General features: G+C 45.0%; 202 protein-coding genes, 2 tRNA genes and 1 riboswitch (2 of these 205 cut by a window edge). Of the genes, 133 read left to right on the top strand and 71 right to left on the bottom strand.

Annotation, left to right across the window (positions count from 1 at the left end; all coding sequences use genetic code 11):
• Nucleotides 1–46, top strand: a riboswitch (TPP riboswitch) (it extends 61 nt beyond the left edge of the window).
• A 53-nt stretch (nucleotides 47–99) separates the two neighbouring features.
• The 17 genes from thiS to AC5ZC7_RS30035 all read left to right on the top strand — a co-directional run bounded on the left by thiS (nucleotide 100) and on the right by AC5ZC7_RS30035 (nucleotide 20,878).
• Nucleotides 100–303 carry a sulfur carrier protein ThiS gene (gene thiS / locus AC5ZC7_RS30115; protein WP_291919657.1) on the top strand — a complete coding sequence of 68 codons (204 nt, stop codon included), beginning with the start codon at nucleotides 100–102 and terminating at the stop codon, nucleotides 301–303.
• Between the two features lie 84 nt (nucleotides 304–387).
• On the top strand, nucleotides 388–2,244 hold the full coding sequence (thiC, locus tag AC5ZC7_RS30110; protein ID WP_496161110.1) for a phosphomethylpyrimidine synthase ThiC: 1,857 nt from the start codon (nucleotides 388–390) through the stop codon (nucleotides 2,242–2,244).
• 22 nt (nucleotides 2,245–2,266) lie between these two features.
• The gene (locus tag AC5ZC7_RS30105; protein ID WP_496161109.1) at nucleotides 2,267–2,848 is read left to right on the top strand and encodes a thiamine phosphate synthase; all 582 of its coding nucleotides are present in this window, start codon (nucleotides 2,267–2,269) and stop codon (nucleotides 2,846–2,848) included.
• Nucleotides 2,824–3,576 carry a bifunctional hydroxymethylpyrimidine kinase/phosphomethylpyrimidine kinase gene (locus AC5ZC7_RS30100; protein WP_496161108.1) on the top strand — a complete coding sequence of 251 codons (753 nt, stop codon included), beginning with the start codon at nucleotides 2,824–2,826 and terminating at the stop codon, nucleotides 3,574–3,576. Before AC5ZC7_RS30105 ends, AC5ZC7_RS30100 begins: the two co-directional genes overlap by 25 nt.
• Nucleotides 3,573–4,205 (top strand): thiamine phosphate synthase, encoded by a 633-nt coding sequence (locus tag AC5ZC7_RS30095; RefSeq protein WP_496161107.1) that lies wholly within the window; start codon nucleotides 3,573–3,575, stop codon nucleotides 4,203–4,205. Before AC5ZC7_RS30100 ends, AC5ZC7_RS30095 begins: the two co-directional genes overlap by 4 nt.
• Complete coding sequence (locus AC5ZC7_RS30090; RefSeq protein WP_496161106.1) at nucleotides 4,193–4,966, top strand: thiazole synthase; 774 nt, start codon at nucleotides 4,193–4,195, stop codon at nucleotides 4,964–4,966. The genes AC5ZC7_RS30095 and AC5ZC7_RS30090 overlap by 13 nt, the downstream gene beginning before the upstream one ends.
• Before the next feature lie 31 nt (nucleotides 4,967–4,997).
• Entirely contained in the window at nucleotides 4,998–6,110 is a 1,113-nt protein-coding gene (thiH, locus tag AC5ZC7_RS30085; RefSeq protein WP_496161105.1) for a 2-iminoacetate synthase ThiH, read from the top strand.
• Nucleotides 6,111–6,778: 668 nt separating this feature from the next.
• The gene (locus AC5ZC7_RS30080) at nucleotides 6,779–6,931 is read left to right on the top strand and encodes a lmo0937 family membrane protein (protein WP_496161104.1); all 153 of its coding nucleotides are present in this window, start codon (nucleotides 6,779–6,781) and stop codon (nucleotides 6,929–6,931) included.
• 236 nt (nucleotides 6,932–7,167) lie between these two features.
• Entirely contained in the window at nucleotides 7,168–8,550 is a 1,383-nt protein-coding gene (locus AC5ZC7_RS30075) for a S41 family peptidase (RefSeq protein ID WP_496161103.1), read from the top strand.
• A gap of 235 nt (nucleotides 8,551–8,785) precedes the next feature.
• Nucleotides 8,786–9,505 (top strand): ferritin-like domain-containing protein, encoded by a 720-nt coding sequence (locus AC5ZC7_RS30070; protein WP_496161102.1) that lies wholly within the window; start codon nucleotides 8,786–8,788, stop codon nucleotides 9,503–9,505.
• 26 nt (nucleotides 9,506–9,531) lie between these two features.
• Entirely contained in the window at nucleotides 9,532–10,365 is an 834-nt protein-coding gene (locus tag AC5ZC7_RS30065) for a ferritin-like domain-containing protein (RefSeq protein ID WP_496161101.1), read from the top strand.
• Between the two features lie 134 nt (nucleotides 10,366–10,499).
• Entirely contained in the window at nucleotides 10,500–10,946 is a 447-nt protein-coding gene (locus AC5ZC7_RS30060) for a copper resistance protein NlpE N-terminal domain-containing protein (RefSeq protein ID WP_496161100.1), read from the top strand.
• Between the two features lie 126 nt (nucleotides 10,947–11,072).
• A complete protein-coding gene (susR, locus tag AC5ZC7_RS30055; RefSeq protein ID WP_496161099.1) occupies nucleotides 11,073–12,674 on the top strand; it encodes a SusR family glycan utilization regulator in 1,602 nt (533 codons plus the stop codon).
• Nucleotides 12,675–13,040: 366 nt separating this feature from the next.
• Complete coding sequence (locus AC5ZC7_RS30050) at nucleotides 13,041–15,995, top strand: SusC/RagA family TonB-linked outer membrane protein (RefSeq protein WP_496161098.1); 2,955 nt, start codon at nucleotides 13,041–13,043, stop codon at nucleotides 15,993–15,995.
• Between the two features lie 22 nt (nucleotides 15,996–16,017).
• On the top strand, nucleotides 16,018–17,556 hold the full coding sequence (locus tag AC5ZC7_RS30045) for a RagB/SusD family nutrient uptake outer membrane protein (RefSeq protein WP_496161097.1): 1,539 nt from the start codon (nucleotides 16,018–16,020) through the stop codon (nucleotides 17,554–17,556).
• A gap of 140 nt (nucleotides 17,557–17,696) precedes the next feature.
• Nucleotides 17,697–20,156 (top strand): TIM-barrel domain-containing protein, encoded by a 2,460-nt coding sequence (locus AC5ZC7_RS30040; protein ID WP_496161096.1) that lies wholly within the window; start codon nucleotides 17,697–17,699, stop codon nucleotides 20,154–20,156.
• Between the two features lie 53 nt (nucleotides 20,157–20,209).
• Nucleotides 20,210–20,878 carry a hypothetical protein gene (locus AC5ZC7_RS30035; protein WP_496161095.1) on the top strand — a complete coding sequence of 223 codons (669 nt, stop codon included), beginning with the start codon at nucleotides 20,210–20,212 and terminating at the stop codon, nucleotides 20,876–20,878.
• Between the two features lie 163 nt (nucleotides 20,879–21,041).
• Here AC5ZC7_RS30035 and AC5ZC7_RS30030 read toward each other — a convergent pair whose 3' ends face one another.
• Nucleotides 21,042–21,947 (bottom strand): hypothetical protein, encoded by a 906-nt coding sequence (locus AC5ZC7_RS30030; RefSeq protein WP_496161094.1) that lies wholly within the window; start codon nucleotides 21,945–21,947, stop codon nucleotides 21,042–21,044.
• Between the two features lie 253 nt (nucleotides 21,948–22,200).
• Between AC5ZC7_RS30030 and AC5ZC7_RS30025 the strand changes: the two genes are divergently transcribed.
• The gene (locus tag AC5ZC7_RS30025) at nucleotides 22,201–23,412 is read left to right on the top strand and encodes an acyltransferase family protein (protein ID WP_496161093.1); all 1,212 of its coding nucleotides are present in this window, start codon (nucleotides 22,201–22,203) and stop codon (nucleotides 23,410–23,412) included.
• On the opposite strand, the gene AC5ZC7_RS30020 is transcribed toward AC5ZC7_RS30025, so the two are convergent.
• The gene (locus AC5ZC7_RS30020; protein WP_511911293.1) at nucleotides 23,377–23,895 is read right to left on the bottom strand and encodes a hypothetical protein; all 519 of its coding nucleotides are present in this window, start codon (nucleotides 23,893–23,895) and stop codon (nucleotides 23,377–23,379) included. The genes AC5ZC7_RS30025 and AC5ZC7_RS30020 overlap by 36 nt on opposite strands.
• 520 nt (nucleotides 23,896–24,415) lie before the next feature.
• Here AC5ZC7_RS30020 and AC5ZC7_RS30015 point away from each other — a divergent pair.
• Entirely contained in the window at nucleotides 24,416–24,730 is a 315-nt protein-coding gene (locus AC5ZC7_RS30015) for a hypothetical protein (RefSeq protein WP_496161091.1), read from the top strand.
• Between the two features lie 190 nt (nucleotides 24,731–24,920).
• Here AC5ZC7_RS30015 and AC5ZC7_RS30010 read toward each other — a convergent pair.
• Nucleotides 24,921–24,994 (bottom strand) — tRNA-Ile (locus AC5ZC7_RS30010).
• Nucleotides 24,995–25,114: 120 nt separating this feature from the next.
• On the opposite strand from AC5ZC7_RS30010, the gene AC5ZC7_RS30005 reads away from it, so the two are divergent.
• Nucleotides 25,115–25,744, top strand: a complete 630-nt coding sequence (locus AC5ZC7_RS30005; RefSeq protein WP_496161090.1) for an HAD-IA family hydrolase — start codon at nucleotides 25,115–25,117, stop codon at nucleotides 25,742–25,744.
• Nucleotides 25,745–25,789: 45 nt separating this feature from the next.
• Here the strand turns inward: AC5ZC7_RS30005 and AC5ZC7_RS30000 are convergent, their stop codons facing one another.
• From AC5ZC7_RS30000 to AC5ZC7_RS29990, 3 genes are all read right to left on the bottom strand, one after another.
• On the bottom strand, nucleotides 25,790–26,041 hold the full coding sequence (locus AC5ZC7_RS30000; protein ID WP_496161089.1) for a hypothetical protein: 252 nt from the start codon (nucleotides 26,039–26,041) through the stop codon (nucleotides 25,790–25,792).
• 83 nt (nucleotides 26,042–26,124) lie between these two features.
• Nucleotides 26,125–26,475 carry an NINE protein gene (locus tag AC5ZC7_RS29995; RefSeq protein WP_496161088.1) on the bottom strand — a complete coding sequence of 117 codons (351 nt, stop codon included), beginning with the start codon at nucleotides 26,473–26,475 and terminating at the stop codon, nucleotides 26,125–26,127.
• Between the two features lie 10 nt (nucleotides 26,476–26,485).
• A complete protein-coding gene (locus AC5ZC7_RS29990; RefSeq protein ID WP_496161087.1) occupies nucleotides 26,486–26,782 on the bottom strand; it encodes a DUF2752 domain-containing protein in 297 nt (98 codons plus the stop codon).
• 166 nt (nucleotides 26,783–26,948) lie between these two features.
• Between AC5ZC7_RS29990 and rimP the strand changes: the two genes are divergently transcribed.
• The 6 genes from rimP to AC5ZC7_RS29960 all read left to right on the top strand — a co-directional run bounded on the left by rimP (nucleotide 26,949) and on the right by AC5ZC7_RS29960 (nucleotide 36,898).
• The gene (gene rimP / locus AC5ZC7_RS29985) at nucleotides 26,949–27,413 is read left to right on the top strand and encodes a ribosome maturation factor RimP (protein ID WP_496161086.1); all 465 of its coding nucleotides are present in this window, start codon (nucleotides 26,949–26,951) and stop codon (nucleotides 27,411–27,413) included.
• A gap of 16 nt (nucleotides 27,414–27,429) precedes the next feature.
• Nucleotides 27,430–28,677: a transcription termination factor NusA gene (nusA, locus tag AC5ZC7_RS29980; protein ID WP_079471571.1), complete on the top strand. Its 1,248-nt coding sequence runs from the start codon at nucleotides 27,430–27,432 to the stop codon at nucleotides 28,675–28,677.
• Entirely contained in the window at nucleotides 28,664–32,473 is a 3,810-nt protein-coding gene (infB, locus tag AC5ZC7_RS29975; protein WP_496161085.1) for a translation initiation factor IF-2, read from the top strand. The genes nusA and infB overlap by 14 nt, the downstream gene beginning before the upstream one ends.
• Nucleotides 32,474–32,702: 229 nt before the next feature.
• The gene (locus AC5ZC7_RS29970; RefSeq protein WP_496161084.1) at nucleotides 32,703–34,085 is read left to right on the top strand and encodes a peptidylprolyl isomerase; all 1,383 of its coding nucleotides are present in this window, start codon (nucleotides 32,703–32,705) and stop codon (nucleotides 34,083–34,085) included.
• Nucleotides 34,086–34,421: 336 nt separating this feature from the next.
• Nucleotides 34,422–36,149: an amidophosphoribosyltransferase gene (locus AC5ZC7_RS29965; RefSeq protein WP_496161083.1), complete on the top strand. Its 1,728-nt coding sequence runs from the start codon at nucleotides 34,422–34,424 to the stop codon at nucleotides 36,147–36,149.
• 254 nt (nucleotides 36,150–36,403) lie between these two features.
• Nucleotides 36,404–36,898, top strand: a complete 495-nt coding sequence (locus AC5ZC7_RS29960; RefSeq protein WP_291919614.1) for a SixA phosphatase family protein — start codon at nucleotides 36,404–36,406, stop codon at nucleotides 36,896–36,898.
• Here the strand turns inward: AC5ZC7_RS29960 and proC are convergent.
• Nucleotides 36,895–37,692 (bottom strand): pyrroline-5-carboxylate reductase, encoded by a 798-nt coding sequence (gene proC / locus AC5ZC7_RS29955; protein ID WP_496161082.1) that lies wholly within the window; start codon nucleotides 37,690–37,692, stop codon nucleotides 36,895–36,897. The two genes, AC5ZC7_RS29960 and proC, sit on opposite strands and share 4 nt — an antisense overlap.
• 92 nt (nucleotides 37,693–37,784) lie before the next feature.
• Between proC and AC5ZC7_RS29950 the strand changes: the two genes are divergently transcribed.
• Nucleotides 37,785–41,075: an AAA domain-containing protein gene (locus tag AC5ZC7_RS29950; protein WP_496161081.1), complete on the top strand. Its 3,291-nt coding sequence runs from the start codon at nucleotides 37,785–37,787 to the stop codon at nucleotides 41,073–41,075.
• 75 nt (nucleotides 41,076–41,150) lie between these two features.
• Here AC5ZC7_RS29950 and AC5ZC7_RS29945 read toward each other — a convergent pair whose 3' ends face one another.
• Together AC5ZC7_RS29945 and dusB are read right to left on the bottom strand one after the other, a co-directional pair.
• Entirely contained in the window at nucleotides 41,151–41,720 is a 570-nt protein-coding gene (locus AC5ZC7_RS29945) for an NUMOD4 domain-containing protein (protein ID WP_079471790.1), read from the bottom strand.
• A gap of 43 nt (nucleotides 41,721–41,763) precedes the next feature.
• Complete coding sequence (gene dusB, locus AC5ZC7_RS29940; RefSeq protein WP_496161080.1) at nucleotides 41,764–42,831, bottom strand: tRNA dihydrouridine synthase DusB; 1,068 nt, start codon at nucleotides 42,829–42,831, stop codon at nucleotides 41,764–41,766.
• 186 nt (nucleotides 42,832–43,017) lie between these two features.
• Between dusB and AC5ZC7_RS29935 the strand changes: the two genes are divergently transcribed.
• The 5 genes from AC5ZC7_RS29935 (at nucleotide 43,018) to AC5ZC7_RS29915 (ending at nucleotide 46,213) form a co-directional block, all read left to right on the top strand.
• On the top strand, nucleotides 43,018–43,965 hold the full coding sequence (locus AC5ZC7_RS29935) for a CPBP family glutamic-type intramembrane protease (RefSeq protein WP_496161079.1): 948 nt from the start codon (nucleotides 43,018–43,020) through the stop codon (nucleotides 43,963–43,965).
• A 27-nt stretch (nucleotides 43,966–43,992) separates the two neighbouring features.
• Nucleotides 43,993–44,238, top strand: coding sequence for a putative signal transducing protein (locus AC5ZC7_RS29930; protein WP_496161078.1), 246 nt, complete (start codon nucleotides 43,993–43,995; stop codon nucleotides 44,236–44,238).
• Between the two features lie 103 nt (nucleotides 44,239–44,341).
• Nucleotides 44,342–45,226 (top strand): phosphatidate cytidylyltransferase, encoded by an 885-nt coding sequence (locus tag AC5ZC7_RS29925; RefSeq protein ID WP_496161077.1) that lies wholly within the window; start codon nucleotides 44,342–44,344, stop codon nucleotides 45,224–45,226.
• Nucleotides 45,227–45,312: 86 nt separating this feature from the next.
• Entirely contained in the window at nucleotides 45,313–45,966 is a 654-nt protein-coding gene (locus AC5ZC7_RS29920) for a phosphatidylserine decarboxylase family protein (protein ID WP_496161076.1), read from the top strand.
• Nucleotides 45,967–45,994: 28 nt separating this feature from the next.
• Nucleotides 45,995–46,213, top strand: coding sequence for a hypothetical protein (locus AC5ZC7_RS29915; RefSeq protein WP_496161075.1), 219 nt, complete (start codon nucleotides 45,995–45,997; stop codon nucleotides 46,211–46,213).
• A gap of 127 nt (nucleotides 46,214–46,340) precedes the next feature.
• Here AC5ZC7_RS29915 and AC5ZC7_RS29910 read toward each other — a convergent pair whose 3' ends face one another.
• The gene (locus AC5ZC7_RS29910; protein ID WP_496161074.1) at nucleotides 46,341–47,036 is read right to left on the bottom strand and encodes a YjjG family noncanonical pyrimidine nucleotidase; all 696 of its coding nucleotides are present in this window, start codon (nucleotides 47,034–47,036) and stop codon (nucleotides 46,341–46,343) included.
• A gap of 97 nt (nucleotides 47,037–47,133) precedes the next feature.
• On the opposite strand from AC5ZC7_RS29910, the gene AC5ZC7_RS29905 reads away from it, so the two are divergent.
• The 3 genes from AC5ZC7_RS29905 (at nucleotide 47,134) to AC5ZC7_RS29895 (ending at nucleotide 50,739) form a co-directional block, all read left to right on the top strand.
• Nucleotides 47,134–47,835: an SDR family NAD(P)-dependent oxidoreductase gene (locus AC5ZC7_RS29905; protein ID WP_496161073.1), complete on the top strand. Its 702-nt coding sequence runs from the start codon at nucleotides 47,134–47,136 to the stop codon at nucleotides 47,833–47,835.
• Between the two features lie 157 nt (nucleotides 47,836–47,992).
• Nucleotides 47,993–49,936 carry a BatD family protein gene (locus tag AC5ZC7_RS29900; RefSeq protein ID WP_496161072.1) on the top strand — a complete coding sequence of 648 codons (1,944 nt, stop codon included), beginning with the start codon at nucleotides 47,993–47,995 and terminating at the stop codon, nucleotides 49,934–49,936.
• A gap of 20 nt (nucleotides 49,937–49,956) precedes the next feature.
• Nucleotides 49,957–50,739 (top strand): tetratricopeptide repeat protein, encoded by a 783-nt coding sequence (locus AC5ZC7_RS29895; RefSeq protein WP_496161071.1) that lies wholly within the window; start codon nucleotides 49,957–49,959, stop codon nucleotides 50,737–50,739.
• Here the strand turns inward: AC5ZC7_RS29895 and AC5ZC7_RS29890 are convergent.
• The 7 genes from AC5ZC7_RS29890 to AC5ZC7_RS29860 form a co-directional block, all read right to left on the bottom strand.
• Entirely contained in the window at nucleotides 50,734–51,480 is a 747-nt protein-coding gene (locus tag AC5ZC7_RS29890; RefSeq protein ID WP_496161070.1) for a response regulator, read from the bottom strand. The two genes, AC5ZC7_RS29895 and AC5ZC7_RS29890, sit on opposite strands and share 6 nt — an antisense overlap.
• Before the next feature lie 123 nt (nucleotides 51,481–51,603).
• Complete coding sequence (locus AC5ZC7_RS29885; protein WP_496161069.1) at nucleotides 51,604–52,413, bottom strand: histidine kinase; 810 nt, start codon at nucleotides 52,411–52,413, stop codon at nucleotides 51,604–51,606.
• A 250-nt stretch (nucleotides 52,414–52,663) separates the two neighbouring features.
• Nucleotides 52,664–53,374 carry a response regulator transcription factor gene (locus AC5ZC7_RS29880; protein ID WP_291915691.1) on the bottom strand — a complete coding sequence of 237 codons (711 nt, stop codon included), beginning with the start codon at nucleotides 53,372–53,374 and terminating at the stop codon, nucleotides 52,664–52,666.
• A 63-nt stretch (nucleotides 53,375–53,437) separates the two neighbouring features.
• Complete coding sequence (locus AC5ZC7_RS29875; RefSeq protein WP_511911292.1) at nucleotides 53,438–54,433, bottom strand: sensor histidine kinase; 996 nt, start codon at nucleotides 54,431–54,433, stop codon at nucleotides 53,438–53,440.
• Nucleotides 54,434–54,456: 23 nt separating this feature from the next.
• The gene (locus tag AC5ZC7_RS29870; RefSeq protein WP_496161067.1) at nucleotides 54,457–54,942 is read right to left on the bottom strand and encodes a gliding motility lipoprotein GldH; all 486 of its coding nucleotides are present in this window, start codon (nucleotides 54,940–54,942) and stop codon (nucleotides 54,457–54,459) included.
• A gap of 15 nt (nucleotides 54,943–54,957) precedes the next feature.
• On the bottom strand, nucleotides 54,958–55,833 hold the full coding sequence (locus tag AC5ZC7_RS29865) for a YicC/YloC family endoribonuclease (protein WP_496161066.1): 876 nt from the start codon (nucleotides 55,831–55,833) through the stop codon (nucleotides 54,958–54,960).
• 282 nt (nucleotides 55,834–56,115) lie between these two features.
• Nucleotides 56,116–56,664: a pseudouridine synthase gene (locus AC5ZC7_RS29860; protein WP_511911291.1), complete on the bottom strand. Its 549-nt coding sequence runs from the start codon at nucleotides 56,662–56,664 to the stop codon at nucleotides 56,116–56,118.
• Nucleotides 56,665–56,756: 92 nt separating this feature from the next.
• Between AC5ZC7_RS29860 and AC5ZC7_RS29855 the strand changes: the two genes are divergently transcribed.
• From AC5ZC7_RS29855 to AC5ZC7_RS29790, 14 genes are all read left to right on the top strand, one after another.
• Nucleotides 56,757–57,467 carry a cyclic nucleotide-binding domain-containing protein gene (locus tag AC5ZC7_RS29855; protein ID WP_496161064.1) on the top strand — a complete coding sequence of 237 codons (711 nt, stop codon included), beginning with the start codon at nucleotides 56,757–56,759 and terminating at the stop codon, nucleotides 57,465–57,467.
• Between the two features lie 134 nt (nucleotides 57,468–57,601).
• Entirely contained in the window at nucleotides 57,602–58,153 is a 552-nt protein-coding gene (locus AC5ZC7_RS29850) for a hypothetical protein (RefSeq protein WP_496161063.1), read from the top strand.
• A complete protein-coding gene (locus tag AC5ZC7_RS29845) occupies nucleotides 58,153–60,591 on the top strand; it encodes a heavy metal translocating P-type ATPase metal-binding domain-containing protein (RefSeq protein WP_496161062.1) in 2,439 nt (812 codons plus the stop codon). Before AC5ZC7_RS29850 ends, AC5ZC7_RS29845 begins: the two co-directional genes overlap by 1 nt.
• Nucleotides 60,592–60,783: 192 nt before the next feature.
• Entirely contained in the window at nucleotides 60,784–61,074 is a 291-nt protein-coding gene (locus tag AC5ZC7_RS29840) for a cupin domain-containing protein (protein WP_496161061.1), read from the top strand.
• Nucleotides 61,075–61,081: 7 nt separating this feature from the next.
• A complete protein-coding gene (ccoS, locus tag AC5ZC7_RS29835) occupies nucleotides 61,082–61,240 on the top strand; it encodes a cbb3-type cytochrome oxidase assembly protein CcoS (protein ID WP_496161060.1) in 159 nt (52 codons plus the stop codon).
• A gap of 30 nt (nucleotides 61,241–61,270) precedes the next feature.
• Nucleotides 61,271–63,415 carry a cytochrome-c oxidase, cbb3-type subunit I gene (ccoN, locus tag AC5ZC7_RS29830; protein WP_496161059.1) on the top strand — a complete coding sequence of 715 codons (2,145 nt, stop codon included), beginning with the start codon at nucleotides 61,271–61,273 and terminating at the stop codon, nucleotides 63,413–63,415.
• Nucleotides 63,416–63,425: 10 nt separating this feature from the next.
• Nucleotides 63,426–63,605 (top strand): CcoQ/FixQ family Cbb3-type cytochrome c oxidase assembly chaperone, encoded by a 180-nt coding sequence (locus tag AC5ZC7_RS29825; RefSeq protein WP_496161058.1) that lies wholly within the window; start codon nucleotides 63,426–63,428, stop codon nucleotides 63,603–63,605.
• A 10-nt stretch (nucleotides 63,606–63,615) separates the two neighbouring features.
• Complete coding sequence (locus AC5ZC7_RS29820) at nucleotides 63,616–64,686, top strand: cbb3-type cytochrome c oxidase N-terminal domain-containing protein (protein ID WP_496161057.1); 1,071 nt, start codon at nucleotides 63,616–63,618, stop codon at nucleotides 64,684–64,686.
• Nucleotides 64,687–64,715: 29 nt separating this feature from the next.
• A complete protein-coding gene (gene ccoG / locus AC5ZC7_RS29815) occupies nucleotides 64,716–66,101 on the top strand; it encodes a cytochrome c oxidase accessory protein CcoG (protein ID WP_496161056.1) in 1,386 nt (461 codons plus the stop codon).
• 37 nt (nucleotides 66,102–66,138) lie between these two features.
• A complete protein-coding gene (locus tag AC5ZC7_RS29810) occupies nucleotides 66,139–66,576 on the top strand; it encodes a FixH family protein (RefSeq protein ID WP_496161055.1) in 438 nt (145 codons plus the stop codon).
• A gap of 15 nt (nucleotides 66,577–66,591) precedes the next feature.
• Entirely contained in the window at nucleotides 66,592–67,299 is a 708-nt protein-coding gene (locus AC5ZC7_RS29805) for an urease accessory protein UreH domain-containing protein (protein WP_496161054.1), read from the top strand.
• Between the two features lie 6 nt (nucleotides 67,300–67,305).
• Nucleotides 67,306–68,664, top strand: coding sequence for an oxygen-independent coproporphyrinogen III oxidase (hemN, locus tag AC5ZC7_RS29800; RefSeq protein WP_496161053.1), 1,359 nt, complete (start codon nucleotides 67,306–67,308; stop codon nucleotides 68,662–68,664).
• A 574-nt stretch (nucleotides 68,665–69,238) separates the two neighbouring features.
• Nucleotides 69,239–70,186 carry a UDP-3-O-(3-hydroxymyristoyl)glucosamine N-acyltransferase gene (locus tag AC5ZC7_RS29795; RefSeq protein WP_496161052.1) on the top strand — a complete coding sequence of 316 codons (948 nt, stop codon included), beginning with the start codon at nucleotides 69,239–69,241 and terminating at the stop codon, nucleotides 70,184–70,186.
• Between the two features lie 84 nt (nucleotides 70,187–70,270).
• On the top strand, nucleotides 70,271–70,957 hold the full coding sequence (locus AC5ZC7_RS29790; RefSeq protein WP_496161051.1) for a hypothetical protein: 687 nt from the start codon (nucleotides 70,271–70,273) through the stop codon (nucleotides 70,955–70,957).
• A gap of 17 nt (nucleotides 70,958–70,974) precedes the next feature.
• Here AC5ZC7_RS29790 and AC5ZC7_RS29785 read toward each other — a convergent pair whose 3' ends face one another.
• The 3 genes from AC5ZC7_RS29785 to pheS all read right to left on the bottom strand — a co-directional run bounded on the left by AC5ZC7_RS29785 (nucleotide 70,975) and on the right by pheS (nucleotide 73,980).
• Complete coding sequence (locus tag AC5ZC7_RS29785; protein ID WP_496161050.1) at nucleotides 70,975–71,958, bottom strand: NAD-dependent epimerase/dehydratase family protein; 984 nt, start codon at nucleotides 71,956–71,958, stop codon at nucleotides 70,975–70,977.
• A gap of 45 nt (nucleotides 71,959–72,003) precedes the next feature.
• Nucleotides 72,004–72,852 carry a 3-hydroxyacyl-CoA dehydrogenase NAD-binding domain-containing protein gene (locus AC5ZC7_RS29780; RefSeq protein WP_496161049.1) on the bottom strand — a complete coding sequence of 283 codons (849 nt, stop codon included), beginning with the start codon at nucleotides 72,850–72,852 and terminating at the stop codon, nucleotides 72,004–72,006.
• Nucleotides 72,853–72,951: 99 nt separating this feature from the next.
• Entirely contained in the window at nucleotides 72,952–73,980 is a 1,029-nt protein-coding gene (gene pheS / locus AC5ZC7_RS29775) for a phenylalanine--tRNA ligase subunit alpha (RefSeq protein WP_496161048.1), read from the bottom strand.
• A gap of 99 nt (nucleotides 73,981–74,079) precedes the next feature.
• Between pheS and AC5ZC7_RS29770 the strand changes: the two genes are divergently transcribed.
• Entirely contained in the window at nucleotides 74,080–74,922 is an 843-nt protein-coding gene (locus AC5ZC7_RS29770; RefSeq protein WP_496161047.1) for a histidine kinase, read from the top strand.
• On the opposite strand, the gene AC5ZC7_RS29765 is transcribed toward AC5ZC7_RS29770, so the two are convergent.
• Nucleotides 74,919–75,605, bottom strand: a complete 687-nt coding sequence (locus tag AC5ZC7_RS29765; RefSeq protein ID WP_496161046.1) for a response regulator — start codon at nucleotides 75,603–75,605, stop codon at nucleotides 74,919–74,921. The genes AC5ZC7_RS29770 and AC5ZC7_RS29765 overlap by 4 nt on opposite strands.
• 21 nt (nucleotides 75,606–75,626) lie before the next feature.
• Nucleotides 75,627–77,069 carry an ATP-binding protein gene (locus AC5ZC7_RS29760; protein WP_496161045.1) on the bottom strand — a complete coding sequence of 481 codons (1,443 nt, stop codon included), beginning with the start codon at nucleotides 77,067–77,069 and terminating at the stop codon, nucleotides 75,627–75,629.
• 196 nt (nucleotides 77,070–77,265) lie between these two features.
• Here AC5ZC7_RS29760 and AC5ZC7_RS29755 point away from each other — a divergent pair, with 196 nt between their 5' ends.
• Nucleotides 77,266–78,042 carry a GLPGLI family protein gene (locus AC5ZC7_RS29755; RefSeq protein WP_496161044.1) on the top strand — a complete coding sequence of 259 codons (777 nt, stop codon included), beginning with the start codon at nucleotides 77,266–77,268 and terminating at the stop codon, nucleotides 78,040–78,042.
• Between the two features lie 41 nt (nucleotides 78,043–78,083).
• The gene (locus tag AC5ZC7_RS29750) at nucleotides 78,084–80,963 is read left to right on the top strand and encodes an outer membrane beta-barrel protein (protein ID WP_496161043.1); all 2,880 of its coding nucleotides are present in this window, start codon (nucleotides 78,084–78,086) and stop codon (nucleotides 80,961–80,963) included.
• Nucleotides 80,964–81,098: 135 nt separating this feature from the next.
• On the opposite strand, the gene AC5ZC7_RS29745 is transcribed toward AC5ZC7_RS29750, so the two are convergent.
• Nucleotides 81,099–81,383 carry a hypothetical protein gene (locus AC5ZC7_RS29745; protein ID WP_496161042.1) on the bottom strand — a complete coding sequence of 95 codons (285 nt, stop codon included), beginning with the start codon at nucleotides 81,381–81,383 and terminating at the stop codon, nucleotides 81,099–81,101.
• Between the two features lie 213 nt (nucleotides 81,384–81,596).
• On the opposite strand from AC5ZC7_RS29745, the gene AC5ZC7_RS29740 reads away from it, so the two are divergent.
• Together AC5ZC7_RS29740 and AC5ZC7_RS29735 are read left to right on the top strand one after the other, a co-directional pair.
• The gene (locus AC5ZC7_RS29740; protein ID WP_496161041.1) at nucleotides 81,597–82,490 is read left to right on the top strand and encodes a TIM barrel protein; all 894 of its coding nucleotides are present in this window, start codon (nucleotides 81,597–81,599) and stop codon (nucleotides 82,488–82,490) included.
• 56 nt (nucleotides 82,491–82,546) lie between these two features.
• Nucleotides 82,547–84,001 carry an amino acid permease gene (locus tag AC5ZC7_RS29735; RefSeq protein ID WP_496161040.1) on the top strand — a complete coding sequence of 485 codons (1,455 nt, stop codon included), beginning with the start codon at nucleotides 82,547–82,549 and terminating at the stop codon, nucleotides 83,999–84,001.
• Here the strand turns inward: AC5ZC7_RS29735 and AC5ZC7_RS29730 are convergent.
• From AC5ZC7_RS29730 to mqnC, 3 genes are all read right to left on the bottom strand, one after another.
• Nucleotides 83,998–84,540, bottom strand: a complete 543-nt coding sequence (locus AC5ZC7_RS29730) for a GNAT family N-acetyltransferase (RefSeq protein ID WP_496161039.1) — start codon at nucleotides 84,538–84,540, stop codon at nucleotides 83,998–84,000. The genes AC5ZC7_RS29735 and AC5ZC7_RS29730 overlap by 4 nt on opposite strands.
• A 139-nt stretch (nucleotides 84,541–84,679) precedes the next feature.
• Nucleotides 84,680–85,303 (bottom strand): hypothetical protein, encoded by a 624-nt coding sequence (locus AC5ZC7_RS29725; protein ID WP_496161038.1) that lies wholly within the window; start codon nucleotides 85,301–85,303, stop codon nucleotides 84,680–84,682.
• Nucleotides 85,304–85,484: 181 nt separating this feature from the next.
• Nucleotides 85,485–86,609 (bottom strand): cyclic dehypoxanthinyl futalosine synthase, encoded by a 1,125-nt coding sequence (mqnC, locus tag AC5ZC7_RS29720; RefSeq protein ID WP_496161037.1) that lies wholly within the window; start codon nucleotides 86,607–86,609, stop codon nucleotides 85,485–85,487.
• Between the two features lie 135 nt (nucleotides 86,610–86,744).
• Here mqnC and AC5ZC7_RS29715 point away from each other — a divergent pair, with 135 nt between their 5' ends.
• The 9 genes from AC5ZC7_RS29715 to AC5ZC7_RS29675 all read left to right on the top strand — a co-directional run bounded on the left by AC5ZC7_RS29715 (nucleotide 86,745) and on the right by AC5ZC7_RS29675 (nucleotide 94,064).
• A complete protein-coding gene (locus tag AC5ZC7_RS29715) occupies nucleotides 86,745–87,977 on the top strand; it encodes an aspartyl protease family protein (RefSeq protein ID WP_496161036.1) in 1,233 nt (410 codons plus the stop codon).
• 13 nt (nucleotides 87,978–87,990) lie between these two features.
• The gene (locus tag AC5ZC7_RS29710) at nucleotides 87,991–88,911 is read left to right on the top strand and encodes an aspartyl protease family protein (RefSeq protein WP_496161035.1); all 921 of its coding nucleotides are present in this window, start codon (nucleotides 87,991–87,993) and stop codon (nucleotides 88,909–88,911) included.
• A 147-nt stretch (nucleotides 88,912–89,058) separates the two neighbouring features.
• On the top strand, nucleotides 89,059–90,297 hold the full coding sequence (locus AC5ZC7_RS29705; RefSeq protein ID WP_496161034.1) for an insulinase family protein: 1,239 nt from the start codon (nucleotides 89,059–89,061) through the stop codon (nucleotides 90,295–90,297).
• Nucleotides 90,298–90,340: 43 nt separating this feature from the next.
• Nucleotides 90,341–91,621 carry an insulinase family protein gene (locus AC5ZC7_RS29700; RefSeq protein WP_496161033.1) on the top strand — a complete coding sequence of 427 codons (1,281 nt, stop codon included), beginning with the start codon at nucleotides 90,341–90,343 and terminating at the stop codon, nucleotides 91,619–91,621.
• A gap of 71 nt (nucleotides 91,622–91,692) precedes the next feature.
• Nucleotides 91,693–92,043 (top strand): type II toxin-antitoxin system RelE/ParE family toxin, encoded by a 351-nt coding sequence (locus AC5ZC7_RS29695; protein WP_496161210.1) that lies wholly within the window; start codon nucleotides 91,693–91,695, stop codon nucleotides 92,041–92,043.
• A 13-nt stretch (nucleotides 92,044–92,056) separates the two neighbouring features.
• Entirely contained in the window at nucleotides 92,057–92,383 is a 327-nt protein-coding gene (locus AC5ZC7_RS29690; RefSeq protein ID WP_496161032.1) for a helix-turn-helix domain-containing protein, read from the top strand.
• A gap of 12 nt (nucleotides 92,384–92,395) precedes the next feature.
• Nucleotides 92,396–93,199 (top strand): methyltransferase domain-containing protein, encoded by an 804-nt coding sequence (locus AC5ZC7_RS29685; RefSeq protein WP_496161031.1) that lies wholly within the window; start codon nucleotides 92,396–92,398, stop codon nucleotides 93,197–93,199.
• Between the two features lie 4 nt (nucleotides 93,200–93,203).
• Nucleotides 93,204–93,605 (top strand): lysozyme inhibitor LprI family protein, encoded by a 402-nt coding sequence (locus AC5ZC7_RS29680; protein WP_496161030.1) that lies wholly within the window; start codon nucleotides 93,204–93,206, stop codon nucleotides 93,603–93,605.
• Between the two features lie 57 nt (nucleotides 93,606–93,662).
• The gene (locus tag AC5ZC7_RS29675) at nucleotides 93,663–94,064 is read left to right on the top strand and encodes a lysozyme inhibitor LprI family protein (RefSeq protein ID WP_496161029.1); all 402 of its coding nucleotides are present in this window, start codon (nucleotides 93,663–93,665) and stop codon (nucleotides 94,062–94,064) included.
• 125 nt (nucleotides 94,065–94,189) lie between these two features.
• On the opposite strand, the gene AC5ZC7_RS29670 is transcribed toward AC5ZC7_RS29675, so the two are convergent.
• Nucleotides 94,190–95,329 carry an arginase family protein gene (locus AC5ZC7_RS29670; protein WP_496161028.1) on the bottom strand — a complete coding sequence of 380 codons (1,140 nt, stop codon included), beginning with the start codon at nucleotides 95,327–95,329 and terminating at the stop codon, nucleotides 94,190–94,192.
• Between the two features lie 821 nt (nucleotides 95,330–96,150).
• On the opposite strand from AC5ZC7_RS29670, the gene AC5ZC7_RS29665 reads away from it, so the two are divergent.
• Complete coding sequence (locus AC5ZC7_RS29665; RefSeq protein ID WP_496161027.1) at nucleotides 96,151–97,152, top strand: glycosyltransferase; 1,002 nt, start codon at nucleotides 96,151–96,153, stop codon at nucleotides 97,150–97,152.
• Nucleotides 97,153–97,310: 158 nt separating this feature from the next.
• Here the strand turns inward: AC5ZC7_RS29665 and AC5ZC7_RS29660 are convergent, their stop codons facing one another.
• Nucleotides 97,311–97,640: an ArsC/Spx/MgsR family protein gene (locus tag AC5ZC7_RS29660; RefSeq protein ID WP_496161026.1), complete on the bottom strand. Its 330-nt coding sequence runs from the start codon at nucleotides 97,638–97,640 to the stop codon at nucleotides 97,311–97,313.
• 97 nt (nucleotides 97,641–97,737) lie between these two features.
• On the opposite strand from AC5ZC7_RS29660, the gene polA reads away from it, so the two are divergent.
• The 3 genes from polA to AC5ZC7_RS29645 all read left to right on the top strand — a co-directional run bounded on the left by polA (nucleotide 97,738) and on the right by AC5ZC7_RS29645 (nucleotide 102,487).
• Nucleotides 97,738–100,554, top strand: coding sequence for a DNA polymerase I (gene polA, locus AC5ZC7_RS29655; RefSeq protein ID WP_496161025.1), 2,817 nt, complete (start codon nucleotides 97,738–97,740; stop codon nucleotides 100,552–100,554).
• A 149-nt stretch (nucleotides 100,555–100,703) separates the two neighbouring features.
• Entirely contained in the window at nucleotides 100,704–101,228 is a 525-nt protein-coding gene (locus tag AC5ZC7_RS29650; protein WP_496161024.1) for a GNAT family N-acetyltransferase, read from the top strand.
• Nucleotides 101,229–101,341: 113 nt separating this feature from the next.
• Entirely contained in the window at nucleotides 101,342–102,487 is a 1,146-nt protein-coding gene (locus AC5ZC7_RS29645; protein WP_496161023.1) for a C1 family peptidase, read from the top strand.
• A 210-nt stretch (nucleotides 102,488–102,697) separates the two neighbouring features.
• Here the strand turns inward: AC5ZC7_RS29645 and AC5ZC7_RS29640 are convergent, their stop codons facing one another.
• Both AC5ZC7_RS29640 and AC5ZC7_RS29635 read right to left on the bottom strand, forming a co-directional pair.
• Complete coding sequence (locus tag AC5ZC7_RS29640; protein ID WP_496161022.1) at nucleotides 102,698–102,994, bottom strand: hypothetical protein; 297 nt, start codon at nucleotides 102,992–102,994, stop codon at nucleotides 102,698–102,700.
• A gap of 12 nt (nucleotides 102,995–103,006) precedes the next feature.
• Nucleotides 103,007–103,624 carry an L-threonylcarbamoyladenylate synthase gene (locus AC5ZC7_RS29635; RefSeq protein ID WP_496161021.1) on the bottom strand — a complete coding sequence of 206 codons (618 nt, stop codon included), beginning with the start codon at nucleotides 103,622–103,624 and terminating at the stop codon, nucleotides 103,007–103,009.
• 75 nt (nucleotides 103,625–103,699) lie between these two features.
• Between AC5ZC7_RS29635 and mtgA the strand changes: the two genes are divergently transcribed.
• On the top strand, nucleotides 103,700–104,416 hold the full coding sequence (gene mtgA / locus AC5ZC7_RS29630) for a monofunctional biosynthetic peptidoglycan transglycosylase (protein WP_496161020.1): 717 nt from the start codon (nucleotides 103,700–103,702) through the stop codon (nucleotides 104,414–104,416).
• Between the two features lie 7 nt (nucleotides 104,417–104,423).
• Here mtgA and AC5ZC7_RS29625 read toward each other — a convergent pair whose 3' ends face one another.
• The 4 genes from AC5ZC7_RS29625 to AC5ZC7_RS29610 form a co-directional block, all read right to left on the bottom strand.
• Nucleotides 104,424–104,942 (bottom strand): AAA family ATPase, encoded by a 519-nt coding sequence (locus tag AC5ZC7_RS29625; RefSeq protein WP_496161019.1) that lies wholly within the window; start codon nucleotides 104,940–104,942, stop codon nucleotides 104,424–104,426.
• Nucleotides 104,939–105,658 (bottom strand): nicotinamide riboside transporter PnuC, encoded by a 720-nt coding sequence (gene pnuC, locus AC5ZC7_RS29620; RefSeq protein ID WP_496161018.1) that lies wholly within the window; start codon nucleotides 105,656–105,658, stop codon nucleotides 104,939–104,941. The genes AC5ZC7_RS29625 and pnuC overlap by 4 nt, the downstream gene beginning before the upstream one ends.
• A complete protein-coding gene (locus AC5ZC7_RS29615; protein WP_496161017.1) occupies nucleotides 105,642–107,336 on the bottom strand; it encodes a PNGase F N-terminal domain-containing protein in 1,695 nt (564 codons plus the stop codon). The genes pnuC and AC5ZC7_RS29615 overlap by 17 nt, the downstream gene beginning before the upstream one ends.
• A 129-nt stretch (nucleotides 107,337–107,465) precedes the next feature.
• Complete coding sequence (locus AC5ZC7_RS29610; protein WP_089890542.1) at nucleotides 107,466–108,062, bottom strand: NifU family protein; 597 nt, start codon at nucleotides 108,060–108,062, stop codon at nucleotides 107,466–107,468.
• Nucleotides 108,063–108,217: 155 nt separating this feature from the next.
• Here AC5ZC7_RS29610 and AC5ZC7_RS29605 point away from each other — a divergent pair, with 155 nt between their 5' ends.
• The 4 genes from AC5ZC7_RS29605 to AC5ZC7_RS29590 all read left to right on the top strand — a co-directional run bounded on the left by AC5ZC7_RS29605 (nucleotide 108,218) and on the right by AC5ZC7_RS29590 (nucleotide 112,793).
• Complete coding sequence (locus tag AC5ZC7_RS29605) at nucleotides 108,218–108,733, top strand: ferritin-like domain-containing protein (RefSeq protein WP_496161016.1); 516 nt, start codon at nucleotides 108,218–108,220, stop codon at nucleotides 108,731–108,733.
• Between the two features lie 17 nt (nucleotides 108,734–108,750).
• Nucleotides 108,751–109,236 (top strand): methylglyoxal synthase, encoded by a 486-nt coding sequence (locus tag AC5ZC7_RS29600; RefSeq protein ID WP_496161015.1) that lies wholly within the window; start codon nucleotides 108,751–108,753, stop codon nucleotides 109,234–109,236.
• A gap of 74 nt (nucleotides 109,237–109,310) precedes the next feature.
• Nucleotides 109,311–111,167: a DUF8459 domain-containing protein gene (locus tag AC5ZC7_RS29595; RefSeq protein ID WP_496161014.1), complete on the top strand. Its 1,857-nt coding sequence runs from the start codon at nucleotides 109,311–109,313 to the stop codon at nucleotides 111,165–111,167.
• An 87-nt stretch (nucleotides 111,168–111,254) separates the two neighbouring features.
• Complete coding sequence (locus AC5ZC7_RS29590; protein WP_496161013.1) at nucleotides 111,255–112,793, top strand: family 10 glycosylhydrolase; 1,539 nt, start codon at nucleotides 111,255–111,257, stop codon at nucleotides 112,791–112,793.
• Between the two features lie 52 nt (nucleotides 112,794–112,845).
• On the opposite strand, the gene AC5ZC7_RS29585 is transcribed toward AC5ZC7_RS29590, so the two are convergent.
• Complete coding sequence (locus AC5ZC7_RS29585; protein WP_496161012.1) at nucleotides 112,846–113,136, bottom strand: hypothetical protein; 291 nt, start codon at nucleotides 113,134–113,136, stop codon at nucleotides 112,846–112,848.
• Between the two features lie 370 nt (nucleotides 113,137–113,506).
• Between AC5ZC7_RS29585 and gltB the strand changes: the two genes are divergently transcribed.
• From gltB to tamL, 7 genes are all read left to right on the top strand, one after another.
• The gene (gene gltB, locus AC5ZC7_RS29580) at nucleotides 113,507–118,036 is read left to right on the top strand and encodes a glutamate synthase large subunit (RefSeq protein WP_496161011.1); all 4,530 of its coding nucleotides are present in this window, start codon (nucleotides 113,507–113,509) and stop codon (nucleotides 118,034–118,036) included.
• Between the two features lie 63 nt (nucleotides 118,037–118,099).
• Entirely contained in the window at nucleotides 118,100–119,575 is a 1,476-nt protein-coding gene (locus tag AC5ZC7_RS29575) for a glutamate synthase small subunit (RefSeq protein ID WP_496161010.1), read from the top strand.
• Nucleotides 119,576–119,701: 126 nt separating this feature from the next.
• Nucleotides 119,702–120,334: a hypothetical protein gene (locus tag AC5ZC7_RS29570; protein WP_496161009.1), complete on the top strand. Its 633-nt coding sequence runs from the start codon at nucleotides 119,702–119,704 to the stop codon at nucleotides 120,332–120,334.
• Nucleotides 120,335–120,437: 103 nt separating this feature from the next.
• Nucleotides 120,438–121,064, top strand: coding sequence for a DUF6563 family protein (locus tag AC5ZC7_RS29565; protein ID WP_496161008.1), 627 nt, complete (start codon nucleotides 120,438–120,440; stop codon nucleotides 121,062–121,064).
• 133 nt (nucleotides 121,065–121,197) lie between these two features.
• Nucleotides 121,198–122,040 carry a DNA damage-inducible protein D gene (dinD, locus tag AC5ZC7_RS29560; RefSeq protein ID WP_496161007.1) on the top strand — a complete coding sequence of 281 codons (843 nt, stop codon included), beginning with the start codon at nucleotides 121,198–121,200 and terminating at the stop codon, nucleotides 122,038–122,040.
• Nucleotides 122,041–122,306: 266 nt separating this feature from the next.
• Nucleotides 122,307–127,376, top strand: coding sequence for a translocation/assembly module TamB domain-containing protein (locus tag AC5ZC7_RS29555; RefSeq protein ID WP_496161006.1), 5,070 nt, complete (start codon nucleotides 122,307–122,309; stop codon nucleotides 127,374–127,376).
• A complete protein-coding gene (tamL, locus tag AC5ZC7_RS29550; protein WP_496161005.1) occupies nucleotides 127,360–129,846 on the top strand; it encodes a translocation and assembly module lipoprotein TamL in 2,487 nt (828 codons plus the stop codon). The genes AC5ZC7_RS29555 and tamL overlap by 17 nt, the downstream gene beginning before the upstream one ends.
• Before the next feature lie 47 nt (nucleotides 129,847–129,893).
• On the opposite strand, the gene AC5ZC7_RS29545 is transcribed toward tamL, so the two are convergent.
• Entirely contained in the window at nucleotides 129,894–131,630 is a 1,737-nt protein-coding gene (locus tag AC5ZC7_RS29545) for a thiamine pyrophosphate-dependent enzyme (protein WP_496161004.1), read from the bottom strand.
• Nucleotides 131,631–131,760: 130 nt separating this feature from the next.
• Between AC5ZC7_RS29545 and AC5ZC7_RS29540 the strand changes: the two genes are divergently transcribed.
• The 4 genes from AC5ZC7_RS29540 (at nucleotide 131,761) to corA (ending at nucleotide 135,597) form a co-directional block, all read left to right on the top strand.
• Nucleotides 131,761–132,282 carry a DUF2867 domain-containing protein gene (locus tag AC5ZC7_RS29540; protein WP_496161003.1) on the top strand — a complete coding sequence of 174 codons (522 nt, stop codon included), beginning with the start codon at nucleotides 131,761–131,763 and terminating at the stop codon, nucleotides 132,280–132,282.
• A 48-nt stretch (nucleotides 132,283–132,330) separates the two neighbouring features.
• Nucleotides 132,331–132,723, top strand: a complete 393-nt coding sequence (locus tag AC5ZC7_RS29535) for a septal ring lytic transglycosylase RlpA family protein (RefSeq protein WP_496161002.1) — start codon at nucleotides 132,331–132,333, stop codon at nucleotides 132,721–132,723.
• A gap of 203 nt (nucleotides 132,724–132,926) precedes the next feature.
• Nucleotides 132,927–134,186: a DUF3472 domain-containing protein gene (locus AC5ZC7_RS29530; RefSeq protein ID WP_496161001.1), complete on the top strand. Its 1,260-nt coding sequence runs from the start codon at nucleotides 132,927–132,929 to the stop codon at nucleotides 134,184–134,186.
• 304 nt (nucleotides 134,187–134,490) lie between these two features.
• Nucleotides 134,491–135,597 carry a magnesium/cobalt transporter CorA gene (gene corA / locus AC5ZC7_RS29525; RefSeq protein ID WP_496161000.1) on the top strand — a complete coding sequence of 369 codons (1,107 nt, stop codon included), beginning with the start codon at nucleotides 134,491–134,493 and terminating at the stop codon, nucleotides 135,595–135,597.
• Here the strand turns inward: corA and AC5ZC7_RS29520 are convergent.
• On the bottom strand, nucleotides 135,594–136,100 hold the full coding sequence (locus AC5ZC7_RS29520; RefSeq protein WP_496160999.1) for a DUF2480 family protein: 507 nt from the start codon (nucleotides 136,098–136,100) through the stop codon (nucleotides 135,594–135,596). The genes corA and AC5ZC7_RS29520 overlap by 4 nt on opposite strands.
• Before the next feature lie 144 nt (nucleotides 136,101–136,244).
• Nucleotides 136,245–138,332, bottom strand: coding sequence for a peptidylprolyl isomerase (locus AC5ZC7_RS29515; protein ID WP_496160998.1), 2,088 nt, complete (start codon nucleotides 138,330–138,332; stop codon nucleotides 136,245–136,247).
• 817 nt (nucleotides 138,333–139,149) lie between these two features.
• Here AC5ZC7_RS29515 and nadA point away from each other — a divergent pair.
• On the top strand, nucleotides 139,150–140,106 hold the full coding sequence (gene nadA / locus AC5ZC7_RS29510) for a quinolinate synthase NadA (protein ID WP_496160997.1): 957 nt from the start codon (nucleotides 139,150–139,152) through the stop codon (nucleotides 140,104–140,106).
• Nucleotides 140,107–141,938: 1,832 nt separating this feature from the next.
• Here nadA and AC5ZC7_RS29505 read toward each other — a convergent pair.
• Entirely contained in the window at nucleotides 141,939–142,175 is a 237-nt protein-coding gene (locus AC5ZC7_RS29505) for a FeoA family protein (RefSeq protein ID WP_291915891.1), read from the bottom strand.
• Between the two features lie 162 nt (nucleotides 142,176–142,337).
• On the opposite strand from AC5ZC7_RS29505, the gene ybeY reads away from it, so the two are divergent.
• The 5 genes from ybeY to AC5ZC7_RS29480 all read left to right on the top strand — a co-directional run bounded on the left by ybeY (nucleotide 142,338) and on the right by AC5ZC7_RS29480 (nucleotide 148,244).
• Nucleotides 142,338–142,763: an rRNA maturation RNase YbeY gene (gene ybeY / locus AC5ZC7_RS29500; protein ID WP_496160996.1), complete on the top strand. Its 426-nt coding sequence runs from the start codon at nucleotides 142,338–142,340 to the stop codon at nucleotides 142,761–142,763.
• An 872-nt stretch (nucleotides 142,764–143,635) separates the two neighbouring features.
• Nucleotides 143,636–145,504 carry a tRNA uridine-5-carboxymethylaminomethyl(34) synthesis enzyme MnmG gene (mnmG, locus tag AC5ZC7_RS29495; RefSeq protein ID WP_496160995.1) on the top strand — a complete coding sequence of 623 codons (1,869 nt, stop codon included), beginning with the start codon at nucleotides 143,636–143,638 and terminating at the stop codon, nucleotides 145,502–145,504.
• Nucleotides 145,505–146,019: 515 nt separating this feature from the next.
• Nucleotides 146,020–146,457 carry an RNA polymerase sigma factor gene (locus tag AC5ZC7_RS29490; protein WP_511911290.1) on the top strand — a complete coding sequence of 146 codons (438 nt, stop codon included), beginning with the start codon at nucleotides 146,020–146,022 and terminating at the stop codon, nucleotides 146,455–146,457.
• A complete protein-coding gene (locus tag AC5ZC7_RS29485) occupies nucleotides 146,450–147,709 on the top strand; it encodes an outer membrane beta-barrel protein (RefSeq protein ID WP_496160994.1) in 1,260 nt (419 codons plus the stop codon). Before AC5ZC7_RS29490 ends, AC5ZC7_RS29485 begins: the two co-directional genes overlap by 8 nt.
• A 115-nt stretch (nucleotides 147,710–147,824) precedes the next feature.
• Nucleotides 147,825–148,244, top strand: a complete 420-nt coding sequence (locus AC5ZC7_RS29480) for a hypothetical protein (RefSeq protein ID WP_496160993.1) — start codon at nucleotides 147,825–147,827, stop codon at nucleotides 148,242–148,244.
• A gap of 5 nt (nucleotides 148,245–148,249) precedes the next feature.
• Here the strand turns inward: AC5ZC7_RS29480 and cls are convergent, their stop codons facing one another.
• Together cls and AC5ZC7_RS29470 are read right to left on the bottom strand one after the other, a co-directional pair.
• A complete protein-coding gene (gene cls / locus AC5ZC7_RS29475) occupies nucleotides 148,250–149,728 on the bottom strand; it encodes a cardiolipin synthase (RefSeq protein WP_496160992.1) in 1,479 nt (492 codons plus the stop codon).
• 184 nt (nucleotides 149,729–149,912) lie between these two features.
• Nucleotides 149,913–152,054, bottom strand: a complete 2,142-nt coding sequence (locus tag AC5ZC7_RS29470; RefSeq protein WP_496160991.1) for an alpha-galactosidase — start codon at nucleotides 152,052–152,054, stop codon at nucleotides 149,913–149,915.
• Nucleotides 152,055–152,278: 224 nt separating this feature from the next.
• On the opposite strand from AC5ZC7_RS29470, the gene AC5ZC7_RS29465 reads away from it, so the two are divergent.
• From AC5ZC7_RS29465 to AC5ZC7_RS29455, 3 genes are all read left to right on the top strand, one after another.
• Entirely contained in the window at nucleotides 152,279–154,684 is a 2,406-nt protein-coding gene (locus AC5ZC7_RS29465) for an ABC transporter permease (protein WP_496160990.1), read from the top strand.
• Between the two features lie 36 nt (nucleotides 154,685–154,720).
• The gene (locus tag AC5ZC7_RS29460; protein ID WP_496160989.1) at nucleotides 154,721–155,521 is read left to right on the top strand and encodes a lipid II flippase family protein; all 801 of its coding nucleotides are present in this window, start codon (nucleotides 154,721–154,723) and stop codon (nucleotides 155,519–155,521) included.
• Nucleotides 155,522–155,670: 149 nt separating this feature from the next.
• On the top strand, nucleotides 155,671–156,111 hold the full coding sequence (locus AC5ZC7_RS29455; RefSeq protein WP_496160988.1) for a hypothetical protein: 441 nt from the start codon (nucleotides 155,671–155,673) through the stop codon (nucleotides 156,109–156,111).
• Nucleotides 156,112–156,154: 43 nt separating this feature from the next.
• On the opposite strand, the gene AC5ZC7_RS29450 is transcribed toward AC5ZC7_RS29455, so the two are convergent.
• Nucleotides 156,155–156,529, bottom strand: coding sequence for a winged helix-turn-helix transcriptional regulator (locus tag AC5ZC7_RS29450; protein ID WP_496160987.1), 375 nt, complete (start codon nucleotides 156,527–156,529; stop codon nucleotides 156,155–156,157).
• Between the two features lie 76 nt (nucleotides 156,530–156,605).
• Between AC5ZC7_RS29450 and AC5ZC7_RS29445 the strand changes: the two genes are divergently transcribed.
• On the top strand, nucleotides 156,606–157,436 hold the full coding sequence (locus tag AC5ZC7_RS29445; protein ID WP_496160986.1) for an alpha/beta hydrolase-fold protein: 831 nt from the start codon (nucleotides 156,606–156,608) through the stop codon (nucleotides 157,434–157,436).
• 85 nt (nucleotides 157,437–157,521) lie between these two features.
• Here the strand turns inward: AC5ZC7_RS29445 and AC5ZC7_RS29440 are convergent, their stop codons facing one another.
• The 3 genes from AC5ZC7_RS29440 to AC5ZC7_RS29430 form a co-directional block, all read right to left on the bottom strand.
• Nucleotides 157,522–158,412 carry an alpha/beta fold hydrolase gene (locus AC5ZC7_RS29440; protein WP_496160985.1) on the bottom strand — a complete coding sequence of 297 codons (891 nt, stop codon included), beginning with the start codon at nucleotides 158,410–158,412 and terminating at the stop codon, nucleotides 157,522–157,524.
• A 139-nt stretch (nucleotides 158,413–158,551) separates the two neighbouring features.
• Entirely contained in the window at nucleotides 158,552–159,085 is a 534-nt protein-coding gene (locus AC5ZC7_RS29435; protein WP_496160984.1) for a cyclic nucleotide-binding domain-containing protein, read from the bottom strand.
• A 127-nt stretch (nucleotides 159,086–159,212) separates the two neighbouring features.
• A complete protein-coding gene (locus AC5ZC7_RS29430; protein WP_496160983.1) occupies nucleotides 159,213–159,578 on the bottom strand; it encodes a nuclear transport factor 2 family protein in 366 nt (121 codons plus the stop codon).
• 429 nt (nucleotides 159,579–160,007) lie between these two features.
• On the opposite strand from AC5ZC7_RS29430, the gene AC5ZC7_RS29425 reads away from it, so the two are divergent.
• The 4 genes from AC5ZC7_RS29425 to AC5ZC7_RS29410 all read left to right on the top strand — a co-directional run bounded on the left by AC5ZC7_RS29425 (nucleotide 160,008) and on the right by AC5ZC7_RS29410 (nucleotide 163,200).
• Nucleotides 160,008–160,820, top strand: a complete 813-nt coding sequence (locus AC5ZC7_RS29425) for a helix-turn-helix domain-containing protein (RefSeq protein ID WP_496160982.1) — start codon at nucleotides 160,008–160,010, stop codon at nucleotides 160,818–160,820.
• Between the two features lie 255 nt (nucleotides 160,821–161,075).
• Nucleotides 161,076–161,777, top strand: coding sequence for a hypothetical protein (locus tag AC5ZC7_RS29420; RefSeq protein WP_496160981.1), 702 nt, complete (start codon nucleotides 161,076–161,078; stop codon nucleotides 161,775–161,777).
• Nucleotides 161,774–162,748: a c-type cytochrome gene (locus tag AC5ZC7_RS29415; RefSeq protein WP_496160980.1), complete on the top strand. Its 975-nt coding sequence runs from the start codon at nucleotides 161,774–161,776 to the stop codon at nucleotides 162,746–162,748. Before AC5ZC7_RS29420 ends, AC5ZC7_RS29415 begins: the two co-directional genes overlap by 4 nt.
• A gap of 41 nt (nucleotides 162,749–162,789) precedes the next feature.
• Nucleotides 162,790–163,200, top strand: coding sequence for a DsrE family protein (locus AC5ZC7_RS29410; RefSeq protein ID WP_496160979.1), 411 nt, complete (start codon nucleotides 162,790–162,792; stop codon nucleotides 163,198–163,200).
• Nucleotides 163,201–163,319: 119 nt separating this feature from the next.
• On the opposite strand, the gene AC5ZC7_RS29405 is transcribed toward AC5ZC7_RS29410, so the two are convergent.
• The 3 genes from AC5ZC7_RS29405 to recQ form a co-directional block, all read right to left on the bottom strand.
• Nucleotides 163,320–163,392: transfer RNA gene (locus AC5ZC7_RS29405), tRNA-Phe, on the bottom strand.
• 82 nt (nucleotides 163,393–163,474) lie between these two features.
• Nucleotides 163,475–164,242 carry a DUF3050 domain-containing protein gene (locus AC5ZC7_RS29400; RefSeq protein ID WP_496160978.1) on the bottom strand — a complete coding sequence of 256 codons (768 nt, stop codon included), beginning with the start codon at nucleotides 164,240–164,242 and terminating at the stop codon, nucleotides 163,475–163,477.
• 32 nt (nucleotides 164,243–164,274) lie between these two features.
• Nucleotides 164,275–166,476: a DNA helicase RecQ gene (recQ, locus tag AC5ZC7_RS29395; RefSeq protein ID WP_496160977.1), complete on the bottom strand. Its 2,202-nt coding sequence runs from the start codon at nucleotides 166,474–166,476 to the stop codon at nucleotides 164,275–164,277.
• Nucleotides 166,477–166,632: 156 nt separating this feature from the next.
• On the opposite strand from recQ, the gene AC5ZC7_RS29390 reads away from it, so the two are divergent.
• The 3 genes from AC5ZC7_RS29390 to AC5ZC7_RS29380 all read left to right on the top strand — a co-directional run bounded on the left by AC5ZC7_RS29390 (nucleotide 166,633) and on the right by AC5ZC7_RS29380 (nucleotide 169,937).
• Complete coding sequence (locus AC5ZC7_RS29390) at nucleotides 166,633–167,607, top strand: KpsF/GutQ family sugar-phosphate isomerase (RefSeq protein ID WP_496160976.1); 975 nt, start codon at nucleotides 166,633–166,635, stop codon at nucleotides 167,605–167,607.
• Nucleotides 167,608–167,609: 2 nt separating this feature from the next.
• Nucleotides 167,610–168,701, top strand: coding sequence for a sugar phosphate nucleotidyltransferase (locus AC5ZC7_RS29385; RefSeq protein ID WP_496160975.1), 1,092 nt, complete (start codon nucleotides 167,610–167,612; stop codon nucleotides 168,699–168,701).
• Between the two features lie 99 nt (nucleotides 168,702–168,800).
• Nucleotides 168,801–169,937 carry a methionine aminotransferase gene (locus tag AC5ZC7_RS29380; protein WP_496160974.1) on the top strand — a complete coding sequence of 379 codons (1,137 nt, stop codon included), beginning with the start codon at nucleotides 168,801–168,803 and terminating at the stop codon, nucleotides 169,935–169,937.
• 127 nt (nucleotides 169,938–170,064) lie between these two features.
• On the opposite strand, the gene AC5ZC7_RS29375 is transcribed toward AC5ZC7_RS29380, so the two are convergent.
• From AC5ZC7_RS29375 to AC5ZC7_RS29365, 3 genes are all read right to left on the bottom strand, one after another.
• Nucleotides 170,065–170,742, bottom strand: coding sequence for a carbonic anhydrase family protein (locus tag AC5ZC7_RS29375; RefSeq protein ID WP_496160973.1), 678 nt, complete (start codon nucleotides 170,740–170,742; stop codon nucleotides 170,065–170,067).
• Nucleotides 170,743–170,833: 91 nt separating this feature from the next.
• Nucleotides 170,834–172,483: a SulP family inorganic anion transporter gene (locus AC5ZC7_RS29370; RefSeq protein WP_496160972.1), complete on the bottom strand. Its 1,650-nt coding sequence runs from the start codon at nucleotides 172,481–172,483 to the stop codon at nucleotides 170,834–170,836.
• Nucleotides 172,484–172,686: 203 nt separating this feature from the next.
• The gene (locus AC5ZC7_RS29365; RefSeq protein WP_496160971.1) at nucleotides 172,687–172,980 is read right to left on the bottom strand and encodes a hypothetical protein; all 294 of its coding nucleotides are present in this window, start codon (nucleotides 172,978–172,980) and stop codon (nucleotides 172,687–172,689) included.
• A 378-nt stretch (nucleotides 172,981–173,358) separates the two neighbouring features.
• Here AC5ZC7_RS29365 and AC5ZC7_RS29360 point away from each other — a divergent pair, with 378 nt between their 5' ends.
• The 4 genes from AC5ZC7_RS29360 to AC5ZC7_RS29345 all read left to right on the top strand — a co-directional run bounded on the left by AC5ZC7_RS29360 (nucleotide 173,359) and on the right by AC5ZC7_RS29345 (nucleotide 178,787).
• Nucleotides 173,359–173,697, top strand: a complete 339-nt coding sequence (locus AC5ZC7_RS29360) for a helix-turn-helix transcriptional regulator (RefSeq protein WP_496160970.1) — start codon at nucleotides 173,359–173,361, stop codon at nucleotides 173,695–173,697.
• A 34-nt stretch (nucleotides 173,698–173,731) separates the two neighbouring features.
• Nucleotides 173,732–175,498: a PspC domain-containing protein gene (locus AC5ZC7_RS29355; protein WP_496160969.1), complete on the top strand. Its 1,767-nt coding sequence runs from the start codon at nucleotides 173,732–173,734 to the stop codon at nucleotides 175,496–175,498.
• Nucleotides 175,499–175,674: 176 nt separating this feature from the next.
• Complete coding sequence (gene feoB, locus AC5ZC7_RS29350; RefSeq protein ID WP_496160968.1) at nucleotides 175,675–177,807, top strand: ferrous iron transport protein B; 2,133 nt, start codon at nucleotides 175,675–175,677, stop codon at nucleotides 177,805–177,807.
• A gap of 44 nt (nucleotides 177,808–177,851) precedes the next feature.
• Nucleotides 177,852–178,787: a M28 family peptidase gene (locus AC5ZC7_RS29345; RefSeq protein ID WP_496160967.1), complete on the top strand. Its 936-nt coding sequence runs from the start codon at nucleotides 177,852–177,854 to the stop codon at nucleotides 178,785–178,787.
• 77 nt (nucleotides 178,788–178,864) lie between these two features.
• Here AC5ZC7_RS29345 and AC5ZC7_RS29340 read toward each other — a convergent pair whose 3' ends face one another.
• Together AC5ZC7_RS29340 and AC5ZC7_RS29335 are read right to left on the bottom strand one after the other, a co-directional pair.
• Nucleotides 178,865–180,328, bottom strand: coding sequence for a S41 family peptidase (locus AC5ZC7_RS29340; RefSeq protein WP_496160966.1), 1,464 nt, complete (start codon nucleotides 180,326–180,328; stop codon nucleotides 178,865–178,867).
• A gap of 54 nt (nucleotides 180,329–180,382) precedes the next feature.
• Entirely contained in the window at nucleotides 180,383–181,045 is a 663-nt protein-coding gene (locus AC5ZC7_RS29335) for a hypothetical protein (protein ID WP_496160965.1), read from the bottom strand.
• Between the two features lie 163 nt (nucleotides 181,046–181,208).
• Here AC5ZC7_RS29335 and paaA point away from each other — a divergent pair, with 163 nt between their 5' ends.
• The 5 genes from paaA to nadD all read left to right on the top strand — a co-directional run bounded on the left by paaA (nucleotide 181,209) and on the right by nadD (nucleotide 184,520).
• Nucleotides 181,209–182,207, top strand: a complete 999-nt coding sequence (paaA, locus tag AC5ZC7_RS29330; protein WP_496160964.1) for a 1,2-phenylacetyl-CoA epoxidase subunit PaaA — start codon at nucleotides 181,209–181,211, stop codon at nucleotides 182,205–182,207.
• Between the two features lie 36 nt (nucleotides 182,208–182,243).
• Nucleotides 182,244–182,612, top strand: coding sequence for a 1,2-phenylacetyl-CoA epoxidase subunit PaaB (locus AC5ZC7_RS29325; RefSeq protein WP_133807807.1), 369 nt, complete (start codon nucleotides 182,244–182,246; stop codon nucleotides 182,610–182,612).
• On the top strand, nucleotides 182,609–183,373 hold the full coding sequence (paaC, locus tag AC5ZC7_RS29320) for a 1,2-phenylacetyl-CoA epoxidase subunit PaaC (RefSeq protein ID WP_496160963.1): 765 nt from the start codon (nucleotides 182,609–182,611) through the stop codon (nucleotides 183,371–183,373). The genes AC5ZC7_RS29325 and paaC overlap by 4 nt, the downstream gene beginning before the upstream one ends.
• A 3-nt stretch (nucleotides 183,374–183,376) precedes the next feature.
• Nucleotides 183,377–183,868, top strand: a complete 492-nt coding sequence (gene paaD / locus AC5ZC7_RS29315; protein ID WP_496160962.1) for a 1,2-phenylacetyl-CoA epoxidase subunit PaaD — start codon at nucleotides 183,377–183,379, stop codon at nucleotides 183,866–183,868.
• 82 nt (nucleotides 183,869–183,950) lie between these two features.
• Nucleotides 183,951–184,520 (top strand): nicotinate (nicotinamide) nucleotide adenylyltransferase, encoded by a 570-nt coding sequence (nadD, locus tag AC5ZC7_RS29310; RefSeq protein ID WP_496160961.1) that lies wholly within the window; start codon nucleotides 183,951–183,953, stop codon nucleotides 184,518–184,520.
• A 5-nt stretch (nucleotides 184,521–184,525) separates the two neighbouring features.
• Here the strand turns inward: nadD and AC5ZC7_RS29305 are convergent, their stop codons facing one another.
• The gene (locus AC5ZC7_RS29305; RefSeq protein WP_496160960.1) at nucleotides 184,526–185,572 is read right to left on the bottom strand and encodes an AI-2E family transporter; all 1,047 of its coding nucleotides are present in this window, start codon (nucleotides 185,570–185,572) and stop codon (nucleotides 184,526–184,528) included.
• A gap of 217 nt (nucleotides 185,573–185,789) precedes the next feature.
• On the opposite strand from AC5ZC7_RS29305, the gene AC5ZC7_RS29300 reads away from it, so the two are divergent.
• Genes AC5ZC7_RS29300 through AC5ZC7_RS29290 form a run of 3 tightly spaced genes read left to right on the top strand, consistent with a single transcriptional unit; the run spans nucleotide 185,790 to nucleotide 186,845 of the window.
• The gene (locus AC5ZC7_RS29300) at nucleotides 185,790–185,984 is read left to right on the top strand and encodes a YtxH domain-containing protein (protein WP_079471452.1); all 195 of its coding nucleotides are present in this window, start codon (nucleotides 185,790–185,792) and stop codon (nucleotides 185,982–185,984) included.
• A gap of 25 nt (nucleotides 185,985–186,009) precedes the next feature.
• Nucleotides 186,010–186,477: a hypothetical protein gene (locus AC5ZC7_RS29295; RefSeq protein ID WP_496160959.1), complete on the top strand. Its 468-nt coding sequence runs from the start codon at nucleotides 186,010–186,012 to the stop codon at nucleotides 186,475–186,477.
• A 20-nt stretch (nucleotides 186,478–186,497) separates the two neighbouring features.
• Nucleotides 186,498–186,845 (top strand): hypothetical protein, encoded by a 348-nt coding sequence (locus AC5ZC7_RS29290; protein ID WP_496160958.1) that lies wholly within the window; start codon nucleotides 186,498–186,500, stop codon nucleotides 186,843–186,845.
• 3 nt (nucleotides 186,846–186,848) lie between these two features.
• Here the strand turns inward: AC5ZC7_RS29290 and AC5ZC7_RS29285 are convergent, their stop codons facing one another.
• From AC5ZC7_RS29285 to AC5ZC7_RS29275, 3 genes are all read right to left on the bottom strand, one after another.
• Nucleotides 186,849–188,495 carry a TonB family protein gene (locus AC5ZC7_RS29285; RefSeq protein ID WP_496160957.1) on the bottom strand — a complete coding sequence of 549 codons (1,647 nt, stop codon included), beginning with the start codon at nucleotides 188,493–188,495 and terminating at the stop codon, nucleotides 186,849–186,851.
• A gap of 5 nt (nucleotides 188,496–188,500) precedes the next feature.
• Nucleotides 188,501–188,863, bottom strand: a complete 363-nt coding sequence (locus tag AC5ZC7_RS29280; RefSeq protein WP_477077732.1) for a BlaI/MecI/CopY family transcriptional regulator — start codon at nucleotides 188,861–188,863, stop codon at nucleotides 188,501–188,503.
• A 112-nt stretch (nucleotides 188,864–188,975) separates the two neighbouring features.
• On the bottom strand, nucleotides 188,976–190,001 hold the full coding sequence (locus AC5ZC7_RS29275) for an SPASM domain-containing protein (RefSeq protein ID WP_496160956.1): 1,026 nt from the start codon (nucleotides 189,999–190,001) through the stop codon (nucleotides 188,976–188,978).
• A 130-nt stretch (nucleotides 190,002–190,131) separates the two neighbouring features.
• Between AC5ZC7_RS29275 and AC5ZC7_RS29270 the strand changes: the two genes are divergently transcribed.
• Nucleotides 190,132–190,872 (top strand): GH25 family lysozyme, encoded by a 741-nt coding sequence (locus AC5ZC7_RS29270; protein WP_496160955.1) that lies wholly within the window; start codon nucleotides 190,132–190,134, stop codon nucleotides 190,870–190,872.
• A gap of 18 nt (nucleotides 190,873–190,890) precedes the next feature.
• Nucleotides 190,891–191,178: a hypothetical protein gene (locus tag AC5ZC7_RS29265; protein ID WP_496160954.1), complete on the top strand. Its 288-nt coding sequence runs from the start codon at nucleotides 190,891–190,893 to the stop codon at nucleotides 191,176–191,178.
• Here AC5ZC7_RS29265 and AC5ZC7_RS29260 read toward each other — a convergent pair whose 3' ends face one another.
• Together AC5ZC7_RS29260 and AC5ZC7_RS29255 are read right to left on the bottom strand one after the other, a co-directional pair.
• Nucleotides 191,179–191,724 (bottom strand): CAP domain-containing protein, encoded by a 546-nt coding sequence (locus tag AC5ZC7_RS29260; protein ID WP_496160953.1) that lies wholly within the window; start codon nucleotides 191,722–191,724, stop codon nucleotides 191,179–191,181.
• A 460-nt stretch (nucleotides 191,725–192,184) separates the two neighbouring features.
• Nucleotides 192,185–192,622 (bottom strand): DUF4440 domain-containing protein, encoded by a 438-nt coding sequence (locus AC5ZC7_RS29255; protein WP_496160952.1) that lies wholly within the window; start codon nucleotides 192,620–192,622, stop codon nucleotides 192,185–192,187.
• A 118-nt stretch (nucleotides 192,623–192,740) separates the two neighbouring features.
• On the opposite strand from AC5ZC7_RS29255, the gene AC5ZC7_RS29250 reads away from it, so the two are divergent.
• From AC5ZC7_RS29250 to AC5ZC7_RS29235, 4 genes are all read left to right on the top strand, one after another.
• Nucleotides 192,741–193,931 (top strand): aminotransferase class I/II-fold pyridoxal phosphate-dependent enzyme, encoded by a 1,191-nt coding sequence (locus tag AC5ZC7_RS29250; RefSeq protein WP_496160951.1) that lies wholly within the window; start codon nucleotides 192,741–192,743, stop codon nucleotides 193,929–193,931.
• Between the two features lie 94 nt (nucleotides 193,932–194,025).
• Complete coding sequence (gene kdsB, locus AC5ZC7_RS29245) at nucleotides 194,026–194,751, top strand: 3-deoxy-manno-octulosonate cytidylyltransferase (RefSeq protein ID WP_496160950.1); 726 nt, start codon at nucleotides 194,026–194,028, stop codon at nucleotides 194,749–194,751.
• Nucleotides 194,752–194,771: 20 nt separating this feature from the next.
• Nucleotides 194,772–195,848, top strand: coding sequence for an iron-containing alcohol dehydrogenase (locus tag AC5ZC7_RS29240; protein ID WP_496160949.1), 1,077 nt, complete (start codon nucleotides 194,772–194,774; stop codon nucleotides 195,846–195,848).
• A gap of 243 nt (nucleotides 195,849–196,091) precedes the next feature.
• Nucleotides 196,092–197,582 (top strand): DNA recombination protein RmuC, encoded by a 1,491-nt coding sequence (locus AC5ZC7_RS29235; protein WP_496160948.1) that lies wholly within the window; start codon nucleotides 196,092–196,094, stop codon nucleotides 197,580–197,582.
• 198 nt (nucleotides 197,583–197,780) lie between these two features.
• Here AC5ZC7_RS29235 and AC5ZC7_RS29230 read toward each other — a convergent pair whose 3' ends face one another.
• Nucleotides 197,781–198,881, bottom strand: coding sequence for an MFS transporter (locus AC5ZC7_RS29230; RefSeq protein ID WP_511911289.1), 1,101 nt, complete (start codon nucleotides 198,879–198,881; stop codon nucleotides 197,781–197,783).
• Between the two features lie 259 nt (nucleotides 198,882–199,140).
• Here AC5ZC7_RS29230 and AC5ZC7_RS29225 point away from each other — a divergent pair, with 259 nt between their 5' ends.
• The 4 genes from AC5ZC7_RS29225 (at nucleotide 199,141) to AC5ZC7_RS29210 (ending at nucleotide 202,546) form a co-directional block, all read left to right on the top strand.
• Nucleotides 199,141–199,611 carry a ferritin-like domain-containing protein gene (locus AC5ZC7_RS29225; RefSeq protein WP_496160946.1) on the top strand — a complete coding sequence of 157 codons (471 nt, stop codon included), beginning with the start codon at nucleotides 199,141–199,143 and terminating at the stop codon, nucleotides 199,609–199,611.
• A gap of 124 nt (nucleotides 199,612–199,735) precedes the next feature.
• Nucleotides 199,736–200,521, top strand: a complete 786-nt coding sequence (locus tag AC5ZC7_RS29220) for an NYN domain-containing protein (RefSeq protein ID WP_496160945.1) — start codon at nucleotides 199,736–199,738, stop codon at nucleotides 200,519–200,521.
• A 3-nt stretch (nucleotides 200,522–200,524) separates the two neighbouring features.
• Entirely contained in the window at nucleotides 200,525–201,067 is a 543-nt protein-coding gene (locus AC5ZC7_RS29215) for an O-acetyl-ADP-ribose deacetylase (RefSeq protein ID WP_496160944.1), read from the top strand.
• A 99-nt stretch (nucleotides 201,068–201,166) separates the two neighbouring features.
• Nucleotides 201,167–202,546: a redoxin family protein gene (locus tag AC5ZC7_RS29210; RefSeq protein WP_496160943.1), complete on the top strand. Its 1,380-nt coding sequence runs from the start codon at nucleotides 201,167–201,169 to the stop codon at nucleotides 202,544–202,546.
• 85 nt (nucleotides 202,547–202,631) lie between these two features.
• On the opposite strand, the gene AC5ZC7_RS29205 is transcribed toward AC5ZC7_RS29210, so the two are convergent.
• The 4 genes from AC5ZC7_RS29205 to AC5ZC7_RS29190 form a co-directional block, all read right to left on the bottom strand.
• A complete protein-coding gene (locus tag AC5ZC7_RS29205; RefSeq protein ID WP_211970874.1) occupies nucleotides 202,632–202,775 on the bottom strand; it encodes a hypothetical protein in 144 nt (47 codons plus the stop codon).
• 69 nt (nucleotides 202,776–202,844) lie between these two features.
• Nucleotides 202,845–204,818, bottom strand: a complete 1,974-nt coding sequence (locus AC5ZC7_RS29200) for a thiamine pyrophosphate-dependent enzyme (protein WP_496160942.1) — start codon at nucleotides 204,816–204,818, stop codon at nucleotides 202,845–202,847.
• A gap of 33 nt (nucleotides 204,819–204,851) precedes the next feature.
• Nucleotides 204,852–205,202, bottom strand: coding sequence for a phage holin family protein (locus AC5ZC7_RS29195; RefSeq protein WP_496160941.1), 351 nt, complete (start codon nucleotides 205,200–205,202; stop codon nucleotides 204,852–204,854).
• A gap of 111 nt (nucleotides 205,203–205,313) precedes the next feature.
• Nucleotides 205,314–206,246 carry a TIM barrel protein gene (locus tag AC5ZC7_RS29190; RefSeq protein ID WP_496160940.1) on the bottom strand — a complete coding sequence of 311 codons (933 nt, stop codon included), beginning with the start codon at nucleotides 206,244–206,246 and terminating at the stop codon, nucleotides 205,314–205,316.
• 179 nt (nucleotides 206,247–206,425) lie between these two features.
• Here AC5ZC7_RS29190 and AC5ZC7_RS29185 point away from each other — a divergent pair, with 179 nt between their 5' ends.
• From AC5ZC7_RS29185 to AC5ZC7_RS29175, 3 genes are all read left to right on the top strand, one after another.
• The gene (locus tag AC5ZC7_RS29185) at nucleotides 206,426–207,391 is read left to right on the top strand and encodes an SUMF1/EgtB/PvdO family nonheme iron enzyme (protein WP_496160939.1); all 966 of its coding nucleotides are present in this window, start codon (nucleotides 206,426–206,428) and stop codon (nucleotides 207,389–207,391) included.
• Nucleotides 207,392–207,426: 35 nt separating this feature from the next.
• A complete protein-coding gene (locus AC5ZC7_RS29180) occupies nucleotides 207,427–208,758 on the top strand; it encodes a Gfo/Idh/MocA family oxidoreductase (RefSeq protein ID WP_496160938.1) in 1,332 nt (443 codons plus the stop codon).
• A gap of 108 nt (nucleotides 208,759–208,866) precedes the next feature.
• Nucleotides 208,867–210,159 carry a D-alanyl-D-alanine carboxypeptidase gene (locus AC5ZC7_RS29175; RefSeq protein WP_496160937.1) on the top strand — a complete coding sequence of 431 codons (1,293 nt, stop codon included), beginning with the start codon at nucleotides 208,867–208,869 and terminating at the stop codon, nucleotides 210,157–210,159.
• Here the strand turns inward: AC5ZC7_RS29175 and AC5ZC7_RS29170 are convergent.
• Together AC5ZC7_RS29170 and AC5ZC7_RS29165 are read right to left on the bottom strand one after the other, a co-directional pair.
• Entirely contained in the window at nucleotides 210,156–210,809 is a 654-nt protein-coding gene (locus AC5ZC7_RS29170) for a hypothetical protein (RefSeq protein WP_496160936.1), read from the bottom strand. The genes AC5ZC7_RS29175 and AC5ZC7_RS29170 overlap by 4 nt on opposite strands.
• 103 nt (nucleotides 210,810–210,912) lie before the next feature.
• On the bottom strand, nucleotides 210,913–212,310 hold the full coding sequence (locus AC5ZC7_RS29165) for a carboxypeptidase-like regulatory domain-containing protein (RefSeq protein WP_496160935.1): 1,398 nt from the start codon (nucleotides 212,308–212,310) through the stop codon (nucleotides 210,913–210,915).
• A gap of 703 nt (nucleotides 212,311–213,013) precedes the next feature.
• On the opposite strand from AC5ZC7_RS29165, the gene AC5ZC7_RS29160 reads away from it, so the two are divergent.
• A complete protein-coding gene (locus tag AC5ZC7_RS29160) occupies nucleotides 213,014–216,085 on the top strand; it encodes a SusC/RagA family TonB-linked outer membrane protein (RefSeq protein WP_496160934.1) in 3,072 nt (1,023 codons plus the stop codon).
• A gap of 10 nt (nucleotides 216,086–216,095) precedes the next feature.
• Entirely contained in the window at nucleotides 216,096–217,859 is a 1,764-nt protein-coding gene (locus AC5ZC7_RS29155) for a RagB/SusD family nutrient uptake outer membrane protein (RefSeq protein WP_496160933.1), read from the top strand.
• A gap of 75 nt (nucleotides 217,860–217,934) precedes the next feature.
• Here the strand turns inward: AC5ZC7_RS29155 and AC5ZC7_RS29150 are convergent, their stop codons facing one another.
• From AC5ZC7_RS29150 to AC5ZC7_RS29140, 3 genes are read right to left on the bottom strand one after another with little or no spacing between them, the layout of a single operon-like run.
• On the bottom strand, nucleotides 217,935–219,383 hold the full coding sequence (locus AC5ZC7_RS29150) for a Gfo/Idh/MocA family oxidoreductase (protein WP_496160932.1): 1,449 nt from the start codon (nucleotides 219,381–219,383) through the stop codon (nucleotides 217,935–217,937).
• Between the two features lie 48 nt (nucleotides 219,384–219,431).
• Nucleotides 219,432–220,124 (bottom strand): gluconate 2-dehydrogenase subunit 3 family protein, encoded by a 693-nt coding sequence (locus AC5ZC7_RS29145; protein ID WP_496160931.1) that lies wholly within the window; start codon nucleotides 220,122–220,124, stop codon nucleotides 219,432–219,434.
• A gap of 17 nt (nucleotides 220,125–220,141) precedes the next feature.
• Nucleotides 220,142–221,881, bottom strand: a complete 1,740-nt coding sequence (locus AC5ZC7_RS29140) for a GMC oxidoreductase (RefSeq protein ID WP_496160930.1) — start codon at nucleotides 221,879–221,881, stop codon at nucleotides 220,142–220,144.
• An 82-nt stretch (nucleotides 221,882–221,963) separates the two neighbouring features.
• On the opposite strand from AC5ZC7_RS29140, the gene AC5ZC7_RS29135 reads away from it, so the two are divergent.
• Nucleotides 221,964–223,436, top strand: a complete 1,473-nt coding sequence (locus AC5ZC7_RS29135) for an FGGY family carbohydrate kinase (RefSeq protein ID WP_496160929.1) — start codon at nucleotides 221,964–221,966, stop codon at nucleotides 223,434–223,436.
• Nucleotides 223,437–223,578: 142 nt separating this feature from the next.
• Here AC5ZC7_RS29135 and mutL read toward each other — a convergent pair whose 3' ends face one another.
• Complete coding sequence (gene mutL / locus AC5ZC7_RS29130) at nucleotides 223,579–225,483, bottom strand: DNA mismatch repair endonuclease MutL (protein ID WP_496160928.1); 1,905 nt, start codon at nucleotides 225,481–225,483, stop codon at nucleotides 223,579–223,581.
• 324 nt (nucleotides 225,484–225,807) lie between these two features.
• Between mutL and msrB the strand changes: the two genes are divergently transcribed.
• Both msrB and AC5ZC7_RS29120 read left to right on the top strand, forming a co-directional pair.
• Nucleotides 225,808–226,299 carry a peptide-methionine (R)-S-oxide reductase MsrB gene (msrB, locus tag AC5ZC7_RS29125; protein WP_496160927.1) on the top strand — a complete coding sequence of 164 codons (492 nt, stop codon included), beginning with the start codon at nucleotides 225,808–225,810 and terminating at the stop codon, nucleotides 226,297–226,299.
• 87 nt (nucleotides 226,300–226,386) lie between these two features.
• The gene (locus AC5ZC7_RS29120) at nucleotides 226,387–227,403 is read left to right on the top strand and encodes a GyrI-like domain-containing protein (protein WP_496160926.1); all 1,017 of its coding nucleotides are present in this window, start codon (nucleotides 226,387–226,389) and stop codon (nucleotides 227,401–227,403) included.
• Nucleotides 227,404–227,458: 55 nt separating this feature from the next.
• On the opposite strand, the gene AC5ZC7_RS29115 is transcribed toward AC5ZC7_RS29120, so the two are convergent.
• Nucleotides 227,459–227,725 carry a YciI family protein gene (locus AC5ZC7_RS29115; RefSeq protein ID WP_496160925.1) on the bottom strand — a complete coding sequence of 89 codons (267 nt, stop codon included), beginning with the start codon at nucleotides 227,723–227,725 and terminating at the stop codon, nucleotides 227,459–227,461.
• Nucleotides 227,726–227,950: 225 nt separating this feature from the next.
• On the opposite strand from AC5ZC7_RS29115, the gene AC5ZC7_RS29110 reads away from it, so the two are divergent.
• From AC5ZC7_RS29110 to AC5ZC7_RS29100, 3 genes are all read left to right on the top strand, one after another.
• On the top strand, nucleotides 227,951–229,753 hold the full coding sequence (locus AC5ZC7_RS29110) for a hypothetical protein (protein ID WP_496160924.1): 1,803 nt from the start codon (nucleotides 227,951–227,953) through the stop codon (nucleotides 229,751–229,753).
• A gap of 117 nt (nucleotides 229,754–229,870) precedes the next feature.
• Nucleotides 229,871–230,521, top strand: a complete 651-nt coding sequence (locus AC5ZC7_RS29105; protein WP_496160923.1) for an ATP-binding cassette domain-containing protein — start codon at nucleotides 229,871–229,873, stop codon at nucleotides 230,519–230,521.
• A 9-nt stretch (nucleotides 230,522–230,530) separates the two neighbouring features.
• Nucleotides 230,531–230,686 carry the beginning of a transporter gene (locus AC5ZC7_RS29100; protein ID WP_496160922.1) on the top strand. Its footprint extends 1,038 nt past the window's final position, so 156 of the gene's 1,194 nt are visible here — the first part of the coding sequence; it begins with the start codon at nucleotides 230,531–230,533; the stop codon falls past the right edge of the window.

Below are 230,686 nucleotides of genomic sequence, written 5' to 3'. Positions count from 1 at the left end.
ACCTGAAGCAGTTCGTACTGCCGTAGGGAAAAGTAACTGAACCTTTCTCATCTTTCCACATCCTTAAAGTTTATTGTTTCACCTTAATTCCAATTTATCATGGAAGTGCATGTAAACAATAAACTTTATGCGGTGCAGCCAGGAACAACCATTGCTGCACTCTTACAGTTTATTCAACTCTCTGCTCAAAAAGGCATCGCGGTAGCCGTTAATAACCAGGTAATACCCAAAATCCACTGGGAAAACCAATCGTTATCGGCCGCAGATAATATCACCATTATCCGGGCCACACAAGGCGGTTAACTCCGTTGACTTAAATTTCGTATATCCTTTTCCGTAGTGTTCAATTACGGAACGGACATTTCTATCTGCAAAAATCCAGACATCATGCAACAACAACCTGTGGCTATCAGCCGCACACCCTTTCCTGCATCAGAAAAAATCTATGTAGACGGCCATATCCATCCTATAAAAGTAGCCATGCGTCAAATAACGTTAACGGATACACGCATTGACGGCAGAAACGGCGCATCTACTCCCAATGAACCCGTAGTAGTATACGATACCAGCGGCGCATTCTCTGATCCCAATATACCCATTGACGTTAGCACCGGCATTCCCCGCGTCCGCGAAGAATGGATTCATGACAGGCAAGACGTAGAACAGCTACCACAATATACCAGCCCCTTTGTCAGAAGCCTCATGCAGGAAGGAGGAAAAATGCCACTGATGAGCCTTACTCACAAGCCACTTCGCGCTAAACCAGGGCAAAACGTTACACAACTTTACTATGCGCAACAGGGCATCATTACACCGGAAATGGAATACATCGCCATCCGCGAAAATCAATGCGCAGATAAACTATATGAAGAAAATAACGCATTGTGGCATCAACATAAAGGACAAAGCTTTGGCGCCAACACACCCATTAAATATATTACGCCTGAATTTGTACGCCAGGAAATTGCTGCCGGCAGAGCCATCATTCCTTCCAATATCAATCACCCGGAAAGCGAACCCATGATCATTGGACGCAACTTCCTGGTGAAAATTAACGCCAATATTGGTAACTCCGCCGTGAGCTCCAGCATTGAAGAAGAAGTGGAAAAGTCAGTATGGGCCTGCCGTTGGGGCGCCGATACCATCATGGACCTCAGCACCGGCAAAAATATCCACGAAACAAGAGAATGGATTATCCGGAACTCTCCCGTTCCCATCGGTACCGTTCCCATTTACCAGGCACTCGAAAAAGTGAACGGAAAAGCCGCCGACCTTACCTGGGAAATCTTCCGCGATACCCTTATTGAGCAGGCAGAACAAGGAGTAGATTATTTTACCATCCACGCCGGTGTTTTATTAAGATATATACCACTTACCGCCAAACGCGTTACCGGTATCGTTTCCCGCGGTGGCTCCATTATGGCGAAATGGTGCCTGGCACATCACAAAGAAAACTTCCTGTATACCCACTTCGAAGAAATCTGTGAAATCATGAAAGCCTATGATGTGGCGTTTTCTTTGGGAGATGGATTACGCCCCGGCAGCATCGCGGATGCAAATGATGCCGCCCAGTTCGCAGAACTCGAAACCCTCGGGGAACTGACTAAAATAGCCTGGAAACACCAGGTACAGGTAATGATTGAAGGACCAGGACATGTACCTATGCAGCTCATTAAAGCCAACATGGACAAGCAACTCGAGCATTGCCACGAAGCACCATTTTATACATTAGGCCCCTTAACAACGGATATCGCACCCGGCTATGATCATATCACTTCCGGCATAGGCGCCGCTATGATAGGCTGGTTTGGCTGTGCCATGCTTTGTTACGTTACGCCTAAAGAACACCTGGGATTACCGAATAAAGAAGATGTACGACAAGGTGTGATCACTTACAAAATTGCGGCACATGCCGCCGACCTCGCCAAAGGGCATCCGGGTGCACAACACCGCGATAACGCCCTCAGCAAAGCCCGGTTTGAATTCCGCTGGGAAGACCAGTTCAACTTAGCACTGGATCCGGAAACCGCCCGCTCTTATCACGATGAAACACTGCCGGCAGAAGGTGCCAAAATTGCACACTTCTGCTCTATGTGCGGACCTAATTTCTGCTCTATGAAAATTACCCAGGAAGTAAGAGCATTTGCTGCCGAACAGGGTATGGCAGCAGAACAGGCCGTAGATGCAGGTTTGAAAGAAAAAGCGGCTGCCTTTGCGGCACAAGGCGGAGAAATTTATTTATAACAACGGATTCAAAAAATCATTCTTGATCTGGGTCATCACATCACCTGAACGTATACACGAAGAAGAGCAGATAATAGCCGCACTATTATCTGCCGGCGCTTCGCGGGTACTGCTTAGAAAACCGGGATGGACAACAGCACAATACCGGGCATTGCTGGATACAATATCTCCCGACTACTATGACGCCCTGCTGATCCGCGACGAACCGCTACTGGCAGTGGAATACGGTCTGGCTGGTGTGCACTGGAGTAAAGCAGTCAACACATTTTATGCCACTACGGTATATACAGAAAACAGTATCGGTATCCATTCAACAAACGAGATAACGTTAACGAATAAACGCTATTCAACTTTGTTGTTAAGCCCGGTGTTCAATAGCATCTCCAAACCCGGCTATACCAGCAGGGCAGCCGGCATGCTGACCAACAAAGATCATAGGCCCGTACTTGCTTTAGGTGGTGTGGACCACACAAATATCATCTTTCTAAAAAAATGGCAGTTTGATGGCGCCGCTTTACTGGGCGCTATCTGGCAAACACCGGCAAAAGCCGTTGAAAACTATTATCGCATTCAGGAATTATGGAACAAGAGCGACCTTACGTGATGAGCTTTGCCGGTCTGGATCCCAGTGGGGGAGCAGGTTTGCTGGCAGATATTAAAACATTTGAACAGCACCGGGTAACTGGCCTCGGTGTTTGTACCGCCATTACGGTACAAACACCCGAACAATTTATTTCAGTAGAATGGCTACCGGTAACGCATATACTGGCACAGGCGAAACCGTTGCTGGGCAATCCATTGCTGCAATACTGCAAAATAGGCATCATGGCGGATATTCAATCTTTACTGGAATTAGTCCGGCAAGTCAAACTATTGTCGCCCGGTATCCGTATCATCCTGGACCCCGTACTAAAGGCGTCTGCCGGTTTTACCTTCCACGGCCATATACAGCAACAGGCCTGGAAAGAGCTCCTGCCTGAGCTATACCTGCTCACGCCCAACTACGATGAGGCGTTAGCGTTAACAGGGCTTACAGACGGGGAAATAGCTGCGAGAAAACTGTCGGAATGGTGTGCGGTACTGTTGAAAGGCGGACATCATAAAAACAAGCCCGGATACGACACTTTATATACCGGCGATGTGATACATACATTTAAACCGGTATTACAGCAAGTATATCCCAAACATGGCTCCGGCTGTGTATTATCCGCCGCCATTACCGCCGGCCTCGCCAATGGCCAGTCACTACACGACGCATGTGCTAATGGTAAGGCATATACGGAAAAGCTATTAGCCAGTCATTCATCATTAACAGGATATCATCACATATGATCAGCAAATTACACTACATATCACAACCAGACCATATCGGCAACATCACCGCAGCATTGGATGCCGGCTGTAAGTGGATTCAACTGCGCATCAAAAACGAATCGCCGGACACTATTTTACCCGTAGCCGAATCGGTAAAGAAAATCTGCGATCGGTATCAGGCTGCCCTCATCATCAACGACTACCCACATATTGCGGTGGCGGTGGGCGCCGCAGGCGTACACGTAGGCCGCCTGGATATGACCGTGGCTGCAGCCCGGGCCATTACCGGCAACAACATGATAGTAGGTGGTACCGCCAACACCCTGAACGACATCCTGCAACATGTAGCAGATGGCGCCAGTTATGTAGGTGTGGGGCCTTACCGCTTCACTACTACTAAACAAAATCTGAGTCCCATACTGGGCCTGAGTGGCTATCAGCAAATTTTACAGGCATTAAAAGAAAAAAATATAGCCATCCCCCTTATAGCCATCGGCGGTATTTTACTCGATGATATCTCCGCCCTGATGGAAGCCGGCGTACATGGTATTGCGGTAAGCGGCCTGGTTACACAGGCCATAGACAAACAAAGCATCGTGCATCATATTCATCAACAGTTAAACCATACCCCCACATGGAGCCTTTAATCATAGCCGGCAAGCAGTTTTCTTCCCGGTTGTTTACCGGTACCGGCAAATTTTCTTCGCCCGATATCATGGAAAGCGCCTTGCTGGCCTCCGGCAGCGAGCTGGTCACCGTAGCGCTGAAACGGGTGGAGATGGATAACAAAGCAGATGATATGCTACAACACCTGCAACATCCGCAACTCAACCTGCTACCCAATACTTCCGGTGTGCGTACCGCCAAAGAAGCCGTGTATGCGGCCCAACTGGCCCGGGAAGCACTGGAAACGAACTGGATCAAACTGGAAATACACCCGGATCCCCGCTACCTGATGCCAGACCCCATAGAAACCCTGTTGGCCGCTACAGAACTGGTAAAACTGGGATTTATAGTACTGCCTTACATACATGCGGACCCGGTGTTGTGCAAGCGGCTGGAAGAAGCCGGTACCGCCGCCGTTATGCCCTTGGGTTCTCCGATAGGTAGTAATAAGGGATTAAAAACGTTCGACTTCCTGGAAATCATTATTGCGCAAAGCAATATTCCGGTGATCGTAGACGCCGGTATTGGCGCCCCCTCTCACGCAGCACAAGCCATGGAAATGGGCGCCAGTGCGGTATTGGTAAATACCGCGATTGCCGTTGCCCGCAACCCGGCGCAAATGGCAGTAGCCTTCAAAGCCGGGGTAGAAGCAGGACGCATGGCTTATGAGGCAGGTTTGCCCGGCAGTAGCCAGCAGGCCATTGCATCCAGTCCGTTAATCGCGTTCCTGGAGGAAGCATAACGCCATTTTATCATCTATTTAATCCATCATCATGTTTAAAAGCATATTTGATCAGTATGAGTGGGAGGAGGTAAAAGCCAGTATCTATGCTAAAACATCCCGGGATGTAGAGCAGGCGTTGCATCATCAACGGCGTTCGCTGGACGACTTTGCCGCACTCATTTCCCCAGCCGCAGCACCCTACCTGGCACAGATGGCCGCCATCAGCAATACCCTTACCCGGCAACGGTTTGGCAATACTATGCAGCTGTACATTCCCATGTATCTCTCCAACGAATGCCAGAACATCTGTACCTATTGCGGGTTTAGCCTGGATAATAAGATCAAAAGGAAAACCCTCAATCCGGCAGAAATACTGCTGGAAACCGCGGCCATCAAGGAAATGGGGTTTGATCATGTGCTGCTGGTAACCGGAGAAGCGCATCAACAGGTAGGTGTTGACTATTTTAAGAAGGTACTGCAATTACTACGGCCTCATTTCTCCAATATTTCCATGGAAGTGCAGCCTATGGACGAGCAGGACTACCGGGAGCTGACCGAACAGGGACTACATGCCGTGCTGGTATACCAGGAAACCTATCACCAGGACGACTATAAAAAGCATCATCCCAAAGGGCGCAAGTCGAACTTTGAGTACCGGCTGGAAACGCCGGACCGACTGGGACGTGCAGGTATTCACAAAATGGGACTGGGCGTGCTGATAGGCCTGGAAGACTGGCGGACCGATAGTTTCTTTACCGCCTTACACCTGGGCTACCTGGAAAAAAAGTATTGGCAAACTAAGTATAGTATTTCCTTTCCACGTTTGCGGCCATTTTCCGGCGGCCTTACGCCTAAAGTGGTGATGAACGACCGGGAGCTGGTACAACTGATTTGTGCTTACCGGTTGCTGAACCAGGAAGTAGAACTCAGCATTTCTACCCGTGAAGAGGAAAAGTTCCGGGATCATATTGTTCATCTGGGCATTACGGCCATGAGTGCGGCTTCTAAAACCAATCCGGGTGGATATACCGTAGATGCGCAGTCGCTGGAACAGTTTGAGATTTCAGACGAACGGAGTGCCGCAACCATAGCGAAAATGCTGAAAGGACAAGGATATGAGCCGGTTTGGAAAGATTGGGATCCTTCCTTTTCAGGGCAATAAAAAAGGTGGCTGGTTAGACCACCTTATTATTATTGTTTTTCATGGGGAGGTTAAAATGTATACAAGCGTCAATTTTACTTCTCTCAATCCTGTTAAAGATAGCACCACTGATAGAAATTAAAAAGAGGCAAACTAAACTGAACAAAATGAACAGACGGGATCCCAATGAACAGCACCTCTTTTTCCACCTCATTTTTCCGGACTGAACAGGGCCTGAGCCAGACCGGAAAAGCAATAAAAAGGGCTGCTTCAATTGCTGAAGCAGCCCTGTACCGAAAATCCCGTAGTTGCCATATTACTTATTAAGATAAGTATGATTGGAATCTTATAATATCAAAAGTAACAGGGTCCTCCTGAACAACCGCTATAAGCACTGATATGAACAAAAAGAACAACTACCCTTTAAATGCACAAAATGCCTGTTGATTCGTTGCATCAGGATAGCTGTTGACATTTTCATTTCAAAAGGATCGTTCTTTAGCTAAACCCTTTATCAACAAGTACCTCCGAAGAAATATACCAGTTAGCACCCGTCCTTTTTTGTCCCGGATGGTGGAGAAGGTTCCACAACACAGCAGGGTCAACGATGTGGAGATGGCTGTAAACAAAGCAATTACCTGATTGGCATAAATTTTTTAGCGGTATAGGCGAATCAAATCCTTGAAACAATGAATAGCCTTCTTTATTTAATTGCCGTAATTCTTATAATAGGATGGATACTTGGTTTCTTTGTTTATTCCGCAGGATCATTAATACACGCTTTGCTTGTGCTGGCTATTATTGCGATCCTCGTCAATATTATCAGGGGTAGAGCGGTATAGCAGCTATTATACACCCGGTTTTGATATGCCCACTTTTAAAAGCACTTCAACAGGAAACACTTTCATCCGGTAGACGAGAAAGCTTTGCTGCGTTAACTATTGCCAGGCCGAAAAACAGCCGCTGATAGTTAACAGTTGCCTGTTATCCATCCGGGAATCAGGATAACAGGCAACCTAACAAGGTTTTCCATTCTACCGGATTTTGTTATCTTACGCAGCCTAAACCGAACCCGTTAATGAATTTGAAACTGCTGGTTATCCCTTTTCTATCGCTCTTTATCGGTATTCCCGCGATCGGACAAAACTGCAACTGCAAAACCGAGTTTGTACATCTCAAAGATCAAATCACCCAAAATTATGCAGGGTTCCAGGATAAAGCCACCAACACTGCATACCTGGTATATACCAAGGCAATTGCCAAAGCAACAGAAGAAGTAACTACCTCGCACCACTGTGCTTTGTTAATGGCCGACTGGTTGACCTTCTTCCTGGACAGGCATATACAGCTGGGAGAAAACCCATTATCAGCCACCGATTTACAAAAAATAGTGGCAACAACAGAAAGTATACATCTCACAAAAAAACAACTAAATAAACTCCCTCATTCGAAAAGTGTAGAAGGGGTCTACTGGAGTAGTGATTCTGCAGACTGCATCGCCATCATCAAAAGTCCTAACTCCGTCCGGGACTTTGCGGGTGTCATTATCTCTTCAAAAACAACCGGCTGGAAACCAGGTCAGGTTAAACTGGAGCTGAGACCATCCAACAGAAAAAATGAATTATTGGGCATTACGTATGATACAGACCATACTCCTTACCTCGAAACGTTTTCGTTTGACACCCATACCCTGGGCGCCTGGCAGCGGGAAGGTACAGTAGCTAATAACGAAGACGCTTCTACTGAAAGCGTTACTGGTAAATTACTATCAGACCAAACACTCTATCTCCGTATCCGGTCTTTCGATCAAAGCAATGCAGCCAATATTGATTCCCTTTTTAAAACATACAAAGTCCTCCTGCACAAAACCCCTAACCTGATTATTGATATCCGGAACAACGGTGGCGGCTCCGACTTCACGTATGCACCGGTCACACCGTATCTTTATACCAACCCCGTTCAGAAAATTGGTGTAGACGTACTTGCCACCGAACAAAACATCAATGCCTGGAAAGCATTATTGAAAATGAATGATCTTCCTGCCGCAATAAAAAAACATATTACCGACGTAACGGAGGAAATGGAACAACATAAAGGGACCTTCGTCAGCACAGGCCCAGACGAAACAGTCACATCAGACAGTATCAGTACCTGTCCAAAGAAAATAGCCATTCTGATCAACGGCCGATGTGCCAGCACCGCAGAAGAGTTCCTGATGGAAGCTATACAAAGTAAAAAGGTAACCCTTATGGGCGAGGCTACTGCAGGCGTATTGGACTATGCCAATATGAGACAGGCACCAGCTTTTCCATGTTTACCCTATACTTTATATTACGCCACCACCAGGAGCCGGAGAGTTAATATTGGAAAAGGTATCGACAATACTGGTATACAGCCGGCCGTAAAATTATCCCCCACATTGAATTGGATTACTGCTGCGCAACAGTTCCTGGAAAAATAATGAACCGGGTTTATCAGCCACACCATCGTGTTGTGGCTGATAAACCATCCTCAGACAATATCCCTTTCCTTCTCCCCAAAATACTTTTTCTTTTTTAAAACCAATTTTTAAAAGACCCCGTATATGTCGATCAGGTGTCTGCGCGAGCGTACCTGCCGGCATCAATAAAACCCGCTACTGTTGCATAACAGAGCATTGTGACCATGTATTATCTCACCACGTAAAATCTTACATTATGCACATTATGAAAACCTCCCTTCGGGATGAGGGTAAAGAAGCTATGCCCAATATCCAGCGTCGTAACTTCCTGAAATACCTGGGTATGGGAGCTACATTTGTTACTGCTGCTACAGTTGCCGCCAGTTGCCATAAAGATGATAACAACAACCCCTCCGGTGGTAATGGTGTGAGTTTAGGTACAGGAGATGTGGCGGTACTCAATTATGCGTATGCATTGGAACAGCTGGAAGCAGCCTTCTACACGCAGGTAGTTAACAACCCCTATGCAGGCATGACTTCTACCGAACTGGATTTCTTTCAGAACATCCGGGATCATGAAATTGGTCACCGCGAATTCTTTAAAGCCGCATTAACCACCAGTGCAATCGCAGGACTAGAAGTAAACTTCAGCAGCATAGATTTTTCCAAACGGGATAGTGTACTGGGTACCGCAAAAGCATTTGAAGACCTGGGCGTTTCCGCTTACAATGGCGCGGCCCAGTATATTTCAAAAACAGCTACGGGGTTGGTATACCTCGGGCTGGCAGGAAAAATTGTATCTGTAGAGGCCCGGCATGCGGCCTATATCCGCGATCTTATTACCCCCGGATCCTTCGCCGACACAGATGTAATAGACGCCAATGGCCTGGATAAAGTAAGAACACCCGCCGAAGTATTTGCTATTGCCGGCACTTACATTAAAACAAAGATTGACACCACCACTTTGCCTAAATAAGCTTCACCTGTTAAAATACTAATCATATGGACCTTCTTAATATTTTCAAAGAAATCGAAAAAATCGATCCCGAAGTATACGACAGGCTGGATTCCCGCCGCAACGCCATGAAACAATTTACCAATCTCAGTGGTAAAATTGCACTGGCAGCCATTCCGTTTGCACTGGGTAGTATGTTTAACAAAGCATATGCACAAACACCCGGCACCTCGGTGACAGATGTGCTGAAGTATGCGCTGACACTGGAATACCTCGAGGCGGCTTATTATACCAAAGGCATAAATACGGCGGGCCTTATTACTGCTCCTGCAGCGCAAGCCGCCATACAAACCATACAAAAACATGAAAATGCACATGTCATTTTCTTAAAGGGCGTGTTGAGCAGTATGGGCACTTCTTTGGACAGTCCTACTTTTGATTTCACCGCAGGCGGTGTATTCCCCACTGTTTTCAGTGACTACAACGTATTTCTCGCCATAGCACAAGCTTTCGAAGATACCGGTGTCAGGGCCTATAAAGGACAGGCAGGTAATATCCAAAGTAATGCTACCGTGTTAACCGCGGCATTAAGTATTCATTCGGTGGAGGCCCGCCATGCCTCGCATATCCGTTCTATGCGCCGCGCTATTGGCCAGCTGGGCGCCACTACCGCACTTAAACCGTGGATTACACTGAACCAGAGCGGTATTGCCGATGCACATGTAAATGCCACCTATGCAGGAGAAGAACTGACCATGCAAGCAGGTATCAACATTTCAGCATTGGGAAATATCGGCGCAGACAGGGCTTCCGAATCATTTGATGAACCATTGGCCATGGAAGATGTACTGAATATTGCCAAATTATTTATAAAACCTTAAGTACGCTATCAGTTGGTCAGATGGAGAAAAGGCTGGCTCTTTCGGGCCGGCCTTACTACGTAGTATTCAGAAGGGTGATAACACCATAAAAACAATACTGCTCCGGCGTTGTTATCTTCAGAAAAACCTGCTTTATGAAACGCTTGCCATTATTGTTAGCATGTGTCATCTTTGCCGCCTGTCATCAGGCCGGCAAACACACCGGGAACACAGATAGTACGGCAACCAAATCCACAGATGCAGATACGGCCTCCCAGGTAACTTATACCGGTACACTTCCCTGCGCCGATTGTCAAGGCATAGAAACAGAACTCACCCTGTACCGGCAGCCGGATACCCATTTCACACTGAAAGAAACCTACCAGGGTAAAAACCAGACATTTCCCAGTGAAGGTAACTATGTAATACGGCATGGTACGCCGTCAGATCCCGGCGCCACTGTGATACAACTCAATCCCGACAAAGACAAAAACCTGCAACGCTATTTTCAGCAGGTAAATCCTGACGAGCTGAAGATGCTCGATATAGATCAACGGGCTATACAAAGTAATCATAATTACACCCTAAAAAAGGTTTTATAGCAATTTTGCAACAAAATTGAATGATAAACAGGCGCTGGTTTAAAATAAACCGGCGCTTTACATTTTATCAAAAAAGTCGCTTAAATTTAGCGTTGACCTTGTGACCTTTTATTACTCCATCATGCTATGAATCGATTTTTGGGCTATCTGATTTTACTACTGATAACTGCTACCCATGCCTATGGTCAAACTTCCACCGACAGTCTGCTCCGGGAGTTGAACAAAGCCATGGAAAAATCAGCCGTCTATGATTCTATCAAATTAAGAGGTATTGATAGCATAAAGCGCGGCTTGCCGGCTGTAGCCAATAACCCCACCGGGCGGTTTCACATCTACGAACAACTCTATAACGCCTATAAAGTTTTCAATTTCGATTCCGCTTTTGTATATGCCCGGCAACTGGAGCAGTTGGCCATACAACTACATGATCCGGTATATATCACTGCCTCCAAAATCAAAATTGGCTATGTACTACTATCGTCCGGCATGTTTACCGAAACGGCGGCTTATGTAAATACCATCGATGCCACTGGCGCACCCGATAGCATCCGGATAGAGTTTTACCTGATGAAAAGCCGGTTGTATTTTGACCTGGCAGACTATAACCAGGATAGATATTACACCCCCACCTATATTAAACAAGCCAGTGCTTATATTGATTCGGCCCTGGAGCTGATACCCGTTAATTCTTTCGAGTACCGGTATAATAAAGGCCTCCAACTATTTAAAATGGGAGATGTAGCCGGAGCCCTGGCCATTTATCCCAACCTGGACACACCGGGAATCAGCGACCGTAAGCTTGCGGTGTCTGCCTGTACGCTGGGAGCCATTTATGAAGCCCTGCATAATACAGATACGGCCATAGCGCTGATGACCCGCTCGGCCATTGCCGATATCCGGTCGTCTACCAAAGAAACTATGGCCAGTTACAGCCTGGCCACCCTGTTATTTGAAAGAGGGGATATCAAAAATGCCTCCCACTGCATTGAACGTGCCATTGGAGAGGCGGTATTCTACGGCGCCCGCCAGCGAAAAGTGATGGTAAGTAGTATTTTACCCATTATTGAGCATGAAAGAATCAATACCGCTGAAGAAAGAACCAAATCGCTGCTGATTTATGCGGCCATTGTGACCTTGTTGCTGATTGCCCTGGTAGTACTGGCCATTACTGTATTCCGGCAGGTACAAAAATTAAAAGCCGCCCAGCGTATTATTACCGCCGCCCATTTGAAACAACAGGAAATCAATAATCAATTGCTGGAAGCCAATAAAATAAAAGAGGAGTATGTTGGTTATTGCTTTAATATCAATGCCACCTATATCGGGAAAATAGAAAAACTGAAACAAAGCCTGGAGCAAAAACTGGCTGATAATAAACCCAATGAACTGAAGTTTGTAGTCAACAACATTAATATCCGGCAGGAAAGGGAGGAGTTATTCACCAACTTCGACCGGGTATTCCTTAAAATATTCCCTCATTTTGTAACTGAGTTCAACGCACTTTTCGATAAAGACAACCAGGTAATATTAAAGGAGAATGAATTATTGAATACGGATATCCGGATCTTCGCTCTTATCCGGATAGGTATCAGCGACAACGAAAAAATTGCCAGTATCCTGGAGTACTCTGTTAACACCATTTATGCCTATAAAACCAAAATCAAAAAGCGGTCTTTAATCCCCAATGAAGAGTTTGAAAACCGTATTATGAGCATTAAAGCCCTATGAAAAAGCCTTCATTTCATCAATATATAAATATTTTATATATGAACGTAAGTAATTGATATACAGCATACATAAAACTTACATCTTGGTAAATTCCCTTTTATTTTCTATATTTTAATTGTAATACTTGTTGACCTGCTGATAGTGTTTTTACTTTGATTCCATCAGTAGAAGAAACCAAAAATCTAACTAGCATCTAAAACCATTTAAAGAAGACGAACGACACCGGTCGTTTCAAAAAACAATTTAATCCACGTTGATAAACTGCCGAGGCATTCTCTGCAAGCAACGCCTTATTTCCATTTTTTAAATAATGAAAAACATTTAATCCACGTAGCAGTACCGTTGACTGCTAAAAAAATCCACTTTATGCTTAAAACAAGATCCATCAAAAATCTTTTTCTGTGCATGCTGTTATTTGCCCTACCCGGCATGGCCATCGCCCAGAATAAGACGATTACCGGGAAGATCACCGATAAAAATGGGTTGGCCATTCCCGGCGCCTCTGTTCAAATAAAAGGCACCCACAGCGGCACCACCACGGATGCCGACGGCGCCTTTAAATTGTCCGTAGCCCCAGGAGCCAGCGCGCTGATAGTAAGCTTCATTGGTTACACACAACAGGAAGTAAGTATCTCCAACAAAACCACTGTTACCGTACAACTGGGACAGGAAAACACCACCCTTACTGATGTAGTGGTAGTAGGGTATGGTACTACACGTAAAAAAGATTTAACCGGCGCCATTGCCCAGGTAAAGGCTGCCGATTTTAATAAAGGAATTACCTCTGCTCCCGATCAACTGATCCAGGGTAAGGTATCCGGTCTGATGATACTCAACAACAATGGTGCACCTGGCGCCTCTGCCACGGTAAGGATCAGGGGAGTATCTTCCGTTCGTTCCGGCAACCAACCCCTTTACGTGATAGACGGCGTGCCATTAGATGGACGCATTGCCCGTCCGTCTCTTAACCTCACCGGATTAGGACAAACTCCCGATGCCAACCCGCTCAACTTTATTAATAATAATGATATCGCCACCATGGAAGTACTAAAGGATGCTTCTGCCACCGCTATTTATGGATCACGTGGATCCAATGGGGTGATTATCATCAATACCAAAAAAGGAACTGCAGGCGCCGCAACAGTGGATGTGAATTACTCCGTGGGCATGAGTAACATCATGAAAAAACTGGATGTATTGAATGGCGATGAATACCGTGCGGCCTTAAAACAATACAATTTTACCAGTGGCGATGGCGGTTCCAATTCAGACGGCCTCGGCTCCATACTCCGGACAGGCGTTACACAAAATGTGCATGTAGCCATGAGCGGAGGAAGTGAAACCAGCCGCTACAGGGCATCCTTCGGTTTACAAGACCAACAGGGCATCGTGAAAAAAACAGGTTTAAAAAAATATACCGCTACCCTGAATGGCCAGAGTAAATTCCTGGAAAGCAAAAAATTGGGGATCGATTATAGCATCATGGCTGCACAAACCAACGAACAACTGGCACCTATCTCCAATAATGCCGGCTTTACCGGAAGCCTGATCGGACAAGCATTACAATGGAATCCTACTGTATCACTCACCAAGCCGGACGGGTCATTAAACATCCTGGCCAAAAACCAGGCGATCAACCCAATGAATATGTCGCAGGGCTATGATGATAAAGCCAATATCAGTTATGTACTGGCCAGTGTATCTCCCTACTTCAAATTCAACGATAACTGGGAATATCGCGCCATGTACAGTATAAACCACCAGGTAGGACAAAGAAGAGCATCCCTGGATTCTACCATTAACATTGACCAGGTGCTCGGTGTAGGTATAGCTGCCTACAACACCGCAGAACTGACTACCCAATTATTCAATAATACCCTGACCTATAACAAACAGCTTTCCAGTGCATGGAACCTAACCGCCATGGTAGGATATGAATATCAGAAATTTGCCTATTCCGGCGTAGGTATTGGCGCAAAAGGTTTTCCTACCAACGCAGTTGGCTATACGAACATATTCCAGTCTACCTCCCAGGTAAATACTAATATCAGCTCTTTCATGAACCCTTCCTCTGAAATACAATCTTTCTTCGGTAGGGTAACTGTGAATGCAAAAGACAAATACATCCTGACCGCCACCATGAGGGCCGACGGATCCAGCAAATTTGGCGCAAACAACCGTTATGGCTATTTCCCTTCTTTCGCTGCGAAATGGAATATTTCCAATGAAGACTTCATGAAGGACAATACCTTTTTCAATAACCTGGCAATAAGAGCAGGCTATGGTATTACAGGTAACCAGGAATTCCCTGCCGGCGCTGCACAGGCACAGTACACCCTGACTCCCGGCAACAAAGCCAATCTAAGCAATGTACCTAACCCCGACCTGAAATGGGAAGACTCTAAACAACTGAACGTGGGTGTAGATTTTGCCATCCTGAAAAACAGGTTAAGTGGTACAGTAGATTATTTTCTCAAAAACACGACCAACCTGTTGTTCAGCTTCCCCGCCATCCAACCGGCGCCAGCCTCCAGCTACTGGATCAATTTACCAGGTAAAGTGATGAATACCGGGGTGGAGTTATCCCTTAAAGGCACCATCGTCCAAACTAAAGACTGGATTTGGGACCTGGGCGTGAATGGCACCTGGTTGAAAAATGAAATGTCTGGTTATTCCGGCCCTACCGTCAATACCGGTTCTATTGATGGACAAGGCGTATCTGGCGTAACCTCCCAGCGCTTGGCTAACGGATACCCTTTAAATACTTTCTACCTGCGGAAATTTGAAGGTTTTGATGATAAAGGAATGAGCATATATGCCAACGATGGCAAAACCCTTTATTACATGACTAACCCAAATCCCAAAGTATTGTTGGGTATCAACACTTATTTGCAGTATAAAAAATGGAGCATGTCTGCCAGCTCTCATGGTGCATTCGGCTTCCAGGTGTATAACAATACTGCCAACACAGTATTACCCATTGGCAACCTTGGCTCCAGGAACATCGCCAAATCACTGGTGGGCAATGGTGAAGCACAAACAAACTCACCTGCGGCATCTTCACGGTACCTGGAAAATGGTAGCTTCCTGAAACTCGACAACCTCACACTCTCTTATAATATAGGCCCGGTTGGCAAAGTATTCAGAGCCGCAACGCTGTCACTCACCGGTCAAAACCTGCTTGTTATTACCAAGTACACCGGATTTGATCCTGAAGTAAATACAGATAAAAACATCAATGGCGTTAGCTCCTTTGGTATAGAGTATTCTCCGTATCCAACTGCCAGGTCCTTCATGTTTGGTGTAAACTTTACTTTATAATCTACTGCTAAAAAAGATCACAATGACGACTCAACATATATTCAAAACAGCCCTGGTTATAGCCTGCAGCGTTGGTTTCACCGCCTGTAGCCTGAAGGAAGACCTCGGAAGCAGCTTAAATCAACAACAGGCGGATTCGGTTATTAAAGCCTCCCAGTTGTTAGGAACCGCCTATGATAATTTACAGAATGCCTACCAGGATTTCTCTCAAACCTGGGGTATGAGTGAAATCAGTACAGACGAAGCTCTTGGCCCCACACGTGGCGGCGATTGGGATGATAACGGTGTTTGGCGCGCCCTGCATTTACATCAATGGGACGCCGATCACGCACATATACAGAACACCTTCAGCGCGCTACTGCTCGAACAATTCAGCGCTACCAACGTATTGGCATTCCATCCTACTCCCAGACAGGATGCAGAAGCCCGCTTCTTACGCGCCTGGTCTATGTTTTCTGTAATTGATCTCTATGGTCAGGTTCCTTTCCGTAGCCCGGGCGATAACCTGCTGGAAGCCCCTAAAGTGCTGAACGCAGCAGACGGATTAAATTTCCTCATATCCGAACTGAATGCGATTATGGCCAACCTTCCGGATAGAGTAACCGCTAAAGATGCTTTTGTTGCCAACAAAGATGCCGCACGCTTCCTGCTAATGAAGATTTATCTTAACAAAGGGGCTTTCCTAAACAGAAAATCACCCACTTTTGATGCAGCAGATATGCAGAAGGTAATTGCTTTAGCAGATGAATTAACTGCCAGTGGTTATAGCATTCAGGCTAATTACTTCGAAAATTTTGCGAAAGATAATGATGCAAAGTCGCATGAAAATATCTTCACGCAACAGAATGGTCCTGGCATCAGTAATACCCGGAATGGTAACAACGTATACTGTCGCTGGATGTGCACCTTGCACTACAGCCAAAATCCGAGTGGCTGGAATGGCTTTACTACCTTATCTGACTTTTATAATTCCTTTGAAGCCTCAGATACCCGCTTAGGCGGTCCATATCCAGGCGTAACCAATGTTTCCGGTTTAAGAGTGGGTTTCCTCGTAGGTCAGCAATATGATCAAAACGGTAACAAGATCCTGGATAGAAGCGGGCGTCCACTTATTTTTACGCCAGCAGTAGAGCTGAGAGCAACAGGCAGCCAGGTGGAAATGTCTGGTATCAGGGTAGTGAAATATCCGCCAGATATGGGTTCATCTGGTAGCGAGGCCACCAACGATTTTGTATTCTTCCGCTATGCAGATGCCGTTTTAATGAAAGCAGAAGCCCAACTCAGAACAGGTGCGGCCCCCGCTGCACTGCTGCTGGTAAATGATCTGCGTGTTAAACGTGGTGCCTCTGCCTTGCTCACGCTCGACCTCACGCAACTACTTGCTGAAAGAGGCCGTGAATTATACTGGGAAGGCTGGAGAAGACAAGATCTGATCCGCTTCGGTAAATACCTGACACCATGGCAACTGAAACCATCAGATGATGAGAAAAACCTGTTGTTCCCAATTCCTACCAGCGACCTCGCTGTAAATCCAAACCTGAAACAAAACCCAGGTTACTAAATAATGTCCTTTTGCTTCAGGCGGGATCTATATGATCCCGCCCGATAGCAAAATCTTCTTCCTTTTATTACTATATCACTGTTACGCATTACATCAGTAATGCGATAGGGGAATTTTTTGTGTAGAAATTAATCGCTCATATGAATATCAAAGCTCTGCTAAAGCAGTCCCACTGGCTACTGTTACTGTGCAGCCTCTCCATAAAGGCACAAAATCCGGTAAAAACGATCGGCAAAATAAATACGGTCAACATTTCAGGTCAGCAGATCCGGATCAGTGCCGAAAATGCTTTCGCAGAAATCACCGTGTACAGCCCGTCGGTGGTACGTGTGCGGATGGATCAACGCCCACTGTCTGCTGACTTTTCCTACGCCGTGATTGCGCAACCAATAACCACCCGGTTAAAGACTACACAAAATGAAAGTGAAATCAACGTCGCTACCGATTCCCTGCAATTACGTATCACCAAAAATCCATTTTCCATCCATTTTCTTACCCCTTCGGGAGAAGTGATTAACGAGGATGAAACCGGCTTAACCACCTCCTGGATCGGCAACGACGTAACTACCTACAAGAAAATGCAGGAAGGTGAGCGATTCATCGGACTAGGCGAAAAAACCGGTAAGCTGGATCGTAAAGGAGAAGGCTATACGAACTGGAACTCCGACAAATTCGGTTATGCCACTAACCAGGATCCGATCTATGCCACCATTCCCTTTTACATAGGCATACACCATCATGTTAACTACGGCATTTTCTTCGACAATACTTTTCAGAGCGACTTTAACTTCGGCGCCAGCAACAACCGGTTTTCTTCTTTTGGTGCAAGAGGAGGGGAGATGAATTACTATTTGATCTATCATGCGCAAATGGCTGATATCATTGCTTCTTATACCACCCTCACCGGTCGTATGCCCATGCCACCCCTGTGGAGCCTCGGCTACCAACAAAACCGCTACAGCTATTATCCCGATACCGAAGTATTACGCATTGCGCAAACCCTTCGTGAGAAAAAAATTCCCGCAGATGGGATTACCCTCGACATCCACTATATGGATGCCTACAAATTGTTTACCTGGAACAAAGACCGCTTTCCGAATCCCGCCCAGCTTACTAAACAACTGGACAACATGGGCTTCAAACTCACGGTAATTGTAGATCCGGGCATCAAGGTAGAAGATGGCTATGCCGCTTATGAAAACGGCAAAAAAGAAAACATCTTCATTAAATACAGTGATGGCCAAAACTATACCGGCCAGGTATGGCCCGGCTGGTGCCACTTCCCGGACTTTACCAGCCCCAAAGGGCGCGACTGGTGGAAAGGACAGATTAAATCGTATATCCATGACGGTGTGCGCGGCATCTGGAACGACATGAATGAAATTGCTACCTGGGGACAAAAAATGCCCGACAATGTATTATTCAACTATGATGGTCACCCCGTTACCCATCAACAGGCGCATAACATTTATGGACTCCAGATGGTACGCGCCAGCTATGAAGGTAGCCGCGAGGAACTAAAGAAACGCCCCTTCCTGCTCACAAGGGCCGCCTATGCAGGGTCTCAGCGCTATAGCGCCATCTGGACAGGCGACAACCGCGCCGAAGAAGACCACATGCTACTCGGCGTACGGCTGCTGAATAGTTTAGGCGTTAGCGGTATGCCATTTTCCGGGATGGATATCGGTGGCTTCACCGGCAACCCTACGGTGAGCCTCTATGCCCGCTGGATGCAGATAGGCGCTTTCATCCCTTACTTCCGCAACCATACCGGCGTAAATACCAAATCGTCTGAGCCATGGGCATATGGAGAAGAAGTACTGGAAATTACCCGTAATTACGTTAATCTGCGCTACCAGCTGCTCCCATACCTGTACAGCGCTATGTATGAAGCCACCCGTACAGGCATGCCCGTTATGCGTACCCTGGCCCTTACCAACACCTTCGATCCCAAAGTATATGACACCCGCTTCCAGAACCAATATGGCTATGGTAGCGCCTTTATGATCGCGCCTTTCGAGAGTACCAAAGAATTTGGATCCATTTACTTTCCCGCAGGTAAATGGTATAATATCTACAACGACAGCCTCACCAACGGTAACCAGGAAGTGATTACACCACTCAGTTTGAAAACACTGCCGGTATACATAAAGGAAAGCAGCATTATACCTATGCAATCCTTAGTACAAAATACCGCTGAAAAGCCATCAGATACCCTGTTTCTCCATATCTACAAAGGCACACAACCACATTCCTTTGTTTATTATGAAGATGACGGAGAGAGTTTTGATAATGAAAAAGGCGTCTTTTATCAACGGACCATCACCTATCAGCCTGCCAACAAAAAAATTATATTGGAAAAAGCAGCAGGTAGCTATACTTCAAAATTTCATTACGTTAAATTATTACTCCACGGCTTTAATGAGCAAAAAAGTATCTCCGTAAATGGTAGCCAACTGCCAGTACAAACAAGCGGTTATACTTTCCTTTCACCTATTTCCCGTTTTGATCCGCAAGGGTTTTCTATTCCGGCAGAGCGCTGCCTGGTACAACAGGCAACCTTTGATAATGGTAATCAGGTCATTAACGTGGATTTGTAATAAAAGGAACGGCCCCCCTGGATTTTCCGGGGGGTCTTCTTTATATTTGAATAATGAAATATTACCTGCTTCTCTTATTTATTGGTATCACAGCCTGTCATTATTCTTCTAACAAACAAGATCCCAATACCCACCTTTCTACGGAGACAGCAGCAACACCAGGTATCCATCAATTACTGAAACTATATCAACCCCTTCAGGGCGATACCGTAGAAATAGATCATCAACCAGGAGAAGACATTACTAAATGGAGATACCAGGGCACGTTGATAAATAGTCTGTTGCTGAATTTACTTCCTACTTATTATGAGGGACAAGAGCCTCTCTATTATGCCTGCTACAAATTTGATTTGGATGCCAATACCGTTGGATTGATTACCAGAACACCTTCTGATTATGAATCTTCCTCCATCAAACTATTTGCCTGGCATAAAAAAAACAATACTATCACTTTTGAAACTGAACTGGCTGAATCATGGGGCGATGCCGGAGATGCCATGAGTAAAACCTCCTGGCTATACCACAACCAACAAACTGGCTGGATGGGCATTTTAGAGCAATTCAACTATACTGAAGATCTGAACGATACCACTGCTCCCATTTCAGAAACGTACGACTACTACCATTTTAAATGGGCCAACAACCGCATTGATACCATTAGCCGGGACAGCTCAGCACTGGTGGCCATTTATAACCATATTTCTCCCAAAAAAGTAAAATAAAATAACAACATACATGAAAAAGGCTCTCCGCATAATCGCAGAAAGCCTTTCTTACTTTACAGACTAGAGAAAAATAGATCAGAAACCCGGAAATTCAAAGCAGTATTTATCTGAACAAGTGAATAGTAGCACCTATTTCATCAGTATTATTTACATAGCTAACTCATAATATCTCCATTGTATGATGCTCAACATTATACACGGGTAGTCCTTTTATACACAAGTACCTGTCTGCTCCAGACAAGTAATTCAAATTCCCCTGTTTATCCCTGCTTTCTCTGAAATGAGACAATACGTATCCTTCCTCAGCAGTAAATACCTTCAGGCCTCCCAGCTTTTCTTTTTGAACGAAGTAAGCATTGTTACCGTATGAATTGGAACCTACAAAAGCATATCCTTTTTCTTCCGCCAGCAAACATAAGGCTTTCAGGGAAGCGCCAAAATAGAGGTGGCTGTAATGCTCTTTTTCTCTTATAAAATCTGCTTTATAGGGTACTGTCAATGCCCTGTCTTTTCCCATAACGCTATTATATTCAACAATCACAATAGCGGGCCGTACAGCCTGGATAGCCTTCCAGATCCAATAATCATTTCCATCAATATCAATAGACAACAATCCTATTTCGCCAGACAGCCCACCAGACATGATCAGCTCGTTAATATTTTCTGCAGTAATAAACGCCTGTACCACTTCCAGGTTATGCTGATAATAGATCTCATCTGATTTTATGTAGTTGATGCTTTTCTGGCTACCGTCAATTATTAAGCCGGACCAATTGTCGTTCTTAAGTAAGAACCGGGTGTTGGATTCAACATAATTCTCTACCCCAAATTCTATAAATGTTTTGTTGGAAATGCCCACTTTGTGAATAAGATATTGAATAATGCCATCATCTCCGATTTGGGAAAACACCTTAAACTCGGCTGCTGCAAGATTATTTAGTATGGGTAGCTGCTCGTTCTGTCGCGCCAGCAGCTTTCCAAGAAGCAATATGTCCGTTTGCTGCGTTTTCCTCGTGGTATATAGGGATTGGTACAAAATGCTCAACAGCTTTCTTATTCGTTTCATCAGGACAGTATGAATTTAATAGATAGTTGTTTTAAAGATAATGGCCCTCACTCTAAACATAATTACGCCTACATTGTTCATTTTCCCAGAACTTATGGAATATTATGCATATACAACAAAATGTGGCTTTGATTGTTATGTTCTCTACTGCGTGGTGAAAAGCTACCAAGACGAGGTTGTCATGAGTTTTACTATTGCTACGCGCTATTGCATATTGTTTTTTTAACTTTTCCCTTCATTTGAATATTATCTCATGTCCCTCCATACATCGGCCCCTAAGTATTTTTTCAGTCTGGATGCAATCAGAGGTTTTGCCGCGCTTATTGTAGTCTTGTGCCACTGGCAGTTCTTTTTTTATACGGACTATACCGTAATGTCATCTCCCGTATCAGAGATGCATTTACCACTTTACTCCTGGCTATCCGCTTTTTACAATCTTGCTTACTACGCAGTAGATCTGTTCTTTCTTCTTTCCGGGTTCATCTTCTTTTGGTTCTATGCAGATAGGATAAGTTCGCGTGAAACATCATTCAATAATTTTATTTCTTATCGCGTTACACGTCTCTATCCTATTCATTTTGCCACTTTGGTGATCCTCGTCTTTCTACAAACGATGATGATAAAAGTGACTGGTCGCCCATTTGTTATACAAAACAACGACACTTATCACTTTATACTGAACCTGCTTATGATCCATAGCTGGGGATTTGAACCCCACCCCATCTACAACGGGTTCAATGGTCCTTCCTGGTCCGTTTCGGTAGAATTTCTACTTTACCTGCTGTTTTTCCTGCTTAGCTATAAACGATTGCAGCATAAAAAGGGCGTGTTGATCGGTATTATAGTAGTAGGAGCAGTATTACAGCACTTTTATTCTATGATTGGCCAGGGCGTCTATTCATTTTTTATTGGTGGACTGGTCTTTCATTTATATAGATGGCTGGTCACCAGCAACCATATTAAAAGATTGGCACTTATCATTACAGTTATTACCGTATTAATCTGGGTGATTGCTTTAACAGAGTATGCTTTCTCATATATCCGTCACACCACTATCTTTTTAATGCAACACCTATTACCGGGGAAAAGTATTGCTTCTTATAATGCACTTTTTGATGTTATTAGAAATACTTTTTTCCGCACCATCATTTCTCCTGCTACGGTGCTTTCCCTGGCTATGCTGGAAACCGCGTTCGGAAGCTTAAAAATTAAATGGTTGCAAGTATTGGCGAATGCCAGTTATGCTATATACCTGATCCATTTTCCGCTATTGGTATTTTTTGCATTGATAGTAACCATCTTTGGTATCGATAAGCAGATCTATCAGTCGCCTTTTGTGTTGCTGGGCTTTTATGCGGTTCTGTTACCCGTAAGTATTGGTGCGCATTATTATTTTGAACTACCGGTACAGCGGGTATTCAGGAAGCGGCTAGTGAAGAAGGCGGCGGCTGTTACGGTGATGTGAAGGGAAGAAGGATAAAGGCGATATAAGCCTGGCTTGTACCCCTATTAGTCTTTCTAACGAGTTAAAGCCCATAAATCCATCCCATTTACCCTCTTTCATAAACTTATCGGCTACACGCAGAAAAGCCTCCCGCTGGCGCCATTTGGCAATATTCAGGGTATTTAATTTTAAGAAATTAAATGTAGATAATTCTTCTGCAGCGTCAGAAGATAGAAGACCAAAATTCAGATTGTTCCTGGGATCTTCGATTATTAAGCTATCTATCGCACATCTGTTAGACTCAAAACTTCTGTCGTACTCATTCCTGTAGAAAAGAGCAAGTTCTCCCCATGGATGTTCACTCAGGCAATCGATATGTACACCTGCATCACTAAACAAATACACTTTATCTTTTGTGTTGCTGATAAGCGGTGGAAACGATGTAAATTCTTTGTCTTTATCTAATACTATTCCTACAAATAGGACATTGACTGAACCCCTCAAAAATGATAGCCATATTAATTAATTAAAAGTACCAACCTTAGGCCCAGCTCCTAATAGTACTTCAGTTTATGCGTTCATTAATAAGCCATGTAAGCGCGTACTTTCTCTAATTTACAAACTATACCTATGTTTCCCTATAAACCGGAAAACGAATTGTCCGGTTTCTTAAAACGAATTGTCCAATTTTTCACATGATACAATTGTGTCATTCTATGTACAGATAGGGGTTTAACGTCTAATATAAATCAAGAAGTGAGTACCCAATTGAAGATCCAACTGTCACCCCAAACTCTAATATATATGTATAGCATATTTTTTACCTCCTTGATCATAAAATATTATATATCCATTTATATTGCACATGTCATAAAATTGGACATTTCGTTTTCCCCGATGGAAAATATAAAAACAGATGTATCTCAATGCAGTAAATGGATACAGGGTATTCTCACATTATTTTTTTGGGACATTTCGTTTTACGAAATATATATTCAAATCTTGTTAGCTTAATATAAAGACTATGAAAATTCTCTGGTGTTGGCGTTGCAGAATGGAATTGCCCATGCTTGATGAGGTTGAGTATAAAAAGGCTTATGAACTTTATGGTAAAGGTATCAAGTCAAAAGAGGGAACCTATGAAGAACGCTTTAAAGAACTAATGGATTACTATGAGGAGGTTACTGGATTCTCGGAAACAATACCTAATGCCATCATGCACCATCGCATCGCTCAATATGGAGAACCTTGTGAAAAATGCGGTAAACCATATAGAACTCCGCTGGCTTCATTTTGTGCCGCTTGTGGAAATAAAAAACCTATTGAGCCTGTGACTTAGTAAATGATTTTACCTTCCAATTTGGTTGGGCTTACAATTAAGCAGATTCGCAATCTTAAAGTTTTTTTGGGACAAGTTGTCAAACTCCCGTAAACCAACCAACATCAAACTTCCAAAAAAAGGCATCAAAACATGTATCAAATGAAAAAAGGCTTCCCGCGTCAATCCGCTGAAAGCCTTTTCTATCGTGTGGTCCCACCTGGGCATGATCCAGGGACCCCCTGATTATGAGTCAGGTGCTCTAACCAACTGAGCTATAGGACCCGTTCCGAAGAACAAAAATTCCCCTTTTCAAGGGACGGCAAAATTAATTATTTTATTGAATTAACCTAAAATATTTTTTTATTCCCAACGCGTACGCCTATACTTTAATAACTTTGCCCAATGCAAGGCATTAAGAATATTATTTTCGACCTGGGTGGCGTCATTCTCAATATCGACTACCAGCTTACCGACAAGGCTTTCACCCAGTTAGGGGTGAAGAATTTTAAGGAGCTGTATTCACAGTTTCATGGTTCCAGCTTATTTAATGGGTTGGAAACCGGGCATGTGTCAACAGAAGAGTTCCTGGAAGCTATGCATAAACATGTTCCGGAAACGGTAACAGACGAGCAGCTGAAAACGGCCTGGAATGCGATGTTACTGGATTTTCCGGTACAGCGCCTGCAGTTGTTGCAGCAGTTGCGCCAGCACTATGGACTTTATTTACTTAGTAATACCAATGCTATTCACCTGGAGGAGTTCAACAGGTTGTTGCAGGAGAGCCGCGGTATTCCTTCGTTGAGCACTTTCTTTGACCGGGCTTATTACTCCCATGAGATGGGGCATCGCAAGCCTGACAAGGGGGCTTACCAGATGGTATTGGAAGAGAATGGGCTGGTGGCAGGTGAAACTTTGTTTATAGACGATTTGCTACAGAATATTGAAGGGGCAAAGGCAGTGGGCTTACAAACCATTCACCTGGCGCCTCCTAAAACGATCCTCGATATTTTCCGCCCTGCCAGTGAGGTATAAACAGTATAAAAGAAAAGGCCCCCGCTAGTGCAGAGGCCTTTTTCTTTATTTAATTTCTTCAAAATCGAGGTAATCTCCTTTGTCGACCTTTTTGGGTCCCGGAGGAGGGGTGGAGGGTTCCTGGTTGTTGCCAGGCCGCGCACCTGTCTGATTTTCATATTGCTGCCGCATATGCTCCTGCATATCGCTCATCTGCCGGCGTACCTGCTTGGTCACTTTATAGCCTGGTATAAGCAGATCAAACACCAGTTTATACAACAGCCAGGCAATAAATATGGAAAAGAGTAGTTTCAACATAATGGTGCGAAGTTAGCGGAATATAGCATCCGGCTCCTTGAAAATCATCTCATTTTAAGTTTTTTTTAACTTTCCGGGAGCGATTACAGACCCAGTAATGCAGCAGAAGCCAGTGCTTCTTTTTTATTGAATGCCCAGGTCAGTTTGCGATAGTTAACCGCATCAATGATGGTTCCAACAAAGCAAAAGCCGAGGGTCACCACATAGATGATGCCCATGGCGATCTGGTTCAGCAGGAAACGTTGCACGCCTGCTACGGCAACGAAGCCGATGAGGCTACAGATAAGAATGGTTTGAGGATCTTTGCGCCGGCTCTGGTATACAGAGAGGAAGCGCTGCTTATTTTCGGCAGAATAGCTTTTCGTCAGTTCTTGTAGCCACACCATTTCCTCCGTTTCTATTCCGGGGAGCATGGCAAATGAAAAGTCGCTCATAGTATTGGGTTTATTGTTGTTTAAAGTCTGCATATTGAAGGCGTGCCAGTTGGGCGGTGCGGTAAAGCAGCACTACTACCACTACAGGCGATAACCAGTGATGGTGGATAGCAGCCGTCCATTGTCCATGTAAAAAATAATGGATACCATGGCCTAAACCGCAACCGGGACAAAAAGGGATACCGATATTTTTGAGCAAGCATAAACTGGCGGCATTTTCTTCGGGCTTCATCAAATAAAGGAGGAGAAGCCCCATGGGCCATGCGATGAGTTCAATATTTATTTTTCGCCAGAAAGCAGTACCCACGTCAGATATTTTAAAAACATATATGATTGATGGCAGCGCCTCTTTCACAAATATTTACATACAAGTTAAAGAAATAGTTTTTCAATCAAAATAAAATCCTAATTTTGTAGAAGGAAAAATGATTCAAACGAAGGGGACGAGATATTGTCCCCTTCGCGCTTTTTGTATGGCAAACGAACACGTGATAAAAACTATCCGGGAAATGGCAGAAGGACTGCTGGCTAACGATCCCGACAATTTTTTGGTAGACATCAGAATTAAGCCCACTAACAATATCAAGCTCTTTCTGGACGGAGATAAAGGGGTACCGGTGGCTACATTGGTGTCATTCAACCGTCAGTTATATCCTTTGCTGGAAACGGCGGAACTGTTCCCTAACAATGATTTCTCCCTTGAAGTTTCGTCTCCCGGACTGGATGAACCGCTCAAATTGCACAGACAATACCTTAAAAATATTGGACGTAAAGTGGAAGTGACCTTGCTGGACGGCTCTGTGAAAGAGGGTACCCTGCAATCAGCTACGGAAGAGATGATTAACATTGAAGAGCTGATTGGCAAGAAGAAAGAAAAAAAATCGACCGATTTAAAACTTAATGAAATAAAGCACACAAAGGTGTGCATCGTGTTTTAAAATATAACAACTAAACATGGCTAGTATTAACTTGATTGAGTCATTTACCGAGTTCAAGGAGGCGGAAAATATTGACCGTCCTACATTGATGAAGGTCTTGGAGGATGTGTTCAAAACACTGCTGCGGAAAAAATATGGCTCAGATGAGAATTTTGACGTGATTGTAAATACCGAAAAAGGTGACCTTGAAATATTACGCCGTCGCACCATCGTTACTGATGGAGAAGTAGAAGATGACAATGCACAAATCGCCTATTCCGAAGCTATCAAGGTAGAACCAGATTACCAGGTAGGTGAAGATTTATATGAAGAGGTAGAAATTATGGATTTTGGTCGCAGGGCTATCCTGGCGGCTAAACAAACGTTATCTGCCCGTATTGGTGACCTGAAAAAGAACATCCTGGTTAAGAAATATGCTGATAAAGCAGGTGAAATTGTAAATGGCGAAGTATACCAGGTTTGGAAAAAAGAAGTTTTATTGCTTGATGATGAGGGGAATGAGTTAATTTTGCCTAAATCTGAACAGATCCCCACTGATTATTTCAAAAAAGGGGAGAACGTAAGAGCGGTGGTGAAGAAGGTGGAAATGAAAAACAACGCACCACTCATCATTCTCTCCCGCACACATCCATCCTTCCTTGCTAAATTGCTGGAAATTGAGGTGCCTGAGATCTTTGACGGGCTTATTGTCATCAAGAAAATAGTTCGCGAACCAGGAGAAAGAGCCAAAGTGGCTGTTGAATCCTACGACGACCGTATCGACCCGGTTGGCGCCTGTGTGGGTATGAAAGGTAGCCGTATACATGGTATCGTACGCGAACTGAGAAATGAAAATATAGATATCATTAACTTTACCACCAACATTCAACTGTTGATTCAGCGTTCCTTAACACCCGCCAGAATCAGCCGCATGGAAGTGGATAACGAAAACAAATACGCTTCTGTTTACCTTAACCCTGACCAGGTATCACTGGCCATCGGTAAAAAAGGCGTAAACATCAAGCTGGCTTGCGAACTGACTGGTTTTGAGATTGATGTATTCCGTGATGAAGCACAGGAACAGTCTGAATTTGATATCGATCTGGAAGAATTCTCGGATGAAATCGAAGAATGGATAATAGATGAACTGAAGCGAATAGGTTGTGACACTGCCCGCAGCGTATTAGAGCTGACTGTTGAAGAACTGGTTCGCCGTTCTGATCTGGAAGAAGAGACAGTGCAGGATGTAAGAAGAATATTACAGGAAGAGTTTGACAAAGAATAAAGCCGAGCCACAACCCTTCCCAGGTAAAGGCCTTATTAGAAAGGGAATTGATTTTTTCGAGTTATTGTTTAAACGTAAAAAAACATCCCGTTTTGAAGAAACGGGAAACAGGGGAGGCCCGAAATACGATATGCCTGAAACAACAAACAACACACCACGCTTGCTGGCTGCAGCCAAAGAGTTTAATATTGGTAAGGAAACCCTCATCGATTTCCTTGGCAATAAAGGCTTTGACATGGGTGGCTTTGGTTCTCCCAATGCCCGCCTTACGGCTGTTATGTATACAGCACTGCAGGCGGAATTCCAGCAGGACAAGGCTAATAAACGCAAAAGCGATCAGATAGCCCTGCCCAAAGGAAGCGTGTTAGAAACGATGAAGAAGAAAGAGAAAGAGGAAGCGGAAGCGGCGGCTAAAAAGAATACCAATAAAGAAAAAGAAGAGGCAACCCCCACTGCTCCGGTAGCAGAAGTACCAAAACCCGAAGAAAAACGGGAACAACCTAAACCGGAACCAGTTAAGGAAACCCCTAAACCGGAACCACAACCGCAGGTGCCCGTTGCCCAGGCAACTCCACCTCCCGCAAAGGAAAAAGCTGAACCGAAGCCTGAACCAACCGTTGTTACAGCTCCCCCTGTTGCGGAAGTTCCGAAAGCACCGGCAACGCCTCCTCCGGCAGAACCAGAAGTAGTAAAAACAGAAGCACCGAAAATTAACGGCCCTAAAGTCATTACTACTATAGATCTGGACGCATTAAACCGCAAAAAACCAGTTGCTAAAAAAGCAGAGGACGAAGCTCCGGCACCACAACCAGAAGCAGTAAAACCTCCGGTAAAGGAAGAAAAACCTACCCCGGTTACTACTGCCCCGGTTGCTGAAAAACAGCCAGAACCTAAACCAGTTCCTGCCCCTCCTGTGAAGGAAGCAACTACAGCGCCAGCTGCTGAAAAACCAGCTGATAAAGCCGAAAAAGTAGAACAGGCCCCTAAAGCCGAAACTACCCCACCGGCAGAGAAAGTAGCGAAAACAGATCAGACCGATACGACAGAAAAAACGGAAAAAGCCGCACCGGTTGAAGATAAACCTGTAGTTAAAAAAGTGGAAGAAGTATTACAAGAGGCAAAACCGGCTGCAGCCAAAGAACCGGCGCATATTCCTGTTAAACAAGTCGTGAAAACGGAAAATCGCAAACCCACTGCTGTCGATAACACACCACCAACGCCTCCTCCAGCTGCCCCTCAGGCACAGGATGAGCAACCCGGTGCGCCCGCTGTTATCGAAAATATTCAGGCCGAAAAATTAACCGGCCCTAAAGTAATCGGCAAAATTGAGCTGCCAGTTCAATCTGACAGACGCGATAACAACAAAAACAACTTCAGCAGGGACGAGAAACGCAAACGCAAGCGTATCATCGTAGAAAAGAAACCTGAACCTGTTCAGCCGAAAGATTTCAAAGAAGGCGATCGCAAAGAAGGCGGCGCTCCGGGCGAACATCGCCCGCATCAACACGGCGGACAAGGTGGCGGTAATCGCCCTCACCACGATAACCGTGGCGGCGGCCATCAGGGACAAGGCGGAAACCGTCCTCAGGGCGATAACCGCAATCACCGTCCAGGTGGCACTAACACCGGAACCGGTGGTGGTGGTTACAACAGACCTGCCGGTCAAGGCCAGGGCGGCGGCTATAACAGGCCAGCCGGTCAAGGCGGTCAAGGTCAGGGTGGTAACAACAGACCAGCAGGACAAGGTGGCGGCTACAACCGTCCGGGCGGTCAGGGCCAGGGTGGTGGTAACAGACCAGGCGGTCAGGGCGGCGGCTATAACAGGCCAGGCCAGGGCGGCGGTTATAACAGACCAGGTCAACACCGTGGTGAAGACAAACGCACTACTGAAGAAAAAGAAATCGATAAGAACGAGATCCAGAATAAGATCAAGGAAACAATGGCCAAACTCGGTGGCGGTCGCGGTAAAAACGTGAAAGCTAAACACCGTAGAGATAAACGTGAAGAAAGAGCCCAACAGAAAGCTAAAGAAGGAGATGGAGACAACAAACTCCAGGTAACAGAATTCGTTTCTGTATCCGAACTGGCCAACCTGATGGACGTAAGCTTCGCCGAAGTAATCTCTAAATGTATGGGCCTCGGTATCATGGTATCTATCAACCAACGCCTCGATGCGGAAGTAATAGAACTGGTGGCCGGCGAATTTGGTTACGAAGTTGAATTCATTGGTCTGGAAGATGCAGAAGAAACCGATGATGAAGACGAAGTAGATGATCCTGCAGACCTGGTGCCCCGCGCTCCAATCGTTACCATCATGGGTCACGTGGATCACGGTAAAACCTCCCTGCTCGATTATATCCGCAGCGCTAACGTGGTAGCCGGTGAAGCCGGTGGTATCACCCAACATATCGGTGCTTACCAGGTAACTACCGCTAGTGGCAAGAAAATCACCTTCCTCGATACACCTGGTCACGAAGCGTTTACCGCGATGCGTGCCCGTGGTGCCAAAGCAGCAGATATCGCTGTTATCGTGGTAGCTGCTGATGATGCCATCATGCCACAAACAAGGGAAGCAATATCCCACTCTCAGGCGGCTGGCCTGCCAATGGTATTCGCTATCAACAAAGTGGATAAAGAAGGCTCCAACCCTGAAAAAATTAAAGAACAACTGGCCGGCATGAACCTCCTGGTAGAAGACTGGGGCGGTAAATACCAAAGCCAGGAAATATCTGCCAAAAACGGATTAAATATAGACCTGCTCCTCGAAAAAATATTACTGGAAGCGGAACTCCTGGAATTGAAAGCCAATCCGGACCGCGAAGCATCTGGTAGTATCGTGGAAGCTACACTGGACAAAGGCCGCGGTTACGTTGCCTCCCTGCTGGTACAAAATGGTACTCTCCGTCAGGGCGATACCATCGTATCCGGCTCCTTCTTCGGTAAAATCAAAGCCATGTTCAACGAACGTGGTCAGAAAATGGATGAAGCAGGTCCTTCTATGCCAGTACAGGTGCTCGGCTTAAACGGTGCACCACAGGCCGGTGAGAAATTCAAAATGTTCGCTGACGAATCTGAAGCTAAAGAAGTGGCTAACCGCAGAGCACAGATCGTTCGTGAACAAGGTATCCGTACCAAGAAACACATTACACTGGATGAAATCGGTCGCCGTCTGGCACTGGGTAACTTCAAACAGCTGAACCTGATCATCAAAGCCGACTTTGATGGTTCCGTAGAAGCATTGAGCGACTCCCTGCAGAAACTGTCTACCGAAGAAATCGTTATCAGCATCGTACACAAAGCAGTAGGTCAGATCACCGAATCCGACGTATTGCTGGCTACCGCTTCTGACGCCATCATCCTCGGATTCCAGGTACGTCCTTCTTCCCAGGCTGCTAAGCTGGCGGAAAAAGAAAATATCGAAATCCGTAACTACTCCATCATCTACGACGCTATCGACGAAATCAAGAGCGCCATGGAAGGTATGTTGGAACCAAAAATCGAAAAGAAAGTGGTGTGCAACGTTCAGGTGCGCGAAACTTACAAATTCGAGAAAGTTACCGTGGCAGGTTGCTTCGTTACAGATGGCAAGCTGACCAGAAACACCCGTATCAACGTAGTACGCGATGGTATCGTGGTATTCACCGGCGAACTCGGCTCCCTGAAACGTTATAAAGATGACGTGAAAGAAGTAGCCGCCAACATGGAGTGTGGATTAAGTGTTCGTGGATACAGTGATCTCAGACCTAACGATAACATCGAAGGTTTTGAAGAAGTAGAAGTAAAAAGAACATTATAATAATGCCTAAAGCGTAAAGCTACCGGCAAGAAGCAATTAAAGCGGATAATATTGGCGATAACCTCGTTGGTATTATTCGCTTTAATTGTTTTTAACTCCACTCACCAGCAGCCAGCTATTTACGATAAAAAAGCTGCCAGCCGCTTTCATCTAAACTTTTGTTAAATCCGTCGACTTTCCCTACGCTACTGACCTTTAAATGGTTATTTTTGATTTTTACCGCTTTTGTATGAAGAAACTTTTAGCATTATCCGCAGGCGTTTTGCTCACTTGGCAAGCCGCTTCGGCCCAGCAGAAACTGATTGCAGACAAGATTATCGGCGTTGTAGGAGATAAGATTATCCTCAAATCCGATATGGATGGAGCGCTCTCAGATCAGATGCACAACTCAGCAGATGGAAGTCTGATGCCCGATGCTGCCTGCAGAACACTGGAAATGCTGATTTCCCAGAAGGTCATGGTGCTGCAAGCGGAAAGAGATAGCTTACCCGTAAGCGATGGTGATGTAGAAGCCCAAATGGAGAATCGTATCCGTTACTTCGAACAGATGTATGGTAGCAAAGAGAAAATGAAAGAAATTACCGGCTACTCCATCTATCAGCTCCGCGAACGCTTCCGCCAACCCATCAAAGAAAACTTGCTGGCACAGGCTATGCGTAACAAAATCATTGAACCGGTAAAAGTAACGCCGTCTGAAGTAAAACGCTTCTACGACGCCATTCCAAAAGATAGTCTCAAGTTTTACGAATCTGAACTGGAAATAGGTACCATCGTATTAACACCGAAGGCGACCCGCGAAATGGACCAATATGCCATTGAACGCCTCCTGGATTTCAAAAAACGTGTACTCAACAAGGAATCCGACTTCTCCTCCCTGGCAATTTTATACTCTGAAGACCCTAGCGTAAAAGACAACAAGGGTATCATGCAGATGAACCGCGGGGATAAAATATGGGATCCGGAATTCATGGCCGCCTCCTTCCGCTTGAAAGAAGGCGAATTGTCTTCCCCTGTTAAATCACAGTTCGGATATCACCTGATCCAAATGGTGAAACGTTCCGGCGATAACATCACCGTACAACATATCCTGCTGAGAGCAGCAGTTACCAAATCTGATCTGGCAGCCAATATCGCCAAACTGGATTCTATCCGCTCCAGCATCCTGGCAGGCAAAATCAACTTCTCTGAAGCCGTTGCCAAATACAGTGATGCCCCCAGCGCTAAATTTGATGGTGGTATGCTCCAGTCCAAAACAGGCGATGGTAGCACCCTGATCACTATTGACCAACTGGACGATCCGGGAGAAAGAGAAATCGTCATGATGCTCGATACCCTGAAACCAGGCCAGATTTCTGCTCCTGTGCAATTCACAGACGAAAGCGGCCGCCAGGCAGTACGCATCGTTTACCTGAAAACTAAATCACAACCACATAGAGAAAACCTGACGGATGACTACTCCCGTGTACAGCAACGTACCCTGGATATCAAACGGGCCGAAGCAATCAACAAATGGCTCATCGACAAAATCCCGACTTTCTATGTACATGTGGATGACGAATACAAAAACTGTAACCGTATTAGCCAATGGATGGCATCCCTGGCGAAACAATAATAAAGTAGCTTTTAGCAGTTAGCTATTAGCCTTTAGCAAAGCGGAGATAGGAGCGATAAGCTTTTATCTCCGCTTTTTTTTATCCGCCCTCTAAAAGCCAACAGCTAAAAGCTAAAGGCTATTTATAATATCTTCCCCGCTATTCCTGATAGCTTTCCCACCACCTTTCTGGTTTTCCCCTTTTTTGCCGTACCTTTGCGACTTCAATTTTCTGCCATGAGTGATGCGATCAAACATGAATGCGGTCTGGCATTTATAAGATTAAGAAAACCGTTTTCCTACTACCAACAAAAATATGGGAGTGTTTTCTATGGGCTAAACAAACTATACCTGCTCATGGAAAAACAACATAACAGAGGCCAGGATGGCGCTGGTTTGGCTGCCGTAAAACTGAACACCGAACCCGGCGTTCCCTTTATGCACCGTATCCGGAGCGCTGCTCCCCAGGCAATCGGTGATATTTTCGCAAAAGTCCGTGATGAAATACAGGAGATAGAAAAATATCAGCCGGAAATTACCAAATACCCCGGCCTCATGAAGGGTCACGTGCGTTTCCTCGGTGAGCTGATGATGGGACATATCCGTTACGCCACCCAGGGTAAAAACAATGTGGAACTCTGCCATCCCTTCGTTCGTTACAATACGATTCCTGCCCGCAACCTCGCTATGGCTGGTAACTTTAACCTGATCAACACGGAAGAATTGTTTGAATTCTCCAAAGCACAACCAGGTGACGTACACAAAAACAGTGATCTTGCCGCCATGCTGGAAGTGGTACACCATTTCCTCGCCAAGGAAGATAACGAAGGCAGTAATGAACTCGATATCAAAAAAATCCTGCAGCAGGCATTCTCTATGTTTGATGGAGGTTATCATACCTGCGGCCTGATTGGCTCGGGAGATGCCTTCGTTATCCGCGATGCACACGGTATCCGCCCTTCTTACTACTACATCAATGAAGATGTGATTGTAGCTGCCTCTGAAAGAGCCGCTATCCGCACCACCTTCAACGTAGGCGAAAATGAAGTGCTGGAACTCATGCCTGGCAACGCGCTGATCGTTAAAAATAACGGCGACTACAGCATCGAACAAATTCTCGAACCTAAAGAGCGTAAAGCCTGCAGCTTTGAAAGGATTTACTTCTCCCGCGGTAACGATGAAAAAATATATAAAGAAAGAACCGACCTCGGTCGCTTACTCTCTGGTACCGTACTGAAGGCCATCGACAATGACCTGCGCAATACCATCTTCTCCTTTATTCCTAATACCGCTGAAGTAGCCTTCTATGGCCTTTTAAAAGGACTGGAAGACTATCTCAACAAAATAAAGGTAGAACGTATCCTTTCCTGGGGTAAAGACTTCGATGAGGAAAAGCTCACTGAAATGGTGAACCGCCGCATCCGCATCGATAAAATAGCCACCAAAGACGTGAAAATGCGCACGTTCATTACCGAAGACTCCAGCCGTAATGAAATGGTACAACACGTGTACGATATCACCTACGGTAAAGTAAGACCCGGTATTGACTCCCTGGTAGTAATAGATGATTCCATTGTGCGCGGTACCACTCTCAAAGAAAGTATCGTGAAAATGCTGGATCGTTTAGGACCTAAAAAAATCATCATCGTATCCTCTGCACCGCAAATCCGCTACCCGGACTGCTACGGCATTGATATGAGCAAAATGGGTGATTTCGTAGCCTTCCAGGCAGCTATTGCACTCCTGAAAGACCATGGCAAGGAACACATCCTGCACGAAGCCTATGGCCTCTGCAAGGAGCTGCAACGCACCAACACACTTCACGCACAAAACGTAGTGAAGAACATCTACAAACCGTTTACACCTGAACAGATCTCTGCAAAAATCGCGGAAATCCTGAACCCAGGCGGTATCCAGGCAGAAATAGAAGTAATTTATCAATCTATCGAAAGCCTGCACCAGGCTTGTCCTAACAACCTGGGCGACTGGTACTTCACCGGTGATTATCCAACTCCGGGTGGTAACCGCGTAGTGAATAAAGCATTTATGAACTACATGGAAGGCAAAAACGAAAGAGGATACTAATAAAGAGCGTAAAGCATAAAGCTGAAAGCACAAAGCTATTAGAGTGAATGATCAAAGCGAGTAATTATATTACTTATTCGCCCAAATCATTCACTCTAATAGCTTTGTGCTTTCAGCTTTATGCTTTGCGCTCTCTCAAAACGCATGTTAATTTTATCTTAAATAACCGCGTCCCGGCAAACAGTATAAGTCTAACAAGTTAACTTCCTGTAAAATCTGTATTTTCGTTTTAGTTAACTATTGGTTTTCAGCCCATGAAAACGTTACTACTTATACGTCATGCTAAATCCAGCTGGACCGATCCGGACATGGATGATTTTGACCGGCCACTCAATAAAAGGGGCAAACAAAATGCGCCCGAAATGGCGCAATACCTTATTTCACGGGGTATGGTACCGGAATTGATTATTTCGAGTCCAGCCAAAAGAGCCAGATCTACCGCCAAAATAATGGCAGGCGAATGGAAATACCCCAAACAGGCTATCCTGCTGGAAGAAGAACTTTATCTCTGCTATGCAGCCACCTTCCTGAAAGTAATTACCAAAATAGATGACGATTTCGGCGCCGTTGCCATATTTGCACACAATCCCGGCATTACCGATTTCGCCAACTACCTGACGGAAGAAATCAGGATAGATAATGTTCCCACTGCCGGCGTATTTGGCATACAAGCTGATACCGACAACTGGAAAGACTTCGACCTGGCAAAGAAAAAATTCCTCTTCTTTGAATATCCCCGGAAAGATTAGTCCTTCACTATTTTATTATAAGAAGCAGTAATCCCCTTTATCAGCGAAGAGCTGAAACCCTGGTGCTCCATTTCATTTAAGCCCGCAATAGTGCAGCCTTTCGGCGTAGTTACCTTATCAATTTCTTCCTCCGGATGACGGTTCTCCCGGATCAACAGCTCCGCAGCGCCTTTCACTGTTTGCGCCGCAATAAGACTGGCCGTGCGCGCATCAAAACCGATTTCAATACCACCCTGGATATTGGCCCGGATATAACGCAGGGCAAAGGCAATACCGCAAGCACCCAGCACCGTAGCTGCATCCATCAGCTTTTCATCGATGGTAACGGTAGCGCCTAACTGGTCAAACATCGTTTTTATATAGCGGATCTGCTCTTCTGTTGCATGCTTGTGCGCAATACAGGTGATGGATTCCTGGATCGCAATAGCCGTATTGGGCATAGCACGTACTACCGGCATTCCGGGGAGCACATATTCCAGGTCATCGATACTGACCCCGGTTACTACGCTGATCAATATATGACGACCGGGATCAAAGGAAGATTTGAATTCCTGCAATACTTCCCGCACATTGTAGGGCTTTAATGCTACCACAATGACTTCTGATTCCCGGATAGCAACCGCATTATCCGTTTCTATCCGCACGCCCGCATCACGCAAACCTGAAAGTGTACCCGTATTACGTTTGGTTACCGTAATATCACCGGCCTTTGAAAAACCGCTCTTCAGCAATCCCTGGGCAATGGCCGAGCCCAGATTTCCTCCACCTATAATGGCTATCTTTTTGGCTGACATAAAAATTTATGTTTACATTATAAATCCTACGGAAGGTATAACAAAAGACGCATCCGTGCAAGGAGCAGGTAGCTTTTGCTTATCTTGCATAAATGCAGGCATTACACACAGCTACTGCGTTTTACGCCAGGATAAGAGAAGCACACGGTGTTGAGAATACAGAAGAAAAAACACGACACTATAAACAAATACTGGAAATCCTTTTCAGAGAGTTAACCAGGAAAGAGACCCGCTCTTTCGGGAACCTGTTTGCACGCATGCAATTCTTCTTCGACCGGCAGTCCCTTCCGCCGGATATTCTCCAACAACTGACAGCACTCCGGATACTAACGAACAAGGCTACACGTGGTATGTTCCCCCTGCACGATACAGAACACCTGCTTTGTATCAAAGCCCTCACGGAATCTGTAGCCTGGTGCTACCAGGTAGAGCCACCGGCTGCATTAACAGAAATATATGCACCGGTTGGTGTGCATAAGTTATCACTGGCCTATCAGCACCGCCCGGACAGCATGACGCTCCTCAAGTGTATGGTAACCGCCGTAGGCCCACTCCATACTGATACCCTGGGAAAATATACCCTGTTGCTCAATGTGAAAAACGATGAACAGGGCGACTTCCAGCTACAACTGGAGCACATGGATCCGGTGACTGTTATGTCGTTACACGGTTTGCTGCGGCCATACGATACCATTCACGTGCTCCACTGCCGCCAGGGTGCCGCCGGACACGAATACGCCACCACCAGCGAAAGCCAGGTGGTACTGGAGCCAGACCTGCTTATTGATATCAGTGACCTCGCGGAATGCTTTACCCATAAGGGGCCTAACCGCCTGTTATATCTTGTTAAAAAACTGACCCCTCAACAATCCAGCCCCGCCGCTTTTAAAGGAAACCTGGTCAATGCCCTGCTGGACGAGATGTTGCGTAACAGAGAAATTGACTTTAAAAGTTCTTTTGTTGAGGCAGTAGCTGAAAACGTACTGCAGGCGGCGGCCTACGGACGTGAAAAAATTAATGAGATGTTCCGGGATATCCGGCAACACCATTGGGGAAATCTTTATAATACGGTAAAGGAATTACAGGATAAGCCGGTACGTATTGAGCCTACCTTCTTCTCGGCCCAATACGGCCTGCAAGGGCGTTTGGACCTGATGGCAGAAGATGATACCGATGAATACCGTAAAGAAATATTCGAGTTAAAAAGCGGCAAGTGCCCCGACTACAATACCTGGAAGAACCACGAGATGCAGGTGGTAGGGTACAACCTGTTGCTACGTTCTGCCTTTGGACGACACCGCAAAGGCAGCTCTGCGATTTTGTACTCCGCCGCCACAACCAATCCATTGAGGAATGTAAGCAGTACCCATCTCACAGAAAATGACCTGCTCATGCTCCGTAATGAAGTGGTAGGCATGCTGCTCCGGCTGGCGGGTGGTGAGTTTGAAATATTGTCTACTATCACTACCGCCGCCGCCATTGGTTTGCCTTCTTTCAGCGCAGCACATTTCACCGCCTTTGAACAAGCCTGGCAAACCGCACCGCCGGTAGCAAAAGCTTATTACCACGAGTTCCTGGCATTTATGCTGCGGGAATACCTGCAGGCAAAATGCGGGATGTTCTCCGAAATTAACCGAGAAGATGATGCCGATGGCTTTGCGGCCCTGTGGCAGCAACAGGAAAAAGACAAACTTTCCCGTTTCAATATCATACCGGGACTCCGTTTCCGGGAATTTGATACAGTAAACAGCTCCGTGTTATTTGATATAGTCGTACCCGTTAGTCATAATTTCCGCAAGGGAGATACGGCTATTATTTATCCCCGTACCAGTACGGAACTGCAGCCCATGCAGCAACAGCTACTGAAGGGAAGGATAGAAGAAGTGGGGAAGGACCTGCTGAGTTTTTCCCTGAACAACCGGCAAATGACCCTGGACTTTTTCCGGCAGTTTGATGAATGGATCATTGAACATGACATTTATGAATCGAACTACTGGATAGCCACTTCCTCCCTGTTTCATGTGATATCGCCCCGGTACCGGGAGCGCACCAATATACTGTTGGGGCTTACGGCTCCGCGTTGGTACCCATTGCAGCATCCAACACCTGCTATGTTTAATCCTAACCAGGAGCAAATTGTAAAGCAGGCACTGGAAGCACAGGATTACTACTTGTTGCAGGGCCCTCCCGGCACGGGTAAAACATCTTCCCTCCTAACCACCATCGTGGAGGAAATGGTAAAACAAGACAACTACGTGATCATTGTGGCCTTTACCAATAAAGCCGTAGAGGAAATTTGCCATAAGCTGACGGCTAAAAATATTACGCACCTGCGTATGGGCGGCCGCAGTTCGGAAGCATCCCTAACATTGAAACAATACTGCCTGGAAGGCTCGCTGGATGAGGCTCGCACCTATATTACCAGTCACCGGGTATTTGTAGCCACCGTAGCTACCATGGCCACCCGCCTGGAGCAATTAATAATGATGGGGATTCCTACCGATACGTTAATTGTGGACGAAGCCTCTCAGTTAACAGAGCCCCAGTTGCTGGGTCTGTTAATGCCTTTCCGCAAATTTATTCTTATTGGAGATCAGAATCAGCTGCCGCCGGTGGTAGCGCAGGAAGAATATTTCTGCCAGGCTAAAGCGCCTTGTTTGCTGGAGGTAGGCATCCGGGATCTGCGAACTTCCATTTTCGAACGACTGATATCCCGCTGTAAAACCAGCCACTGGCGTCATGCCTGGGGCATGCTGAATACACATTTCCGGATGCACGACAGCATTGCTGCACTGGTGAATCACTATTACGCAGGACAGCTATCTTCCGGAAGGCCGGAACAAAAAGCAGGCTTCGATCTTAGTAAAGGTCACGAAAACATAGGATGGGAGCGGATTTTGTCTTTAGGAAGAAAGGTTTTTGTTTCCAGCCCCTATGAGGCTACGTCTAAAATGAATAAAACGGAGGCGCAGTGGGTGGTATCCTTGTTACAACACCTGAAAAGTCGCTATGGCACGCAATTCAGTAAAGATACGGTAGGCGTGGTAACGCCCTGGCGTACGCAAATCAGCCTCATCCGGGAGTTGATCGCAGAAGATGCTGCTTTACAGGACATTAATATTGATACCGTAGAGCGTTTTCAGGGATCAGAAAACGATATTATTATTGTTTCCCTGGCGGTATATCATGCCGCCCAGGTGCAAACACTGCAATGCCTGGGGCAGTTTAACTGGGACGAAGAAGAAATAGAAGTAGACCGCAAACTGTTGGTAACATTATCGCGCGCACGAAAACAGGTAGTAATCCTGGGCCATGAGCCTGTATTACAGGATAGTGCCCATTACCGTAAGATGTTGGGAGAGATGGAGAGGGGGATATTATAAATAACTATGGCCACACAGTTAGTATGGCCACAGTTTAGACAACATCATATATGATCACTCCTGGTAAACCAGGCTTTAATCCAGTGTTACGTGTCCCCAGTTTTCACCGCTTTTTATGCGGTACAGTTGCATTTCGCTGATATCGAATTGTTCAGCGATTTGCTTCATAGTTTTTTTACCGGGTTTGTTGAGCAGGCGTTTGATGCTCTTTACTTTGGTTACATTCAGCTTCAGGCCTTTCACGCGATTGCGTTGTTTTTCTTTATAGGCCAGCTTTGCAGGGCTTTTTTGCTGATGTTCTTCCATTTCCTCTTTGGTTGCCCATTGGAGGTTAGAAGCTTTATTATTTTTCTTATCGTAGTCCAGGTGAATCACATATTTATGCGCCCGGCCGCCTTTTTTGCTGAAAAGTTTGGCCACCTCACGGTGCAGGTAGAGCGACTGGTAGCTATCGGCAGGCTTTACGTTTAATACCGTATAGCCTTCCACGGTAGACCCCGTGAGCAGCTTACCATCTTCGGTACTTTCATGATAACTGATCACTCTCCCCATGTTTGAAACGGCGTATTTTTTACGCAGGGCAGATTTGTTTTTAATCTGTAAGTCTTTCCAGACTTCATTTTTCAGATTTTTAATTGTGGTCATGTGAAAGTAATTTTTGTTTTTTTATACGCTGGGGTTTATCCGTTTATCCGTAAACGTTACAACCAGCCATTTCGGTATCAGCTGGCAGAAAATCGTGTGCAGCTAATTGGGGAGCAGCCCTTTCGAATATATGGTCTTTGTATTGTAACACTACCGCGTCTAGTACTTCCTCAATCTCAGCTAATGTATTGTAAGTTACTAATTGTTGTCTGAATTCTTTGATATGCGGCAATCCTTTGAGGTAATTTGTGTAGTGACGGCGCATTTCCAGGATACCTACTACTTCACCTTTCCAGGATACTGATTGGTGGAGGTGCTTTTTACAAACTTCCACTCTTTCTAAAACAGTTGGTAAAGGCAAATGTTCGCCAGTCTTCATAAAATGCTTGATCTCCCTAAAAATCCAGGGATATCCTATGGCAGCCCGGCCAATCATCACCCCATCTACGCCATACTTCTGCCTGGCAGCAATTGCCTGCTCCGGCGTACATATGTCACCGTTACCAAAGATAGGAATTTGTATGCGTGGATTGTTTTTTACTTTTCCGATCAGTGTCCAGTCTGCACTACCTTTATACATCTGGGTGCGGGTACGGCCATGAATAGTGAGGGCTTTGATACCTACATCCTGTAGCCTTTCTGCTACATCTTCAATATTCTTGGTCTCATCATCCCAGCCGAGGCGGGTTTTGATGGTTACCGGTAATTTGGTGGCTTTCACCACGGCGGCGGTCAGTTTCACCATTTTAGGGATATCTTTCAGGATACCGGCGCCAGCGCCTTTACAGGCTACTTTCTTTACCGGGCAACCGAAGTTAATATCCAGCAAATCCGGGTTGGTGGCTTCCACAATCTGTGCTGCCAGTGACAAGGATTCCTCATCACCTCCGAAGATCTGTATCCCTACCGGCCTTTCGTAGTCGAAAATATCCAGCTTTTTACGGCTTTTGATGGCATCGCGTATCAGTCCTTCCGAAGATATAAACTCTGTATACATGAGATCGGCCCCATTATCCTTGCACACCGCACGAAAAGGCGGATCGCTCACATCTTCCATGGGCGCCAGTAATAAAGGGAATTCTCCCAATTCAATATTTCCTATCTTCACCATAATTTATATAACCACCGCAGGTTTTGCCGTAGTTATTATTTTAATATTTTATATACTATTTCTTTTACAAGCAGGATTTCTTTGCAGTGACAGCTATATACCAGGGAGCTGTATTCATCAATAAGTAACTGCAAAAACTGAATTTCGCGCTGTAAATTTACGCAAAATTTAATACAGTATTTTCTTATGACCGGTTATCTGAAGCAGTCTTCCACTTTATTGCAGTTTGTTACCTTCCTGGGCTTTTTCTTTGGGTTCTTTACCGTATACCTGGCAGCATTGCAGGTGCTAACGCCTTCTATTACTGGCCAAAGCCTGGAAGCAATTCAAAACAGTGCTTTCAGCGATCCTAACCTCATCGGCTATCTGAAAATAACACAATTCTTTTATACTGTTGTTGCATTCTTTGTGCCAGCCGCCATTTTTGCCTATCTGTGGCAGCCGTATCCGGCTAGCTACCTGGGCTTAAAACCGGCGCCCACTGGTATTCAGATCGTGATTGCCCTACTTGCCATGTACGGTGTATTGCCACTGGCCAGCCTTTTGGGCGAATGGAATCAGCATTTCCCGATGTCGCAATCCGCTAAAGATATGGAGGCAATGGCCGAAAAGCTGCTGAAAGTAATGCTGCGTATGCCTTCTCTGAAAGACTTATTTGTGAACCTGGTATTAGTGGCCATTGTTCCGGCTATAGGAGAGGAGTTGTTTTTCCGGGGCGTATTACAGCGGCTGATCATTAAAAGCACCCGTAAAGTGTGGCTGGGCGTATTCATTACTTCCATTCTTTTCAGTGCTGTACATGGCGAGATGATGGACTTTTTACCCCGGGTGGCACTGGGCTTCGGACTGGGCGCCATCTATGTTATCAGTGGAAATCTCTGGTTAAGTATCCTGGCACATGTGCTGAATAATGGCTCGCAGGTAGTGATGTTATACCTTTTCCAGCATGGTATGATGGCAGATGATCCAATGAAAGACACACCCATAGCATGGTATTATGTAGCTTTGAGTATTCCGGTAACCATTGGGTTGTTTTGGGCATTAAGCAAAAAATCAACACCCATGCTCATGATTGATCCGGTAGAAGAGAAGAAGGATGAGGCAGATGAGATAGGAATGGACGAAAATTTGTAATCTTACCAAGATATTAAAGCAATAACTATGGAAAAAGACTGGGTTAAAATATTTTCAAGTGACAAGCCTTTTGAGGCAGAAATAGTGAAGGGAATGTTGCTGGACAACGGGATAGACGCAGTATTACTGAACAGGCAGTCCTCTTCCTACAACGTTACTTTACCTGGGCAGGCCGAACTGTATGTTCATCAAACCCAGGAAGAAACAGCGAAGAGTCTGGTGCATTCTCACAACAATTTGCCCACCGGCGACCCCAATGAGATAGACGAGTAGGGGACCGGATGTCACGCGTGTACGCGTGGCGGTGAGATTTTTGCTCCAAAGGGTTATTTTATCCATATTGCGGGCGCCAATTTAATTACCAGATTTAAACAGAATGAAGACTTTTTTTACCCGCACTGCCTCTGCGCTTGTGTTTGTGGCAGTAATGCTGGGCGGCATTTTATGGGCCGACTATACCTTTTTCCTGCTTTTCTTCCTGATAGGCTGTTTTGCCTTACAGGAATACTTTAAGTTAATACGCCACATCGATCCTGATTATGCCGGCGTTCCGGCCTGGCATAAATGGGGCGCAACCATTGCCGGCGCCGCTATACTACTCACTTTTACCGGCAACAATTTCCAGCTCGGACATATCCCCACAGGCCTTATTGGCTGGTGGGTAGCGGTTATTTTCCTGCTAGTAATGCCTTTGGGAGAAGTGTTAATGAGTAAAGACTTCTCTTTAAAGAACATCGGCTACTCGGCTATTGGACTGCTGTATATCACCATTCCATTTGGGCTGCTGATACATATCCGGCTCAATGCGATCAATATCCATTATACGCCACAGGATGTGGGAACCGCCCCCGGCTGGCTGATTCCTTTATTGCTGATCATTTTTATCTGGATAAATGATACCATGGCCTACATTGTGGGCTCGCTTATTGGCCGTACTCCCTTTGCACCGGCTATTTCACCTAAAAAGACGATCGAAGGTACTGTTGGCGGGATGATACTGGCAGTAGCCACCGCCGGTGTCTATGGTCATTTCTGGGGTAGCGGCTACCTGGCCCTCCAGCATTGGATTGCCCTGGCCCTCATTGCAGCCGTATTTGGCACCATCGGTGACCTAATTGAGTCCAAACTGAAAAGAATGGCCGGCGTAAAAGACTCTGGCAATATAATGCCCGGCCATGGCGGATTCATGGATCGATTCGACTCATTGCTCCTGGCAGCTCCCTTCGCCTGGATTTATGTTCAGTTCTTTATGATGGCTTAACCATAATTTCGTATGCTGAAAAAATTGAATTAAACTACCTTCGCACTACGATTTAACACATAAAACAATCATTTAATAGTAAAACAATGAAGATCCATCGTGAAGGATTTGCTACCATTTCCCTTGTATTCCTGGTACTGGCGTTAATTAACGGGGCCATTTTTTATTGGTTCGGTAATTGTTCCGGCCTTTGCTGGACCGTATCTCTGATATCCCTGGCATTCTTCCTGTTCATCGTGTCCTTCTTCCGGATTCCGTCAAGACAATATACAGCCGGAGATTCACTGGTTATTTCTCCCTGTGATGGTAAAGTGGTGGTAATTGAAGAAGTGTATGAACCAGAGTACTTTAAAGATAAACGCCTCCAGGTGTCTATTTTTATGAGTCCGGCCAATGTACACGTAAACCGCAACCCTATCAGTGGTGTGGTGAAACTGTCGCAATACCATGCTGGTAAATACCTGGTGGCCTGGCATCCGAAATCCTCTACAGAGAACGAAAGACATTCTGTAGTGATTGATAATGGCAAAACAGCGATTCTTGTAAGACAAATAGCCGGTGCGCTGGCCCGCAGAATTGTAAACTACCTGAAACCAGGCATGGAAGTAAAACAAAACGAAGAAATGGGCTTTATTAAGTTCGGTTCCCGTGTAGACCTTTACCTCCCCATTGGCACTGAAGTAGCCGTAAAACTGGAAGAAGTAGTAAAAGGCGGTGTTTCTGTTATTGCTAAAATCTAGTATTTTTAGACGCTAAACAGCATTTTTTATGATAAAGAAAGCTTTTACCGGCGCTGCAGCCCTCCTTTTACTGGCTGGCGTTGTATTTGCCCAGGAAAAAACCAAGAGCCAAACAGCAGATAAACCTGCTAAAAAAGAATGCTCCGCGGCCACCTGTAAACCAAACGAAAAAGGTAAAAGCTGCTGCCAGCAGCCATCTAAAACCACCAGCCTGAGAATGGCGGCGGCCAGGAAGCCAAAGGCGTAGAGCAGAAAGCGTAAAGCAGAAAGCATAAAGCTATTAAAGCGGATGACAAGAGTGAATGAGTAAATGAATACTCGCGCTTGTCATCCGCTTTAATAGCTTTATGCTTTCTGCTTTACGCTTTCTGCTCCTACAATATTTCCTGCAACTCCTTCAAATGTCCTATCACATAAGTAGGCTGAAAGTCCACTGGTGGCTTGGCCGGATTAAAATACACCTGGTCCATTCCCACTGTATGCGCCCCTTTAATATCCAGCTCCATAGCGTCTCCAATCATAATGCTTTCTCCTGCATGGGTTCCCGCTTTGTCCATCGCAAAGTCGAAAATTTCCCGGTAGGGTTTCAGGCTACCTGCTAATTCTGAAGTAATAATGTGGGTGAAGTAGTGGTCAATTCCCGCATTTTTCATTTTCAACAACTGGGTTTCTTCAAACCCATTGGTGATCATATGCATGGGATACTCCTTTGCGGCCAGGTATTCCAGCGTTTCCTTTGCTCCCGGAAACAGTGCTTTTTTATAGGGCAATATCTGCAAAAATTCTTCACTGATCTGTTGGGTCAGCTTTTCATCACCTATCTTAAAATCAACCAGGGTAAGGCGGAAGCGCTTGTCACGCAGCTCACGGCGTGTGATGAATCCTTTGCGGAAACGATCCCACAAACGCTCGTTGTGATCCACATAAGAAACGGAAAATGCCTCAAAAGATGGTATTCCTCTACGCTCTAAAGCATGGCTGTTGTACAGCTCCCGCAAAGTTTCCTGTTCATTTGTTTCAAAGTCCCAGAGGGTGTGATCCAGGTCAAAGAAAAGATGTTTGTACTTCATGACGCCGCAAAGGTACAAAATACCTCCCAGACGGTAGGAAGCGCCACCATATGTTAACCGTAAATTCCTTATTTTACTGCACTAATCAACAGACTCTATGAATGCAGTAATTACGGGCGCCAGCAAGGGCATTGGAAAGGCGATAGCAGAAAAACTGGCGCTGGAAGGCTTTAATGTGGCCATTTGTGCAAGAAATGCCGCTACCCTGGAACAGGCCAAAGCCGATATTCAACGACAAAACCCGGCAGTAACCGTGTTAGCGGAGGTAGTAGATATGGGAGAGAAGGCACAGGTATTGGCTTTCGCAGAAAAAATCAAATCCACCTTCTCTTCTGTGGATATACTGGTGAACAATGCCGGCATCTTTGTGCCTGGCAGCCTTCATGAAGAAGCAGATGGCTTGCTGGAAAAGTTGATGGCAGTAAATGTATACAGCGGTTATCATCTCACAAGAGCCTTATTACCCGCTATGATCAGCGAGCGTAAAGGGCATATTTTTAATATGTGTTCTACCGCCAGTTATAATGCTTATCCAAATGGAGGCTCCTATAGCATTACCAAATATGCCCTGCTCGGTTTCACCAAAAACCTGCGGAAAGAGTTAATGCCTCATAATATCCGGGTTACCGCCGTAAGTCCCGGCCCCACACTTACCGCTTCCTGGGAGGGCTTCGAAGCCGCTCCAGACAGGCTGATGCCAGCGGAAGACATCGCTAAAGTTATCTGGTCTGCCTGGACCCTGGCCAAACAAACGGTGATCGAGGAAATTACCCTGAGGCCCATGCTGGGAGATATTTAATCCATTCCTTATTTTGGAAAATTGTTGTTTAGAACAGCGTGCCCAACACAAATTATCTAAATAACTAAATAAGAACATATTAAAATGTTTTAACTAACTTTTAACGGGGGCTTACAGCGCTTCTGGCGCGGCTTTGGTTAAATTTGTTGACATAGTTATGATGTACAGATATTGCATAAGGAAGTGTATTTACTCCATTTTGTTTTGTTTAGGACTGGTTGCCTGCGCCTCCGCACAGGAGTTCCGCTTTACAACTACTGTGAGCAACAACACCGTGACGCAGGATGAACCTTTCCAGATTCAATTTATGCTGGAAAACGGCGTGAATGTGGCCAGCTTTACACCACCCAATTTTAAAGACTTTGAAGTATTACAAGGCCCTTCGCAAATGCAGGGACAATCCATCTTCAATGGCAAACGTTCTGAATACATTGCATTAAGCTACCTGTTACAGCCTAAACATGTTGGTAGCTTTACCATCGCCGGCGCCCAGGCCCGTGTAAATGGAAACGTTGTTAAATCAAACCCGGTTTTAATTGAAGTAAGAAAAGGCAATGCCCCGCAACAACAGCAGCAATCGCCTTCTCCATCTGCCGGCCTCCCGCCACATCGTGGACAAAGCGGCGGGGAAGACCTTCCCGAAGGCTTCCTCAAAAAAGGAGAAGACATCAATGAAAAACTGAAGAAAAATATTTTCCTGAAAGTAGATGTAGATAAAACCAATTTATACGAAGGCGAACAACTAACGGCTACGTATAAACTGTATACCCGTCTCCCAACTAATTCAAGCGTTACCAAAGTCCCTGCATTCAAGGGCTTTTCCGCTAAAGACATTGAACTACCCAACCCGCCACAGGCCACAGAAGAAAGGATCAATGGCGTGCCATATAAAGTATTTACCATCCGCAAAACACTCCTGTTCCCGCTACAATCAGGTACCCTGGAACTGGACCCTGTGGAAGTAGATAACCAGGTGCGTTTGGTGAAATTAGTCGCTAAAAAAGGAGGCAACCGCCAAAAAGATCCATTTGAAGATTTCTTCAACGATCCGGCATTTAAAGATCCGTTCTTCGACGACTTCTTTAACCGCCCCGAAGCCGAATACCAGGACGTTCCGTATAAAATACAGAGCAACCCGATCAAAATTAATGTGAAACCCGTTCCTGTTGAAGGTCGCCCGCTGAGCTATAATGGCGCAGTAGGTAAATTCAACATGACGGCAGTAGTAGATAAAAACAAATTAACTACCGATGATGCCCTTACGCTTAAAGTCACCATCAGCGGTCAGGGTAATGTAAACCTGCTCAACTCTCCTAAAATAGAGGTGCCTACCGGCTTCGATAAATACGATCCTAAAGTAACAGATGATATAGAAAAGAACAGTAACCCTCTTTCCGGCAGCCGTACTTTTGAATATGTACTGATGCCACAGGAAGCCGGCGATCATACTATCCCGGCAGTGGAATTTTCTTACTTCGACCCGGTAGCCAACAGTTATAAAACACTGCGCTCACAGCCATTCCCGGTACACATTGATCAGGGCAAGCACATTAAACAGGATAAACAAGACTTCAGCACCGGCAAAAATGAACTGGTGAAAAATAGCACCGGTATACTCGACTGGGCAAGAAATCACAGCTGGTTTATTCTCAGCCCGTGGTTCTACATCTTGCTGTTGCTGCCTTTGCTGATTGCTGCAGGCCTGATTTTCTACAAACGCAAAAAAGATTACAATACCACAAATGCTGCCATGCTCAAACACCGCTACGCCAACAAGGTAGCGTTGAAAAGACTGGAGCTGGCTGCCCGTTACCTGAAAGAAGGAAAGGACAAAGCGTTTTACGAAGAAACTTCCCGCGCCGTTTGGGGATACCTCAGTTCCAAACTGAAAATACCAATGGCCGATCTGAGTAAACAACTGGTACAGGATAAATTAAGCGCCCGTAGCATCAACGGTAGCAATACCCACGATCTGTTTAACCTGATAGACAACTGTGAAGTGGCCCTCTATGCACCTGGTCAGGACAACCGCAAAATGCAGGGAACCTACGAACAGGCGGTGACCATTATCAGTAACCTGGAAGGAGCATTGAAGAACTAACTACTTAATGAACGGCGAAGATGCGGAACTACCCACATATTAAACGACTCTTTTTAGCAATAGCCTGGCTGCTGACCACCATTGTTAGCCAGGCACAAGTGCCTCAAAGCAACCAGCAACAACGCTTTGAGCAGGCAAACCTGCTTTTCAGCCAGAGTAAATACACCGAGGCCGCCAGAACTTATCAGCAATTGCTGGACGAAGGACACGCACAAAAAGAATTATACTTCAATGCCGGTAATGCCTGGTACAAAGCGGGCAAGAACGGAAAGGCGATATACAACTATGAAAAAGCATTGCAGCTATCACCCAATGATGCTGCCGTAAAACATAATCTCGCGATTGCCAACCAGAAAGTAAATGGTTTTGTAGAAGAATTACCGTTGGTGTTTTTCCAACAGTGGTGGCTACAATTACAACATCTCCATAAAGCCAATGGATGGGCAATAGGCACCGTATTGCTCTGGTGGCTGCTGATAGCTGGCATCATACTCAATGCCTGGCTTCCCGGATGGAAAAATAAATTCCTGCGCTGGGGTACCTACGCACTGGGCGCTCTATTCGCGCTGTACCTGCTCATGGCAGTGGATACCTACCTTTCGGCTAACAATCACCAATCCGGTATTGTGATGAACAGTAATATCAAAGCCAAAACATCGCCCGATGAAAACAGCCGCGATGCGTTTGAAGTAGGAGAGGGCATGAAAGTACACATCACTGATGCCACAGCAGATTTTTGTAAAATAGAGCTGGCAGACGGCAAAAACGGTTGGATCAGTTGCGCCTATATCAAGCGCTTATAACCTGTCTATACGCAGGAGGAAGTCGTGTTTCTTTTCGCGGGATACCGGGATACTAAAGCCATCGCACATAATTATTTCACCACCATCTCCCTTAATATACTTATCCATAAAGGACAGGTTCACCAGGAAGCTGTTGTGTACCCTGAAAAAGCCTTTATCAGACAGCCATTCCTCCATTTCAAGGAGGGTGCGGCATACCATCACTGACATTTCCGGATCTTGCAAATGCAGCCTGGTTTGGCTCCCGGCAGATTTACAGTAAATAATACTTCTGGCAGATACCATGCGCAAACCATCAAGGGTGGGCAGCGCCAGTCTTTCCTGCTGATGCAGTTGTTCCTGTAGAAATTGCAGCAATGCGGCTACCTTTTCACCGTTGCTGGCACGGGTTTGCTGACCGGCTTTTTCTACGGCCTGCTTCAATTCTGTGATATCAATGGGTTTGAGGAGATAGTCCAACGCACTGTGGTGAATAGCCTGCAGGGCATACTGGTCGTAGGCGGTAATAAAAATTACCACAAAGTCGTGGGAGCTGCAGGATTCCAGCACTTCAAATCCATCCATCCCGGGCATCTCCACATCGAGGAAAATCAGTTGAGGGTGTAGTTCGTTAATAGCGGAAACGGCAGAAACGCCATTATTACAAACTGCCAGAATTTCTACGTGCGGGCAGTATCTCTCCAGCATCATTTGCAATGCATCGCGACTATGTTTCTCGTCGTCCACGATAATGGTACGCATTTGAGTCAGATTATATGAGTTTTCGCGGTGTTACAGATTTGTAGGGATCTTGTCAGTATGGTCATTGATTCGAAAAATCCATGTAGAAATTAAGCAATTACCAGCATATTACCAATTAAAGACTCAGCCCGCCAGCGACTGACGGGCACCAACGTGTTGCATGCTGATAATGAGGCGGTTACCAGTAGGGAGTTGTTCTGCATTGTATACCTGCAGGGCTTTTATACTGGCCTGCATATGGTACTTTTCGCTCATCATATATAATCTTTCGGCCGCAATATCAATCCCCGAAGCTTGCCGCTCGCCGGTGCTGTCCAATACTTCTGTGATCAGGATACCATTGTCTTCCAGCTGAATAAACAGCCGGTCTTTTTCTTTACAAATGGTGATCACCAGCTCTCCCCCGGTTTTCTCGGGTCGCAGCAGCAGCCGGTGCCAGATGGCATATTGTACATAGGGTTGTATAATCAGTGGAGGGATAAGGGTAAACTGTTTGTTTACTTCCGGTAGCACATGCAGCTGGTATCTGAATTGTTCATCGAAGCGTAGCTGTTCGAGTTGTATATATAATTCGAGGGCATCCAGCTCGTCCTGCAGGGAAATCCATTCTTTATTAAAATTGCCGATCATGAGCCGCATCAGGCGGGAGAAGCGGGTCAGATACAGGGAGGCCATATCTGTACTGGTAGTAAGAATATAGTGATGAATAGCGTTGAGGCTATTGAATATAAAATGCGGGTCCATTTGCGCCTGGAAAGCATGTAGCTCCAGGTTGATCAGTGCATGGTGTTTGGTTATTTCTTTCGCTGAGGCTCTCCTGATTTTTCTTTCCCGGAGGATAAAAAAGACGATTAGGGTAACGAGACTTAACAAAAAAAACAGCCAGAACGGCCACTCTGCCGCAAAGACTATTTCTATGTAGTAATGTGCCACGTATAAGGTTTACCGGAAGATTATCTTCTTCTCATATAAGCGAAATAAATATCGGCTAATTAATCACCGGAAGAAAGTGGGATTTACTACGAGGTAGCTTTTTAAAGGAAAACGGGGAGAATGGGGTGAAAAGTGGCGAACCAGCTTTTAGCTGTTAGCCATTAGCTTTTAGCAAATTTTGTGAAAATCATGATAGGTTTAATCTTCGCTGCATTTGCTAAAAGCTAATGGCTAACAGCTAAAAGCTGGTTCATGCTTCCGTAAATTTATATCCAACTCCTCTTACAGAGTGGAAATAGCGGGAGTTACGGCTATCTTCTTCAAAATACTTCCGGAAGTTGAGGATAAAATTATCGATGGTACGTGTAGTAGGGTACACGTTGTAGCCCCAAACTACCTGTAATATCTTCTCGCGGGTTACTACTTCGCCTTTGTTTTCGATCAGTAATTTCAGCAGCATGGCTTCCTTTTTACTCAGCTCATAGTGCTTACCATCTTTGCCCACGCATTCCTGTGCAGCAAAGTCGATCATATTATCTCCAAAGCGATAAACATTGGGAACGCTGTCTTTGTCCTGGATTTTCTTATTTTTTACGATGAGCTTTTCTACGCGCAGCAGCAGTTCTTCCAGGTTAAACGGCTTGGTCATGTAGTCGTCGCCGCCTTTTTTGAGCCCCAGCACCCGATCGGCGCTGCTATTTTTAGCGCTCAGGAACAGGATGGGTATTTCGTTATTTTGGATGCGGATATTTTCGCATACCGCAATACCATCCATTTCGGGCAACATGATGTCCAGTATAATAAGATCGAAATATTCGTTTTTAACTGCTTTCAGCGCAGCTGTGCCGTTGTCGACTGCTGTTACCTCATATCCTTCCAGCTCCAGGTTCAGCTTCAGCGCTTCCTGAAGATTCTCTTCATCCTCCACCAGCAGTATTGATGCCTTTGTCGCTTCCTTCATGTGTTATTGTTTGATGTTACGTCGAATCCGGATTCTCTGGTATCCCTCAATTCGTTATCTAATTTACGCCGTTTGCACGGAATATTCAGGCAAGGTTATTTCAAAGCAGCTGCCGGCAGGTATATTATCCTTCACAATGATATTGCCCCCATGTTGTTCCACGATCTTGGCGGTGAGGAACAGGCCGAGGCCTGAGCCTTTGGCTTTGCGGGTGTTTTCATTTCCTACCCGATAAAATTTCAGGAAGATTCTTGCTTTTTCTTCTTCCGGTATCCCTGGTCCTTCATCGATGACCTGCAACTTCAGGTCGCTGCCACTTTCAAAGAGTTTCACAATGATGGTGGTATTCTTAGGCGCATATTTAGCGGCATTTTCCACCAGGTTACTCAGTATAATCTGTAACGTTAGTTTGTCTCCATCGAGCCATACATCCGGTAAGATCTGGGCTTGTATCTGGTGGGTACCTATGCGGCCGTCCAGGTCTTTGATGCTGCCAGCTACCAATGCTGAAAAATCAAGTGGTTCTTTGTACAGCTGATATTTATGTGTTTCCAGTTGCGCGGCCAGCAGGATATTATTACAGAGCTGGTCCAGGCGATTGGTTTCACGAATAGTATTATTAATGAGCTTCAGTTGCTTTTCTTCGTCCAGCCGGTGTTTCCGGATGGTTTCGAGGTTAAGCTTAGCGGCGGCAATGGGCGATTTCAGTTCATGCGTTACGGCCATCATAAAATTCTGTTGCTGCCGGCTGAGCTTCATATATTTCCACACCGCCCTATACACAAAGAGTGCGCCGAGTAAGATGATTCCGAGAAAAATAACGCCTTCGCCCAGGTATTTGAAAGAACGCATATGCTCTTCCTTGTTAATCCGCTGTAATTCCAGCTGATGTTCAATTGGCTGGGCAAGGCTATCTACGCGTAAATAAAGGTTTTGTCGTTCAAAGCCGCTGATCTGTTCACTTTGCCGGAACAGCAGGATCCCCCACCACACCAGGGCCGCGATGGTATATGCCAGTACTAAAAAATATACGAGGGAAACCGATTTGCCCTCCTGCATTTTATTGAAAATCTTTTTCATCATTACCTCGTGCCGGCCTTCTCAACCCGCAAGCCAACATTCATCACATGGGGTAGCGGATTTTGCCGCATATTCTGTTCAAAGGTAAACTTGTAGATACCTGGTTTATTGAGAATGGCGCGCTGTTGTATGAAAACCCGGTGTTCATAAATATCATCCAGACCGGAGCCCGCCCATTTCCCTGTTGCATCGGCGAGAGGCAGCTCTACACGCTGCTCTTTCACCGCACTATCACCCGGCGTTTGTGTGCCTACTACCAACCAGATATTACTGTAAGGGTAAGCGTCGGTATGCCGGATATTGACGTAAATATTGTACAGGTTCGCGGTGTCGTCCGGTGTTATTTTTACTTCAAAAGACGGTTTATAATCATAGGACCACTCATGCCCCGGAATTTCCAGGTTCTTCTCATAAGTGTCTAATTTAGGCGGCTTGCAGGCTGCAGCCAATAATAACAACCCTGCTGTGGCCAGAAATAGTCTGTTCATATGGTATTCGCCTTACTATAAAACGTTTAAAACTTGTTCTTTGGCTTTTTCCAGTTCATCCTTCATCAATACCACCCATTGTTGTATACCGGCATCATTGGCTTTAGAGCCGGTTGTATTTATTTCACGACCAATTTCCTGCAATACAAATCCCAGTTTCTTGCCTTTGGCAGCATCTGCATCTTTCAGTATTTCCATGAAATAGCGCAGGTGATTTTCCAGGCGGGACAATTCTTCTGAGATATCGAGTTTTTCCAGGTAGAAAATGAGCTCTTGTTCCAGGCGGTTACTGTCTACATTTTCCTTACCCACATGTTCTGCCAGCAGGCCTTCCAGGCGTTGACGGATACGGTCTTTGCGCAACGGATCCAGTTCACGTACCTTCTGCATAGAAGCATCTATGTTTTCAATACGCTGCTGCAGATCGGCTTCCAGCATCTGACCTTCATCAATACGATGGGTGTCCAGGTCTGTCAATGCGAGGCGCAGCGTACCTTCCACATCTTTCCATTCTTCCTCTGTCATTTGCTCTGTAGCCGGACTTACCACTTCTGGTAATTTCATCAGCACATTGAGCATATCGCCCTGCGGCAAATTGAGTTGATCTGCCAGCGTAGTAATAGACTGGTGATAATATTTTGCGAGATCAGTATTAATCACAACCGGTCGGGTAGCGCCATTCTGACGGATATTAATCGTTGCATCCAGGGTACCGCGTTGCAAGGTTTGTTGCATCAGGGTGCGGATGTCGAATTCATAGGGTTTCAACAAAGGGGAAAACTTCAGATTCACTTCAAACTGCTTACCATTCAGCGATTTGATCTCCACTACGATACTAGTTTCGCCTTTTGTGCTTTCTGCCCTTCCGAAGCCGGTCATTGATTTCAGCATAATAGAAATTTGTAGGTGACAAACCTAGTTAAAAAAGCTGAAAGCGGAAAGGGGAAAGCAAAAAGCTATGAAAGCGGATTTTGTCTTTGTACAGGATTAGACTGATTAGACTGATTATATTTTAAAGATTTAAAAAGAAGATAGGAGGCGAAAGCGGATACCAGCTTTCATCTCCCATCTTTCTTTATCCTGAAAATCAAATATAAAAAATCAGCATAATCAGTCTAATCCTGTACAAAGACAAAATCCGCTTCAATAGCTTTTTGCTTTGGGCTTTATGCTTTATGCTTTGAGCCTTCTATAGATCTCCTCTCTGCTTACCTGGAGGATATCTCCGGCGTTCATGCCGGCAATGGTGATATCTTCCATGCGGTAACGGACAAGCCTCAACGTAGGGAATCCTACGGCGGCAGTCATCCGTCTTACCTGGCGGTTCTTGCCTTCCGTTAGCACCATCCGGATCCAGGGGGCGGGGATGCTTTTGCGGAAACGGATAGGAGGATTGCGGGGCGGCAATAGCGGCTCTTCTGTGAAAATGGCCGCTTTACAGCGTTTGGTGCGATATAACTTTCCATCTACATTAATCTGTACCCCTGCCTGTAATTGCTGTATAGCTTCCGGCGTAACGGCTCCATCTACCTGGACCCAGTACTCCCTTTCGTGCGCATGGGTGGGCAATAACAGTCGTTGGTTGAGCGCTTTATCGTTGGTAAGGATGAGCAGGCCTTCACTGTCGTAATCCAGTCGGCCTACCGGGTACACATCTGAAGGCACTTTGAAATAATCTGCCAAACAGGCTTTATTCCCTTCCGGGGTAAAGCGTGTCAGCACCTCATATGGTTTATATATAATATAATAATTAAGCGCCACGAATTCTTTGCTTTGGTTAAGGAGCTGTAAATTAGTACTTTTGCAAATTGATTATGGCTACATCGTTCCACAATCCTTCGTGCCAACACTGTAAGGATCGTTTTTCATCAATATTCTGCAAGGCGGAACTTTGCAATCTGGAGCAAATTTCAGAGGCAAAGGTATGCTCTGTCTACAAAAAAGGACAGGTCATCTTCCATGAAGGAGCTTATCCCTTCGGCGTTTATTGCATCAACGATGGCAAAATCAAACTCTCCCACAGCGGAGACGACGGCCGCGAACAAATTGTACGCCTCATCAAAGCCGGCGATATTATGGGTTACAAAGCATTGCTGAGTAATGAACGATATACCGCCACCGCTACCGCCCTGGAAGATTCTTCTATCTGCTTCGTTCCTAAAGACTTGTTTCTCAGCATTCTACAGAAAGATGCCTCCCTTTCCTTTGAAATGATGCGCATCTTATCCAGCGAATTACGCAAAGCAGAACTGAAAATCACCCACCTGGCCCAAAAGCCGGTGAGAGAACGACTCGCAGAAACATTGCTCTTCATCAGGGAAACCTATGGCCTTGAAGCTGATGGCCAAACACTCGGCGTTCGCCTCTCCCGCGAAGAAATCGCCAACCTCGTAGGCACCGCCACCGAATCCGCCATCCGCCTGCTTTCCGAATTTAAGAAAGACGGCATGATAGAACTCGAAGGCAAAAAAATCCGCATGCTCAACCTCGCTGAAATTATCAGGACCGCCAACCTGCAGGACTAAACAGACCATTCCACCTGCTCCCCCTAAGTGCTACCCCACAGCAAAATGTGATAAATATCATATTCTCCCTTGACACATGTCATTGCACCCCCTCGCGGCTACCGATACTTTTGTATCTGTAAAACATCCGCTTTATGTTCGCCTATTCTATCATCAACTTTCATGAACTAACACCCGGAAACCTGTGCAATGTAATTGCCAATAAATTCCATTTTCCTATCACCCACCTGGCAGACCAGGTAATGACTTATTTCCACCTGGAGAGACAGGAGGACCACAGTGTCCCTTCTACGGCCGATTTACAGCAATTGCTATTCGGTAAAATGCAAACAGAAACCACACAACTCATCCGTAAAGAAACCACCGTGCTGTTTCCGGTAATCCGGAATATGTCGGCACTCAACCATCATAAAAAAAGTATCCGGCCAGCTGCCTATGATAGTATACAGCAGTCGTTCCAAAAAATATTACTGCTGCTGTCCAAACTCCGGCAAATATCCACCAACTACCAGGTACAGGCGCAATGGAGCACCGCATACAAACTTTGTGTGAGCGACATTTTCGTCTGCGAACAGCTCATACAGCAATGGATATACGTGGCACAAAACATTCTTTACCCGACCGCTATTCCAGGACATACGATGGTCATCTCCCAACAAAATATTAAAAACGTAATTATAGACTAATGGCTACCTCTTCGCATACACAAACGTCTATTACCTGCTACCATTGCGGGGAAGACTGCTCCGATACAGACATTACACTACAGGAAAAAGTATTCTGCTGCCAGGGATGTAAAACCGTGTATGAAATACTGCACCAGCACAACCTCTGCGAATACTACGACCTCAATAACAAACCCGGTGTTAGTCAACGTATCACAGCGCGAAGCGATAAATTTGCCTTTCTGGATGATGAAAAAATTGCACAACAATTATATGTTTACAAAGACGATACACAGACCCATGTGAACTTCTATATCCCGCAAATCCACTGTAGCTCGTGCTTATGGCTGCTGGAAAATTTACATAAACTGGAAGCAGGCGTACAACGTGTAACCGTTAACTTTAGTAAGAAAGAAGTACTGATCATTTTCTCCCATCCATCCACCTCCTTGCGGAAAGTAGCGGAAATACTGACCGCTATTGGATATGAACCATATATCAGTTTACAGGATCTGCAACATAAAAAGCCCGGCGCCAATCGTACACTGGTGTATCAATTGGGCGTGGCGGGCTTCTGTTTTGGCAATATTATGCTACTGAGCTTCCCGGATTACTTTGCCAGCGCCGGCGGACTGGATGCTACCTTTAACAGCCTCTTCCGCTACATGAATCTGGCACTGGCGCTACCCGTGCTCTTTTATAGTGCACAAGCTTTTTATAAGTCCGCCTGGAGTGGCTTAAAACATGGCTTCCTGAATATAGATGTGCCTATTGTACTGGCCATCCTGGTTACTTTTGCCCGCAGCCTCGTGGAAGTATTACAGGGAAACGCCGGTTACTTTGATTCCATGACAGGCATCGTTTTCTTTATGCTCATAGGAAGGGTTTTGCAAGACAAAACTTACCAGGGGCTTTCATTCGACAGAGATTATACCGCCTATTTTCCTATAGCCGTCAGCGTTATTAAAGACGATCTGGAAATTCCCACCACTTTACCTTCCATCAAAACTGGCGACACCATCCGCATTCATAACAATGAGCTGATACCCGCCGATGGCATCATTGTACGGGGAAAAGCCCTGATCGATTATAGCTTTGTTACCGGAGAATCGGCCCCTGTCAGCAAAGCCATCGGCGAAATTATTTATGCCGGCGGGCGACAGCTGGAAGGCAATCTCGAAATACTGACCATCAAAGAAGTTGCACAGAGCTATCTGACGAGCTTGTGGAACCGGGATGAGCTGAAGCAAAAAGCTGTTGAACCCGTGTCATTTGTTCATTTATTAAGTCGCTACTTTACGTGGATAGTATTAGCCATCGCCGCTATCACGGCAGGTTATTGGGTTATTCACGAGCCGGCGCGTATATGGCCCGCCGTTACTGCCATCCTGATCATTGCATGCCCTTGTGCACTGCTACTGGCATCTTCTTTTACCAACGGACATATACTACGCATTCTTAGTCGGCAAAAGCTATACCTGCGCAATGCCCAGGCCATTGAAAACATGGCTGGCACCACACATATCATCTTTGATAAAACAGGTACGCTCACCAGCAAAACAGGTAGTACGGTAATGTATTATGGTACCCGGTTAACACCGGAACAGGAAAGGCTCATCGCTGCGTTAGCCCAACATTCTACGCACCCTCTGAGTAAAGCAGTTGTACAATACTGTGGTAATCCGGCCACCAGCAACGTAGATGATTTCCAACACTTTACGGGCAAAGGTGTATGTGGTTGGGTAAACGGGTTTTTCATTCGCATGGGTAGTGCAGAATTCGCCGGTGCTCATAAAAAAAATGAGTCCGAAGGCAGTGTGGTCTATGTATCTATCAATGAAAAACTAACGGGGCTATTTACTATTAAAAATGCCTATCGTAACGGGTTACGGCAATTGATGTCCCAGCTGCAAACAAAGTATCCGTTGTCTGTACTTTCCGGAGATAATAATCATACTGCCCCTCAATTACGCAAACTCATGGGAGGTAATACCATATTACGTTTTGGGCAACAACCGGCCGATAAGCTGGCCTATGTTATTTCCCTGCAACAACAAGGTAATAAGGTGATGATGATTGGCGATGGTCTCAACGATGCCGGCGCGCTGAAGCAAGCAGATATCGGTATTTCCTTAACGGAAGACAGCAACAATTTCACACCCGCCAGCGACGGTATTATGGCGGCAGAGCAGCTGCCATTATTACTCCATTTCATACAGTTATGTAAAGCGAACAAGCGAATCATTCTCATAAGTTTTGCATTATCGCTCGGTTATAATATTACCGGTTTATATTTTGCAGTACAGGGAATGCTATCTCCGTTAGTTGCGGCTATATTAATGCCAGCCAGCTCTATCAGTATCATACTGATCACCTGGGCATGTAGCGAATGGCAGGGCCAAAAGCTTAACACCAGGGCATTGCGGCAAATGGATGATAAAAATCATATTTCTGGTTGAGTAAAGTCATAGTAGTGGCCGGCAGTGCGAATTACCTTTGTTACTACACGAAACATACATAGTATAATCTAAGCAAACCTCAATTAGCTCGCATGAAATGAGCGTGTAAACAGTCACCAAAAAGGCTGTTTACACGCAGCGGGTGAGGCATGCCGGGAATGCAGCATTGTATTACCTCACAACAAATTATAAATGAAAGGGATGAACGTAATGCAGGTAGCGGGAAATGAAAGAGTGAAGAGCTGTGCTATTCTGAAAACCAATCGCTTTGATGCCACGCTGCTCATTATGCAGCAGGGGCATCAGATTCCACCACATACATCACCGCAAAATGCGATGATATTAATACTCGAAGGGAAAGTGGCCTTTATGCTGAATGAAGAAGTAACCATCCTGGAAGCCGGAGATGTATTCTCTTTCCTTGCCAATGAAATACATGCTTTACAGGCGTTAGAAACCACTCGTTTTATTCTCATTAAATAATATAACCATGGGCGTTATCATCATTTTATTAGGAGTCAGTTTACTGGTAGCAATGGGGTTTCTGGCGGCCTTTATCTGGTCGGTAAAAACCGGGCAATTCGAAGATGATTTCTCGCCGGCACACCGGATTCTTTTTGATGAAAAGAAAGATAACGTAAACGAATAAACGCATTTATCAACACCTTTAAATACCACTATGTCACTCGAAAAATTTTATTACGACAACCGCACGGTAAAATGGTTTGCCTACGCCTGTGTATTCTGGGGTTTAATAGGCATGCTGGCTGGTCTGTGGGCCGCCCTGGAGCTGGTAATCCCTGGTCTGAATATGGGATTTGCCCCTATCACCTTTGGCAGACTCAGACCCGTACATACCAATGCTGTGATCTTTGCCTTTGTGGGTAATGGTATATTCATGGGCGTCTATTATTCATTACAACGGCTGTGCAAGGCGCGTATGTTCAGCGACCTGCTCAGCAAAATACATTTCTGGGGATGGCAGTCCATCATCGCAGGCGGCGCCATTACCTTATTCCTCGGCTACACCACCGGTAAAGAATATGCAGAACTGGAATGGCCTTTTGATATCGCCATTACACTCATCTGGCTCGTGTTTGGCGCCAATATGCTGGGTACTATTTTACGCAGACGCGAATCGCATTTATATGTGGCCATCTGGTTCTATATCGGCACCTGGGTAGCCATTGCGATGTTACATATTATTAACTCTTTCGAATTCCCTTTATCCCTGTTCAAAAGTTACAGCTGGTATGCGGGCGTACAGGATGCGCTGGTACAATGGTGGTATGGACACAATGCGGTGGCCTTCTTCCTCACCACGCCTTACCTGGGCCTGATGTATTACTTCGTTCCAAAAGCGGCTAACCGGCCGGTATATTCTTACCGCTGGTCTATTATTCACTTCTGGTCATTGATCTTTATTTACATCTGGGCGGGCCCGCACCACCTGCTGTATACTGCATTGCCTGAATGGGCGCAGTCATTGGGTACCGCCTTCAGCATCATGCTCATCGCCCCATCCTGGGGAGGTATGCTCAATGGTTTACTCACACTTCGCGGCGCCTGGGACCGGGTAAGAGAAGATGCAATTCTTAAATTCTTTGTAGTAGCGCTTACCTGCTATGGTATGGCCACTTTCGAAGGACCCATGTTATCGCTGAAAAATGTAAACGCCATCAGTCACTATACCGACTGGACCATTGCCCACGTACACGTTGGCGCCCTGGGCTGGAATGGCTTCCTGACCTTTGGTATTCTCTACTGGCTGATTCCACGCATATTTGACACACAACTGTATTCCCGCAAATGGGCCAATACCCACTTCTGGATTGGTACCCTCGGTATTATCTTCTATGTAATTCCGCTCTACTGGGCTGCCTTTACACAAAGTATGATGTGGAAACAGTTTACGGAAGAAGGACAACTGAAATACCAGTTCCTGGAAACCGTGACTACCATCGTTCCTATGTATGCGTTGCGTGCAGTAGGAGGAGTGTTATACCTCAGCGGTCTGGTACTGATGATTGTAAACCTGACCAAAACCATTCGCCGTGGCTCTTTTGTAGCGAATGAAGCCGCAGAAGCAGCGCCTTTACCAAAAGTAATTCCTACACATGGTAAAGCACACTGGCATAACTGGATAGAACGTCGTCCGCTGCAGCTGGTAGCATTTAGCCTGGTAGTAGTAGCCATTGGCGGTTTACTGGAAATGATGCCCACCTTCCTGATACGCAGCAATATACCTACTATCAGCAGCGTGAAACCATATACACCACTGGAACTACATGGCCGTGATATCTACCTGAGAGAAGGTTGTTATACCTGCCACTCTCAAATGATACGTCCTTTCCGCGATGAAGTGGCCCGTTATGGCGAATACTCCAAAGCCGGTGAGTTTGTATATGATCATCCTTTCCAATGGGGATCTAAACGTACCGGTCCGGATCTGGCGCGCATAGGCGGTAAATATCCTGATTCCTGGCACTTCAACCACATGCTGGATCCTACGTCTATGTCGCCCGGTTCTATCATGCCTGCCTATCCATGGCTGTTTGAAGAACGGGTAGATAAAGGCAAAACACCTGCAATGATCAATGTAATGCGCAAGCTGGGAGTACCTTATGCAGAGGGCTATGAAAAACAAGCCATCGCCGACCTCGACAAACAAGCGCAGGACATTGCGGCATCCCTGCAAAAAGACAAGCTCCCTATCAAACCAGATCGTGAAATCATAGCATTGATCGCCTATCTGCAGCGTATGGGTAAAGATATTAAGCTGGCGCCCAAACCGGCTCCAGACACCGAAAAAGCAACCTTTTAAATAACGCATCATGAAGTTCATTAACTACCTGGAATCAATAGCCGGCATCAGCGTTTATCCAATGGCATCGCTGCTGTTGTTATTTACCTTCTTTATAGGTGCTTCCCTATGGGCTTTTAAAGCAGATAAAAAAATGGTGGATCGGATCAGCCGAATTCCTTTAGACAATGATGAGACTAATTCTCTGTAAAAGAAAATGTATGAATAAACGATTTGTACAGCTACTCGCCGGCTGTTTATTAGGCACCCTGCCGGCCGTTGCAGATAGCGGCGCCAATGCCCCGTCAGAACTATATGATCCGGTAGCCCTGTTGCTGCTAACCGTCATAGGCGGACTATTACTGGCCATTATAATTCTTGGTAATGCCGTATTAGGAGCCATGGATATTTTTAGGGAGAAGATGAAAAAAGATGCGGGCAAAGCTTTGATCACCATCGGCGTTATTTCACTAACACTCTTTAGTCAGTCAACGTTTGCAACATCCGTGATTACGACGGAAGCCAACCCATATTTCACCCGTTTATCATCTACCTCTTTTTACCTAATGGTATCTGTCATCATCGTAGAAGTAGGGGTGATCATCAGCCTGCTGTTTGTGCTACGTTTCCTGGCAGGTATCAAACGGAAACGCAAGCCGGCTAAAGTACCGGTTCCCGGTAAACCTAAAGTCTCCTGGTTTGAAAAATTAAACAATACCAAAACCGTAGATGCCGCTGCAGAAGCAGATGAAGACATGGGCCACGACTTTGACGGCATCCATGAATTAAATAATCCAACACCTCCCTGGTGGAAATGGGGATTCATTTTCACGGTATGCTTTGGCGTAGTATACTTCTGGCGTACAGAAATCTCGCATTCAGCCCCCAGCCAGCTGGAAGAGCTGGCTGCTGCGGAAGAAAAAGCCGCTATTGCCAAAGAAGAATACCTGAAAAAAGCTGCTAATAATATTGATGAAAACAATGTGGTTCTGCTTACGGACGCCAATGATATTGCGGCCGGCCAAAAGATGTTTGTTTCCAGCTGTGCGCCCTGTCACGGGCCACAGGGGCAAGGGGTGGTAGGACCTAATTTAACAGACGATTACTGGCTGCACGGGGGCAAAATCAATGAGGTATTTAAAACCATTAAATATGGTGTGGCGGATAAAGGAATGAAATCCTGGCAGGAAGACTTTTCGCCCAAGCAACTGGCGCAGCTGGCGAGTTTTATTAAATCGATCCATGGCAGCAATCCGCCTAATCCCAAAGAAGCACAGGGACAGAAAGAATAACTGACAAGCAGGGATAAAAAAGTATACACATGAGTAACAGCACATTCAGAGATACAATAGCCACCGTTGATAAACAAGGCAAGCGCAACTGGATTTTTGCGAAGCAGCCCGAAGGGCGCTGGTATAATATCCGTAGTTGGGTGAGTCTCTTCTATTTTAGTGTTTTCTTTAGCCTGCCGTTTATTTCTATAAATGGCAGGCCTTTATTCCTGCTGAATGTGATCGAAGGAAAATTCATTCTCTTCGGGGCTATTTTCTGGCCGCAGGACTTTTTCATCTTTGGGTTGGCGATGCTGGCATTCATTCTTTTCATCGTAGTATTTACCATGGCTTTCGGGCGGCTTTTCTGCGGTTGGATGTGCCCACAAACCATCTTCATGGAAATGTTGTTCCGCAGGCTGGAATACTGGATAGAAGGCGATGCGGCGGCACAGCGAATGTTACAGCAGTCGCCCTGGAATGCTAACAAAATTATTCGTAAAACAGGTAAGCACCTGGCCTTTTATGCATTATCCTTTCTAATTGCCAATATGTTCCTGGCGTATATCATCGGGGCCAGGGCATTAGGACGCATTATCACCGAGCCGGTGTCAGCGCATACCGGTGGCTTTATTGCCCTGCTGGTGTTTTCGGGTGTATTCTATGGCGTGTTTGCCTTTATGCGGGAACAGATCTGCACCATTGTATGCCCCTACGGCCGTTTACAAGGCGTATTGCTAGATAAAAACTCCATACTGGTAGCATATGACTATGAAAGGGGAGAACCCCGTGCTAAGTTCCGCAAACACGATACCAGCGCACATGGCGATTGCATCGACTGTATGCAATGCGTGAAAGTATGTCCAACAGGCATAGATATACGGAATGGCACCCAGCTGGAATGTGTGAACTGTACCGCCTGTATAGATGCCTGCGATTTTATGATGGAACAAACAGGCCGCGCTAAAGGACTGATACGCTATGCCTCAGAAAACGGCATCGCCCAAAAACAACCATTACGATTTACCACCCGGCTGAAAGTATATAGTACTGTACTGGTATTATTGCTGGTGGTCATCAGCTTTATGCTGGGCAGCCGTAAGCCGGTAAGCGGCACCATTATGCGCACAGCAGGCATGCTGTACCAGGAGCGGGGCACAGACAGCCTCTCCAACCTCTACCGCATTAAACTGGTCAATAAAACCACCAGGGACATTCCGCTGGAATTGAAACTGGAAGATGAAAACGGCGTGGTGTCAATGATCGGTAACCAGGTGATTCATGTGAAAGCGGAAGGACAGGGAGAAGGTACCTTTTTCATTGTGCTGCCCAAAACAATGGTACATCAACGAAAGTCCACGTGCTACGTAGGACTATATGAACATAACGAAAGAATTACCCGTTTACGCACCACCTTTTTGGGACCGGTACAATAAACAGGTATCGATATATACATCTCTAAAACTGATTATCATGAACTGGGGACATAAGATTATCATTGTATTTGTAGTGTTTGCTGCCGGCATCCTTACACTGGTCACCAAAAGCATGCGCACTAAAATAGACATGGTGACACCGGACTACTACGGCGAAGAATTAAAATACCAACAGGTGATAGACGGGAAACAAAATGCGGCGGGGCTTTCTTCCCCCATTACCGTTACCCAACCGGAGGGCGGTGTGCTGCTCACCTTTCCACATGAGTTACAGGGGAAGAAGATTACCGGCCAACTCACCTTTTACCGACCTTCTGATTCCGGTAAAGATATTCACCTCCCTCTTCAGGCAGATGATGCCGGACATCAATTGATAAACAGGCAGTTATTCATCAAAGGCCAGTATCGTTTAAAGGTACAATGGACCATGAATGACCGCCCTTTTTACCAGGAACAGTCCCTTCACATTAACTAATCCAAAACGATTGATATGATTGCCTCCTTTATGCTTGGTTTTGTTGGCAGCTTTCACTGCATTGGTATGTGTGGGCCCATTGCCCTTACCCTGCCCGTGCAACACCTTACCGGCAGTAAAAAGATGGCAGGCATCCTGCTGTATAACGCAGGACGCGTCAGCGCCTATGCTATCCTTGGAATCATCTTCGGATGGCTGGGGAAACAACTCTACCTGGGCGGCTTACAGCAATGGCTATCTATCATTATCGGTAGTCTTCTACTGTTGATCGCCGGCCTGAAGTACAGTGGTATACGGTGGACAAAAGCATCGCAACGCCCCAATGCCTTTACGCAGAAAATTAAATCCCTGCTGGGCAGGCTACTCCAACAACAACGATTCCGTACGCTATATGCCATCGGATTTTTGAACGGACTCCTGCCATGTGGACTCGTATACCTGGCTATTGCCGGCGCCATTGCTACCGGCGATATAGGCAAAGGGGCATTGTTCATGGCCGCCTTTGGAGCAGGTACCATGCCCGCTATGATTGGGGTTACTTCATTCAGTCACCTGGTTACCCTTTCCGCCAGGAATAAAATGCGCCGTATGATACCTGTGGTAGTGAGCCTTATGGGAATTTTACTGATCCTTCGGGGCCTTAACCTGGGCATTCCTTACATCAGCCCTACTATGGTACCACAGAGTGAACATGTTGTTAAAAATTGTTGTCATAAATCATAAGTCATCATGAGCCTCATCAGTAAATATAACGTTGCCGCACCGCGATATACCAGTTACCCTACTGTTCCTTACTGGGAAGAGAACACCTTTAATGTTGACCATTGGAAAGCGCTATTAAAAAAGTCATTCCAGGAGTCTAATGGCAGGGATGGTATCAGTATCTATATTCACCTTCCGTTTTGTGAAAGCATGTGTACTTACTGTGGTTGCAATAAGTATATCACCGTTAATCATGGCGTAGAAGCGCCTTATATCGCTACGTTGTTGAAAGAGTGGGAACTGTATGTAAATACCTTTGGTAGCAAACCCCGCATCCGTGAATTGCACCTGGGAGGAGGGACACCCACCTTCTTCAGCGCTGAAAATTTATCGGCCTTGCTCAAAGGTATTTACAGTCATGCAGAATTACTCCCGGATGCTTCGCTGAGTTTTGAAGGACACCCCGGCAATACCACACCTGAACACCTGCAAACATTATACAACCTGGGCTTCCGCAGAATCAGCCTGGGCATACAGGATTTCGACAAACGGGTACAGGAAATCATCAATCGCATCCAGCCTTTTGAAATGGTGGCCTCTGTAGTAGAGAACGCCAGGAAGATAGGGTTTACGTCTATCAACTTCGACCTGATCTATGGTTTACCATTACAAACGCCCAACAGCATACAAAACACCATAGACAAGGTGGTAAGATTACGTCCTGATCGCATCTCTTTTTACAGTTATGCACATGTACCCTGGATCAAGGGAACAGGACAACGCCGGTATACAGAAGCAGATTTACCCGGAGATGAAGAGAAAAGGCAGTTATATGAACTGGGTAAGTTGCTATTTGACAGCAATGGTTACACCGAAATAGGTATGGACCATTTTGCATTGCCGGGAGAAGCCCTGCATACTGCTTTTAAACAAGGCAGATTACACCGCAACTTCATGGGGTATACTGTTACGCATACCTCGCTGCTGGTGGGTTTGGGCGCATCTTCTATAGGTGACAACTGGTACGCGTATGTTCAAAATGAAAAAAAGATTGACATCTACCAGGAGCTGGTCAACAAAGGTGAGTTTCCGGTAGTACGTGGTCATATACTCAGTGAAGAAGACCTCTTACTAAGGAAGCATATACAGGATCTCATGTGTCATTTCGAAACTACCTGGCACAAAGCAGATACACAATGCGAAGCGGTGATAGAAGGGATACAAAGATTACAGGAACTGGAGAAGGATGAACTGGTAACGGTACTCCCTCAAAAGGTGATGGTAACTGCCAAAGGCAAGCCTTTTATACGCAACATCTGTATGGCTTTCGACGCCCGTCTGTGGCGACAAGTACCACATTCACAATTGTTTAGCAAGTCTATCTAAACAGGATGTTTGCTGTTTTTATACTTCATCGGAGTAGTTGGAAAGAGCGACAGAGATTTGTTGTTGTTCCGACATCTCCGGTGAGGCATAAAAAAACAGAAAAAAAATCTGGTCGGGAAGGGATAAAAAAACGTTGTTGGAGGGTAAAATTCCCAAAAAGTAGAAAAAATGAGGGGGAGTGTCTTTTCACCTTCCTGCCATGAGAATGGTAAAAAGTGGAAGTGTAGTTAGTGATAATTTTTAGTGAGATAAAATTCTGATCTGCTGTAACGCTTTATTCGTGCGGGTTTCAGAGGCAATAAAAAAAGTCTGACCGTTTAAACAATCAGACTTTCTTGTTATGTGAATGGGTTAGTAAGTACAGGGAAACAAAATTCCCTACACAATATTAAAAAGAATTTCATCACAAAAGAAAAATTTTACAAAAAAATTTATTCACACCACTAAAATAATTGTGGATAACAGCAGGTGGAAACTTTCCAAACGTTGTTATCATCTCCCCAAATTTTGATCATTGGAATTGTTGATTCACTACCTTTGTTACTCTTTAACATTATTTAATAATTCAGAGTATATGAAGTTCGAAGCACCTGTTGCAGTAACTGAAATAGCAGCATATATAGGCGCAGAGCTGATTGGCAACAGTCAATTGATGGCCACCGGCATTAATGAAATACATAAGGTAACGCCAGGAGATATCTCCTTTGTTGACTTTGAGAAATACTATAATGCCAGTCTTAATTCCGCAGCCACCATCATCATCATTAACAAAAAGGTAGACTGCCCCGAAGGCAAGGCAATTTTGGTGCTTGATGACCCATTCAGTGCCTATGTAAAACTGGTAAAAAGATTCAGACCATTTGAACCGGCAACCAAAGCCATCAGCGATAGTGCGGTAATAGGAGAGGGTACTGTTATTCAACCCAACGTATTCATTGGTAACCATGTGCGTATTGGAAGTAACTGCCTCATACACCCCAACGTTACCATCTACGATCATTGTGTGATTGGTGATAACGTCATCATTCATGCCGGTACAGTACTGGGTAGTGATGCTTTTTACTTTAAGAAAAGAGCAGAGCGGGAAGTAATGTATGATAAACTGGAGAGCTGTGGCAGAGTGATCATAGAAGACAGTGTGGAAATAGGCGCCGGCTGTACCATCGACAAAGGCGTAAGTGGAGATACCATCATAGGCCGGGGTACTAAACTGGATAATATGATCCACATCGGACATGGTACTGTAGTAGGCAAGAACTGCCTCATTGCTGCACAGGTAGGTATTGCCGGTAAAGCGCACATCGAAGACAACGTAATCCTCTGGGGACAAGTAGGTGTAAACAAAGACCTCACCATCGGAAAAGGTGCGGTAGTACTTGCACAAAGTGGTGTACCTTCCAGTCTTGAAGGTGGCAAAGTATACTTCGGTTCTCCCGTAGATGATGCCCGTACAAAAAGGAAAGAAATTAGCTGGGTCAAACGTATTCCTGAAATCTGGGAAAAAGTAAAAGATCTTAAATAAGATATGCAGAAACGGGTTGTTTATTTGCCTTCCGGGCAGATAAACAACCCGCCATCGCCCCTTCATTCTAAACCCACCCACTTCATGAAACCATTCTTTGCCGCTTTAATTAGTGTACTGCTCTGGAGTTGCAGCACCCCCAACAACACCCATACAACCCCCTCTCTCTATAGCAACGACCAGCAATGGACCACCGGGGTGAAAGACAGCTGGCTATCAGCAAAAACGGTCTCCTTAGGCGCTTATACCACTACCTCCCGCAAAAATGGAGTAGCGGAGGCCACCTTCATCAAAGACCCTAAAAACGCCTTTAATTTCTATCTGAACGGCAATGACGAACATGTGTTGGTGCAAACCATGAATACAACGGCTATTGCCTTTACCAATCGCAATTTACCGGCTTATTTAAGTGGTTTACCGGGCAATACAGACCTTCACTATACTTTAATCAACGGCACCAAAAATGAGCCATTAAAGCGCTGGGAAATGATTGTTAAATCGCCTCACTACCTGGAACTAAACGAAAACAAACCGGTAGGCGTACTACGATCGGCTGATACAGACATCCGCATCACCGCTCATAACCGTTTGGGCAAGGTTAATTCTTATGAAAACATCTGCTATGAGTTCCAGTACCGCGGACAACCCGTAGCGGCAGTAAAGCCTGGCGATAAGTCAACCGGCAGTAAGCCCAAAGTATGGGTAAGTAAGGAGGCAGATCCTGAAATGACGAAAACACTGTCGGCTGCGATGGCCGCTTTCTTGTGGTGATATTGCTTTATCTCCGGTTATTGGCCGGCGCGTTCGGCCAAAAAGGCGGACGCTATTTCCCGGATAGTTTGTTCTAATGGCCGGAACTGGAAAGCCGGTAATGCATTCAGCACTTTGGTATTTTCATAGGTTACTTTCATTTGCGCAGTACGGGCAGTTTCTTTTGTTACCAGTGGATGTTTGCCGGTAAGCATCCCTTTTACTTTTTCCAGGCGCCATACTACTTCTGCCATCCAGGGCTTCGCAGCTATATGAGGAGGCTTCTTACCTAATGCATGTGCCATGGTGGTAAAAAGACGTTGATACCCCCAGTTGTCGGCAGAAAGTATAAAGCGCTCTCCCTGGATATCACTGTCCATCAGCAGTACCATCGCTGTCACTACATCGGCAACATCTACAAAGCCGTTAACACCTTCGGTATAGTAAGGAAATTCTTTCCAGGCGTTTTTCAGTAATGCCCCGGAACCATCGTCCCAGAAGCCTGCACCGAGAATGATAGAAGGATTTACAATAACGGCATCCAATCCTTCTGCCATGCCTCTCCACACTTCCATTTCTCCCTGGAACTTACTGATGCTATAGCGCGAGTTATTTTTGCTGTCTTCCCACTCACAAGCTTCATTGACAGCGGCATTTTCCCTCGCTCTGCCAATGGCAGCCACAGAGCTTACATAGAGCAGCTTTTTCACACCGGCATCTAATGCCATATTCACTACGTTAGCAGTTCCTTCTACGTTAATCTTCAGAAGACGGTCTTTATCGGCCGACTGGAAAGACACCATCGCCGCACAGTGATATACCTGCGTAACACCCACCAGGGCATCTTCCAGGGTGAAGATATCCAGGATGTCGCCCTGTACCCATTCTATTTTGTCGGAAATATCCTGCAACCGGGGAGAAGGTTGTTGGCGGTACAATGCCCTCACCGGTTTACCGGCAGCAACTAATGCCCGAATTAAATGACTACCTAAAAACCCTGTTCCGCCAGTTACTAAAATCATGAAGACTAAATTCTAATGCTTTAAGAGGCCCAAAAGTAATCAAAACTATTGTTCATACCTGTAAAAACCCAATCCTGTTTTGCGTCCCAGCTTCCCGTCTTTCACGCGTTGCTCCTGTAATGCATTCGGCTTAAAGCGGGAGGCATGTGCAAAGGCATCGTATAACGACTGCGTTACTGCCAGGTTCACATCATTGCCGATCAGGTCCATTAACGCAAAAGGTCCCATTTTAAAGCCCACACTTTCCAACAACTGATCTATGGTGCTGAAGTCGGCAACGCCTTGTTCTGCGGCATGCATCGCTTCCAGGTAATAATGCCTCGCCACCCTGTTCACTATAAACCCGGGCGCATCTTTTACCCGCACCGGTACCTTACCCATCTGCTTTGCCAGGGCATATACGGCTTCCGCTACTTCAGGGGCGGTATGCTTTCCACTCACTACCTCTACCAGCTTCATCAGGTGCGCCGGGTTAAAAAAGTGCATGCCCACTACACGGGAAGCGTGGCTATCCACTGCCGCCGCAATATCTGATACGGACAGGGAAGAAGTATTGGTGGCAAAAATGGTATCTGGTGAATTGATCGCCGCCAGTTGACTAAACAAGGCAGTTTTAGCGGCAATTTTCTCTACAATCGCTTCTATAATGATATCGGCTACACAATCTTCCAGTACGGTGGTGAAACGAAGCCGTTGCAAGGTGGCTGCTTGCTCTTCGGCGGTTAGCTTACCTTTTGTTACGGCTACCGCCAGGCTCTTCTCAATTTGTACTTTCGCCTTATCCAGCCCATCCTGCCGTATATCGAACAACAGTGTATTAAATCCGCTATAAGCTGCTATTTGTGCTATTCCGGCACCCATGGTACCTGCGCCACATACGGCTATAGATTGCATCACTATCTGAGGTTTTTTCGTACAGAAAAAAAGCTATTGCAGCGACCGATGATTCGCTACAATAGCTTTGCTTTATGCTTTCGCGTTATGCTTCATAATTTATACCGCACCTTCGAATTGCTCCAGGAAACGGGTATCATTTTCCGAGAACAGGCGTAAATCTTTAATCTGATATTTCAGCATGGTAATACGTTCTATTCCCATACCGAAGGCAAAACCCGTATATTTTTCCGGATCAATACCGCAATTGGCCAGTACTTTCGGATGTACCATTCCACAACCCAATATTTCTACCCAGCCGGTTTGCTTACATACCGGGCAGCCAGTACCTCCGCAAATGAAACATACGATGTCCATTTCAGCACTTGGTTCCGTGAACGGGAAGTAGGAAGGACGGAAACGGATACCGGTATTTTCGCCAAACATCTCTTTCACGAAGTGATACAGCGTTTGCTTAAGATCCGCGAAAGACACATTTTCGTCTATATACAATCCTTCTACCTGGTGGAAGAAGCAGTGTGCACGGGCGGAAATGGTTTCATTACGATATACTCTTCCCGGGCTGATAATGCGGATAGGCAACTTACCGGCTTCCATCACCCTTACCTGGGCGGAAGAAGTTTGGGTACGCAGCAACCAATCAGGATTTTTGCTGATGAAGAAAGTATCCTGCATGTCGCGGGCCGGATGGTTCTCCGGTAAGTTCAATGCAGTAAAGTTGTGCCAATCGTCTTCTATCTCTGGTCCTTCCGCAATGCTGAAGCCAAGACGCTCAAAAATGCGGATAATTTTATTCCGCACCAGGCTGATAGGATGACGGGTACCCAGGCGGTGTGGCGCCGCAGGTAAAGTATAATCAATATCGCCTGCGTCAGCACCAGCAGCATCCTTCAGTTCACTGAACTGCTCATAGCGCGACTCCGCGAGTTGCTTAAATTCGTTTAATATCTGCCCAAATTCTTTCTTACGGTCATTTGGTACCTGCTTCATCTCCCCGAAAAGAGCTTTCACGATACCTTTTGTACCCAGGAATTTTATGCGGTACTGTTCCAGATCCGCGGCGCCCGCAGGCGTAAAAGCCGCTATTTCTTCTTTGTAGGTGGCTATTTGCTGTACTAACTGTTCCATAAACAACAAAGATAAGCGATTAGAAGTAAACTGTTGTGGGGGAAACCGGGCATATTTCCCGGAAATAACGTATATTTTCATCAGCAAATCAACGAGGGTATGTCTGTCACCATACACATTACCTGGTTACTATTGGCGATAACCATATCTGGCGCCTTTTTACTACTTTTCCTCCATTACCGGTCCCGTTACCTTGTCATCAAAGGCAGTGAGCGTGCTGTGGTATTACATACCACTCAGCAGGAGAAAGAGTTGCTGCTGCTCCGCCAACAACTTTCGGAACTAAAACTACTCAGCCTCAAATCACAGGTAAATCCACATTTCCAGTTTAATTGCCTGAATGGCATCTATACCGCCCTCATGACCGGCGAAACAGCCCTGGCCCAGGAATACATTTCCGGACTGGCCCTGCTGCTCAGGAAAGTACTCCTGATGGCCGATAAAAACTTTATCTCCTTACAAGAAGAATCTGATATGCTGGAAATATACCTGAAACTGGAGCAACTACGCACCAACAGAGGGTTTGAATATACGCTCAAAACAGATCCACGGATTTCACCATCCGCGCTGCGGGTACCTTGTATGCTGGTACAACCTTTTGTGGAAAACGCCATCTGGCACGGACTAATGCACAAAGCAACAGACCGGCAGCTGCATATTGAGTGGATGCAGCTGCAACAAAATTTATATGCCTGTGAGGTAACCGACAACGGAATAGGCCGGGTACAGGCGCTGCAATATCACCATGAAGGCTTAAAAACGAATAACCATCACTCCAGGGGAATGGAAATATGTATGGAGCGGGCTTCGCTTTACCGATCCATGTACCACACCCAATTCAATATAGAAATTACAGACCTGCCTGGAAAAGAAAACACGATAGAAGGCACCCGTGTATACATCACCTTTGAAGTAGCTCCTACGATGGGTATACCGGGCTAAAAAATCAACTTATACCCAACCCCCCGGATATTCACAATCTGTACCCTGGAATCATCTTTCAGGTACCGGCGCAACTTGGTGATGAAAACGTCCATGCTGCGGGCATTAAAGAAGTTATCATCTCCCCATAAATCCAGTAATACTGCCTTCCGCTCCATTACCTCATTTTTGTTGTTGTACAACCGCTGCAAAATAGCCGCCTCGCGGTGAGAAAGAAACTCGGTGGTATTATTGCGGGTAAGTGTTTGCTTGGTGTAGTTAAATACATATTGACCGATGGATACAGCACCTTCCTCCACCTCCCGGGTGCCGGGGTTATCGGCAAAACGCTTCAGCAACGCAGTAATGCGCACAATCAGCTCATCCATACTGAAAGGCTTCTTCAGGTAATCATTACCTCCCAGCTCAAAACCTTTTACTACATCCACTGTCTGAGATTTAGCCGTGAGAAAGATAATCGGCGTAAATTTATCCTGCTTGCGGATTTCGGATGTCACCGTAAATCCATCCATATTTGGCATCATGATATCCAGTACCACCACATCCGGGTGCTCCTGCTGATATAAACGTAGTCCCTCCCTGCCATCAGCTGCATACAACATCTCAAAACCCCGCATTTCGAGGCTGTCTTTTACGATCTGTCCAAGCTGTACTTCGTCTTCTATCAATAATACTTTTGCCATAGTCTCTTTTATTTATTGTTGTTATGCTGAAGGGATGATAATGATAAACTCACTGCCCTTATCCGGTTCACTGTGCACCTGTATGGTACCATTATGCATTTGCACAATCTTTTGCACATAGCTCAGGCCCAAACCAAAGCCTTTCACATTATGCAGGTTGCCGGTAGGTACCCGGAAAAATTTATCAAAAATATTACCCTGGTATACTTTGGGAATACCAATGCCATTATCTTTCACCCTAATCTTTAAGATACCATTTTCCAGGCTGGTTTGTATATATAACTGCACTTGTTCTCCGGAATATTTAATGGCATTATCTACCAGGTTGTTGATAGCATTGGCCAGGTGTGTTTTATCTACATACACCATTTTTCCCGCCAGGTTATTATCATAGCGCAACTGCAACGGCTTGGCCGCTTTCAGCTGATGATTGGAAAGAATATTATCGATCACTTCATTCAAGTCTGTTTCTTCCCGGAACAATTCAATATCTTCTTTTTCTTCCGCAGCAATATGCAATACTTTCTCTACCAGGTCTGATAAACGTTGTAATTCGTTTTTGGAGATGTCCAGGTAGGTTTGCGTTTTCCGCTGGTCATTCAGCGCATTGAAATTCTGTAAGGCCTCTACTGCTGCAGACACAGTAGCAATAGGCGTTTTCAGCTCGTGCGTCATGTTGTTGATAAAGTCATTTTTCACTTCCGACAACCGTTTCTGCTTCAGGATCGTTCTCAGCATATATACAAAACAGAGGGTCGTCAATACCAACAACACCACGGAACTCAGGAGGGTCCAGATCATTTTCTGCAGGATAAACTGCAGGGGAGAGTCGAAGCTGGCCTGCACAAAGAGGTTGCTGGCCGGATTAAACGGAATCTTTGAAGTTTGACGAGGTTCCCGTTTCCGGATACTATCCCGGAAAGTTTCCCTCTCGAAGCCACTATAGCTGAGATGGAAAGTATCCAGTTTGTAGGGCGTGGCTATTTGCCGGTTTGCCAGTTCTGCTTTGAATACAGAATCCAGTTTAATGAGGTTGGTGCTATCGTTGTGCAAATTGCTGGTTATAAGGAATTCCGAGATTTGCCGGGCCAGGGTATCGGCATATACCTTAGAAGGAGAGTCCCCGTGAAAAGCTTCTGGCGGGGGAGGACCCGGATAACGGTCAAACTCCCGCTGTCCCCTGAATCGTCTCCCTTTAGGCATGCCTATTTCTTCCAGTTGATCCGCCAATCCCCGCATCGGTTTATTCAATGAATCTTTATCTTTCCCAAAGTACCGTATATAACGACGCACATCTGAAAACTGTTTATTAAACACTGCCATCCGCAGTGATTCGTTAATCTCCTTGCTGAACTGCTCTTGCCGTAGCTTGTAAGAATTATACAGCCAATACCCCTGGAATAGAAATATACCCAGTATACAGACAGACATAAGGATGAGGATATTTCTGATTCGTTGTCTCATGGAAGATTTTAAGATCCTTACAAAACTATCCATTCCGGGCTGAATACCGGCAAATCCCTTAACAGTAATTAACAATAAATAAGGAAGATTAACGCTTATAGCATCCCCTTAACAGTAAATAACAGTAAATAAAGCTTTTTAACCGAAAAAGCGAACGCGAAAGAGCAATTTTGTTACATAACAAAAACAACCAGGTATGAACCGAACTATCCGTTTACTTTTCGCAGCAGCCACGCTACTTTCTGCCAGCAGCCCGGTATTTGCCCAGCAATCAGGTACAATTGAATATGAAGTTACCGCTAAAACAGACCCCGAACATATGCGCGGCTTTCAACGTGGTGGCGACGATGCCCCGGAAATCCCGGATGTAATCACGTTTAAACAAACCTTTACTTTCAACAACAACATCGGTAAAATTACCACCGAACGTCCCGACTTCGGCGGTAACCGCAGACAACGTCCTGAAGGCGACACCAGTAACCGCAGTGGCCGCAGACCCGGCATGGGCGGCGGTATGGGCTTCAGAGGCAACAACGCCCAGTATGTAGACCTCGCCAACAAAAAATACGAACAGGTATTCACCACCTTCGGCGATGATAAAAAAACTTATTATACCGAAGAAGATTTCATCATTACCGCTAATACCAAGTCGACCGATAAAACCAAAAAAATAGCCGGATACAGCTGTAAAAAGGCTACCATACAGCTTAAAGACGATACCTACACCGTATGGTATACCACGGAACTGCCGTTTAGCTTCTCCCCGGTAAATGGTTTGTTACCAGAAAATAATGCAGTGGTACTATCGGCAGAAGGCAGCAGGCGCTCTTTCGTTGCAAAGAACGTAAACCTGAAAGCCATTACAGATGCGGATCTCAGCCTTCCTGCCGGTGCAGAAAAAGTAACCCAGGAACAAATGAGAGACATCAGAAAACAGGAGATGGATAAATTACGTAAGCGGCAACAACAATAACTAATTTCATCCTAACTTTCCTTCCGCTGTTAAATTCATTTATGAAGAAACTTATACAACTCTTGCTGGTACTGGGATTGAGCATACTCACTGCACAAGCCCAGGCCCAGCAAGGAAAGATTAAAGGCCAATTGACTGATTCTACCACCAGGGAGGCCATGCCGGCCGCCACCGTGGCACTGCTGAATGCGAAAGACTCCAGTGTTGCCGCCACCACCATGACCGATACCAAAGGTAATTTTGAACTGACCAATGTAGCAGATGGCGCCTATCGGCTCTACGTGAGCTTCCTGGGCTACAAACCCCTCAACAAACACCTGCAAATCACTCCCGACCACAGAGATATTACCCTCGGCAACATTGCCATGGGACACAAAGGCGTAGATCTTAATACCGTAGAAATTGTAGACGAGAAGCCTCCCATTGTAGTTAAAAAAGATACCCTTGAATTTAATGCCGACGCCTTCAAAACCCGTGAAAATGCAGTAGTAGAAGACCTCCTGAAGAAACTACCCGGGGTTACAGTGGACAAAGACGGCGCTATTACCGCACAAGGTGAAACCGTCACAAAAGTATTGGTAGATGGTAAACCCTTTTTCGGCAACGACCCGAAACTCGCCACCAAAAACCTGCCTGCCAACATCATCGATAAAGTACAACTGATAGATAAAAAGTCAGATCAGGCGCAGTTTACCGGTATTGATGATGGACAAACAGAAAAAACAATCAATATCACCATCAAAAAAGATAAGAAGAAAGGTATGTTTGGCCGTGCTACAGCCGGCTATGGTACAGATGATCGCTTTGGCGGTTCCCTCAGCTTAAACCGCTTCCGGGAAAACCAACAACTATCCCTGTTAGGTGGTGGTAATAACGTGAACAATACGGGTTATACCGTACAGGACCAGATGAGCTTCAACTCTGCCGGAGGCGGAAGAGGTGGTGGCCGTGGCGGTGGTGGCGGCATGCGTGGCATGTCTACCAGTATCGGTGCCGGCAACAATCCGGGTATTACCCGCAACTGGAATGCAGGTCTGAACTTTAACCAGGACTTCAATAAAAACCTAATCGTAAACGGCAGTTACTTTTTTAATGATACTAAAACAGATGTAGAACAGAAGCAGGAAAGGCAAACCTTTTCCCAGGATGCACATAAAAATTCTATCACGACGAACGATTTCTCCAATTCTACCTCACAAACAGACAACAGCAACAACCGGGTTTCTGCCCGCATAGAATATACGATAGACTCCTTGCATTCCCTGATTTTTTCACCTACCTATTCCCTCACCAACGGGAATAGCTACAGTGTTACCAATAACGTGTCGCTTCTTAACGGCAAAGACTCCGTCAACAAGGGTACTACCGTGAACGATGGACAAGGCAACAATACAAATTTCGGTGGCACCCTGCTATTCCGAAAAAGATTTAAAAGACAAGGCCGCTCTCTCAGCGCTAACTTTACTTACAGCAATAGTAGTAACGATCAGCAAAACTATGTGAAGTCCAATTTCTTCTTCTTCAACAAAGACAGCATCAGTGCTTTTGACCAAAGAAACCAGGTCAATACCGACAGTCACAACGAAGGAGTAAACCTCACGTACACAGAGCCCGTTGGAAAAGACCGGTACCTGGAGGCGAACTACGGTCTTACCAAATATACCAACACCAGCACGAAATATACGTATGACTACGATCCTTCCGGGAAGGATTATAATATCATGAACGACTCGCTGAGCAACCTCTTTACCAACAACACCCTGAATCAACAGGCGGGGCTGTCACTGCGCACTACCAAACTGAAATACGATTACTCGTTTGGATTAAATGTATTATTCAACAACCTGGATAATACCACGCATTCTTTTCTTACGGGAAAGGATACACTGATCCAGCAACATACCATTAATTTTGCGCCACAGGCGTCTTTTAATTACATGTTTTCTAAAAGCAAACGGTTACGTGTGAACTATAACGGAAGCACGCAACAGCCCTCCGTGCAACAGCTGGCGCCGGTTCCGGACAACAGCAACCCGTTGTATATTCAGTTGGGTAATCCAGATCTTAAACCTTCTTTCAATAATAACCTGAATATTAATTTCAACCAATTTAACAACCTCACCTTCCGTGGTATGTTTGCCTCCCTGAGTGGATCTTATACCGTGAATAGAATTATCAATGCCACCACCCTGGATACCACTACCGGTAAGCAAATGGTGAAACCAGTGAACGTAAATGGCTACTTCAATATGCGAGGTATGGTACACAACTCTATTCCATTATCGAAAACACCGGGGCAAAACCTGAACACCACTAGCAGCGTGGGTTATACAAGAGATGTTACAATAGTGAATAGCAACACCAGCTACACAGGAACATTACAGATATTTCAATCGGCCAGTGTCAGCTATACGTACAAGGAATTACTGGATATATCGCTGGGCGGTAGCATTAATTATAACGGTGTACACTATACGCAGGCCACCAATGCGAGTCAGCAGGATACCCGCTACCTGGATTATAACATCAATGCCGACTTCAACATCAACCTACCCAAAGGATTTATGATTGGCAGTGATATTACCTGCACCATGAACCGCAACAGACCAGTAGGATACAACCTTACCTCTACCATGTGGAATGCTAACATTGCAAAATATGTATTTCCTAAAAAGCAGGGGATGATTAAGGTGCAGGCTTTTGATTTGCTAAAACAATATGTTAGTGTTACCCGTACCGTAGCAGATACTTATATACAGGATACGCAAAGCAACGTGCTGCAACAATATTTTATGGTAAGCTTTACCTATTTCCTGAACCGGTTTGGCGGCAACAACAAGCCTGGAGACAGGGGTAATCGTATGGGATTCCCCGGTGGCCGGGGCGGTGGCGGAGGATTCCGTCAGATGAGGGGGTTCTGAGGAGAGCAGAAAGCATAAAGCGTAAAGCAAAAAGCTATTAAAGCGAATGACAAAAGCGGAGAAGTATTTAAATTACTGATCCTCTTTTGTCATTCGCTTTAATAGCTTTTTGCTTTACGCTTTATGCTTTCTGCCTTATGCAGATACCGTACTTCTTTTGCCTGCCAATACTCGTTTCAACACCCACGATATCGTAAATGTGGGGATGAAATCTGTTCCGGGAAATAATTCTTCCATGAAGTTAAAAACACTACCAAAGGTACCCAGGGTACCGCCAAACATGCGATAGAAAATAATGGCGGAAATGGGCGCCCAAATAAAGTCGCTGACCTCTCCTAAAACCGGTACTGCGTAACTGGCGCACCCCAACAAGTCCATCAGAATGCAAAACCATAAACTGGGAGTATATTTTTTTTCCATATCAACCTCCGCTTTTCAATACTTAAACAAATTACTTACCAACTTTCAGATATTACCTGCAATTTAATATATAAACGTAGTCCGGCCGCGGATAGTTCTACGTGAAAATTAAAATACGTATTTCCACTCCTTTTTTCACCCCAAAAGATAGCAGGGGCTTGTAAGTAACCATAATTTCGATTACTTTGACCTCTCTTTAAAGCAAACCTTTTTATGCACCAGGAAAACTCACGCCGCGATATGATTAAAAAAGTAGCCACCATGGCCTTGGCATCCACTGCGCTATCCTCTCTCACCAATAGGGTTGCTGCCCACGAACAGGCCGTAGAAGAACCCCTGAAAGGCAAAATTAATCACTCGGTCTGCGCCTGGTGTTATGATATGCCGCTGGATGATCTTTGTATAGCCGCAAAAAAAATCGGCATTCATTCTATTGACCTCGTAGATCCAAAGGACTTCTCCATCCTGAAAAAGCACGACATGATTACCGCCATGGTAGCCAGCAACGGCCCTGAATGGGGGATCACCAAAGGATTTAACACCGTTGCACACCACGATAAACTGGAAGAGTATTTCAAACACTATATCGACGAAACGGCTAAAGCCGGCTTCTCTAACCTCATCTGCTTTTCGGGTAACCGCAACGGCATGAGCGACCAGGAAGGCATCAAAAACTGCACTAAAGGCCTGCAGCGCATTATAGGCTATGCAGAAAAGAAAAAAGTAACCCTGGTAATGGAACTGCTGAACAGTAAGGTAGACCACCACGACTACCAGTGTGACCACACCGCATGGGGCGTATCACTCTGTAAATCATTAGGTTCTCCTAACTTTAAGTTGCTGTATGATATCTACCATATGCAAATTATGGAGGGAGATGTAATTCGCAACATCCGTGATCATCATGAATATATTGCCCATTACCATACCGGTGGCGTACCTGGCCGTCATGAAATTGATGAAACCCAGGAATTATTCTACCCGGCTATTATGAAAGCGATTTACGAAACCGGCTTCAAAGGGCATGTAGCTCAGGAGTTTATCCCTGCTCACAAAGACCAGATAGCTTCTCTCACACAGGCCGTTGGAATTTGCGATATCGCTTAATTCATAAATATATCCTACTTTCGCGCAATAGTCCACCAAAACAGTAGGGTATTTTAATGAAAGATTATTACAAAAAGCCTTTAGCATGGCTGCTTCAGGAATCGGCCGACGAAAGTAAGCACACCCTGAAACGTACGCTGAACGGCTTCCAGCTCTTAATGCTGGGACTGGGTGTTATTATCGGAGCAGGGTTGTTTTCTTTAACAGGACCCGCTGCCGGTAATAACGCCGGACCAGCCATCACCATTTCTTTTATAGTAGCCGGCGTTGGTTGCGCTTTTGCCGGCCTTTGTTACGCCGAATTTGCCTCCATGATACCAGTGGCCGGCAGCGCGTATACTTACGCCTATACCACCATGGGAGAGCAACTGGCATGGATTATTGGCTGGGACCTGGTATTGGAGTTTTCCGTAGGCGCTGCCACGGTAGCCATTAGCTGGTCTAACTATCTCATTGCCTTCCTGGCTAAATATGATATCTATATTCCGGCGCAATTTGTCCATTCTCCTTTCGAAACAGTTACCCTCGCTAATGGTATCACTACACACGGATATTTTAACCTGCCGGCAGCCCTGATCATCATACTGATGTCGGCCATCCTGATGCGTGGCACCAAAGGATCTGCCCTGTGGAACGCAGTGGTAGTATCGCTGAAAGTAGGGGTAGTCCTCGTGTTCATTATTCTTGGCTGGAAGTACATACAGCCGGCCAATCTCTCTCCTTATATTCCCAAAAACACCGGCAATTTCGGAGAATATGGCGTGTCTGGCATACTGAGGGGCGCAGGTGTTATTTTCTTTGTATACCTGGGTTTCGATATTGTGAGTACGGCAGCACAGGAAACGAAAAATCCACGGCGCAATATGCCCATTGGCATCCTTGGCTCACTGGCGGTATGTACCGTTCTTTTCATTCTTTTTGCCCATGTACTCACCGGCCTGGCGCCTTACCAGGAGTTTAAAAACAATGCCGCCCCGGTGGCAGTGGCCATTGCCCATACGCCCTTTCACTGGCTGGGACAAATGATCATCCTGGCCATTATTGTGGGTTATACCTCCGTGATACTGGTGGATTTATGGGGACAATCGCGGGTATTTTATGCGATGTCTAAAGATGGGTTGCTACCGAAAATCTTTTCAGATGTGCATCCCCGTTACCGTACGCCCTGGAAAAGCAATATCCTCTTTTGTGTGTTTGTAAGTTTATTTGCAGCCCTGGTACCCATAAGAGTAGTAGGGGAGATGACCAGCATAGGCACCCTGCTGGCTTTTGTAATCGTATGCGCAGGGGTATGGAAAATGCGGTATTCTATGCCGGATGCCCCACGCGCCTTCAAAACCCCGTGGGTTCCTTTTGTGCCCATTATGGGAATTCTTGCCTGTACGGTGATGATGGCATTTCTTCCCTGGGACACCTGGTTACGTCTCATTATCTGGATGGCTATTGGCTTGCTGATTTACCAGTTTTATGGCAAGAAGCACAGCAAAGTGCGGCAATCGCAGCAAGGCTAACCTTTCCAGTCCTGCCGCAGGATGCCCATTACAACCATATCCACATACTGCCCGTGCAACTTGGCGCTATGACGCAAGGTACCCTCTTTGGCAAATCCCAGTTTAATTGGGATTTGCCCGCTTCGCTCATTTTGTAGCACAAAGCGGATCTCAATCTTATTCAGATGTAACTTTTTAAATGCAAATGTGATCAGCCCTCTGCAAGCGGTAGTAGCTATGCCTTTACGCTGAAAGGATTCTCCTATCCAATAACCTATTTCTGCTTTCTGTAGTTGATGATCCCAGCCGTGCAAATCTATCACACCACAAAACTGCTGCTGGTACCATATTCCCAGTGCAACGGCTTCCTGTTCCTCCGCCTTGCGGAGCATGAGTTGAATAAAACGCAGGGAGTGTTCTTCGTTGGTATTGTAATCTACCCAGGGTAAAAATTTACGCAGGCTTTTCCGCGACTGGTCCAGCTGCTTATATACCAGTGGGGCATCCTGCAATTGCAACTGCCGCAGGTATATGTTTTCATTGACTGTTATTTCGAACATAGCTGGATTTAAAAGGGGCGTTAAACTTACATCGATTTAACGTAAAATCCAACCTGCATTTACTAATTAGCCGCTGGCCCTTAGCATTGCTTACGAGCAATCTAAAAACCAACGGCTAAATCCGAGCACCGGTTCCCGTTTATTGTTTCGCCAATAACTGTTGTCTGGCCATATCCTTCACTACCTTTTGCGCATATAAAACAGCCATTCTTTCTGTTGTTGGCGGATCGAAAGACTGTGACTGCACAGAGTATAACATTTGACCACTCTTCAGGTCATACAAATTACCTTCCCACTGATATTTAGTGTTGTAGCTGTAGTATCCGGGCGCATACATCCTGGAATACCACATAGAGTAATAAGGCCAGAATCCATAGTAGCCATATGGCTGATAATTAGGAACGAAAGTTCTTTCTCTGCCTTTATCCAGCATTACAATAGTCATCACCTGATTTACATCACTACCCTGTAATTGTTGTACCACCTGTTTCTCCGTCATTTTTCCCATTTCCTGAGGGCCATAAGTCTGCAAGGCCGACACAGCATTGTATCCTTTCTTCCTAAGTTCTGCTACTGTATAATTTTCCATCTGGCTACGCAGGGTACGATCTTTCTGAGGTACCAGTGCCATTACCATTATTTTGTTATCCTTCTGCAGCTGTTGTGCATCATTAGAACGCCAGGAAGACGTTACTTTCGTGCTTGTACAGGCTGCCATGGCCATGATTGCAAATCCTGCCATGATAAGTCCCAGCTTTTTCATATTCCCTCCTTTAGTTTAATTAGTTTGTACCTGTTAGACGTAGAAAGAGGCTTTTTGTAACACGCACAAGACAGTTTTAACAATTCTTTCTCAGTTGTTAATGATTTGCTAATGAAAGGTTTATAAAAAGAAAAAAGGCATCCCGGATGCCGGAACGCCTTTTCTTCATGATTGACAGCTTCTAGTAATTTATCACCTGCTCTTCAATAGCAGCAGGAAGTTCTCTGAATTTGTAAAGTTGTGTGCGGAGCTGTGGTTCGAATCCAGCTTCGCGGATAGCGTCCTGCATGGTTTTGTATGTGAAACGATGCGGCGCACCGGCAGCACTTACCACGTTTTCTTCAATCATAATAGAACCGAAGTCATTGGCGCCTGCATGTAAGCACAATTGAGCTACCTGTTTACCTACGGTGAGCCAGGATGCCTGAATGTTTTTCACATTCGGTAACATAATACGGCTCATCGCAATCATCCGAATATATTCTTCGGCGGTAGTCATGTTATGTACCCCGCGAATCTTTGCCAACAGCGTATCTACATCCTGGAATGTCCATGGTATAAAGGCAGTAAAACCGTAGTGACCTTCTGGCCTTTCACTCTGTACCTGTCGGATATCCACCAGGTGTTCAAAGCGTTCCTGTACCGTTTCCACGTGACCAAACATCATGGTGGCTGAGGACGCAATATTCAGCTTATGTGCTGCACGCATTACATCCAGCCATTCCTGTGCACCGCATTTCCCTTTAGAAATCAACCGACGCACACGGTCATTCAGTATTTCGGCGCCAGCACCGGGCAAACTATCCATACCCGCTTCCTGTAAAGCGCGGAGTACTTCAATATGCGTGCTTTTTTCCAGTTTGGTAATATGGGCTACTTCAGGGGGCCCGAGGGTATGTAATCTTAATTCGGGATACAGTTGTTTCAATTCCCTGAAGAGATCAACGTAGAAGCTGAGTCCCAGCTCCGGGTGATGCCCACCTTGTAATAACAGCTGATCACCGCCATACTTCAGTGTCTCCTCAATCTTCTTCTTATACTCTTCAATAGGGGTAATATATGCCTCTTTGTGGCCAGGAATGCGGTAAAAGTTACAGAACTTACAGTTGGCGGTACACACGTTGGTGGTATTCACGTTTCTGTCTATCTGCCAGGTAACCTTACCATGCGGTACCTGTTGTTTTCGTAACTCGTTGGCTATTTCCATCAGTTCCGCCAGCGGTGCGTTCTCAAACATATAAACACCCTCTGCTGCTGTCAGAAATCCGAAATCCTGCGCTTTCTTATATAAATCCTGAAGTTCCATTTGCTATATTTCTAACCGGGAATAAACTTTAGCAAAGGTAGTATTTAGGTAAATAACCGCCCGTAATAAATATATTTTATACGAACACTTTTTAATGTTAAATTTAGAATTATATACATCCCTGCATCCCCCAGTATGCTTAGACCAATTCTGTTACACGTTATGCTGCTACTGGCAGCCACCACCGGCACTTCAACCAACACCCTTGCCGGGATCGCAGCACCTTGCACCGACAGTACCCGCGAATCCGTGCTCATCACCCGTTTTCACTTCCGGCAATACTATGGAGGCGTAGTGGTAGTGCAGGCACTGGTTGGCAACTATCCCGATACCCTGCAGTTTATTCTTGACACCGGTAGCGCAGGCATTTCCCTCGATACCGCCACCTGTACACGGCTAGGCATTAAGATGGAACCTTCCGACCGGATCATCAAAGGCCTGGGGAGCTCCAAACCAGTATCTTTTGCACGCAATCATGCGCTTAGATTACCCGGTCTGACAGTTGATAGCCTCGACTTCCATATCAATGATTATGAGTTGATTAGCCAGGTATATGGGATCCAGGTAGATGGGATTATGGGATTTAGCCTCCTGAGCAGGTATATTGTTACGGTAGACTATGATACTGAAGAGATTATCATTTATTCAAAAGGGAAATTTACTTATCCAAAGGGCGGCCAGCTGTTAAAGCCTTCGCTCACGCAAATTCCACTGATCTCTGCCCCGTTAAGAACCAGTTTAAGGACCATCAATAACCGCTACTACTTTGATACCGGCGCCGGCATGTGCTTGTTGTTGTCATCACAATTTGTGAACGACAGCAGTGTGCTCCAGGGCAAAAGACGCCGCACCAAAAAAATGATTCAAACAGAAGCCCAGGGGTTGGGAGGGAAGATGAGCATGTCGCTGACAACCGTTAATGAATTCCGTATCGGCAATTATAGCTTCCGGAATGTACCCACCTACATCTTTGATGATAAAACTAACGTCACCGCCTATCCTTTTTTGGGCGGGATGATCGGTAACGACTTGCTGAGACGCTTCAACATTACGCTCAACTACAGCAAGAAGGAAATATATATGATGCCGAATTCACATTTCCGTGATATGTTCGACTACTCCTATACCGGCTTAATCATTTACCTGATCAACGGCCGGGTAGAAGTCACCGATATCATCAAAGGCTCTCCGGCAGAAAAGGCCGGGTTCAGAAAAGGTGATATCATCATGGCCATCAACAATAACCTCGGCCCAAACCTCCAGCTGTTCCGGGAAATTTTAAAGAATATCGGTACCAAAGCCGTGTGCCTGATCAGTCGCGATAATGACCTGCTCATCAAAAAGTTGCCAATAAAAAGCATACTTTGACGTTATTTGTGTCATGTGGCGTTTTTTATGGATAGTAACCGTGTTTTCCTGCAATGTCTTCATGTATGCCCATGCACAGCGAAAAAGCACTACATCAACAGATGCAGGTGAAAACAAGAAACCGGTGGCAGTGATCCCTTTTCAGTTGGTGGACAAACACGTGATTATTCCTGTACTGGTTTCCGGCAGTACAGATACCCTCCATTTTATTTTCGACAGTGGGGCAGAAGTAACCGTATTACATATCAATACCGCCGCACGGCTACATCTCAAAGGCGGCACCAACGCTTATATGAGCGGTACCAATAACGCGATGGCACAAACGTCGGTGGCCACCCTCAATGTGCTGTATCTCCAGGACCAACGCCTGCCTTATGTGAAGGCCTACCTGGAAAACCTGGACGATCTCGGCCCGGTAGATGGCATAATAGGCATAGCCCTGATGAAAACATTTATCGTAAAAATTGATTACCGCCAACAACAGCTGGTGCTCTATAAAGCCGGGAAAACTCCTACCGGCAACGCCGGACGCCTGTTGCATTTCCAGCTGAACTATACCACACCGGTAATAGATGCATCCATACAACTACCCAATGGCACCCGGTTGCCCGGCAATTACCATATCACTACCGGTGGCGACTATGGCATTCTTTTCAACTGGCCTTATGTGGACAAAAACAAACTCAATACCCTGCTTCCCACCATCAACACAGACCGGGTACAGGATATGCTGAAAGTATTATACTACATCAATAGTTCGGTTCCCTCACTGGAAGTGGGCGGCCGCAGCATAAAAAATGTGCCCATCAGTTATAGCAAAGACATAGACGACCTCGGCGTATTCACTGAAATGGCCGGCTCCATTGGTTATGACGTATGGAAAGACTTTACACTCACGATTAATTACGACCGGAAAGAACTGTATCTCGAGTAAACCGTTGGCAGCCCACTTTAGGTAATGTAGCGGACAATTACAGGGAAGTATTGCCAATTTTTTGCTAAAAGCTAAATGCTAAAAGCCAAAACCTGTCAAAAGATACCCGTAATTCCCTATTTTTACCATACTGACCAACAAAAAGATATGATCCATTATAATAAGTTTACGCTGGCGAACGGACTAAGAGTAATTGTTCACGAAGACCATACCACGCCGATGGCGGTCCTGAATGTACTGTATGATGTAGGCGCCAGGGATGAAAACCCTGCACAAACGGGGTTTGCCCATCTCTTCGAACACCTGATGTTTGGCGGCTCCATCAACATTCCATCGTATGATGAGCCCCTGCAAATGGCTGGAGGTGAGAATAACGCCTATACCACCAGTGATCTGACTAACTACTATATACAACTCCCGGCAGAAAATATTGAAACCGCCTTCTGGCTGGAAAGCGATCGCATGCTCTCCCTGGCGTTCGATGAAAAAAGCCTGGACGTACAGCGAAAAGTAGTGTCTGAAGAGTTTAAAGAACACTACATCAACAAGCCATATGGCGATGTTTGGCATAAAATGCGTGAGCTCTCTTACAGCACGCACCCTTATCGCTGGATGACCATTGGTAAAGAGCTGTCGCATATTGAAAATGCAAAGCTGGAAGATGTAAAAGCATTTTTCTTTAAATACTACAGGCCGGTAAATGCCATCCTGACCGTTGCGGGTAACATCACCGTAGAACAGGTGAAAGCCCTTACAGAAAAATGGTTTGGCGACATTCCATCCGGAGAAAAATATCAGCGCCAGCTGCCGGTAGAACCGCCACAAACAGCGGCACACAAACTGGACGTAAAAGCCAACGTACCGTTGGATGCGCTGTACAAATGTTATCATATGTACTCCCGTACAGACAAGCGGTACTATGCGGCAGACCTCATCTCAGATATCCTGGGTGGAGGCAGTTCCTCCCGCCTGCACCAGGTACTTGTAAAAGAAAAGAAACTATTCAGCAATATTGAGTGTTATCATTTCGGAAGCCTGGATGCCGGATTACTGACCATCGAAGGGAAGCTGGTGAAAGGCGTAAAAATGAAAGACGCTGAAAAAGCCATACAACTGGAGCTGGAAAAATTACAAAATGAAGTGATCTCAGAAAGGGAGCTGCAAAAAGTTAAAAACCGCGTAGAAAGCCATCTTGCTTTTGAAGACATGAGCTTACTTAGTCGCGCCAATAACCTGGCATTTTATGAACTGCTCGGCGATGCTGCGTTGATGAACCACGAATTTGAAAATTACGAAGTAGTAACCGCAGCTGAATTACATGAAGAGGCAAAACTGCTTTTTGATGAGAAAAACTCGAACACCATTTACTACTACGCTGCAAACTAAATCTGTGGCTTGTTTACAGCCCATTACCGTTTAAATACGACCCATGAACAGAACGATAGCCCCTCCCATTAAAGATGCGGTGGAATTTGATATAAAACTGAAGCCATATGAACAGTTCAAGCTGGACAATGGCATTCCTGTATACGTGATGAAATCCGATGAGCAGGAAACCTTGCAACTGGAGCTGGTGTTTCCGGCCGGCAGCTGGTACGAAAGCGAAAGCATGGAAGCCTCGGCCACCAACTTTCTTATGAAAAATGGTACCAGCAAACATACCGCCCAGGAAATAAATGAAAACATAGATTATCATGGCGCCTTTTTAAACCGGAGCGCTTACCATGAAAATGCTACTTATACCCTGCACTGCCTGACCAAACATGCGGAAGTATTATTACCCATGCTGCAGGAAGTAATCCTGGATCCTATATTTCCGGAAGAAGAACTCAGTTTGTACAAACAAAATCAGAAGCAAAAACTGGCAGTAAACCTGTTGAAGTGCGATTTTGTTGCCAATCGTTTCATCGACAAATACCTGTTCGGCGACTTCCACCCATATGGCCGCGTAAGCACCATGATGGCGTATGATGCGCTGCAAACAGAAGGACTGAAAGCTTTCTACAAAAAACATTATACTTACAACAACTGCAAAATATTTGTAGCGGGTAACCTCCCTGCCAACATCATTGCGCTGCTGAATAAATTCTTCGGTGGCACTCCCTGGAATGGAGAAGCCAACTTAATAAAGCTGGACCTTCCTATTCAGCCTGCGGAAGAAAAGAAATTCAGGATTTTCAATGATGAAAATGGCGTACAGGGCGCTGTACGGGTGGCCCGTCACTTCCCGAACCGCTACCATCCAGACTTTCCCAAGATGCTGGTGCTAAACACTATTTTTGGTGGTTACTTCGGCTCACGTTTAATGAGTAATATCCGGGAAGAAAAAGGTTATACTTATGGTATCTATTCCCAACTCTACAACTTCCGTCAGACCAGCGCGCTGAACATTCAAACAGAAGCAGGACGGGATGTTTGTGAAGCTACCATTGCAGAAATCTATAAAGAGTTAACTCGCCTGCAAGACGAACCCGTTCCGCAGGAAGAACTGGACTTGGTACGCAACTACATGATCGGATCCATCCTGGGCGACCTGGATGGTGCCTTCCAGCTCATTCAACGCTGGAAAAACCTGATCCTGAACGATCTTGATGAAAATTATTTCTACAATAATATTCAAACCATCAAAACAATTACCGCAGAAGAATTGCAACAATTGGCTAAACAATACTTTACGCCTGGTGATTTTTATGAATTGGTGGTAATTTAAGGATTATTCAAAAAAAGAAATGCTTGAGAAAGTTTCCATAAATGGAAACTTTCTTTATTTTTGGGTAACCCATATCATCCATATTTGAACCCAGATTTAAAGTCATCTTACTAGATGATGCACTAACCTTTTTAACCAGCATCCATGAGGATGCAAGAGAGAAAATTCTCTACAATATTGACAAAGTCCTCATAAAGAATGACCCTGAAATATTCAAGAAGTTGAGAGATGATATATGGGAACTACGCACCTTTTACATGGACCTTCAATACCGGATTCTGGCCTTTGGGGATAAAAGAAAACCCAATGCCACACTGGTAATCGCCACCCATGGTTTTATAAAGAAACAAAATAAAGTGCCCGCAAAAGAAATAGACAAAGCAATTAAATTAAGAACCCTGTTTTTTGAAAATTTAAGTTAAACCACAACGACAAATGAAAAAGAAACCTTTAAACACCCATACTTTTGAAGAAGTAAAAGACCAGTTTTTGGGGCCGGTTGGTACCCCTAAAAGAGATAAATATGAATTCGATCTCCAGATGGACCTGCTCGGCGATATCATTAAAAAAGCCCGGGAAACGCAACACCTCACACAAGAGCAATTGGGCAGCCTGGTAGGTGTACAGAAAGCACAAATATCAAAGCTGGAAAACAACACCACCAGTGCCCGCCTGGACACCATCCTGAAAGTATTCAATGCCCTGAAAGCAAAAGTAACTTTCAAGGTACAAATGGAAAATGAAGAGTATCTTTTCATATAAAATCGCTCAAAAATGGAAATTTCGGCAGACTATCTTTCAACGAACAAAGAACTTTGGAATAAACGTACAGGCGTACACGTTACTTCTGCCTTTTACGATGTTCCCGGCTTCGTGAATGGTAATACTTCTTTAAAAGAAATAGAGCTAAATTTGCTGGGAGATGTAAGCGGGCAAGACATCTTGCACCTGCAATGCCATTTCGGACAGGATAGCCTCTCGCTGGCCAGGATGGGCGCAAAAGTTACCGGCGTTGACCTTTCTGATGCAGCCATACAGCAAGCCAATGAACTTACAACGCAATTACAACTGGAAAACAGCGCCCGTTTTGTTTGCTGTGACCTCTATAGCGCACCAGCTCATTTAACCGGCTCCTTTGACCGTGTATTTACGTCATATGGCACAATTGGCTGGCTGCCTGACCTGGATAAATGGGCAGCAGTTGTTCATCACTTCCTGAAACCTGGCGGCTACTTTATCATGGCAGATTTTCATCCTGTACTGTGGATGCTGGACGAAGCATTTCAAAACATTAAATACGACTACTTCAATACAGAAACCATTGTGGAAGAAACGGAAGGTACTTATACAGACCATAACAGCAACATTCAAAACAAGTCGTATTCCTGGAACCATCCGTTGAGTGAAATCATCACGGCATTACTTGCCCAAGGGCTGCAGTTGCAGGTATTTCAGGAGTTCAATTATTCTCCCTATAATTGCTTTCCTAACACAGTAGAGAAGGAGGGACGTTTCTATATCCAGGGACTGGAAGAAAAATTACCCATGGTATATGCATTTAAATTCTTCAAACCTTAGCAATATGAAATCACTTTTAATTTTCTTGCTATTGATGACTGGTGGGATAACTGCTTTTTCACAATCCCAATCCGAATTAAATAAACAGGCAGCGCAGGAGTATAAAGATGCAGATAAAAAGCTGAACGAAATTTATCAGCTCATTCTGAAAGATTATGCTGCTAACAAAACATTTATCCAAAACCTGAAAGACGCGCAGCGTCTGTGGATACAATTCCGGGATGCTCAGGTGAAAGCCATGTACCCGGCTTCTGCTAAAAGTTACGGTACGGTATTTCCTATGTGCAAAGCAAATTACCTGGCCGAGCTTACCCATCAGCGCACAGAAGCCCTGAGAGTATGGCTAAACGGACTACCACAGGGCGATGTATGCACAGGCTCTATTGGCGATAAAGAGGATCACTAATAATATTACGCTTTTACATAATATATATTTCGTATATTTGCTGTTCACACAGTACCTATGCGAAACCTAATCCTATTCCTATTGGTTTTCCTGTGCACCGAGGCGTATTCGCAAACCCGACCAACAGCGCTGGACACACTTGAAAACCGCTACCAGCAATGTCTTGGCAATAGCCATAATATGTATACCTGTGCTGTTACCTATTACAAGCAACTGGATAGCCTGTTAAATCATACGCTGCAAAACCTCTATTCCAGCCTGGCTCCCGACCGGCAACAACAACTACAGGCTGAACAAGGCGCCTGGGAAGAGAAAAAAGAAGAATACTTTAAGAAGATAGACGAGCGCGTAGAAAAAATGCATAAACGTACCATGGAAGGTCTCGACGACGATATGATCTCCACAGACAATAAAGCCGCCTTTCTGAAGGCCCGCTTAAAGACACTACTTACTATATAGAGCAGAAAGCGGAAAGCAGAAAGCAAAAAGCTATTGAGGCGAATGACCAAAGCTAATTAATATCCGCCATGGTCATTCGCCTCAATAGCTTTTTGCTTTCTGCTTTCCGCTTTCTGCTCTATTTACTAGAGTCTTTCCTGGTGCCTCAACCATCTTTCCGGCATTTCATTATTACTGGCCATGAGATAGTCGTTATAAGAGCAGGGAACAAATTCTCTATCTGGTAACTGCATCCACCAGCGACTTGTTTTCTTACTTTTCAGGAACACAGTTTCTATATCGGAAAAGGCTATATGAAATTCCCAGAAGGCATCTCTGTCTTCCAGCAGTGCCTCTTTATTTTTCACCGCACGTCCGTCCATAAAGTACCAGAGCATTTGAGCTATTTGCCGGGCGGTAAGCTGTTCCTTATCTTTTTCGGGGCGGTATCCATAAATACCAAAAGAGGAGAGGCGGCTGCTCATACCGGCGTACCGGGCCAGGGAGCAGGCTTCTTCACCGCTGAATCCATTAGGAGAAAGCTGATTGGCAGGTGCATCCGTATGCCGGATGATGTTGATATCCAGGCTGAATAAATCAGAATGGCGCAACACAGGTTCTGCCTCCTCCATATTCTCCCGGATGCGTCCCAGCCGGTAGCAATCAAAACGTAATTTATCCAGCGTTTCTAACATACGCGGATGTACGAAATAGCTCTGGAACCCGAGATGATTGTAATGCCGGAGATAGTTGGGTTGCTCTGTAAGAATATCCATTAAAAAGCGCTCACTGCGTAAATGGGAATCTTCTTTCAGATCAATCAGGGCATCGGCTACTGTAGCCTCAATAATTAATTGTTGGGAAGCGTAAGCTTTATATTGTGGATAGGTAAGATCGTGGGAGCCCCCTAAAATAATGACGGTTTTATTAGCTGCAAGTAGTTCTGCCAATACTGTTTTCATGGCAGCATATGCATCTGCCAGGAAAGCTCCTGATTGCAGGTTCCCTACATCGGCCAGCTTAATATGCCGGTGCCAGTTGTATAATCGGTAAAATTCCCGGCGTATGGCATCAGGTCCACCGGTGGCGGATTTGCCGGAAGCACTTCCTCTCTCTTCTCCAACACCTAATAAGATGATATCCGCTTCGTCAATGTCTGGCTGGTGATTGTCTTCATACACATCTATCACACCGCCAACCTGGAATGGGTCATATTCCTGGTCATCGTTGAGAAATGCCTTAGAAACAGGATGTAGAAAATCCTGCAGGTGTGAAAAATCTGCCATCAGTAAATCAAATTTAATTGATGGCGAACTTACAACAAGAATTTAAAAAAGCAAGTCGTACGGATAAGACAGCGGGTCAAAACTATTATAACGGGAATTTTGTAGAGATAACACTACTAGTTCTTGTGAATAATAAATTCGAAGGGCTTGTGTGACTTACGTGAAATTGCTTTTTCCAGCACAGATCGTTTGCTGGTAATACGACTCTTGTTACAATCCATAACTTCCATAACTGCACAGAGATAATCCATTGTCTCAATCAACGAAAGCATTTCGCTGATTTGTCTCACAGCAGATTGTATCTGCTGCTCCGTGTACCTATCTTCATGTAGCAAGATTAGTAAATCTCTATCTACAGGTTTCATGAATAAAAAATTTGACTGTTCCCCGAAATATTGTTTGGCCAGGTATCAAGGATAATCTCAAAAGATAAGGTAAAAATTGTTTGTCAGTTGTTGTTAAAGTCATCGTTAGTTGTCAAACAGATCGCTATCAGTGCATGCGTTTTTTATTCATGGTGGGACATCCGCAATCGTTTTTCTTAAAAACTTTACATCCCTCCATTGCTAAACTTCCACAAAGAAAAATGATTACCATCCATTTTATACTTTTCATACTGCAGTTTAATATACTTAGCTATTATTGAAATCCCGGTCTAAAAGAGTTTACCTTTTCTTAACAATCCTCTTTTGTAATTTAAGCTAAATTCGTAAAAAATATTAAATTATTTGTCCACAATCCGAACCGATCGAAAAATTCTTGTAGTTCCCCTTGATTGGGGCCTTGGCCACGCCACCCGAGATATTCCCTTGATCCATGAAATGCTAAACGCAGGTTGTCAGGTATTTATTGCTGCGGAAGGTAAGCATGCGGCGCTGTTGCAACAGGAATTCCCGCAACTGACCATATTTCCGCTGCCGGGTTATCGTATTCAATACGCGCAAAAAGGGCAGTTTTTTGGGCTGAAGATTATTCAGCAAATTCCCAAAATATATCGGGCTATACAATATGAACAACGCTGGCTAAAAAAGATAGTTGCTGAGTATCAAATAAATGCAGTGATTTCAGACAACCGCTTCGGCTTGTATCATAAAAATATCCCCACTGTTTTTATCACCCATCAACTCCTGATAAAAACACCTTTCGGTGGATGGATAGAGCGAACCCTGCAAAAAATAAATTATCGTTTCATTAACAAATACGGCGCCTGCTGGATCCCGGATTTTGCCGGTAACAACCACCTTTCCGGAGAACTGGCACATCCGGCACAACTGCCGCCACATACTACCTACATTGGCTGCCTGAGCCGCTTTGAGCCGCGCAACAATGTGGAAAAGAAGTATGATTTGCTGGTGCTCATTTCCGGACCGGAACCACAACGTTCTAACCTGGAGAAAATGGTGCTGGATCAGATTAAGTCCTTGCAAATCACCGCATTGATCGTAAGTGGTAAACCCGGTAGCCCTCAGCATGAACAAGTTGCTCCCGGTGTTACACAAGTAAACCACCTGAATGCTACCGAATTGAATGAAGCCATGCTGGCGTCCGACATGGTACTAAGCCGCTCGGGGTATACTACCCTCATGGACCTTGCAAAGCTGAATAAAAAAGCCATTCTTATTCCTACTCCCGGACAATCAGAACAAGTGTACCTGGGTGAATACCTGATGGAAAAAGGATATTTTTATTCCCTTCCACAAGAACAATTCAATCTCAAAACAGCACTGGAAGAAGCATCCCGCTTCCCATTCCGCTCATTTCACCATGACCAGGATATGTTCCAGTATAAAAAGGTGGTACAGGAATTTGTACAATCCCTTTGACCCATATGAAAAGAGGCTGCCTGTAATCAAAACAGACAGCCTCCCGTTAGTTGGCATAAGGATGATATCATTATCTGTTGATTCGCTGCAAACGTAAATTCAAATTTCGTTAAACCCGCTGCAGTAGCAATAACGCCGAAAAAAAAATGATGATCGTCCTAAATATTTTTCACTTCCGCCCCTATAAAAATCTTATCTCCCACAATCCCTACCGGTCTTTTCAGAAAGGAATACTCCTGTAAAATCAAATCACGGTAGTCCGATTCCTTTAACTCTTTTTCATGTAGGCCCATAGGGCGGTATTGCTGAGATCTGCGGCTAAACAACGATTCATAACTTCCCGCCAGGGCATGCATTTCATCTAATTGTGCCGGTGTAATTTTATCTTTCTTGATATCCTGTAATACAAACCCTCGCGCCTTCGCGTTTGTTTCTTCCAATATCTTTTTGCAGGTACTGCAGGTCGACAAATAATAAATTTTATTCATTCCTTTCTTTTTTTTCTGTGCTAAAGTTACATCCTCACCGTATATTGTAGTACTATCTTAATTTTGCAGATTAAAATTAAATCTTGTAGGTTTAGCGATGGAAAAGAAATTATTTTTACTGGACGCCATGGCACTGATATACAGGGCTTACTACGCCCTTATCAGGAATCCCCGCATCACCAGTGCGGGCCGAAATACCAATGCGCAGTTTGGTTTTACCACTACTTTACTGGATCTTATCAATAAAGAAAAACCTACTCATATGGCCGTTGCATTCGACACGCACGCGCCTACAGAGCGGCATACTACTTATACTGATTATAAAGCTAATCGTCAGGATGCTCCGGAGGATCTGCTTGATGCATTACCCGATATTAAGCGCATCATAGAAGGCTTTAATATCCCGGTAGTAGAGCTGGATGGTTATGAAGCAGATGATGTGATTGGCACCCTGGCCTGGCAGGCCGCTGATGCCGGGTATACCGTATACATGGTTACCCCGGATAAGGATTACGGACAATTGGTGAGAGATAATATTTTTATCTACAAACCGCCGTACATGGGCAACAAAGAGGAAATCATGGGGCCTAAAGAGGTATGTGATAAATGGCAAATCCAGGATGTACACCAGGTAATTGACATCCTTGGCCTGATGGGTGATGCCGTTGATAACATTCCCGGCATTGCTGGCATCGGCGAAAAAACAGCCATGAAACTCCTGGCCCAGTATCATTCCCTGGAAAAAATACTGGAAAACGCAGATAACATTGGCGGTAAAATGGGTGAAAAAATCAAAGCCGGCCGCGAAAATGCTATCCTGTCAAAAGAACTGGCAACCATCATTACCGATGTTCCGGTAAGCTTCCACGAAGAAGATTTCTGCCTCAAAGAAAGCGATAAAGAAAAGCTTACCAGCATCTTTACTGAACTGGAATTTAAAACCCTTGGTAAAAGAATCCTGGGAGATGGATTTGGCGGCAGTACTGCTGCTGAAGCCAAACCCAAGGTCGTACAAACAGACCTGTTTGGAACGGCTATTGTAACGGAAGAAATTACGGTAACTACTGAAATTATTGAATCCGGTAACATCCTGATGGCGGATAAAAATATACACAACACCCCCCATCAGTATGACGTGATAGATACGCCTGAAAAAAGAACCGCTTTACTGCAACAACTGTTACAGCAAAAAGAAGTGTCTTTTGATACCGAAACCACCGGTACTGATGCCAATGAAGCAGATATTGTGGGAATGAGTTTCGCCTTTAAAAAAGGAGAAGCCTACTACATTCCTTTACCAGCCGACCATACCGCTGCCCGCGCCATTATCCATGAATTTATTCCCCTGTTTCAGCATAAAAGCATTGTGCTGGTTGGGCAAAATGTGAAGTATGATATGCTGATACTGAAATGGTACGGCGTAGATGTTACCACCACAGTATTTGATACCATGCTGGCGCATTACCTGATTGAGCCGGAAGGTCGCCGGAGCATGGATGTATTAAGTGCGCAATACCTGGGCTACGAGCCTGTTTCCATAGAAACGCTCATCGGCAAAAAAGGAAAGGGGCAAGGCAATATGCGGGATGTGGAGATTGAAAAAATTAAAGAATATGCTGCGGAAGATGCCGATGTTACCCTCCAGCTAAAAGACAAATTTTTGCCCATGCTGCCTGAAAAAGCCGTGGACAAAGTATTTTACGATATAGAAAACCCGCTGGTACCCGTACTCACTGATATGGAATACGAAGGTATTGCACTGGACACCCTGGCACTGGCCGACTATTCAAAAGAGCTGGAAACAGAAATCAGGCGGGCAGAAGAAAGTGTATACGAACAAGCGGGCGTACGTTTCAAACTGGCCTCCCCTAAACAATTAGGCGAGGTGTTATTTGAAAAGTTACAGCTGGATCCCAAAGCCAAGAAAACCCGCACCGGTCAGTATGCTACTGGCGAAGATGTGCTGCAAAAGCTTTCCAACAAACATAAAATTGTAGAGGATATCCTTATATTCAGAGAGCTGAGCAAACTGAAATCTACTTACGTAGATTCATTACCGTTATTGCTTAACAAACGCACCAACCGAGTACATACTTCCTATAACCAGGCAGTAGCCGTTACCGGCCGTTTGAGCTCCAACAATCCTAACCTGCAGAACATTCCGATTCGTACAGACAGAGGCCGTGAAATACGCAAGGCCTTTATTCCCCGCAATGAGGAATATGTGTTGTTGTCGGCCGACTATTCACAGATAGAACTGCGTATCATAGCAGCCATCAGTGGAGACAAGGAGATGTCTGCCGCTTTCCAGAATGGCATCGATATTCACACTGCTACTGCGGCCAAAGTGTACAATGTAGCACTGGACGCTGTTACTTCTGAAATGCGCCGCAATGCGAAAAGCGTCAACTTCGGTATTATCTATGGCGTAAGCGCTTTTGGCTTGTCAGAAAACCTGGGAATTCCGCGTGGAGAGGCGAAAACGCTGATCGATAATTATTTTGCACAGTATCCGTCTATCAAACAATATATGGAAGACCAGGTGAAGTTTGCACAGGAGAACGGTTATGTACAAACGTTATTGGGCCGGAAAAGATGGTTAAAAGACATCAACTCGTCCAATGCGGTAGTTCGTGGCTTTGCCGAAAGGAACGCCATCAATATGCCTATCCAGGGTACAGCGGCCGATATGATTAAGCTGGCCATGATATCCATTCATAAAGCCTTTAAAGAACGAAACCTCAAGTCCCGCATGCTGTTGCAAGTACATGATGAATTGGTATTTGATGCCCATCGTTCAGAATTAGAGATTATTAAACCCCTTATATTAGATCTTATGCGCAATGCCCTGCCATTGTCTGTTCCGGTAGAAGCGGAAATGGGCACTGGTAACAACTGGCTGGAAGCGCATTAATACAGCATTTAGCCATTAGCTTTTAGCTTTTAGCAAATACAGTGGATGGTTTTCGCTGTATTTGCTAATACGCTAAAAACTAATGGCTAAGACTAATGGTAAATGCTCGCATACTTGTATTTCCCAAAACAGTTTACTAGTTTTCAAATATGATCCAAACACCTCGACTACAATTGTTGCCGTGCTCACTGGAGCATTTCGAATTGCTATTACAGGGCAACGATCACCTGGCCGACCTGCTTGGTATTTCTATACAGGAAGGATGGACCGAATATCCGGAGATGGTCCTTGTAGCATATGATAAGTTACGGAATGATCCTGCCATGCTGGGCTGGTTCTTTTATCTCGTTATACATCGTGCCGACCAGCGCCTTATTGGGGCCGGCGGGTTTAAAGGCAAGCCCAATGCTGAAGGCGTGGTAGAAATGGGGTATGAAATAACCGCCGACTACCGGGAAAGGGGGCTGGGTACCGAAATGGCAGCAGCCCTGATTCGCTTTGCATTCGGGCATTCTTACGTAAAACGTGTGATTGCCCATACAGAAGAAGAGTATAATGCATCCGTTAAAATATTACAAAAAGCAGGAATGCGATTTGTGGGTACAATGAAAAATAAAGAAGGAGAAGATCTCTGGGAATGGGAAATTACCCGGGATCAATACCAGGAAAAGTAGCGCCTATTCCCTCAAAAGCTGTAGCAAGCTCCGTTCATCCATCTTTTCGCCGGTCGAATACCTGCTTTCCCTTATTTTTGGCCCTTGTTTTTAAAACTTATCATTTTACACTCATGAAGAAATGGATGATGTGTGCAGCCATGCTTTGCAGCGTAGGCGCATTTGCACAAAACAATACCAATGTGGAGGGGAGCAAATACCAGTTCACAGTAGTTAAAAACCTCGATGCAGGAGATGTACAAAATCAGGGTCGCACCGGTACTTGCTGGTCTTTCTCCGGTTTGTCTTTTTTTGAATCAGAATTACTGCGCAACGGTAAAAGCAAGGGGCTGAATCTCAGCGAAATGTTTGTGGTACGTAAAATGTATCCGTTGAAAGCAGCTAATTATGTACGCATGCACGGTAAAGCCAACTTCGGTGAAGGTGGTGGATTCCCGGATGATCTGCTGTGCCTCCGTGAATACGGCCTGGTTCCACAGGGCGTATACGATGGCAACAAAGACAAAATGTATAACCATGCTGAAATGGAAAGCCTACTGGAAGGTATGGTCAATAAAATAGGTAATGCCAACGGTAATATCAACCCTAACTGGACGAAAGCATTTGATGGTGTACTGAATGCTTATATGGGAGAAGCTCCTGAAAAATTCCAGTACAACGGGAAAAGCTATACCCCACAGTCTTTTGCTAAAGAACTGGGACTCAGCGCCGATGATTATGTACTGATCTCTTCTTTTACCCACCATCCCTACAATTCACAATTTGTACTGGAAGTACCAGACAACTGGAACTGGGAGAAAGTATACAATGTAAACCTGAGTGACTTTACCAACATCGCTGAAAATGCTATCCAGAATGGTTACACCATTGCATGGGCTGCTGATGTAAGCGAAAAAGGCTTCAACTTCAGAGAAGGCCTGGCAATTGTTCCGGAAAAAGATTGGGCTGATATGTCTGCCGAAGAAAGAAAAAATGCTTTCCTGGAACCAGGTAAAGAAAAAACCATCACTCCTGAACTGCGTCAGCAGGCTTTCGATAACTACGAAACACAGGATGATCACGGTATGCACATTGTAGGTCTGGTAAAAGACCAGAATGGCAACAAATATTTCCGCGTGAAAAATTCCTGGGGTACCGACAATCCAGGTGCAGGATATTTCTACGCTTCTGAGCCTTACTTCGCTTATAAAACCACCTGCTTCATGGTAAACAAAAAAGCTTTACCTGCAGATGTAGCCAAGAAACTGGGTATCAAATAATCTCTTTTAAAATACTTTGAAGAGGTGGTGCGGCGATGCCGGGCCACCTCTTTTTCGTTAGCCCCCCGACGGCTCTTTACCCCGGCTCAGAATCGCGTTTTTACCACCTCGCGAAGGTATTTATCTCCCGAAAAATATATTTGCTACAGGCAAATATATTTATTTGACAAAGTCAAGAACAATCAGCTCATTTCAATATAGCAAAAGATTTTAATGTTTCCCTTCGAGTTGTTGTGTGTAAGAATAGTTTCCTAAACGGAGTTTTACAGGCAACCCGGTACTCTTTTGCCAGGACCATTCTTTTTTGCAGAAAAAACCAAAGTGCTGCTGGTAATAAGCATCTGGTGCAAGCTTATAAGTAGGATAAACCGGCGGGGGAGCAGGGGGGATATAAGCCGTTTTAGGAGCGGGAAATAACTTCACCGGCTTAAGCGCAAAAGTTTGCGCAGCTGCTACATAGCCGGTCAACAAAATACACGTCATCAACACCCATCCTCGCTTTTTCATAAAAACATTTTATCAGGATATTTCTTCAAAACTGCCAATCCCTTCACGAATCAACACAGGCTCTGGCCCGGTACAATCTATTACCGTTGAAAAGCCCATACCACCCGGACCACCATCTATCACGATGTCCACTTGGTTTCCGAATTTCTCATAAATAATTTCCGGGTCCGTATATTCTTCTACATAATCCTCAATGGGCAAGGTGGTACTCATCAAAGGATTATCTAATTCCTTAACAATGGTGCGACAAATATTATTATCCGGCACCCTGATACCCACAGTATCTTTCTTCGTTTTTAACAGCTTGGGCACCATCCGGCTGGCTGGCAAAATAAAAGTATAAGGCCCTGGCAATGCTTTTTTCAGCATCCTGAATATAGGCGTGTCTACACTTTTAGCGTAATCGGATAAATGACTCAGATCATAACAGATAAAAGAGAAGTTTGCCTTTTTCGGATCTATCTGTTTAATCCGCGCTATCCGTTCTATCGCCTTATGTTGCGTAATATCACAACCCAAACCATATACCGTATCAGTAGGGTATATAATAATCCCTCCATCCTTCAAACATTCTATGATTGTTTTTAAATGACGGGGATTCGGGTTGTCCGGGTGTACGTTTAATAGCATATATAAAGTTAATGATTGTGTTTCACTTTCAGCTTTTTAGCCTACCTTTCGTCCCGATTTTTCTAAACCTACGCGATGAATTTAAAAGGCATTGTTCCCAGAACGTGGAGGAGATTGAAGAGGGTACTACTGGTTTTAATTGTTGCACAATTTGTTTATATCATCCTCTTGAAATGGGTGAATCCACCTATTACCATTACTGAAATCGGCAGCTGGTTCAGCCTCTGGGGCACAGATAAAAAACTACACAAAACATGGGTGAGCTATGACGAAATATCTCAGCACGCCAAACTCGCTGTAATAGCCAGTGAAGACCAACTCTTCACCGATCATAATGGCTTCGACTTTAAGTCGATTGAAAAGGCCATGAAGCATAACCAACAAAGTAAAAAGATAAAAGGCGCCAGCACCATTAGTCAGCAGGTAGCTAAAAACGTATTCCTGTGGCAGGGCCGTAGTTGGTTCCGCAAAGGGCTGGAAGTATATTTTACCTTCATGATTGAGAAAATATGGGGGAAACAACGCATTCTCGAAGTATACCTGAACGTAGCTGAAATGGGAGAGGGCATATTTGGCGTGGAAGCAGCCTCCCAGGCCAATTACAATAAAAATGCGGCGAGTCTTAATCGCGAAGAAGCTGCTATGATAGCTGCCTGCTTACCTAATCCGATTAAATACACCATTAATCCTCCTGCCAGGATTACCAGTTACCGGCAACGCAAAATCCTGATACAAATGCGCAACCTTGCGCCGGATCCGGATATTATGGAATTGGTAGTAGGCAGAAAATAAATATCCACTAGCCCAGTAATGACTGCACTGCCGCTATAGCAAGGGCTTCACGCTCCTCATACGTTCCTTTTATTTCCTGCCACGGAACACCGGAAGCAACAACGATGTCCTTATAAACCTGGTAGAAATAGTTACGCATGGCAGGATCAGGGTATTCCCGTTGCGGGTCTTCTTCCCAGGGCAAATCGATATAAGTAAGTAAATAGAGATCGCAATGTTGTTGGGCAACCTGTTTTAAAATGCGCGGATCGCAGTTCCCATATTTATGCTCGCTCCATACTTTTATCACATATAAATCGGTATCACAAATAAGCACCCTATTGGCTTTCATGGCTTGCTGCCGTTCAAGTGCCAGTTGTCCTGCTGCTATTTCCAGCAAATCGTGTTGGTCATATGGGCGGTCCAGCTGATCAATATACTCACGGGCATATTCCGGCGTCCACACGGTATTAAAGTGGGCGGCCAGCATTTCGCTGAGCGTGCTTTTTCCTGTAGATTCAGGGCCTATAACAACTACTTTCTTCATTTATTAGACGTTTCTCTTTGCTGCACAATCGCTTTCCAATCGAAGTATCCGAATACAGCAATGATAAACAAAAAGATGGTGAGTAAAGCGGTCAGATAAAGATGCTTGTAAAACAACAACGGTATGGCCACCAGGTTGGAAATATTCAACAATATCCAGTTCTCCAGCTTCCGCTTTGCCAGTAGCCACATGCCTGCACAGGCACTGGCAGAAACAAAGGCGTCCATCACGGGTACATTGGAATCGGAAAAATGAGTGAGCAGGAAATAAAAAATCCCCCAGCCCCCCAGGGCAATGAAAATGGCCGTAGTCAGCTCAGGGCGGCTACTGCGCGTTATAGGTGTGGCTGGTTCAGCAGGGCCTTTCTTTGCCCAATATACCCAGCCATACACGCTCATAATAAGGTAATACGCATTCAGCGTAGCATCTGCATAGAGCTTGAAATGCTCCTGCGACAAGAGGTAAGTATAAATACCAGTGCTGATAATACCAGTAGGATATACCAGTATGTTATTATTTTTTTGGAAGATGACCGACAGAACAGCAAAGAATACCGCTATCCCTTCCAGCCAGGTCATTTGATGCAGCCCTTCTAAAAAGCCCTGGTATAAATCATTCATGGTGCGAAAGTGGATAAATATTTCGAGATTTCGCACATCGTTGTTGCCGGCTAATACAGCAACAACGATGTGCGAAAAGTTATTTCTTTTCTCCAATCAGTGTACCAGACACATTCCAGAAGCTTTGACTGGTTCCTTCAGGCTTGCCTTGTGGAATAGCCACCTGGATGGTATGCCAGCCCGGCGTGATATCTGGCAATGAAATAATCACCGGAGAAGTAAGTGTACCCGGGCACCAGTTAGAGCGGCTCAGGTCAGAAGAAGACAATCCATTTCCGAAATTACCGGAAGCGGGATTGGAGAGGCGATAAGTAGCACAATCTGTGCGCCACGGAATAAAGTGATATACACGTTTGCCGTCTACAAAAATTTCATTCTGCTTGGGATTGAATTCATCGCCGCCACCCCAGCCACCATGGCCGGTAGTAAGGAAACGTAACTGTACGTTTTTAAGTCCTTCCGGAATGTTTACCCGTACTTTCAGCGAGTCTTTATCGAACAGGGTAGCGTATTCTTGTCCGGCCATTTCCATCAGGTTAGTGGTGTTGAAAACCGGGTAGATCCAGTTGGGAGTACTGCGGTTTTCATCTTCCGGATCACCAGGATAATATTTAAGGCTCAGGCTTACCTTATGGCCGCCTTTATCGTAGTTGCCAATATATACACCCAGCCAAACATCGCCCTGCAGACGGTTGTGTAGTTCAGTAATGTCTTGTTTATAAATAACGGAATCGGCCCAGTTATAACCGGCTATTTTTACCTGGTTATTAAACTGCCGTACACCGAATGGCGTGAAGAAGCGGAGTATTTCCAGTGTCGGTAAATAGTTGTCGGTGGCTACCATGCCGTGATAGCTGTTGCCATTATTAGCGGTAAACAACGGTAACGCCTGTACGCCTTTTTGCAGACCGTCAAGGAAAGAGGTGGCTTTATCTGCCGGGATCATAAATACGGAGCCGGTTCTGTCGTATGCATCGCCATTGGAATATTGGGTAAGCTCTGCGAAAAGTGTTTCACCTTTCTTCACAGCTGGCAGCGATACTTTTTTCAGTATCACGGTACCGCCGGCGTAATGATAGGTTTGATTAGCTTGTTCTCCTGTTGGATTAGGCGTATTGTTACCCCAGCTGATTTGTTCCTGGTTAAACACGGGGAAGGTGGTGTAGCGGCTGTCGATCACCTGCCGCATATAGGCGGCATCGTCAACCAGGGTGCCGGTATTGGTTGGCCAGGCCAGCTCTTCTGCTGTAATTTTACGATAAGTAATTTTCTTTGCGATGGTTTCGCTGTTGCCATTCCGCACAGTTCTCAGTACCAGTCCCAAACCGGGTGCAATGGTGATATTCGGCGTGCCCTTCAACTGTAACGCGTTGGTATACCACACTTCGATGGTGTTGGAGCGGATAAACAGTTTGGCCTTTTTACACACATATCCCAGAATGGTAGCGGTATCGGGGAGGAGTTCGGGTGTAGCATATTCACTAAAGGCCTTTTTCAGCGTGTATACTTCATTGTTAGGAAGGCTTAACACCTGCAAGCTGGCTTGTTCCTGTAATTGCAGGAATTGTTGTTCTTTTTGTTTGCCTTTTCCAGTAACAATGTGTGCACGCTGCTGATCTATGAACAGTTGCAGCTCATTGCCGGGAATGGCTTTTCCATTGCTGCCAAAACCGTAGGTAATAACGGCGCTGGTACTATCCACTCTTTTCTTTCCCTGGGCCCATGCCGGTTGTATCGCCGCTGCGATACCGGCCAATAACACTAAAAACTTCATGCTGGCATTCTCATTTAATAATAAAAAAAGGTCTATCCGCTCCTTAAAAGCTTAAGGCTAACAGCTAAAAAAAAGCACAGCCATAAAGACTGTGCTTTCGTTTAACACTATCATTCACTCAACTATGGCTTATTCTGCTTCTGCCACTACTTCCTTCACTTCGGGAATCATACGCTTCATCATGCCTTCAATACCGGCTTTGAGCGTAATCATGGAAGAGGGACAGCCTGAGCAGGAACCTTGTAACATCAGTGTTACCGTGCCGTTGTCGTAATCTTTGAACTGAATGGCGCCGCCATCCATTTCTACAGCCGGTTTCACATAGTTTTCAAGTAATTCCTTGATACGTTTTACCACATCTGTATCATCTGCGCTCACTTCATTGCTGGCAGTTGATTTGGTAATCACTACCTCATCTTCGTTGATAACAGGGCGGGAGTCTTCCAGGTATTCTTTCAGGAAGGCTTTTACCGTAGGAATTATATCGTTCCAGTCAGTTTCGCTGGTTTTCGTAAGCGTAATAAAGTTAGCCATGATAAATACCCCTCTGATAAAAGGGAAGCTAAACAACTCAATGGCCAATGGCGATGGTTTAGCGCTGGCTTCATCCGGGAAATCAATGCTTTTACCTGGATACAGGAGTTTGTTTGCCACAAACTTCATAGTTTCCGGGTTAGGCGTCATTTCTGTATATATGCTGATGATTGGATTTCCTGTTTTAATCATTTTATCCTAATTTACTTATGCAAAGGTAACATTTTTCAGGCAGATTTTTGGGACAGATCTCACCGTTTGCTATTGAAAATAACAATTTGCTTATAGGCATTAGTGATACCCCGGTTTCCCAGGCTTCTTCTTTATAATTATACAAATTTTTTGTCATGTTATTAAAAGAACTTTCACCCAAAATTCAGACCGCGTTGAATCAGCAGGTAGAAATGGAAGCTGCCTCTTCCCAATATTACCTGGCAATGGCCTCCTGGGCTGAAGTTGAAGGCTACAATGGTATAGCCCTGTTCCTGTACCGGCACTCCGACGAAGAGCGTACCCACATGCTGAAACTGCTGAAATTTATCAATGAACGTGGCGGACACGGCCTGGTACCAGCCCTGAAGCAGCCTGCCGTAAAGTTCAAAAACATCCATGAGATCTTTGAACAGGTGTTCAGTCACGAACTGGCGGTGTCAAAAGAAATCAATAACCTGGTAGATATGTGCCTTAGCGAAAAAGATTACGCTACACATAACTTTTTGCAATGGTATGTAACCGAACAAATTGAAGAAGAACGCCTCGCCCGGCACATCCTCGATAAATTAAAGCTGATAGGAGAGGATAAAGGCGGACTCTATATTTTTGATCGCGACCTCGCCACCCTGGATACCAACGACAGACATTAAAAAAAATCTACCTCCTTTTGTTGCTGCCACTTATTACTTTTGTAACAGATATGCAAACCACGAAAGTATTAAAAGCGCGTAAGCGGATCGCACTCATTGCACACGATCATAAAAAGGCGGAGCTCATTGAATGGGCCGTTTATAACAAAACGGTATTAAGTCGCCATGAACTATATGCAACCGGTACCACCGGAACGATGATAGAACAGGCGCTGGATGTATCTGTCAGAAAACTCCTGAGTGGCCCACTGGGCGGCGACCAGCAAATTGGTGCACTGGTAGCCACCGGCGAACTGGATGTTATTATTTTCTTCTGGGACCCAATGGAAGCACTGCCACATGATCCGGATATCAAAGCCCTCCTTCGTTTGGGTGTAGTCTGGAATATTCCTATGGCCATGAACCGGGCATCTGCCGACTTTCTGCTCACATCACCCCTGATGCACCAGGAATATGAGGCCAGCCTGCCAGATTACAGTCAGTATACTAAAAGAAAGATATAAGTCTTTTTAAATTTTCATGTCCTCAACAGGCAGTGCTAGCTGAATTTTCCGTACTTTAAATAAAAGCTTCGGGAATGAGAATTGTTTTTACCCTTTTCTTCGCTACCCTGTTGGCGGGCATCACTTTACAGGCTAATGCACAAACGGATAGCAGTAAAGCTTCCCGGGATTCGCTGGCAGACTCCCAACTGGTATTAACCACCCGGCTGCTCCGGGAAAACGACTCTCTCCAGAAAGCAGACGAAGCCCAGAAAAAAGAGCTGCAGCAACAACTCCTGCTTAGCAATGACCAGCAGAAAAAAGAGCTGCAGGAGAAACTTCACGCTATAGAACTAGCCGACTCCCTTAAGAAAGCCACCAACGTGCAACGTATTAATCAGCTGAAAGCCACGCACTCCGGGATTCCTGTTGTGCCATTCGGCGATACGCTCTTCTATATTTACAATAAACTCGGCCCGCTACAGCCCAGCGACCGCGCACAAAATATTGATCACAAACTGGCACAATTAGCCAGTGATCCCTTTTTTACAGCGGACTCCATTCGTCCTATACCCAATGAAAACAATATAGATGTCGTCTATAACGATCTCGTGCTACTCAGCGTTACTGATGATGACGCCCTTTGGCTGAACCAGGATAAGTTAATGGTAGCACAGCAATATGCGGATACCGTCAAAGTGGCCGTGCTAAAGGAAAAGAAAAATAACAGCCTGCAAAGTATATTGATCCGCATCGCCTGGCTGCTATTAATTATCGTGGTATTTTCAGCGATTGTATACGGCATAAACCGCCTGTTTAAACGGCTACGGACCAAAGTAGTGCGGCAAAAAGACCAGTATTTTAAGGGGGTAAAAGTGAAAGAATATGCCCTGCTGAACCAACAAAAACAAATCGGGATCATATTCGCCGCACTGCGTATAGCCAGGATCATTTTCATCCTGTTTATTTTTTATATCACGCTGCCATTTGTGTTCAGCATATTTCCCTGGACCAAAGGCATTGCGGATAAACTCATCGACTGGACACTATCCCCGGTTAAATCCATCTTCCTGAGCTTTGTTCATTATCTCCCTAAATTACTCACCATAGTGGTGATATACTTTATTACCCGCTACCTGGTAAAATTTGTGAACTACCTGGCAGAAGAAATTGCAGTAGGCAACCTCTCCATTAATGGCTTCTACGCCGACTGGGCAAGACCTACGGCCAGCGGTATCAAGTTCCTGCTATATGCTTTCATGTTTGTAGTGATATTTCCCTACCTGCCAGGATCGGACTCCAAAATATTCCAGGGAGTATCTGTTTTCCTGGGTATCCTCTTTTCACTCGGTTCTTCTTCTGCTATATCCAATGTGATAGCGGGTTTCGTAATTACCTATATGCGTCCCTTTAAGATCGGCGACCGGGTAAAAATCGGTGATATCACCGGTGATGTAATTGAAAAGAACCTGCTGGTTACACGGCTACGCACCATCAAAAATGAAGAAATCACGGTTCCCAATGCCAGCATCTTAAGCGGCCACACCGTCAATTTTACCACTTCCAGCAAAGATCTTGGCCTGATACTACATACCACCGTGACCATCGGCTACGATGTTCCCTGGAAACAGGTACATGAAATGTTGATCGGCGCAGCCATGGTAACAGAGGGAGTGTTGAAAGAAAAACCGCCTTTTGTATTGCAAACAAGCCTGGATGATTTTGCCATTGCCTATGAAATCAATGTATATACAGACCATTCGCATAAAATGGCGTTGATTTATTCCGATTTACATCGAAATATTATTGACCACTTCAATGCTGCAGGCGTTGAAATTATGTCGCCACACTTTATAGCACATAGGGATGGGAATACCAGTACGGTACCTCCGGAATACCTGGGTAACGACTATAAGCCACCTGTAATGAAGGTGAAGATTGAAAAAGAATAAGCATCTATCTTCATAAGAATCACATATTTGTATCCTATCAGCCCCGGTTTTTGCTATTTTCGCATCTTACGGTTAAAAGTAAGGCAGATGTTGAAGCAATTTATAGCAGGTATCTTTCTATGGATCATTCTGGCACAGCAGGCATGGGCACAGTTGCCTCCCAAACGCGAATTAAGAGCTGTTTGGATTGCCACTGTTGAAAATATTGACTGGCCATCAAAACGCGGATTGAGTACAGAGCAACAAAAACAAGAATTTATCGCAATACTGGATCAGCAACAGCGTAATGGCATGAATGCCGTAGTAGTACAGGTGCGTCCTGCAACAGATGCTTTCTATCCATCGTCTTACGAACCCTGGTCTGAATACCTTACAGGTGTACAGGGACAAGCTCCCAACCCCTATTATGATCCGCTGCAATTCATGGTAGAAGAAACACATAAAAGAGGCATGGAATTCCACGCGTGGTTTAATCCGTATCGCGCCGTGTTTAATGTAAGTCGCAGCAGTGTTGCGGCAAATCACATTACCCGACTTAAACCACAATGGTTTCTTACTTACGATGGCAAAAAGTATTTTGATCCGGGCATTCCTGAAGTGCGCGATTACGTAACTGCCGTCATCCGGGATGTGGTGAAGCGTTATGATATCGACGCCGTACATTTCGACGATTACTTCTATCCGTATCGAGCGCCGGGGAAAGAATTTCCTGATAACAGCTCTTACCGGCTATATGGTAAAAATATGATGAAGGACGACTGGCGCCGGTCTAACGTAGATGCTATTATACAGCAGCTGAGTGTTGCTATTAAAGCTGAAAAGCCCTGGATGAAATTTGGTATCAGTCCATTTGGGGTGTGGCGTAATAAAGACAAGGATCCGGAAGGCTCTTATACCAAAGGAGGGCAAACCAATTATGACGACCTGTATGCTGATATCCTGAAGTGGTTAAAAAATGGCTGGATCGACTACGTTGCTCCTCAACTGTACTGGGAGCGGGGCCACCGGCTGGCAGATTTCGAAATATTGCTGAACTGGTGGAGCCAGCATGGCTATGGCAGACAGGTGTATATTGGGCATGGCGTGTACCGAATCAACAGCAATGCTGCCTGGAAAAATCCGAATGAAATACCTGCACAGATAGAGGAAGCCAGAACACTCAACACTATCCAGGGAAGTATCTTTTATAGCGCCGCTTCTTTCAGGGGCAACCCACAGGGAATAGAAACTGCGTTGAGAAATGGTGTATATAAATACCCGGCATTGCGGCCTGTTATGTCGTGGCTGCCAAAACAAACACCGGAAGCGCCTTATTTCATTGATGCCTTTGAGCGGGCCGGCGGACTGGAAATACACTGGTCTGATGATGATACCAGTGGTCATACAAAGCAGTATGTACTTTACCGGTTCGAGCAGAATGAGGCCATTAACGTAAGCGACCCTACGAAAATTCTTGCCATCCTGGAGCAGATGTCCGACCCTGTATATAAAGATCTGACTTATGTAAAAGGGAAAACATACACCTATGTAGTTACGGCGCTTGACCGCTTTCAAAACGAAAGCCAAATCAGCCAGCCATTGAGGGTGGAGATAAAGAATGGAAAAACGTTGTTCCTTTTTGAATAATCCATCAGCGGGGATACCTTTTTCAGCAAGGAATCCCCGCTGATAAGCATTTCTAAAAATTGAATATCCCTGTTTCCATGTCTATAGCCGTGGCGGCTGGCTTATATAACATCCGGGGAAATTCTTCTGCCTGTTGCAATTCACTGGGAATGTAGCGTAACATACCCCCGGATACCCCCGCAACTAATGCACCTACCGCCTGTTTGGTCTGATAATCTGTATATGCTGCCTGGTAAGCGGGCAAAATGTATCCGTAGCTTTTTCTTCCCAGCTGCACATAGGCAGGAAGGGTGCTGTTGAATACCAGGACAGCAAAAACAGCGATGGAGCATTTTGTTAACATCGGCGCTAAGTATGAGTGGTTAAGGCAAAGAAAGCGCGCGGCGTAAAAAAGCACTCTTAATATACGCCAAAAACAGATACATATTATATGTCATATGACAAGATAAGAATAGGAAATTGATCTCAAAACAAGCGAACCCTACCATTAATTGGCGCCAATTTATCCTGATTGCTCTTTCATTTTTTCAAATATTCTAACAAAGAACGCCATCTTTTTATTTTTTTCTAAATTTTAACCGCCTAACAAAAGTTTATATAAAAAATACCGCGTTCCTTTAGTATCTTTAAACCGTTCCCGAATTATATCGTACACCATCACCCACGGCGCAAGTCAGAGGGGGGAGTGTGCCAAAGCAAAAAATCTAAACCAAATGGATGAAGTGAAGCAAACGCAAGGTTTATACCGTCCGGAATTTGAACATGATGCCTGCGGAACAGGTTTTACCGCCCATATTAAGGGTCGTAAATCCCACCATATTATTCGTGATGCCTTAACCATGCTGGAAAACATGGAACACCGCGGAGCCTGCGGTTGTGAGCAAAACACGGGAGATGGTGCAGGAATACTGTTTCAAACGCCCCACGAGTTTCTGTACGACGAGTGCCTGAAATTGGGTATTCGCCTGCCAGAATTCGGAAAATACGGTGTAGGCATGGTCTTCTTTCCGAAAGAACCACGCTGGCGCGAAGAGTGTCGTGAGATACTCCAACGCAGCGCAGAGAAATTAGGCCTGGAAATCCTGGGATATCGTAAAGTTCCTGTACGCCCCGACGGCATTGGCGAAACCGCCCTGTCAGTAGAACCGGAAATTGAGCAGGTATTTATTGCCTGTCCTTATCATATCAGCGATCCGGAAATTTTTGAGCGCAAATTATTTGTGCTCCGTAACTACGTTTCCAAAACCGTACGCAATACAGTGCCTAAAGAAAAGTCACTGTTCTATATTGCCTCCCTTTCTTACAAAACAATTGTATATAAAGGTCAGCTGACTACCTACCAGGTACGTCATTATTATACTGACCTGAGTGATGAGAAAATGGTATCTGCCTTTGCACTCATCCACTCTCGTTTTGCTACCAACACCTTTCCCAGCTGGAGATTGGCCCACCCGTACCGCTATATCGCGCATAACGGTGAAATCAATACCCTGAAAGGGAACCTTAACTGGCTGCGCGCCGGCGAAAGAGATTTCGTGTCCAAATTCTTCACTACAGAAGAAATGGAAATGCTCCTTCCTATTGTAGAAGAAGGACAATCTGACTCCGCCAGCCTGGACAACGTGATCGAACTCCTTACCATGACCGGTCGCTCCTTACCACATGTAATGATGATGCTGGTACCGGAAGCCTGGGATGGTAATGAAGATATGGGAGAAGAAAAGAAAGCATTCTACGAATACCACGCTTCCCTGATGGAGCCATGGGATGGTCCTGCTTCCATTTCTTTCACCGATGGTAAAATCATTGGAGCTACCCTCGATCGTAACGGACTCCGTCCAAGTCGCTTTGTGGTGACGAAAGATGATCGCGTGATCATGGCTTCAGAAGCCGGTGTATTGCCCATAGATCCAAAAAATATTAAGGAAAAAGGCCGCCTGCAACCTGGTAAAATGTTTATCGTAGACATGGAACAGGGCCGTATCATTGGGGATGAAGAGTTGAAACAACAAATCTGCTCTCAACAACCTTATGGTGAGTGGCTGAATAAATATAAAATCCGCCTGGAAGAACTGCCGGAACCAAGAGTAACCTTTACTCACCTGGAACATGAGCAGATCTTTAAATACCAGCGCGCATTTGGTTACAGCACAGAAGACCTGGATCACATCATTGCGCCAATGGCCATTGATGGCAAAGAACCAGTTGGCTCCATGGGTACCGATACACCATTGGCCATACTGAGCAACCAACCGCAACATCTGTGTAACTATTTCAAACAGTTGTTCGCCCAGGTAACCAACCCGCCAATTGACCCTATCCGGGAAAGACTGGTGATGTCGCTCGCAACTTTTGTGGGAAACAACGGTAACCTGTTGAATGAGGATCCACTGCACTGCCATGGACTGGCACTGCGTCATCCCATTCTCAACAACCATGAACTGGAAAAAATACGTAGTATCGATACTGGTATATTCCAGGCCAAAACCTTACATACCTATTTCAAGGCAGACGGCAAGCCCGGCTCCCTGGAAAAAGGATTGGCCCGCCTGTGCCGTTATGCGGTAGACGCGGTGGAAGATGGTTTTGAAGTAATCATTCTGTCGGACCGTGCCATCGATTCAGAACACGCTGCTATTCCTTCTATACTGGCTGCTTCCGCTGTTCACCACCACCTCATCCGCAAGGGTTACCGTGGCCAGGTAGGACTGATTGTTGAAGCCGGTGATGTTTGGGAAGTACACCACTTTGCCTGCCTGCTCGGATTTGGCGTTACTGCTATCAATCCGTACCTCGCACTCAGCACCATACGCGATATGAAGCTGAACAACAAACTGGATACTAACCAGGATGTAGACAAGCTGAAAAAGAATTATATCAAAGCCATCTGCGATGGACTCCTGAAAGTTTTCTCTAAAATGGGCATTTCTACCCTGCAATCTTACCAGGGCGCCCAGATTTTTGAAATACTCGGTATCAATCAGCAAACTGTTGATAAATATTTCACCGGCGCCGTTTCCCGTATTCAGGGATTAGGCCTGGATGATATTGCCCGTGAAACACTGGCAAAACACTGGATGGGATATGGTCGGAAAGAGACGCCTATTCAACGTTTAACAGAAGGTGGTGTATATCAGTGGAAACGTAAAGGAGAATTCCATCTCTTTAATCCTACTACTATTCACTATCTGCAGCTGTCTACCCGTATGGGCGATTATGCTGCTTTCAAGAAATATTCCAAAGCGGTAAATGACCAAAGTGAAAAAGCAGCCACCTTACGTAGCCTGTTTTCATTTAAACCTAACCGTCCATCTATTTCTATTGATGAAGTAGAACCAGCTACCAGCATCTTCAAGCGTTTTGCTACCGGTGCTATGAGCTTTGGCTCTATCTCTCATGAGGCACACTCCACACTGGCCATTGCTATGAACCGCATCGGTGCTAAAAGCAATACCGGTGAGGGTGGGGAAGATGAAATGCGCTATGCTGAACTGCCAAACGGTGATTCTATGCGCTCTGCCATCAAACAGGTTGCCAGTGCCCGTTTCGGGGTTACCAGCTACTACCTGACCAATGCCGATGAATTACAGATTAAGATGGCACAAGGTGCAAAACCTGGTGAAGGTGGACAATTACCCGGTCATAAAGTAGATGAATGGATCGCGAAAACAAGACACTCCACTCCTGGTGTGGGCTTGATTTCACCGCCGCCTCACCACGATATCTATTCTATCGAGGATCTGGCACAGCTGATCTATGACCTGAAAAATGCCAACCGCGCTGCCCGTATCAGTGTAAAACTGGTATCCAAAGCAGGGGTAGGTACCATTGCCGCCGGTGTGGCGAAAGCACATGCCGATGTAGTACTGGTATCCGGATTTGATGGTGGTACCGGTGCGTCTCCGGAAAGCTCTATCAAACACGCCGGCTTGCCATGGGAGCTTGGTTTGGCTGAAACACATCAAACACTCGTTAAAAATAAACTCCGTACCCGCGTAGTACTGCAAACAGATGGCCAGCTGAAAACCGGCCGTGACATTGCTATTGCTACACTGCTGGGAGCAGAAGAATGGGGTGTGGCCACCGCCGCACTGGTGGTAGAAGGTTGTATCATGATGCGTAAATGCCATGTGAATACCTGCCCTGTAGGCGTTGCTACCCAGGATCCGGAACTGCGTAAACGCTTCACCGGAGACCCTCAGCACGTAGTAAACCTCTTCACCTATCTGGTGGAAGAACTCCGCGAAATCATGGCGGAACTGGGCTTCCGTACGGTGAACGAAATGGTGGGCCAGGTTGGTTGCCTGCAGGTACGTGATAACATCACCAACTGGAAATCTCAAAAACTCGATCTGTCGCCGATATTATTCAATGAAGCGCCTGCTGGTGAAACCGGCCTGTACAAACAGGAAGAACAGGATCATGGCATCAGCGAAGTAATTGACTGGCAACTGCTCAAAGCAGCACAGCCTGCACTGGAAAAGAAAGCCAGGGTATATCAGCAATACACGGTGAAAAATACAGATCGTACCGTAGGTACTATCCTGTCTAACGAAATCTCCAAACGCTACAAAAGCGAAGGATTACCGGAAGACACACTACACTTCAAATTTGTTGGATCTGCAGGCCAGAGCTTCGGCGCTTTCACTACCAAAGGGGTAACGCTGGAACTGGAAGGAGAAGCCAATGACTACTTCGGTAAAGGCCTGTCTGGCTCCAAACTGATCCTTTATCCACAAGGAGAAGCTGGATTCAAGGCAGAAGAAAATATTATTGCGGGCAACGTTTGTTTCTATGGAGCTACTTCCGGAGAAGCCTACATCCGTGGAAAAGCAGGTGAACGCTTCTGTGTACGTAACTCCGGTGCTACCGTAGTAGTAGAAGGAGTGGGCGATCACGGCTGCGAATACATGACCAATGGTAAAGCTGTGATCCTGGGTGAAACCGGTCGCAACTTTGGTGCGGGTATGAGCGGAGGTATTGCTTATGTATACGACGTGAAAGGTACATTCGCTAACCACTGTAACCGCGAAATGATCGACCTCGATCCGCTGGCACAGGAAGATGTAGCATTGCTGCAGGACCTGATTACTAAACACCACGCCTACACGAATAGCACCGTAGCGAAGTTTATCCTGAAAGACTGGGAAAACCAACTACGTCATTTCGTGAAAGTATTCCCGAAAGAATACAAAGCAGTGTTGAAAGCAGGTGTAACGCAAGGCCAAAAAGTAGGTCACTAAAAGAAACAATAACATTCATCATCAAAATATCCCTTGCAGGTAAGGGACTTGTGGAGGAAAATTATGGGTAAACCTACAGGATTCCTGGAATTTACACGCGAGCTGCCCGGGAAAGCAGACCCCCGGGAAAGGGTTGGCCACTATAATGAATTTGTAGAACGCTTTCCTGATAACAAGCTAAATCAACAGGCAGCCCGCTGCATGAACTGCGGTGTGCCTTTTTGCCACAGCGGATGCCCACTGGGTAACGTGATCCCGGAATTTAATGATTCCGTATATCGCCAGGACTGGAAAGAAGCGTACGACATTCTTACTTCTACCAATAATTTCCCGGAGTTTACCGGACGTATTTGTCCGGCACCCTGCGAAAGCGCTTGTGTACTGGGTATTAACCAGCCACCGGTAGCTATTGAAGAAATAGAAAGACATATTATAGAAGTTGCATTCGATAAAGGCTTAGTACAGGCTAAAACGCCCAGGGTACGTACCGGCAAGAAGATTGCTGTTATTGGCTCCGGCCCTGCGGGTCTGGCGGCGGCGGCACAATTGAACTATGCCGGCCATACTGTCACCGTATTTGAACGGGATGATGCACCAGGCGGACTTTTACGCTATGGTATTCCGGACTTCAAACTGGAAAAATGGGTGATTGACCGTCGGGTGAAGCTAATGGAAGAAGAAGGAGTAGTATTCCAATGCAATGCGAACGTTGGTGTAAACGTTAGTACCAATGACCTGTTGAGAGAATACAACGCCATTGTACTCGCCGGCGGATCCACTATTCCCCGCGACCTGCCTATTGCTGGCCGTGAGCTGAAAGGTATCCATTATGCAATGGACTTCCTGAAACAACAGAACAAAAGAGTAGGAGATAAAATAGTAGATGGCAACGACATCTGGGCAACCGGAAAGAATGTAATTGTCATTGGTGGTGGAGATACAGGTTCCGACTGCGTAGGTACCAGCAACCGTCATGGTGCTACCAGCATTACGCAACTGGAATTACTTCCAAAACCGCCGGGCGAACGTACTGCGTATATGCCATGGCCTACTTATCCGATGGTATTAAAAACATCTTCTTCCCACGAAGAAGGAGCAGACCGTAAATGGGCGATCGCTACCAAATCCTTTATTGGAGATGAGAACGGTCACCTGAAAGCCCTCCGCCTGGTAGACCTGCAATGGACCGCCAGCGCTGATGGCAGACCGGCCAAATTCACTGAGATCCCAGGATCGGAAAGAGATGTACCTTGTGAGCTGGCACTCCTGGCCATGGGCTTCGTACATCCTCAGCATACCGGCCTGCTGGATCAGCTGGAAGTAGAAAAAGACGAACGTGGTAACGTAAAAGCTACCGAAAAAGATTACCTGACATCCATCCCTAAAGTGTTTACTGCCGGCGATATGCGCCGCGGACAATCACTGGTGGTATGGGCAATAAGCGAAGGTCGCGAGTGTGCAAGAAAAGTAGATGAATTCCTGATGGGCAGCTCCCAACTGGAAAGTAAAGACCATTCCTTACAGGCTATGGCACTGTAATTAAAATTTTTCTCATAAGCAGGTTTAGATTTTGTTGTAACCTTCAGCCGGGCCGGGTTTTTACCCGGCCTATATTTTTTAAACTTTTTCTATATTCGGGGCTGTTAACATCTATATCCCTGTACAATGAAGCATTTCTCCTTTGTATTGCTACTGCTGGCATTACATTTCACAACCCTGGCGCAAAAACGCGAAAAGAATAATTACAGGAGCTCCAAAACCATTGAAACACTCAAGGCCAATACTGTTACAAAGGATTATAAATCCTTACTAATCCTTGGCTCCGGCTCCATGGCCAGCAGAAAATTTATTCATGATATCATTTATGAACTGGATAAGCAACTGGCCGATTATGCGGTCACTTATACTTATACCTACCTTGGTGCAGAAGAACCGATGATTAAAGACAATCTTAAAAAAAGTGTGTCGTCTGGTAAGTATGACGCCATCCTCATCATCACTCCTCTCCGTTCTACTACACAGACTATCATCTATCGCAATGAATCTCCCTCAACAATGCGAATGGCAGACGGTAGTGAAAAAATGTTACCGGCAGATCCTTATCCTTATCGTGTTGAGGAACGTTTGGCAGAGAAAGTGGAGCTACTGGTCACTGAAAACCTGGATAGCGAACCCGTTTGGCGTGGAGTGCTCCAAACCAATATCAGACAGGATGCACAAAAAGTATTTGTTGGCATCAGTCGCAATCTGATTGCTGAAATGCAGGAGAATAAACTGATCTCTGACACTAAAAAATAGTTCCACATAATCAGCGATATAATTACCATCTCAGCAGAAGAAATAAGTCTGTTCAGCTATTTCTGCCAATAGCCTCCTCCTAAACCCTATACATTTGTTTATTATGAAAAAATGGGGGTGTTTCTGGAGCTTTTTATTACTAACATTTGCCGCCGCTGCGCAACAACCGGCGCAGCAGGGTGTGTTCATAACGAATGGTGTTCCACTGAAAAAAGGGCTATATAAAACCTTTGAGGAATTTCAGCATAACAGCCCTTCTGAAGAAGGTGACCTGGTGATCAAAAACCGTAGCTCCGCTGCCCAGATCTACCTGCTCGCCAATAGAAATGAACTAATACTCCGCGATGGCGCCGGCCAGGAGCATAAAGTGAAAAATTACTGGGGCTTCTGCGATGGTACCAATATCTACATCCGGGACAATGGCCTCAATAGAATAGAAGCAACCGGCTACTACTGCATTTACACCCTTCATGGCATCCAGCCCTCCCGCAGCTATCTCAACCAGGCCGATATGACAACAAACAGCATTAGCAGCCCGGTAGTATTTAAAAAAGTACTGAATGTGGTTACAGGGCAAATACTGGATTTATCTGCCTATAATCTGAAAAAATACATTCTTCCCCAGGATAGTGCACTGTTGGATGAATTCCGCGCAGATAAAGAAAAGAAGGACCAACTGGTGAACTATATTTATCGGTTTAATGAACGGAATAAGCCAGTGTTGCAATAAGACACTATTTCCGCTGCTCCGATCTAATTTCCATCCTTTTGAGCCTATTTGAGCCTCATTAACCAAACTCCTTCTTACCGATTCTACTTTCGTGCTTCACAATATTGTGAAATGATTTTAAACACTTCTTTTCATGAAAAAAGAATTGATTGAAGCACTGTTTGCCCAGTTTGAGCAAGCCCGTTATGAACTCCAGGGTACTGAATGCTGGAGCGCCAGAGAACTCCAACCCATCCTTGGGTACCTAAGATGGGAGAATTTTTTCAAGGTTATTGAAAAAGCAAAAATTGCTTGCGAAAACAGTGGTGTAGCTATTTCCGATCATTTTCGTGACATCACGAAATCGATCGACGTACCCAAAGGCGGGAAAAGAACTTTACATGACATTGCCCTTACCCGCTACGCCTGTTACCTCATCGCTCAAAACGGAGATTCCCAAAAAGATCCCATCGCCTTTGCACAAACCTATTTTGCTGTGCAAACCCGTAAACAGGAAGTCATTGAAAAAAGGCTCCTGGACATTGAGCGCATTAATGCCCGTGAAAAATTATCAACTTCCGAAAAAGTTTTATCCGGAATCCTGTATGAAAGAGGGGTTGATGAAAAAGGGTTTGCCAATATCCGTTCAAAAGGTGACCAGGCACTATTCGGAGGATTCAACACCCGTGATATGAAGAAAAAACTGATGGTTCCTGATAACAGACCACTTGCAGATTTTCTACCCACATTGACTATCAAGGCCAAAGACTTTGCAACGGAGCTTACCAGCCACAACGTGGTAGAAAAAGACCTGGAAGGGGAAGCCAACATCACAGAAGAACATGTGGATAATAACTCCGCTGTTAGAAAAATACTGCTGGAAAGAGGGGTAAAACCAGAAACACTCCCTCCCGCAGAAGATGTGGATAAAGTAAAAAAACGAATCGAAAAAGAAGATAAACACGCCTTAAACCAGGGCACACGAAAAGAAGATTAATTTTTCTATCCTCCGTCCGATCCATTTCTTTCCGCCAACCTGTGCATTTTCCTACTCAATTCAATCGCAGCATCTTTCCAAAAAATAGTGTGTCCGTTACCGTATTTGGCGTATTCTTGCAATAACTATTATTCCCAGTACCCCTCAGGTATGGATTTTGTTGTGCCCCGAAGGCATGTGCCCCGGTTAAACTATCCTGCCGGTGAAGTAAACCATAAGCGTGCTTATACGTTTATATTCAGTAATTGATATTGTAATACATCATAGTGACAGAACCAGCAGAAACCGGAGAAAAACGCGGCCGCCCCTGGTGGCGATGGCTTTTATGGATAATTGTTGCGGTGCTTCTTTTGCCCGTAATGGCTGTTTTATTGCTGCAACTTGATGGTGTCCAGAATTATTTAAGGGAACAGGGAGAAATATACCTGCGCAAAAAATTACACACCAAAGTACAAATTGGCTATCTACGTGCCAGGGGCTGGCAATATCTCGAGCTGCGTAATGTATACGTAGGCGATACCGCCAATCAGGCACTCCTTTACAGTGGCACCCTGAAAGTACACTATAACCTGCTTTCACTGATCAACAATGAACTCCGAATAGATAAACTCGACTGGGATACAGTATTGATCAACGTATACCGGCATCCTGGCGATTCCGTATTCAACTACCAGTTTGCTATCGATGCTTTTGTAAGCCCATCTGCCAAACCAGATACACTGGCCCCGGAAACAGGTACCACCCTGCAGTTCCGGCTGAAAGATATTACTTTCCGTAAAGTAAAGCTTAGCTATGCAGATGCCCCCGGTGGCATGAATGCGGTGTTAACCTGGGACAGCCTGCACGTGGATCCGGACGACCTCCTCCTGGATGACGGTATCTACGCATTCAGAGGCATTGCACTGGATGGCCTGAAAGGCTTCTTCCGCCAAAGTTATGTAGCTCCCGTAATAACGTCTGCGGCGCCACCTCCACCACCAGCGGAAGATACCAACAGCGCTTCCCTGCACCTGCTCCTGAAAAAACTACAAATCAGCAATAGTAGCTTCCTCTATGCCGATGAAGGCAGCGGCATTTCCACCGCCTGGAATATCGGGAACCTGCTGCTCCGCAACAGTAGCATAGATCAGGACTCTACCCATGTACAAGTGGGCGATCTCACCATTGGAAACACCACCGGCCTGGTAATGATGGTCCCCGGAAAAGATACCGTTCCTGCTGCACCGAAAGATACCACGCCCAATACCTGGCAGGTTTTCGCCACACAGGTCAACCTCGATAAACTGGCGCTGAAATACGACAACGGCGGACCAGCACCCAAAGCCGCGGGGCCTGATCCGGATTATAATCACCTGATGCTGACCCGCTTCTCCAGTAAAATCAGTAATCTCCGATATAAACCAGACAGCATTACGGTAGCCATAAAATCACTTACCGCACAGGATAAGTCCGGATTCGCTATCCGTAAAGCCAATATGGATGTACAGTTTACACCACATACCCTGGCATTGCGCAACTTCCTGCTGCAAACCAACAAAAGCATTCTCCGTAAACAAATCATAGTGACCGTTCCTTCCTGGTCAGGTATCTCCGATAAACTAGACCTGTTAGGACTCGACGCAAACCTAGATTCCGTGCATGTGGCTTTGGGGGAATGGCTTCCCTTTGTTCCGGATGCCCGGAAAAACAAATCCTTCGCCCCCTTATGGAAAAAAGAGCTAACGCTGGCGGCTATATTAAAAGGTACTTTAGGTGATCTAAGCATCAAACAACTATACATCAACGATCACGAAGGAAATCTCATTAAAACCGATAACGGTCAGGTGATGCATGCCACTAACCCGGATCTGCTCAGCGCCAATTTACCCAATCTTTATATCCAGTCCGGCAATAAAGCCCTGCGTTCCTGGCTGCCGGCAGGCACCTTGCCAGATACCCCCCGCTTACCCGAAAACATGCTCATTACCGGGATGTTCAAGGGGGGAATGAAAGACCTGGTTACACAGCTGCAACTTAAAAGTGATTACGCTAACGCGACTGTTAATGCGCATCTTATCAATATAACAGATAGTATTCGTAGCAGCTATACCGTAAGTATTCCCTACTTCCGGGCCCACCCCGGCATCATGCTTTATGATACCACCTACGGCTGGATGTCAGGAAAACTCAGCGCTACCGGCCAGGGCTATACGCTGAAACAAATGGTCGCCAAAGCAGCCATTCAGCTAAGCGAAGCTACCTATAACGGGTACGCCTATCACGATGTAAGCGTAAATGCTGGCATCAACAAAGGCAATTTTGAAGCACAGGGCGAAAGCGCTGATAGCAGCATTGCCGCCAATTTCAGCGTCAGCGGTCTGCTCATAGATACCACCGTACAGGCACTTAAGGTTGATATGGACCTGGCTAAAGCCGACCTGTACGCCACGCACTGGTACACCGAACCTTTAACCATTCAGGGAAAGGTAATCGCCGACTTTAACAGTATCGAGCCACAACGTATCGAAGGAAATGCCTTTTTAACCAACTGGCAAATTGCTACCAACGGACAGGTATTCCCACTGGACAGTATTGCACTGCTGGCCCGGTACGATGATCAACAATATATCACGTTGAAAAGTCCTGTTGGCCTGATCAATGCCTACGGACATATCGACTATAGAAAAGTAGGGGCCGCATTTACCGGCGTACTTAATAAGCCTTTGCTGCCACCGGATTCCACCCACATCATAAAAGTTCCGGGCGGACAAATACTCGCCTGGAATGCTTCCCTGATATGGCCCAAAGGCCTGCAAACCATGTTACCAACATTACACATGGATGTTCCGTTGGTGGTAGATGGCCGCTTAAACAGTGATAGTAGCCTGTTGGTACTGCATGCCAATCTACCCAAAGTAAATTATGATTCCATACAGGTAGATAGCCTCCGCTTTTTTGCACGTATCCTGGATACATCTATGCAAACCAACATCTCACTGGCCCGTATGATGCACCCGTCATTTCCGTTGCAACATACCTTCCTCAGGGCTACTGCCAATACAGGTGTAGTAGATTTTAATCTTCAGCTGGATGATATTAAGAGACAACCTAAGTATAAACTGGGTGGCATTTTCACATTCCTGAAAGATAATGCCATGCAGCTCTCGCTGAAGCCTGGCCTGTTACTCAACAAACAACTCTGGACAGTAGCTGATGATAATATACTGCGCATAAAACATGGTGCTCCTGATACCGCCAACATCAAACTGTCGCAGGGAGAGCAATCTATTCAGATCGCTACGCAGCGCGACACAGGCAGCGTTCCTTCATTACTGGCGAGTATTCACAATTTCCAGTTGTCTACCATCACGGGGCTCCTGGCCACAGACACATTACTCGCCAATGGTACATTGAACGCAGAGGCAACCGTACACAACTGGGATAAATCTCCCCTGATACATGCTAATCTAAAAGTAGACAGCCTGACAGTCAAGAATACACACATGGGTACACTGGATGCCAATGTGGAAAATAATGGCCCCGGCCAATACAAACTGATTGCCGGGTTAAATGGCAACAATAATGATATTAAAGTAGAAGGTACCTACGATAGCACTATCAATGCCCAACTAAATATCAATAAACTAAGCATGGCCGCACTGGAACCATTCACCATGGGCAGTGTGACCAAAATGTCGGGCAACGCCAGCGGACAATTTGATATTTCCGGCACTACCGCCTCGCCCAAAGTAACCGGTAGCCTGCATTTCGATAATGCTTCCGGCCTCGTTACCATGATAGGCAGTACTTTCCACCTTCCGAACGAAGACATTGTAATTGATGAAAAAGGTATCCTGCTCAACAACCTGGTAATAGCCGACAGCGCCAATAATGAACTGGTGGTGAATGGCCGTATCAATACTAAAAACTTTACCCGTTACAGCTTTAACCTGGATGTTACAGCTGATAACTTTATGGCGCTGGGCAGGCAACAAAGCCCCGATCAATGGGTTTATGGCCCTGCGTATATCGATAGCAAAGTAAAAATTCGCGGTTCGCTGGATCTTCCAAGAATTGATGCCACAGTAAAGCTCCGCGATAAATCCAGCGTAACCTTAACGTTGCCACAGGATGAACCCAGCCTGGCCAGCAGGGAAGGCATTGTGGAATTCGTGGACCTTTCTAACCCCATCGATTCCGCTTTGCTGGCAAAACGAGATAGCCTCAAATACCAGACAACCCGGTTGAAAGGCATGTACTTGTCTGGTAACCTTGACATCACGCCAGAATCTATCATCAAAATCATCATCGATGCACAGAACGGCGACTATGTACAAGCGAAAGGAACCGCCAGCATCAATGCCACACTGGATCCCAGCAGCAAACTTAGTTTGACCGGCCGTTATGAAATATCGGAAGGGAAGTATGAGATGTCGCTGAATCAACTCATCAAGCGTTCTTTTGATATTCAAAAAGGGAGCTTTATCTCATTTAGCGGTGATGCTACCAATGCAGACCTGGATATTACCGCCAAATACACGGTAAATGCGCCAGCCTACGACCTGGTTTCCGATCAGATACAAAAAATGACGCCGGAAGTACGGAACACATACAAACAACGTATGCCGTTTGAAGTATACCTGATGATCAAAGGCAACCTCATGAAACCGGATATCAGCTTCCGGCTCGACTTACCCGAAAAAGAAAGGAACACATTAAATGGCACCCCTTATAATAAACTGAAACAAATTAACCAGGTACCATCGGAGTTGAATAAACAAGTAATGGGACTGCTGGTGCTCAATACTTTCATTCCAGACGATCCAATGAGTACCCTCGATGGTGGTACCGGCGGTGGCGTAGGACAAGCGGCTAAAAACAGTGTGAGTAAAATACTTTCGCAACAACTCAACAACCTCGCAGGTAACCTGATCAAAGGGGTGGACCTGAACTTTGACCTGCAAAACCAGGAAGACTATTCCAGCGGTAACGCTCAGGAAACCACTAACCTGAAGGTAGGCGCTTCCAAGCAGTTATTCAATGATCGTTTAACCGTTTCCGTAGGCTCAAATATCATGTTACAGGGAAACCAGCAAAACGCCAGCTCACTGATTGGTGATATCTCCGTAGAATATAAACTCACCCGTGATGGCCGTTACAGAATCCGGGTATATCAAAATAATGACAACACCACTGTTATTGACGGACAGGTAGTAGAAACAGGAGTTGCTTTTGCGCTGATAATGGACTATGATGAATTCCGGGAAATTCTTCAACGCTCAAAAGCTCCTTCTCAAAAGAAAAAAGTAAGCGATAAGAAAAAAAATACGACAACGCCTGATGCGAATAGGAAATAGCCATATTACCTTCTTCTGTATAATGCTCTGCCTGGGATACCTGGTGATCAGTTCCTGTAGCACCACACGCTCGGTTCCTGAAGGAGATCGCCTGTATACCGGCAGTGAAGTCAAGTGGATAAACGATACCGTGACAGGGAAAAAGCCCCGTGATTATAGCACATTGATGGATGGTCTGGCAAAGAAAATTCGCCCTAATAAGAACCGGAAATTCCTGGGTATGCCCGTTAAACTATGGTTATACAATTTAGGGAACGAACCAAAAGGAAAAGGATTAAACTACTTACTCAGAAAAAAATGGGGCGAGCCGCCGGTATTGCTCAGCCAGGCCAAGCCGGATTATACGGCAAAATTCCTGGATGGCTACCTGGTTGACAATGGCTATTTCCAGGCCGATGTGGTGTCTGCCATAAAATACTCCGGCAAGAAAAAGGCCTCCGTTCAATATACCGCTACGCCTAATCACCGGTACACTATCAAGAGTGTTACGTATATAACAGATACCAGCGCTATTGGAAGATCTGTTAAGGATACTAAACCAGAGAGCTCGCTGATTGTAGGCGCACCTTACTCGCTTGATTCTATCAAAGCCGAACGGGAACGTATACACGCCATGTTAAAAGAGCAGGGATATTATTATTTCACACCGGATTATCTCCTGGTACAGGCTGATAGCACCAACATGGGGCAGGTAGACTTACTTGTTAAAATCAAAGATAATACGCCTTTGGCAGCGCTACGCCCTTATCGCCTGCACGATATCACGCTATTCCCGGATTACTCACTGGATAATGATTCTACCTCTACGCGGGGAACACCGATCCGATATAAAGGTATTTACATTGTAGATTCTGTTAAGCGTTTTAAAACATCGGCATTTGACCGTTCCGTGTTCCTTCGGCCGGATAGCTTATATCGCCTCAGTTCTCATAATATCACCCTTCAACGGTTAATCAACCTCGGTGTTTTCAAATTCGTCAAAGGGCAGTTTTCTCCTGTCAGAGATACTTCTATCCACAATATAGTGGGTGGTAATCCAAACCAGGTTGATAACAAGAGGGTTACCAGTGGCCGAAGGGATACTTCCCGTATTAGTATTAAAAGAGATGCCACCTATTCCCGTGATACATCACTGGCCAGCAACTACCGGGCAATGGTGAATAACCGCATTTCGCTTGATAGCGGATGGCTCGACGCAAAGTTTTACCTGACACCCTATAAACGCCGATCACTACAAACGGAGCTTCGTGGTACGTCCAAGTCCAACGGTTTCATTGGGTCTGAAGTTCGGATAACTGCTAAAAACAGGAACTGGCTTCATTCTGCGGCATTGCTGGAGATTGGTCTCCGGGGTGGGATGGAATGGCAAACGGGTAATAAAAGTGCAGGGGGATCTAACTCATATGCCCTCGGAGCTGAAGTAGCCGTTACGTTCCCCAGATTTATTACTCCTATCAGGGGTTTTAATATCCGTACGCCTTACGTACCTAAAACACGTATCAGTGCAACTTATGAATTATATAGCCGCGCCGATTTATATAACCTAAACGCCTATACGTTACAGTTGCAATACCTCTGGCAGCGTTCACAATATCTCAGTCACATTTTTGCACCCATTGCTGTTACATATGTGCTGCCGTCTAAAACTACAGCGGCATACGATAGTATACTGGTCAATGATCCCAGCCAGCGGTCTGCCATTGAAAAGCAATTCATCCTTGGAGGGAACTATACCATCACTTATAATAACCAACGTCCTAATCAGGTGCATAATTTTTACCTGAGTGGCAATGTGGATATCTCCGGTAACCTGGCGGGTCTGCTTGTGCCTAAAAATGATACCGGCCAGCGCACCATCTTAGGCAATTCATTTGCCCAATATGAACGGTTTACATTAGAAGGTCGCCATTACTGGAATATTGGCAAAGGAAAACAATGGGTAAACCGTTTGCTATTAGGCTATGGCTTACCTTATGGCAACTCCCAGACACTCCCTTTTGTGAAGCAATTCTTTACCGGAGGAAGCAGCAGTATCCGGGCCTTCAGGGCGCGTACACTGGGTCCGGGAACCTTTCGTAGCAAAGCAGCAGATACCGCTGTGCTGCTGGCGAATGAAGCTGGTGATATCAAACTGGAATTCAACACAGAATTACGAGTACACGTGGCCAGTGTTTTTAATGTAGCCGCATTTATTGATGCGGGTAATATCTGGTTACAAAAAGATGTTCCGGATAAACCAGGTAGCAAATTCCAGTTTAATTCCTTCTATAAAGAAATTGCCGTTGGCGGTGGAGTAGGACTACGTGTAGATGCTTCTATTGTGGTAGTACGGCTGGATCTGGCCATGCCGTTCCGCGTTCCGTACCTGCCGGAAAATGAGCGATGGGTGCTGAACAAAATTAATTTCGGAGATCCGGATTGGCGCAAAAAGAACTTAATTCTCAACATTGCTATCGGTTATCCATTTTAAATTTATAGGGAGATGACACCCGCCATGTTATCTCCCTATAAACGATCTTACAGCACATCTTTCAGGTGCTTATAGTTTGATTTTACAGCATCAAATACGTCTTCATATCTTCCTCCCAAAATCAATTTCCCCATCCAGAGCGCAAAGCCTTTCATTTGTGCAAATTCTACTTTGGGGGGCATTGCCAGTGAATCCGGATTCGTAAATACATTTACCAATACCGGTCCGTCCGTTTTAATGGCTTGTGATAACACTGTTTCCACTTCTTCCGGCTTATGAATAGTAAATGCGGTAAAGCCCATCGCCACCGCTACGGCGGCAAAGTCCGGGTTAACCATATTTGTTTGCCAGTCTGGTAGTCCGGCCACTTCCATTTCCAGCTTTACCATGCCTAATGCACGGTTGTTAAATACAATCACCTTTATTGGGAGCGTGTATTGTTTAATCGTCATCAAATCGCCCAGCAACATAGTTAACCCACCATCTCCACACAAGGCAAACACTTCCCTTCCCGGCTGCGCAAAAGCGGCGCCTATGGCCTGAGGCATAGCATTGGCCATAGAGCCGTGATTGAACGATCCTAATAATGTCCGCTTTCCGGTTCCCTCCAGGTACCGCGCCGTCCAAACGTTTGTCATACCGGTATCCACCGTAAAAATGGCATCATCTGCCGCGAATTTATTTAGCGTTGCTGCTACATATTCCGGGCTAATAGCATCTTCTTTCCCCCTGTCTTCTACATAGGTTTGCATTTTCTTTTTCACTTCCTGGTAAAATGCCTTCATTTCCTCCAGGAAGTCCGTTGCTGTATGTGTTTTCAATAATGGGAGCAATGCTTTCAGGGTATCCCTGATGTCTCCGCAAAGCCCTAGTTCCAGCGAAGCTCTCCGCCCCAGCCGCTCCGGCTGAATATCTATCTGCACAATTTTAGCTTTTGCCGGCATAAATGGTGTGTAAGGGAAATCCGTACCTAACAACAATAACACATCTGCCTCATGCATACTTTTATAGGCGGATGCCAGCCCCAAAAGGCCGGTCATGCCAACTTCATTGGGGTTATCATATTGAATACCCATTTTAGCCCGAAAAGAATAGGCTACCGGCGCCTTTAACAACTGCGAGAGGGCAACCACTTCGTCATGTGCCGGCACTGCGCCTAATCCGCAGTAAATAGCTATTTTCTCCGCGCCATCCAATATGTCCGCCAGTTCCTTCAATTCAGCGGGAGAGGGGCAAATAACGGGACGTGGATGATATAACCTCGTAGCAGTAGGAATGTCCCTGGCATCAGCGGCCGCCACATCTCCCGGTAAGCCCAATACAGCTACCCCATGCTTATGTACCGCATGTTGTAATGCTGCCTGCATCATTCGGGGCGCCTGCTCTGCGGTGCTCGCCACCTGGTTATAACAACTGCAGTCAGCAAACAACTTAATGGTATTAGTTTCCTGGAAATAATCACTCCCAAACTCGTTGGTAGCACAGGTAGAAGCAATCGCTAACACCGAAGCACCCGACCGGTGCGCATCATACAAGCCATTAATCAGGTGTACATGCCCGGGACCACTACTGCCGGCGCAACAGGCCAGTCCATTCAACTGCGCTTCAGCACCAGCGGCATAAGCCCCTACTTCCTCATGTCTTACATGTACCCACTGAATACGACCGTCACGTCGCACAGCGTCGTTGATATGATTTAAGCTATCCCCGGTAACTGCGTATATACGTTGAATACCAGCGCCGACCAACATCTCTACTAACTGATCTGCTACAAGTTTTGCCATATTTTTTTATTTATAAAGATGAATGATAAAACAGCTTCCAACGCACATTGTTCATCTTCCCTTGTTCAATAAACAGGCCATGGAAACCATCCCGGATAACCTTAATTTTACAGTAGAAAACCAATGCTGTATGAGTGTTTTAAAACCCACCCTGCCCACCAACTCCCTGCTGTACAAGCAAGCAGCCACTATTCACTACCAGGACACCTTTGCGGCTAACATCGCTTCGCCACAGCCGGTAACTATAATGCAAACAGGCATTGCCTTCGTCACAACCTCGCCCCGGTGGGTCAGGCAATTGATGAAATGGAGAGATCAAATAGTGGGGATTTTTGGACTTAAAACCAGTAGCAATTTACCCCGCCATCGCCCTCAGACATTCAATTGCGGTGATCAGCTCGGCATATTCAAAATATTGGAGAAAAATGACCGCGAAATAATATTGGGAGAGAACGATAAACATCTCGACTTCCGCGTATCTCTTTATTTACAACAACAAGCAACCCAACAACAGTTAATCTGCACTACTATTGTACACTACAATAACCTTTGGGGCAAAATTTATTTCTTCTTTGTAAAACCCTTTCACAAGCTCCTGGTGCCGGCTATGCTTAAACACACTGTTTCCCAATTACCTGCTACCTCCAGCTGAAAGCGCCAAAAATTGATTATTTTTATAACCATGTCTAAATTGCTACCAATGAAACCTATCCCTGCCCCATTGCATCGCAATACTGTATTGATACTAGCTGTACTGATAACAGCGCTGACCTCCTGTAGCCGGAAAATTACTGAAACGGGAAAAGCGTCGTACTACGCCGACTCTTTTGATGGTAAACGTACTGCCAGCGGAGAAACCTTCCGCCAACGCCAGCTCACCGCGGCGCATAAAACACTGCCTTTCGGTACGCGCGTAACGGTGGTGAATATTTCCAATGGCAAAAGTGTAAAAGTACGCATCAACGATCGCGGCCCATTTGCACCCGGACGTATTATTGACCTGTCTCACAAAGCGGCCGCTAAACTGGGTATGCTTAACACGGGTGTTGCCAATGTAGAGGTGAAATACAAACAAAAGAAAAAGAAAAAATAACTGACCAGCTTAGCCTGATTAATACCCGTTTCCCGGCATTACTGCTACATTAATCGCTGAGCACTACCTAACCGGTATTTGCGCATTTCCGCGACGCTTGCGCTTACCGAAACCGGTATTCTCATTCGTTTGTAATTTTTTACCGGCAAAATTGCATTTGGAAACAGATGCGCTTTTATTTGTTGACATACAAATACAGAACAATGAACAAGAAAACACTTCTCTCAGCATTGCTGGCGTTGTGCCTGGCTGCTGATCACACTTTCGCACAAGCTCCTGCCGTAGAACTTCCCGGCTTCGCCGCCTACGCTGATCCGGTAGAAGAAAACGTAGATATCAACCATAACAAAGGCGTTATTAACTGGACCAGCAACGGCAACACAGTTAACTTTTATTTTCATGCCGCCACTACAGGTCCGCTCAAAGTAGCACTCCTGGCCAAAGCAGATGGCACCAGTAAGGTAAGTGTATCAGTTAATGGCACAGAAAAAACAATAAGCATTCCTAACAATAATGATTTTATAACTATTCCTGCTTTACAAACAAATATTAAGCAGCCAGGCTTCTATTGCGTCTCTTTAAAAGGAGTGGAGAAGTCTGGTTTGGTATATGCCGATGTTAAAGCCGTTTCACTTACCGGCGCCGCTACGAAAGATATTCAGTTCAATGCCAAACCCTGGCGCCGTGCAGCTTCCGTGCATTTAAACTATCCCGTTCCTGAAGGCAAGAACGTAGAATGGTTTTACGGAGAAATTAAAGTGCCGGAAGGAGAAGATAAACTGGGTACCTATTTCATGTCCTGTGGTTTTCACAGAGGCTATTTTGGTATGCAGGTAAACTCTCCTACCGAAAGAAGGATTATTTTCTCCGTTTGGGATGCAGGTGGAGAACCAGAAGAACGTAGCAAGGTAAAATATGAAGACCAGGTAGTAATGCTGGCAAAGGGCGACAGTGTAGACGCCAGCGGATTTGGCGGCGAAGGTACCGGAGGTCATAGTCATTGGATATATAACTGGAAAGCCGGTGAAACATATCGTTTCCTGATGCACAGCGTACCTACGGGAAACACCACCACCTATACAGCCTATTTCTACGTACCGGAACATAAAGAATGGAAGCTGATCGCCAGTTTCAGAGCCCCTAAAGACGGCAAATACATGGGACATCTTTACTCTTTCCTGGAAAACTTCTCTTTTGAAAATGGACATCTCGGACGTAAAGGCTATTTCGGTAATCACTGGGTTAAAACCAATACCGGTGAATGGATAGAGCTCACTAAGGCCAAATTTAGTAATGACGCTACCGCTAAGGCCAAAGACCGGCTCGATTACGGCGGTGGTTCCGAAAATGGCTGGTTCTATCTCTGGAATAGTGGCTTCAAACCTGCGAATGCACAATATGGAGATCTCTTTGAACGCCCTGCCACAGGTACACCGCCAACAATAGTACTTCCACAATTCTAAACAGCCATATATACTGGCCGGAAAAAACGAGGGCATATCGGAGAAAACGATAAGTCCTCGTTTTTTTTTATCTCCCTAAAAATAGATGAACGGCCCATTGGTCTATGCTACAAGCGTTTAATATCCATTTAAATTAGTCTATATACCCTATAGGACTGATGTTACGCATTTATTTTATGAGACACACGACGATTTTCTGAAGAACCGGGGCATTTGCTCTTTATTATCAACCCGGCATAATTCCGGCTATTAACCCATTTTTTGCTTTAAATTCGGTGCTAAATCCTGATAACATCTGTTGTATATGGCATTGAAAAATAAATTGCCTATTCCCGGCGTAGTACAAGTATTGAATCCATTCAAGGTGAAGAAGCAGCGTATCATGAATTTCAATCCTGCGGAAGGAGTGGCCCTGCGGAAGCAGGCAGATAAGAGCAAAATCACTGTTTTCGATTATAATACCAGTCTTTGTTCAGAAATAGCACTGAATAACGTAGAGGAGACTTTCAAATACATGGAGTCTTCACAACTTAGCTGGATCAATGTGGATGGTATTAAAAAAGATGAAATCCACGCCATTTGTGAACAATTCCTAATACACCCTTTGCTGGAAGAAGATATACTCAGTGTTGGGCAGCGGGCAAAAATGGATGAAATCAATGACCGGATGTTTTGTGTGCTTCCCATGATTTATTTCAATAGTGAATCCTCTTCCGTAGATATGGAGCAGGTAAGCATTGTACTGGGCAAAAATTTCGTGATTTCTTTCCAGGAAGATCCTACCAGAGATGTATTTGATCCCGTACGAACCAAACTTTTACTGAAAGGCTCCCGGATCCGCAATGGTGGCGCCGATTATCTATGTTATGCCTTGTTGGACGTAATTGTGGACAACTACTTTATAGTGATGGACAAACTGGGAGAGAGAATAGAAATGATGGAAGACCTGGTGCAGCATCAGCCCAATACCCGCACATTGGCCCGGATCAACTATTTAAGACGACAAGTATTTTTATTTAAACGAGCCATCGCTCCTGTGAGGGAATTAGTAAACGGTTTCCTCAAAAGTGAAAGTGATCTGCTGGAAGATAAAGTAACTAAATATTATAAAGATGTGTACGATCACATTGTTCAATGTAACGATCTGGCCGACAACTACCGTGATATGGTGTTGAACTTACAGGAAATGTATCATACCCAACTCAACCTGAAAATGAACGAAATCATGAAAGTGTTGGCGGTAGTAACAACTTTGATGGCTCCGCCAACACTTTTAGCCGGAATTTATGGGATGAACTTCCACTATATGCCTGAATTGGAAACCAAACACGGGTATTATTATACGCTGGGAGGAATGGGCATATTATTGTTGCTCATGATCCTGGTATTCAGAAAAAGGGGCTGGTTTTAAGCCTTCTTTTTATAAACAGGTACGGTAGAGCAAGGCTCACCATACATAATACTCTTTACAACCGGGCGGAGCAGGCGGGTTATTTCTGCATAGGCAATTTCTCCCACACGCTTATCCCCACACCCTTTAATTACTACTCTTTTATCAGTAAAGGCGGCTACATCTATTTTAGCCAGGTTCTGCAGATAACGTGTTTTGTGAATAAACTCAGCATCTCCGAAGGCAGCGTAGGTGGCAATGGGTTCTAACTCCGTCATTACCAACATATAAGCCCATAATGGGATCACGGCATCCGCGCTACAGATGATCCCCACACTCTTTCCACGGAATTGTTCCCAGTCGAGCTCCTTCAGGGAGGCCCGGAAATCCTTTTCCTTTAGGATCAGGCCCATGAAAAGGTAATCTTTCATATCAAAAATCACCGTATCTCCTTGTGGATAATAGTCCTCCAGATCAATGGTTTCCAATCCACTCTGTGCAACTTTATTTATTATTTCTTCCATTTTGTCCTTAGTTAAGGATACAAATTTACGAATATCGGTGCAGGAATGTGAATAAGTCGCCCGGACGATGGGGAAAGGCTATAAATGGAAGAAGGGACGCGATTACGCGTCCCTTCTTCTTATGTCAGTAAAAAATGTAGCGGTCTAGAAAAATTTACCACGGGTATCTTTCACATCAGATTTCTTTTTCAGCACTTCAAACAGTTGCTGATCCAGCATAGATTTAACACCTTGTTCGTATGCAGCCTGTTGAGTAGCTATATCCTGAGCAGGTTGAGCAGATGGCGCGAAGCTGTCTACCTTAATTACATATACTCCGGCATTTCCTTCGATAGGTGCAGATACGCTGGCAGTACCCCATTTCTTATTGAAAGTAGCACCTGCTACGCGTGGTTCAAAGCCCAGAGAAGCGATAAATGGTGTAGCAAAAGTTACACCTTCTGCTTTCAGCACTGGTTGATTAGTAGCTTTTGCTGCAGCATCCAGGCTAGCCGGAGTTTGCAGTTTCGCCATAATTTGTTCTGCTTTTTTGTGCTTTTTAACTTCCGCTTCCACGCGAGGTCTTACGTCTTCCAGTGGAGCAGTGCCCTCCTCACGAACGCTGGTTAATATAGCAACTACATATTTGTCATCGAAAGTAAATACGTTGCTGGCGTCGCCTTTCTTAGCTTCGTAAGCCCAACGTACCAGTTCGCGTGCTTGTCCGATACCTGGGATAACGAAATCCATTGGGCGAACGTTGTCTGCAATTTTCTTATTGAGTTTACCTTCCTGTACTGTTTTTTCGAAAGCAGCAGCAGTACGGGCTTTACCTGCGAAATCGCTTGCAGAGCTATAAGCAGTGTTATTAGTTTCTTTACTTGCTTCTACAGATTTACCGAGGTACGCTACTTTAATAGCAGGACCAATATTTTTCTGATCCATGATCTGCATTACATGGTAACCAAATTGGGTTTTCACCACCTTAACCTGGCCTTTTGTTCCATCAAATGCAAATTCTTTAAACTCAGGTACAAATGGAGAAGAAGGAGTTAAATCATACTCTCCACCAGTTTGTTTGCTACCTGGATCATCACTGTATTGATTTACAAGTGCTTTAAAGTCGGCGCCACCTTTTACAGCCACTTCAATACTATCAGCGCGTTTTTTAGCAACAGAATCTGCTACGCCCATTTGTGGAGAAGAAGCGATGAGGATGTGACGAACTTTAACGCTATCCGGCATATTTTTACGATCAACCATTTTCGCATATACGATCAGGTTATTATCATAATATGGTCCGAAGATAGCACCAACAGGTAGGTTCACGATAGAATCTTTCTGAGGAACTTTAGCTTCGTTCTTAGAAATATAACCATCGTAATATTTAATATCGGAGTTACGGTTAATAAAACCAGCAACATCTTTAGTGGTATCGAGTTCTTGTTTCATGGCAACAATCTGTTGGATAGCTGCCGCTGAATCTACTGCAGAAGGAATAGCATCGAAAGATACATATTCAACTTTACGGGATTCTTCTACTTTAAACAGTTGCTTGTGATCCTGGATAAAACGGTTCAGTTCAGCGTCTGTTACTTTAACAGTAGAATCAGAAATAGTAGCATAAGGAACGCTTACATAAGAAACAGTAGCAGATTGACTATTATCTTCCTGTTGTTGTTTTGCCAACCATTTTGGGTAGTATACACCTTGTTTAATAAGGGTAACGTACTTCTGTTGTTCCTGATATTTGGAAATGTAGCTTTCCATTTGGTGCAAACCTTCGCGAATCTGAGGATTGCTGGAAGCCTGTGAAATAGCTTGTTGCAAAGCGGCACGATCAAACTGACCATCACGTGTAAATTGCTGTACAACTACCGGATTAGGGTTTTTACCCTTGATTTGGTCTACCACTTCTGCTTCAGTTACAACAATACCCAATTTCTTGTATTGAGCTTGCATGATTTGTTCATTCAGAAACTGGTTCCAAACCTGTTCACGGATATATTGACGTGTTTGGTCGTCAATATTAGGCATTTGCTGACGGGCGCCATTTTCTGCGTCCTGGATACGGCGTTGATAGTCTGCTAAGTCCAGATCTTCACCATTTACTTTACCCACGCTTGTACTGCGACGGGAGAGAGAACTTTTGCCAAAAAAGGCATCCTGCAACAGGAAACTAACAATAGCCAGGCAAATCACTACAACGATCATGACGGCGTACTTGTCCCTGATTTTCTGAATTACTGACATATATTATATAGTCTACATTTTTAAGGATAGCAAAAATAGAATAAAATAACTGTAACTGCAAAAGAGTATTTTAAAGCTTGAAACGCAATACAGCAAAGGGTTTCAGGATGGTATAACACTTTTGTGGACTATGTATGATCCACAGGTTTTCCACATGAAGCGGTTATTCACAACTTGTTTTTTTCCCGGGTTTTGATGTTTTTAAATGCTGACTGTTGCTGGTATTTTCATAAAAATGGGATGCAAATAACATTAAAGGGTTATTCACAAATGTTAAAAACCAGGTTTTCTGAATCCACATAAAATTGTGAATAAAACAGGGCTAATTTAAGCGTGTATGCATTTTGACCATTTTTCATTCCCATCCATTTCTTTTCCACAATTGATGTGCAAAAACCCCTGTAAAACGTAAAATAACGTGGGAAAAGGTGCCTTTGCACACAGGTAAAACTAATTTTGTTATTGTGGTTAAATTTACCCTTAAAAAAATGAGAGGTGAATTGTGGATAGTAAATGCCATCTTTTAACATTTTCCTAATACAGGGTCGACCAAAAAGATTTTCACCAACAACGATATCCACGTATGTGGATGAAAATAGGAAAATCCAGTAATGACGCGGAAAGAGCATGTTAATTTCATGTGGAAAGCGTAGTAAAAAGGAATAACAACTACATTTGTACACGAGCCGGAAATTTAATTTCCACATATTCACAGCCCTAATAGTAGTGGGCTTTTTCTTTTAAATATTTAAAGAAGTATATAGCTATGATTATGGAAATCGCTGAAGCGAAAAAAAATTTGCAACACAACGGATTTTTGGATATATCAGTCGATCCCTCCCTGGATTTGTTTGAAGCGATAGAAAATCTGAAAAAGAAGAAGAATGCAATTGTACTCGCTCACTATTACCAGGAACCAGATATCCAGGATATCGCAGATTACATCGGAGATAGTTTGGGACTGAGTCAGCAGGCTGCCAAGACAGACGCCGACATGATTGTTTTTGCCGGTGTTCACTTTATGGCGGAAACTGCAAAAATTCTGAGTCCACAGAAAAAGGTGCTTTTACCGGACCTTAAAGCAGGGTGTTCATTGGCTGATAGCGCACCTCCGGAGCTGTTTAAGAAGTTTAGAGACCGTTACCCTGACCATATCGTGATTTCGTATATTAACTGCTCTGCGGGTATCAAGGCACTCAGCGATATCATTTGCACGAGCTCTAATGCCGAGAAAATCATCGAAAGCGTCCCTCACAACCAGCCGATCATCTTTGCACCTGACAGGAATTTAGGGGCTTATCTGATCAAAAAAACGGGTAGGGATATGGTGTTATGGAATGGCGCCTGCATGGTACACGAGATTTTTTCCCTGGAAAAGATCACAAAATTGAAAATTCGTCACCCGAAAGCCAAGGTGATAGCGCATCCGGAATGTGAGCCAGCAGTTTTGGCCATTGCAGATTACATCGGTTCTACCACTGGGTTGCTGAAGTTTAGTCACCGGGATGATGCGCAGGAATATATCGTAGTAACGGAAACCGGGATCCTGCACCAGATGCAAAAGGAAAATCCTGGAAAAACTTTTATACCAGCTCCACCCAATAATGCCTGTGCATGTAACGACTGTCCACACATGAAATTGAATACGCTGGAGAAATTGTACCTGTGTATGGAATACGAACAGCCGGAAATTACAATGGAAGAAAGCCTGAGAATAGCCGCTAAAAAGCCAATTGAGCGAATGTTAGCGATCAGTGCAGCTGCTGGACTTTAATATAACTATTTGATTTTCATTATTATTTGAATATTATTTATTAGTAATAATAAATACTGAACATAACGAAGGCCGTGAGAATGTAATATTCTCACGGCCTTCGTATTTGTATACGAATCGATTAATTCTCAGCGTGTTATAAGGCCTTTGAGAATCGTATATTTTATAGATTTCCGCACTCTTTACTTAGAAAATGAAATGTGGGAAAATGGAAAGTTGTAAAATTTGATGTTGAAAACGTGTTGAATTTAATTTTTAAGGCGCTGAGAATTTAATTTTTATTTTTTGTATTGGGTAGGTGAAGGATTTATTCAAATATTAAATTGTCAGCGCCCTTATAGTCTTGTGAGAGCGGCATATTTGACTTTTCAGTGAATAGCTGTGCAGATTTTTGTTTTATGATGGCCTGAGCGTGTTTTTTTTAAAGGCCTTGAGATTTAATTATTTTTTGTTTTCCCTGGGTAATGCCGGGTTCCTTCATTTCAGCGCATTCTCAAAGCGCTTATTTTTTCCTTTCTTTTTGATTTGGCCCTGTTTATCCCTCATTTTTGAAGCAGAGTTTTCTACCAGGTAGGCTTCAGTCTGCTCTTTTTAACGCAGATGTAGAGATTCAAATAGGTGTCAGCTTCGATTTTTCGAAGGCGATGAGAATCGAATATTTTATCAAATCGTTGGGGTACCCCGTGGTTCGGTAATTCATTCAATTCTCAAAGCTCTTGTAGTGCGCTGAGAATTAGGTGTGTATTGGGGTATCCTTGTAGGTTGGTTTTTTGTTTGATTCTCAGCCGGTTCGTAGTGCGCTGAGAATTCAATATTTTTTGGTTTCGGTAAAGAAGTGGAAGAAAATGATTTTCATCGAAATCTCATGGCATAGATAAGGCGCTGAGAATTTGATATTTGAAATGCCGACTGTATTCCTTTGTGAATCGTAGATTTTAGGCGAATCTCAGCGCCAGAGGAGTGAGTTGAGAATAGGATATTTTTAATGAATTGACATATTTACTGGTGGAAGTAAATTAATTGAAATGTCAGCGCCTTTGCAAGCCGCTGACATTTTGATATTTGCCATCGTTTTCGGCTGTCGTCGGAATTAAACTTTGAGACCCTAATGAGCCGGCACTATGAATGCGTTGAGATTTGGATGTGCTAAAATAATCCGTGGGTAGTGAAGGAATTTGGAATTGGTTGAAATCTCGGGGGATTGGTAAGCGCATGAGATTTTAATATTATTGAATTTACCGGGAGAATGGTGAGATCATAATTTTTGGAGGATTGTCGTGGGATTTTTCACCCGTTGAGGTTTCAATATTTATTTTTCTTACGGGAAAGGTAGTTAGTATGAATTTTAGAGCAGTCTCGTGATTCAGAATAAATGTAAGGTGTAGCCCGGCGATAAAAATGAGAAAGTGAGGGAGGTTTTAATTTTTGAATCGAGATTTTTGGAATTAACAGGCAAAATATGTGAATAAGTAAGAACTTTCTTTAAGGTGAAATTTTTTTTTGCTCTTATTCCTTCGAAATGTGGAAAAAAGGCTGATTTTTCTTCTTAAAAAGTCTTTTTTTACATAGGATGATACACAAAATGTGGAAAAAACTGCTTTTTTATCACAGGATGTATAAAAAGTGAAATTTTTTTTTGAAAATATAGTTCTGTGGATAAAAAATGATTTTCCTCGAGTTTTTAGGCGTTTTATTATCGGAAAATGTGGAAAATGAAAAAAAATTTTTTGTTTTTCTTAAATTAAACCGGCTTTTTTTTGTTCCTGTATTAGGAATGAGGGGAGAATGGAGTCTGGATTTGTGGGGTTAACTATGAAATGGAATAGAGGAAACTAAATTTCCTCTACCCAAATATGATCTGCCTCTGTTTTTCTAAGCGATAAATTATACCCAGCCACCATAATGGAAATAGGATCTCCCAGTGGAGCAATCTTTTCAATTTTTACTGTTTCACCTGGTACGCAGCCCATTTCCATCAGCTTAATATGAAGGTCGTCTTTTTCGAATTCTATAATAATTGCGCTTTTTCCTGTTGTCAGCGAAGATAATTTTATAATGCCCTTTTTCATTTCCTGCTTATTAATCTGTTTAAACTTTGTTCCGGGACAATTGGGAAACTCACTCATGAATGATAAGCAAAGGTACCCTTGTAAGCCCAATATGCAAAAAGAAAGGTCGTTCAATCCAAAATTTCATTTTACTTTTACATCCACTTAATTTTTTTAGTTTAAATGGCAATTCAATTTACATCGCACGAGGTAAAAGATTATTTGAAAGAAAAGCGGAGATTGAAAGTATTCCTGGCTGAGCTTTTCTCTGTGGAAGGTCAGGGTTTGAAAAGTTTGCATTTTGTTTTCTGTTCTGATGCGTATTTATTAGAGATTAATAAGCAATTCTTACAGCACGATACTTACACTGATATTGTAACCTTTGAAATAGGAGAGGATCCAGCGGTTACGGAAGGGGAAATCTATATCAGTATAGATAGGGTATTAGATAATGCGGAGAAGTTCAAAGTATCGATTAGCCAGGAGTTGCATCGTGTTATTTTTCATGGTGCATTACATTTGTGCGGATTTAAGGATAAGAGTAAGAAAGATGCTGCCTTGATGAGGAGTAAGGAAGATGAATACCTGGAAAAGTATTTTAAGAAGTGATTTTGTCCCGGCTTGCAATAATAGAATGTTCCGAAAGGAACATTTTTGGTTTTAGGTAGTTAAGGTATAATGTTCCACGTGGAACATTCTCTTTTTTACAGCTCGCTAAATGATTTTGAAGCGGCAATATTCTAATCGTGGATATTGCTGCTTTGCTTTTTCATTGGGATAGGAATGTTCCACGTGGAACATTGGAATATAAAAATGGCATAACCCTAAGCAAGCCGGCCTTTCTATGATTAATTTAAGATGATAGGGAGAGGAGATAGTTACAGATTGATGTAGAGGTGTTGAATTGGGAGGAGCATAACATTTAGGAGGCCGCATAAACTTCTTGAAATAACTGTGGTCATTTATTATATAGTTATAAAAGAGAGGATCTCGTATTTGAAATAATATTGGTGCCTGGTGAAACAAATCTTGAAAAACGGACTTGACGATCTCAAATGGAGTTTCGATTTTGGGAGTATGTATTGGATGGGTAGCATTAATAGAGATGAGATTGCCCAGGTAATTTTTTGTGGTCTCTTTTGGGGAAGCATAATCAATAATCCTGGGGAGAAGTAGCATGACTGATTCATTATAAAATTTATACACCGATGCCTTTCACGGATGAAGTTATATTGATGTATGAAGTAAATTATTTACAGAAGGACAGGTATCATGTAATAGATCTAAATAAAAGAGTAGGGATTGGTAGTAATTGGTCAAACTACCTTTCTTAGAATTGCTAAGAATGTTCCACGTGGAACATTAAATATTGGGGATGATCCGGCTTTAAAAAACCACTATGGAATGTTCCACGTGGAACATTCCACTTTCTCAAAACAATCTCCCTTCTTCTACGTAATTTTGCACTTTCTAAAGTTATTATGTTTCCATCATACGATATCATTGTTGTAGGCGCAGGACATGCTGGTTGTGAAGCCGCTGCCGCTGCTGCTAATATGGGCTCCAAAGTTTTATTGGTGACCATGAATATGCAAACCATCGCTCAAATGAGCTGTAACCCTGCTATGGGTGGAATTGCAAAAGGACAAATTGTAAGAGAAATAGATGCCTTGGGGGGTTATTCTGGGATTGTTACGGACCAATCAATGATCCAGTTCCGGATGTTGAACCGTTCAAAGGGACCCGCTATGTGGAGTCCCCGCACCCAAAACGACCGCATGCTGTTTGCTGCAAAATGGCGGGAAGCATTGGAGAAAACGCCCAACGTCGACTTCTACCAGGACATGGTTAAGGGGTTATTGGTAAAAGATGGACGATGCCATGGTGTGATTACCGGTTTAGGTCATGAGATCCAGGCAAAGGCGGTAGTACTGACTAACGGTACTTTCCTGAATGGAGTGATACATATTGGAGATAAACAATTTGGTGGTGGCAGGGTAGCTGAGAAAGCTGCTACAGGCATTACTGAACAGCTGGTTGCTCTCGGTTTTGAAAGCGATCGTTTGAAAACAGGCACACCTCCCCGCATTGACGGTCGTAGTTTGGACTATTCCAAAATGGAAGAACAACCTGGTGATGATGAGATTGTAGGCTTCTCCTATTTGGACGTTGAACGCATAAAACCGGCTCAACAAAGAAGTTGCTGGATTACTTATACTAGTGAAGCCGTGCATGAAATGTTACGCACCGGTTTCGACAGATCGCCTATGTTCCAGGGTCGTATCCAGGGAACAGGACCTCGATATTGCCCAAGCATTGAAGATAAAATCAATCGCTTTGCGGAGAGAGAAAGACACCAGTTATTTGTGGAACCAGAAGGATGGGATACCGTTGAAATTTATGTAAATGGGTTCTCCACCTCTTTGCCGGAAGACGTTCAAATGAAGGCATTACGCCTGGTACCTGGCTTTGAAAACTGCCGGATGTTCAGACCTGGATATGCCATTGAATATGATTTCTTTCCACCAACCCAATTGCAGTTTTCCCTGGAAACAAAGCATGTACAAAACCTCTTCTTCGCCGGACAAATAAACGGTACCACCGGATACGAAGAAGCGGCATGTCAGGGTATTATGGCTGGTATCAATGCCCACCTGAAAGCAAAAGAGGAAGCACCATTTGTTTTGAAAAGAAGCGAAGCATATATCGGTGTATTAATAGATGACCTGATTAATAAAGGAACGGAAGAACCTTATCGCATGTTTACCTCCAGGGCCGAGTTTAGAACGTTACTTCGCCAGGATAATGCAGACTTGCGCTTAACCGAAAGAAGCTATAAAATGGGGCTCGCTTCCGAAGAAAGGATGGCGAAAGTGCAGGCGAAAAAAGAAGGTGTAGAGAAAATAAAACGTATTCTGAAGGAAATTTCGGTAGAGCAAGAAGAAATTGGCGCATTGCTGGAAGACAGATCTTCTGCTGCATTGACACAAAAACAGAAGGCTTACCAGATATTATTACGTCCTAACCTGGACATCTTTTCCATGAAGGAACAGGTCCCTAAAATAGGAGCCGCACTTGCAGAATTTAGTAAAGACACTTTGGAGCAAGCAGAAATTCAGATCAAGTACGACGTGTATATTGAAAAGGAAAATGAACTGGTGCAGAAAATGAGTCAACTGGAAGACCTCGTAATCCCTTCGAATTTTGATTACAGCAAACTGGTTTCTTTATCAAATGAAGCAAGACAGAAATTCAATAAAATTCGCCCGCATACTTTAGGTCAGGCAAGTCGCATAAGTGGAGTAAATCCAAGCGATGTACAAATCCTGATGGTATATATGGGACGATAATAAGAGCTAAAATGTTGAAAGCGGATAAATTGTTTTACAGTTTATCCGCTTTCTTTTTTTGTCAAAATAGGCTAAAATGACAAAAAAAAGTGCAAAATGCTCAAAAAACGACCTTCAGAAAGGGGGTGAATTTCAAATATCTCTTAAAGGTTGGATAAATATATTCAAAACGAGGTTGTGTTCCTTAATGGGGCTAAAAATGCGTTTTTTGAAAGAAAAACATTATTTTTAGCTAAAAGCAACCCTTCTCTTCCGCTCATCGTATTTATAATGAATTTGATTTTCTAAAAACCAAAATCAAATAGTCATTTTCAAAAAACGGCCATAACGCATTTAATATCTAAAAAGCAGACAAGAATATTTTTGTGCAGGAGCTGAATAATATGAATGATCTGATTGCCGGTTGCTGCAGAAAAGAACGCAGCAGTCAGGAAGCGTTATACCGTAACTTTTTTGGATACGGATTAAGCATCTGTTTGAGGTATGCGCAAAATCGGGAAGAAGCGGTTGAGATTATGAATGACGGATTCCTTAAAATATTTCAACACATTCATTCATTCGATACCAGCAGGCCATTTAAAACATGGTTGGCTAAAATCATGGTGAATACGTCCATCGATTTTTTGAGGAGTAAGAAGAAGCTGGTGTTTGTGGATGATATCAGCCAGATACCAGAGCCTGGAACGGATGAAAAAATTATAGATAAGCTATCCTATGAAGAGTTACTGAAACATGTACAGGCATTGCCTCCTGCTTATAGAACTGTATTTAACCTGTACATTATGGAAGGATTCCAGCACCAGGAAATAGCAGCCATGCTGCGTATATCGGAAGGCACTTCTAAATCAAACCTATTCAAAGCAAAGAAAATATTGAAAGAAAGAATTACGAAATCATCCATTAGTACTATTGATGGGATAGACGTAAATATGCCCTTATACAAAAATGAGTGAAGCATTTGAAAATAGCATCCGTAAGAAGCTGAACGAAGCTGATATTCCTTTTGATCAGGACGCCTGGTCAAAAATGGAATCACTGCTGGATGCCGGGGACAACAAAAAGCGCCCCGGTGGCTGGTGGTGGTGGCTGTTCCTGGTACCACTGCTGGGAGGTATTGGCTGGTGGATTATTCAGTCCGGTGATATGAAGCCACGGAACAACGCTGCTGAACACCCATCTGCCGGAAATAATTTTAATAAAGTGGCAACCGTTCCTTCCAGGGAATCTATAGCTGGTCAATCAACTGCCACTTCAAAGGCTGCCATGCCTGTTATTGCAAATGAGTCACAAAATGAAGCATCAAATCTGTCGGGCGCATTTCCATCTTCCCAAAACAAGATTAAGAACACTACTGCAGATGCAGGCAAACAAAGTATTCATCTTCCTAAGAAAAATATAAACACAAGCAGCCATATTGTACCAGGCAATAATATTGTATCAGCAACAACATTTACAACAAATAAGGAAATTGAAGTAGCTACTTCATCCTATCAACTCAACTTAATCAAGACAAAAACAATAAATAACGTAAACGACTATACGAAAATTGGCAACATTCATGAAATACCTGTAGATACAAGTATTCCACCGGATGTAAGTAATAAAATTCCCAGAAGGAAAATTAACAATAAAGGGCTGTATGTAGGTGTTACGCTTGGGCCGGATCTGAATGTGGCGCCTTCCTTTAATTATGGAAAAGCAGGTTTTAATGCCGGCGTACTTGCACATTACTATTTTAATAACCGCTGGTTTATTACCACCGGCGCTGTATACAGCAAAAAGCTATATGGTGCCACAAGTAAAGACTATAACAGCAACGGTTATGTTCCTTATGGCCTCGTGAAAGTGAATGCGAATTGTGATGTGCTTGATATTCCTGTGAATATGAATTACACTTTCTTACAGAAGAATAATAATACCGTAAGCGCCACACTTGGCCTATCGAACTACTTCATGCTGAAAGAACAGTATCAGTATATCTACAAATACACCCCGAATTGGGAAAAAACAGTAGAGAATCAAAACCAGCATTACCTGGCTATTTTAAATGTAGGCGCATTATATCAACATCCTGCGGGAAGACGCCTGGTGATTGGTGTGCAGCCTTATGCCAAAATTCCACTGCGTGGGGTAGGATTGGGACAGGTGAAACTATACTCTGCCGGCGTATCTTTCCAATTAAACCTGTTGAGCAGAAAGCGCTAATGGCTGACAAACCGCGCTAAACAATCACTATAGTACATTGTTATCTTCATAATGGCATGTCTGCTGCTTAAGTGGCACGGCATTTTCTGCGTTTTCCACATTAAAAGATATGATTATGAGTAATAAAGATAACAAACCAGGTAAGGGAAATTCCAAATCGGAAAAAAACGAAGAGGAAGAATTTCCAGGTTATCCGGAATATCCGGCGGGAGAAGATATCATGAGCAAACGAAATCGTAATCATGAAGTAGATGTAGATATGGACCAGGTAACTGGTTCTTTCCGTCATAATAGTGAATTACCTGCTGAAAAAAGGAAGCCTGCTGAAAAATCGACAGATGAGCAGGAAGAAACCTGGCGGGAAGATAAAGTAGGAGATGACCTGGATGTACCGGGAGCAGAATTGGATGATGAGGAAGAAAATATTGGGGAAGAAGATGAGGAAAATAATATTTACAGCATAGGAGGCGATAGACACGAAGATCTCGAAGAAGATAACGGAGAGTTCCTTGACCTGGACGAAGACAAGAATTAGGGCCCTTACAACAGCGGTGTGAGGAGCCTGCATAAGGCATCCATAAACCGTTTGACAAGATTGCGCCTATTCCACCGGGTTTCCTGCACCGGAACTGAATACAAAAGGTCATCTTCAAACGTCCGGTTTAATTTGCCGGCTACTTCCTGGTCGTAGATCAGGGCACCGATTTCGCAATTCAGATAAAAGCTGCGGTTATCGAAGTTAACGGAGCTAACCCAGGCCAGGTTATCATCAATAACCATGGTTTTAGCATGGATAAAGCCGCGGGTATAAAAAAATATTTTGACACCGGCAGCCAGTAAAGGTTTTATATACGAAAGCGCTGCATGTTGTACAATATAAGAGTCACCTTTTAACGGTAACATCAATTGCACATCTTTACCCGCCAGGGCAGCCATTTGCAAGGCTGTCAGCAACTCTTCTGTGGGGATAAAATATGGATTACTGATACGGATTCTCCTTTTGGCAATGTTAATTGCCATCAGAATGCTTTGCATAGCTATCGGCCATTCTGAATCAGGACCACTGGCAACGATGTCAGTAAAGCAGGTGCCCGTCAATGCAGACCGGCCAAAGTATGGCTCCGCGAAAGGAAATACTTCTTTACTGCAATAACGGTAGCTCATCAGAAATTGCAACTGGAGGATGTTTACCGCGTCGCCTTCAATGCGTAGGTGGGTGTCCCGCCAGAAAGTAGCATGTTTGCCATTGTTGATGTAGCGCTCATCCAGGTTGATGCCACCCACAAAACCTATCGTACCGTCTACTACAATTATTTTACGGTGATTGCGGTAGTTGGCATTCAGATAAAAATCGACCAGCACAGGGGAAAAGGGAAATACGTTGGCGCCATGTTCTTTCAGACGTTTCGGGATATCGCGGATACGGTCACTTCCCATATCATCGTAGAGTAAACGTACCTGTACGCCCACCTTTAATTTTTCGATCAAAATTTCCGTGATTTCATTGCCCACATCATCTGCCGAAATCATATAATACTCTATGTGAATGTGGTGTTTGGCAGCACGCAACGCACTAAAAACGGCCGGGAATTTTTCTTCCCCGTTGATCAGCAACTGTACCTGGTTATTTTTACTCAGGATAGACTGCCGGGTGTTTAATAGCATGGCAGAGAGTTCCTGTTTATTTCCTGCCTGTTTTCGCAGCTCCACCTGCATTTGCTCTATCTGCGGTCGTTGCGACTCCCAGTATCGGGAAAACAATGCTTCATCTTTACTACCTTTTAAGGTAAAGCGTCTTTTCTTTCGCAGGTCACGCCCCAGGTAATAGTATACAATCAGCCCTAAAACAGGAATAAATAGCAGTAGGAGAATATATGCAACTGCCTTTACCGGGTTGCGGTTTTCGAGCAGAATAGTGGCTACCAGTCCAACAAAAATAAGCACCAGCAAAACACTGCTGCCTATTTTAATGTAGGGGTGCCATTCTGTACCCGTAAGATAGCCGATAAGCGTTTTCATAAATTATTAGTGAGATATATTATTAACGCCTTTTCGCGTAAATGGTTATACCGCTTTTTATCATCCACACGGCGCATTCATGGGCGCCTTGATGCACTGAAGATACTGAATCAATGAAGACACTTCACCAAAAATAAAGGCCCCTGATGCTATAAGAACCAGGGACCTTTATTTTTGTCAAAAATTATTCAGCAGTAATTTCAATAATGTTGCTGGTAAGTGACTGTCCATGACCAGTTAACTGCAGGCCTTCTTTCATCAGGTAATCTCCGCTATACAACTGTTCAAAATGAAACGGAGAGCGGCTTCCGGGAAACAGATTGATTTCACGGACGTGATAATTTTTATGAGGATCCAATCCCTGTAACTTTACCGGTGCGAATACATCATTTTTGGCCACATTCATCAGGTAGTTAAACAGGATACTTTTTTTCTGATCATCGCTGATATATTGAAATATGGCTCTGTTTTCTTTATAAGGAGAAGCCAGGCGGTAAAGATTTCCATGCCATACAATATCACTGATACGCCTATACGTTTCTACCGCATCATGGCTGAATTGCAACTCTTGTGGGGGGAAGTCATCTACTTTTATATCATAGCCTAATTTTCCCATCATCGCCACATCTGTGCGGAATTTCAGCGATTGATGCCCCCAATTGGTAACATGGGCTGCCATGGTATTGGACGGGAAAAAGTGAGAGTATCCATATTGGATATAAATCCTTTCCAGTCCGTCTGTATTGTCGCTGGGCCAGAATTCAGTAAAGTATTTAAGGGCACCATAATCGGTACGACCACCGCCACCGGAGCAGAGCATGATAGGCAGGTGAGGATATTTGGCCCTGACCCTGTCCAGAACTTTGTAAAAGCTGCGGGTATAATCTATAAAGAGATGTCCTTGTTTTTCTTTCAGGTAGGGAGACCAGGCATTGGTAAGCATGCGGTTACAATCCCATTTGATATAAGCGATGCCCGGATTATCGGCCAGGGTTTTATCAACAATGCTATACACGAAGTCCTGCACAGCGGGATTGGTGAGGTCCAGTACCATTTGATTGCGATAGTAATTTTCTGCGCGGTTAGGGAGGCGAAGTACCCAATCAGGATGTTTGGTATACAGCTCACTTTTGGGATTTACCATTTCTGGTTCCAGCCAGATACCGAATTTAATACCTTGTTTTTCTGCTTCCTGTACCAGGTATCCCAGTCCGTGTGGAAGCTTGGTGGTATTGGGTTCCCAGTCACCCAGCCCTGCATTATCTGCATTGCGGGGATATTTGTTGGCGAACCAGCCATCGTCCAGCAGGAACATATCTACTCCCAGCTTTTTGGTACCACTAAAGAGTCCAACCAGGCGTTGCTCATTAAAATCCATGCCGGTAGCTTCCCAGTTGTTCAGTAGGGTTAACCGGGGGCCACGACCGTCCAATACTCCGTAATCCAGTGCCCAGCGGTTGAAGTTGCGGCTGGCTTGCCCTTTTCCCTGGGCGGATAAGGTGAACAGGAATGCCGGCGTGGTAAATATTTCATTGGGTTGCAGCGTATAGTCGCTGGCGTAGGGATTAATACCGGCGTTGAGATGCAATTTATTTTGTTCATCTACCTCAAAACCAAATTTAAAATTCCCGGTCCAGGCAAGTGTTCCCGCCAGTACTTCGCCGGTTTCTTCTTCTGCCGGCTGATGAAGAGAGAGTAAGAACATGGGCGATTGCTGCATATTAGCGCGGGTGCCCAGTTTGCTGTCAAGAATTTTCATGCCGGTAGTGAGGTATTGTTCCTGCATGTCTACTTCTTTGGCCCAGTCGCCATGAAATTGGGTCAGCCAGTATTTATCAGAGGTAAGATGTAGCATGGAGGAGGCGTAAGCAGTTACCAGCACTGGCTTTTTCTCTGTATGCTTTATCTCTGTCCAGGTTTTAATGATATCTTCTTTAAAGTATGTTTCAAAGTGAAGGATAACGGTTACCGGGTACACGGGATCTTTCAATGTAATAGTGGTGGCCGTTACATTATTATTTTGCTGGGTAGCAGATTCGTGGGAAATGTATTTCAATTCCAGGGAAGGATTACCATCGCTGTGCACGATGCGGATAGCGGGGTCGAGGAGGCTTTCCATGCCAGCGGTGACATAAGCTTCCTGTTTGCCTTTTGCGGCGGTATCCGCCTGAGAGGGAGCTATGGATTGCCCAAAGTATTGTTGTATCAGGCGTCCGTCTTTATTTACGCCATAAACCAGGCTGGTATGCTGTGTAGCAATACGGATATTTTGTGCTGAGAGCCGGAAATTCAGCAATATGAGGCATAACACCAGAGTTTTTTTCATATTTTATTTTAATATTTACTAACGAGGAATAAGCGTACAAAATACAAATAAAAAGAAAGGGTGTACCTGCCGGGTATATTTTTTTGCCAGGGGATGCTTGTACATAATTGGACAGCCATTGTACATTATCGGACAACCGAAAGGATAATATTCTATTGATTATCAATTTGTTACCTTGCGGCATTTTTTTAGCGGAAAACGGACGCACTACATATAACTGCCTTATGATAAGAAACTACTTCCTTGTTGCCTGGAGAAGCATTGTCAAGAATAGGTTTTTTGCGATGGTAAATATCTGGGGATTGTCGATAGGAATCACCTTTGTATTATTGATAGGTGCGTATGCATGGGGAGAATTACAGGTAAATAGATTTGTGAAAGATAATGACCGTATTTATTTGCTGAAAAGTAAATGGGCTAACCCGGATAAAGGAGTAGAATTTGCAACGTTAGGATCGCTAACAAAATCATTGCACGATAATTATCCGTCCATTGTAGACAAAGCATATGGTCATGATGGTATTACTACCGTTGTATCGGTGGGAGATAAGCATTATCGGGAAGGCGTACATCCCGGAGATGCCACGTTATTTGATGTATTTAATTTCCCCGTAGCATATGGAGATCCGCGTACAGCCTTTGATAAGCCTAATGCAGTAGTAATTACCGAGAAGAGGGCGAAACGATTTTTTGGTAAGACGGACGTGGTGGGGAAATTGTTGAAGATACAATCGTTTGATGGGAAGAATGATGATTTTGAAGTAACAGCAGTTATCAAAGATCTGCCTTTTAATACCATCACAAATTATAGTAAACCGGAGAATGAGGTATTCCTTGGGCCAGCCAGTCTCAGGTATTTTGGGCGGGAGCAGAGTTTTCAGAGTTGGCAATCAACCAACATTATAGATTATGTGTTACTGAAGCCAGGTGCAAATCCTGAGCAGCTGAAAGCGGCTATTGCAACACTGATGAAAACGAATGTAACCCCGGAATTGCAAAAAGTGCTACAGGTATATCCTGAGGCATTGAAAGATGTTTACATGGGTTTGAATAAGGGATTGGCAGGGAAAATGATTACCATTTTTTCATTCGTTGCTATATTTATTCTACTCATGGCCATCATCAATTTCGTTAATATTTCTATTGGAAATTCTTTAACGAGATTGAAAGAAATAGGCGTAAGAAAGGCCATGGGAGGTAAGAAGCTACAGTTGGTATTTCAGTTCATCACGGAGTCTGTGTTGGTGGTTACTTTTTCTTTTGCAGTATCATTATTATTATTCGTTTTGTTAAGGCCTTTATTTGGACAGGTAATAGGAAAGGAGATTCCCGGGTTATCGTCCTTCCCTGCATGGTTTGCTATTTTACCGGTGGGGATTATCCTGTTTACGGGAGCACTTGCGGGTGTATATCCTGCATTTGTATTGTCTGCTCAACCTTCTGTAACCGCGTTAAAAGGGAAGTTGAAAAATGTTCAGGAGAAGTTATTATTCAGGCGTGGTCTTATCACCGTTCAGTTTGTAACGGCGATAGTAGTATTTATTGCTGCTATTGTAATAGACAAACAGGTGTCGTTCTTTTTCCATTCCAACCTGGGCTACGATAAGGAAAGAGTGATCACAACACCTGTACCGCGGGACTGGACCAGTTCCGGCGTGCAACACATGGAAAAAATGAGGGACGAGTTTCGTGCGATGCCGGAAATAAAAGATGCCTCTTTTTCCTATGAAATGTTGAATGGATGGAGTAGTGGTAGCAATATGATTTATAAACCGGAGAATGATTCCAGTACTGCTATATCCGCCACATCCATTATATCTGACGAGCGATTCTTAGCTACCTATGGTATTAAAATGAGTGCGGGTACCTATTACTCCGGAACATCAGCAGATTCAGCAAAAATAGTTATCAATGAGGCGGCCGCGCGTGCATTGGGGTGGAAAACAGCGGCAGAAGCGATGAATAAGCCGGTGCGTATCTATAATTCTAGCCAGGTGGTATATGTGGGAGGTGTTACACGTGATTTTCATTTCGGTACTTTGCGGGACGCAATTTCTCCTATTCTGTATACGCCTGTACAGGCAATTCCTATATACCGCTATCTTTCGTTCCGGTTAAATCCAGGGAATACGTCTCAGCAAATAGCCGCATTACAGGAGAAATGGCAGACGATATTTCCGGATGCGCCTTTTGATTTTCAGTTCCTGGACGTTAGCCTGGCGCAGTTGTATGAAACAGAGCAGCAAATGCAAAAGGCTGCGAGGATAGCCACCGTGGTGTCATTAATGATTGTGTTATTGGGCGTATTGGGTATTGTAACATTAAGTATTGCCAGAAGAAACAAAGAAATGGGAATCAGAAAGGTATTGGGAGCATCAGGTATTAATATTGTCGCCCTTTTTGTAAAAGAGTTTTCGGGGATAATGCTGTTGTCTAACATAGTGGCGTGGCCGTTAGCATGGTACCTGTTGCATAATTGGCTGATGGACTATGCTTACAGGATAAATATAGGTGCCGCACCGTTTTTGATAGTGGGTACCTTATTGATTTTATTGGTAACGGTGATCATTGTTGGTATGACAGGAAGACTGGCGACTAAAAACCCGGTAACCAGTCTTAGAACGGAATAAAGATTATTTTAGGGGTAGCATTAAATGGCTCCTGAAATGACTACCCAGATTATTTTGGTCCTTGTTCTCACCTTGTTAATTAATCTGATTACTACTTTATCTTATGCGGTAAGGATAGTAGGGGTGAGAACAGGCAGAATTGCGATTACATTTTCCCTGTTTAATATTCTCGTTTTACTGTCGCGCACGGCAAACACTTTACAGGCGCCGTTGTTAGCCAAAACGGTTGAACAGGATCTGAAGCTGCATCTGACTTCAAATACCCTTGTTTTCCGGTATATTATTTTAGCGTGTACAGCGGGAACAATAGCAGGGGCATTGCTGATTCCTACTTTTCAGCGCTTATTATCCCGGGCAGTAATACATTTTAGCGTGCATAAGTCTATACCCAAACTATTTTACCTGGGACTTTCGGGGGCAGGAATGCAATTTGTAAAAGAGAATTTGAAGATGCCGTCCGGCAGTCATTTGCTGGAGTTAACGGGTCAGCGGAATTTTCCACTGCGTATTTTTATGTATAATCTTCTGGCTACTGCTATCATCACTATTGCGGTATTATCCTGTGTATATGCGGCCTATCTAAATCCTGAGTACAGGACTACAGCCAGTAATCTTTCCGGTGTTATCAATGGCGTAGCTACCGTGTTAATGGCCCTGTTTATTGACCCTCATTTATCTATACTTACAGATGATGTGGTATTGGGCAAGGTTAGTGAGCGTTCTTTTCGCAGATATATTGCCTACATGGTGATTGCCCGGTTGGGAGGAACCATATTGGCCCAATTGCTTTTCCTGCCTTGTGCCCAGCTGATTGCCCTGTTGGCTGAAAGGGTATAGTTTCGGACTCGTTTGGAATTGATTAACATTTCTATCCCTTTTTTTGTGCTTCTTTGGGTATGATTGTTAACCCCAGAAGATTCTTTGTCATTGTTGGCAACCCCCATACAGGCAAAAGAAAAACAACCCAGCAACTTTTTGGAAGACAAATGTTTCTTCCTTTTAAAGGTCCCATTAAGACCCCGGCATTGGGAGATGAGCAATTCGTGATCATCTTTCCCCGCTCTCCGGATTACCAGGCATATTTGGCGTATATCAGATCGCTTATCCAGCAGCACAGGGATTCGGATACTTCTTTTTTTGTGATCCTTGATTTGGCATCAGGAGAGGATATTGGGAGAGTACGATGTATACTGGAGTATTTTAACCAGTCGCGTTTTGACGTACATTATCTGTTGTTAAGCAGTAGCTTGTATGATCAGCAACTGCTCAGTAATGAAGTAATTGGGTTATTACGGGAGAAAGTGCGAGGCCCTGTTCATGTATTGGATAAGATTGTTACCGGGTCATTAACTCGTTTTAATGAACGGGCTGCGGACGTAGGGATGTTGATATCAAAGGTATTGGAAACACGATATGCTTATTTGTAAATAAGCATATCGCCGGGAGGAGCGCAGTGCAGATCCCCTATTATTAAGCATTTGAAAGTTGAATGCATTTTCCTTCCGCATATTGTTTGCCCCAATCACAGAGGGCTTGTAAAATGGGGATCAGTGAGATTCCTTTACTGGTTAACCGGTAACTTATACCGGCAGGGACTGTTTCAGGAATGGGTATTTTAACCAATATGGCATGTGTTTCCAGTTCCTTCAGCTGGCGGCTTAATACTTGTTCGGAAATGGCGGAGAGCTCCTGCTTCAGTAAACTAAAACGATCATTTCCCGACCAGATAGAATAAACGATCTGTGCTTTCCAGCGACCACTGATCACGTTTAAAGCAGAGTTCAACTCGCAGTTTAGGAACAGGAATTGTTCGTTCAGGCTATTGCTTGATGTTTGCTTTTTCATGCTACTCACAATTTTGAGCGTTATTGACGGGTCGTTAAAACTTCCTGTTTTTTGTACCGTCTAATTCAAATGTAAAATGAAAACAAGAATTAAATTAGCCGTTATCATATTTTTTACGTTGGCATTATATAGGACAAATGCCCAGCAGCGATGGATCATCAGATCGGCCAACCTTACGCGGCCGGATACGGTATTGATATTTAAGCCGACAGGCTATGATGCAAAGAAGGCGTATCCGTTGACTTACCTATTGCATGGCTATAGCGAGAATTATCGCCAGTGGGCAAGGACCATAGATTGTCAAAAGATCGCTGACCAATATCATATGATTGTTGTGTTGCCAGATGGATTTGTATCCTGGTATGTGAACAGCCCCTATCAAAAGGGCTCGCGGATGGAAGATTTCTTTTTTAAAGAGCTGGTACCCAAAGTTCATTCCGCATTCAAAATAGACAGGCGGAATATTTTTATCACAGGTTTAAGCATGGGAGGTTATGGAGCGCTTCGGTATTTCATCAAACATCAGGACTATTTTAATGCGGCTGGCAGCACTAGTGGCGGATTAATTCTTGATGCTTCCATTTGGCAGCAGGCAAGCTCACAGTTTTTTAATAACAACAGGATAATCAATGATCTCACCAGCATATTGGGAGATCCACGGGAGAATGACTGGCACCAATACGACATTACTAAACTACTCAAAAGCGAGGAGCACATAAAGCCATTTATTATTGACTGCGGCACAGAAGACATTTTGTACCCTGGTACTTTAGCATTGAGAAAGGTAGCGGATAGTTTGAAGATTCCTATAACTTATATAACACAACCAGGCAATCATAATACCGCGTATTGGCAGCAGGCGATACTTTACCATTTTGTATATTTTAAAAGTAAACTAATCAATTAATATTTGCTTTATTCCCTGTGGGTGTATATTTCACGGGTTGGTATCATTAGTTTCATTGAATAAAAGAAAGGGGTGCTTTCACGAGTTATTTTAAAATAAGCATCAATTTATTGAATACATCTTTTGCTTCAGGCATATTTAAAAAGATCCATGCATGATACATTTCCTTGTATTCGTAGTAATTAAGGACTATCTTTTTTTCCTTTGCCATAGACACCAGTCGTCTTGCATCAGGCAATAGCACCTCGTGGGTTCCTATAAATAAATGGATGGGCGCCAATCCTTCCAAATCACCACATATGGGACTAATCATGTAATTAGCAATGTTGGTATCGGCAGCATAAATAGAAACCGATTGACGAAACCCCTTAATATCAATGTAGGGGTCGTATTTGTCAATTATCGGGATATCTGGGCTTTGCATTCTGGCATCCAGGAAAGGAGATAATAATATGATTTGGGAGGGAGGGGCGAGCTGATGGTTTCTGGCATACTGTGCAAGCGAAAAGGTGATCCCTCCCCCGGCCGAGAATCCCATCAGGATTACGTTTTTTCCGCCGGCCTGTAAGAGTAATTCTTCATAGGCCGGCACTATCATGTCAAACACATTTTTGTAATTGTTTGCAGGTACGAGCGGGTAGTCAGGTACTATAATTCCGCAGCCGGTGTGTTGTACTATCTTATTCAAAAAAAGCCAATCGTATTTCGTAATATTAGCAACAAAACCGCCTCCATGCAGGAAAAATATATACTGTTTTGGGATAACGTTTTTTTTCTTCAGTTCCCAGATGGTTCTTCCTGTGGGGGATTTTCGGTATAAAACATCACATTGATTTTTCACCTTTCCTGGTATATCGGCAGCGGCATGAAATTTACTGAAATCTCCTGTTCTGAATGCTTTTTGGATTTTTGTTTTTATACCAACTATGCGGATGAGGGCCCTATAAATTTTACTTTGGAAGCTTGTTTTTGTCATATATAGTAGTTAGCATTTTGAATAGTTCCATTATTGCCAGCAAGGTGTATAGAAGCAGCATTGAACAACTTCAATGTCTTTTGGTAAGGCAAATTTAAATGCAGCAAGAAGATGATTTTTTAGCATTTGCTAAAAACGGTCAGCGTTGGGCACGCATACGGCTCAGTGTTACCGGAGACATACCCAGGAAAGATGCTATTGAGGTGAGAGATGCTCTTTGCAGGATGAAGGGAAACTGCGAAATAAGTTTGCGGTAACGTTCCAAAGCATTGTCAAATTGAAGGGACAAAGTTCTTTCTTCCAAAGCGAGATAGTACTTCTCCATCAAAAACTGGTATAAGGTGAACAGATGTGGGTGTTCGCTGCATAGTTTAACAAACGTTGAGTAATTTATTTTTAATAGAATGGAGTCTTCTAATATTTCAACATTTTCATTGCTGGTAGTTTGTGTAAACAGTGCATAAGTTGATGTTATGATATCGTTTTCCCTGGCAAACAAGGTGGTAATTTCCTTGTCGTTAATCACCGAAAATATCCGTGCAAACCCTTTTTCAATAATGTAGAGATGGTCAGCACGTTGTCCGGGCCGAATCAGCATATTTCCTTTAGGAGCCTTCACGAAAACAATGTGCCTGGTGAGAAGCTCCGCTGTCTCGTTAGGCAAGTTTGCCATTTCGACTATATTTTCTATTGCAGCAAACAATTTGAATTACTAATAAGCCAAAGGTAAGGTTGGCTTATTGGTAATTCAAATAATTTTGGTGCTTTGTAATAACACTTGCCGTGTGAGTTCCTGGTTCTTATTTTTTTGCTTCCACTACCGCCAGGTTATTGACGAGTCGCCATTCGTTATCAGTATCCAGTACCAGTGAGTTGTAAGAAACAAAATAGTTTTCTGAACTTTCCAGGCGTAGTTTCACCATGGCTATGGTGCCATTTTCTTCAATCGCTTCAATCTCCATTTTTCTCGGCAGGCCGCCGAAAATGCCTTCCCTTATATTTTGCAGGTACTTTTCCTTATCAATAATAGTTACACCAGGTATTCCCATAAAACCATTGTTGGTAACCCGGAAGTCCTTATGTAATACTTTGTCTAATAATGCTACATCGCTGTTGTCGCCGCCTTTTACGAAGTTGGTGATGGCTTGTTCTATCTTGTTTGACATATTTGATCTCTTTACGGTGATTTAATAGTTTGCGTTGTTATGATATAAAGAGAGGTGGGAGCATGAAAACGTGACAACAATTTTAAAAAAAACGAATATTTTTTAATTTTTCCAGGTTTGCAGGGGAAAAGCAGCCCGTGATACCATATAACAGGGGAAAAGCAGCGTGTTGCCCCCTGGAGGAGTGAAGTATTCCGTCAAACGATGGGCCTGGTCCAGCTCTTAGGGAAATAAAAAAGGGAACAATACTTTTTACAGTAATGTTCCCTTTTCTGTGGAGGGAGCGGGATCGAACCGGCATTCACGGGAAGAATAATGATGCTTATATTTGCCATGTGAATTCATGTTTGGCTCCAGCTACTATCTACCAATTAACTATTTCAGCGTAGTTTAGTATTTAAGATATCAGTTATCTATAAGCATTTGAATATGTTCAAGGTGCAATCTTTCCGACCCCACAGGTTATTGCAGGATTATATCCTTTCTTCCTTAATACTGGAAAGTGATTTCCGGGAAGAAGACAGCCAGAAGATGACCATCTTGCCACATCTTATCCAAAGTCTGGAATTTAATTTAGGTCCGCCAGATAAGGTTTATGATGTTACTAATAAGGAGTATGTAGCATCAGAAAGTATTACAGGTCCCAATGATATGGTTTGTGAACGCTGCATTTATATGGGAATGAAAAATCTTGTGGTAAATTTTAAGCCTGGCGCCTGGTTTACCCTCTTTCATATTCCGGCAACTAACTTCACCAATAAAAGCATAGATCTATCAGTTATTGTCGGTGCTCAAATGCGTGAATTAGGGGAGCAGCTAAGAGAATGCTGTAACGGAGAACAACAGGTTGCTATCTTGGAAGGATTTCTTATCAGGCAGTTGTTAAGCGAAAGAAAATATTCAAGAAATCTGAATGAGACGATACGAATGATATATGCCGCAGATGGTAATATTACCATCCGGCAACTGGAATCCGTAGCTTATCTTACTAAACGTACTTTAGAAAGAAATTTCCTGGAACAAACTGGACTCCACCTGAAAACATTTTGTCGCATTGTGCGCTTCCGACGAACGATTGAATACATGGAAAGAGAAAGAAAAATTCAATGGTGTTTATTGGCGAACCGCTTCGGGTATAGCGACCAAACTCATTTTATCAATGAATTCAGACATTTCGCGGGATGTTTACCGCATGAATATCCTGGTTTCCGCAGCAGCCTGGAACTGGCGTTGGGGATTTAAATTTTGTCACTTTTATCCGATAGTCCCCATTCTTATTTTCCTAAATTAGCATCACTTCCCAGGGTTAATATGGTTAAGCAATGATAACATTGGTAGACGATTTAGCCGTATTAATTGTGTCGAAAATGTATCTTCTGATATTTTTGACCATTTCCTTGAACTCCTGCTATCCTTTAATGCTGAACTATTGACAGCCTGCTATCAGCAATAGCAGGTGTTATCGGTAAATATTGCATTCACCAAAATAGCAATCATATGAGTTATATCGAAAACGATGCAACCAACCGCCGTGATTTTCTTGGGAAAATCATTGCAGGAGCAACGATGTTGAGCATACCATCTTTTGTTCCTCTGGACATGCAGGCGGCATTTACCCCCGAAAGAAATAAAATTGTTCTTGAAGACTCCGAAACATGGCTGAATAAAATCAAGGGGAAACATAAAATGGTGCTGGATGTAGTTCGTCCGCATGACATACTGCCTTTTGCCTGGCCTAAGGTGTTTTTACTGACCAACGCAGCTACGGGCACCCCCGAAAAAGACTGCTGCGTGGTGGTGGTGTTACGTCACGACGGGATTCCATATGCTATGAAAAGTGAGCTATGGGCCAAGTATAAATTTGGAGAGGTATTTAAGGCTGACGATCCTGCCACAAAAGCGCCGGCGGTCAGAAACCCATTCTGGGAGCCTAAACCAGGAGATTTTAAGGTGCCAGGTATTGGCGATGTAGCAATTGGTATCAATGAACTACAGGCCAGTGGCGTATTATTCTGTGTATGTAACATGGCGATTACGGTGTATAGTGCAGTGGTGGCACAAAGTATGTCGCTCGACGCTGCCGAGGTTAAGAAAGAATGGATAGATGGAATTTTACCGGGAATACAATTAGTGCCTTCCGGGGTGTGGGCGGTAGGCCGGGCTCAGGAACGAAATTGCGGCTACTGTTTTGCAGGATGAAAAAGATTTTTTTCTGGGTGTTGTTGGGGATGGTGTTACTGGGATTGATCCTGGTTGTTATTAAAATGTTTTTCGCCTACCAGGCTAAAAGCGGACGTAATTCAACAACAATGTTGTGGGTTGCTCCCGATACAGCAATGATTCCATATGCACCAAATGGAGCGATGATCCTTTATGGCAGGGATCTTATTGTGCATACTTCCATATACCTGGGACCAGGAGGGAAAATAGCGGCCATCAGCAATGGTATGAATTGCCAGAATTGCCACCTGGATGCGGGTACCAAACGCTGGGGGAACAACTACGGAGGCACGGCATCTACGTACCCGAAATTCAGGGAAAGGAGCGGCACGGTTGAATCAATAGAAAAAAGAGTGAATGATTGTTTGATCCGAAGCCTCAATGGCAGTGCCCTCGACAGTAACAGCCGGGAGCTTAGGGCGATTATAGCTTACATACAATGGCTCGGGAAAGAGGTACCTAAGGGATACAAACCTCCCGGAAGCGGAATAAAAGAATTAGCCTACCTCGAAAGAAGAACAGATACCGCAAAAGGTAAGCGGGTATATGTACAGAAATGCAGCACATGTCATGGAGAGAATGGAGAAGGAAAGATATCATCAGATACGTTGGCGATTGAGTATCCGCCTTTGTGGGGGGCGAAAAGTTATAATACAGGCGCAGGAATTTACAGGATATCGAGATTCGCCGGGTATGTAAAAAACAATATGCCTTTTGGAGCGGACTATAGTAAACCACAATTAACCGACGAAGAAGCGTGGGATGTAGCAGCCTTCGTAAATTCACAACCGCGTCCTTATAAAGCGTTTCCTGAAGACTGGCCTGTAGTAAGTACGAAGCCGGTGGATTATCCTTTCGGACCATTCAACGATACCTTTTCTGAGCAACAACATAAATACGGTCCTTTTGGTCCTATCCGGGATCAAAAAGATAAGCGGCACGTTCAATAAACTACCTGTTAATATTCATCATTTCAAGTAAAAATATGATCATGAAAAAGCTATTCATATTTGTGGGATGTTTGCTTGGATACCTCGTATCTTATGCCCAGGCCGATTACAAGGTAGTATTTGATATTACCAGTAAGTCAGTAGAAGATCATAATACCGTAATACGACAAATGAACGGAATCCTGCAAGGTAGTCCTGATGCGCAGCTGGAACTGGCCGTTTACGGCGATGCATTGGATATGGTATTGAAAGATAAATCCAAAATAACGCCGGCCCTCATGAAGTTACTGAACAATAAAAAAGTGAGTGTAAAAGTATGTGGAGCTACTATGAAGCGGAATAATAAAGTTGCCAGTGAATTGATTCCTGGTGTAGAAGTAGTACCAGATGCTGTTTATGAAATAATCACCAAACAGCATGAAGGGTGGGGGTATATCAAAGTGGCGCAGTAATAAGTTGAGATCCGCCTGCGGAGGTCAGAGCTCCGTGAGGCGTCATAAATGCTGAAACCCGGGTTGGATAAACATTTCCGGGCATAAAAAAAGGCCATCTTTCGATGACCTTTTTTTCGTGGTGTGAGCCGGGATCGAACCGGCGACACAAGGATTTTCAGTCCTTTGCTCTACCAACTGAGCTACCGCACCATCCTTTTTTGTTGCCCTCTCTCGTGAGGGGATTGCAAAAGTAATACAATCTTTTGAATTGCAAAATATTTTTTGAAAAAACTTATAAAATTATTTTTTCATGCAGGATTCCGCTCCATAGTTCGTGGCGCCAATGCAGCGACTGCTGGGCGTATTGGGCGGCTTCCTCCCATTTATTTTCATCTGCGCCACAAAGTTCTGTGACCATTTGCATAGCCAAATGACTATGATGATCACCGTCTACTTCGATATGTCTTTCGAGATAATAAATGAAGGTATCCAGCTTACCGGGGAATTTCTGATCGAGGTCTTTTACCAGTGCCAGGAACATATCAGGAATAAGATCTTCCCGGCCAAAAGTAAATACGGCAGCCATGATATGTGCCTTGCCGGTGGCAATTACATCAAAAGTAAAGCCTAAAAAGCCTTTTACAGCCTTAGGAAGCGAAGATTTTTCCAGGATCTGGTGGATAGGCTTTCCGGCCCTTACATCGGCTATAATCGCCTTTATATTACCAATATCGGCGCCGGCCTGTTGCATGGCCAGCTCATACAATTCGAAATGGCTGCAGCGGTTGCCTGCCTGGTCCACATCGCTTTCTTCGCCGGTAACAATTTCATTGATGAGATAGCGGGTGGCAGCGCTGCCTACAGGTACCCAGGGTACATTTACGCAGGTGAGCTGTTGTTGCAGCCCTTTGAGTAACGACATAAAATCCCAAACGGCATAAACATGGTACTGCATGAAGGTACGTATGTCTTCCAGTGTTTGCAGTTCCGCGTATAATGGGTGTGCCACAACTTTTTGCCTGTTGGCCGCAATGGTTTCCTGTATTTTTTGAATACTCATTTCTAATGATTTGTGATACTGGGGGTAACGGTTTAGTTGCCGTATACCACCAGGAATTTAATACGCATCAGTTTTAATTGCTCCAGCGTATAATCGTTTTCAATTAATTCTTCTCTTGCCAGTGCCAGGCTGGAGGTTTCACAACCTTTGAAATACTCCATGATTTCGTCCTGGGCGTAGTCGTCCAATTCTTCATCCAGGCAGTAGTCGATGTTGAGTTTGGTACCACTGGCTACAATGGTTTCCATTTCGTCGAGTAACTGGGAGAGGGATAATTCTTTGTTTTTGGCGATGGTTTCCAGCGGTATTTTCTTATCGATATTTTGGATAATAAATACTTTCATGCCGCTTTTATTCACCACGCTTTTCATGACAAAGTCATCAGGTTTGGTGATGTTATTTTCGGCAACATAGCGGGTAATCACGTCCAGGAACTGTTTTCCGTAACGGATGGCTTTACCTTTACTCACGCCCTGGATTTTTTCCAGTTCTTGTGTAGACGTTGGGTATTGGGTAGCCATATCTTCCAGGGAAGTTTCCAGGAAGATAACGAACGGAGGGAGGTTCTTTTCTTTCGCTACTTTTTTGCGCAGTTCTTTCAGCATTTCAAATAATGCCGGATCAGCGGAAGCTTGTGCTTCAGCGGCTGCTTCCTCTTCGTCATCCAGGGCATCTTCATCAAATTGATGATTCAGTGCCACCATGATGGAATAGGGCTTTTTGAGGAATTTGGTGCCTTTGTCGGTGACTTTCAGCAGGCCATATTCTTCTATATCTTTTTCTATCAGTCCTTCGAGCATCATTTGACGCATGAGGGAATTCCAGAAATGGGCATCGAATTCTTTTCCTTCTCCAAACACTTCCAGCTGGTCATGGCGGTAGGTGTTGATTTGCGGGGAGGTTTTACCGGTGATGATGTTGATCACGTATTCGCTGCCGAAGCGTTCTTCGAGGGCACGAATGGCTTTCAACATGATCACTACCCGGTTTTTCACTTCAATTTTTTCTTTCGGATTGCGGCAGTTGTCGCATTGTCCGCAATTTTCTGTTTCGAAGTGTTCACCGAAGTAATGCAGAATCACCCGGCGGCGGCATACGGCGCTTTCTGCGTAGGCCACGGTTTCGTTGATGAGCTGTGCGCCCATTTCGCGTTCGCTGAGCGATTTATCGCGCATCAGGTGTTCCAGTTTCTGCACATCTTTGTGGGAATAGTAGCAGACACAGATTCCTTCCAGCCCGTCGCGGCCGGCGCGACCGGTTTCCTGGTAGTAGTTTTCCAGGCTTTTCGGAATATTATAGTGAATAACGAAACGTACATCTGGCTTATCTATCCCCATACCAAAGGCGATAGTGGCCACAATGACTTCTGTATTTTCGTGCAGGAACATGTCCTGGCGCTGCGCCCTGGTAGTAGGATCGAGGCCGGCATGATAAGCCACCGCTTTCACCCCGTTGGCCACCAGCATATCTGCCAGTTCTTCGGTGGTTTTACGGTTTAGCGTGTAAATGATACCGCTTTTGCCTTTATGCTGGTGAATGAACTTGACAATATCTTTGATGGTTTGTTCTTTCTTGCGCTTGGTCCTGATTTCGTAATACAGGTTGGGACGGTTAAAAGAAGAAATGAAGATATTGGCTTTATTCAGCCCCAGGTTTTTAACGATATCGCTCTGTACTTTAGGGGTAGCAGTGGCGGTAAGGGCAATGATGGGCAGGTTATCACTGATCTGGTCTATCATTTCCTTCAAACGGCGGTATTCCGGGCGGAAATCGTGGCCCCATTCAGAAATACAGTGGGCTTCATCTACCGCAATAAATGAAATCTCCAGTTCCCGGAAGAAATCCAGGTTTTCCTGTTTGGTGAGCGTTTCCGGAGCTACATATAACAGTTTGGTTTTACCTGCGGTCAGGTCGGCCCGCACTTTTTTTATCTGCGCCTTGGATAAGGTGGAGTTTAAAAAGTGGGCTACATTGTCTTTACTGCTGTAGCCTCTTACCAGGTCTACCTGGTTTTTCATCAGCGCAATCAGTGGTGATACGATTAGCGCGCACCCTGGACTCATTAACGCCGGTAGTTGGTAGCATAGTGATTTGCCTCCACCAGTTGGCATTATAACAAAAGTATCTTTGCCTGAGAGGATGCTATTTATAATTTTTTCCTGATTTCCTTTAAAGGAATCGAACCCGAAGTGTTCGCGTAATGCATCCATCAAACGTTCCTTAACAACAGCCATTGCATTCAAATTTTAACTCTAAAGAACCAACAAATGACGAAATAATTTTATATGTTTTTTAGGGGACACGAAGTTACTTAAAAAAGCGCGGAGTATCAATATAAATTACTGGACCGCATCAGTGCTGACTAAAAAATGATAAATTTGTAATTCGTCATGAAAAGGAATCAAACTATCAATATAGGACAGGTAGCCAGGCGCACAATTGCGATGGAGGCAACAGCTATTAATGATTTGCAACAGTTTATAGATGCAGATTTTGAGAAAGTTGTTGAAAGAATAGCACAATGTGAGGGAAGATTGGTAGTAACCGGCATCGGGAAAAGTGCCATTATTGCCCAGAAAATAGTGGCCACATTAAATTCTACCGGCACCCCTGCACTTTTCATGCACGCGGCAGATGCTATCCATGGAGATCTGGGTATGATACGGGAAGAAGATATCGTGTTATGCATCTCCAAAAGCGGTACTTCTGCAGAAATAAAAGTACTGGTTCCCCTGGTGAAGAATTTTGGCAACACCCTGGTCGCCATGGTGGGGAATACAAGCTCCTTTTTAGCCCAGGAAGCCGATTTTGTACTCAATACCACTGTTAGTCAGGAAGCCTGCCCTAACAACCTTGCACCCACTACCAGCACCACTGCGCAACTTGCCATGGGCGACGCGCTGGCGGTATGCCTGATAGAATGGCACGGATTTACGGCAGCTGATTTTGCAAAGTTCCACCCCGGTGGCGCCCTGGGCAAAAAACTGTATCTCAAAGTGGGGGACCTCAGCAAACTACATCAGTCGCCACAAGTATTGCTCAATAGTTCGCTAAGAGAAGTAATCGTGGAAATTTCATCCAAAATGCTGGGTGTAACAGCAGTAGTAGATGAAAACGGACTATTAAAAGGCATCATTACAGATGGAGACCTGCGCAGAATGCTGGAGAAAAATGTTCCAACAGCAGCTGTAACGGCCAAAGATATTATGTCGCTGCACCCAAAAATAATTCAGCAGGATCAGCTGGCTATCAATGCATTGGAAATGATGCGCCAGCACGATATTACCCAACTGCTGGTAATGGACGGAGAGCGATATCAAGGTATTATTCACTTACATGATTTAATCAGAGAAGGAATTATTTAGAAATGACACAGCTCAACAGCCATTTTTATGTGGCAATAATGGCAGGAGGTATTGGTAGCCGCTTTTGGCCCCACAGCCGCACAGATAATCCAAAGCAGTTCCTGGATATCCTGAATACCGGGAAAACCCTTCTCCAATGGACCTATGAGCGATTCGCCCAGTTCATTCCAAAGGAGAATATTTTTGTGGTAACACATCACCAATATAACAACAAAGTAAGCGAACAGTTACCAGAACTGCCAGCTGCCAATATTGTGAGTGAACCATCCCGCAAGAATACTGCTCCCTGCGTGGCTTATATCTCCCATAAAATCCATAAACAAGACCCACTGGCCAACATTATCTGCGCGCCGGCAGATCACCTGATTATGGACGGCCCGGCCTTTACCAACGCATGCCTCAACGCATTGCTGTTTGTACAGAAAAACAGTGCCCTGGTAACCCTGGGTATTAAGCCTACCCGGCCCGACACCGGCTATGGCTATATTCAGTTTGAACCACAACAGGTATCTGACAATGTGTACCAGGTGAAAACCTTCACAGAAAAACCCAACCTGGAACTGGCTAAAACCTTCCTCCAAAGCGGTGATTTCCTCTGGAACGCCGGCATCTTTGTATGGAATGTGAAAACCATCCTGGCCGCATTTAAACAATACCTGCCGGAAATAGATGAGCTGTTTGAACAGGCTACTCCGGCACTCAATACGCCACAGGAAAAGGAAGCAATAGAGAAAGTATATCCACAATGTACCAACATCTCTATCGACTATGGTATCATGGAAAAAGCCAACAACGTGTATGTGATCCCTTCCAATTTCGGATGGAGCGATCTTGGCACCTGGGCTTCTGCCTATGAAAACCTGGAAAAAGACTATCTCGGCAATGCGGTACAAGGCAAAAACGTAGTGGTGATCGATGCTACCAAGTGTATGATCAAAGTACCCAACGAAAAACTCGTACTCCTGCAGGGCCTCGATGAGTTCATCGTGATCGATACCAACGATGTACTCCTCATCTGCAAAAAAGAAAATGAACAACAGATTAAAGAATACGTAGGGGAAATAAAACGCAATAAAGGCGAAAAGTTCCTCTAATATTTTTCTCTTTTTGATATTGAAATTTAGATATTTAGCAGCCGAAAGCCATTTGCTTTTAACACGAAATACCTAAATTTCAATATCAAAAAACAGGAAATGATCTCAAAACTGCCCCAGGTAGGCACTACCATATTTACCGTCATGTCCGCATTGGCGGCCACTCACAAAGCCATTAACCTCTCCCAGGGATTTCCGGATTATGACTGCAGCGATGAACTGAAAGCAATGGTTAACGAGGCCATGCAGCAAGGTCATAACCAGTATGCTCCCATGCCGGGACTAATGCCACTTCGCTCTGCCATCGCAGAAAAAATAAGTCGCCTCTATCAGCAATCCGTTAATCCGGACACAGAAATTACCATTACTCCCGGAGGAACCTATGCCATCTTCACGGCGATTGCTACGTGTATACGTCCGGGTGATGAAGTCATCATTTTTGAACCTGCGTACGACAGCTACATTCCCAACGTATTGGTAAATGGTGGAACACCGGTACTGATATCACTTTCTTTTCCTGATTACCGCATCAACTGGACAGAAGTACGGAGTAAGATTACATCCCGCACTAAAATGATTATGCTGAACACCCCGCATAATCCTACTGGTAGTATTTTGCAGGAAAATGATATTGCGGAATTGGAAAAGCTGGTAGAAGAGTTTAACCTGCTGGTCCTTTCCGATGAAGTATACGAACACCTTATTTTTGACGGCGCCACACACCATAGTATTTTGCGCTATCCGGCTATTTACCGTAACAGCTTTGTGACATTTTCTTTTGGTAAAGTATTCCATAACACCGGCTGGAAAATGGGATACTGTGTGGCACCGGAGCACCTGATGAAGGAATATCGGAAGGTGCATCAATACCTGTGTTTTTCTGTGAATACCCCCATGCAATATGGATTGGCAAAGTTCCTTGAAACGCCTTCGCATTACCTGGAGCTGCCGGCATTTTACCAGCAAAAAAGGGATTATTTCCTGAAATTGATGAAAGATACCCGCTTTACGCCGCTGGCCAGCGAAGGAAGCTATTTTCAGTTGATGAAGTATGACCGGATTTCGGAAGAAGGAGATAAAGATTTTGCGATCCGCCTCACCAAAGATTTTGGCGTGGCCGTGATCCCGGTATCTGCTTTCTACCAGGATGGAAAAGATGATCATGTGATCCGCTTTTGTTTTGCTAAAAAGCAAACAACGTTGGAGCAGGCCGCTGCAAAACTGGTACACATTTAAAAAAAAGAAGGCTGTTAATAACTGTTTGATCCATTGCCTTTAAATAAATGGATCAAACGGGTTATTAAAGCCTCCTTCTTTTCTACGAAAAAGCAAATTTATTCCCCTGTTATAAAAGGCATTTTTATTACACTGCTACTGCCGTTGGTGTAGCTGGTTTCGCGGTTTCAAGGATTAACGTATGCTCCTTAAATGCCACTACACCGGTTTCCACGTCGTATACCGCACCAATAATGCCTACTTCTCCTTTCTGAATCATGTCGCGCAGAATGTTGCTTTGCTCCATGATGGCTTGTACAGAACGTTCTACGTGTATGTGATTTACCGCTTCCACAAACTGACTGTTGTGGGAGTTCCGCTCATTTTTGATGGTTTTCTCTGCAAAAACAGCCGGCGCAATTTTATTCAGCAATCCGGTGAGGTTGCCCAGTTCTACTGCATCGCAGGCGCCTTTGATAGCACCGCATTTGGTGTGGCCCAATACCACAATGAACTTGGATCCGGCTACTTTACAAGCATATTCGAGGCTACCCAGTACGTTATCGGAAATAACGCCACCGGCTAAACGAATGCTGAAAATGTCACCCAGTCCCTGATCAAAGATCAGTTCAGCAGAGGTGCGGGAGTCCATGCAGCTAACAATAGCAGCCATAGGCCACTGGCCATCGGAAGTATCATTGACCATTTGCAGCAGGTTGCGGTTAATACGCAGGTTATCCACAAAGCGGCCATTACCGGCTTTCAATAAATCAAGTGCTTTCTTAGGTGTTATATTGGCTTGAGAAACTTTATTTAATGTTTTCATGATTGTCATTTTTTGAAATTGAGAAAAATGAACGGAGATATAAGCATGGTTCCGTTTTATTTAAATCAGCGTACAGGCGTGTGCCTATGGCTTAGTTTAATTGTAATTCTTTCAGCAACTCTCTGTGGCTGCCGGAAGAAATAGTATGTACCTGCGTGGAAGTAAGCCTGGATTGCTCTTCAGCGGTCAGATCCGGTGTGTTTTGGATATTATACACCGACTTAAAACCCGTCAGGATAACTTTGATATTTTTCTGTGGTGCTTTGATGTCTTTAAATTCACGAATGGTTTGCAGTACATCAAAATCGATGTAGGCTGTTTTATGGGCATCTATTACCAGGGTAATATTGTTTGGCATATGATCCAGCGTAAGCAGGATACTGGCTTTGTTCAGGAAAGACACTTCCTGTGCCAGTTCCAGGCGGATATTGTCGCCGCTATGGTATTTCTCCTTGCGGAAAAAGTAAGAACTTTTCATATTACCACGTAAAATAGCCAGCACGCTCACTACCATACCCAGGGCAATACCTACCAGCAGATCTGTGAATACGATAGCTACTACCGTAACAACGAAAGGTACCCATTGGTATTTACCGTTTTTAAACATCTCTTTAAAGATGGAAATCTTACACAGCTTATATCCTGTTACGAGTAATACAGCAGCCAGCGTAGCCAGCGGAATTTTATTCAGCACAACAGGAATCAATGCGGTACATACCAATAACAGCACACCATGTACCATGGTAGCCATTTTGGTTTTTCCTCCGGCATTGATGTTGGCGCTGGAGCGTACAATCACAGAGGTGATGGGCAAACCGCCAATCAAGCCGCTCACCATATTACCAATACCTTGCGCTTTCAACTCCCGGTTAGGAGAGGTGTGGCGCTTCAGGGGATCCAGTTTATCGGTGGCTTCCACATTCAATAATGTTTCTACAGAAGCTACGATAGCAATGGTAATACCGGTAATCCAGACTTCTTTATTGGAGACAGCTTTGAAGTCCGGGAAGGTAAACTGGTTCAGGAAATCGCCGAAGCTGCTGGGAACGGGTAAGGATACCAGGTGATTAGATCCCAGTGCCAGCAAGTCGCTGCCGGAAAATGCCATATTCAGCAAAATACCGGTAATAACTGCTACCAGCGGCGCTGGCACTACATTGAGTTTCGGGATCTTGCTCCAGTACAGAATAATGAAAATGGATATGATGGTAATTAATGTGGCGCCAATACTGATGTGATTAACAGCAGACAATAGTGCGCTGAAAGTATTATCCCCATCTACCTGGAAAAAGGTAAAATCACCCTCAGAGTTAGCGTCGTAGCCAAAAGCGTGGGGTAATTGTTTCAGGATAATAATAATACCGATGGCCGTAAGCATCCCGGTAATAACGTTAGAGGGGAAGTAATTGGCTACGGTACCAGCTTTGACTAAGCCCAGTACCAGTTGAAGGGCGCCGGCTATCACCACTGAAAGGAGGAATATATCAAACGCGCCTAGTTTGGTAATGGCTACCAGTACTACTGCTGTAAGACCGGCCGCCGGGCCGCTTACACTCAATTGCGAGCCGCTCAGAAAGCCGATGACAAGGCCACCCACGATACCGGAAATCATACCGGCAAACAGGGGGGCGCCGGAGGCCAGGGCAATACCAAGACACAATGGCACCGCAATGAGGAATACAACAAGTCCGGCTGAAAAATCGCCTTTTATATTGGAGAATAAAGAGGTTTGCTTGTTCATAAAATAAGCTTTTCCGTTAAGGAATCGCGCTTCCGGATAGCGACAAAGCCGCCACCGTGGAAACAACCAGGGAGAATGATACTACTGTTGGGGACTTGATACACGTATCACGTTAGCGGATACACGAAGTCCTGGCAGTAATAAGATGAATAAAATAAAATGAATAGAAAAGTCAGCGGTTGTGTGTACAACTGCAATAGTAATTATGCGATATGCATATTGGGAGGGGGGGCGTGTATTTCCTGAGCTGGGTTACTGGGAATATCTTCCATAAATTGATATTGCATAATACCAATAATGAGAAGTGGGTTAAACTGTATTTCGTCAAATTGCTTACAGAACTTTAGGTCTTTCGCAATTTTTACATGATCTCCACCACAGTCAACCGGATGCTCTTCCACAATCTGATTATTAAACAGCAATTTCCCTACTTCCTTGATGGGAAGGAGTTGAGACACCATAAGGGCCAACAGGAATATGCCGATAATTTTCTTCATGTGTATAATACGCTTGTACAAATGTAATTGAGGGAAAGCATAAATGGTGATGATGGAGAATTAAAAAAATGTTAAAGCAATTTAACACAAAAGACCGCTTTTAGACTCATTTCCCGTTTATCCTGCTCTAAATACCGCTCATCACTTTATGTGGCCGCCGATTTTATGGGTGGGAATATGGGGAATGCACATCCCTGCTCACTTTTATCGGTTTTTAGTGGTAATGGTCTAAACAAGTTATTTTGCTTTCTATGGTATTGTGTATTGCATAGTAGTAAATAATTCCTATTTTTGTGTTGTAGAAATGAAATAATAGCTATTACACTTAACTAATAACTGATCAGAAACCACCATTAAAAAAACTAAAGCTCACTTGCCATGAACATTGATAACACACAATCGCAGATGAGGAAGGGAGTGCTGGAGTTTTGCATATTGTCCATCATTAAGCAGGGAGAAGCTTACCCTTCCGATATTATCGAAAAGATGAAAGAGGCGAAGCTCGATATTTTGGAGGGCACACTTTATCCTTTATTAACAAGATTGAAAAATGCGGAACTACTCACTTATCGTTGGGTAGAAAGCAGTTCAGGACCTCCACGGAAATATTTTTCCATGACTGATAAAGGGGAAACTTTTTACCAGGAGTTGGAAAGCACCTGGAATGAACTGGCCAACGCAGTACATCAATTAACACAAAATAGTACACCTCTTTAAGGGAAGACTTACCTAAAACCTAAATGAACTAGTAATGAAAAAGATCATCAATATAAATCTCTCAGGTCGTCTTATCCCGATAGAGGATAGCGCGTACGAGATACTGAATCAGTATCTGGGGAGCCTGAAAAAATATTTCTCGAAAGAGGAGGGTGGGGATGAAATTGTGTCTGACATTGAAAGCCGTATTGCTGAAGTGTTCCAGGACAAACTGAAGAAAGGTGCACATTGTATTACTGATGAAGATGTGTTAGCCGTAAAAGCTTCTATGGGTACTCCGGAGCAGTTTGACGATGCCGCTTCTACTGAAAACGCCAAGCAGCAACAACAGGATACTGCTTACGACAACTTTGTACCCCGTCCGCGTAAACGCTTATACCGCGATCCGGAAAACAAAGTACTGAGTGGTGTATGTAGCGGTTTGGGTGCGTACTTTAATATTGACCCGGTAATATTCCGTATCATATTTGCCCTGCTGGCCGTTGGTGGCTTTGGCTCCGGTGTGCTGGTATATTTCATCCTCTGGATTGCTACTCCATCTGCAGATACCGCGGCAGAGAAACTCGAAATGAGAGGCGAAAAGGTAGATCTGAATAACATCAGATCTACCATCCAGGAAGAATTAAATCATATAAAAGGTCAGGCGAAAAATGTAGGAGATGATATCCGAAATTTTTCTCAGGGCCGCGGAAAGCAGGTAGGTAGCGGTATTGAACGCTTTTTTGTGAACCTCGCAAGTGGTTTGGGCCAGGTGTTGGTAACGCTTACTAAAGGAATCTTTTACTTCATCGCCGTAGTAGTGCTGATCTGCCTCGTGGTAGCAGCAATAGCGATGGCAATATTTTCCGCGGCCATTTTCCCAATGAAAAGTCTTTTGTTCACCGGCGCACAAAGCATGTTGTTGTGGCCAGCCATTGGATTAATCATTGGTATTCCCATCGTAGCACTGGTTATTTTCATCATCCGTAAACTCACGGGAGTAAAAGAAACCAACCGTTACGCTGGTTATACTTTAACCTTCCTGTGGCTGCTGGGATTGGTGTTTGCCGCTGTGGTAACTACTTCCATGATAAAAGATTTCAGAAGACCTGCTACGGAAACAGAATCTTTCGCTATTCAGCAGCCCAGCCAGGGAAAATTGATCCTGAAAAGAGCACCCGGTGGTATTTTGACTGAATCAGACGATGACATCCACTTTGCTTTCTTCGATGATCATTTGCTGATTGCCGACGATACGGTACTAATCAACGACATCCGGGTACGGATATTGAAAAGCCCTACCGACAGCTTCTCCGTAGAGGTAGCCCGCATATCAAGAGGCCGTAATGTTTCCCTGGCAAGAGAGTTCGCCCAGGATATCTCCTTCCGCCTGAATCAAAAGGATTCGATTCTTTACCTGCCAGAAGGCTTCTCTTTGCCAAGAGGTACCAAATACCGTAACCAGCACGTAATTGTTACGATTAAAGTGCCGGTAGGCAAAACCATCAGTGTTGACCGCGAAGTGTCACGCAACTACTCCGTGAGCCGCAGCAGCCGGGATGACGAAGATTGGGATAACGATAGCTATGATAACGATGAAGATGGTCCGCTTAATCTGAAAATGACACCAGACGGCGCCAACGACATCAATGAGCAAAAAACAACGGAACCGAAAGAGAAGGCTGATTCCACCACTCACGAAGGATATCGCTACAAAGGCCCTTCTGCCCAAAAAGCAGTCAAAGCAGTAGAAAAAGAAACCCATATTGATGCCGGTGTTGCTTTCCTGACTTTCCTAATGGTAAATAGGTATAATAGTTAATAAGCATAACACCTTAATTATAAATAGAGTGAAGTGAAAACGCCGCCATGTTTTCACTTCACTTTTTTTTAACACCCCCATTCGTCAGATTTTCCCGATCGGATCATTCAACCGGTTGATTAATGTTTAACTTTGCATATTCAGGTCACAACATTAATAATTGGATAAGATAAGGAATGCAGGCACCTATAAACATCGCGCTGGTAGGAAATCCGAATAGTGGTAAAAGTTCCCTTTTTAATGCACTCACCGGCTTAAATCAAAAGGTGGGTAACTTTCCCGGAGTAACAGTAGATAAGAAAACAGGAACGGCTCAGATCGCCGCAGGCGTTACCGCCAACATCATTGATCTGCCCGGAACATATAGCCTGTATCCTAAAAGTGCGGACGAATATGTGACCTACGACGTGCTGATTGATCAAAACAGCGCCGATATGCCCCGCCTGGTCATTATCGTGGCCGATGCCTCCAACCTGAAACGCAACCTGCTCTTTTGCTCCCAGATCATAGACCTGAAAATACCCGTGATCATTGGCCTCACCATGATGGATATTGCCCGCAAAAAAGGCGTGGAAATAGACCTCGATGGACTGGAAAGGGAATTGGGTGTTCCCGTAGTGGCCATCAACCCACGGAAAAATAAAGGGGTAACCGAAATAAAGAAAGTAATAGATCTGGCCATCCGGTCTCAATATAAAACACCTCCCCGGGATTTTATCAATAACAGCGCACTTGCCAAAGAGGTGATTGAGGAAGTGAAGAGAGCAGTGCCTGGTTGTAAAAGCGATTATGGTACTTTACATATAGCCGTTAACGTAGAAGACCTCGGCTTTATCAACAATACACAGAAACAGGCCATCAGAACGGCACTGCAAACCCATTCCTTTAATAAAACAAAGATACAGGCAGAAGAAATCATGCAACGGTATGCCCGTATCAAACATATAATGAAAGCAACGGTAGTGGAAAATGATCCGCTGCAAAAACAATTGCGTTCAGAAAAGATTGATGACCTCCTCCTGCATCGTTTCTGGGGGTATGCCATCTTGCTGGTAGTAATGTTCCTCCTGTTTCAGAGCATCTTCTGGCTGGCTTCTTATCCAATGGACTGGATTGAAGGCAGTTTCGGAGCGCTGAGTGGATGGTTGAGCAGTACCCTGCCGGATAATAAAGTCACCGACTTCTTCATTAATGGTATACTGGCTGGTATCAGCGGTTTTGCGGTATTTATCCCACAAATCATGATCCTCTTCGGGCTGATCACCATCCTGGAAGATACCGGTTATATGGCGCGTATCAGCTTCTTAACCGATCGCTTAATGCGGCAGGTGGGCCTGAACGGGAAATCGGTGATGCCACTCATTAGTGGGGTGGCCTGTGCGGTACCAGCCATCATGGCTACCCGTACCATCGAGAATAAAAAAGAACGACTTATCACTATCATGGTAACGCCGCTGATGAGCTGTTCGGCGAGGTTGCCGATTTATACCATGATGATTGCGCTGATAATTCCGGACAAGCATTTTGGGATTCTTGGTCTACGAGGCCTTGTGATGATGGGCCTGTACCTGCTCGGATTTTTCATGGCCATCTTTATTGCTGCGCTGATGAAGTTGTTTGTGCGCATTAAAGAGAAAAGTTACTTTATCATGGAGTTGCCGGTATATCGTTCTCCCCGTTGGGCTAACGTAGGTACTACCATGGTGGAAAAGGCTAAAATATTTGTGAAAGATGCTGGTAAAGTGATCGTGGTGATATCAGTGGTATTGTGGTTCCTGGCCTCTTATGGCCCTGCCAGCCGCATGCAACCAGTGCATGACAAATACGAACCGTTACTGGCAAAGGTAGATCCCAAATCAGAAGAGGCTGCCGTGCTGAATAAAGAATTCCAATCAGCCAGGCTGTCTAATTCTTATGCCGGGATGTTGGGTCATACTATTGAACCAGCTATCCGCCCGTTAGGATTCGACTGGAAAATTGGTATTGCATTGATCACCTCTTTTGCTGCCCGCGAAGTATTTGTAGGCACCATGGCTACGCTTTACAGTGTGGGAGAAGATCCCAATAACAACAATGCTACCCTGCGTGAAAAGTTATCATCTGCCACCTGGCCCGATGGCGCGCCGGTATATACGCTCGCTTCCGGATTATCATTGATGATTTTCTATGCATTTGCCATGCAGTGTATGAGCACCATGGCGATTGTTAAACGGGAAACAAAATCATGGAAATTCCCAGCCATACAGTTGGTATATATGACTTCACTGGCCTATATCTGCAGTCTCATCATCTTTAATATCTTCAAATAATATCTTGTACATTGCATTTATCATTCATCATAAATGCAATGTTTATGAAACTGCTTTGTTACAGCATTTGCCTGCTATTTACACTACCGGTGGTAGCACAAAAAAGCGCAGTAGACTCTTCTCAACTCATGAAAGACGTGCGCACGCTTTCTGCCGATAAATTTGAAGGCAGGAAAACCGGGACCCGTGGCAGTCGCATGGCACAGTTTTACATTATTGACCGCTTTAAGCAAATTGGCATCACTGCTTATCATGATACCTACGAGTATCCCTTCTATTTCCAGGAAGGAGATAAAAAGGTAATGGGAACTAACCTGTACGGCTATATTCCCGGTAAATTAAGCACTACTATTGTTATTTCTGCGCATTATGATCACCTGGGAGTACGGAACGCCGGTAATGATACCGATTCTATCTATAATGGTGCGGACGATAATGCTTCCGGTGTAGGTGGATTACTGGCGCTGGCAGCGTATTTCAAGAAAAACCCTCCCCGCTACACCCTCATTTTTGCCGCATTTGATGGAGAAGAAGAGGGCCTGCAGGGTGCCAAAGCTTTTGTAGCACAGCCTCCGGTGCCTTTAGAACAGATCCGTCAGAATATTAACATGGATATGATTGCCCACAATGATAAGAACGAATTGTATGTGTGTGGCACCTTTCCGTTTCCGGATACCCGGAAATATATTGACGAAGTGGCTGCCGGCAGTAGTGTAAAGCTGATCGCAGGCCATGATAAACCCGACAGTGGTGTGGATAACTGGACCTCGCAAAGCGATCAGTATACGTTTTTTAAACAAAAAATTCCATTCCTGTACTTTGGGGTAGAAGATCATCCTGATTATCATCATGCTTCAGATGAATATTCCCGGATTAATTATTCGTTTTATTACAGGGCAGTACAATCAATTCTGTCGGTAGTGAAGAAAATGGATAGTGATATGCCGGAGAATAAGTTTAGTGGCGCAAAAACAATGTAATGAAAGAGATAGTTGCAGTAGGTAGTTTTCGGGAGATGTATTACGCCGGCTACCTACTGCCTCCACAAATGATGTGCTTATTTTCTGAATGTTTGTACCATTCCTTTGAAGTGAGTAGCGTCCAGCCTGTTGGCGGATGTACGCACCAGCCTGTCGGCCGAAAGTTTGGCAGCACGTCCCAGTGATCCGGCCGGAACACCCATATCTATCAATGCCGCGCGAAGCAAAGGATCGCTTAAATTACCCCAGTCATACGAATAGTCATCGTAAGCCGTTACCGCCGGAGGCAAACCTTTGAAGTAGTCGCCTTGTCCGGCAGCATTTTTAAGTTGCATACTTACCGTATACATATCATACTTACCAAATGAAACAGCAATGAACCCTACTGGTTTACCGTAGGTGGAATCACCCACCAATTGCACATTCATGGCTGGCTTCAGCACATTGTATAACATTTCGCTGGCAGACACGGTATTTTTTGTTACCAGGAAATTTATTTTGGTAAATTCTATGGGGCCTTCCTTCTGGAATTTAGATGTTTTATAGGTGGTGGCTTCCTGGTAGAAGATATCCGACCAGTTATAGGTTGGATAATAAGGCACTGCCTTCATGTTTTGGAAATACGGGCTAAACGTTTTGGTATTCACGTTATTATTGAAATACTGCGTATACATTTCTGTACCAGATTTGGCCGCCGGTACCAGTTTGTTAGCGAGGTATTCCGCTGTTTCCAATGCACCACCGCCATTATAGCGAAGGTCGAAAACGAGTTGTTTTACACCGGCTTTGGCAAATGAGTCGAAGGCCGTATCGATGGCAGTTTTCACCTCCTGCAGGGCGAGGAAATTGTTGAAAACAAAGTACCCTATTTTAGTGCCATTGAAATTATACACATGTGAATAAAGTACAGGATTCAGTTTGTAAGTGGTTGCCGTCAGGGTATTTTGTTGAACTGTATTATCTGGTTTGCGGAAGGCAAATGTAGCGCTTGGGCTGGAAAAGGCATTGTTCAGCACCTGGTCTGTTTTATCATCACCATATTGGAAGCTGGTTGTGCCGTTCACCGCGGTGAGTTGCCAGCCGCGCTTAATACCCGCCTTATCTGCCGGGGATCCCGGATACACGTATATTACGTTTAGCGTAGTGCGTGTTTGGTACCCCACTTCAAAGCCAATATCTCCGGCCAGTCCTTCCTGCAGCGCCCGTGAGGTTCCGCCATTATCCAGGAAGCTGTATCGGTCCAGGTAATTGTTGTCTTTATCCCGCTTATAAGACATCAACGCATCAAACATATTCCTGGGAGAGGAGTAGCTGTTGGGTTTGAATGTGGTGGAGTCGGGCAGTGCATCGGTCCACAGGTAAATGTCTTTGGAAATGAAGAAGATGCTGTCGTTGATGCTCTTGCCGGTATTGGAATTGTTGTTATCCGTATTCCCTCCCTGTGAGGGAGCTGTGGGGGCTGGAGCTTTGTTACAGGCGTGTAGTGTCAGAAAAACAAAAAGCCCTGAGAGCAGTGTTTTGCAAAGGTGGCCAGGTTGCATGAATTCATGGTTTTTATTAAGGTATAACGGGTATGGTTATACGTAAGGCATAGTTTAACGGTCAGGTATAAATCGACTGCCTTCAATGCCCAGTTCTTCAGGGAGTACGCCATTATTTCTAAGGCCTACGTTTACGTTGTCCCGCCAGCGTAGTTGTGCTGCAGGATTCAGTCCGTGATTGGTTTCCTGGTCAAATTTGTATTGTAGCCGATTCATTTCCCGGAAGGACTGAAGATACTGATATTGTATGATACTATCATAATCATCCCGGTTCAGGGCCGTTTGCCGGAGTTTTTGTTTGAACCTTTCCACTACCAGGCGGGTGATATCGAAATGCAGTTGTTCATGGGCCAGGGCATAGTTGCTTTTGGCGTCTGGCCTTACCCAGGAAGCGCTTTTGATGAAAAATACCTGCAGTCGCAAGGTGATGCGTAGGGTATCATTTTTCAGGTTGCTGTTGCCATCATAGGCGAAGCTGGTGTAGGCCACGGCAGCGCTGGGACCGTAAGGCGATGGTGTAGCCAGGAAATCAGTCCATTCCAGCCGGCGGTTGGGGGTGTAAAAAACAGTATCTGATGTGGGAGAAGTGTCGTCTTGTTTTTCCTCAAAATGCAGTTCTATCACGGTGAATGGCTCATGTTTTACCGGACGAACACCCGATTGGTGGTGTCCATTGAACATTAACAGTGAGCACAGTATAGCGGTATATGATAACATGAGCGAAATAGACCGGAATAAAATTAATGCAATGGCGGGCTATCTGTTTCATACCAGGAAAATTTGGCGATTCTATAACATTTCGTTGATGGGTTTTTGACAATGATTTCCGGCTAAAACGGGCTTTTTTCCGTAAATTACTCTCGACCAAAACAATCGCACTATGTACGGCGGTGGATATATTTTCGATGAACCCAACAAGAAACAGTTGAGGGAAGAAGAACAGCATGACGAGCCAGAAAAGCTCGCCGCATTCGAGGAACGTATTGCCAAAGGGGAAAAGATTGAACCGGGCGACTGGATGCCGGCAGAATACCGCAGGCAGCTGATACGCCTCATTGAACAACACGCTCACTCTGAAATTATTGGCGCATTACCGGAAGGCACGTGGATTACCAGGGCGCCGGGATTTAAGCGCAAACTGGCGTTGATCGCCAAAGTCCAGGATGAAATAGGCCATGGGCAATTACTGTATAATGCCGCCGAAACGCTGGGGAAGTCCAGGGAGGCGATGATCAATGACCTGCTCAGTGGTAAATCCAAATACTCTAACGTTTTTAACTATCCGGCCGAAACCTGGGCGGATGTAGCCGTAATTGGATTCCTGATAGATGCAGCAGCCATTGTAAACCAGGTAGCTAATGCAAAAGGTTCTTATGGACCTTATTGCCGGGCGCTGGAGCGGATTTGTTACGAAGAAAGCTTCCACCTGAAACAGGGCCATGATGCCTTTATTGAACTGGCTACTGGTACGCCGGCGCAGAAGGCCATGCTACAGGATGCGCTGAACCGTTGGTGGCAACCTATCATGCACTTCTTTGGCCCTCCGGATAAAGCATCCAGTCACAGTGAAAAGCTGATGCAATGGAAGGTGAAAATGGCCAGCAACGATGATATGCGTAACCAGTTCCTGGAATCTTATGTACCAAAAATCCGCGAACTGGGCATGACATTGCCAGACCCCGCACTGAAAAAGAATGAGGAAACCGGCAAATGGGAATATACAGATCCCGATTGGGACGAGTTCTTCCGCGTAATTAATGGCGGTGGTCCGTGTAACGCAGAGCGGTTACAGGTGCGTAAATGGGCCGAAGAACAAGGCCGCTGGGTCCGTAAAGCCTTAATGAGACCTACCGAGAAAAGGGCCTTGCCGGTGGCATAGCACATCTGATTACTATTTTAAACTACGCAATAATTCATGTCGAACGATTCTTTAGATCCCCGCGTAAACAGGCTGAAATTAGGCGAAGCGGGCGAAGTAGTGAAAGTGGAAGAAGGGGAAAACTGGAATGTATATGAAGTATTTCACCAGGAAAAAAGAGGTGCCCACCACGAGCATGTAGGGTGTGTGCATGCTCCGGACCCGCAACTGGCACTGGTATTTGCCAAAGAACAATTTGCCCGGCGCAAGAAATGTGTAAACCTCTGGGTGGTAAGAAGTGCGGATATACTGGCATTTGATGTAGAAGATGAAGATATGTTTGCCAACAATATGGAGAAAACTTATCGTGATGCCAGCGGTTTTAAAGTGATGGAGAAGATTAATAAATTCAAACAGTCCAAATGATGAATAAAGCAGCAATATCGGATTTGATCATAAAAATGGCCGATGATGAACTGATTCAGGGACATCGGAATTCTGAATGGACAGGGTTAGGCCCTGTGATGGAAGAGGACATCGCTTTTTCTTCCATGGCACAGGATAAAATTGGCCATGCCTGGGCATTGTACCGGATACTCCATGAAGATTTGGGCGGCCCCGACCCAGACAGGTTTGCCTTTCTGCGGCCGGAGAAAGAATTCAAATCCGCTCACCTGGTGGAAATGCCTAACGGCGAATATGACTTTAGCCTCATCCGTCACTTCCTGTTTGACCATGCAGAAGCCATCCGGTATGAAAGCTTGCAAGATAGTAGCTTTGAGCCATTCCGGATGCTGAGTAAAAAAGTAAAAGGAGAGTTGAAATACCATACACTGCATGCCAACGCGTGGTTAATGCAGTTGAGTAAAGCAGGAGAGGAGAGCTATCACCGGATGCAGCAATCGTTGAATGATACTTTTGCGCTGGCTGCCGGCCTGTTTGAAGCCTCTCCGGAACACGAGGCGGCATTGATAGCAGATAAAGTATATCCCGGGGAGAAAGAGCTGTTTCACCGCTGGATGGATCGTATTTACCCGGTGTTGGTGCAGGCCTCGCTCAACCTGCCGGATATGAAAGGTCTTACCCCCGTGTATGGTGGCCGGCAGGGATTTCACACAGCATACCTGCAGCCCTTGCTAAAAGAAATGAGCGAAGTGTTTAACCTGGATGCGGAGGCCAGCTGGTAAAGAATGTCTCACAAAATAACAATAGCAGCAGTGTATGAGTCGCTGGAACATGTGATGGATCCCGAAATCCCGGTGTTAAGTGTCGTGGACCTGGGTATGATTACAGCAGTAGACCTGGGTAACGATGGCGTGCATGTGAAAATGATTCCCACATTTGCGGCGTGTCCGGCCGTGAGTTATATCCAACATAACATAAAAACAACCCTTGAAAGTGAACTAGGCGTCGATGTAAGTGTTGAAGTAGATAAACAGGTACATTGGCAAAGCAACCGGATGACGCCTGCTGCCAAAGAAAAGTTGAAAAACTTTGGTATTGCGCCTCCGAAAGTATTGACAGGAGAAGTAAGTACGGAAATATTACTGGAAGTTCCCTGTCCGCATTGTGGCAGCGAACAAACATATTTGCGTTCTCCTTTTGGTTCTACGCTTTGCCGGGCGATTCATTTTTGCAAGGCTTGCGGACAAGTATTCGAGCAGTTTAAGCCACTGGAATAAGCCTTATTTCTATGTTCCCGCTATAAATACCTATTTTTACACGCATTATTGATGTCGCCATTGGCAATTTATACGACGAAACATGAGAATAGGCTTGTATTTTGGGTCTTTTAATCCTATACACACGGGGCATTTGATCATTGCCAATTACGTAGCGTACAATACTGATCTTGATAAAGTATGGCTGGTGGTTTCTCCGCATAATCCGTTGAAACCCCAGTCAGCACTGCTCAACGAGCATGATCGCTTTCATTTGGTGGAACTGGCCATCAAAGATGAGGCACGGCTGCGCGCCAGTAACATTGAGTTTTCTTTACCAAGGCCCTCCTATACAGTAGATACCCTGGCTTACCTCGGTGAAAAATTCCCCACCCAGGAATTCGCCATCATTATGGGAAGTGATAGTTTTCAAAATCTGCCCCGCTGGAAGAACTATGAGCACATTGTAAAAAACTATCCCATTTACGTATACCGCCGGCCCGGACATGAGATTACAGATACTTTTGGTGCAGAAATAGAAATATTGGAAGCGCCTATGTTGGATATCTCGGCCACGGATGTACGCAAATGGATAAAAGAAGGAAAATCCGTGCGTTTTATGGTACCCGACAATGTGATTCAATATATCGGCGACAATAACTACTACCGTTAACGGGTTTACTTTGCGGCCGTTTTTTTACTGGTCAGATCTCTTCTCTTCACCACAAACTCATTCCCGTATATTTCCAGTAACAATATAAACATAGAGATCAGCAAGGGTCCAAAAATAAGTCCGATAAAGCCGAACAGACTAACGCCAATGATTACCCCAAAAATGGTAATCAGCGGATGTACATCTGCAATTCGTTTGTTCAGCAGCATGCGGGCAATATTATCGGAAGTACCCACAACACCAAATCCATACACCAGTATAGCAATGCCTTGCCAGGTGTTACCTGTTGCCAACAGGTATACGCCTAATGGCACATATACCGCGGCAGCGCCAATAACAGGCAACATGGCGGTAAAGCAGGTAACTACAAACCAGAAGAAGGGTTGAGGGATCCCAAAAATAAGATAACCAATCAGTGATACGATACCCTGCACCACCGCAATAAGTGGAATTCCCACAGCGTTGGCAATAACCAGGGTGTTGAACTCTTTACCCAGTCTTTCCACATTTTCATCTTTCAGGGGAATATATTCGTACAGGTTCTCCTCCATTTTTCGCCCATTTACCAGCATAAAATATAGCATAAAATACATCATGGCAATAGTGGTGAGGGTGTTGAAAGTGGCACCCACGAAACCGGGTAATATGGCCGTAACTTTTTCCTGTAACTTTTGCAGGCGATCGGGGGTGAGCAGGCCCATACCCAGGCTTTCTTCCAATCGGGCATTGGTTTGTTTCAGGCTGTTTATCAATTCTGTAGAATGGCTGGCGGCGTAGGTGATTTTGGCGGTCAGCATATTAACGAGCATGCCTACTGGTAACAATATGATAAGGAAGGAAAGCACCAGCAGCAGGGTGGCGGCCAGGCTTTTATTCCATTTGCGTTGTTCCGTAAGCCTGAACATCCATTTCCTGCAAATTACGTATAGGGTTACAGCTCCCAGAAAGCCGGGGAAAAAGGTAAACATCTCCATAAAAAGGAGAATGGCCAGGAAAAGGATCAGTAATAAAAAACCAATTTGTTTCAGGCGGTCATTGTCAAGATAGCTCATAGTACATAATATCGTCTAAATTCCCCGAATGTCAAAAAGCAGACCAACGACAGTCGTGTTGCCTTTCCAAACACTAAACAAAATTGCATGGTGCTTGTTCTTAAAGCGGGGGATTTGGCACGCAAGTTTTGTATAATTGTCATTTATGGAATAATGTTTGTTGAATCCATGGTACCAAAAAGAAAACCTAATTTATAACATCTTTAAAACCTTAGTTATGAGTACAAGTTCAAAAGCCGTGGTTTCATTTATTGTAGGTGCAGCCGTAGGCGTTGCGGTAGGTTATTTTCTGAATTCAGACAAAAAAGATGAGCTGGTAGAAAAGCTGAGAGATCAGTCTGAAAAGCTGAAAGAAAAATGGAGAAAGAAAAAAGATCAGTTTCAGGATGAGTTAGAGAACGAGTTGGCGTAAACCCCATTTGAATAAATTTATTTGCATGGAAGATAATTTCGGCAACTACTTTAACCAAACGGGAAAAGTAGCCAGGGAATACCTGGAAACCAGACTGGACCTGATTAAGCTCCAGGCAGCGGGAAAGTTATCGAAGGCTTTGGGATTATTTTTCTCACTGACGATGGCTTTCCTGCTGTTCTTTTTCGTGATTGTATTCCTGGGAATGGTGGTTGGTTTCTGGATCGGGGAAATGACGGGTAGCTTTACCATTGGGTTTAGCTGTGCTGCCGGTTTGTTTGTGGTATTATTCCTCATCATCCTGTTATTCCGTAAGCAATTGATACAACGGCCGTTGGCTAATTTGCTGATCACAGAATTACTGGATGAGATGACAGAGAGCGATGAGCGTTCCAATCACATTCATAATCAACGTGCAAAACAGGAACCACCTGTGGAGGATCATGGATATGTACCGGATGATGAAGCCACTGAAAACACTACAAGAGGATAATCAATGCAAAATCTTTACACATGCCTAAAAAGATAAACAGCTTCGAAACATTGGAGCTGGAAATTGCCCGTTTGAAAATGCGCTCCAAAGAATTGGAAAATGAAATGGGTAACCGGGTAGATTATTTCAGGGACAACTATAAAAAGATGGCCCTGAATGCAGTGATCCCCGGTAGCGCTAAACATAGCAGTGCCCTCAACATAGCCATGAATGTGGCTAAGATGGCCTGGGGAAGTGGTAAAGTAAAGAATTTTGCTACCGGGGCATTGATGACTGTCCTGGAATTTATAGGTGTTCAGTTGGGTATCAACCTGTTTAATAAGGTCACTAAATCCAGGAAAAAGAAGAAAGAACCTGTGGCGGAATAATGGCTACTGTTTACCATATCCTGTTACTACTACTGCACCATCCTGGATTACGTCTGGGCTTTTGAGCGCTTTTCCGGATACCTCTAGCTGAAATGCGATGGTCAGCGCAACAGTTACTGTTTTACCTGCTACATCTGGTTTGAAAACAGGCATCATTTTTATGATCCGTACTACTTCGTCTCCCATCATCTTATCAGGGGATAATAATACTTCAGCATTTGTAACTTCACCACTTGGCAAAATCTGGTACTGCGTTATTACATTACCAACGATGTTGTGTTCCTGGCAATGGCGTGGATAACGGACATTCCTGGCAAGAAATTTTGTGTACCCCTCATTACCGCCGGGAAAACGCTGTCTGAAGGTAGAATCTGTGGTGATGCCTTTTGTCCTCCCATTACTTTCAGCGATCGCCCGGTTTAGCAAACTTTGTGGTGTGCGTTTAAATGGCGTATCTCCAATACCGCTCTCATTTTCTGCAAAAAAGAAGAAGAAGGCGGAGATAGGATTATCATCTAATGTTTCTACCAGACCGCTACGCTTGTCCTTTGCTTCAAACCGGATGTTGGTAATTTCCCCGGCGGTATTGCGTTTTAGCACAGGCCATGTAATATGGATACCCTTTGAGGCCAATACAGTCTTCATGTTTGCCAGATCCTCATCAGTTGTCAAACGGGTTATCATACCATGTATGACGCCATTTTCGGTGACCAGGTATTTGTCGGCACCGGGTTGTGCTATTTCATTGGTGGTGGCAGATAAAAGGCCGGCCATGAGTGCTAGTACCGGCAGCAGCAGCAGGTACCGCCAGGTACGTTTACGGGAAGATTGGGTTTTGTTCATCATAAGTATTCTGTTTTTAATGAATGATTTACCGAAATGATTCACAATCGCCACCGGGCTGCGCAGGGCGCTCATCTTTATTAAGCTGTACTGGTAGGCAGTGGGCGTGTCAAAGGTTAGCAGGGCCGCTTCATCTGCCAGGAATTCGAGGTTCAGTTGCAGCGATTTTTTACAACGCCACGCAAAGGGATTTATCCAGCACAGGCAGCAGTACAGGGATGACAATAGGATATCGACAGAGTGGTACTGTTGTACATGCGCTTCTTCATGCCGGAGTATATGTTGTAGTTCCGTAGGCTCGTGGGCGTTAGCGTCAAAAAAGATGGTCCGGAGAAAGGAAAAGGTGGCCGTAAGCCCGTTTATCTGCACATACCGGATATTATTTTGTGTGTTTGCTTGTCCCGTTTGGGCCAGTTGCCAGATTTTTACCAGTTGCCATACATGTATCAGCAATAGTATCCCTGCTACAATAAGATACACGGCTAGCATCCCGGTAACAGCATGTTGCACAAATGGTTCCCACCAGGGATGCGCTACTGCTCCCGGATGAACTGACGTATGTACCTGGGCGGAAGGAGTGTTGTTGAAATACACCATTGTATGCGGTGTGTCTGTAGCCGGCGTTGATGCCCACTGAAAAGCAGGAATGGGTAGCAGCGGGAATATAGCGGAGCAAATAAATGCGCTGAGCAGCAGTAGCCTGTTGTAGCGGTAAAATGTTTCTTTCTTAAAGCAGGCTATATAAAGGAGATATAAGAGCGTCATGCATCCTGATGCTTGCAGGATATATAGAAACAGGGTAGGCATACACGTTATTTTTTATCTTTCTCAATCATCTTCACCAGTTCCTTCATTTCTTCCGGACTGATTTTTTCTTCTTTGGCAAAGTACGCCAGCATATTGAGATACGAGTTATCGAAGAAGGTATTCAGCACCTTTTTCATGAAGGTGTCTTTATAACTTTCTTTTTTGATGATGGGGTAGTACTCGTAGGAGCCACCATATTCATGATGGGCGAGATACCCTTTTTCTTCCAGCCGCTTCATAAGCGTGGCAATGGTGTTGTAGTGAGGTTTGGGATCGGGTAAATGCTCGATGGCATCTTTTACAAATGCCTTTTCCAGGTCCCATATTACCTGCATCAATTCTTCTTCTTTACGGGATAGCTTTTTCATAACACTAATCTATTACTATTTTTGTAGTTTAAAAACTATTTTTGTAGTATTTAAACTATGTACGTAGTAATTGACTGGTTATCAGTTGTTAAAATAATTAAACAGGATAAGTTTAGCCCCACACTTTGGTACCTTCGCTACAATTAGCGCAGATGTCAATGTTTTTGCGGGTTTCGAGGATCTGACTACGGAAACGGATATACTCTTTATTGTGCCACAGTGCTTTGAAAGATTCTTTTTTCAGGTCGCCGAGGCGGTGTTGAGCATCTTTGTCGAAGCAGCAAGGCACTACAAGGCCGTCCCAGGTCACTACGGGAGAATGCCATAAGCGCCAGCAATGGTTGCCGAGTTTGTTTTTAATGGCGTAAGTACCGTCTTCATTACGATGATACCGGGAGTATTTGTCGATAGTAGGAATTAAGCGGTTGCCTTCTTCATAATCATATACCTGTGCTGTTTTAAACCGCACCTGGTCTACGCCTATTTCTTTGGCCAGCCTTTTAATGTCTTCTATCTGGTGTTCATTGGGTTTTACTACCAGGAACTGGAAGAAAACAAAGGGTTTGGAAGAATTCAGTTCTTTTTTCCACTTCACAATGTTTTTAGCGCCCTGGATCACTTTGTCCAGGTGGCCACCTACGCGATACTGCGTATATACGTCCTGGGTAGTACCGTCAATCGAGATGATCAGCCGATCCAGCCCACTTTCTACCGTCTTTTTCGCATTGGCATCTGTAAGGTAATGGGCATTGGTGGAAGTGGCGGTATAAATGCCTTTGGAGGAAGCATACTTTACCATGTCAAGGAAGCTGGTGTTGAGGTATGGTTCTCCCTGGAAATAAAAAATCAGGTAAAGCAGCTCTTTTGAAATTTCATCGATGGTTTTCCTGAAGAAATCCTGTTCCAGCATACCAGTGGGGCGTGTAAAAGCCCTTAACCCGCTCGGACATTCCGGGCAGCGCAGATTGCAGGAGGTGGTAGGTTCAAAGGAGATGGAAATAGGATATCCCCATTGAACAGGTTTTCCAGTCCATTTACTCATAAAATAGCTTCCAAGCACTTTTCCGGCGTTAATACCACGGCGCAGGGTGAATTTGGAAAACAAATTAAGGGTGTCCTTCAGGTTAAAATCGGGCATAAAAATTCACTTGACCGTTGTAAAAGTAGCCCCTTTAAACAAATTATAGCCTATACTTGCTGAAAAAAAAGGGCTGTCGGCAATTATTACAGTATCCTTACCCAATTACCCTGCAACTAACTGAAGCAAAGTGAAAAGCATCTGGATCAGATTATTATTAGTAATAGTGGCTATACTGGCCTATGTATGGTGGAAAGAGCGCGATAAAGGGATCACCTTTGTGAGGTATGAGGAATTTGGAATAGATATGCCGGTGAACTATAAAGTTCACGGCATTGACGTGTCTAAGTTTCAGAAAGAGATTAACTGGCAGGCCGTGAAGCAAATGCAGGTAGATAAAATTCGTATATCCTTTGCGTTTATTAAGGCAACAGAAGGCATCACCCGGCAGGATGCTGCTTTTAAGCAAAACTGGGACAGAGCGGGGAAGGCCGGTATTATCCGGGGAGCCTACCATTTCTTTTATGCTACCCGGGACCCGTTGAAACAAGCCATTAATTTTCACAACGTGGCAGACCTGCAATCCGGCGACCTGCCGCCTGTGCTGGACATAGAAACCAGTAATAATCAGCCGGCTGCCGTGATCCGGAGTACTGCAAAGATCTGGCTGGAAGAAATGGAAAAGGTGTATAAGGTAAAACCCATCATTTACACCAATATTCATTTTTACGAAACCTACCTGGGCAACGAATTCGACCGTTACCCGTTATGGATTGCGCACTATTACCAGAAAGAGAAACCCCGTTCGGACCGTGCATGGCTGTTTTGGCAGCACAGTGACATTGGCCGGGTAAACGGTATCCGTACCACCGTAGATTTTAATGTATTTAAGGGAGATAGTGCTGCACTTGCAAAACTGTGCATACCTTAGCAGTGCATATCATTCACTATGGCAGAAGAACCCGCTACAACAGAAAATCCGGAAGTACCACCGGAAGATCCGAATAAGATGGATTATGAGTTGTTTCATTTTCTCATAAAAATTATGCGCACCATCTTCATCGGGTTATTCTGGATGATGAGTAATGTATTCCTGGGTCTGTATTTAGGCTTTGCCGAGCCGGAGGCATCTACCCCCGGCAGGATGATTTTTTTCTATAGCTGGTTTGGCATTACACTGCTTGCCTACCTTTACTACGTACGGCGTGCCTGGCGCAAAAAAATGAGCGCGCCCTGATTAATGCACCGAATTTCTTTTGCCCAACTCCATCGTCCAGCTGCTATTGTAGCGGCCCACGCCAATTTCTGTAAACATGGGATCCATCATATTATGACAGTGTTTCGGACTGTTTAGCCAACCCAGGATAACGGCTTGTTCATCCATGTTACCGGTAGCAATATTTTCTCCATAGTAATTCCACTTATAACCGGCAGCGTCCAACCGTGCGCCAGGTGTAGTACCATCGGGAGAGTTGTGGTCGAAGTATTTGTTGACCGCCATGTCTTTGCTATGGTCATACGCCGCTTTTTCCAGCAAGCCATTCCAGGTAAGTGATCCTACCGGTGGCATTTGATCCGTTCCACATTTACATCCATGGCTGCGTAGTCCGTTTACCAATACCAGCAAAGCGTTGCGGTCTACTTTGTTTTCAGGTACAACAGAAGTATCTGCCGGCGGATTTTTGCCTGGCTCAATGGGGGTAACACCAGCGTTTTTGGTGCAACTGCAATAAAAAATAGTGGCCATCATGATGACGGCAGTACGGATAATTTTCCCGGACATAACTAGTAATAAGTTATAGTAAATAGATACCGGGTTCTAAACAGGACTTTGATTAAAACTAAAAAGAGGCTTTAGGAAAGGAACTTGATTAAAACTATAGTTGGTTGACCAGAGGTTATGGGTTAAAACGAGTATCAAAGATAGGAAGTAGATATGAAAAATAGATTATAGCTTTTGTAAATCTAATGTTAATCACAACTGCTATATTTCAGCAGCCGACCGTTGTATTTATTTCCCATTGTGAATCAGGGATTTGTGGAGCAGGCGCCCCGTATACAGTTCGCTATCACCGGGAAAGTGCCCTGTTTACGGGGTGGAATAGTCTTTGTGCCTCATCTCTTGTACAGACTTTAAAAAGATTACCATATCTGGTTTGAAGCCCTACTTTTTTCATGAAGAAGTCCCGAACTTCTTTAATGTTGTGGTGTATAACGGCCATCCTAATCATAGGATGGTTTTTTTAACTGCTATGGTCAGCAATAATTTTCCATTCTCCTTTGATTTTCTTTAATACCAGGCTGAAATGTCCTTCCAGGTCGCCGATGGTCCGCTGAAGGTGCCATTTACCAATCAACAGGTATACATTAGGAGCCAGGGGCTTGAATTCCAGCAGTTTGAAATCCAGTTGGCCCATGGTGGTAGCATCGGGGTAGGTTTTCTTGTAACGATCCAGCGTAGCTTGCCAGCCATAGGTGACGCCGCTTTTGCCGATAAAGAGCAGGGAGTCGGAATGCCAGTACGTTTGCATGAAGCCATCGATATCACCCTTATTCCAGGCCGTGGTTTGGGCTGTCATGAGCGCAGTAATTTTTTGTTGGTCGCCGGATGGTGCCTGCTGGGCACTGGCAGGTAATGCCGCTGTGGCGCCCAATAGCATAAGGAACAGAATAAAACGCATGTTAAATTTTTAGCAAAAGATAAACAGTTTTTCCGATGTAACGCAATGCTGATTATAGTAACTTTGCAGCACTATTTTTAGCACATCACTTACAATTATATTTAAAAATCAACAGTTTATGCCCGGATATGAACTATTTGGAGCCGAGGAAAGGAAAGAAGTAAACGACGTACTGGAAACCGGTATCATGATGCGTTACGGATTTGATGGTCCGCGTAAAGGCATCTGGAAAGCAAAAGAGCTGGAACAGGCTATTTGCGATAAACTGAATGTACAGTATACCCAGCTTGCTTCCAGTGGTACGGCCGCGTTAACTACAGCGATGGCTGCACTCGGACTCGGTGCCGGCGATGAAATCATCATGCCCACCTTTACATTTGTTGCCAGCTTTGAATCTGTATTTTCTGTAGGTGCCATCCCGGTACTCGTAGATGTGGATGATACCCTCACCCTGGACCCCAAGGCGGTGGAAGCTGCCATCACTCCCCGTACCAAAGCAGTAATGCCGGTGCATATGTGTGGTGCTATGGCTGATCTGGACGCATTGCAGGCAATCTGCAAAAAACATAACCTCCTCCTGTTGGAAGATGCGTGCCAGTCGTTCGGCGCCTCTTACAAAGGCAAAGCACTGGGATCTATCGGTGACGCCGGTACGTTTTCTTTCGACTTTGTAAAAACCATTACCTGTGCAGAAGGTGGTGCTATCATTACCAATAACAAAGATGTTTATACTAAATGTGACGGATACACGGACCATGGACACGACCACCTCGGCGTAGACCGTGGGGCAGACCTGCATCCGTTTATTGGTTACAACTACCGTATCTCCGAACTGCACGCTGCAGTAGGGCTGGCGCAAATCCGCAAGCTCGACAACTTCCTGGCGATACAGCGTAAAACCAAGAAAATATTTAAAGATGCGCTGGCTACTGTGCCGGGCGTAACTTTCCGCCGCTTACCAGATGAAGCCGGCGATAGCGCTACTTTCCTGTCGTTCTTCCTGCCGGAAACAGCACAAGCGGCGAAAGCTGCTGCTGCCATGAAAGCAGCCGGTTTGGCAGCGTTCCATTACTACGACAATAACTGGCACTATATCCGCCAGTGGCAGCATTTCAAAGAAGGAGCTGTATTAACTCCTTTTGCGAAAGAGCTGAAACAAGCAATGGAAGTGTATAAAACAAAAGAATTCCCTGCGTCTGATGCCATCATTGGCAGAAATATTTCCACCCCTATTAACCTGGGCTGGAGCGATGCAGAAATCCAGGAAAGAGCTGAAAAGCTGGTGAAGGCTGTTAAAAGCGCATTGTAAGCACATATACAGCAGTAAAGACGCCGGGAAATTTGTAATTTAATTTTTTACGTCTTTGCTGCTCAGCTGCTTTGCGCGATCAAAATTATACGACATGAGAAAAGTTGCGTTGATACCTGCCCGTTATGGCGCCTCCCGTTTTCCTGGTAAGATGATGGCAAAACTGGGAGACAAATCAGTGATTCTGCGTACCTATGAATCAACGGTGAATACTGGGGTATTTGATGAGGTGATGGTGGTAACAGACAGTGAACTGATCTACAATGAAATTGTTAACAATGGTGGTAAGGCGGTCATGAGCCAGAAGGAACATGAATGCGGTACCGATCGTATAGCCGAAGCCGTTGTAGATATGGAGGTAGATATTGTAGTGAATGTGCAGGGAGATGAACCATTTACACAGAAAGAGCCATTGGAAAAGCTGTTGAAGGTATTTGAAGGAGAAGAAGGAAAGGCGGTAAAGGTAGCTTCGCTGATGCAGGTGTTGAAAGATCCTGTTTCCATAGAAGACCCTAACTATGTGAAAGTGGCGGTCGACAAAAATTTCAATGCGCTGTTCTTTTCCCGCTCTGTGATTCCTTATCCACGCGATAAAAATGTGCAGTCGATTTACTACGAGCATATCGGCATTTACGCATTCCGCAAACAAACATTACTAGACTTCACGCAGATGGCGGTAACTCCGCTGGAGGCGGCAGAAAAGATTGAATGTTTGCGTTACCTGGAAAATGGCATCCCGATGAAAATGGTGGTGACGTCTTACATGGGCGTGGAAATTGACACTCCGGAAGACCTGGAGAAAGCAGCAAAACTTTTATAACATCTAACTAACAGGGATATATGAAATTCAGGAACTTTAAAATGGTGGACTACGTAGTTTACGGCAGCGGATGTTTTGATCAGCTGGGTGAAATACTGGCCCCTAAGCGCGTAGGTGATGCTCCCATGATATTTTTTGTGGATGAGTATTTCCAGGATAAGCAGGAATTTTTGTCCCGCATACCGTTACAGGGTAAGGACAAGATTGTGGTGATTGATGTAACGGATGAGCCTAAAACCAAAACGGTAGATAAAATCCGTGATGAGCTGAAGGCTGAATTTGGCGCCGTATCCGGTATTATTGGTATTGGTGGCGGTTCCGTAATGGACATGGCCAAAGCAGTAGCTTTGATGATGACCAACCCGGGCTCTTCTGCCGATTACCAGGGCTGGGACCTCGTAAAGGTGGCCGGTGTGTATAAAGTAGGTATTCCCACCATTTCCGGTACCGGTGCAGAAGTGAGCCGTACCTGCGTGTTAACAGGTCCTACCCGTAAACTGGGTATGAACTCCGACTTTACTCCCTTTGATCAGATTGTACTGGATCCTTCTCTGACAAAAACAGTGGAGCCTAACCAGCGCTTTTATACAGCCATGGATTGCTTTATACACTGCGTAGAATCATTGACAGGTACTTATCTGAATGCATTCAGCCAATCTTATGGGGAAAAAGCACAGGAACTGTGTGAAGAAATTTTCCTGCAGAAAGAAAAATGGGATGATGATGCAGATGAGAAACTGATGATGGCATCTTATGCCGGTGGAATGAGCATCGCTTATTCCCAGGTAGGGGTGGCCCACGCGGTGAGCTACGGATTGGCTTACCTGTTGGGGACTAAACATGGTATCGGTAACTGTATTGTGTTTGACAAGCTGGAAGAGTTCTATCCGGAAGGCGTGGCGAAGTTCAAGGAAATGGTGAAAAAGCATAACATTGACATCCCGCAAGGCATTACCAAGGGCTTGACGGATGAGCAATTCGACACCATGATTAATGTATCATTGGGTATGGCGCCGCTGTGGGAAAACGCACTGGGTAAAGACTGGAAAGAAATTATGACCCGCGAAAGACTGCGTAAGCTGTACGAGCGGTTATAGCGCGGATATTGTCTGCATCAGGATTAAACTGATTAGACTGATTTTTATCTTTTGATTTAATAAGATTCGGGAAGATATAAGTGAATTTATCCGCTTATGTTTTCCCGAATTTTTTATTAGGGAAATAAGAAAAATAAAATCTGATAAATCAGTCTAATCAGTTTAATCCTGATGCAGACAATATCCACCACGCAAATTCAATGCGTAGAAAGAAAGTATTATTGTTAAAGGGGGAAGATTATCATGCTGATACTATTGATTATTTCGGGAATAGGGTTACTGGTGTTGGGGTACTGTTTGTTTGCTGCAAAGCAGCAACAGCAGGCACAAGCGGCGGCGCAGGCGCAGCAACTCAGCGCGGTACAAACCAGTTACACCGGCTTGCAGGCCAGTTATGCCGCTCAGCAGGAACAATACCACCTGCTGGAAGCCAAACAAGACTACCTGCAAAGTATGCTGGATGATAAAGCCGCACTGGTAAAAGAAAAGCAGCAGCAACTGGAACGAATAAACGAAGAGTTTTCTGTGCTGATGTCTGAACAAGGGCGACTAATGGAGCAGAATAAATATTTGCAACAACAGTTGTTGGGAGAAAAAGAACGGTTGCAACAGGTGCAGCAAGACTTTAAAGTGCAATTTGAAAATATTGCCCAGCAGCTATTACAGCGAATCTCCGGCACCTTCATGGAACAAAATAAAGTGAAGATGGATGACGTACTGAAACCGTTATCAGAGAAGATAGATAACTTCCGTAGCAGCGTGCAACAATCCCTGCTGGCAGAAACCGCGCAGCGTACAGAGTTGAAAAATGAGCTGCAACGCTTACTCTTGCTCAATCAAACCCTTTCTAAAGAAGCCAATAACCTCACCAATGCCCTGAAAGCAGATACCAAGAAACAAGGGAATTGGGGAGAAATGATACTGGAAAGAGTGTTAGAGGCATCCGGCCTGGAAAAAGGCGTGCATTACTTTACGCAGGACGCTCAGAGGGATGAAACCGGGCAGCTGAGAAAACCCGACCTGGTGCTGCAATTACCCGAAAACAGGCAACTGGTCATTGACTCCAAAGTATCGCTGAAAGCCTACGAACAATATTGCAGCGCCACCACCGATGACGATAAAAAATACGCGCTGAAAATGCACCTGCAGTCAGTTAAAAACCACATCGGTGAATTAAGCGCCAAAGCATATCATACACTCTATAAAAATACGACCGACTTTGTAATGCTGTTTATCCCCATTGAACCAGCTTATGCACTGGCAATCATGCAGCAGGACGAAGACCTGTATGACTTTGCCTTCCGTAAAAGAATCATATTGGTGAGTGTGCCCTCATTACTGGCTACCCTGAGGGTGATTGATAACATGTGGCGACTGGATAAGCAGAACAAAAATGCGGAAGAAATTGTGCGGCAAGGGAGTGCCCTCTATGATAAGTTTGTAGGTTTCGCAGAAGATATGGGCCTGATCGGGGAACACCTGAAACGTAGCCAGAACGCCTATGACGGCGCCATGAATAAGCTCACGTCTGGTAATGGTAACCTGGTAGGGCGGGCGGAGAAGATGCGTAAGCTGGGTCTCGATAACAAGAAAATGTTGTCTAAAGAGATGATTACAGACTCGCTGCCTCCGGAGGAAGAATCGATCGCCGTAATTCCGGCAGACCTGCCGTCAGGAGAAGAGGCAATACCCGAAACGCCTGGGCCTGAAGAGAACGGGATATTCGAATCCTAAAATGATACTGCCCTCCATGCTTTACAGTGATGGAGGGCTTGCTGGCAATATGCTTACTCTTTTTTGCTTGCACCGGTTATCTCTTATTAACGTAGCCGGTCATGCCTTGTAACAGGAGTGGTCACACGATCTTACTGGTGTCAGCAGCTATTTCTTATGGAGTGGGTAGCTGTTGTTTACTGAGTCCGATAACATTGTTTACATCACCGATTGCTCCGTTTTCCTGGGGCGATAGATAAAGCTGAGATATAAAGTCGCCATTAGTGTAATACCTGCCATCACATAAAAGGTGAGCGGGAAATTAGACGACTGGTTGTTGTAAATAAAAGCAGAAAAATAGGCCCCCAGCCCGATACCCGCTTCCATGGCTATGTACATGCTCGCTAATGCACGTCCACGATGCTCAGGCCGGCCAAGATCAACCGTCCACGCCGTAACTGCCGGAGAGTTGAGTCCTACAGAGATGCCATATACCACTGCCGATGCCATCAATAAAGTACTGCTGTTCGTTAATCCCATCATCAGCATAGAACCAGCCATCAGGACAGAAGAGGCTTTCAATATGGGTACCCGCCCGTATTGGTCAGACACTTTGCCTGCCAGCAACCGGATGCCGATAGAACTGGCCGTGAAGAAAGTATAGAATACACCTTTATTGGGAATGCCCAGGAAAGCGCAGAAGTCGGGAATAATAGTCAGTATTACGCCATAACTGAAATAGGTAAGAAAACAAACAATGACCGGTGACCATACCAAAGGTTCAAAAATTTCATCACCAGAAATTTTCAGTAACGATAACCGGAATGGCTGCTTATTTGTCAGGGTTTCTTTCATGCCTATCAGAATCACCACTGACAACAACGCAAATACCGCCGACAGCTGGAACATAATGTTAATATTCCATCGTACCGCAACATAGCCGCCAATAGCAGGACCCATCGCCATACCAATAGTACTGAACAAACCAACCATACCCATGGCTTCTCCGCGCCGGTTTATCGGCACCATATCAGATACATAGGCCGATGTGCCCGTAGGCTTAAAACCAGTGGAAAATCCATGAAAAAAACGCAATAACAGGAAAGCCCCTACAGAACTAATCATCGGGTACAACAAGCTACAAACCACACAGATAAGTGATCCGAATATCATGACAGGTACCCGCCCCACAGTATCAGTCAGCTTACCACTGAATGGACGTGAAAGTCCCGCCATTAATGTAAACAAACCAATGATATATCCCTTGTAATCTGCACCACCCATCCTGGTAAGATAAGCCGGCAGCTCAGGTATCATCATGTTAAAGCTGGCAGAAAAAAGAGCATTGCTAAGGCAAAGTAGGATGAAATGCAGACTGTAAATTCTCCCTGTCGACTGATACATGTACGCAAAATTAGTAACTATGGTACAATTTTAGCAAAGTAATTGACGCCGAAACAGCATGAACAAAAACAAGGTGGTACCTGTTTATATTAACCAGTTGTTAAATCATGACAAGTGTCATAACTATCTGTTGTCGGATTTTGTAAATTTATAGTAACCAAAAAAACGCTATGATATGAAAATCAATATTGGGGTATCAGCAGAACACACAAAAGAAATAGCATTAGAGTTAAATAAAGTACTGGCAGACGAACTGCTGATTTATGCTAAAACAAGAAATTCCCACTGGAATATCGAAGGCAGCAACTTCATGGAAATGCACAAGTTCTTTGAAGAACAATATGAAGAGCTGGAAGAATACGGTGACGAAGTAGCAGAATACATTCGTTCCATTGGACATTATGCACAAGGACGCTATGCAGATGTATTAAAACTCACTCACCTGTTGGAATCTGAATATTCCAACAATCAGAAAACCCAACTGCAGGAGCTGCTGGATGATCATGAAACAATTATCCGCAACCTGCGCAGACTGATAGACGAGTTCGATGAAAAGTATAAAGACAAAGGCGCTGCGGATTTTGCTACGCAAATGTTGCAAAAGCACCTCAAGCTGGCCTGGATGATACGTTCCTACCTCAAATAGTTTTTCAGTGAAATTAAAAACGTGTTAGTTGCAGTAAAAACAGGCTGTAACTAACACGTTTTTAGTTTTCAGTAATTGGCTACATTTGTTATGCGTTAACCCTTCATCCCAAAAATGTAAAACAATGGATAATACTACAAGTGACCTCCGCCTGGCGGTCCTGATAGACGCAGACAATATACCGTATCATAATATCAAGGGTATGCTGGAAGAAGTGGCGAAGTATGGCAACCCTACATTTAAAAGAATTTATGGCGACTGGACCAAACCTACTGTAGTGGGCTGGAAGAGCGTGCTGCTCGACTATGCCATTACCCCCATTCAGCAATACAGTTATACCTCCGGAAAAAATGCTACCGATTCAGCCATGATCATTGATGCCATGGATATTTTATATACCGGTCGGGTAGACGGATTTTGCCTGGTATCGAGCGATAGCGATTTTACGCGGCTAGCCACCCGTCTCCGCGAAGCAGGGATGCGGGTATATGGTATGGGAGAAAAGAAAACGCCCAGCGCTTTCCGGGCAGCCTGCGATAAATTCATCTACCTGGAAATATTGCAGGTACGTAAAAAAGTAGATGCAGACAACGATACGGATGCAGATACAGACACAGACACCGGCGGCAAAACAAAATCTGCCAAAGGCAAACGGAATAGCATCAGCAAGGCGGATAAGCAATTAGTTACCCTGCTGTCTACCAGCGTAAATGATATCGCTGATGAAGACGGATGGGCCTATCTGGGTGAGTTAGGCAACCTGTTGCTGAAGAAACAACCCGACTTTGACGCCCGTAACTATGGCTTCAACAAGCTGCTACAGCTGTTGAAAAGCTTCCCTAACTTCGAAATTGATATCCGGGAAAGTGGTAAGAAAACCGGGAAACTCGTATATGTAAGAACTGTATAACCTATGGCATTCCGAAAAATCAAAATAATCCAGGGCGATATCACGAAAGTAAAAGCAGACGCCATTGTTAACGCGGCCAATTCATCTTTGTTAGGCGGTGGAGGTGTAGATGGCGCTATTCACAGAGCCGGCGGACCGGCTATTCTGGCCGATTGCAGGGCTATTGTGGCCCGGCAGGGTGGATGCAAAACGGGTGAAGCGGTGATCACTACCGCCGGCCATTTACCTGCCAAACATGTTATTCACACCGTAGGACCCGTATGGAATAATGGCATACACCAGGAAGAAAAACTACTGGCTAACTGCTACCAGCACTCCCTGGAACTGGCCTCCCGGCATCATCTGACATCTGTAGCGTTTCCCAATATCAGCACCGGGATTTATCATTTCCCTAAAGACCTGGCCGCCTTTATTGCCATGAATACAGTAGTGAAATACCTGGAAACTCATCCGGAAATGGAAGAAGTGATATTTGTGTGTTTTGATGCGGAAAACCTACGCTATACCGAACAATATTATAACCAGCATATACGCCCGGAGGAATAAATTTGCGCCGTTAATCATAAAATGCGAAGGCCGATCACGGGAGCTTCGCTATATTTGAACGCATATATCAAAACCACCAAACCATTAAAAAAACCAGTAATGAAATTACATCGACTGATGCCGGTGATGGCCGCTATGGCTTTTACCAGCACCTATGCCGGACCAGTACCGGGATCCTCCCTTGCCGTTATCCAGGGCAAAGCCGCCAATGAAAAAGTAAAGAAAGTTACCCTCTATGCTGTAGCAGAAGGCCGTAAAGAAGAAGTAGCCACCGCCATGGTCAATGAAAATCACAGCTTCGCCTTTGCATTATCTACACCTAAAGAGGGGTTCTATTATTTGTCCGCCACTGGTGTCAAAGGAAGAGATGCCCGCGTATACCTGAAATCCGGCGACCAGCTGCAGCTTACCTTAAACGGTGACGACTACACGGTACAGGCAGGATCTGCGGAAAACAAAGCCCTGCAGCAATGGGATCAGCAGCTAAAGCCTATTGTGCTCCCGGCGGTGAACACGGATACCACCACGTACATGTCGTATTTCCCCGTGCTGGAGGCCTTTACACCTAAAGTGGCCGGCTTGAAAAAAGCGGTAAATACGCCCAACAAAAAATTCAATGACCTCCTGAAATACACTATGGATGTTGACGTTGAGCATGCGGCAATGCTGTTTTTACTCACGCCACGGACCATGCATCCAACCCTGGCGCAACGCCCGGTGTACTATAAACAGGTGATACAAGACCACAAATACAGCGACGCCAGGTTACTGCAAAATGGCGACGGGGCGGCGATAACCACGCTTTACGCCACCTTTAATACCATCACGTTTATGCCAAAGGAAAGGCCTAATCCTGCAGATCGTTTGCGGGATGCGGCGGCCTTATTTGGCAATGATAGCGTGAAAGCCGTGGCTATTACCCAACTGCTGAACAGCTACACCACATTTGAAAAACTCACCGCAGCCATTGCGCCTGTTCAGCAATACCTGGTAACAGACCTGCAGAAGCAGCGTTACCTGGCTTATGAAAAGAGTCTTCGTCACTTTGCTGCCGGCGAACCAGCTATTAACTTCTCCGGTGAAGATGTAAATGGTAAACAGGTTTCCCTTAAAGACCTCAAAGGAAAGGTAGTGGTAGTAGATGTTTGGGCTACCTGGTGTGGCCCCTGCAAAGCGGAAATGCCCCACCTTAGTAAGCTGGAAGAAGAAATGGAAGGTAAAAACGTTGTATTCCTGGGCTGCTCCGTAGATGAAGCAAAAGATAAACAGAAATGGATTGAATTTGTGAAGAAACAGGAAATGAAGGGAACACAGATTTTCATGAGCGGCTGGAGTGACATCACTAAAAACTATGATATCAAAGGTATTCCCCGTTTCATGGTATTTGATCAACAGGGCAATATTGTAAATATTGACGCGCCTTGTCCGTCTGAGCCGGAACTGAAGGCGTTAATAGAGAAGGTATTGGCTAAAGGATAAGAAAGTTCCGATAGCAGAAATACAAAAGGCTTCCTGTTATGGGAAGCCTTTTGTTGTATAGTGCGATGTGAAAAAGCGGATGTTGTTAGATTTTTGCGTACTTCACCCAGGCGTAAATAAACATTGCAGCAAAAACAATAATGGCTACAGGCGCCAAAAAGTGACCAATACTATCGCCAACTTTATAAAAGTTAGTGGTGTGTACTACTGTTAAAAGATTCGTCAACATAGTATAATGATTTATTAATTCCGGATGCAAATTAAAACTTTCGGCCCAAATTCCCAATCAAAGGCGGCATTACCATGTGGTTAATTGCGCTATACACTCATCCAGCCTTGATTTGGCGAGAAAATTTTTTTCCAGTGCCCCTGCAAATGGAACAGGGGTATCCAGGCTGGCGCACCGCATTACGGGGGCATCCAGCAGGGAGAAGCAGTGCTCGGCAATCCAGGCCGCTATTTCAGCCCCAAAGCCGCCGGTGAGCGTGTCTTCATGGAGTACCAGCACTTTGCCGGTAGCAGCAACAATTTGGCGGATAGCAGCATAATCCAGCGGCACCAGGGTACGGAGGTCCAGGATACCGATAGAGATCTCGGGGTGCTGAATGGCATACTCCATGGCCCAGTGAACACCGCTGCCATAGGTGATAATGCTGATATCATCCCCGTGTTGTATGAGCGCGGCTTTTCCTATCTCAATGGTGTAATACTCTTCCGGTACGCTACCGCTCACACTCCGGTAAAGGGCCTTGTGCTCGAAGAACATGACCGGGTTGGGATCGGCAATGGCCGCAGTTAGCAGGCCTTTGGCATCTGCCGGGGTAGCAGGGTATACTACTTTCAGGCCCGGAACATGGGTAAACCAGGCTTCGTTACTTTGGGAGTGGAAAGGACCTGCTCCAACGCCGGCGCCGGTAGGCATGCGAATAACCACATCTGCCGGTTGTCCCCAGCGGTAATGTATTTTAGCAAGGTTGTTCACGATCTGGTTAAAGCCACACGTCACAAAATCGGCAAACTGCATCTCCATCACGCTTTTGAAGCCACCAATGGAAAGTCCAAGGGCGGTCCCTACAATAGCGCTTTCACATAAGGGCGTATTGCGTACCCTGTCTTTCCCAAAAATTTCCACTAAACCTTCCGTGATTTTAAACGCGCCACCATATTCGGCAATATCCTGTCCCAGGAGGATCAGCTCAGGATGCTTTTCCATGGCTTGTTTCAGACCATCAGAAATAGCGTTGATAAAGCGTTTTTCGGAAGATAGTGGGGTAGCGGGCACCACAGCAGGTGCGGGGGCGTACAGGTCGTTGACTTCTTTTGCAGTGCTGGCAATAATTGGCGTGTCTACCAATCCCCGGGCTACTGCTGCTTCAATATCATGTTTCAGTTCCTCGCGAATGGCAGCGATATTAGCAGGGGTAAGGAGATTAATTTCCTGTAGCCAGGTTTCGTATTGCAGAATAGGATCTTTCTTTCCCCATTCTTCAAAAAGGGCAGGAGGTACGTATTTAACGCCACTGGCTTCTTCATGGCCTCTCATGCGAAAGGTCATGGCTTCTATCAACACCGGCTTTTGCTGCTGAATGGCGTAAGCCCGCGCGGTACGCACGGTTTGGTATACTTCCAGTAGGTTGTTACCGTCTATTTGCACGCCTTCCATGCCATACCCGATGGCTTTATCCACCAGGCTGGCACAATGATATTGTTCAGTAACGGGGGTACTCAGCCCGTAACCATTATTTTCAATAAGAAAAATCACCGGAAGACCCCATACCGCGGCCACATTGAGGGCTTCATGGAATTCGCCTTCGCTGCTGCCTCCTTCGCCGGTAAAGGTGAGGGATACTTTCTTTTCTTTCTTCAGCTGATGTGCCAGGGCAATCCCATCGGCAATAGACAGCTGGGGGCCCAGGTGCGAAATCATGCCGCAGATGCGATGTGGCTGGCTTCCAAAATGAAAGGAGCGTTCCCGTCCTTTGCTGTAGCCATGTTCACTACCCTGCCATTGCAGGAGTAGCTTATCCAGGGGCATGTCACGAGTGGTAAATACGCCGAGGTTACGATGCAGGGGCATGATCCATTCGTCTGTATCGAGCGCCAGGGTGGCGCCTACGGCAATAGCTTCCTGGCCTATGCCGGAAAACCATTTACTGATTCTTCCCTGCCGCAACAGCAACAGCATTTTTTCCTCTATAAGCCGTGGATAAAGCAGGGCTTTGTAGAAAGATGTTAATTGTGCATCGTTCAGGTCCGACCGGTCAAAGTACATGGTGGGCTTTTTAACAGGCAGTGAGGTAAAGACTTAATCGTTGTTATTGCCTGCAATGTTGAGCATCACACTATTGATGATGGTCATGATAATACTGAACAACAATGCCCACCAGAAGCCATCTACTTTGAAGCCTGGTACCAGCTTTGCCGCCAGCAGAATAATCAATGCATTAATAACAAAAAGGAACAAACCCAGTGTAACAATAGTAACCGGGAAGGTAAGCACAATAAGTAATGGCTTTACCAGGGCATTTAACAAGGCTAATACCAACGCCAGGATCAGGGCGGTAATGAAGTCGTCTACTTTTACTGCTGGTTTCAGCAGATAAGCGGTTAACATGGCAGCTAAGGCACTAACTAGTATGCGGATCAGAAAACCCATAGCAGATTGTTTTACTAGTTAAGATAACGAAAAAAGAATTACCGGAATTACAAGGGTGCAGAAAAAGCAAGCAACTGCTGCTTTTCTGCACCCTGTAAAAGAGCATATAATTTACAGAAAGCTATCTGCTTCCCTATAAGCTTTAATCAGTGCGGCCTCTCCGTCTTTACCTTTTCCGGAAGTGCCATGTTCCATGCCCAGTACTCCTTTGTATCCTTTTTTATGAAGATGCCTGAAGATATTTTTATAGTTGATTTCGCCGGTGCCAGGCTCCTGGCGGCCCGGGTTGTCGCCGATTTGTATATAGGCAATTTCGTCCCAGCACATATCCAGTACAGGAATCAGGTTACCCACATTGCGTTGCATGTGGTAGATATCGTATAAAATTTTGCAGGAAGGACTCTTTACTGCTTTACATATTTCAAAGCTTTGTTCTGCAGTACGGAGAAATAGTTCGGGCGTATCGCTCAGTGGCTCCAGCACCATCACCAAGCCATGTGGTTCAAATATCTCTGCACCTGCGCGCAGTGCGTCTACTACATTCGCCGTTTGAATGCCCATTGGAAGGTTACGGTCAAAGAATCCCGGCACAACGGTTGCCCATTTGGCATTGCAGCGTTTAGCGGTTTCTACACTGTCTTTACAGGTTTTGATAAACGCATCTTTAAATTCTTGTTTACCAGTAGTCAGTGAAGTTTTCCAGTTGTTGCCGGTATCTACTACAAACACGCCCATTTGCATCCCCAGCTTATTCAGCAGGTCGCCTATTTTGGATTGTTCTGCTGCCGGGCGTCCTAACATACCATTATCTTCGATAGAGCGGAAGCCCTGATCATATGCGTATTTTATCTGGTCGAGGAAGTTTTCGCCGGCGTTGTTTTTAAACATGCCATCATGCGGTCCGTAGTTCAGGTTAAAGGGCTTTCCTTTTGCCTCGTTGTTGCTGCTGCCTGCAGCGGCTTGTGCGGTATTACCAATGCTACCCAGGGTCAGTGCTGAAATGCCGGCCAGTGTGCCGTTTTGCAGGAATTTTCTTCTTTCCATAACGTTAGAATTGATTATAGGTAATGACAAGAGCTAAATTTAATAGGTTTTGCAAGGAAATGCTAATATTCATGAAAAATTTTCAATTCATCAGCCTTTATTCGCATTCATCAAAAAATATTGCTTTCCAAATTGCTTTTTTTTAAATTCACCCACTTTATATTTTTCAATCACGTTAGATGACTAAACCGTATGTGGCCTTACTGCTGAGTGGCCTACTCAGTCAGGTAGTAGTAGCGCAAACAAGCCAGGCGTTCGAAACTTATAGCCAGCAAATTCCCGGCACAGATGTCCGTTTCAAGATGGTGGCCATTAAGGGCGGAAATTTTAAACTGGGTAGCCCCGACAGTGAAAAGGGTAGAAAAAACGATGAAGGGCCTGCTAAAGAAGTACAGGTGTCTGACTTTTGGATAGGCGCTACAGAAGTGACTTTCGACGAATACGACGTTTATTCCGACGCGGAAAAAGATAAAACACCGGTGCCGGATGGGATGACCCGTCCCAGCCCACCATACATTGATCTTACCTTGGGAATGGGTAAAGCTGGTGGCTTTCCTGCCAACAGTATGAGCCAGTATGGCGCCCTGATGTATTGCAAATGGCTGTACATCAAAACCGGCGTATTCTATCGCCTGCCTACTGCGGCGGAATGGGAATATGCTTGTAGAGCCGGATCAGCTACCGCCTATCCTTTCGGCGGAGATGCAGGTCAATTAAAAGAGTACGCCTGGTACAAAGACAACAGCGAACAGAAATATCATAAAGTGGCTCAGCTGAAACCCAATGCCTGGGGATTGTACGATATGCTTGGCAATGTGGAAGAATGGACCATGGACCAATACGAAGAGAATGGAGTAGCCAGTGCCCAGCCACAAAACCCGTGGACGGTTCCCACCGCTAAAACGCCGCGACTTCTGAAAGGTGGTAGCTTCCAGGATGAAGCACCGCTATTGCGTAGCGCAGCCCGTTTGAAATCAGATCCCGTTTGGAACCGCCGCGATCCACAGATTCCTAAAAGCGCCTGGTGGAACGCCGACGCTCCTTTTGTTGGATTTAGGATAGTGCGTCCCGCCAAACAACCAACAGCCGCAGAAGCAGAACAGTTTTTTGAAGACATGATCGCGAAATATAAAGGTGCACGCTAGAAAAACTCAACATCCTAAAATCTAAAAAATCATTTATGGACAACGAAAAGAAATTCCACGGTGAGGGCCGCCGCGACTTCGTAAAGCAAACCTCTTTGCTTGCGGGAGGATTGCTGGCGATGCCTATTTTGTCTAAAGCAAACTTTTTCTCCGGATCTACTGATGTCATTAAAATTGCACTGATTGGTTGTGGTGGTCGCGGTACCGGCGCCGCTACACAGGCCCTGAGTACTAAAGAAAATGTGCAACTGGTAGCTATGGCAGATGCATTCCCCGACAGACTGGCCGATAGCTACGCTAACATTAAAGAAGCATTGGGCGATAAAGCCAGCCGCGTAAACGTTCCGGAAAGCAATAAATTCATTGGTTTCGATGCATACAAACAAGCCATTGCACTGGCAGATGTAGTAATACTGGCTACCCCTCCGGGTTTCAGACCGTTTCACTTTGAAGAAGCCATTCGTCAGGGTAAGCACGTGTTTATGGAAAAGCCGGTAGCAACAGATCCAGCTGGTATTAAAAAAGTGCTGGAAGCTGCAGCAGTGGCTAAAACTAAAAAGCTGAACGTGGTAGTAGGCTTACAACGCCGCTATCAAAACTCTTACCGCGAACTGTACAAACGCTATAAAGATGGTATCATCGGCGATATGCTGTCTGCACAGGTGTGGTGGAACCAGGGCGCGTTGTGGGTAAAACCCCGTAAACCAGAGTATACCGAAATGGAATACCAAATGCGCAACTGGTACTACTTCAACTGGCTGTGCGGTGATCATATCGTAGAGCAACATATCCACAATATTGATGTGGGTAACTGGTTTATGGGTGAAACACCAGTGACAGCAGGTGGTATGGGCGGTCGCGCGGTACGTACCGGTAAAGAATACGGTGAAATTTATGACCACCACTATGTTGAATATCGTTATGCAAATGGTGTGGTAATGAACAGCCAGTGCCGTCACTGGAAAGATGCGCCCAGCAAAGTAGATGAGGAAATAGTGGGAACTAAAGGCCGTATCTTCTGTGATAAAGCGCAAATTGTGGATCACAAAGGAAAAGTGTTGTACCAGTTTGATAAGAAAAAAGAAAACAACCCTTATCAAACAGAGCATGATGAACTGTTTGCCGCCATCGCGAAAGGAGAATACAAATTTGCCGATGCAGAAAGAGGTGCCCAGGCTACGCTGAGCGCTATCATAGGCCGACTGGCTACCTATTCCGGTCAGAACATCGATTGGAATGTGGCGTTGAACTCCGGTCTGGATCTGCATCCTAAAACATATTCATTTGATGCGCAGCCGCCAGTAATGCCGGACGCATCTGGCAATTATGCTTATGCGAAACCAGGTATCACCAAATATTTTACCTGAGAAAAAGTAAACCATTAACATTGCGGATCAGGGATTTGCGGAAAGATTTGTCATCAGATCTTTTCACAAATCCCTGATTTCGTAAGGTACAATTCGTAATTTCCTGCTATGAAAAGAATGCTCCTGTTGATAACATCCCTGTTTTTATGGACCACCATCACGGCACAGGTGGCGGCTATAAAGAAATGGGCGGAATCGGAATTGTTACATCGCACACCCATGGAGCAGGCCCATGTTGGGATTTGTATCTATGAACCAGCCACCGGAAAATATTGGTACCAATACCAGGACCATAAATTTTTTACGCCAGCATCTAACATGAAAATATTTTCCCTGTACGCAGGGATGAAGCTGTTGGGCGACTCCTTGCCTGCTGCCCGCTATTATGAAAATGATACCGCCCTGTTTGTAAAAGGAATGGGCGACCCTTCCTTCCTTCATCCGGAATTTAGCTACCAGCCATTGTTGCAGCTCTTACAACAAACCAATAAAAAGATTTACCTGGTACCAGGTGTTAATGCAAACCAGCGTTATGGTTCAGGATGGGCCTGGAATGATTATGCAGATGATTACCAACCAGAGCTTAACGAATGGCCGATGTATGGTGACGTGGTGCGCATCCGCCACCATGGCGACAGTAACACCATTGTGCCGGCTACTTATGACCTGGAAATCACAGCAGATGATACCCTCTCCGAAGCTATTACCACCAGGGACGAACGCAATAATTTCTTCTTCCTGAAATATAATCCCCGCAGCAAGGAAACGATCGATGCAGAAGTGCCCTTCATTACCGGGTCTGTAAATGATTTACGCCAACGGCTGGAAGACACTTTGCATAAGCGTGTAGGGTTGGCCGTTATACCACCTAACGCGAAATTCAATATCCTCCGCAGCATACCCGTTGATTCACTCTTTATCCCGATGATGCACCGCAGCGATAACTTTTATGCGGAACAAACCCTCATGATGGCATCGTCTCTGCTATGGGATACCATCAGCACCGAACGGATGATCGACTACCTGTTGACGCACGACCTGAAAGGATTGCCAGATTCTCCGCAATGGAAGGATGGTTCCGGGCTTTCCAGGTACAACCTGTTTACCCCGGCGGATTTTGTGGGGGTGCTGCAATTGATGCAACAACAGTTCCCCAGGGAACGGCTATGGGAGATCTTGCCTACTGGCGGAAAAGGCACATTGAAAAACTACTATCAGCCACAATTTGTACATGCTAAAACCGGCACTATCAACGGGGTGGTTACGTTGAGTGGCTACCTGGTAACGAAGAAAAATAAGCAGCTGGTGTTTAGTGTGCTGGTGAATAATCATCACGAATCGGCCACGAGTGTGAGGAGGGCGGTAGAGCGGTTACTCACTATGGTGTGGAAGGAAAACTAAGGCAGCAATGTATAGCCAAGAATAGTGGTGGTATCGCTTAACTGGTCAGCTTCTATCAGACCAACACCACGCCCGTAATAACTGGTGGAGATAGTGCCTACGGAAACAGGGTTGTTAAGTATAATAGCATAGGCGTCCATTCTTACAGCGATCACCTCTGCATAGTCCTTACCATTTACGGTTTTAGTAATACCTTTTTGGGTAATGGTATATTCCAGGATGCCGGAGCTGGTGGCGCCGCCATTGCTTACGGTGATGGTATCTTTCCAGGTGGTGCCGGCGGGTGCATTGTCTTTCAGGTAAGTGAGCCGCAGGTCATCTGCACTATATCCCTGAAAAGTAAGGATACTGGCTACCTGGGTATAAATCCCGTCTTTACAGTTGGAGCAGGTAAAAACGCTGTCGTTGCCCACAATTTTATACACGTTGCCATTAATCGTTGTATCACCAGAAACGGTGAACGTATACCGGATGGTGTCTTTAGCACTATTTACATTCATGTAAGAAAAAGAGGAACCTTTTGTATAGGGTGCGTAGTCACAATTGCTCACTGGTGGGGTGTTATTATCTTCCCGGCTCATTTCCTTACTACAGGAAACCAGCAGGGATGCGATGGCAAGGATAGCGATGAGAAAGTAATGGTTTTTCATAACACTAGATGCTTTGATATCTCTATAACGCTGATGGGTATAAATTTATGCAAAAAAAGCCATTAGCAGGTGAAGCTAATGGCTTTTAATTAGCTGAGCAGGATTATTCGGCTGAAGTTAAATCACAGGCCAACAGATCCTTAATATAATCTTTAGGTATTACCGCCATGTCGCTGGGTACTGATTTATTGGTATCCGTGTCTATTGCTTTGAAATAAGCAGTAGTCGCGTTGGTAGTACACCGGATAATGCCAATAGCGTATTTACCGTCGGTGAGAGGGCTGCGATATGCTACGCCATCCACGGTAATAAATACAGCGCCATTTTTTACCGGCGCCTTGCTGCAGTTGGTTACCAGGCCGCTGAAGTGCATATAGCGTTCCGTCAACGGATTTAATCTCAGCACACCCAGGTTGGTGCTATCCTGGAAGGGACCTACAATACGGGACTCAATAATGGTGTTACAGCCGTTGGATACCATCAGGGTAAGCGCTTCATTTCTCGAAATATGACCCGCAAATACGCCATTTTCATTGGTGTATCCGTAAGAGTAGTGGCCGATACCACCTTTGAAACCAAGGGATACGTTAGACAATGGCGTGCCATTGGCATCCTGCAGGGTTAAGCGGAAGTTCACGGTGTTAAAAGAAATGGCCGGTGTCCAGGTAGTAAAATACTTTAAGGTGCCGGTATAGCTATCGCCTGCTTTGGTGGCACTGCCATCTTCTCGCCATACGCGGGAGCTGTCTTCGAAATGCCAGAGGGGTACTGCATCAGGCGCCAGGTTTCTGAGGGTGGCAGGAATAGCCATTTTAAAGGCAACGGATTTGCTGGTATCCAGGTGCAGTTTTTCTCCACTTTCACTTTGGAGCTCCAGCGCCATCATCCCGAACGACTGGATAGCCGTTAATGCATTGTTTTTGTTGATAGCACGCAAATCGCCAGGCATGATGTCTGCAAAGTCAGGACGCTCGGGGTTAACAGGGGCGTAGCACAACGCTACCTTGCCGGAATATGGCTTATTATCGGCGCCCAGCACTTGTTGGGCTACAAAAGTAAACTGCGTATTGGAAACGGTGACAGTGCCACCGGTGGCCGCTTCAAAAACGCCCACTGATTTTTTAGGTAATAATTGCATCCGTACAAACTGTAATTTATCCGGGGTAGCTATACGAAAGGTGCGAACACCCGTGAAATAACCTGTTTTTTGTGCAGAAACAACAGCAGCTACTTCATTTACATTCACTTTGGCAAACAGGAAACTACCGTTGGCGTCGGTAGTAGCGGTGAGTTCTCCGCATTTTACGGTAGCACCGGTTACCGGCTTATTGGTTTCATCTAATATAATACCCTGGATGGCGCTACTTACTTTCTTATCCGGGATAGGTGACTGTATAGGATTGTTGGCATTCGGATCCGGGAAATTAAAATTGGAGCTCTTGTTACAGGCCATGAATATGCTTACAGGAAGAATAAACAAGCATAACTTTTTCTTAAACATAAAAGTCTGAATATTTGAAAAGTTGATAAATAGGAATCTTTTCCCGCCCCCGGTTTTTTGTTTTAGTGCTACAGCCTTTACTACAGCAATTGTTCACCGATAAATGGCAATAAAAAGTATTGTCTACGGAAGAAGGAGGTATTTATCAGAGACGGGTAACGATAAAGCCTTCTTATTCATACGTATACCCTAAACGGACGGCGGGCAAAAAAGTTACTTTCTTATCATCAGATCATAAAAATGGCTGGGCTTGTTCTCACAGACTTGAAAATTTCGAACAATTGTAAAAAGTACATTTATTTTTAGAAAATAATTAACGCTTTTAGAGATAACTTACAGACAGATGATTACCCATTTATCGGAATAATAATCCACGTTGTACGCAAAAATATTTTTCACTTGTGACGCGAGTAGCCTTGTAGCAGTAGTAAAACCCGTATTAAACCAAAATTTGAACATCACATAACAAACATCACTGGTAGCGCGCGATTGCCCTTAGGGGCAGGAAGAACCATCGCAGCAAACCCAGGTTTCAACATTAAAAACAAAAAAACAACATTGTAGCGCGATTGCCGCCAGCGGCATGAGAAACCATCGTAATAAACCAAAATTTGATGACCAAAATCACACATATGCTTTACCATTTAGTTGTATAAGAACTAAGTAACAACCTACATTTTCATCACTCTAAATCACTTGTCGCATGAATCCACGTTATGCTAAGGCTATGCTATTGCTATGCCTGTTAGCAACTACCACCCGTGCCGTTAATGCACGTATGCCCATACCCAGCGTATGGCAGCAAGGAAATCTTACCGTAAAAGGTAAGGTGAAAGACATCAATGGAAACCCGTTGCCCGGGGTTACCGTATTGGTGAAAGACACGAAGAAAGGCGCCACCACAGACGAAAAAGGCAACTATGCACTGAACGATGTAAAAAAAGATGCGATCCTCGTATTTCAGTACATTGGTTTTGATGCACAGGAAGTTAAGGTGGAAGGAAAAACCAGTATTAACCTGGTGTTGAAAGAAAATCAGAAAACCCTGGATGAATATGTGGTAGTTGGTTATGGTACACAAAAGAAAGTTACCAAAACCGGTGCCGTGTCTTCTGTAAAAGGAGCAGAGTTGCAGCAATCGCCAAATGTGAATATCTCCAATTCACTGGTAGGGCGCATCCCTGGCATCATTGCTGTGAATAACAGCGGTGAGCCTGGTTATGATGGCTCGCGCATTTTTATTCGCGGTAGAAGCACGCTGGGTAACAGTAATCCATTGGTAGTAATTGATGGATTTCCCAGAGATGGTTTTGAGCGAATGAATCCCAACGACATTGAAAGCGTATCTATCCTGAAAGATGCGGCTGCGGCTATTTATGGTTCCCGCGCAGCTAACGGCGTTATCCTGGTAACCACCAAACGCGGTAAGGGCGGTAAACCCACGCTGAGCTATGGTTTTAACCAATCATTCGTAACGCCTACCAGGCTGCCAAAAATGGCGGATGCGCCTACTTACGCAAAAGTGGTGAACGAAATTTTGAAGTATGGTGGCGATGCCCCCAAATATTCAGATGAACAAATCAAGAAATTTGGAGATGGTTCCGATCCATGGCTCTATCCCAATACAAACTGGTATGATGCTGCCATCAAAAAGTATTCACTGCAAAACAGGCACGATTTATCACTCAGCGGAGGTACGGATAGAATGTCGTACTTCGTTTCCCTGGGCTCCTTATTCCAGGATGGGATCTATAAAAACAGTGCTACCAATTACAAACAACAAAACGTAAGAGCCAACCTCGATGCGGTGGTAAATGATTACATCCGGTTGCGGTTCGACCTGGCCGGCCGACTGGAAAACAGGAACTTTCCTCCACGCAGTGCCGGGTCCATTTTCCGTTCCCTGATGCGCGGACGCCCCACTGAAAACGCTATCTGGCCCAATGGCTTACCCGGTCCGGATATTGAATACGGTGATAACCCCGTGGTAACAGGTACTAACGCTATCGGATACACGAATGATAAAAATTATGTGATCAATACCAACATGTCGGCCGTAGTGAATATCCCATGGGTAGAAGGATTATTTGTAGATGGAAGCTTTGCCTATGACCAGAATTTCGACTTCTATAAATCTTATATTAAGCCATGGACCTTGTATACCCTGGCAGATGTAAATGACCCAACCCATAAGCTGAACGCGGCTTCCAGGGGCGTGAGTGCACCTGAATTGTCAGAGCAGTATGGTACGCTACGTCAAACTACCGTGAACTTCAAAGTGAATTATGTTCGCTCTTTTGGTAAACATAACCTGAGCAGCTTTATCGCGTTTGAACAGGCCACCCTGAAGAATGACGCCTTTTCTGCCAACCGTAAATATTTCATCAGTGATAAACTGGACCAGTTGAGCCTGGGCGCCGATAAAGAGAAAAATAACAGTGGTAGCGGATTTGAATATGCCCGCCGCAATTATTTCGGACGTATTTCTTATAACTATAAAGAAACCTACCTGTTTGATTATAACATGCGGTACGATGGTTCTCAAAACTTCCCCGAAGGACGGCGTATGGGCTTGTTCCCAGGTGCTTCTGCCGGTTGGGTACTGTCGAACGAAGGCTTCTGGAAAAAAAGTATCCGCACACTGGACTACTTTAAGCTCCGTGCTTCCTGGGGCCAGATGGGTAACGACCAGATTGATCCTTTCCAATACCTCAGCACCTACGGTTTTAGCGGTGGTGGTGTGATGTTTGGAGGCGACCTGAATAAAGGTATTTACCAGCTGCGCTCTCCCAATAGCGCCATTACCTGGGAAGTGGCGAATAACTATGACGTAGGACTGGAAGCCAAAATACTGGGCGACAAGTTGGCCTTTGAAGGAGATTATTTTTTAACCCGTCGTTCCAATATCCTTGTTAGCCGCAGCTTATCCATGCCGGGATATACCGGTATGACTTTACCACAGGAGAATATTGGCCGGGTAGAAAACAAAGGCTTCGAGATGGTCATCTCTCATAAAAATGATATCAAAAAATTCCATTATGAAGTAATCGGTACCATTACACACGCGAAAAACAAAATCCTCTATTGGGATGAAACACCGGGAGTGCCAGCCTGGCAACAGTCTACCGGTAAGCAAATAGGTGCGCCACTGTATTATAAAGCCATCGGTATTTATAAGGATGCAGACCAGGTGAAAAATACGCCCCACCTGAGTGGCGCAAGACCTGGTGACGTGATTTTCGCCAACATCAACGACAAGGATGATGTGATTGATGACCTGGACCGTGTACGGCTGGATCGTACGGAAAATCCTACCTGGATCTTTGGTTTAACCTTTACCGCGAAATTCAAAAACTTTGACTTTACTATGTTATGGCAAGGTGCTACCGGCGCCAGCCAATACCTGCGCACAGAGTCCGGATTGATCGGCAACTTCCCAATGGCTTTTGTAAAAGATCGCTGGACAGAAGACAACCCCAATGCCTCCTGGCCAAGAGCGTACGACCGTGACCGTGAGTACTGGGTAAATCGACAGAATACTTTCTGGTACTGGAATACAGACTATGCACGTTTAAAAACACTGGATCTTGGATATAATATTCCGGGTAAAGTTTGCAAACGTATTGGGTTACAAAATCTACGGGTATATGTAAGTGGCCAGAACCTGCTGACCATCGACAAAGTGAAAATCTTTGATCCGGAAGCGCCCAGCGGAAGCGGCCAATACTACCCTCAAACAAAGATTTACAATGTGGGATTAAATGTCACCTTTTAATTAATGAGTCATGAAAAAAGTAACAATTAAATATATAGCAGCAGCCGTACTGTTATGCACTGCGGCTATCAGTTGTAATAAAGACTTCCTGGAAAAAAAGCCACTCAATGAATATGAGGAATCTGACGTGTGGAAAGATGTGGGATTGGTGCAGGCATTTGTAAATGATCTTTATGTGCAGATGCGCCCCGGATTTAATGAGGTAATGCTTTCTTCTATGTCAGATGAAAGTCGTTTTATCCACGACTACAACACCTCACGTGTGGTACAGGGCAATGCTTCTGCGGATGATATAGGCAGATTAGATGAATTTGCCAGATGGGATGCACATTATAAAGAGATAAGGAATTGCAACATGTTCCTGGAAAAAGTAGATTCCGTACCCTTTACAGATGAGAGTCAGCGCACACGCATGAAAGGTGAAGTACACTTTATGCGTGCCTGGTATTATCATATGTTGGTGAGGTTTTACGGAGGTGTTCCTTTGATTACCAAAACATTTAGCATCAAAGGAAATGAGCAGGAAATCCTGAATATCAAGCGAGCTACATTCAAAGCCTGTATTGATTTCATTGCCGCAGAATGTGACAGCGCCGCCAAACAACTGCCATTGAATTATGAGGCGCCCACCAGTAAAGGACGGCTCACAAGAGCCGCGGCTTACGCTTTAAAGTCAAGAATATTGCTGTTTGCTGGCAGTGATTTGTTTAACGGACATGCACCCAACGAGTTGATGGGATACACCGGCACAGGGCAACAAGCCGTGTTGTTAAAGGCAGCAAAAGATGCCGCAGATTCTGTGATGAATTTGAACGGGCGGCAAATGTATAGTCTTTACCATCCCACTGATTCCGCTGCAGAAAACTATTCCCGTATTTTCCTGGATAAAGATAACCCGGAGTTGATTTTTGTAAAGCAGTATGATAAAGCACTGTTAGGCACCTCACATGACCTGTATAATGGTCCTAATGGTTACCATAACTGGGGAGGAAATGTACCCATCGAAAACTTTGTATCTGGCTACCAGATGAAAGATGGCAGCAATTTTTCCTGGGCTAATCAGGCACAGGCTAAGGCGCCGTATAAAGATCGTGATCCACGCTTTTACGCTACTATTCTGTATGATGGTGCAAAATGGAAACCCCGTCCTGCTGATGGCGCCAAAATAGATCCCGTCGGGATTATTCAGACCGGGAAATATGAGGCGCTCAATGGAAGGGACAGTGTTTGGGGATTGGATACCCGCAACAGTACGATTGAAAACTGGAACGGTACTTTTTCCGGTTACTATCTCCGCAAGTTTATGGATAAAAACCTGGATGCACAGTTCTTCCGGGGAGATCAGAACTGGATCTTTTTCCGTTATGCAGAAGTGTTGTTGAATTATGCCGAAGCATGCATCTGGCTGGGCCAGGAGGCTGAAGGACAACGGGTGCTTAATCAAATCAGGGCCAGAGCTGGTATGCCGTTAATTAATGCTACCGGTAATGCGCTGAAAGAAGCATTGAAATATGAGCGCCGTTATGAGCTGGCATTTGAAGAACACCGCTTTTTCGACGCCCGCCGCTGGTATGACGTTGCACCTGTGGCCTTTAATGAAGATGCCAAAGGCATAGAGGTATTAGGGTCACAAATAGCAGGACATCCATTTACCTACCGGGTGATTGATATACAGGCACGTGCATTTATAAAACAGAAGAACTATCTGTTGCCGATTCCTGCCAGTGAAATCAGGAAGAACGCCAACCTGGAACAACAAAAAGATTATCAATAATCTGTGGATATAAAAAGAAATGCAGCGGAGAGCTCTTCCGCTGCATTTTTATTTTTTGCTGTACGTCAATAAAAGTTAAACACCGAGAGACCAGCCATCGCGGTAAGTACGTTTCACGAACTGGTTAGCTTCATCGAAGTTGGTGATCTTCATATTAGCACCATCCCAAAGCAACTTGATATAACGGCCGGGATAGTCAAATCCTTTGCCATTGGCTTTGGCTTTACGGATATCGAAGCTACGTATTGCCAGGTTCGCCATCAGGATACTTTCTGTGAGTGGTCCTGCTATGTCGAATGGAGAGCTCAGTGATTTTTGCTGCTGGCTGCCGTAACCGGCAATAGCAGCATTTACCCACTGTACGTAGTGACCTTCCGGCACGCGTGCAATAGTTTGTGGAACGCTGTCTGTGCGGGTGGTAGGCAACAGTTTTGGATACATACCATAAGTACCACACATCATTTTACCTTTATCACCAATGAATATGGCGCCATTACCGCCATCACCCATTACTTCATTAGGTCCCAGTTCTGCCGGACGTTCTGGCTGAATACCGCCATCCATCCAGTGCAGGGTTACTTCCTTGCCGTTTTTACCAGGGAATTTCATGATAACATGGGAAGAAGGAGGGCAGCTTTCAGGGAAGTAGCCACGGTTGAATTCTCCTACGTATACGCTACCTACGCTACATTCTACAGAAGTAGGATAGCCCAGGCCCAGTACACGGAAGGGTGGTTCAATGATATGGCAGCCCATATCGCCAATAGCGCCGGTACCATAATCCCACCAGCCACGCCAGTTGAAAGGCACCAGGTTATCTACATAATCTTTTTTAGGTGCGGTACCTAACCACAGGTCCCAGTTCAGTTCTTTAGGAACATCCTGGCGGGTAGTAGGCCAGGGAACGCCCTGTGGCCATACCGGACGATCTGTCCAGCAGTAAACAGTGTGTACATCGCCAATTAAACCGGCGTTGTACCATTCCATCAGCTGACGAACACCATCGCCGGAGGAGCCCTGGTTACCCATTTGGCTCACTACCTTGTATTTGTTGGCGCCCTGTGTAAGCATACGCGCTTCGTAGATGTCGTGTGTTAACGGCTTCTGAACGTATACGTCTTTCTTCAGCTGCATGGCACCCATGGCAGCCACCGCGTGGGTGTGGTCTGGCGTGGATACAGATACGGCATCGAAGTTTTTGTGTTCCTTGTCAAACATTTCCCTGAAGTCGGTATAGAACTTCGCTTTAGGGAATTTCTTTACTGCTTCGGCGGCGCGACGGGTGTCAACATCACAGAGGAAAGTAATATCAGCCGGACCTTTAGCAAATTCAGATATATCGCTGAAGCCTTTACCGCCAACACCGATACCCGCTACACGCAGGCGATCGCTGGGCGCTACATAGCCCCGGCCTAATACATGACGTGGAACTATCATGAAACCGGCGGCTGCAAGCGCACCGTTTCTCAGGAATGATCTGCGGGAGACATTGTTTTCCCCCTCATTCTTTTTTTCTGGAATCATTGATGTGAAGTTTTCTGGATTTAAGTTATGAAATAGCAATTTTAGTCGTTAGTCCCAGGTCATCAGCTTACCCCTGTCTTCAATTTTGAGGCAGGTAGCCAATGTTTTTTCATCGTAGGCATAACCATATTGCTTCAGCACATCTGCCGGCACACCATCCCATTCGTTGGGGGTATTGCCAACATAGTTCAGGTCTTTCATACCCATTTTACTGGTAAAAAATCCCGTGGCCGTAAGATTACGCATCCGGTTAAAGAACGCAACGCCCTGGCTGTTTTCCGGGCTTGCTTTTTCCGGATAGGCAATCAGGTCAACGATTTCTATCCGTTGTTGCTCACTGCAATCTGCAAATGATTTATTGTATCGTTTGGCACATTGTACATCCAGCCAGCGTAAACCGCCCCGCATAGGCAGTTGGTGTTCCGGCATATCTTTTACAATAAAAGCAATGAATTCAGGTACTTTGGCATCCGAAGCACTACCAGAATGCTCATCTGCCGGAATGATGATATCTGCCAGGATGGTAATGGTTTTCATTTCTTCCGGAGTGAAGAAATTATCTGCCATCAAGGCTTGATCCCGTTTTACTTCGTCTGGTGTACGGCCATAGCCGGGTGTTTTGGCAACTTCCTCTTTTTTGCCATCTGTTCCCTTCTTCTCCTCACAACCTGTGGCAGATAAGAGGGTTCCTACTGATAAAGTGCCCAGTGCAATGGCCCGAAGTGATTCTCTTCTATCCATGAAAAAAACTTAAATGATTAGAGATTCTGTTTTTTCAATTGGTCTACAATATATTCAGATGCCCGCATAGACAGCGCCAATATAGTCCAGGTCGGATTTTTATCTGCCTGTGATACGAATGCGCCGCCATCTACAACGAAGAGGTTTTTCACTTCGTGTGCCTGGTTGAATTTATTCAACACGGACTTGCCCGGATCATCGCCCATACGGGTGGTACCTACTTCGTGAATGATACGTCCGGGATTTTCCAGGCCGTATTTGGTATCTGCGCCGGGCTTAGTGCCGTTGGCAACTCCACCCATTTCATGAATGATCTGCTCAAAGGTATCCTGCATGTGTTTGGCCTGTTTGATTTCATGATCACTCCAGGTGTAGTTAAAGCGGAGTACCGGGATACCAAACTTATCTACTACATTCGGATCTATTTCGCAGTAGTTATCTTCCCGTGCAATACATTCGCCTCTGCCTGCAAAGCCAATCTGGGCGCCATAAAAGCGACGGTAATCATCTTTCAGGGAGGCACCGTATCCGCCGGCGGCTTTTGCTTTGCCATCACGTCCGGGATATTTTCCGTTCAGGTGCTCCATGCCGAATCCATAGCCGTAGGAGGGCATGTGCATGCCTCCGCCAAATTCAATATGGTAGCCACGTGCGAAGTCCAGTTTTTTGTTGTCGCCCCACCAGGGGATATACAGATGCATGCCGCCTACACCATCTTCGTTATAGCGTTTACGGTCCATCAGTTGTGGCAAAAAGCCGCCCCTGGACGAACCGGTAGAATCGTGTAAGTATTTACCCACCACGCCGCTGGAGTTAGCCAGTCCATTCGGGTGTTTGGCCGATTTAGAGTTGAGGAGCAACCTGGCAGATTCACAGGCGCTGGCTGCCAATACCACTACGCGGGCATTCACAGAATATTCCTGCATGTCTGTTTTGTCTATATAGGCTACTCCCGTGGCTTTGCCGCTGTTGTCTGTCATTACTTCCCGTACCATGGCGTTGGTATACAAATCTACATGCCCGCTTTTCATGGCTGGTTTTACCAGTACAGAAGAGGCGGAGAAGTCGCCATACACGGTACAGCCGCGGTTACACTGGCTGCAGTAGAAGCAGGGGCTTCGGTCTTTATTAACGGAACGGGTTAAAATAGACAGTCGTGCCGGAATAACGGGGATGCCTAAACGGTCGCCCGCTTTTTTTATCATCAGCTCATGGAGCCTGGGTTTGGGAGGAGGGAGGAAGAAACCGTCCGGTTCGTTGGGCAGGTTTTCTTTGGAGCCAAATACGCCAATCATTTTATCAACGCGGTCGTAAAAAGGTGCTACTTCTTCATAGCTGATTGGCCAGTCGTCGCCGAGGCCATCATAGCTCCGGTGTTTAAAGTCGCGGGGTCCGAAGCGTAGTGAAATACGTCCCCAGTGGTTGGTTCGGCCCCCTAACATGCGGGAACGGAACCAGTCGAATTCGGTACCATTCTTTTTCGTGTAAGGTTCACCGTTAATTTCCCATCCGCCATAGGCAGCGTCAAAGTCGCCGAATGGGCGGGTAGTACTTGCGCCTCTCCTGGGCGATTCATACGACCATTTTAACTGAGTGGCCTGCTCGGGATCAGCCGGATCGTACTTTGGACCAGCTTCCAGTAGCGCTACTTTCAGGCCTGCGTCAGACAACATCTTTGCTGCCATGCCGCCGCCGGCACCGGAACCAACAATACAAACATCATAAACCTTCCCCTGTTTTTTGATTTCGAAAGCCATTTGCGTGGATATTTTAGACTTTTTAGAAGAAACACCGGTTTTAAATCTATAAATTAAATGCGGAAAAAGGAAGGTTTTTTATATGAGTGATCATAGAGCGTATATTATTGGCGTTGATATCGGCACCAGCAGTGCAAAATCGATTGTGCGGGGAATGAACGGAGATATTTTGGCTGTTTTTCAGCAGGCCTATACTACCCAACACCCGCAGCCCGGGTATAGTGAGCAGGACCCGGAGGAAATCCTGGCCGCCGTAAAAGCAGGTATTCGCGCCGTAGTGGTTAAAGTAGGGGTACCACCCGCTGCTATTTCTTTTAGTAGCGCCATGCATAGCCTGTTGGCGGTAAACGATGCCGGTACACCATTGACGCCCCTCATTATCTGGGCCGATAACCGGAGTGAGCCCCAGGGATTGGCGTTGCGCAACACTCCGGAAGGCCAGCTGATATACCGGCAAACAGGTACACCGATACATGCCATGTCGCCATTATGCAAAATCAGGTGGCTGCAGGAGCAGGACCCGGCAGTGTTTTCGGAGGCGGCATTATTTGTGGGCATTAAGGAATATGTTTTTCACCACTTCTTCCAAACCTACATCACAGACCATTCCATTGCTTCCGCTACCGGCTTATTTGATATTCACACCCTGCAGTGGAGTGCGCCGGCATTAGCCGCAGCGGGCATTACGGCAGATCGGCTGCCGGTTCCGGTACCTGCCGGCCATTTGATCAAAGGGCTACGGGCTGCTATCGCCCACGAATTAGGCATTCCGGCTGACACGCCGTTCATCATCGGGGGCAGCGATGGCTGTTTGGCACAATTGGGCAGCGGCGCCATGGATGAAGGCCATGCCACCCTCACCATAGGCACCAGTGGCGCCGTAAGGATGGCTGGGCAACAGGCCCTCACAGATGCACAGGCCCGCCTTTTTACCTATCTGCTTACAGACGATACCTATATTACCGGCGGAGCCACCAACAACGGCGGTGTGGTATTACAATGGCTGTTGCGGGATTTCCTGCAAAGGCCATTGAGCGATTTGAATGAACTGGTGAATGATGCCTTAGCTGTTGATGCCGGACCGTTGTTATGTTTGCCATACTTGTTGGGCGAGCGGGCGCCGATATGGAACAGCCATGCCAGTGCCGCTTTCATTGGGATACAGCCTCAGCATACGGCGGCGCATTTTACGCGTGCGGTGTTGGAGGGGATTTGTTTTGCCTTATACAGCATCAAAACAGCGTTGTCGGAAACAGCCGGGCCCGTACGCAAAATCTCTGTGAGTGGTGGGTTTACCAGCTCCCCTGGTTGGATTCAGCTGATGGCAGACATTTTTGGGCAGGAAATGCACCTGCAGCAGGAAAGTGATGCTTCTGCGCTGGGCGCGATTATACTTGCTGCCCGTGCCTTAGGGTGGCCGGAACCAGATCAGGGCAAAGCCACAGCGGACATGGTATTTAAGCCCGATCTGCAAAAGTGGGAGGGATATCAACGAAAATACCGGCGCTTCCTGTTATTATATAAACAACTGGAAGGTTGTCTGGAACAGGATTAGACTGATTAGACTGATTTTTGTTTTAAAAAGAAGAGGGAAGATAAAAGCGGATAATCGCCCATATCTTCCCTCTTCTTCTTAAAATCATAAAAACAAAAATCAGTCTAATCAGTCTAATCCTGTTCCAAGACAAATATCCCGCTTAGTTGCCGCGTTCGAACATACGCGCCAGGTCAGTGAGTTTGAATGATATGAAGGTGAATTTGCCGCCTGGCGCCACATTCGGCATGCTGCAGGCAAACAGTTCATCGATGATATTTTGCATTTCACGGGCGGCCAGTATTTTTCCGGCAGGGATGGCATTGTTACGGGCCATAGAGCGGATCAGCTGTTCCCGGGTATTTACTTTCAACTCGTGGCTGAAGTTTTTGAATTGTTCCAGCAGGTTTTCGATAGTAGCCTGGTTATTACCGTTTTGGATATCTGCGGGGGTACCACGGATAATGAAGGTATTATTACCAAATGGCTCCAGGTCGTATCCCAGGGTTTGCAGATCGCCGAGCATTTCACTTACCAGGGCTGCATCTGCCGGAGGGAGTTGCAGGGTTTGTGGGAAAAGGCTTTGCTGGGTGGCCATGGGAGCTTCGAGTAAAGCGCGTTGGTAGCGCTCATACAGGATTCTTTCATGGGCGGCCTGTTGGTCTATTAATATAAAGCCCGATTTTATCTGGGACAAAATATACTGTTGTTGAATCTGTACCGGTACTTTCTGATCGGTGGCAGTATCCTGCCAGCGTTCATCGATTACGGAAGCAGTGGCGTGTGGCTGACTTTCGTAGGTAACAGCCGGGCGTGTTTCCGGTTCGGGTTCGGTAGTATAGGAACTGTTGCTATAGTTGTCGTTGTTACTGGTGTTGGTTTCGTATAAGTCTTTCCAGTGCCGGAGGTTGCTGCTGTTGCTGCTTTTGTCGATCATGTGTGCCTGGTTGGCCTGTGTAAAGGATTTATACAGGGGGCTTTGTGTCGACTCGTTTTGTTGCTGGGCAGTAAATGGTTTACTCACGGCATCGAGCGCCTGGATACTGGGGTCCAGGTCGAAGTCCAGGGTAGCGGTAATGCTAAACTGGGCCAGGGAGTGTTTCACGGCAGACTGTACGAAGGCATACATGAGTTTTTCGTCATCGAACTTAATCTCCTGTTTGGTGGGATGTACGTTGATGTCGACATGCTCGGGATTTACGTCAATAAACAGCACATACAGGGGGAATCCGTCTGCCGGTATGATATCGGCGAAGGCGTTCATGACTGCATGGTTCAGGTAAGAACTTTTGATGAAGCGGTTATTGACGAAGAAGAATTGATCGCCGCGGGTTTTTTTAGCGGTTTCAGGTTTTCCTACAAATCCGTACACATTCATGTAGTCGGTAGTTTCCTTTACGCTAACGAGGCGGGCGTTATAGTGTTGTCCCAGGATGGCTACGATACGCTGTTTAAGCGATCCTTTTTCCAGGTGGAACAGCTGTTGATTATTGCTGGTGAGTGAAAATTGGAGTTGTGGGAAAGACATGGCCACACGGATGAACTCGTCAACAATATGTCTCATTTCTGCCGCGTTACTTTTGAGAAAGTTTCTGCGGGCGGGCACATTGAAGAACAGGTTTTTCATGGCAATGCTGGTTCCTTCTGCTGTTTGGCAGGGTTCCTGCTTTTTCACGAAGCTATTATCGATTTCCACGTAGGTACCTACTGCTGCGCCTTTTTTCCGGGTTTTAAGTTCAACCTGGGCTACGGCCGCGATGGAGGCCAGGGCTTCACCCCTGAATCCCATAGTGGTGATCTGGAAGAGATCGTCGATGGATTGTATTTTTGAGGTAGCATGGCGTTCAAAGCACATCCGGGCATCCGTTTCGCTCATACCGCCGCCATTATCAATTACCTGCACTAACTCTTTGCCGGCATCTTTTATGATCAGCTGAATCTCGGTAGCGCCTGCATCCACTGCATTTTCCAGTAATTCCTTTACCGCTGATGCCGGTCTTTGTATCACTTCTCCTGCAGCTATCTGGTTCGCTATATTGTCTGGTAATAAATTGATGATATCCGCCACTTACTAGCCTTTTGCGGTAAAGTTAACAATTTCTATGCAGTTGCTCATCGGTGATTATCAGACAGTTTTAAACAAAAAACCCACTGTTTTGTGAAATACCCGTTTGATTTGCAGGAAATAACAATCCATTATGCATGTTCATACGTAATTTTAGTAGAGATAATTTTAGGGTAACAACAGACTGACAAATTCACAATGATAGTGTTAATGAGAAGTTAACGAATCAAAACTTTACATATATACCTATGGAATCGAATAATTTTGACTATCTCTATCATGGTAACCCAACCGTACTTGCCCGTTAAAGGCGAAAAATAAAAATCAATGGAAGAAGGAAAAAAGAAGGGAGGAATTTACTCCCGAACAGATGCCAGTAAAGTAAATCTTACAGACGAAGAATGGAAGGAAGTACTACCAAAGGAGGTTTTTAACATTGCCAGGGAAAAAGGAACAGAATGGGCGTTCACCGGAAAGTATTGGAACAGTAAGGAAATTGGTACGTATTATTGCGCTGCTTGCGGAAATCCTTTATTTGTGTCTGATGCCAAATTTGAGAGTAGTTGCGGATGGCCCAGCTTTTTTCAGCCACTCACCAAAACCAGTGTAATCTATGCGCCTGACAATACGCATGGCATGCACCGGACAGAGGTACTGTGTGGCCGCTGCAAATCGCACCTGGGACATGTTTTCGATGATGGGCCTCCGCCCACAGGCCTTCGTTATTGTATTAACTCGATCATCCTGGACTTTGAGAAAGCACAGGAAGCAAACGAGCAATACCAACAGGACAAAGCCAACGATAAAGCGTACGAGTAGCCAACATTCTTCTGCCTGATTGCCAACGTGATGTGTCGGTTGAACAATAAAAAGACGTATTTTTATTATCATCAACCCCCGACAGTCATGAAAGTACTTAAAACAATCGCCTGGATCTTAGGAATCATTCTGTTTATAGTCATCGCTTTAATCTTCTTTGCACCTACAACCATGCATGTAGAGCGCACTGTAGAGATTAATGCACCAGCTGCTATTGTATGGAATGATATTATCAAATTCGGGAAATTCAATGAGTGGAATAACTGGAAACAAATGGATTCCACCGCCCGCTACACGATTACAGGCGAAGACGGTACAATTGGCGCTACAGATTCCTGGAAAGGAAGTAAAATCGGGGAGGGGAAGCTCCAGCATCTATCAATGGACACCTACAAGTCTGTAACCCAGAAGCTTACATTTATTACCCCTTTTCCCTCTGAGTCGGATGTGTACTTCAAGTTATCAGAAGCTGCCGGCAAAACAAAAGTAACCTGGGGATTTGACACCCGCTACAAACGTCCACAAAATGTAATGACGCTGTTCATGAAAGGCGCACTGGAAAAGGATTTTGACCTGGGCCTCCGCAATCTGAAAAGTATGGCGGAAGCAGAAGTCAAAGGCCCCGGCACGCCTAATGGCATTGACGTTACTGTTCGGGAAATGAACTTTCCCGCAACCACGTATGCGGCTGTACGAAAAACAATCCCGATGAGCAGGATTACCGACTATTATCGCAAGAACCTGCCCATTCTCTATCAGGCAGCCACCGTGGCTAAATTGCAGCCAGGGGTACCCTGCGGCATCTTCTTTAGCTGGGATAGAAAACAACAGCAAACAGATATGGCCGCAGCGATCCCTGTACCGGAAGGCAGCAAAGCAGCCGGAGGCTATGAAATTATTAAGCTACCAGCAGCACAGGCGGCTTATGCCGACTACTACGGGCCTTATAGTAATGTAGCCAACGCACATGTGGCTATTCAAAAATTCATTGCAGATAAGGGTAGACAAATAATCCCGCCCACAATAGAGATGTATGTAACAGATCCGGGCAAAGAAAAGGACAGTAGCAAATGGCTCACGAAAGTCATCTACTTTATGAAGTAATTATCCGGAAATAAAGAAGTGTAAGCAGTTGGCAAAGCATTACAAGGCGGGAAGACTATTTCTCCTGCGTGTTGGCATACAGTGTTGGCTCAAATTCTATGATCTCGTAAAGGGCCAGCTGGTATCTCTCCAGTGGATCTTCGCTCATAATCTCTTCTACTTCCTTTCGGCTGGAAGCATTACAGAGGATAACGGCGCCAGATCTGGGTTTCCTTCTCCCAGATAAAATAAATCGCCCACTTTCGTAATGCTTTTGCAGGAAGGCCGTATGCGCCTCCATGAAGTGCTCTACAGCCGCCACAGGCCGTATGTATTGTAACATGATCAGGAACATAATGGTTTTTCTATGGTTGTTAGTAATAGTTTCATAGTTAGTAGCAAAGGTATAAACTTAATCAGTGTTGAAATATTGTATGCCGTCCGGGAAAATAGGACATATGTGCTACAAAAATATACGTACTTTTGCACGAATGAAATACCACGATAGTGGGAATGTATTGTTAGATCTTGAGTAGCTCCGAATCATTTTTTTAATTTTTAATCTTTTATGAAAAGAACAATTTCCAAAGTGTTGTTAACAGCTGTTTCCGCAGCGGTTATTCTGTCTTCGTGCTCTAAAACCCCAGATGAGAGCCGCTATATTCCGAAAACAGCCGGTTTGATCATTGACCTGAATGCAAAACAATTGACCAGTAAACTGGTGACCAACGGCATTACTGTAGACAAACTGTTTGAGGCCACTCAGAGCAAAGACACTGCCAATGAGATGATGAAAGCCTGGAAAGATGCCGAAAATTCCGGTATTGACCTGCAAAGCCATTTCTTTGCTTCCTATGTTTTCCAGGGTCAGCCTGCTGAACATAAGTCATATGTATCTGGTACCGCCAGCCTGAAAGATGCCGACAAATTTGAGGCCTACCTGAAAAAAACGGTAGAAAACTTCTCCCTGAAAACACAAAATGACTTTAAATACATCTGGATTGCCAAGCAACATGCCGTAGTGGGCTGGACCAAATCAACCGTGATTTACGTAAACGCGGTTGACCCTAACAACCTGGAGCGTTATGTTCCCGGTAACCAGGGCGGCAACAATGGCGATGAAGAAATAATAGACAGCGCGGCTACAGCCGTTGATGCTGCCACTGCTACTCCAGTTGCGCTCAGAGCCACGGAAGATGATGCTGATATGAAAACATGGGTAGCAGAGGTAGACCACCTCTTCCACCTGAAAAAAGAAGAGTCTGCCGGTTCTATTGAGCCATTCGCCAAATTGCTGAAAGAAAATGCAGACGCCGGCATTTTCGTAAATCCGGAAGCTATTTACAACAGCGGTCAATTTACCATGATCCCTGCCAATGTGAAGAAACTCATGGAAGGTACCTACTATACCGGTACTGTTGACTTCCAGAACGGTAAAATGCTCTTCAACAGCAATACCTACATGGGTAAAGAAATTGCAGCGATCTATAAAAAATACGGCAAAAAAGAAATCGACCTTGATATGTTGAAGAAATATCCTTCAGAGAATATCACTGGCTTCGTTTCTTATGCGTTCGATTTTCATATGATCGGCGAAGTTATCAAGGCTACTGGCCTGGATGGCGTTGTAAACATGGCGATCTCCGGCAAATCCGGTTTAAGCATGGACGATATCCTGAATGCGTTTGATGGTCAGCTGGTATATGTGGCCTCCGATTTTGCTATAACGAAGAAGGAAATGCCTTATGCTCCCGGTGAATTCTATGATACCCCATCTTCTAAATGGATATTTAACCTGAAAGTAGGTAATAAGGATGCGTTCAACAAAGTAATGACCTCTCCACTGGCGAAAGATGTATTCGTTCGTGAAGGAGATCATTATGTACCTGTAAACCCATTCACTGCTGCTACTATGCCAGCCATGTCTATCACCGAGAAATTTGTTACCCTCGGTTCCGACAGCGTGCTGCTGCAGCAATACCTGGCCGGAAAAGGTAGTGCCAAATTACCAGAAGGCATCGAAGGCAAAATAAAAGGCAGCATGCTGGGTGGCTACGCTAACCTGGAAAAAATCATTGCTGTAGTGCCGGAAGATAAAGTGGATGGCGCAGAAGAAAAAGATGTGCTGAAAAAAGTAAAAGATCTGTTCAAAGACTTTACCGTAGTAAGCAAAAACGAAGGTGGCGATGTACAACATGCAGAAGCGGTACTGAACTTTAAAAATAAAGATCAGAACAGCCTGGTACAACTGGTAAACCTCGGTACTGAAACCGTTAAAGTAATGCAGGCAAAGAAAGCAAAGGAAAAGGCTTATGAAGACAGCCTCTTTGCTGCACCAGTAGATACTGCTGTTGCTGCACCAGCTAACTAATCCGTTATCAATAAAACTGGCAAGGGCGCAGGGTATTTCCTCTGCGCCCTTGTTTTCTTTACACCCCTGCGTGAAATTTATCAATATATTCGCTTTCGTTTAAAAGGAAATGCCACTATGCAGATTCAGCTCAATCACCTGATGCCTGTTCCTTTGCAGGACAAGCTCCGGCAACGGTCATCAGACATCTGGAACCAGGATGTAACTTTTAAGCCAGGCAGTTGGGTGAAAATAAAAGCGCCGTCAGGCACCGGTAAAACAACCCTGATCCACTACCTGTATCATATCCGGTACGACTATACGGGGAAAATACAGATCGATGGAAAACCCTGGCAGAACTATAGTAAAAATGAACTGGCACTCATGCGGCAGCAGGAAGTAAGCGTTGTATTCCAGGACCTGCGCCTGTTTGAACAACTCACTGCCCGCGAAAACATTTCCCTGAAAAATGTGATGCAGTCCAAACCATATTACCCGGTTGAAAAGATAAATGAAATGGCAGCCAAACTCCAGGTATCGCATATACTGGAGCAGAGTGGTAGCACCCTTTCTTATGGCGAGCGGCAACGCATCGCTATTATCAGGGCGCTGGCACAGCCTTTTCAATGGCTTTTTATGGATGAACCCTTCAGCCACCTGGATGAAGAAAACACCCAGCGTGCTGCCACCCTGATTGCAGAAGAATGCAAAGCCCGCAATGCCGGATTTATTTTAACAGACCTGGATAATGACCAGCACTTCACCTATGATGTGCATTACCACCTTTAAAGTTGTTTCATGCGTCCATTTTTTGACTTACTGAAGAAAATCATTCAAACCGGAGTCGGCAAAAGCCGTTTCTTCATGGCTGCCGTTGGACTCGGTATTGCTATGTTGTTGATCCTCATAGCCATTCAGGCACATACTAACTTTAGCCAGTTGCTCTATAGCTCC

This window comes from Chitinophaga sp. 9-1-y (assembly GCF_059511905.2).
Note: the sequence above shows the minus strand (reverse complement) of the source record. Positions and strands in the feature narration are given on the sequence as shown.

Excerpts from the sequence above, each read along its gene's own strand:
- AC5ZC7_RS30070 (WP_496161102.1), top strand. The coding sequence starts at position 8,786 with ATGCACATTATGAAAACCTCCCTTCGGGATGAGGGTAAAGAAGCTATG.
- AC5ZC7_RS29750 (WP_496161043.1), top strand. The coding sequence starts at position 78,084 with ATGAAGAAACTTATACAACTCTTGCTGGTACTGGGATTGAGCATACTC.
- paaC (WP_496160963.1), top strand. The coding sequence starts at position 182,609 with ATGATGAATAAAGCAGCAATATCGGATTTGATCATAAAAATGGCCGAT.
- AC5ZC7_RS29380 (WP_496160974.1), top strand. The coding sequence starts at position 168,801 with ATGATCTCAAAACTGCCCCAGGTAGGCACTACCATATTTACCGTCATG.
- AC5ZC7_RS29760 (WP_496161045.1), bottom strand. The coding sequence starts at position 77,069 with ATGAGACAACGAATCAGAAATATCCTCATCCTTATGTCTGTCTGTATA.
- AC5ZC7_RS29340 (WP_496160966.1), bottom strand. The coding sequence starts at position 180,328 with ATGCAACCTGGCCACCTTTGCAAAACACTGCTCTCAGGGCTTTTTGTT.
- AC5ZC7_RS30050 (WP_496161098.1), top strand. The coding sequence starts at position 13,041 with ATGCTTAAAACAAGATCCATCAAAAATCTTTTTCTGTGCATGCTGTTA.
- AC5ZC7_RS29865 (WP_496161066.1), bottom strand. The coding sequence starts at position 55,833 with ATGCTGAAATCAATGACCGGCTTCGGAAGGGCAGAAAGCACAAAAGGC.
- AC5ZC7_RS29900 (WP_496161072.1), top strand. The coding sequence starts at position 47,993 with ATGATGTACAGATATTGCATAAGGAAGTGTATTTACTCCATTTTGTTT.
- AC5ZC7_RS29915 (WP_496161075.1), top strand. The coding sequence starts at position 45,995 with ATGATAAAGAAAGCTTTTACCGGCGCTGCAGCCCTCCTTTTACTGGCT.
- AC5ZC7_RS29970 (WP_496161084.1), top strand. The coding sequence starts at position 32,703 with ATGAAGAAACTTTTAGCATTATCCGCAGGCGTTTTGCTCACTTGGCAA.
- AC5ZC7_RS30080 (WP_496161104.1), top strand. The coding sequence starts at position 6,779 with ATGAATAGCCTTCTTTATTTAATTGCCGTAATTCTTATAATAGGATGG.
- dusB (WP_496161080.1), bottom strand. The coding sequence starts at position 42,831 with ATGGTGAAGATAGGAAATATTGAATTGGGAGAATTCCCTTTATTACTG.
- AC5ZC7_RS29185 (WP_496160939.1), top strand. The coding sequence starts at position 206,426 with ATGACTAAACCGTATGTGGCCTTACTGCTGAGTGGCCTACTCAGTCAG.
- AC5ZC7_RS29805 (WP_496161054.1), top strand. The coding sequence starts at position 66,592 with ATGATTGCCTCCTTTATGCTTGGTTTTGTTGGCAGCTTTCACTGCATT.
- AC5ZC7_RS29195 (WP_496160941.1), bottom strand. The coding sequence starts at position 205,202 with ATGGGTTTTCTGATCCGCATACTAGTTAGTGCCTTAGCTGCCATGTTA.
- AC5ZC7_RS29810 (WP_496161055.1), top strand. The coding sequence starts at position 66,139 with ATGAACTGGGGACATAAGATTATCATTGTATTTGTAGTGTTTGCTGCC.
- gltB (WP_496161011.1), top strand. The coding sequence starts at position 113,507 with ATGGATGAAGTGAAGCAAACGCAAGGTTTATACCGTCCGGAATTTGAA.
- nusA (WP_079471571.1), top strand. The coding sequence starts at position 27,430 with ATGGCTAGTATTAACTTGATTGAGTCATTTACCGAGTTCAAGGAGGCG.
- AC5ZC7_RS29715 (WP_496161036.1), top strand. The coding sequence starts at position 86,745 with ATGCTTAGACCAATTCTGTTACACGTTATGCTGCTACTGGCAGCCACC.
- AC5ZC7_RS29650 (WP_496161024.1), top strand. The coding sequence starts at position 100,704 with ATGATCCAAACACCTCGACTACAATTGTTGCCGTGCTCACTGGAGCAT.
- AC5ZC7_RS29240 (WP_496160949.1), top strand. The coding sequence starts at position 194,772 with ATGAAATTCAGGAACTTTAAAATGGTGGACTACGTAGTTTACGGCAGC.
- AC5ZC7_RS29225 (WP_496160946.1), top strand. The coding sequence starts at position 199,141 with ATGAAAATCAATATTGGGGTATCAGCAGAACACACAAAAGAAATAGCA.
- AC5ZC7_RS29855 (WP_496161064.1), top strand. The coding sequence starts at position 56,757 with ATGGCTACATCGTTCCACAATCCTTCGTGCCAACACTGTAAGGATCGT.
- AC5ZC7_RS29725 (WP_496161038.1), bottom strand. The coding sequence starts at position 85,303 with ATGAAAAAGCTGGGACTTATCATGGCAGGATTTGCAATCATGGCCATG.
- pheS (WP_496161048.1), bottom strand. The coding sequence starts at position 73,980 with ATGGAACAGTTAGTACAGCAAATAGCCACCTACAAAGAAGAAATAGCG.
- thiH (WP_496161105.1), top strand. The coding sequence starts at position 4,998 with ATGTTTAAAAGCATATTTGATCAGTATGAGTGGGAGGAGGTAAAAGCC.
- rimP (WP_496161086.1), top strand. The coding sequence starts at position 26,949 with ATGGCAAACGAACACGTGATAAAAACTATCCGGGAAATGGCAGAAGGA.
- AC5ZC7_RS29205 (WP_211970874.1), bottom strand. The coding sequence starts at position 202,775 with ATGTTGACGAATCTTTTAACAGTAGTACACACCACTAACTTTTATAAA.
- AC5ZC7_RS29660 (WP_496161026.1), bottom strand. The coding sequence starts at position 97,640 with ATGAATAAAATTTATTATTTGTCGACCTGCAGTACCTGCAAAAAGATA.
- AC5ZC7_RS29585 (WP_496161012.1), bottom strand. The coding sequence starts at position 113,136 with ATGTTAACAAAATGCTCCATCGCTGTTTTTGCTGTCCTGGTATTCAAC.
- AC5ZC7_RS29625 (WP_496161019.1), bottom strand. The coding sequence starts at position 104,942 with ATGAAGAAAGTAGTTGTTATAGGCCCTGAATCTACAGGAAAAAGCACG.
- AC5ZC7_RS29280 (WP_477077732.1), bottom strand. The coding sequence starts at position 188,863 with ATGAAAAAGCTATCCCGTAAAGAAGAAGAATTGATGCAGGTAATATGG.
- AC5ZC7_RS29360 (WP_496160970.1), top strand. The coding sequence starts at position 173,359 with ATGAACATTGATAACACACAATCGCAGATGAGGAAGGGAGTGCTGGAG.
- polA (WP_496161025.1), top strand. The coding sequence starts at position 97,738 with ATGGAAAAGAAATTATTTTTACTGGACGCCATGGCACTGATATACAGG.
- AC5ZC7_RS29935 (WP_496161079.1), top strand. The coding sequence starts at position 43,018 with ATGACCGGTTATCTGAAGCAGTCTTCCACTTTATTGCAGTTTGTTACC.
- AC5ZC7_RS29170 (WP_496160936.1), bottom strand. The coding sequence starts at position 210,809 with ATGAAAAACCATTACTTTCTCATCGCTATCCTTGCCATCGCATCCCTG.
- AC5ZC7_RS29995 (WP_496161088.1), bottom strand. The coding sequence starts at position 26,475 with ATGAGCGACTTTTCATTTGCCATGCTCCCCGGAATAGAAACGGAGGAA.
- AC5ZC7_RS29670 (WP_496161028.1), bottom strand. The coding sequence starts at position 95,329 with ATGGCAGATTTTTCACACCTGCAGGATTTTCTACATCCTGTTTCTAAG.
- AC5ZC7_RS29910 (WP_496161074.1), bottom strand. The coding sequence starts at position 47,036 with ATGAAGTACAAACATCTTTTCTTTGACCTGGATCACACCCTCTGGGAC.
- AC5ZC7_RS29230 (WP_511911289.1), bottom strand. The coding sequence starts at position 198,881 with ATGATGATACCTGAGCTGCCGGCTTATCTTACCAGGATGGGTGGTGCA.
- AC5ZC7_RS29160 (WP_496160934.1), top strand. The coding sequence starts at position 213,014 with ATGAATCCACGTTATGCTAAGGCTATGCTATTGCTATGCCTGTTAGCA.
- AC5ZC7_RS29575 (WP_496161010.1), top strand. The coding sequence starts at position 118,100 with ATGGGTAAACCTACAGGATTCCTGGAATTTACACGCGAGCTGCCCGGG.
- AC5ZC7_RS29605 (WP_496161016.1), top strand. The coding sequence starts at position 108,218 with ATGTTATTAAAAGAACTTTCACCCAAAATTCAGACCGCGTTGAATCAG.
- AC5ZC7_RS29390 (WP_496160976.1), top strand. The coding sequence starts at position 166,633 with ATGAAAAGGAATCAAACTATCAATATAGGACAGGTAGCCAGGCGCACA.
- AC5ZC7_RS29845 (WP_496161062.1), top strand. The coding sequence starts at position 58,153 with ATGGCTACCTCTTCGCATACACAAACGTCTATTACCTGCTACCATTGC.
- recQ (WP_496160977.1), bottom strand. The coding sequence starts at position 166,476 with ATGGCTGTTGTTAAGGAACGTTTGATGGATGCATTACGCGAACACTTC.
- mqnC (WP_496161037.1), bottom strand. The coding sequence starts at position 86,609 with ATGGAACTTCAGGATTTATATAAGAAAGCGCAGGATTTCGGATTTCTG.
- AC5ZC7_RS29645 (WP_496161023.1), top strand. The coding sequence starts at position 101,342 with ATGAAGAAATGGATGATGTGTGCAGCCATGCTTTGCAGCGTAGGCGCA.
- AC5ZC7_RS29825 (WP_496161058.1), top strand. The coding sequence starts at position 63,426 with ATGAAGTTCATTAACTACCTGGAATCAATAGCCGGCATCAGCGTTTAT.
- AC5ZC7_RS29425 (WP_496160982.1), top strand. The coding sequence starts at position 160,008 with ATGTTCAAGGTGCAATCTTTCCGACCCCACAGGTTATTGCAGGATTAT.
- AC5ZC7_RS29375 (WP_496160973.1), bottom strand. The coding sequence starts at position 170,742 with ATGAAAACATTAAATAAAGTTTCTCAAGCCAATATAACACCTAAGAAA.
- AC5ZC7_RS29960 (WP_291919614.1), top strand. The coding sequence starts at position 36,404 with ATGAAAACGTTACTACTTATACGTCATGCTAAATCCAGCTGGACCGAT.
- AC5ZC7_RS29505 (WP_291915891.1), bottom strand. The coding sequence starts at position 142,175 with ATGAAAAAGGGCATTATAAAATTATCTTCGCTGACAACAGGAAAAAGC.
- AC5ZC7_RS29965 (WP_496161083.1), top strand. The coding sequence starts at position 34,422 with ATGGAAAAACAACATAACAGAGGCCAGGATGGCGCTGGTTTGGCTGCC.
- AC5ZC7_RS29540 (WP_496161003.1), top strand. The coding sequence starts at position 131,761 with ATGAGTGTTTTAAAACCCACCCTGCCCACCAACTCCCTGCTGTACAAG.
- paaA (WP_496160964.1), top strand. The coding sequence starts at position 181,209 with ATGTACGGCGGTGGATATATTTTCGATGAACCCAACAAGAAACAGTTG.
- AC5ZC7_RS29210 (WP_496160943.1), top strand. The coding sequence starts at position 201,167 with ATGAAATTACATCGACTGATGCCGGTGATGGCCGCTATGGCTTTTACC.
- AC5ZC7_RS29635 (WP_496161021.1), bottom strand. The coding sequence starts at position 103,624 with ATGCTATTAAACGTACACCCGGACAACCCGAATCCCCGTCATTTAAAA.
- AC5ZC7_RS29770 (WP_496161047.1), top strand. The coding sequence starts at position 74,080 with ATGTCTGTCACCATACACATTACCTGGTTACTATTGGCGATAACCATA.
- AC5ZC7_RS29950 (WP_496161081.1), top strand. The coding sequence starts at position 37,785 with ATGCAGGCATTACACACAGCTACTGCGTTTTACGCCAGGATAAGAGAA.
- AC5ZC7_RS29680 (WP_496161030.1), top strand. The coding sequence starts at position 93,204 with ATGAAATCACTTTTAATTTTCTTGCTATTGATGACTGGTGGGATAACT.
- AC5ZC7_RS29710 (WP_496161035.1), top strand. The coding sequence starts at position 87,991 with ATGTGGCGTTTTTTATGGATAGTAACCGTGTTTTCCTGCAATGTCTTC.
- AC5ZC7_RS29355 (WP_496160969.1), top strand. The coding sequence starts at position 173,732 with ATGAAAAAGATCATCAATATAAATCTCTCAGGTCGTCTTATCCCGATA.
- AC5ZC7_RS29105 (WP_496160923.1), top strand. The coding sequence starts at position 229,871 with ATGCAGATTCAGCTCAATCACCTGATGCCTGTTCCTTTGCAGGACAAG.
- AC5ZC7_RS30025 (WP_496161093.1), top strand. The coding sequence starts at position 22,201 with ATGTCCCTCCATACATCGGCCCCTAAGTATTTTTTCAGTCTGGATGCA.
- AC5ZC7_RS29295 (WP_496160959.1), top strand. The coding sequence starts at position 186,010 with ATGGAAGATAATTTCGGCAACTACTTTAACCAAACGGGAAAAGTAGCC.
- ccoG (WP_496161056.1), top strand. The coding sequence starts at position 64,716 with ATGAGTAACAGCACATTCAGAGATACAATAGCCACCGTTGATAAACAA.
- tamL (WP_496161005.1), top strand. The coding sequence starts at position 127,360 with ATGCGAATAGGAAATAGCCATATTACCTTCTTCTGTATAATGCTCTGC.
- msrB (WP_496160927.1), top strand. The coding sequence starts at position 225,808 with ATGGAAGAAGGAAAAAAGAAGGGAGGAATTTACTCCCGAACAGATGCC.
- proC (WP_496161082.1), bottom strand. The coding sequence starts at position 37,692 with ATGTCAGCCAAAAAGATAGCCATTATAGGTGGAGGAAATCTGGGCTCG.
- AC5ZC7_RS30000 (WP_496161089.1), bottom strand. The coding sequence starts at position 26,041 with ATGTTGAAACTACTCTTTTCCATATTTATTGCCTGGCTGTTGTATAAA.
- AC5ZC7_RS29875 (WP_511911292.1), bottom strand. The coding sequence starts at position 54,433 with ATGCAGGAGGGCAAATCGGTTTCCCTCGTATATTTTTTAGTACTGGCA.
- AC5ZC7_RS29595 (WP_496161014.1), top strand. The coding sequence starts at position 109,311 with ATGAGAATTGTTTTTACCCTTTTCTTCGCTACCCTGTTGGCGGGCATC.
- AC5ZC7_RS29285 (WP_496160957.1), bottom strand. The coding sequence starts at position 188,495 with ATGCCTACCCTGTTTCTATATATCCTGCAAGCATCAGGATGCATGACG.
- AC5ZC7_RS29220 (WP_496160945.1), top strand. The coding sequence starts at position 199,736 with ATGGATAATACTACAAGTGACCTCCGCCTGGCGGTCCTGATAGACGCA.
- AC5ZC7_RS29665 (WP_496161027.1), top strand. The coding sequence starts at position 96,151 with ATGCTAAACGCAGGTTGTCAGGTATTTATTGCTGCGGAAGGTAAGCAT.
- AC5ZC7_RS29215 (WP_496160944.1), top strand. The coding sequence starts at position 200,525 with ATGGCATTCCGAAAAATCAAAATAATCCAGGGCGATATCACGAAAGTA.
- AC5ZC7_RS29705 (WP_496161034.1), top strand. The coding sequence starts at position 89,059 with ATGATCCATTATAATAAGTTTACGCTGGCGAACGGACTAAGAGTAATT.
- AC5ZC7_RS29615 (WP_496161017.1), bottom strand. The coding sequence starts at position 107,336 with ATGAAGTTTTTAGTGTTATTGGCCGGTATCGCAGCGGCGATACAACCG.
- AC5ZC7_RS29545 (WP_496161004.1), bottom strand. The coding sequence starts at position 131,630 with ATGGCAAAACTTGTAGCAGATCAGTTAGTAGAGATGTTGGTCGGCGCT.
- AC5ZC7_RS30065 (WP_496161101.1), top strand. The coding sequence starts at position 9,532 with ATGGACCTTCTTAATATTTTCAAAGAAATCGAAAAAATCGATCCCGAA.
- AC5ZC7_RS29435 (WP_496160984.1), bottom strand. The coding sequence starts at position 159,085 with ATGGCAAACTTGCCTAACGAGACAGCGGAGCTTCTCACCAGGCACATT.
- AC5ZC7_RS30040 (WP_496161096.1), top strand. The coding sequence starts at position 17,697 with ATGAATATCAAAGCTCTGCTAAAGCAGTCCCACTGGCTACTGTTACTG.
- cls (WP_496160992.1), bottom strand. The coding sequence starts at position 149,728 with ATGAAAACGCTTATCGGCTATCTTACGGGTACAGAATGGCACCCCTAC.
- AC5ZC7_RS29480 (WP_496160993.1), top strand. The coding sequence starts at position 147,825 with ATGAGTAATAAAGATAACAAACCAGGTAAGGGAAATTCCAAATCGGAA.
- AC5ZC7_RS29300 (WP_079471452.1), top strand. The coding sequence starts at position 185,790 with ATGAGTACAAGTTCAAAAGCCGTGGTTTCATTTATTGTAGGTGCAGCC.
- mtgA (WP_496161020.1), top strand. The coding sequence starts at position 103,700 with ATGAATTTAAAAGGCATTGTTCCCAGAACGTGGAGGAGATTGAAGAGG.
- AC5ZC7_RS29530 (WP_496161001.1), top strand. The coding sequence starts at position 132,927 with ATGAACAAGAAAACACTTCTCTCAGCATTGCTGGCGTTGTGCCTGGCT.
- AC5ZC7_RS29325 (WP_133807807.1), top strand. The coding sequence starts at position 182,244 with ATGTCGAACGATTCTTTAGATCCCCGCGTAAACAGGCTGAAATTAGGC.
- AC5ZC7_RS29120 (WP_496160926.1), top strand. The coding sequence starts at position 226,387 with ATGAAAGTACTTAAAACAATCGCCTGGATCTTAGGAATCATTCTGTTT.
- AC5ZC7_RS30045 (WP_496161097.1), top strand. The coding sequence starts at position 16,018 with ATGACGACTCAACATATATTCAAAACAGCCCTGGTTATAGCCTGCAGC.
- AC5ZC7_RS29445 (WP_496160986.1), top strand. The coding sequence starts at position 156,606 with ATGAAAACAAGAATTAAATTAGCCGTTATCATATTTTTTACGTTGGCA.
- corA (WP_496161000.1), top strand. The coding sequence starts at position 134,491 with ATGGCATTGAAAAATAAATTGCCTATTCCCGGCGTAGTACAAGTATTG.
- AC5ZC7_RS29165 (WP_496160935.1), bottom strand. The coding sequence starts at position 212,310 with ATGTTTAAGAAAAAGTTATGCTTGTTTATTCTTCCTGTAAGCATATTC.
- AC5ZC7_RS29260 (WP_496160953.1), bottom strand. The coding sequence starts at position 191,724 with ATGTCCGGGAAAATTATCCGTACTGCCGTCATCATGATGGCCACTATT.
- AC5ZC7_RS29430 (WP_496160983.1), bottom strand. The coding sequence starts at position 159,578 with ATGTCAAACAAGATAGAACAAGCCATCACCAACTTCGTAAAAGGCGGC.
- AC5ZC7_RS29945 (WP_079471790.1), bottom strand. The coding sequence starts at position 41,720 with ATGACCACAATTAAAAATCTGAAAAATGAAGTCTGGAAAGACTTACAG.
- AC5ZC7_RS29470 (WP_496160991.1), bottom strand. The coding sequence starts at position 152,054 with ATGAAAAAAACTCTGGTGTTATGCCTCATATTGCTGAATTTCCGGCTC.
- AC5ZC7_RS29700 (WP_496161033.1), top strand. The coding sequence starts at position 90,341 with ATGAACAGAACGATAGCCCCTCCCATTAAAGATGCGGTGGAATTTGAT.
- AC5ZC7_RS29610 (WP_089890542.1), bottom strand. The coding sequence starts at position 108,062 with ATGATTAAAACAGGAAATCCAATCATCAGCATATATACAGAAATGACG.
- AC5ZC7_RS29765 (WP_496161046.1), bottom strand. The coding sequence starts at position 75,605 with ATGGCAAAAGTATTATTGATAGAAGACGAAGTACAGCTTGGACAGATC.
- nadD (WP_496160961.1), top strand. The coding sequence starts at position 183,951 with ATGAGAATAGGCTTGTATTTTGGGTCTTTTAATCCTATACACACGGGG.
- AC5ZC7_RS29745 (WP_496161042.1), bottom strand. The coding sequence starts at position 81,383 with ATGGAAAAAAAATATACTCCCAGTTTATGGTTTTGCATTCTGATGGAC.
- AC5ZC7_RS29895 (WP_496161071.1), top strand. The coding sequence starts at position 49,957 with ATGCGGAACTACCCACATATTAAACGACTCTTTTTAGCAATAGCCTGG.
- AC5ZC7_RS30095 (WP_496161107.1), top strand. The coding sequence starts at position 3,573 with ATGATCAGCAAATTACACTACATATCACAACCAGACCATATCGGCAAC.
- AC5ZC7_RS29235 (WP_496160948.1), top strand. The coding sequence starts at position 196,092 with ATGCTGATACTATTGATTATTTCGGGAATAGGGTTACTGGTGTTGGGG.
- AC5ZC7_RS29200 (WP_496160942.1), bottom strand. The coding sequence starts at position 204,818 with ATGTACTTTGACCGGTCGGACCTGAACGATGCACAATTAACATCTTTC.
- AC5ZC7_RS29740 (WP_496161041.1), top strand. The coding sequence starts at position 81,597 with ATGCACCAGGAAAACTCACGCCGCGATATGATTAAAAAAGTAGCCACC.
- thiC (WP_496161110.1), top strand. The coding sequence starts at position 388 with ATGCAACAACAACCTGTGGCTATCAGCCGCACACCCTTTCCTGCATCA.
- AC5ZC7_RS29385 (WP_496160975.1), top strand. The coding sequence starts at position 167,610 with ATGACACAGCTCAACAGCCATTTTTATGTGGCAATAATGGCAGGAGGT.
- AC5ZC7_RS29180 (WP_496160938.1), top strand. The coding sequence starts at position 207,427 with ATGGACAACGAAAAGAAATTCCACGGTGAGGGCCGCCGCGACTTCGTA.
- susR (WP_496161099.1), top strand. The coding sequence starts at position 11,073 with ATGAATCGATTTTTGGGCTATCTGATTTTACTACTGATAACTGCTACC.
- AC5ZC7_RS29455 (WP_496160988.1), top strand. The coding sequence starts at position 155,671 with ATGTTTCTTCCTTTTAAAGGTCCCATTAAGACCCCGGCATTGGGAGAT.
- AC5ZC7_RS29365 (WP_496160971.1), bottom strand. The coding sequence starts at position 172,980 with ATGAAGAAAATTATCGGCATATTCCTGTTGGCCCTTATGGTGTCTCAA.
- AC5ZC7_RS29515 (WP_496160998.1), bottom strand. The coding sequence starts at position 138,332 with ATGTCAGTAATTCAGAAAATCAGGGACAAGTACGCCGTCATGATCGTT.
- AC5ZC7_RS29250 (WP_496160951.1), top strand. The coding sequence starts at position 192,741 with ATGCCCGGATATGAACTATTTGGAGCCGAGGAAAGGAAAGAAGTAAAC.
- AC5ZC7_RS29140 (WP_496160930.1), bottom strand. The coding sequence starts at position 221,881 with ATGGCTTTCGAAATCAAAAAACAGGGGAAGGTTTATGATGTTTGTATT.
- AC5ZC7_RS29145 (WP_496160931.1), bottom strand. The coding sequence starts at position 220,124 with ATGGATAGAAGAGAATCACTTCGGGCCATTGCACTGGGCACTTTATCA.
- AC5ZC7_RS29520 (WP_496160999.1), bottom strand. The coding sequence starts at position 136,100 with ATGGAAGAAATAATAAATAAAGTTGCACAGAGTGGATTGGAAACCATT.
- AC5ZC7_RS29415 (WP_496160980.1), top strand. The coding sequence starts at position 161,774 with ATGAAAAAGATTTTTTTCTGGGTGTTGTTGGGGATGGTGTTACTGGGA.
- AC5ZC7_RS29570 (WP_496161009.1), top strand. The coding sequence starts at position 119,702 with ATGAAGCATTTCTCCTTTGTATTGCTACTGCTGGCATTACATTTCACA.
- hemN (WP_496161053.1), top strand. The coding sequence starts at position 67,306 with ATGAGCCTCATCAGTAAATATAACGTTGCCGCACCGCGATATACCAGT.
- AC5ZC7_RS29150 (WP_496160932.1), bottom strand. The coding sequence starts at position 219,383 with ATGATTCCAGAAAAAAAGAATGAGGGGGAAAACAATGTCTCCCGCAGA.
- AC5ZC7_RS29755 (WP_496161044.1), top strand. The coding sequence starts at position 77,266 with ATGAACCGAACTATCCGTTTACTTTTCGCAGCAGCCACGCTACTTTCT.
- AC5ZC7_RS29640 (WP_496161022.1), bottom strand. The coding sequence starts at position 102,994 with ATGAAAAAGCGAGGATGGGTGTTGATGACGTGTATTTTGTTGACCGGC.
- AC5ZC7_RS29155 (WP_496160933.1), top strand. The coding sequence starts at position 216,096 with ATGAAAAAAGTAACAATTAAATATATAGCAGCAGCCGTACTGTTATGC.
- AC5ZC7_RS29535 (WP_496161002.1), top strand. The coding sequence starts at position 132,331 with ATGAAACCTATCCCTGCCCCATTGCATCGCAATACTGTATTGATACTA.
- AC5ZC7_RS29440 (WP_496160985.1), bottom strand. The coding sequence starts at position 158,412 with ATGACAAAAACAAGCTTCCAAAGTAAAATTTATAGGGCCCTCATCCGC.
- AC5ZC7_RS29870 (WP_496161067.1), bottom strand. The coding sequence starts at position 54,942 with ATGAACAGACTATTTCTGGCCACAGCAGGGTTGTTATTATTGGCTGCA.
- AC5ZC7_RS29685 (WP_496161031.1), top strand. The coding sequence starts at position 92,396 with ATGGAAATTTCGGCAGACTATCTTTCAACGAACAAAGAACTTTGGAAT.
- AC5ZC7_RS29780 (WP_496161049.1), bottom strand. The coding sequence starts at position 72,852 with ATGCAATCTATAGCCGTATGTGGCGCAGGTACCATGGGTGCCGGAATA.
- AC5ZC7_RS29735 (WP_496161040.1), top strand. The coding sequence starts at position 82,547 with ATGAAAGATTATTACAAAAAGCCTTTAGCATGGCTGCTTCAGGAATCG.
- AC5ZC7_RS30005 (WP_496161090.1), top strand. The coding sequence starts at position 25,115 with ATGCAAGGCATTAAGAATATTATTTTCGACCTGGGTGGCGTCATTCTC.
- AC5ZC7_RS29730 (WP_496161039.1), bottom strand. The coding sequence starts at position 84,540 with ATGTTCGAAATAACAGTCAATGAAAACATATACCTGCGGCAGTTGCAA.
- kdsB (WP_496160950.1), top strand. The coding sequence starts at position 194,026 with ATGAGAAAAGTTGCGTTGATACCTGCCCGTTATGGCGCCTCCCGTTTT.
- AC5ZC7_RS29400 (WP_496160978.1), bottom strand. The coding sequence starts at position 164,242 with ATGAGTATTCAAAAAATACAGGAAACCATTGCGGCCAACAGGCAAAAA.
- dinD (WP_496161007.1), top strand. The coding sequence starts at position 121,198 with ATGAAAAAAGAATTGATTGAAGCACTGTTTGCCCAGTTTGAGCAAGCC.
- AC5ZC7_RS29925 (WP_496161077.1), top strand. The coding sequence starts at position 44,342 with ATGAAGACTTTTTTTACCCGCACTGCCTCTGCGCTTGTGTTTGTGGCA.
- AC5ZC7_RS29275 (WP_496160956.1), bottom strand. The coding sequence starts at position 190,001 with ATGCCCGATTTTAACCTGAAGGACACCCTTAATTTGTTTTCCAAATTC.
- AC5ZC7_RS29115 (WP_496160925.1), bottom strand. The coding sequence starts at position 227,725 with ATGTTACAATACATACGGCCTGTGGCGGCTGTAGAGCACTTCATGGAG.
- AC5ZC7_RS29450 (WP_496160987.1), bottom strand. The coding sequence starts at position 156,529 with ATGAAAAAGCAAACATCAAGCAATAGCCTGAACGAACAATTCCTGTTC.
- AC5ZC7_RS29290 (WP_496160958.1), top strand. The coding sequence starts at position 186,498 with ATGCCTAAAAAGATAAACAGCTTCGAAACATTGGAGCTGGAAATTGCC.
- AC5ZC7_RS29345 (WP_496160967.1), top strand. The coding sequence starts at position 177,852 with ATGAAACTGCTTTGTTACAGCATTTGCCTGCTATTTACACTACCGGTG.
- AC5ZC7_RS30035 (WP_496161095.1), top strand. The coding sequence starts at position 20,210 with ATGAAATATTACCTGCTTCTCTTATTTATTGGTATCACAGCCTGTCAT.
- AC5ZC7_RS29840 (WP_496161061.1), top strand. The coding sequence starts at position 60,784 with ATGAAAGGGATGAACGTAATGCAGGTAGCGGGAAATGAAAGAGTGAAG.
- mnmG (WP_496160995.1), top strand. The coding sequence starts at position 143,636 with ATGTTTCCATCATACGATATCATTGTTGTAGGCGCAGGACATGCTGGT.
- AC5ZC7_RS29490 (WP_511911290.1), top strand. The coding sequence starts at position 146,020 with ATGAATGACGGATTCCTTAAAATATTTCAACACATTCATTCATTCGAT.
- AC5ZC7_RS29190 (WP_496160940.1), bottom strand. The coding sequence starts at position 206,246 with ATGGAAAGAAGAAAATTCCTGCAAAACGGCACACTGGCCGGCATTTCA.
- AC5ZC7_RS29175 (WP_496160937.1), top strand. The coding sequence starts at position 208,867 with ATGAAAAGAATGCTCCTGTTGATAACATCCCTGTTTTTATGGACCACC.
- AC5ZC7_RS29410 (WP_496160979.1), top strand. The coding sequence starts at position 162,790 with ATGAAAAAGCTATTCATATTTGTGGGATGTTTGCTTGGATACCTCGTA.
- AC5ZC7_RS30090 (WP_496161106.1), top strand. The coding sequence starts at position 4,193 with ATGGAGCCTTTAATCATAGCCGGCAAGCAGTTTTCTTCCCGGTTGTTT.
- paaD (WP_496160962.1), top strand. The coding sequence starts at position 183,377 with ATGTCTCACAAAATAACAATAGCAGCAGTGTATGAGTCGCTGGAACAT.
- AC5ZC7_RS29920 (WP_496161076.1), top strand. The coding sequence starts at position 45,313 with ATGAAGATCCATCGTGAAGGATTTGCTACCATTTCCCTTGTATTCCTG.
- AC5ZC7_RS29905 (WP_496161073.1), top strand. The coding sequence starts at position 47,134 with ATGAATGCAGTAATTACGGGCGCCAGCAAGGGCATTGGAAAGGCGATA.
- AC5ZC7_RS29485 (WP_496160994.1), top strand. The coding sequence starts at position 146,450 with ATGAGTGAAGCATTTGAAAATAGCATCCGTAAGAAGCTGAACGAAGCT.
- AC5ZC7_RS29590 (WP_496161013.1), top strand. The coding sequence starts at position 111,255 with ATGTTGAAGCAATTTATAGCAGGTATCTTTCTATGGATCATTCTGGCA.
- AC5ZC7_RS29690 (WP_496161032.1), top strand. The coding sequence starts at position 92,057 with ATGAAAAAGAAACCTTTAAACACCCATACTTTTGAAGAAGTAAAAGAC.
- AC5ZC7_RS29255 (WP_496160952.1), bottom strand. The coding sequence starts at position 192,622 with ATGCGTTTTATTCTGTTCCTTATGCTATTGGGCGCCACAGCGGCATTA.
- AC5ZC7_RS30015 (WP_496161091.1), top strand. The coding sequence starts at position 24,416 with ATGAAAATTCTCTGGTGTTGGCGTTGCAGAATGGAATTGCCCATGCTT.
- ccoS (WP_496161060.1), top strand. The coding sequence starts at position 61,082 with ATGGGCGTTATCATCATTTTATTAGGAGTCAGTTTACTGGTAGCAATG.
- AC5ZC7_RS30060 (WP_496161100.1), top strand. The coding sequence starts at position 10,500 with ATGAAACGCTTGCCATTATTGTTAGCATGTGTCATCTTTGCCGCCTGT.
- thiS (WP_291919657.1), top strand. The coding sequence starts at position 100 with ATGGAAGTGCATGTAAACAATAAACTTTATGCGGTGCAGCCAGGAACA.
- AC5ZC7_RS29305 (WP_496160960.1), bottom strand. The coding sequence starts at position 185,572 with ATGAGCTATCTTGACAATGACCGCCTGAAACAAATTGGTTTTTTATTA.
- AC5ZC7_RS29370 (WP_496160972.1), bottom strand. The coding sequence starts at position 172,483 with ATGAACAAGCAAACCTCTTTATTCTCCAATATAAAAGGCGATTTTTCA.
- AC5ZC7_RS29460 (WP_496160989.1), top strand. The coding sequence starts at position 154,721 with ATGACTACCCAGATTATTTTGGTCCTTGTTCTCACCTTGTTAATTAAT.
- ccoN (WP_496161059.1), top strand. The coding sequence starts at position 61,271 with ATGTCACTCGAAAAATTTTATTACGACAACCGCACGGTAAAATGGTTT.
- AC5ZC7_RS30100 (WP_496161108.1), top strand. The coding sequence starts at position 2,824 with ATGGAACAAGAGCGACCTTACGTGATGAGCTTTGCCGGTCTGGATCCC.
- AC5ZC7_RS29930 (WP_496161078.1), top strand. The coding sequence starts at position 43,993 with ATGGAAAAAGACTGGGTTAAAATATTTTCAAGTGACAAGCCTTTTGAG.
- AC5ZC7_RS29110 (WP_496160924.1), top strand. The coding sequence starts at position 227,951 with ATGAAAAGAACAATTTCCAAAGTGTTGTTAACAGCTGTTTCCGCAGCG.
- AC5ZC7_RS29820 (WP_496161057.1), top strand. The coding sequence starts at position 63,616 with ATGAATAAACGATTTGTACAGCTACTCGCCGGCTGTTTATTAGGCACC.
- AC5ZC7_RS29890 (WP_496161070.1), bottom strand. The coding sequence starts at position 51,480 with ATGCGTACCATTATCGTGGACGACGAGAAACATAGTCGCGATGCATTG.
- AC5ZC7_RS29465 (WP_496160990.1), top strand. The coding sequence starts at position 152,279 with ATGATAAGAAACTACTTCCTTGTTGCCTGGAGAAGCATTGTCAAGAAT.
- AC5ZC7_RS29850 (WP_496161063.1), top strand. The coding sequence starts at position 57,602 with ATGTTCGCCTATTCTATCATCAACTTTCATGAACTAACACCCGGAAAC.
- AC5ZC7_RS29135 (WP_496160929.1), top strand. The coding sequence starts at position 221,964 with ATGAGTGATCATAGAGCGTATATTATTGGCGTTGATATCGGCACCAGC.
- AC5ZC7_RS29420 (WP_496160981.1), top strand. The coding sequence starts at position 161,076 with ATGAGTTATATCGAAAACGATGCAACCAACCGCCGTGATTTTCTTGGG.
- AC5ZC7_RS30075 (WP_496161103.1), top strand. The coding sequence starts at position 7,168 with ATGAATTTGAAACTGCTGGTTATCCCTTTTCTATCGCTCTTTATCGGT.
- AC5ZC7_RS29795 (WP_496161052.1), top strand. The coding sequence starts at position 69,239 with ATGAAGTTCGAAGCACCTGTTGCAGTAACTGAAATAGCAGCATATATA.
- AC5ZC7_RS29335 (WP_496160965.1), bottom strand. The coding sequence starts at position 181,045 with ATGTTATCATATACCGCTATACTGTGCTCACTGTTAATGTTCAATGGA.
- feoB (WP_496160968.1), top strand. The coding sequence starts at position 175,675 with ATGCAGGCACCTATAAACATCGCGCTGGTAGGAAATCCGAATAGTGGT.
- AC5ZC7_RS29880 (WP_291915691.1), bottom strand. The coding sequence starts at position 53,374 with ATGAAGGAAGCGACAAAGGCATCAATACTGCTGGTGGAGGATGAAGAG.
- AC5ZC7_RS29565 (WP_496161008.1), top strand. The coding sequence starts at position 120,438 with ATGAAAAAATGGGGGTGTTTCTGGAGCTTTTTATTACTAACATTTGCC.
- AC5ZC7_RS30030 (WP_496161094.1), bottom strand. The coding sequence starts at position 21,947 with ATGAAACGAATAAGAAAGCTGTTGAGCATTTTGTACCAATCCCTATAT.
- AC5ZC7_RS29675 (WP_496161029.1), top strand. The coding sequence starts at position 93,663 with ATGCGAAACCTAATCCTATTCCTATTGGTTTTCCTGTGCACCGAGGCG.
- AC5ZC7_RS29785 (WP_496161050.1), bottom strand. The coding sequence starts at position 71,958 with ATGATTTTAGTAACTGGCGGAACAGGGTTTTTAGGTAGTCATTTAATT.
- ybeY (WP_496160996.1), top strand. The coding sequence starts at position 142,338 with ATGGCAATTCAATTTACATCGCACGAGGTAAAAGATTATTTGAAAGAA.
- AC5ZC7_RS29265 (WP_496160954.1), top strand. The coding sequence starts at position 190,891 with ATGGCAGAAGAACCCGCTACAACAGAAAATCCGGAAGTACCACCGGAA.
- AC5ZC7_RS29790 (WP_496161051.1), top strand. The coding sequence starts at position 70,271 with ATGAAACCATTCTTTGCCGCTTTAATTAGTGTACTGCTCTGGAGTTGC.